198 protein-coding genes and 6 pseudogenes (2 of these 204 cut by a window edge) are annotated in these 229734 nt (G+C 71.7%); 104 read left to right on the plus strand and 100 right to left on the minus strand.

Annotated elements, in window-relative coordinates:
* The 3 genes and pseudogenes from OOK38_RS30725 to OOK38_RS30735 all read left to right on the plus strand — a co-directional run.
* On the plus strand, positions 1-304 hold the end of the coding sequence (locus OOK38_RS30725; protein ID WP_266848995.1) for a phosphoketolase. The gene continues 2078 nt to the left of window position 1, outside the view; 304 of the gene's 2382 nt are visible here — the last part of the coding sequence; its start codon lies beyond the left edge, outside the window; the stop codon is at positions 302-304.
* A 33-nt stretch (positions 305-337) separates the two neighbouring features.
* Positions 338-1351, plus strand: a complete 1014-nt coding sequence (gap, locus tag OOK38_RS30730) for a type I glyceraldehyde-3-phosphate dehydrogenase (protein ID WP_266848997.1) — start codon at positions 338-340, stop codon at positions 1349-1351.
* A 102-nt stretch (positions 1352-1453) separates the two neighbouring features.
* Positions 1454-1741: pseudogene (locus tag OOK38_RS30735) on the plus strand (chloride channel protein); the annotation flags it as partial.
* A 57-nt stretch (positions 1742-1798) separates the two neighbouring features.
* On the opposite strand, the gene OOK38_RS30740 reads toward OOK38_RS30735, so the two are convergent.
* Positions 1799-2380 carry a hypothetical protein gene (locus tag OOK38_RS30740; protein WP_266848999.1) on the minus strand — a complete coding sequence of 194 codons (582 nt, stop codon included), beginning with the start codon at positions 2378-2380 and terminating at the stop codon, positions 1799-1801.
* A 259-nt stretch (positions 2381-2639) separates the two neighbouring features.
* Here OOK38_RS30740 and OOK38_RS30745 point away from each other — a divergent pair, with 259 nt between their 5' ends.
* From OOK38_RS30745 to OOK38_RS30760, 4 genes and pseudogenes are all read left to right on the plus strand, one after another.
* Entirely contained in the window at positions 2640-3629 is a 990-nt protein-coding gene (locus OOK38_RS30745; protein ID WP_266849000.1) for a hypothetical protein, read from the plus strand.
* Positions 3630-3889: 260 nt separating this feature from the next.
* Positions 3890-4564 carry a pyridoxamine 5'-phosphate oxidase family protein gene (locus OOK38_RS30750; protein ID WP_266849001.1) on the plus strand — a complete coding sequence of 225 codons (675 nt, stop codon included), beginning with the start codon at positions 3890-3892 and terminating at the stop codon, positions 4562-4564.
* 114 nt (positions 4565-4678) lie between these two features.
* On the plus strand, positions 4679-5119 hold the full coding sequence (locus OOK38_RS30755; RefSeq protein ID WP_266849003.1) for a pyridoxamine 5'-phosphate oxidase family protein: 441 nt from the start codon (positions 4679-4681) through the stop codon (positions 5117-5119).
* Between the two features lie 209 nt (positions 5120-5328).
* Positions 5329-6158, plus strand: a pseudogene (locus OOK38_RS30760) (universal stress protein).
* A 34-nt stretch (positions 6159-6192) separates the two neighbouring features.
* Here the strand turns inward: OOK38_RS30760 and OOK38_RS30765 are convergent.
* The 7 genes from OOK38_RS30765 to ppdK all read right to left on the minus strand — a co-directional run bounded on the left by OOK38_RS30765 (position 6193) and on the right by ppdK (position 16618).
* Complete coding sequence (locus OOK38_RS30765) at positions 6193-6657, minus strand: pyridoxamine 5'-phosphate oxidase family protein (protein ID WP_266849004.1); 465 nt, start codon at positions 6655-6657, stop codon at positions 6193-6195.
* Positions 6658-6882: 225 nt separating this feature from the next.
* A complete protein-coding gene (locus OOK38_RS30770; RefSeq protein WP_266849006.1) occupies positions 6883-8454 on the minus strand; it encodes an oleate hydratase in 1572 nt (523 codons plus the stop codon).
* 203 nt (positions 8455-8657) lie between these two features.
* The gene (locus tag OOK38_RS30775) at positions 8658-9080 is read right to left on the minus strand and encodes a hypothetical protein (RefSeq protein ID WP_266849007.1); all 423 of its coding nucleotides are present in this window, start codon (positions 9078-9080) and stop codon (positions 8658-8660) included.
* Positions 9081-9120: 40 nt separating this feature from the next.
* Positions 9121-10335 (minus strand): globin domain-containing protein, encoded by a 1215-nt coding sequence (locus OOK38_RS30780; RefSeq protein ID WP_266849008.1) that lies wholly within the window; start codon positions 10333-10335, stop codon positions 9121-9123.
* Positions 10336-10399: 64 nt separating this feature from the next.
* Positions 10400-13087 carry a bifunctional acetaldehyde-CoA/alcohol dehydrogenase gene (gene adhE, locus OOK38_RS30785; RefSeq protein ID WP_266849010.1) on the minus strand — a complete coding sequence of 896 codons (2688 nt, stop codon included), beginning with the start codon at positions 13085-13087 and terminating at the stop codon, positions 10400-10402.
* A gap of 111 nt (positions 13088-13198) precedes the next feature.
* Positions 13199-13906, minus strand: coding sequence for a CBS domain-containing protein (locus tag OOK38_RS30790; protein WP_266849011.1), 708 nt, complete (start codon positions 13904-13906; stop codon positions 13199-13201).
* Between the two features lie 27 nt (positions 13907-13933).
* Positions 13934-16618: a pyruvate, phosphate dikinase gene (ppdK, locus tag OOK38_RS30795; RefSeq protein ID WP_266849013.1), complete on the minus strand. Its 2685-nt coding sequence runs from the start codon at positions 16616-16618 to the stop codon at positions 13934-13936.
* A gap of 342 nt (positions 16619-16960) precedes the next feature.
* On the opposite strand from ppdK, the gene OOK38_RS30800 reads away from it, so the two are divergent.
* The 8 genes from OOK38_RS30800 to OOK38_RS30835 all read left to right on the plus strand — a co-directional run bounded on the left by OOK38_RS30800 (position 16961) and on the right by OOK38_RS30835 (position 26674).
* Complete coding sequence (locus tag OOK38_RS30800; protein WP_266849014.1) at positions 16961-18679, plus strand: GAF domain-containing sensor histidine kinase; 1719 nt, start codon at positions 16961-16963, stop codon at positions 18677-18679.
* Between the two features lie 386 nt (positions 18680-19065).
* Positions 19066-19263, plus strand: coding sequence for a hypothetical protein (locus OOK38_RS30805; protein ID WP_266849016.1), 198 nt, complete (start codon positions 19066-19068; stop codon positions 19261-19263).
* 289 nt (positions 19264-19552) lie between these two features.
* The gene (locus OOK38_RS30810) at positions 19553-20470 is read left to right on the plus strand and encodes a universal stress protein (protein WP_266849018.1); all 918 of its coding nucleotides are present in this window, start codon (positions 19553-19555) and stop codon (positions 20468-20470) included.
* A 122-nt stretch (positions 20471-20592) separates the two neighbouring features.
* A complete protein-coding gene (locus OOK38_RS30815) occupies positions 20593-20802 on the plus strand; it encodes an Hsp20/alpha crystallin family protein (RefSeq protein ID WP_323178855.1) in 210 nt (69 codons plus the stop codon).
* Positions 20803-21054: 252 nt separating this feature from the next.
* Complete coding sequence (locus tag OOK38_RS30820) at positions 21055-21930, plus strand: universal stress protein (RefSeq protein ID WP_266849020.1); 876 nt, start codon at positions 21055-21057, stop codon at positions 21928-21930.
* 307 nt (positions 21931-22237) lie between these two features.
* Complete coding sequence (locus OOK38_RS30825) at positions 22238-23140, plus strand: universal stress protein (protein ID WP_266849021.1); 903 nt, start codon at positions 22238-22240, stop codon at positions 23138-23140.
* A 71-nt stretch (positions 23141-23211) separates the two neighbouring features.
* A complete protein-coding gene (locus OOK38_RS30830) occupies positions 23212-24108 on the plus strand; it encodes a universal stress protein (RefSeq protein WP_266849023.1) in 897 nt (298 codons plus the stop codon).
* A 199-nt stretch (positions 24109-24307) separates the two neighbouring features.
* Complete coding sequence (locus tag OOK38_RS30835; protein WP_266849025.1) at positions 24308-26674, plus strand: heavy metal translocating P-type ATPase; 2367 nt, start codon at positions 24308-24310, stop codon at positions 26672-26674.
* Positions 26675-26680: 6 nt separating this feature from the next.
* Here OOK38_RS30835 and OOK38_RS30840 read toward each other — a convergent pair whose 3' ends face one another.
* The 4 genes from OOK38_RS30840 to OOK38_RS30855 form a co-directional block, all read right to left on the minus strand.
* Entirely contained in the window at positions 26681-27682 is a 1002-nt protein-coding gene (locus OOK38_RS30840) for a nitroreductase (protein WP_266849027.1), read from the minus strand.
* Between the two features lie 299 nt (positions 27683-27981).
* Positions 27982-28434: an OsmC family protein gene (locus OOK38_RS30845; RefSeq protein ID WP_266849029.1), complete on the minus strand. Its 453-nt coding sequence runs from the start codon at positions 28432-28434 to the stop codon at positions 27982-27984.
* Positions 28431-29129 carry a CBS domain-containing protein gene (locus tag OOK38_RS30850; RefSeq protein ID WP_266849031.1) on the minus strand — a complete coding sequence of 233 codons (699 nt, stop codon included), beginning with the start codon at positions 29127-29129 and terminating at the stop codon, positions 28431-28433. The genes OOK38_RS30845 and OOK38_RS30850 overlap by 4 nt, the downstream gene beginning before the upstream one ends.
* Before the next feature lie 27 nt (positions 29130-29156).
* The gene (locus OOK38_RS30855) at positions 29157-29615 is read right to left on the minus strand and encodes a Crp/Fnr family transcriptional regulator (protein WP_266849033.1); all 459 of its coding nucleotides are present in this window, start codon (positions 29613-29615) and stop codon (positions 29157-29159) included.
* Between the two features lie 869 nt (positions 29616-30484).
* Between OOK38_RS30855 and OOK38_RS30860 the strand changes: the two genes are divergently transcribed.
* The gene (locus OOK38_RS30860) at positions 30485-30664 is read left to right on the plus strand and encodes a DUF5988 family protein (RefSeq protein ID WP_266849034.1); all 180 of its coding nucleotides are present in this window, start codon (positions 30485-30487) and stop codon (positions 30662-30664) included.
* 236 nt (positions 30665-30900) lie between these two features.
* Here the strand turns inward: OOK38_RS30860 and OOK38_RS30865 are convergent, their stop codons facing one another.
* From OOK38_RS30865 to OOK38_RS30875, 3 genes are all read right to left on the minus strand, one after another.
* A complete protein-coding gene (locus OOK38_RS30865) occupies positions 30901-33312 on the minus strand; it encodes a glycoside hydrolase family 65 protein (RefSeq protein WP_266849035.1) in 2412 nt (803 codons plus the stop codon).
* Between the two features lie 56 nt (positions 33313-33368).
* Positions 33369-34244: a universal stress protein gene (locus OOK38_RS30870; RefSeq protein ID WP_266849393.1), complete on the minus strand. Its 876-nt coding sequence runs from the start codon at positions 34242-34244 to the stop codon at positions 33369-33371.
* A 235-nt stretch (positions 34245-34479) separates the two neighbouring features.
* The gene (locus tag OOK38_RS30875) at positions 34480-35403 is read right to left on the minus strand and encodes a pyridoxamine 5'-phosphate oxidase family protein (protein WP_266849394.1); all 924 of its coding nucleotides are present in this window, start codon (positions 35401-35403) and stop codon (positions 34480-34482) included.
* Between the two features lie 115 nt (positions 35404-35518).
* Here OOK38_RS30875 and OOK38_RS30880 point away from each other — a divergent pair, with 115 nt between their 5' ends.
* The gene (locus OOK38_RS30880; protein ID WP_266849036.1) at positions 35519-36196 is read left to right on the plus strand and encodes a CBS domain-containing protein; all 678 of its coding nucleotides are present in this window, start codon (positions 35519-35521) and stop codon (positions 36194-36196) included.
* 65 nt (positions 36197-36261) lie between these two features.
* On the opposite strand, the gene OOK38_RS30885 is transcribed toward OOK38_RS30880, so the two are convergent.
* Entirely contained in the window at positions 36262-36549 is a 288-nt protein-coding gene (locus tag OOK38_RS30885) for a dsRBD fold-containing protein (RefSeq protein ID WP_266849038.1), read from the minus strand.
* A gap of 707 nt (positions 36550-37256) precedes the next feature.
* Here OOK38_RS30885 and OOK38_RS30890 point away from each other — a divergent pair.
* Both OOK38_RS30890 and OOK38_RS30895 read left to right on the plus strand, forming a co-directional pair.
* Positions 37257-38732, plus strand: a complete 1476-nt coding sequence (locus OOK38_RS30890; RefSeq protein ID WP_266849039.1) for a bifunctional aminoglycoside phosphotransferase/ATP-binding protein — start codon at positions 37257-37259, stop codon at positions 38730-38732.
* A gap of 75 nt (positions 38733-38807) precedes the next feature.
* Positions 38808-39836: an alcohol dehydrogenase catalytic domain-containing protein gene (locus tag OOK38_RS30895; protein ID WP_266849041.1), complete on the plus strand. Its 1029-nt coding sequence runs from the start codon at positions 38808-38810 to the stop codon at positions 39834-39836.
* A 134-nt stretch (positions 39837-39970) separates the two neighbouring features.
* Here OOK38_RS30895 and OOK38_RS30900 read toward each other — a convergent pair whose 3' ends face one another.
* The 5 genes and pseudogenes from OOK38_RS30900 to acsA all read right to left on the minus strand — a co-directional run bounded on the left by OOK38_RS30900 (position 39971) and on the right by acsA (position 45754).
* Positions 39971-40207, minus strand: a complete 237-nt coding sequence (locus OOK38_RS30900; RefSeq protein WP_266849042.1) for an acyl carrier protein — start codon at positions 40205-40207, stop codon at positions 39971-39973.
* Between the two features lie 33 nt (positions 40208-40240).
* Positions 40241-41803 carry a 2-oxo acid dehydrogenase subunit E2 gene (locus OOK38_RS30905; protein ID WP_266849044.1) on the minus strand — a complete coding sequence of 521 codons (1563 nt, stop codon included), beginning with the start codon at positions 41801-41803 and terminating at the stop codon, positions 40241-40243.
* Position 41804: 1 nt separating this feature from the next.
* Positions 41805-42887, minus strand: a complete 1083-nt coding sequence (locus OOK38_RS30910; protein WP_266849046.1) for an alpha-ketoacid dehydrogenase subunit beta — start codon at positions 42885-42887, stop codon at positions 41805-41807.
* A pseudogene (pdhA, locus tag OOK38_RS30915) lies at positions 42884-43910 on the minus strand (pyruvate dehydrogenase (acetyl-transferring) E1 component subunit alpha). The gene OOK38_RS30910 and the pseudogene pdhA overlap by 4 nt, the downstream one beginning before the upstream one ends.
* A complete protein-coding gene (acsA, locus tag OOK38_RS30920; RefSeq protein WP_266849048.1) occupies positions 43907-45754 on the minus strand; it encodes an acetate--CoA ligase in 1848 nt (615 codons plus the stop codon). The pseudogene pdhA and the gene acsA overlap by 4 nt, the downstream one beginning before the upstream one ends.
* Before the next feature lie 289 nt (positions 45755-46043).
* On the opposite strand from acsA, the gene OOK38_RS30925 reads away from it, so the two are divergent.
* The 5 genes from OOK38_RS30925 to OOK38_RS30945 all read left to right on the plus strand — a co-directional run bounded on the left by OOK38_RS30925 (position 46044) and on the right by OOK38_RS30945 (position 50804).
* Positions 46044-47228 (plus strand): 4Fe-4S dicluster domain-containing protein, encoded by a 1185-nt coding sequence (locus OOK38_RS30925; RefSeq protein ID WP_266849050.1) that lies wholly within the window; start codon positions 46044-46046, stop codon positions 47226-47228.
* Positions 47229-47289: 61 nt separating this feature from the next.
* A complete protein-coding gene (locus OOK38_RS30930; protein WP_266849052.1) occupies positions 47290-48108 on the plus strand; it encodes an FAD/NAD(P)-binding protein in 819 nt (272 codons plus the stop codon).
* Between the two features lies 1 nt (position 48109).
* A complete protein-coding gene (locus OOK38_RS30935; protein ID WP_266849054.1) occupies positions 48110-48988 on the plus strand; it encodes an oxidoreductase in 879 nt (292 codons plus the stop codon).
* Entirely contained in the window at positions 48985-50328 is a 1344-nt protein-coding gene (locus OOK38_RS30940; RefSeq protein ID WP_266849056.1) for a Ni/Fe hydrogenase subunit alpha, read from the plus strand. The genes OOK38_RS30935 and OOK38_RS30940 overlap by 4 nt, the downstream gene beginning before the upstream one ends.
* Positions 50325-50804 (plus strand): hydrogenase maturation protease, encoded by a 480-nt coding sequence (locus OOK38_RS30945; RefSeq protein WP_266849057.1) that lies wholly within the window; start codon positions 50325-50327, stop codon positions 50802-50804. The genes OOK38_RS30940 and OOK38_RS30945 overlap by 4 nt, the downstream gene beginning before the upstream one ends.
* A gap of 121 nt (positions 50805-50925) precedes the next feature.
* Here the strand turns inward: OOK38_RS30945 and OOK38_RS30950 are convergent, their stop codons facing one another.
* Complete coding sequence (locus tag OOK38_RS30950; protein WP_266849059.1) at positions 50926-51135, minus strand: hypothetical protein; 210 nt, start codon at positions 51133-51135, stop codon at positions 50926-50928.
* 358 nt (positions 51136-51493) lie between these two features.
* Between OOK38_RS30950 and OOK38_RS30955 the strand changes: the two genes are divergently transcribed.
* On the plus strand, positions 51494-51937 hold the full coding sequence (locus OOK38_RS30955) for a universal stress protein (protein ID WP_266849060.1): 444 nt from the start codon (positions 51494-51496) through the stop codon (positions 51935-51937).
* Positions 51938-51967: 30 nt separating this feature from the next.
* On the opposite strand, the gene OOK38_RS30960 is transcribed toward OOK38_RS30955, so the two are convergent.
* From OOK38_RS30960 to OOK38_RS30985, 6 genes are all read right to left on the minus strand, one after another.
* Positions 51968-52624, minus strand: coding sequence for a TrkA family potassium uptake protein (locus tag OOK38_RS30960; protein ID WP_266849062.1), 657 nt, complete (start codon positions 52622-52624; stop codon positions 51968-51970).
* A complete protein-coding gene (locus OOK38_RS30965; protein WP_266849395.1) occupies positions 52621-53172 on the minus strand; it encodes an NAD-binding protein in 552 nt (183 codons plus the stop codon). The genes OOK38_RS30960 and OOK38_RS30965 overlap by 4 nt, the downstream gene beginning before the upstream one ends.
* Positions 53064-53600, minus strand: a complete 537-nt coding sequence (locus OOK38_RS30970) for a cation-transporting P-type ATPase (RefSeq protein ID WP_323178837.1) — start codon at positions 53598-53600, stop codon at positions 53064-53066. The genes OOK38_RS30965 and OOK38_RS30970 overlap by 109 nt, the downstream gene beginning before the upstream one ends.
* The gene (locus OOK38_RS30975) at positions 53597-54049 is read right to left on the minus strand and encodes a CBS domain-containing protein (protein ID WP_266849064.1); all 453 of its coding nucleotides are present in this window, start codon (positions 54047-54049) and stop codon (positions 53597-53599) included. The genes OOK38_RS30970 and OOK38_RS30975 overlap by 4 nt, the downstream gene beginning before the upstream one ends.
* 28 nt (positions 54050-54077) lie before the next feature.
* Positions 54078-55067: a nitroreductase gene (locus OOK38_RS30980; RefSeq protein ID WP_266849066.1), complete on the minus strand. Its 990-nt coding sequence runs from the start codon at positions 55065-55067 to the stop codon at positions 54078-54080.
* 177 nt (positions 55068-55244) lie between these two features.
* Positions 55245-55508 (minus strand): SHOCT domain-containing protein, encoded by a 264-nt coding sequence (locus tag OOK38_RS30985; RefSeq protein ID WP_266849068.1) that lies wholly within the window; start codon positions 55506-55508, stop codon positions 55245-55247.
* A gap of 599 nt (positions 55509-56107) precedes the next feature.
* On the opposite strand from OOK38_RS30985, the gene OOK38_RS30990 reads away from it, so the two are divergent.
* A complete protein-coding gene (locus tag OOK38_RS30990; RefSeq protein ID WP_266849069.1) occupies positions 56108-56986 on the plus strand; it encodes a universal stress protein in 879 nt (292 codons plus the stop codon).
* A 6-nt stretch (positions 56987-56992) separates the two neighbouring features.
* Here the strand turns inward: OOK38_RS30990 and OOK38_RS30995 are convergent, their stop codons facing one another.
* Entirely contained in the window at positions 56993-57316 is a 324-nt protein-coding gene (locus OOK38_RS30995) for a hypothetical protein (RefSeq protein WP_266849071.1), read from the minus strand.
* A gap of 270 nt (positions 57317-57586) precedes the next feature.
* On the opposite strand from OOK38_RS30995, the gene OOK38_RS31000 reads away from it, so the two are divergent.
* Positions 57587-57853, plus strand: a complete 267-nt coding sequence (locus tag OOK38_RS31000; RefSeq protein ID WP_266765508.1) for an STAS domain-containing protein — start codon at positions 57587-57589, stop codon at positions 57851-57853.
* A 765-nt stretch (positions 57854-58618) separates the two neighbouring features.
* The gene (locus OOK38_RS31005; RefSeq protein WP_266849396.1) at positions 58619-60601 is read left to right on the plus strand and encodes an FAD-dependent monooxygenase; all 1983 of its coding nucleotides are present in this window, start codon (positions 58619-58621) and stop codon (positions 60599-60601) included.
* A 1076-nt stretch (positions 60602-61677) separates the two neighbouring features.
* Here OOK38_RS31005 and OOK38_RS31010 read toward each other — a convergent pair.
* A complete protein-coding gene (locus OOK38_RS31010; RefSeq protein ID WP_266766307.1) occupies positions 61678-62343 on the minus strand; it encodes a ScbR family autoregulator-binding transcription factor in 666 nt (221 codons plus the stop codon).
* A gap of 876 nt (positions 62344-63219) precedes the next feature.
* Here OOK38_RS31010 and OOK38_RS31015 point away from each other — a divergent pair.
* Both OOK38_RS31015 and hemC read left to right on the plus strand, forming a co-directional pair.
* A complete protein-coding gene (locus tag OOK38_RS31015) occupies positions 63220-64098 on the plus strand; it encodes an NAD(P)H-binding protein (protein ID WP_266766306.1) in 879 nt (292 codons plus the stop codon).
* A gap of 280 nt (positions 64099-64378) precedes the next feature.
* On the plus strand, positions 64379-65311 hold the full coding sequence (hemC, locus tag OOK38_RS31020) for a hydroxymethylbilane synthase (protein WP_266766305.1): 933 nt from the start codon (positions 64379-64381) through the stop codon (positions 65309-65311).
* Positions 65312-65387: 76 nt separating this feature from the next.
* Here the strand turns inward: hemC and OOK38_RS31025 are convergent, their stop codons facing one another.
* The gene (locus tag OOK38_RS31025) at positions 65388-66890 is read right to left on the minus strand and encodes an MFS transporter (protein ID WP_266766304.1); all 1503 of its coding nucleotides are present in this window, start codon (positions 66888-66890) and stop codon (positions 65388-65390) included.
* 845 nt (positions 66891-67735) lie between these two features.
* Here OOK38_RS31025 and OOK38_RS31030 point away from each other — a divergent pair.
* On the plus strand, positions 67736-68176 hold the full coding sequence (locus tag OOK38_RS31030) for a hypothetical protein (RefSeq protein WP_266766303.1): 441 nt from the start codon (positions 67736-67738) through the stop codon (positions 68174-68176).
* 550 nt (positions 68177-68726) lie between these two features.
* Here OOK38_RS31030 and OOK38_RS31035 read toward each other — a convergent pair.
* The gene (locus tag OOK38_RS31035) at positions 68727-69719 is read right to left on the minus strand and encodes a ScbA/BarX family gamma-butyrolactone biosynthesis protein (protein ID WP_266849073.1); all 993 of its coding nucleotides are present in this window, start codon (positions 69717-69719) and stop codon (positions 68727-68729) included.
* Positions 69720-70034: 315 nt separating this feature from the next.
* On the opposite strand from OOK38_RS31035, the gene OOK38_RS31040 reads away from it, so the two are divergent.
* The 3 genes from OOK38_RS31040 (at position 70035) to OOK38_RS31050 (ending at position 72694) form a co-directional block, all read left to right on the plus strand.
* Positions 70035-70313, plus strand: a complete 279-nt coding sequence (locus OOK38_RS31040) for an acyl-CoA carboxylase epsilon subunit (protein WP_266849075.1) — start codon at positions 70035-70037, stop codon at positions 70311-70313.
* 95 nt (positions 70314-70408) lie between these two features.
* On the plus strand, positions 70409-71998 hold the full coding sequence (locus OOK38_RS31045; RefSeq protein ID WP_266766300.1) for an acyl-CoA carboxylase subunit beta: 1590 nt from the start codon (positions 70409-70411) through the stop codon (positions 71996-71998).
* 12 nt (positions 71999-72010) lie between these two features.
* Complete coding sequence (locus OOK38_RS31050) at positions 72011-72694, plus strand: ScbR family autoregulator-binding transcription factor (protein ID WP_266766299.1); 684 nt, start codon at positions 72011-72013, stop codon at positions 72692-72694.
* 1526 nt (positions 72695-74220) lie between these two features.
* Here OOK38_RS31050 and OOK38_RS31055 read toward each other — a convergent pair.
* Complete coding sequence (locus OOK38_RS31055) at positions 74221-74640, minus strand: hypothetical protein (protein WP_266766298.1); 420 nt, start codon at positions 74638-74640, stop codon at positions 74221-74223.
* Between the two features lie 953 nt (positions 74641-75593).
* Between OOK38_RS31055 and OOK38_RS31060 the strand changes: the two genes are divergently transcribed.
* Together OOK38_RS31060 and OOK38_RS31065 are read left to right on the plus strand one after the other, a co-directional pair.
* Complete coding sequence (locus tag OOK38_RS31060) at positions 75594-76424, plus strand: AfsR/SARP family transcriptional regulator (RefSeq protein WP_266766297.1); 831 nt, start codon at positions 75594-75596, stop codon at positions 76422-76424.
* 721 nt (positions 76425-77145) lie between these two features.
* On the plus strand, positions 77146-78321 hold the full coding sequence (locus tag OOK38_RS31065; RefSeq protein ID WP_266766296.1) for a hypothetical protein: 1176 nt from the start codon (positions 77146-77148) through the stop codon (positions 78319-78321).
* Positions 78322-78765: 444 nt separating this feature from the next.
* On the opposite strand, the gene OOK38_RS31070 is transcribed toward OOK38_RS31065, so the two are convergent.
* Complete coding sequence (locus OOK38_RS31070; RefSeq protein WP_266766295.1) at positions 78766-79338, minus strand: DUF4240 domain-containing protein; 573 nt, start codon at positions 79336-79338, stop codon at positions 78766-78768.
* 109 nt (positions 79339-79447) lie between these two features.
* On the opposite strand from OOK38_RS31070, the gene OOK38_RS31075 reads away from it, so the two are divergent.
* A complete protein-coding gene (locus OOK38_RS31075; RefSeq protein ID WP_266766294.1) occupies positions 79448-79936 on the plus strand; it encodes a hypothetical protein in 489 nt (162 codons plus the stop codon).
* A 181-nt stretch (positions 79937-80117) separates the two neighbouring features.
* Here the strand turns inward: OOK38_RS31075 and OOK38_RS31080 are convergent, their stop codons facing one another.
* From OOK38_RS31080 to OOK38_RS31095, 4 genes are all read right to left on the minus strand, one after another.
* Positions 80118-80354 carry a hypothetical protein gene (locus OOK38_RS31080; protein WP_266766293.1) on the minus strand — a complete coding sequence of 79 codons (237 nt, stop codon included), beginning with the start codon at positions 80352-80354 and terminating at the stop codon, positions 80118-80120.
* Positions 80355-80964: 610 nt separating this feature from the next.
* On the minus strand, positions 80965-82008 hold the full coding sequence (locus OOK38_RS31085) for an AfsR/SARP family transcriptional regulator (RefSeq protein WP_266766292.1): 1044 nt from the start codon (positions 82006-82008) through the stop codon (positions 80965-80967).
* Between the two features lie 163 nt (positions 82009-82171).
* A complete protein-coding gene (locus tag OOK38_RS31090) occupies positions 82172-83398 on the minus strand; it encodes an LLM class flavin-dependent oxidoreductase (protein ID WP_266849077.1) in 1227 nt (408 codons plus the stop codon).
* Between the two features lie 376 nt (positions 83399-83774).
* The gene (locus OOK38_RS31095; RefSeq protein WP_266766290.1) at positions 83775-84002 is read right to left on the minus strand and encodes a hypothetical protein; all 228 of its coding nucleotides are present in this window, start codon (positions 84000-84002) and stop codon (positions 83775-83777) included.
* A gap of 252 nt (positions 84003-84254) precedes the next feature.
* Here OOK38_RS31095 and OOK38_RS31100 point away from each other — a divergent pair, with 252 nt between their 5' ends.
* From OOK38_RS31100 to OOK38_RS31110, 3 genes are all read left to right on the plus strand, one after another.
* Positions 84255-85070 (plus strand): AfsR/SARP family transcriptional regulator, encoded by an 816-nt coding sequence (locus OOK38_RS31100; protein ID WP_266766289.1) that lies wholly within the window; start codon positions 84255-84257, stop codon positions 85068-85070.
* 51 nt (positions 85071-85121) lie between these two features.
* The gene (locus tag OOK38_RS31105) at positions 85122-85958 is read left to right on the plus strand and encodes a thioesterase II family protein (protein WP_266766288.1); all 837 of its coding nucleotides are present in this window, start codon (positions 85122-85124) and stop codon (positions 85956-85958) included.
* Between the two features lie 152 nt (positions 85959-86110).
* Complete coding sequence (locus OOK38_RS31110) at positions 86111-86377, plus strand: acyl carrier protein (protein ID WP_266766287.1); 267 nt, start codon at positions 86111-86113, stop codon at positions 86375-86377.
* Between the two features lie 329 nt (positions 86378-86706).
* Here the strand turns inward: OOK38_RS31110 and OOK38_RS31115 are convergent, their stop codons facing one another.
* On the minus strand, positions 86707-86946 hold the full coding sequence (locus tag OOK38_RS31115; protein WP_266766286.1) for a DUF6059 family protein: 240 nt from the start codon (positions 86944-86946) through the stop codon (positions 86707-86709).
* A 177-nt stretch (positions 86947-87123) separates the two neighbouring features.
* On the opposite strand from OOK38_RS31115, the gene OOK38_RS31120 reads away from it, so the two are divergent.
* The 8 genes from OOK38_RS31120 to OOK38_RS31155 all read left to right on the plus strand — a co-directional run bounded on the left by OOK38_RS31120 (position 87124) and on the right by OOK38_RS31155 (position 100096).
* A complete protein-coding gene (locus OOK38_RS31120; RefSeq protein WP_266766285.1) occupies positions 87124-88074 on the plus strand; it encodes an MBL fold metallo-hydrolase in 951 nt (316 codons plus the stop codon).
* A gap of 976 nt (positions 88075-89050) precedes the next feature.
* Entirely contained in the window at positions 89051-90652 is a 1602-nt protein-coding gene (locus OOK38_RS31125) for a class I adenylate-forming enzyme family protein (protein WP_266766284.1), read from the plus strand.
* A 120-nt stretch (positions 90653-90772) separates the two neighbouring features.
* Positions 90773-92932 carry an FAD-dependent oxidoreductase gene (locus OOK38_RS31130; RefSeq protein WP_266766283.1) on the plus strand — a complete coding sequence of 720 codons (2160 nt, stop codon included), beginning with the start codon at positions 90773-90775 and terminating at the stop codon, positions 92930-92932.
* Complete coding sequence (gene fabG, locus OOK38_RS31135; RefSeq protein WP_266766282.1) at positions 92929-93732, plus strand: 3-oxoacyl-ACP reductase FabG; 804 nt, start codon at positions 92929-92931, stop codon at positions 93730-93732. Before OOK38_RS31130 ends, fabG begins: the two co-directional genes overlap by 4 nt.
* A gap of 51 nt (positions 93733-93783) precedes the next feature.
* On the plus strand, positions 93784-94740 hold the full coding sequence (locus tag OOK38_RS31140) for an aromatase/cyclase (RefSeq protein ID WP_266849078.1): 957 nt from the start codon (positions 93784-93786) through the stop codon (positions 94738-94740).
* Positions 94741-95076: 336 nt separating this feature from the next.
* Positions 95077-96858 (plus strand): acyl-CoA dehydrogenase, encoded by a 1782-nt coding sequence (locus tag OOK38_RS31145; protein WP_266766280.1) that lies wholly within the window; start codon positions 95077-95079, stop codon positions 96856-96858.
* Between the two features lie 12 nt (positions 96859-96870).
* Positions 96871-97830: a 4'-phosphopantetheinyl transferase superfamily protein gene (locus OOK38_RS31150; RefSeq protein WP_266766279.1), complete on the plus strand. Its 960-nt coding sequence runs from the start codon at positions 96871-96873 to the stop codon at positions 97828-97830.
* Positions 97831-98008: 178 nt separating this feature from the next.
* Positions 98009-100096 (plus strand): condensation domain-containing protein, encoded by a 2088-nt coding sequence (locus OOK38_RS31155; RefSeq protein WP_266849080.1) that lies wholly within the window; start codon positions 98009-98011, stop codon positions 100094-100096.
* 183 nt (positions 100097-100279) lie between these two features.
* On the opposite strand, the gene OOK38_RS31160 is transcribed toward OOK38_RS31155, so the two are convergent.
* The 4 genes from OOK38_RS31160 to OOK38_RS31175 form a co-directional block, all read right to left on the minus strand.
* Complete coding sequence (locus tag OOK38_RS31160) at positions 100280-100750, minus strand: iron chaperone (RefSeq protein WP_266766277.1); 471 nt, start codon at positions 100748-100750, stop codon at positions 100280-100282.
* Between the two features lie 66 nt (positions 100751-100816).
* Positions 100817-101452: a glyoxalase gene (locus OOK38_RS31165; RefSeq protein WP_266766276.1), complete on the minus strand. Its 636-nt coding sequence runs from the start codon at positions 101450-101452 to the stop codon at positions 100817-100819.
* Between the two features lie 294 nt (positions 101453-101746).
* The gene (locus tag OOK38_RS31170; RefSeq protein WP_266766275.1) at positions 101747-102241 is read right to left on the minus strand and encodes a helix-turn-helix transcriptional regulator; all 495 of its coding nucleotides are present in this window, start codon (positions 102239-102241) and stop codon (positions 101747-101749) included.
* Between the two features lie 132 nt (positions 102242-102373).
* Positions 102374-102784, minus strand: coding sequence for a VOC family protein (locus OOK38_RS31175; protein ID WP_266766274.1), 411 nt, complete (start codon positions 102782-102784; stop codon positions 102374-102376).
* 484 nt (positions 102785-103268) lie between these two features.
* Between OOK38_RS31175 and OOK38_RS31180 the strand changes: the two genes are divergently transcribed.
* Entirely contained in the window at positions 103269-104129 is an 861-nt protein-coding gene (locus OOK38_RS31180; protein ID WP_266849082.1) for an AraC family transcriptional regulator, read from the plus strand.
* On the opposite strand, the gene OOK38_RS31185 is transcribed toward OOK38_RS31180, so the two are convergent.
* The 3 genes from OOK38_RS31185 to OOK38_RS31195 form a co-directional block, all read right to left on the minus strand.
* Positions 104118-105317, minus strand: a complete 1200-nt coding sequence (locus OOK38_RS31185; protein ID WP_266849084.1) for a nuclease — start codon at positions 105315-105317, stop codon at positions 104118-104120. The two genes, OOK38_RS31180 and OOK38_RS31185, sit on opposite strands and share 12 nt — an antisense overlap.
* Positions 105318-105528: 211 nt before the next feature.
* On the minus strand, positions 105529-106359 hold the full coding sequence (locus tag OOK38_RS31190; RefSeq protein ID WP_266766271.1) for an ABC transporter permease: 831 nt from the start codon (positions 106357-106359) through the stop codon (positions 105529-105531).
* Positions 106356-107282: an ABC transporter ATP-binding protein gene (locus OOK38_RS31195; RefSeq protein ID WP_266766315.1), complete on the minus strand. Its 927-nt coding sequence runs from the start codon at positions 107280-107282 to the stop codon at positions 106356-106358. Before OOK38_RS31195 ends, OOK38_RS31190 begins: the two co-directional genes overlap by 4 nt.
* A 230-nt stretch (positions 107283-107512) precedes the next feature.
* Here OOK38_RS31195 and OOK38_RS31200 point away from each other — a divergent pair, with 230 nt between their 5' ends.
* Complete coding sequence (locus OOK38_RS31200; protein ID WP_266766270.1) at positions 107513-108256, plus strand: gamma-glutamyl-gamma-aminobutyrate hydrolase family protein; 744 nt, start codon at positions 107513-107515, stop codon at positions 108254-108256.
* Positions 108257-108352: 96 nt separating this feature from the next.
* Positions 108353-108859: a carboxymuconolactone decarboxylase family protein gene (locus tag OOK38_RS31205; protein ID WP_266766269.1), complete on the plus strand. Its 507-nt coding sequence runs from the start codon at positions 108353-108355 to the stop codon at positions 108857-108859.
* Between the two features lie 392 nt (positions 108860-109251).
* Here the strand turns inward: OOK38_RS31205 and OOK38_RS31210 are convergent, their stop codons facing one another.
* The gene (locus tag OOK38_RS31210) at positions 109252-110640 is read right to left on the minus strand and encodes an NDP-hexose 2,3-dehydratase family protein (protein ID WP_266766268.1); all 1389 of its coding nucleotides are present in this window, start codon (positions 110638-110640) and stop codon (positions 109252-109254) included.
* Positions 110637-111617 (minus strand): dTDP-glucose 4,6-dehydratase, encoded by a 981-nt coding sequence (gene rfbB, locus OOK38_RS31215; protein ID WP_266849086.1) that lies wholly within the window; start codon positions 111615-111617, stop codon positions 110637-110639. The genes OOK38_RS31210 and rfbB overlap by 4 nt, the downstream gene beginning before the upstream one ends.
* Positions 111618-112005: 388 nt before the next feature.
* On the opposite strand from rfbB, the gene OOK38_RS31220 reads away from it, so the two are divergent.
* Entirely contained in the window at positions 112006-112635 is a 630-nt protein-coding gene (locus OOK38_RS31220) for a helix-turn-helix domain-containing protein (protein WP_266849088.1), read from the plus strand.
* Positions 112632-113456 (plus strand): RNA-guided endonuclease TnpB family protein, encoded by an 825-nt coding sequence (locus tag OOK38_RS31225; protein WP_266849090.1) that lies wholly within the window; start codon positions 112632-112634, stop codon positions 113454-113456. Before OOK38_RS31220 ends, OOK38_RS31225 begins: the two co-directional genes overlap by 4 nt.
* 66 nt (positions 113457-113522) lie before the next feature.
* Here the strand turns inward: OOK38_RS31225 and OOK38_RS31230 are convergent, their stop codons facing one another.
* Positions 113523-113876, minus strand: a complete 354-nt coding sequence (locus OOK38_RS31230; RefSeq protein WP_266766265.1) for a VOC family protein — start codon at positions 113874-113876, stop codon at positions 113523-113525.
* 166 nt (positions 113877-114042) lie between these two features.
* Here OOK38_RS31230 and OOK38_RS31235 point away from each other — a divergent pair, with 166 nt between their 5' ends.
* From OOK38_RS31235 to OOK38_RS31245, 3 genes are all read left to right on the plus strand, one after another.
* Positions 114043-115593, plus strand: a complete 1551-nt coding sequence (locus OOK38_RS31235) for an alpha/beta fold hydrolase (protein ID WP_266849092.1) — start codon at positions 114043-114045, stop codon at positions 115591-115593.
* A 158-nt stretch (positions 115594-115751) separates the two neighbouring features.
* Positions 115752-116291: a transcriptional regulator gene (locus OOK38_RS31240; RefSeq protein ID WP_266766263.1), complete on the plus strand. Its 540-nt coding sequence runs from the start codon at positions 115752-115754 to the stop codon at positions 116289-116291.
* A 17-nt stretch (positions 116292-116308) separates the two neighbouring features.
* The gene (locus tag OOK38_RS31245) at positions 116309-117583 is read left to right on the plus strand and encodes an MFS transporter (RefSeq protein WP_266766314.1); all 1275 of its coding nucleotides are present in this window, start codon (positions 116309-116311) and stop codon (positions 117581-117583) included.
* A gap of 176 nt (positions 117584-117759) precedes the next feature.
* On the opposite strand, the pseudogene OOK38_RS31250 reads toward OOK38_RS31245, so the two are convergent.
* From OOK38_RS31250 to OOK38_RS31260, 3 genes and pseudogenes are all read right to left on the minus strand, one after another.
* Positions 117760-118001, minus strand: a pseudogene (locus tag OOK38_RS31250) (Tn3 family transposase); the annotation flags it as partial.
* 6 nt (positions 118002-118007) lie between these two features.
* Positions 118008-119426 (minus strand): nucleotide disphospho-sugar-binding domain-containing protein, encoded by a 1419-nt coding sequence (locus OOK38_RS31255; RefSeq protein WP_266849094.1) that lies wholly within the window; start codon positions 119424-119426, stop codon positions 118008-118010.
* A 78-nt stretch (positions 119427-119504) separates the two neighbouring features.
* Positions 119505-120716, minus strand: a complete 1212-nt coding sequence (locus OOK38_RS31260) for an MFS transporter (RefSeq protein WP_266849096.1) — start codon at positions 120714-120716, stop codon at positions 119505-119507.
* A gap of 132 nt (positions 120717-120848) precedes the next feature.
* Here OOK38_RS31260 and OOK38_RS31265 point away from each other — a divergent pair, with 132 nt between their 5' ends.
* On the plus strand, positions 120849-122126 hold the full coding sequence (locus tag OOK38_RS31265; protein ID WP_266849098.1) for an ATP-grasp domain-containing protein: 1278 nt from the start codon (positions 120849-120851) through the stop codon (positions 122124-122126).
* A gap of 125 nt (positions 122127-122251) precedes the next feature.
* Here OOK38_RS31265 and OOK38_RS31270 read toward each other — a convergent pair whose 3' ends face one another.
* A complete protein-coding gene (locus tag OOK38_RS31270) occupies positions 122252-123046 on the minus strand; it encodes a phytanoyl-CoA dioxygenase family protein (RefSeq protein WP_266849100.1) in 795 nt (264 codons plus the stop codon).
* Positions 123047-123361: 315 nt separating this feature from the next.
* On the opposite strand from OOK38_RS31270, the gene OOK38_RS31275 reads away from it, so the two are divergent.
* The 6 genes from OOK38_RS31275 to OOK38_RS31300 are packed head-to-tail and all read left to right on the plus strand — an operon-like array spanning position 123362 to position 131635.
* On the plus strand, positions 123362-124729 hold the full coding sequence (locus tag OOK38_RS31275) for an SUMF1/EgtB/PvdO family nonheme iron enzyme (RefSeq protein ID WP_266849101.1): 1368 nt from the start codon (positions 123362-123364) through the stop codon (positions 124727-124729).
* A complete protein-coding gene (locus tag OOK38_RS31280) occupies positions 124729-126135 on the plus strand; it encodes an MBL fold metallo-hydrolase (protein ID WP_266849103.1) in 1407 nt (468 codons plus the stop codon). The genes OOK38_RS31275 and OOK38_RS31280 overlap by 1 nt, the downstream gene beginning before the upstream one ends.
* A complete protein-coding gene (locus tag OOK38_RS31285) occupies positions 126132-127145 on the plus strand; it encodes an esterase family protein (protein WP_266766256.1) in 1014 nt (337 codons plus the stop codon). Before OOK38_RS31280 ends, OOK38_RS31285 begins: the two co-directional genes overlap by 4 nt.
* A complete protein-coding gene (locus tag OOK38_RS31290; protein WP_266849104.1) occupies positions 127133-128974 on the plus strand; it encodes an asparagine synthetase B in 1842 nt (613 codons plus the stop codon). The genes OOK38_RS31285 and OOK38_RS31290 overlap by 13 nt, the downstream gene beginning before the upstream one ends.
* Positions 128916-130013: a hypothetical protein gene (locus OOK38_RS31295; protein WP_266849106.1), complete on the plus strand. Its 1098-nt coding sequence runs from the start codon at positions 128916-128918 to the stop codon at positions 130011-130013. The genes OOK38_RS31290 and OOK38_RS31295 overlap by 59 nt, the downstream gene beginning before the upstream one ends.
* The gene (locus OOK38_RS31300) at positions 130010-131635 is read left to right on the plus strand and encodes an aldehyde dehydrogenase (protein WP_266849108.1); all 1626 of its coding nucleotides are present in this window, start codon (positions 130010-130012) and stop codon (positions 131633-131635) included. The genes OOK38_RS31295 and OOK38_RS31300 overlap by 4 nt, the downstream gene beginning before the upstream one ends.
* Before the next feature lie 56 nt (positions 131636-131691).
* On the opposite strand, the gene OOK38_RS31305 is transcribed toward OOK38_RS31300, so the two are convergent.
* Positions 131692-131916, minus strand: coding sequence for a hypothetical protein (locus OOK38_RS31305; protein WP_266849110.1), 225 nt, complete (start codon positions 131914-131916; stop codon positions 131692-131694).
* Here OOK38_RS31305 and OOK38_RS31310 point away from each other — a divergent pair.
* The 3 genes from OOK38_RS31310 to OOK38_RS31320 all read left to right on the plus strand — a co-directional run bounded on the left by OOK38_RS31310 (position 131888) and on the right by OOK38_RS31320 (position 135494).
* Complete coding sequence (locus OOK38_RS31310; protein ID WP_266849112.1) at positions 131888-133069, plus strand: low specificity L-threonine aldolase; 1182 nt, start codon at positions 131888-131890, stop codon at positions 133067-133069. The genes OOK38_RS31305 and OOK38_RS31310 overlap by 29 nt on opposite strands.
* A gap of 16 nt (positions 133070-133085) precedes the next feature.
* Complete coding sequence (locus tag OOK38_RS31315) at positions 133086-133544, plus strand: pyridoxamine 5'-phosphate oxidase family protein (RefSeq protein WP_266766251.1); 459 nt, start codon at positions 133086-133088, stop codon at positions 133542-133544.
* A 198-nt stretch (positions 133545-133742) separates the two neighbouring features.
* The gene (locus OOK38_RS31320; protein WP_266849113.1) at positions 133743-135494 is read left to right on the plus strand and encodes an FAD-dependent monooxygenase; all 1752 of its coding nucleotides are present in this window, start codon (positions 133743-133745) and stop codon (positions 135492-135494) included.
* Positions 135495-135730: 236 nt separating this feature from the next.
* Here the strand turns inward: OOK38_RS31320 and hemG are convergent, their stop codons facing one another.
* The 3 genes from hemG to OOK38_RS31335 all read right to left on the minus strand — a co-directional run bounded on the left by hemG (position 135731) and on the right by OOK38_RS31335 (position 140389).
* Positions 135731-137209 carry a protoporphyrinogen oxidase gene (gene hemG / locus OOK38_RS31325; protein WP_266849114.1) on the minus strand — a complete coding sequence of 493 codons (1479 nt, stop codon included), beginning with the start codon at positions 137207-137209 and terminating at the stop codon, positions 135731-135733.
* A 113-nt stretch (positions 137210-137322) separates the two neighbouring features.
* Positions 137323-138825, minus strand: coding sequence for an FAD-dependent monooxygenase (locus OOK38_RS31330; RefSeq protein WP_266849116.1), 1503 nt, complete (start codon positions 138823-138825; stop codon positions 137323-137325).
* A gap of 13 nt (positions 138826-138838) precedes the next feature.
* A complete protein-coding gene (locus OOK38_RS31335; protein WP_266849118.1) occupies positions 138839-140389 on the minus strand; it encodes an FAD-dependent monooxygenase in 1551 nt (516 codons plus the stop codon).
* A gap of 320 nt (positions 140390-140709) precedes the next feature.
* Between OOK38_RS31335 and OOK38_RS31340 the strand changes: the two genes are divergently transcribed.
* The 3 genes from OOK38_RS31340 (at position 140710) to OOK38_RS31350 (ending at position 142838) form a co-directional block, all read left to right on the plus strand.
* Entirely contained in the window at positions 140710-141438 is a 729-nt protein-coding gene (locus tag OOK38_RS31340) for an SDR family oxidoreductase (protein ID WP_266766246.1), read from the plus strand.
* Positions 141432-141866: a hypothetical protein gene (locus tag OOK38_RS31345; RefSeq protein ID WP_266849119.1), complete on the plus strand. Its 435-nt coding sequence runs from the start codon at positions 141432-141434 to the stop codon at positions 141864-141866. The genes OOK38_RS31340 and OOK38_RS31345 overlap by 7 nt, the downstream gene beginning before the upstream one ends.
* Before the next feature lie 93 nt (positions 141867-141959).
* On the plus strand, positions 141960-142838 hold the full coding sequence (locus OOK38_RS31350) for an NmrA/HSCARG family protein (RefSeq protein ID WP_266766244.1): 879 nt from the start codon (positions 141960-141962) through the stop codon (positions 142836-142838).
* Positions 142839-142885: 47 nt separating this feature from the next.
* Here OOK38_RS31350 and OOK38_RS31355 read toward each other — a convergent pair whose 3' ends face one another.
* A complete protein-coding gene (locus OOK38_RS31355; protein WP_266849121.1) occupies positions 142886-143503 on the minus strand; it encodes a DsbA family protein in 618 nt (205 codons plus the stop codon).
* Between the two features lie 330 nt (positions 143504-143833).
* On the opposite strand from OOK38_RS31355, the gene OOK38_RS31360 reads away from it, so the two are divergent.
* The 6 genes from OOK38_RS31360 to OOK38_RS31385 are packed head-to-tail and all read left to right on the plus strand — an operon-like array spanning position 143834 to position 150948.
* Positions 143834-144862 (plus strand): methyltransferase, encoded by a 1029-nt coding sequence (locus OOK38_RS31360; protein ID WP_266849122.1) that lies wholly within the window; start codon positions 143834-143836, stop codon positions 144860-144862.
* Between the two features lie 56 nt (positions 144863-144918).
* Entirely contained in the window at positions 144919-146538 is a 1620-nt protein-coding gene (locus tag OOK38_RS31365; protein ID WP_266849124.1) for an FAD-dependent monooxygenase, read from the plus strand.
* A complete protein-coding gene (locus OOK38_RS31370; protein WP_266766240.1) occupies positions 146535-147494 on the plus strand; it encodes an aromatase/cyclase in 960 nt (319 codons plus the stop codon). The genes OOK38_RS31365 and OOK38_RS31370 overlap by 4 nt, the downstream gene beginning before the upstream one ends.
* Complete coding sequence (locus OOK38_RS31375; protein WP_266849126.1) at positions 147491-148687, plus strand: FAD-dependent monooxygenase; 1197 nt, start codon at positions 147491-147493, stop codon at positions 148685-148687. The genes OOK38_RS31370 and OOK38_RS31375 overlap by 4 nt, the downstream gene beginning before the upstream one ends.
* Positions 148663-150150 carry an FAD-dependent monooxygenase gene (locus OOK38_RS31380; protein WP_266849128.1) on the plus strand — a complete coding sequence of 496 codons (1488 nt, stop codon included), beginning with the start codon at positions 148663-148665 and terminating at the stop codon, positions 150148-150150. The genes OOK38_RS31375 and OOK38_RS31380 overlap by 25 nt, the downstream gene beginning before the upstream one ends.
* Positions 150151-150204: 54 nt before the next feature.
* Positions 150205-150948, plus strand: coding sequence for an antibiotic biosynthesis monooxygenase (locus OOK38_RS31385; protein ID WP_266766237.1), 744 nt, complete (start codon positions 150205-150207; stop codon positions 150946-150948).
* Positions 150949-151024: 76 nt separating this feature from the next.
* Here the strand turns inward: OOK38_RS31385 and OOK38_RS31390 are convergent, their stop codons facing one another.
* The 5 genes from OOK38_RS31390 to OOK38_RS31410 all read right to left on the minus strand — a co-directional run bounded on the left by OOK38_RS31390 (position 151025) and on the right by OOK38_RS31410 (position 157014).
* The gene (locus OOK38_RS31390) at positions 151025-152911 is read right to left on the minus strand and encodes a hypothetical protein (RefSeq protein ID WP_266849130.1); all 1887 of its coding nucleotides are present in this window, start codon (positions 152909-152911) and stop codon (positions 151025-151027) included.
* A complete protein-coding gene (locus tag OOK38_RS31395) occupies positions 152908-153243 on the minus strand; it encodes a 4Fe-4S dicluster-binding protein (protein WP_266766235.1) in 336 nt (111 codons plus the stop codon). The genes OOK38_RS31390 and OOK38_RS31395 overlap by 4 nt, the downstream gene beginning before the upstream one ends.
* 30 nt (positions 153244-153273) lie before the next feature.
* A complete protein-coding gene (locus OOK38_RS31400) occupies positions 153274-154068 on the minus strand; it encodes a DUF3050 domain-containing protein (protein ID WP_266766234.1) in 795 nt (264 codons plus the stop codon).
* A gap of 121 nt (positions 154069-154189) precedes the next feature.
* On the minus strand, positions 154190-155698 hold the full coding sequence (locus OOK38_RS31405) for a glutamine synthetase family protein (protein WP_266766233.1): 1509 nt from the start codon (positions 155696-155698) through the stop codon (positions 154190-154192).
* Between the two features lie 2 nt (positions 155699-155700).
* Positions 155701-157014, minus strand: coding sequence for an amidase (locus tag OOK38_RS31410; RefSeq protein WP_266766232.1), 1314 nt, complete (start codon positions 157012-157014; stop codon positions 155701-155703).
* A gap of 270 nt (positions 157015-157284) precedes the next feature.
* Between OOK38_RS31410 and OOK38_RS31415 the strand changes: the two genes are divergently transcribed.
* The 3 genes from OOK38_RS31415 to OOK38_RS31425 are packed head-to-tail and all read left to right on the plus strand — an operon-like array spanning position 157285 to position 159059.
* Positions 157285-157731, plus strand: a complete 447-nt coding sequence (locus tag OOK38_RS31415; protein WP_266766231.1) for a carboxymuconolactone decarboxylase family protein — start codon at positions 157285-157287, stop codon at positions 157729-157731.
* Between the two features lie 17 nt (positions 157732-157748).
* A complete protein-coding gene (locus OOK38_RS31420; RefSeq protein ID WP_266766230.1) occupies positions 157749-158414 on the plus strand; it encodes a sulfotransferase family protein in 666 nt (221 codons plus the stop codon).
* An 18-nt stretch (positions 158415-158432) separates the two neighbouring features.
* Positions 158433-159059, plus strand: a complete 627-nt coding sequence (locus OOK38_RS31425) for a dTDP-4-dehydrorhamnose 3,5-epimerase family protein (RefSeq protein WP_266766229.1) — start codon at positions 158433-158435, stop codon at positions 159057-159059.
* A 198-nt stretch (positions 159060-159257) separates the two neighbouring features.
* On the opposite strand, the gene OOK38_RS31430 is transcribed toward OOK38_RS31425, so the two are convergent.
* The gene (locus tag OOK38_RS31430) at positions 159258-160271 is read right to left on the minus strand and encodes a Gfo/Idh/MocA family protein (RefSeq protein WP_266766228.1); all 1014 of its coding nucleotides are present in this window, start codon (positions 160269-160271) and stop codon (positions 159258-159260) included.
* A 196-nt stretch (positions 160272-160467) separates the two neighbouring features.
* Between OOK38_RS31430 and rfbA the strand changes: the two genes are divergently transcribed.
* Complete coding sequence (gene rfbA / locus OOK38_RS31435; RefSeq protein WP_266766227.1) at positions 160468-161337, plus strand: glucose-1-phosphate thymidylyltransferase RfbA; 870 nt, start codon at positions 160468-160470, stop codon at positions 161335-161337.
* A gap of 60 nt (positions 161338-161397) precedes the next feature.
* A complete protein-coding gene (locus OOK38_RS31440; RefSeq protein ID WP_266766226.1) occupies positions 161398-162474 on the plus strand; it encodes a glycosyltransferase in 1077 nt (358 codons plus the stop codon).
* Positions 162475-162631: 157 nt separating this feature from the next.
* Here the strand turns inward: OOK38_RS31440 and OOK38_RS31445 are convergent, their stop codons facing one another.
* A complete protein-coding gene (locus OOK38_RS31445) occupies positions 162632-163807 on the minus strand; it encodes a glycosyltransferase (RefSeq protein WP_266766225.1) in 1176 nt (391 codons plus the stop codon).
* 274 nt (positions 163808-164081) lie between these two features.
* Here OOK38_RS31445 and OOK38_RS31450 point away from each other — a divergent pair, with 274 nt between their 5' ends.
* The 4 genes from OOK38_RS31450 (at position 164082) to OOK38_RS31465 (ending at position 168516) form a co-directional block, all read left to right on the plus strand.
* A complete protein-coding gene (locus OOK38_RS31450) occupies positions 164082-164345 on the plus strand; it encodes a hypothetical protein (protein ID WP_266766313.1) in 264 nt (87 codons plus the stop codon).
* A gap of 71 nt (positions 164346-164416) precedes the next feature.
* Positions 164417-165688, plus strand: a complete 1272-nt coding sequence (purB, locus tag OOK38_RS31455) for an adenylosuccinate lyase (protein ID WP_266766224.1) — start codon at positions 164417-164419, stop codon at positions 165686-165688.
* Positions 165672-166073 (plus strand): GNAT family N-acetyltransferase, encoded by a 402-nt coding sequence (locus tag OOK38_RS31460; protein WP_266766223.1) that lies wholly within the window; start codon positions 165672-165674, stop codon positions 166071-166073. Before purB ends, OOK38_RS31460 begins: the two co-directional genes overlap by 17 nt.
* 271 nt (positions 166074-166344) lie before the next feature.
* Entirely contained in the window at positions 166345-168516 is a 2172-nt protein-coding gene (locus OOK38_RS31465) for a TerD family protein (RefSeq protein WP_266766222.1), read from the plus strand.
* 199 nt (positions 168517-168715) lie between these two features.
* On the opposite strand, the gene OOK38_RS31470 is transcribed toward OOK38_RS31465, so the two are convergent.
* The 15 genes from OOK38_RS31470 to OOK38_RS31540 form a co-directional block, all read right to left on the minus strand.
* On the minus strand, positions 168716-170656 hold the full coding sequence (locus OOK38_RS31470) for a multicopper oxidase family protein (RefSeq protein ID WP_266766221.1): 1941 nt from the start codon (positions 170654-170656) through the stop codon (positions 168716-168718).
* A gap of 71 nt (positions 170657-170727) precedes the next feature.
* A complete protein-coding gene (locus OOK38_RS31475) occupies positions 170728-172506 on the minus strand; it encodes an ABC transporter ATP-binding protein (RefSeq protein WP_266766220.1) in 1779 nt (592 codons plus the stop codon).
* A gap of 42 nt (positions 172507-172548) precedes the next feature.
* The gene (locus OOK38_RS31480) at positions 172549-173763 is read right to left on the minus strand and encodes a ketosynthase chain-length factor (protein ID WP_266766219.1); all 1215 of its coding nucleotides are present in this window, start codon (positions 173761-173763) and stop codon (positions 172549-172551) included.
* Entirely contained in the window at positions 173760-175034 is a 1275-nt protein-coding gene (locus OOK38_RS31485; RefSeq protein ID WP_266766218.1) for a beta-ketoacyl synthase, read from the minus strand. The genes OOK38_RS31480 and OOK38_RS31485 overlap by 4 nt, the downstream gene beginning before the upstream one ends.
* Positions 175031-175357 (minus strand): TcmI family type II polyketide cyclase, encoded by a 327-nt coding sequence (locus tag OOK38_RS31490; RefSeq protein WP_266766217.1) that lies wholly within the window; start codon positions 175355-175357, stop codon positions 175031-175033. The genes OOK38_RS31485 and OOK38_RS31490 overlap by 4 nt, the downstream gene beginning before the upstream one ends.
* Before the next feature lie 853 nt (positions 175358-176210).
* Entirely contained in the window at positions 176211-178916 is a 2706-nt protein-coding gene (locus tag OOK38_RS31495) for an FAD/NAD(P)-binding protein (RefSeq protein WP_266766216.1), read from the minus strand.
* A gap of 27 nt (positions 178917-178943) precedes the next feature.
* A complete protein-coding gene (locus OOK38_RS31500; protein WP_266766215.1) occupies positions 178944-180278 on the minus strand; it encodes a sulfate adenylyltransferase subunit 1 in 1335 nt (444 codons plus the stop codon).
* Positions 180279-180280: 2 nt separating this feature from the next.
* The gene (cysD, locus tag OOK38_RS31505; RefSeq protein WP_266766214.1) at positions 180281-181216 is read right to left on the minus strand and encodes a sulfate adenylyltransferase subunit CysD; all 936 of its coding nucleotides are present in this window, start codon (positions 181214-181216) and stop codon (positions 180281-180283) included.
* Positions 181216-181776 carry an adenylyl-sulfate kinase gene (gene cysC, locus OOK38_RS31510; protein ID WP_323178856.1) on the minus strand — a complete coding sequence of 187 codons (561 nt, stop codon included), beginning with the start codon at positions 181774-181776 and terminating at the stop codon, positions 181216-181218. Before cysC ends, cysD begins: the two co-directional genes overlap by 1 nt.
* Positions 181777-181880: 104 nt before the next feature.
* Entirely contained in the window at positions 181881-182657 is a 777-nt protein-coding gene (locus OOK38_RS31515; protein WP_266766212.1) for an alpha/beta fold hydrolase, read from the minus strand.
* A gap of 198 nt (positions 182658-182855) precedes the next feature.
* A complete protein-coding gene (locus tag OOK38_RS31520; protein ID WP_266849132.1) occupies positions 182856-184010 on the minus strand; it encodes a peptidoglycan-binding protein in 1155 nt (384 codons plus the stop codon).
* A gap of 16 nt (positions 184011-184026) precedes the next feature.
* Positions 184027-185043, minus strand: coding sequence for a hypothetical protein (locus OOK38_RS31525; RefSeq protein ID WP_266849134.1), 1017 nt, complete (start codon positions 185041-185043; stop codon positions 184027-184029).
* 465 nt (positions 185044-185508) lie between these two features.
* A complete protein-coding gene (locus OOK38_RS31530) occupies positions 185509-187464 on the minus strand; it encodes a sensor histidine kinase (RefSeq protein WP_266849136.1) in 1956 nt (651 codons plus the stop codon).
* A 183-nt stretch (positions 187465-187647) separates the two neighbouring features.
* Positions 187648-188007 carry a PLAT/LH2 domain-containing protein gene (locus tag OOK38_RS31535; protein ID WP_266849138.1) on the minus strand — a complete coding sequence of 120 codons (360 nt, stop codon included), beginning with the start codon at positions 188005-188007 and terminating at the stop codon, positions 187648-187650.
* Positions 188008-188053: 46 nt separating this feature from the next.
* Positions 188054-188515 (minus strand): hypothetical protein, encoded by a 462-nt coding sequence (locus OOK38_RS31540; RefSeq protein WP_266766207.1) that lies wholly within the window; start codon positions 188513-188515, stop codon positions 188054-188056.
* A 233-nt stretch (positions 188516-188748) separates the two neighbouring features.
* On the opposite strand from OOK38_RS31540, the gene OOK38_RS31545 reads away from it, so the two are divergent.
* The gene (locus tag OOK38_RS31545; RefSeq protein WP_266849139.1) at positions 188749-189960 is read left to right on the plus strand and encodes a ferritin-like protein; all 1212 of its coding nucleotides are present in this window, start codon (positions 188749-188751) and stop codon (positions 189958-189960) included.
* Positions 189961-190220: 260 nt separating this feature from the next.
* Here the strand turns inward: OOK38_RS31545 and OOK38_RS31550 are convergent, their stop codons facing one another.
* Both OOK38_RS31550 and OOK38_RS31555 read right to left on the minus strand, forming a co-directional pair.
* Positions 190221-192230 (minus strand): hypothetical protein, encoded by a 2010-nt coding sequence (locus tag OOK38_RS31550; RefSeq protein ID WP_266849140.1) that lies wholly within the window; start codon positions 192228-192230, stop codon positions 190221-190223.
* Positions 192227-192403 (minus strand): hypothetical protein, encoded by a 177-nt coding sequence (locus tag OOK38_RS31555; RefSeq protein ID WP_266849141.1) that lies wholly within the window; start codon positions 192401-192403, stop codon positions 192227-192229. The genes OOK38_RS31550 and OOK38_RS31555 overlap by 4 nt, the downstream gene beginning before the upstream one ends.
* 165 nt (positions 192404-192568) lie before the next feature.
* Here OOK38_RS31555 and OOK38_RS31560 point away from each other — a divergent pair, with 165 nt between their 5' ends.
* Positions 192569-193303: a translation initiation factor IF-2 gene (locus OOK38_RS31560; RefSeq protein WP_266849142.1), complete on the plus strand. Its 735-nt coding sequence runs from the start codon at positions 192569-192571 to the stop codon at positions 193301-193303.
* A gap of 367 nt (positions 193304-193670) precedes the next feature.
* Here the strand turns inward: OOK38_RS31560 and OOK38_RS31565 are convergent, their stop codons facing one another.
* Positions 193671-194168, minus strand: a complete 498-nt coding sequence (locus tag OOK38_RS31565) for an SRPBCC domain-containing protein (RefSeq protein ID WP_266766202.1) — start codon at positions 194166-194168, stop codon at positions 193671-193673.
* 176 nt (positions 194169-194344) lie between these two features.
* On the opposite strand from OOK38_RS31565, the gene OOK38_RS31570 reads away from it, so the two are divergent.
* Positions 194345-195583 (plus strand): IS701 family transposase, encoded by a 1239-nt coding sequence (locus OOK38_RS31570; RefSeq protein ID WP_266849398.1) that lies wholly within the window; start codon positions 194345-194347, stop codon positions 195581-195583.
* Between the two features lie 345 nt (positions 195584-195928).
* On the opposite strand, the gene OOK38_RS31575 is transcribed toward OOK38_RS31570, so the two are convergent.
* The 3 genes from OOK38_RS31575 to OOK38_RS31585 all read right to left on the minus strand — a co-directional run bounded on the left by OOK38_RS31575 (position 195929) and on the right by OOK38_RS31585 (position 198216).
* On the minus strand, positions 195929-196135 hold the full coding sequence (locus OOK38_RS31575; protein WP_266766201.1) for a DUF397 domain-containing protein: 207 nt from the start codon (positions 196133-196135) through the stop codon (positions 195929-195931).
* Between the two features lie 328 nt (positions 196136-196463).
* Entirely contained in the window at positions 196464-197246 is a 783-nt protein-coding gene (locus OOK38_RS31580; RefSeq protein WP_266849143.1) for a hypothetical protein, read from the minus strand.
* A 106-nt stretch (positions 197247-197352) separates the two neighbouring features.
* Positions 197353-198216 (minus strand): helix-turn-helix transcriptional regulator, encoded by an 864-nt coding sequence (locus OOK38_RS31585; protein ID WP_266766199.1) that lies wholly within the window; start codon positions 198214-198216, stop codon positions 197353-197355.
* Between the two features lie 618 nt (positions 198217-198834).
* On the opposite strand from OOK38_RS31585, the gene OOK38_RS31590 reads away from it, so the two are divergent.
* The 3 genes from OOK38_RS31590 to OOK38_RS31600 all read left to right on the plus strand — a co-directional run bounded on the left by OOK38_RS31590 (position 198835) and on the right by OOK38_RS31600 (position 201539).
* Complete coding sequence (locus OOK38_RS31590; protein WP_266849144.1) at positions 198835-199773, plus strand: NAD(P)-dependent oxidoreductase; 939 nt, start codon at positions 198835-198837, stop codon at positions 199771-199773.
* Positions 199770-200693 (plus strand): RNA polymerase sigma-70 factor, encoded by a 924-nt coding sequence (locus tag OOK38_RS31595; RefSeq protein ID WP_266849145.1) that lies wholly within the window; start codon positions 199770-199772, stop codon positions 200691-200693. The genes OOK38_RS31590 and OOK38_RS31595 overlap by 4 nt, the downstream gene beginning before the upstream one ends.
* 264 nt (positions 200694-200957) lie before the next feature.
* Positions 200958-201539 (plus strand): NADPH-dependent FMN reductase, encoded by a 582-nt coding sequence (locus OOK38_RS31600; protein ID WP_266849146.1) that lies wholly within the window; start codon positions 200958-200960, stop codon positions 201537-201539.
* Positions 201540-201695: 156 nt separating this feature from the next.
* On the opposite strand, the gene OOK38_RS31605 is transcribed toward OOK38_RS31600, so the two are convergent.
* From OOK38_RS31605 to OOK38_RS31640, 8 genes are all read right to left on the minus strand, one after another.
* Positions 201696-202052, minus strand: coding sequence for an STAS domain-containing protein (locus tag OOK38_RS31605; protein WP_266766195.1), 357 nt, complete (start codon positions 202050-202052; stop codon positions 201696-201698).
* Positions 202049-203320, minus strand: a complete 1272-nt coding sequence (locus OOK38_RS31610; RefSeq protein WP_266849147.1) for a PP2C family protein-serine/threonine phosphatase — start codon at positions 203318-203320, stop codon at positions 202049-202051. The genes OOK38_RS31605 and OOK38_RS31610 overlap by 4 nt, the downstream gene beginning before the upstream one ends.
* Positions 203320-204129: an alpha/beta fold hydrolase gene (locus OOK38_RS31615; RefSeq protein ID WP_266766193.1), complete on the minus strand. Its 810-nt coding sequence runs from the start codon at positions 204127-204129 to the stop codon at positions 203320-203322. Before OOK38_RS31615 ends, OOK38_RS31610 begins: the two co-directional genes overlap by 1 nt.
* 217 nt (positions 204130-204346) lie before the next feature.
* Positions 204347-205942, minus strand: coding sequence for a cation acetate symporter (locus OOK38_RS31620; RefSeq protein WP_266849148.1), 1596 nt, complete (start codon positions 205940-205942; stop codon positions 204347-204349).
* Positions 205939-206157, minus strand: a complete 219-nt coding sequence (locus OOK38_RS31625; RefSeq protein WP_266766191.1) for a hypothetical protein — start codon at positions 206155-206157, stop codon at positions 205939-205941. Before OOK38_RS31625 ends, OOK38_RS31620 begins: the two co-directional genes overlap by 4 nt.
* A gap of 930 nt (positions 206158-207087) precedes the next feature.
* Positions 207088-207951 carry an RNA polymerase sigma factor SigF gene (locus tag OOK38_RS31630; protein ID WP_266849149.1) on the minus strand — a complete coding sequence of 288 codons (864 nt, stop codon included), beginning with the start codon at positions 207949-207951 and terminating at the stop codon, positions 207088-207090.
* 188 nt (positions 207952-208139) lie between these two features.
* Entirely contained in the window at positions 208140-208490 is a 351-nt protein-coding gene (locus tag OOK38_RS31635) for a PRC-barrel domain-containing protein (protein WP_266849150.1), read from the minus strand.
* Between the two features lie 348 nt (positions 208491-208838).
* Entirely contained in the window at positions 208839-209009 is a 171-nt protein-coding gene (locus OOK38_RS31640) for a hypothetical protein (protein WP_033279275.1), read from the minus strand.
* 168 nt (positions 209010-209177) lie between these two features.
* Here OOK38_RS31640 and OOK38_RS31645 point away from each other — a divergent pair, with 168 nt between their 5' ends.
* A complete protein-coding gene (locus tag OOK38_RS31645) occupies positions 209178-209354 on the plus strand; it encodes a CsbD family protein (protein WP_266766188.1) in 177 nt (58 codons plus the stop codon).
* Positions 209355-210401: 1047 nt separating this feature from the next.
* Here OOK38_RS31645 and OOK38_RS31650 read toward each other — a convergent pair.
* Both OOK38_RS31650 and OOK38_RS31655 read right to left on the minus strand, forming a co-directional pair.
* The gene (locus OOK38_RS31650; RefSeq protein WP_266849151.1) at positions 210402-210782 is read right to left on the minus strand and encodes a DUF2267 domain-containing protein; all 381 of its coding nucleotides are present in this window, start codon (positions 210780-210782) and stop codon (positions 210402-210404) included.
* Positions 210783-211023: 241 nt separating this feature from the next.
* Positions 211024-211455, minus strand: coding sequence for an Hsp20/alpha crystallin family protein (locus OOK38_RS31655; RefSeq protein ID WP_266766186.1), 432 nt, complete (start codon positions 211453-211455; stop codon positions 211024-211026).
* Between the two features lie 142 nt (positions 211456-211597).
* On the opposite strand from OOK38_RS31655, the gene OOK38_RS31660 reads away from it, so the two are divergent.
* The 3 genes from OOK38_RS31660 (at position 211598) to OOK38_RS31670 (ending at position 213893) form a co-directional block, all read left to right on the plus strand.
* Positions 211598-212245, plus strand: coding sequence for a type III effector protein (locus OOK38_RS31660; protein ID WP_266849152.1), 648 nt, complete (start codon positions 211598-211600; stop codon positions 212243-212245).
* Positions 212246-212327: 82 nt separating this feature from the next.
* Positions 212328-212585, plus strand: a complete 258-nt coding sequence (locus OOK38_RS31665) for a hypothetical protein (RefSeq protein WP_266849153.1) — start codon at positions 212328-212330, stop codon at positions 212583-212585.
* A gap of 651 nt (positions 212586-213236) precedes the next feature.
* Positions 213237-213893: a hypothetical protein gene (locus tag OOK38_RS31670; protein WP_266766183.1), complete on the plus strand. Its 657-nt coding sequence runs from the start codon at positions 213237-213239 to the stop codon at positions 213891-213893.
* A gap of 513 nt (positions 213894-214406) precedes the next feature.
* Here the strand turns inward: OOK38_RS31670 and OOK38_RS31675 are convergent.
* The gene (locus OOK38_RS31675) at positions 214407-215714 is read right to left on the minus strand and encodes a calcium-binding protein (RefSeq protein WP_266849154.1); all 1308 of its coding nucleotides are present in this window, start codon (positions 215712-215714) and stop codon (positions 214407-214409) included.
* Positions 215715-216732: 1018 nt separating this feature from the next.
* On the opposite strand from OOK38_RS31675, the pseudogene OOK38_RS31680 reads away from it, so the two are divergent.
* Positions 216733-218177 (plus strand): annotated as a pseudogene (locus OOK38_RS31680) (NF041680 family putative transposase).
* A 63-nt stretch (positions 218178-218240) separates the two neighbouring features.
* On the opposite strand, the gene OOK38_RS31685 reads toward OOK38_RS31680, so the two are convergent.
* Positions 218241-218393 carry a YlcI/YnfO family protein gene (locus tag OOK38_RS31685; protein WP_189186684.1) on the minus strand — a complete coding sequence of 51 codons (153 nt, stop codon included), beginning with the start codon at positions 218391-218393 and terminating at the stop codon, positions 218241-218243.
* Positions 218394-218421: 28 nt separating this feature from the next.
* On the opposite strand from OOK38_RS31685, the gene OOK38_RS31690 reads away from it, so the two are divergent.
* Complete coding sequence (locus OOK38_RS31690; RefSeq protein WP_266849157.1) at positions 218422-219045, plus strand: helix-turn-helix domain-containing protein; 624 nt, start codon at positions 218422-218424, stop codon at positions 219043-219045.
* On the plus strand, positions 218970-219692 hold the full coding sequence (locus OOK38_RS31695; protein ID WP_266849159.1) for a transposase: 723 nt from the start codon (positions 218970-218972) through the stop codon (positions 219690-219692). The genes OOK38_RS31690 and OOK38_RS31695 overlap by 76 nt, the downstream gene beginning before the upstream one ends.
* 282 nt (positions 219693-219974) lie before the next feature.
* Here OOK38_RS31695 and OOK38_RS31700 read toward each other — a convergent pair whose 3' ends face one another.
* Positions 219975-220814, minus strand: coding sequence for an RNA polymerase sigma factor SigF (locus tag OOK38_RS31700; protein WP_266849161.1), 840 nt, complete (start codon positions 220812-220814; stop codon positions 219975-219977).
* Positions 220815-221759: 945 nt separating this feature from the next.
* Between OOK38_RS31700 and OOK38_RS31705 the strand changes: the two genes are divergently transcribed.
* From OOK38_RS31705 to OOK38_RS31735, 7 genes and pseudogenes are all read left to right on the plus strand, one after another.
* Positions 221760-222095: a MerR family transcriptional regulator gene (locus OOK38_RS31705; protein WP_266849163.1), complete on the plus strand. Its 336-nt coding sequence runs from the start codon at positions 221760-221762 to the stop codon at positions 222093-222095.
* Positions 222096-222402: 307 nt separating this feature from the next.
* Positions 222403-222984 (plus strand): DUF2231 domain-containing protein, encoded by a 582-nt coding sequence (locus OOK38_RS31710; RefSeq protein ID WP_266766180.1) that lies wholly within the window; start codon positions 222403-222405, stop codon positions 222982-222984.
* 189 nt (positions 222985-223173) lie between these two features.
* Positions 223174-223977 (plus strand): SMI1/KNR4 family protein, encoded by an 804-nt coding sequence (locus OOK38_RS31715; RefSeq protein ID WP_266766179.1) that lies wholly within the window; start codon positions 223174-223176, stop codon positions 223975-223977.
* A gap of 283 nt (positions 223978-224260) precedes the next feature.
* Positions 224261-224785, plus strand: a complete 525-nt coding sequence (locus OOK38_RS31720) for a hypothetical protein (RefSeq protein WP_266766178.1) — start codon at positions 224261-224263, stop codon at positions 224783-224785.
* 194 nt (positions 224786-224979) lie between these two features.
* Positions 224980-225200, plus strand: a pseudogene (locus OOK38_RS31725) (IS5/IS1182 family transposase); the annotation flags it as partial.
* Positions 225201-225623: 423 nt separating this feature from the next.
* A complete protein-coding gene (gene dacB, locus OOK38_RS31730) occupies positions 225624-227153 on the plus strand; it encodes a D-alanyl-D-alanine carboxypeptidase/D-alanyl-D-alanine-endopeptidase (protein WP_266766177.1) in 1530 nt (509 codons plus the stop codon).
* Between the two features lie 630 nt (positions 227154-227783).
* A complete protein-coding gene (locus OOK38_RS31735) occupies positions 227784-228665 on the plus strand; it encodes a helix-turn-helix transcriptional regulator (protein WP_266766176.1) in 882 nt (293 codons plus the stop codon).
* A gap of 159 nt (positions 228666-228824) precedes the next feature.
* Here the strand turns inward: OOK38_RS31735 and OOK38_RS31740 are convergent, their stop codons facing one another.
* A protein-coding gene (locus OOK38_RS31740) for a CU044_5270 family protein (RefSeq protein ID WP_266849165.1) crosses the window boundary here: on the minus strand, positions 228825-229734 show its 3' portion. It continues 188 nt past the right edge of the window; only the last 910 of its 1098 coding nucleotides appear in the window; the start codon falls outside the window, past its right edge — the gene reads right to left on this strand; its stop codon occupies positions 228825-228827.

A 229734-nucleotide genomic window follows, 5' to 3' on the forward strand; every position in this document is an offset into this window, starting at 1 on the left:
CGCCTACCACGGCTATCCCTGGCTGATCCACCGGCTGGCCTACCGCCGCACCGGCCACAAGAACCTGCACGTGCGCGGCTACAAAGAGTCCGGCACCACGACCACGCCGTTCGACATGGTCGTCCGCAACGACCTCGACCGCTACCGGCTGGTCATGGACGTCATCGACCGCGTTCCAGGACTCGCGGTGCGCGCCGCCGCCGTACGGCAGCAGATGGCCGACGCGCGCACCCGACACCAGGCCTGGATCCGCGAGCACGGCACCGATCTGCCCGAGGTCGCCGACTGGACCTGGAGCACCTGACCCGCCCCTCACTCCCGGAAGGAACTCACTGCCATGACCGTACGCGTCGGCATCAACGGCTTCGGCCGCATCGGCCGCACCTACCTGCGAGCCGCCCTCGACCGTGCCGAGGAAGGCACCCAGGACGTCGAGGTGGTCGCCGTCAACGACATCACCTCACCCGCCACCCTGGCCCACCTGCTTGAGTACGACTCGACGTTCGGACGCATCGGCCGCGACGTCCAGCACGACGACAGCTCCATCACGGTCGACGGACGGCGCATCGCCGTCACCGCCGAGCGTGACCCGGCCGCCCTGCGCTGGTCCGACTACGGCGCCGGCATCGTGATCGAGTCCACCGGGCGTTTCCGTGACCGGGACTCCGCGGCACTGCACCTGAAGGGCGGCGCCCACACCGTGCTGCTGTCGGCCCCCGGCAAGGGCGTGGACGCCACCATCGTGATGGGCGTCAACGACCGTGCCTACGACCGGAACAGCGACCGGATCGTCTCCGCCGCCTCCTGCACCACCAACTGCGTCGCCCCGATGGTGAAGGTCCTCGACGACGCCTTCGGCGTCGAGCGTGGTGTGATGACCACCATCCACGGCTACACCAACGACCAGTCGCTGCTGGACGGTCCGCACAAGGATCTGCGCCGGGCCCGCTCCGCAGCCCTCAGCATCATCCCCACCAGCACGGGTGCCGCCCGAGCCGTGGGCCTGGTGGTGCCGGAGCTGGCGGGGGCACTGGACGGGATCGCGGTCCGTGTGCCCGTGGAGGACGGCTCGCTCACCGACCTCGCGGTGGTCCTCGCCCGGGAGGCGAGCGTGGACGAGATCAACGCCGTGTTCGAGGCGGCCGCGGACGGGCCGCTGAACGGCATCCTGCGGGTCACGAAGGCGCCGATCGTCTCCCGCGACGTCATCGGCGACCCCTCGTCCTGCATCTTCGATCCCGCCCTGACCCAGGCCAACGGCACCCTGGCCAAGGTCTTCGGCTGGTACGACAACGAGTGGGGCTACACCAACCGCCTCTTGGACCTGACGGCCCTCGTGGCAGACGACTGACGGACGCGTCCCGATGGCTCGCGTGCGGCGGAAGCGGGCCTGCCGGCGGTCGCAGAAGTGCCGACCGGCCCCGGGGCGTCGGTCACGACGGTGCCCGGCGTCGCCCTCGCCACCCTCAGCCTCGGTGCCGTCCTCGGCCCGGAGGCCTCGCTCATCGCCCTCGGCGGGGGACTGGCGGCCGAGCCGATCCGGATGCTGAAACGCGATACTCCTCCCACTGCCCTCGCCGTTGTCGCAGCGGCGGGCAGTTTCGCAGCGATCAGCGAACTGCTGGGCTCACCCCTGCTCGGAGCGTTCCTGCTCATGGAAGCGTCCGGCCTGGCCGGGCCGATGCTCGGCGTCGTGCTGGTTCCCGGCCTGCTCGCCGCAGGCATCGGCTCCCTGATCTTCACCACGAAGGGCTCCAGGCCGCCTCTTGGCCTGGAGCCCGGATGATCCGTCGTGCGTTCAGCTGGTCCTGTGGCCCCATCGTGGCCCCACTTGATCCCATTCCCTGCTCCACTCGTCGATGCGGTGGCGGTCGAGCTGCCACCGGACAACCGCTCCGGCGCCGAACACCAGGCCGGCAAGACCGGCCGCCGCCCCGACGCCCAGGAGACCCGACTCGATCGCCGCCTCGGTGGCGCTCAGCGGCGCTGAGGTGAGACGGCCGTGGCCGTCCTGCCAGACCGTGACCGTGGATCCGGCCTCGAGGCCGGTGTCCACCTGGGTTCGGCCGGTGCGGGTCGAGCCGTCGGAGGCCGTCCAGCGCACGGTTGTCGTCCGGCGATCGGAGGTGCCGCCGATCGCGGGGAAGCTGAGGGGGACATCGTTCAGGAGCACGGCTGGGACGCGCTGCCGCTCGGCTCGCTGCGCCGCGAACACCTCGTCCGCGGCATGGGCGGTCACCAGCCCGGCGACGGACCCTCCCACGGCGAAAACCATCCACACGGCCAGCACGATCCAGGCCTCGACGATGTCGTCGCGTCGCCGCAAGGGGTTGCTGCGCCACCGCCACAACCGCTGCTTCACGTTCGTGCCACCGGGCATCGGTCCGCACCTCCTCCTCGTCGTCGTGACACTTCCGACGGTGACAGCCGACGCCGTGCCACGGCATGGGCCGAGCAGGTGCCGCCGCAGGGCCGACCGGGGCCGATTCCACGGTTGGAAAGGGTCGTTCAGCCCAACGGACGGCGAGGCCCGACGGAGCCCTGCCCAGGTCTTTCGCCCCCTGCCGGGAGTGAGGCGCGGGCGCCCATGCTCGTAGGACGGAACCAGCCGTCCCACGCCCGCACGCGAGGAGGGCATCATGACGAACGCGACCTTCGGCGCCGCGCTTGTGGAGACCTGTGTCTCCGCCGCGGTCGCCGCACCCTCGATCCACAACACCCAGCCGTGGCGCTTCGGGCTGGACTCCGAGACAGTGACCTTCGAGGTGCGTGCCGATCCCGCACGAGGCATGAGGCACACGGACCCCACGGGCCGGGCCCTGCTCCTTTCCGTAGGAGCCTGCGTGTTCAATCTCCGGGTTGCGCTCGCCCACTTCGGTTGGTCACCTGTCACACGTCTGCTGCCCGGTCCCGACGACCCCGGCCTGCTCGCCACGGTGCGGCCCTCCGGGCTCACCACCAGGCAGGGGCCGGAGCAGCAGGGGAGCGCGGATCTCTATGAGGCGATCTGGCGCAGGCACAGCAGCCGCTTCCCTTTCGCGAGCCGACCGCTTCCCGCGGCAGTGCGCGACGAACTCGCTGCGGTGGCCCTCGAGGAAGGCGCATCTCTGACATTCCCCGAACAGGTGGACGCGGCCCGCATGCTGCGTCTGACCGCCGAGGCCGAGCGACGTAACCGCCTCGACGCGGGCCGCGCGGCCGAGGTCCGACGCTGGGTGCACCGGGACCTGGAACCGGCGCCCGACGCAGGTCTGCCGCGAACGGCGCTGGGATCGCAGGACGCCCGGGAGAGGATCCCGCTGCGCGACTTCAGCGCACAGCGGCATCCCGAACGGCTCACCGCGCGGCCTTTCGAGGCGAACCCGGTTGTCGCCCTGCTGACCACCGAACACGACCGCCGAGTCGACTGGCTGCGCGCGGGACAGGGCCTCGAGCACGTGTGGCTCGTCGCGACGGCATACGGCCTGCGCGCGTCTCTGCTGCATCAGGCAGTCGAATGGGCGGACCTGCGTGACGCGCTGGCCACCGCTTCCGACGACACCGCGCATCCACAGCTGCTCATACGCCTCGGATACGGCCCCGAGGGCCCGGCCACCCCGCGCCGCACACCAGGTCTGGATCTACGGTAGGCCGCTCGGGCTCGGGACCCAGCACCGTGTCGAGCCGGCCGGCGCCTCTCGTCACGGCCGGACCGACGGGAAGGACCGTTCGGCGAATGATGGGGCCGGACGGCCCAAGCGGATCGGTTAATGATTGGACAAGGTGGATGTATGGGGCAATTTCGCTATTCGAGAGCGGATGGGGAGGAGCGCCATGAAGGTGGTGCTCGACGAGCCATCGGACGAGCAGGTCGCCGTCTCGGCGGCCTGACGAGAGGACGTGACAGGCCGTGACCGAACAGACACAGGCGAACGCGCCGAAGGATCTGCCGTCGGGCGACCTGGGCCGCCGACTCGCCGCACGCCGCGCCCAACTCGGTCTGACGACAGAAGAGACGGCCGCGCGAGCGGGTATGGCCCCCAGCTACGTGACCCACCTGGAACAACACCCTGACGCCGCGCCCGACCGAGGCGCGCTCCTCACGCTGGCGGCAGCGCTACGGACCACGGTCTCGGCGCTCACCGGCGGAGATGCTGATGTGCCACCCGGTCGTGAACAGGCCGGGCGCGCTCCCGAATTCACCGAGTTGAGCAAGGCCGAGTGCGCCGAGCTGCTGTCGACGCACGGTGTCGGAAGGCTCGCGGTGGCCACGGAGCTCGGGCCGGTGATCGTCCCTGTGAACTACAGCGTCGTCGATGACGCGATCGTCTTCAGAACGGCTCGCGGTGCTACACCGTCGCTGGCGTCCGGGTGCGTGGTCGCCTTCGAGGTCGACCGTGTCGACGACACCTTCAGCCAGGGATGGAGCGTGCTGGCGCGCGGGTACGCGCGCACGGTGACAGACACCGATGAAGAACATCGGCTCGCGGAGCAGACCTACAGTGCGCCGTGGAGCGGTGGGCGGCGCGACATGTGGGTGCGCATCGAACCGTATGCCGTCACGGGACGTCGCATCGTGGCCTGAACAGGCTCTCACTCGGGAGGTCAGGGACCCACGGTCTCTGGCTGAGGGGGGTTCTCGCCCGGTTGAGGACGACCAGCGCAGTACCGCTTTGTCAGGTGAGAGACGAGAAGGCCTATGTACGCCAACGACGGATTCCGCGAACTCGACCGGCAGGAATGCCTGGCCCTGCTCGTCACCGTGCCCGTGGGACGCATCGTGTACACGCGGCAGGCGTTGCCCGCCGTCCTGCCGGTCAACTTCCGCCTGGACCGTGACGGCGCGGTGGTGGTGCGCACCTCGGCCTCGTCGGAACTGGCGAGTGCGATCGACGGAGCCGTGGTGGCCTTCGAGGCCGACGAGGTCGACGCTGTCGCACACTCCGGCTGGAGCGTCGTGGCCATGGGGTTGGCCACCCTCGTGACCGATGCCGTCGAGCACGCACGACTTCTCAGGACCGGGCCGCGTTCCTGGGCGCCGGCGCCGCAGGAGGTCTTCGTGCGCATCGCCCAAGAGCTGGTCACCGGGCGCGAACTCGTGGGCGGGGGCACCTTGTACGGCGTGCATCCCCCTTCCTGAACCCCCGTCGCCACGTCCGTCAAGACCTCATCACCTGTCCCTTTCCCGTCCGAACGGCCCCTGGAACAAGGGCCGTTCGGTGTCACTTCGGGCCTCCCGGCTTCTGCCCGAGGTGATGACCCACGAGGAGCATCGTTGGAGGAAGGCCGGCGCGTTGGACGAGCGCCCCTTCCGTCGAACGGTCACTCGAGGAAGGGACGGGTACGGCCATGACCTCGCATCACATAGTCGTCGGAGTGGACGGCTCTCTGACTTCCGCAAGGGCGCTGGACTGGGCCGCGGCTGAGGCCGTACGGCACGGCACCGGCCTGCGCGTGCTGTACGCGGTTCCCGACCGGGACGAGGCCGCACCGATCCTGGGCAACGCCGTGTCACGCACACACGCGCGGCATCCGGACCTGCTCGTGGAGACCGTCGTGACAGAGGAAGGTGCGGCACGTGCCTTGGCCTGCGAGAGCGCGGACGCGGTCCTGACCGTCGTGGGAACACGCGGCTTGGGCGCGTTGACCGGCCCGGCGTTCGGTTCGGTGAGCCTGAGGCTGGCCGCCCTCACTCAAGGACCGCTCCTGGTGGTCCGCGGGACCACCCGTGCGACGACGGGCAGGACGTGCTGCTCGGACTGGCGGACGACACGGACACGCAGGCGGCGGCGTACGCCTTCCAGGAGGCCGAGCGGCGCGGTGCGAGGCTCCGTGTCCTGCATTCCTGGAGCCACCGGCACATCACTCCCGAACTGACCTCCCTCATACCGACGCGCAGTCCGGGCCAGGAACACATGGCCAGGGAGGCCCGGGCGGAGGAGGCCGTACCCCGCTACGCCCTCGCCCAACTGCAGGCACGGTACCCCGGAGTCACCGTGGAGACCCACACGGTCCGCGCCGCTCCCGGGGACGAACTGCTGGCAGCGACCCGGAAGGCTGCGGTGGTCGTCATCGGTGCCCACCGCCGTACCAGTGTGCTCGGCCCGCGCCTCGGCCCGGTCGCCCACACACTCTTGCGCCGGGCGCATTGCCCGGTGGTCGTCGTGCCCCAGAGATGACCCGCCGCCGGCCGGTCCCGCAGGCGAGACCCGTTCAGGCCGACGGGGCCGGACCGTCGGCTGTGAGGCGAACCCCGGTGACCAGAACGGGGCTGATGCGGACGGCGTGATCCATCGTCCGTGACACCCACGGACGCAACAACGTCCGATAGCGGGCCAGTTCCCATGGATCGGTGACCAGTCGCGCATAACCCGTGACGACCACACTCCAACCGAGGTGGGTGTCGGGGTCGATGTCGTCGGCCTCGTACGCGACGACGGCCCCCTCACTCTCGTTCTGTCGGGTGTACCGGGTCAGAGCGGCGTCACCATGCGTGCGGATGACGATGTCGCCGTCGACCAGGACGTGGTTGACCGGGCGGATGGCCGGCAGCGCCTGCCGGGTGAAGACGATCCGCCCCAGGGACACGCTGCCCAGGAGCCGTAGCGCCTCGCCGCCGTCCAGCGCGACGCTGCTCCGCGTCTCTGAGGCGTTCGACGGGTCATTGTCGCTGGCCATCGCAGAATTCCGTATCGTCGGGTCGCTCATGCTCGTGTGTCTCCGCAGCCACGCGCGCGCCGGAGATCTCTCGATCGTGTGGATGGCCCGGTGCCCACGTGAAGGCGTGAGCGACACCGCGGGGGACCGGTGTCGCTCACGCCTTCACTGTCTCTCGGGCCACACCGTTCGCACAGGTGCCGATGGTCCCCGTCGTGGGCCGAACAGCCCTCGCACCTCGGTGGCCTATCGACGGTGCATGGTCTCCAGAGCGGCCGCCAGAACCTGGGGGTCGTGATGGCCCTTGTAGACCTGCGGCGGATGCCTGTCCAGCTTCAGGAGCTGCACCACGGCCGTCCAGGCGGTGCGTACGGAGTACTCGACGGTGAAGACGACGTCGTCGGGCACCTCGGCGAACTGTCCGATGAAGGCGAGGTTGACCGCCCCCTTCGGGACCACCCGGGGCCGGTCGTCGCGGCGACGGGCCAGGAACTGACTGGTGATGTACGGCATCACACAGGGCACGACGGTGGAGGTCTCCCGGATCCGGGCCGCCGTCCGCTCGTCGAACGGAAGGTGGTGCAGGACCTCTTCGAGGATCTCGCGGCCCGTGCACATCGTCATCGGCTTGGGCGTGTGGTCGCCCGCGCGGCCGGGAAACAGGCCGTAGCCCCACCAGACCCCGACGTCCTCCGGCTGGTCGCGGTAGACGGGCTGGCGGTTGGCGACGATGGTGAGCAGCCAGTTGGATTCGGTGAAGGTCATCAGGCCGCCTCTGCCGGCCGGACGTCCGCTGAACTCCTCGAGGGCCTTCAGGAAGGCGGGGTCTTTGGTGGTGACCGTGAACGACTCCCAGCGGGACTCCTTCACGTGTTTGTCGAAGGCGTCGGGGTTGCCGAAGTCGTCGCGGCCACGGGCCAGCCGGTGCCACAGCAGCCAGGCGTCCGAGCGATGCGGAGCCGGCGGAGGCGCGGAGGTGTGCGAGCCGAGGCTGGAGGCATCGGTCATGGACCCGTTGGTGACGAGGACCAGGTCCTCGGGCGCGACGGCGACCTTCTCGTCGTAGCCACCCCGGCTCAGGTGGATGGTCTCGACCGTGCCACTCCTGAGGCCCGGGGTGAAGCCGAGGTCGGTGACGTGGCAGCCGGTGTGCACGTTGACGCCGCGCTCGCGGAGCCAGGCGGTCAGGGGGCGGACGATGGAGTCGTACTGGTTGTAGCGGGTCCGGTGGATGGCCGACATGGACGCGAACTCGGAGAACAGGTGGACGAAGCGCCTCAGATAGCGGCGGAACTCGATCGCGCTGTGCCAGGGCTGGAAGGCGAACGTGGTGCACCACATGAACCAGAAGTGGGTGGTGAAGAAGTGCTCACCGAAGCAGTCGGTGATCCGCTTGCCGTCCAGGTGCCCTTCGGGAGTGGCCAGGCAGCGGACCAGCTCCAGCCGGTCACGTTCGGAGAATCCCATCGAGGTCGTGTCGACGATCTTGCCGTCCCCGTCGACGAGCCGGGCGATGTCGTCCCAGGCGAAGTCCTCATGTCCGGCCAGGATCTCGTCGGTCACCGAGACGGTGGGGTCGTCGAGGGTGGGGATGCCGGACAGCAGGTCGTAGGTGCAGCGGAACTCGGCCTCGAACATGCGACCGCCCCGCATGGTGTAGCCGGCGTCCGGCGTGCCCCCCGCGTCGAGGCTGCCGCCGAGGGTCCGTTGTTCCTCGAAGAGGTGGATGTCGGAACCCTTGTAGCCGCCGTCTCGGATCAGGAACGTCGCCGCGGCCAGTGCCGCGATCCCGCTGCCCACCAGATATGCCTTCGCCATCACACAACTCCTCGTCCTCGCACATCGATCGGGAACCGCGCCTCCCACGGTTTCCTGCCGCCAGGCCCTGCGTCAGTGGGCCGTTGGTCACCTCACGGGCCCGGACGGCCCTCAGAGTCGGGACCGGCGGAATCATCCGCAGGCCGCGGACAGGCCCGGTCCGGTCGGTGGACGTGACGGACCGGACCGTCGCGACCGCCGGATCACGCCGTGCGGGAGTCCTCCGCCGCGCTGCCGGGTCCGGCGGCGGTACGCGACGGCTTGGTCGTGACGCGCCACGGCGGGGCCGTCGTCCGGTGTCCGTTGTTCCAGGCCTGGGCGGACTTCTCGGTCTGGCGGCGCAGCCGGTCCTGGAGCCGGTCGACGACCTCCGTGCCCGTCGCCTCCTCGACCGCCGCCACCACCTGACGACCGCCGACGCGCAGGTCGGCCGTGGCCGACCACGGGTGGCCGGCGTGGTGGGCGGCCGCTCGCACGACGTGCACCTCGCCGGTGACGACGGGCAGGCCCGGCCTCCCCACGACCGCGTCGATCTTCGTACGGGCGTAGGCCAGTGTCTCCTCGTCCACGGCGCCGTCGGAGCGCAGCCGAACAAGGGGAGGGTCCTGGGTGTTGTCGCTGGTCATCGAGGGTCCTTCCTTCGGGGCGTCAGAAATGTCGTGCGGTTCAGGCCGTGCTGCCGGGCAGCCACAGGTCGGGGCCGAAGACCTCGTAGCGGATGCGTCGCGCGGGAACCCCGGCGCCGAGCAGCTGTCCGCGCACCCCTCGCATGAAGGGCACCGGACCGCACAGGAACACCTTGGCGTTGTCGGGGAGTTGTGTGCCGCTCAGGTCCATCTGGCCGGTACGGGCATCGGGTTCCTCCGGTCCGGGGTGCTCGTACCAGAAGACGGCCCGGGCGCCCGGCAGTTGCCCGACGAGGTCGTGTGTCTCGGCCCGCAGGGGGTGGTCGGCGGGGGAGCGGTCGGCGTGCAGGACCAGTACCGGGCGGATCGAGCGGAGGGCGGCGAGGTGGGCCAGGATGCCGGTCATGGGGGTGCAGCCGATACCGGCCGAGACCAGCACGACGGGGGTGGTGGCATCCACCGGGTCGTCGAGGAAGACGTCTCCGAACGGTGCGGACAGCAGCAGCTCGTCCCCCTCGCGGACGCGGTCGTGGAGCAGGTTGGAGACCTCGCCGTCCGGTTCGTCGGCGTCACCCGTCACCCGCTTCACAGTGATCCGCCGCAGCTTTCCGCCCGGGTCGGAGGACAGGCTGTACTGGCGCAGTTGGTGCACGCCGTCGGCCATGCGCACACGGACGCTCACGTACTGGCCGGCGCGGGCCCGCGGCGTGCGCTCGCCGTCGGCCGGACGGAGCAGGAAGGACACGACATCAGGGGTCTCGGTACGGCGTTCGACGACCGTCCAGGGCCGCCAGGTCTCGCCGGGCCGTACGCCCGCGTCCTGGTAGAGGAGGGCCTCCCGGCCGATCAGGGCCCCGGCCATCAGCCAGTAGACCTCGTCCCAGGCGGCAGCCACCTGCGGGGTGATCGCTTCGCCGAGGACCTCCGCCATCGCACCGAACAGGTACTTGTGCACGATCGTGTACTGGTCGTCGGTGACGCCGACAGCGGCGTGCTTGTGGGCGATCCGGGAGAGCAGCGCGTCCGGACGCGCGTCGGGGTTCTCCAGCAGCGCGCCGGCGAATCCGGCGATCGAGCCGGCCAGGGCACGGCGCTGGGCGCCGCTGGCCTGGTTGCCCCGGTTGAACATCCCGTCGAGGAGTTCGGGCCGGTCGTGGAACATCGTGGCGTAGAAGCGGGCGGTGATGTCGTCGAGCGCTCCGGCCACGGCGGGCAGGGTCGCCCGTACGAGGGCGGCGGATTCCGCGGACAGCATGGATCCTCCTGGGAAGTACGAGGTGAAGGGGAGAGAGGAGGCGGGCCGGCTCGGCCGGAGCGTCTCAGTGCGCAGGAACGGTGCCGCCGGTCTCCGTGCCATGGCCGTAGTAGGCCGCGCGCATCAGCTCGCCCATGTCGTCGAGCATCGGCATCCGGGGGTTGGCGGGCGCGCACTGGTCCTCGTAGGCGTTGAGAGCCTGCTGGGGCAGGGCTTCGAGGAAGGCGCGCTCGTCGACCCCGAGGGCCTGGAAGGTGGGTTCGATGCCCACCGCGTCGCGGAGCCGCTCCACCGCCGAGGCGAGCGACTCGACTCCCTCGGCCGGGGTGGCGGCGGGCAGCCCGAGGGTGCGCGCGATGTCCTGGAAGCGTTCGGGGGCGCGGTAGCTCTCGTACTTGGGCCAGCCGGTGAGCTTCGTGGGGATCGTGCCGTTGTAGCGGATGACATGCGGCAGCAGAACGGCGTTGGTGCGGCCGTGCGCGACGTGGAACGTGGCGCCGAGCGTGTGGGACATCGCGTGGACGATGCCGAGGAAGGCGTTGCCGAACGCCATGCCGGCGATGGTCCCGGCGTTGTGCATCTTCTCCTGGGCCTCCGGCCGGGCCGCGCGGTCGTTCACCGCCGCCTCGATGCTGTCGAAGATCATCCGGATCGCGTGCAGGGCGAGGCCGTCGGTGAAGTCGTTGGCGTAGACGGAGACATAGGCCTCGATGGCGTGGGTGAGGGCGTCGAAACCGCTGTCGGCGGCCAGTGCCCGGGGCAGCGCGGTGGTGAGGAGCGGGTCGATGATGGCGACACTCGGGGTGAGCGCGTAGTCGGCGAGCGGGTACTTCTTGCCGGTGGCGGGGTCGGAGATGACGGCGAACGGAGTCACTTCGGCGCCGGTGCCTGAGGTGGTGGGGATGCACACCAGGCGGGCGAGTTTGCCGAGGACGGGGAAGCGGAAGGCGCGCTTGCGGATGTCGGAGAACTTGTGCCGCATGTCGGCGAAGTCGACGTCCTTGCCCTCGGCCTGCTGTTCGTACAGCAGCCACATCACCTTGGCCGCGTCCATGGGAGAGCCACCGCCGAGGGCGATGATGGTGTCCGGGCGGAAGTCGCCCATCAGGCGGGCGCCGCGCCGGACCGAGTCGATGCTCGGCTCGGGTTCGACGTTGTCGATGACCTGGATGGTGACCGGCTCGCGGCGACGCCGCAGCACGCGCTCGACCCGGTCCACGAGACCGAGGCGGGTCATCGTCGCGTCGGTGACGACGGTGACGCGGTGGACGTCCGGCATGGAGGCGAGGTAGCGGATGGCCCCCGGCTCGAAGTAGATCTTCGGCGGGACCTTGAACCACTGCAGGTTGTTGCGGCGCACCGAGACGCGCTTGATGTTCAGCAGCTGGGCGGCGGAGACGTTGTTGGACACCGACGTGCTGCCCCAGGAACCGCAGCCCAGCGTCAGCGACGGCAGCAGGCTGTTGTAGATGCCGCCGATGGCGCCTTGCGAGGACGGCGCGTTGACGATGATCCGCACGGTCTTCATGCGCCTGCCGTACGACTCCGCCAGCGCGAGGTCCTGGGTGTGGATGACGGCGCTGTGACCCTGGCCGTGGAAGGCGACCATGTCGGCGGCCAGGTCGAAGCCCTGCTGCTCGGAGCCGGCGCGCAGGACCGCGAGGACCGGGCAGAGCTTCTCGCGGGTCAGGGGCTCGTCGGGCCCGACTCGCGCCGCCTCGACCAGGATGAGGGAAGTGTCGGCGGGGACGGTGAAGCCCGCCTGCTCGGCGATCCACGCCGGGCTCTGCCCGACGGCCGCGGAGTTGACCTTGGGCTCGCAGCCCGCGCCCGCGGCACCGACGGGGAACAGGAAGGTCTCCAGCTTGGCCTTCTCCTCGGCGGTGGCCAAGTGGGCGTGCAGGACGCGGAATTCGGCGAGGACCGCGTCGTAGATCTCCTCGTCCAGAATGACGGCTTGTTCGGAGGCACAGATCATGCCGTTGTCGAACGACTTGGACAGCACAAGGTCGTTGACGGCCCGGCGCAGATCCGCGCTCCGGTGGACGTAGGCGGGGACATTGCCGGCGCCCACGCCGAGAGCGGGCTTGCCCGCCGAATACGCGGCCTTGACCATGGCGTTGCCGCCGGTGGCGAGGATCAGCGAGACACCCGGGTGACGCATCAGGGTGCCGGTCGCCTCCACGGACGGGATCTCGATCCACTGCACGCAGTGTTCTGGAGCGCCCGCGGCGACGGCGGCGTCACGCACGACGCGGGCCGCCTCGGTGCTGCAGCCCTGGGCGGAGGGATGGAAGGCGAACACGATCGGGTTGCGCGTCTTCAGCGCCATCAGGGCCTTGAACACGGTGGTCGAGGTCGGATTGGTGACAGGGGTGATCGCACACACCACGCCGACCGGCTCGGCCACTTCGGTCATGTCGTCGATGTCGTCGCGAGCGATGACACCGACGGTCTTCATCGGGCCCATGCTGTGCGTGACGTACTCGCAGGCGAACATGTTCTTGGCCGCCTTGTCCTCGAAGACACCCCGCCCGGTCTCCTCCACCGCGAGCCGAGCGAGCTTCGTGTGCTGGTCCAGCGCGGCGACCGAGGCCTTCTTCACGATGTGGTCGACGTGTTCCTGATCGAGCGCCTCGTAGTCGGCCAGTGCCTTGAGCCCGTTCGTCACCAGGCGGTCCACCGCTATGGCGATCTCGGACGGCGCGGCGGCGGGGTCGGTGGTCGCGCTGCGGTCGTCGTGGCGGGTCATGGGGGCGAGCCTCCGTCGTTGAAGGGCGGCACCGCACGATCGGCGGCGCGGGGAGGGAGCGGCACCGCGGGGGATGGTGGCCGGTACCGCTCACACCGGCAGCGTCTCTCGTCAGCTACGTTCCGCCCCAGGCCCCGTTGGTCCCTTCGCGGGGCCGACCGGCCCCGAAGCGATGGGGACGGTCAGTCTGTTGACGACGCCCACCACACCGTCCACCCGATACGTCCCCCGGATCACGAGCGGAAGGTCTCCGCTGTGTTCCAGGACCCCCACCAGCGTGGTCATGCCGTCGCGGACCGAGACCGCCACCCCGTGGTCGGGCCGGCCGAGGGTGTGGGCCAGCACCTCGTCGCGGACCTCCCGGCGGATCTCGTCGTCCGTGCGCAGGAAGACACGCAGAAGGTCGCGCCGGGTGGCGATGCCGATCAGCCGGTCCTCCTCGTCCACGACCGGAAGGCGTTCGACCCCGTGACGCTCCATCACGCGTGCCGCGTCCGCGATCCGCTGCTCCGGATGCACGGTGATCGCGGGCGTCAACATCAGTTCCTCCGCCGTCACGGCGTCGGCGGAGGCGCGCCGGGCGGACCGGCCCAGTTGGGGAATCCGGAGCCGTCGTACCCGGGCGCCCGCAGACCGGCCCGCCTGGCGGCGGATCAGATCGGTCTGGGAGATCACGCCGACGACCTTGTCGTCGGCGTCCACGACGGGCAGCCCGCTGATCCGATGCCGGTCCAGCAGCCGTACGACATCCTTGAACGACATCTCCCGGTGTGCCTCGACGACATCGCGGGTCATCACTTCACCGACGATGCGGGCCATGCCGACCACCTTCTCCGCGCTCTCCCGTCACCTGCTGTCACTCGGTCGCGACCCGGGGAGTGCTGCCCGTCCGGCCTCCAGCCGCGCGACCGGGACGCGGAACGGCGAGCAGGAGACGTAGTCCAGGCCGCTCGCGTGGAAGAAGTGAACGGAGTCGGGGTCCCCGCCGTGCTCGCCGCAGACGCCGATCTTCAGGTCGGGGCGCGCGGCGCGGCCCTCGTCGACCGCGATCCGCACCAGCCGGCCCACACCGTCGCGGTCGAGGGTCTCGAAGGGTGAGGTGGCGAAGATGCCCTTGTCGAGATAGGCGGAGAAGAAGGCCGCCTCGACGTCGTCGCGGGAGAAGCCCCAGGTGGTCTGGGTGAGGTCGTTGGTGCCGAAGGAGAAGAACTCCGCCTCTTCGGCGATCCGGCCGGCGGTGAGTGCGGCCCGGGGCAGCTCGATCATGGTGCCGACCGGGCAGTGCACGGGGATGCCCGACTCCTCGGAGACTTCGGCCAGGACGCGTTCCACCTCGGCCCGCTCGATGCGCAGTTCCTCGACGGCGCCGACCAAGGGGACCATGATCTCCGCCTCGGGGGAGCCCCCGGCCCTGGTGCGCTCCACGACCGCCTCGGCGATCGCCCGCACCTGCATGGCGACCAGCCCCGGGACGACCAGGCCCAGACGGACGCCGCGCAGCCCGAGCATCGGGTTCTCCTCGTGCATACGGCTGACCGCGTCGAGGAGTTCGGTGTCGTGCGAGGTGGGCACGGTGCCCTGTGCCTCGGCGGTGGCGATGCGCACGGCGAGGTCGGTGCGGTCGGGCAGGAACTCGTGCAGGGGCGGGTCGATGAGCCGGATGGTCACCGGCAGGCCGTCCATCGCCTTCAGGATGCCGATGAAGTCCTGCCGCTGGAGCGGCAGCAGCGCGACGAGCGCCTTCTCGCGCTCGGCCTCGTCGCGGGCCAGGATCATCGCCTCGACCAGCTTGCGGCGCTCGCCGAGGAACATGTGCTCGGTACGGCACAGCCCGACGCCTTGTGCGCCGAATCGCCGGGCGCGGGCGGCGTCCTCCGGGGTGTCGGCGTTCGCCCGCACCTCCAGCCGCCGGACGCCGTCGGCCCGTTCCATGGCGCGGGCCACGGCCTCGACCAGCCCGTCGGACCGCTCGCCCGTCTCGAAGTAGCGCATCACCACGGAGTCGACGAGTGGAGCCGCACCCAGGTACACGGCGCCCTCGGAGCCGTCGACGGATACGACCGTGCCCTCCTCGACGACGGTGCCGCCCACGGTGAAGCGACGTGCCGCGGAGTCGACGGTGAGTTCCTCGGCGCCGCACACGCACACCGTGCCCATGCCACGGGCTACCACGGCCGCGTGGCTGGTCTTGCCGCCGCGGCTGGTCAGCACCGCCTGAGCGGCGATCATGCCCGGCAGGTCGTCGGGGGTGGTCTCCTGACGTACGAGGACGACGTGCTCGCCCGCGGCGGCCCGGCGGACCGCTTCGGCCGAGTCGAACACCGCCGCGCCCACGGCCGCACCCGGCGAGGCAGGCAGCCCATGGGCGAGCGCCTCGCCGATGTCCGAGGTGTCGAACCGAGGGAACATCAGCCGGGCCAGACCGTCCCCGCCGACCCGGGCCAGCCCCTCGTCAGGGGTGATCAGGTTCTCGTCCACCAGCTCTGCCGCGATGGCGAACGCGGCCTCGGCGGTGCGCTTGCCCACGCGGGTCTGCAGCATCCACAGCCGACCCCGCTCGATGGTGAACTCGATGTCGCACAGATCCCGGTAGTGCGTCTCCAAAGTTCCCATGTGACCGCGCAGTTGGCCGTAGGAGACCGGGTCCAGCTCCTCGAGAGCGGTCAGGGGAACGGTGTTGCGGATGCCGGCGACGACGTCCTCGCCCTGCGCGTTCACCAGGTAGTCGCCGTACAGGCCGGGCCGGCCCGTGGACGGGTCACGGGTGAAGGCGACGCCGCTGCCCGACTCGGACCCCAGGTTGCCGAAGACCATGATCTGCACATTGACCGCGGTGCCCAGGTCTTCCGGGATGTGCTCGCGGTGGCGGTACACCCGGGCGCGCTCGCCCCTCCACGACTCGAAGACGGCGAGCACCGCGCGGCGCAGCTGCTCGGCCGGGGACTGCGGGAAGTCCTGGCCGGTCTCCTTTCGGATCAGGTTCTTGTACGTCCCGACGAGGCCTGACAGGTCAGCCGTGTTCAGCCCCAGGTCGTTCGTCACCCCTCGTGATCGCTTGAGGGTGGCCATGGCGTTCTCGAACACAGAGCTGTCGACGCCCATGACCGTGCTACCGAACATCTGCACCAGGCGGCGGTACGAGTCCCAGGCGAAGCGTTCGTTCCCGGAGACCTTCGCCAGGCCGAGCACGGAGTCGTCGTTGAGGCCGATGTCGAGAATCGTCTCCATCATGCCGGGCATGGAGAACCGCGCCCCCGAGCGGACGGACAGCAGCAGCGGGTCGTCGGGCCGACCCAGCCGTCGTCCCGCCGCCCTTTCCAGCGCGGTGAGGTGTTCGGAGATCTCACCGGCCAGGGTGTCCGGCTCGGTGCCGTCGGCCAGGAAGGCCCGGCAGGCCTCGGTGGTCACGGTGAAGCCCGGCGGGACCGGCAGGCCCAGCCGGGTCATCTCGGCCAGGTTCGCGCCCTTGCCGCCGAGCAGGTCGGCCAGGTCACGGCCGCCTTCCGTGAAGTCGTACACGTAACGGACCATGACGCCGGTCTCCTTCGATGGGCTCCGGGCTGGGTATGTCTCCAGCGTCCGGCCCGGGGGGACCCGAGGGGCAGGTGCTGTCGGTCCCCTCCCGTGGGCCGACCGGCCCAGTGGAGGTCCGTTCCTCCCCGGTGGGCGCGCCCGAGAGCGGTCCGGCGTGGGGTGTGAGGCGCATGGGGCTGCGGTCCAGGTCAGGACCGCTGTCCCATGGTTCGTAGGCGCCGATGCGGAGTACCGCGCACTCGGCTCGATCCGCTACCGCCCGCTACGGCGGACGATTACCGTGAACATGACCGGTACCGTTCGTGTGTTCGTGTGTTGAGGGACCTGGAGGAGCGCAGGGTGGAAAGCCCCGAGGAGGCTCGCGTGCGGCTGCCTCAGTTGCGGCTGGACGAGCTGCTGGAAGAACTGCAGGCGCGGCTGGACGCGGCCCGTGGCACCCGTGACCGGGTGCACAGCCTGCTGGAGGCGGTGCTGTCGGTCGGCCGGGAGCTGGATCTGGAGCAGGCTCTTCACAGCATCGTGGAGGCCGCCGCGGTACTGGTCGACGCGGAGTACGCGGCGCTCGGCGTGATCGGCCCGGACGGCAGGCGCCTGTCCGCGTTTCACACCGTGGGTGTCAGCGAGGAGCAGATCGCCGCCATCGGACCGTATCCGGAGGGCCACGGCATCCTGGGCGAACTGATCCGCCATCCCGAGCCACTGCGCCTGGCCAAGATCTCGGAGCACCCGTCCTCGTACGGCTTCCCGGCGCACCACCCGCCGATGAACACCTTCCTCGGTGTCCCGATCCGGGTGCGCGACCAGGCCTTCGGCAACCTGTACCTGACCGAGAAGCGGGGCGGTGCCCCGTTCGACGAGGAAGACGTCTCGGTCACGCAGACGCTCGCCGTCGCGGCCGGCGTCGCGATCGACAACGCCCGGCTGTACGAGGAGTCCCGGCTGCGCGAACGCTGGCTCCAGGCGAACGCCGAGATCACCCACAGTCTGATGTCCGGCGGCGAGGGCGCCGAGGTCCTCGCTCTGATCGCCGAGCGGGCCGGTGAGATCACCGGATCCGCCCTTGCGGCCGTCGCTCTGCCCATGCAGGACACCAGGTCGCTCGCCGTGGAGATCGCCGTCGGGATGGACGCCGAGGCGCACCGGGGTCTCGTGCTCTCCATGGACAAGAGCCTGATGGGGCTGGCGTTCTCCGGCGCCGCCTCCGTCACCAGCGCGGACGTCACCCATGACGAGCGCATCTCCCCGGAACCCCCGCGGTTCGGCGGACTCGGCCCCGCCGTGGCCGTGCCCATCGGCGCGGGCGACGCGGATCCACGAGGTGTGGTCCTGCTGGCACGAAGGGTTGGCCAGCCGGTGTTCTCCGCGACGGAGACCGAGACCTTGCAGGCCTTCGCCGGACAGGCCGCCATCGCGATGGAGCTGGCGGAACGCCGACAGGACGCCGAGCAGGTCGCGGTGCTCAAGGACCGCGACCGTATCGCGCGTGACCTGCACGATCTGGCCATCCAGCGGCTGTTCGCCACCGGCATGACGCTGCAGAGCGCCGGCCGCTTCATCGAGCACGAGGAGGCCGCCGAGCGCGTGGTGCGCGCGGTCGACGACCTCGACGAGACCATCAAGATCATCAGATCGACGATCTTCGGCCTGCGTAGCCGCGAGGGCGCAGGAGAGGCCGGCCTGCGGACCCGTGCCGTACGGGGGGTCGGAGAGGCCGCGCAGGTCCTCGGCTTCGCCCCCAGCCTCCGTATGGAGGGTCTGCTGGACACCGACGTGCCGAAGGAGATCGCCGACCACGTCATGGCCGTGCTCTCCGAGGCCCTGACCAACATCGCCCGGCATGCCCATGCGGACCGTGCCGACGTAGTCCTGGCCACGGACGGGCGGGAGGTACGGCTGTCGGTCACGGACAATGGTGCGGGCATCCCCGCCGACGGGCGCCGCAGTGGGCTACGCAACATGGCTGAGCGCGCCGAGCAGTTGGGCGGTGAGCTGGAGCTGGGAGAACCCGAGGGCGGCGGCACGGCGCTGGTCTGGCGCGTGCCGGCGCAGAGGTTGTAGGGGCTGGGGCACACAGCGCCCGCGCTCGACTCCTTCTGCGGTCCCACGTGGGAGTGACGAGGTTGCTGAGCCGCGACAGTCCGCAGTGGCCTTGCCCACGCCGGCGCCGGGAAAGGGCCGGCTCGCGCGTTACGGCGATGCCTGCGCTCGTCGGGGGGAGGGGGCTTCCCGGAGGAACGAGGGTTCCGGGTCGCATCCCGCCCGCGCCGGGTGGCCGGTTCATGCGACCGCCCCGACCCCGTTCTCGGCGGGCTCAAGGACCGCGCGGCCCCACGCGCAAGGTCCGATCCGGACCTCTGTACGGCCCCCTCGGCTCATGCACCCCAACCGCGGGCGGAGTTGGCTGGAGGCAAGAAGAACGACGCCGACCAGGGAGGGTGAGGACAGTGGGTACCAGTCTCACACCGGAGTTCTGGGAACGGTTCGCGGTGCTGCTCGTGCTGGCCGTGGGTCTGACGGCTGTCCTCGCCGCGGCCTTCGACGGTCTCACCGTCCGATTGTTGCTCCGTCGGTCGCACAAGACGCTGCCGGAGGCGCCGCACCGGCCGGATCGGAAGGACCACCGCACGTCGGTGCACTGCTGAGGTGCCTTGCGGCCAGTGCTCTGCTGGGCCGGGGACTTGGTCCCCGGCCCATGCTGCTGAGCGCGGCGACAGTGCCGATGTCCCCGCTCCGCCCGCTTGGAGGCTCGTTTCCTCCGTCGGCTGGTCAGCGGGACCCATCCTCCGCGCGACCCGCTGCAGGGCGTCCCCGGACTGACATGACGTCAATTCCCGTGCCCTGGGCCGATCGGACCCTGACCGGGACCTCTGGCCCCCTGTGGGACGCGCGTGGACCCGAGACTGACGGCGCATCCCCGAAGGAGGTTCGTACATGCCCACCATCACCGTCGGCCTCGACGGCTCGCCCGAAAGCCTCGCCGCCGCAGACTGGGCCGCCCGCGAAGCAGTGCAACGACAGGCACCCCTGCGTCTCCTGCATGCCGGGCCCTCATCGGGTTCTCCGCACCCTCCCTTCCCGGGGGTTCCGGCGCCGGACGCGATCGAGGCGCAGCGCGCCTGGGCCGCGCACTTGCTGCGCGAAGCGGAATCCCGGCTCAGGGACCGCCACCCCGGCCTGCGGATCACCACCGAGCAGGCCGATGAGCAGGCCGCCCCGGCCCTGCTGGCAGGAGCGGAGGACACCGAACTGCTGGTTCTCGGGTCCCGGGGCCTGGGCGCCGTGGCCGGGTTCCTGGTCGGTTCGGTCGCCCTCGCCGTGGTGGCGCGCTCCGAGCGGCCCGTCGTCCTCGTACGGGCCGGTGAGCACGCCGCGGACGAGCATCTGCCAGACGCCACGGGTGGCGCCGCAGCGAGCAGCAGTCCGTACCGTGACGTGGTGCTGGGGCTGGACCTGGAGGAACCGGGCGACGCCGTCGTCGAGTTCGCGTTCGAGACCGCCGCGCGTCGTGCGGCCGGCCTGCGGGTCGTTCACGGCTGGAACCCGGCCGCCGTCTTTGGCCACGCTGCCGCCCCGGATTCGGAACTCGACGCCGAACTGGCGGAGGAGACACGCCTCGGGCTGCACGACCTCCTGCGCCCGTGGAGGGGCAAGTTCCCCGGGGTGGAGGTGCGGGCGCAGGCCGTCATCGGCAGCGCGGGCCGGCACCTCGTACACGCCTCGCGGGACGCGTCGCTGGTCGTCGTCGGGCGGAAGAGACGGCACGCGTTGGTCGGCGGCCGCGTCGGCCCTGTGGCGCACGCGGTGCTGCAGCACGCCTCCGCGCCGGTAGCAGTGGTGCCGCACGACTGACGTGTGGAAACGGTCCGTCCGCGGCGTCGGCACCGCGGCGCGGGCGAAGGAGGACCACTGGCCAGAGTCGACCGGCTGCCTCAGGGGCCCGGTCGGCCCACGCGCCGGGTGACTCCAACGTTCTGACCCTGCGGGCCGAACGCGGTGAGGAGACGAAGGAGAAGCACCGTACGGAGTTCCGCTACGGCACCTTCGCCCGTTCCGTTCGTCTGCCGGCTGGAGCCAGGGGCGAGGAGGCGACAGCGGAGTACAAGGACGGTGTTCTGACCATCACGGTCCCGGCCCCGGAGGAGAAGACGGGGACCAGGACCATCCAGGTGCGGCGCGGCTGAGGGCGGGCACGTCGGGCCGCATCGGGTGTGCGCGGCTGGTGATCCACCGGCCGCGCACACCGCTGCGACGCTTCCTTCGACGTCTCGTCGGCAGTGCGCAGGAAGACCTCGAGCAGCCTCCGGCGACGTTCGGAGCTATGGGTAGAAATGGGCCGAACGTCCCCGCCAAGGGCCGGTCCGCCCCTCGTGCGGCGCGCTGACGGGTGCGACGGTGAAGTGGACCCCTGTGCTGCATGGAAGGCGGTGGGGACGATGACACTTCCCCTGGTCACGGGCATCGACGGTTCCGATGAGAGCTTGACGGCGGTTGACTGGGCGGTGGACGAGGCCGCCCGGCACGGTCTCCCACTGAGGCTGGTGCACGCCTCACGCTGGGAGCGGTACGAGCGGGCCGTTCCGTCCCACAGTCTGAGCCGCCCGTCGGAGCGCGTGTTCCTGGAGAATCTCGTGGCCACCGCGGCCGAACGTGCCGGGCGCCGCGATCCGGAGGTGAAGGTCACCACCGAAATCGTCCCCGACGACGCGGTGGACGCTCTCCTGCGCGAGGGCGACAACGCGTTCGCGCTCGTGACGGGAGCGCGCGGCCGCGGTGAGTTGAAGAGCCTGCTCCTCGGCTCCGTGGGCCTGGCCGTGGCGGCCCGTGCAAGCTGCCCGGTGATCGTTGTCCGGGGCGACAAGGCGGGCTTGGCCGGCTCCCACGAGAGGATCCTGCTGGGTGCGGGCGAGCCGGTGACCGGTGAGGAGACGGTGCGCTTCGCCTTCAGCGAGGCCGAGGCACGCGGATGTGCCCTGGACGTCGTACGAGCCTGGCGCCGCCCCGCGCACGAGAGCGCCGACGATCCCGCGCTCGCGGACGAACCGGCACGAGGGCACGAGGAGCGGGCCTCCGACCTGCTCGACACGCTGCTGCGGGGCGCCGAGGCAGACCATCCGGATGTCCGGGTGCTGCGCGTCATGGTCGAGGGACCGGCCCACAGCGTCCTTGTGCGCCGCTCGGCAGCCGCCGACCTGGTGATCGTCGGGGCCCGGCGCAGGCACGGCCACCTCGGGCTTCAGCTCGGCCGGGTGAGCCACACCCTCCTCCACCACGCGGACTGCCCGGTGGCGGTCGTACCGCACACGGTGTGAGCGTCGCTCGCGCCTGTGCGTGGCGTCCCGGGCAGCCCGACATCCTGATGCTCCGCCATCCCCGCAGCCTCTGCTGACGGTGCCGCCGTCCGGCCGCTCACCGATCAGCGTCGGGCTGCCGGATCGAGCGGTCTGCGCTCAACCCGGTGAGACGTGTCAGCTCCTTCTCCTCCTTCTCCGGACCGGCGTAGGGCTTCACACAGAGGGGCCGGACGGCCCCCGGAGGGGACCGGGCAGCCTCTGCCCCCGCGCGGGCCGCAGCGTGACGCTGGTACCGGACGACAGACCGAGCCCTGGAGGTGCCGACATGCTTTCGCCCGTTGTCGTAGGAGTCGACGGATCCACCGAGAGTCTGGCCGCCGCCGCATGGGCGGCCCGCGAGGCCGAGCGGCGTGACCGACCGCTGCACCTGGTACACGCCTGGGACTGGCACCCCCGCCGCCAGGAAGGCGAGATCGCCGGCGCAGCCCAGCGGAATCTGGCGCGGAGTTCGCTGCGCCGGGCGGAGGAACGCGTCCGCGCCGAGTGTCCCGGCGTCCGCCTCACCGACGAGCAGACGGAAGGCCCCGCCACCGCAGCCCTGTTGAAGGCGGCGGACCAGGCCGACCTGATGGTCCTGGGATCTCGCGGACTGAGCGGCTTCACCGGATTCCTCGTGGGTTCCGTGGCACTGGGTGTGGTCGCGAAGGCGACGCGTCCCGTCGTTCTCGTCCGGGCGGGCGAGGAGGCGGCCGACGAGCATGTGCCGACCCGCGAAGGAAGCGCCGCGACGAATACCGGCTACCGGGACGTCGTGCTGGCCGTGGACCTCGACGAGGGCTGCGACGAGGTCATCGAGTTCGCCTTCGAGGCCGCCCGGCTCCGGCACGCGCGCCTGCGGGCCGTGCACGCCTGGCACACCGCCGGCCCGATCGGCCTGGGACCCGGCGACATCGGCATGGTCCAGGAGTCCTGGCAGGGCGAGGAATGGCTGGGCTTCCTCAAGGCCGTGCTCCAGGTGTGGCGCGACAAGTACCCCGACGTGGAGGTCCTGGAGACGGTGGTGGACGACAAGCCTTCGACCGCGCTCGTGAGGGCCGCGACCGGAGCGAGTCTCCTCGTCGTCGGCCACCGCCTCGCCGAACGCCCGCTCGGCCCCCGAACCGGGCCCGTCACCCATGCCGCGATCCACCACGTCGGCTGCCCCGTCGCCGTCGTACCCCATCTCTAGAGGAGCCCCGAGAGCGCGTGCCTGCTCTCGAAGGACACGCGACAGCGGAACGGACGAAGGAGGTGACGGCCATGACAAGGCCAGTCGTAGCCGGCCTGGACGGTTCGAAGGAGAGCCTCGCGGCCGCAGACTGGGCGGCCAGGGAAGCCCTTCGCCGCGGACTGCCGCTTCGTCTGGTGCACGCCTGCGAGGGCCTGCCCGACGACGGCACCGCCGCGGCCCTGCCCGAGATCCGGGCACCGCAGTACCACGCGCGGCGAGTGCTGCGCGGGGCCGTCGACGTACTGCACGAGCGCTATCCGGCGCTGTACATCGCCGCCGAGCAGGTGCGCAGGCAGCCAGGTCCAGCGCTCCTCGCCGAGGCGGAGATCGCTGAGCTGCTGGTCATCGGAAGCCAGGGGGCGAGCGGTGTCGGGGGGTTCCTCTCGGGGTCGGTCGCCATGGCCACCGTGGCTCACGTCGACCGGCCCGTCGTCCTCGTACGGGAGGGCGAGACGGCGACGGACGAACACCTCCCTGACGCTCTCGGAAAGCCGTCGACCGATACACCCCACCGTGACGTGGCGGTCGCCGTCGACGTCGGCGCGCCCTGCGACGCCGTCCTCGACCACGCGTTCCGCGCGGCCGAACTCCGTGCGGCGCCGCTGCGCGCCGCGTACGCCTGGCACGTGCCGCTCACCAGAGGCGTCCCGGGCGTCGAGGAGCGTACGCGGATCCGGGAGGCGGCGGAGCGCGCGCTCGCGGAGCTGCTCGAACCCTGGCGCGCGAAGTACCCCGGCGTGATCGTCCAGGCCAACCTCCACGAGGGCCGCGCCGCCCACGTCCTCGTACGCGCGGCAGGCGGGGCCGGACTACTGGTGGTGGGCCGTCGTCGGCGGCATACCGCGGTCGGCGCCCACACCGGCCCGGTGGCCCACGCGTTGCTCCACCACGTGCCCCAGCCGGTCGTGCTGGTCCCGCACGACTGACAGCCGCGCCGCTCGGCCGCCGTCCGCCCCGCCCGGCCCCGGGAACGTGTTCCGGCCGGGTCCGGCGACGGGTGAGGCGACGGCCGAACGGCCTGGCGGCCGGGCCGTCCGTACCCTGCCACGCGGGCCGGACGGCGCGGTGTGGATGAAAGGGACCGAAGCGAAAGCCGTGACGTTCGGACGGACCGAGGTGTGTGCCATGGATCGCGTCACCGCCCTTGCGGCACGATCGCGGCGGCTGTCTCAGAAGACCGTGTCCGTACCCGCTGGTGCCGTCCTCCTGGCCGTCACGGCTGTGGCCCTTTTGGCAGGTGGCATCGCCTGGATCGTCGGCGCGGGTACCTTGGCGGACCTGTTCTGGGGACTGGGAACGGTCGCTGCCGTCGTGCCGGCGGCCGGATGGGTGCTGGCGTCGCTGCGGCACGGAGACGTGGGTGTGGACCTGATCGCCGTGCTCGCCCTGGGAGGCACCCTGGCCGTGGGTGAATACCTGGCCGGGGCCCTGATCGCGTTGATGCTCGCCACCGGCCGCACCCTCGAGGCCACCGCGCAGCGGCGTGCCTCGCGCGACCTGCGCGCTCTCCTGGAGCGAGCCCCGCGCTCCGCCCGCCTGCGTACCGCCACCGGCGTACGGGTGATGCCGTCGGCCGAGGTCCGTGCCGGCGACCTGCTCGTCGTGGGTCCCGGGGAAGTGGTTCCGGTCGACGGCCGGGTGGAGAGTGCCATCGCCGTCCTCGACGAATCCGCGCTCACCGGCGAGCCCCTCCAGACCGAGCGGTCGCGCGGGGAATCCGTACGCAGCGGTGTGGTGAACGCGGGCGCCGCCTTTGAACTCCGCGCCACCGCCGTCGAGCGGGACAGCACCTACGCCGGCATCGTGCGGCTGGCCCAGGAGGCGGGCGCCGAGTCCGCGCCCGTCGTACGCCTCGCCGACCGCTACGCGGCATGGTTCCTTCCCCTCACCCTCGCGGTGGCGGGTCTGGCCTGGCTGGTCAGCGGCTCCGCGGTCCGGGCGGTCGCCGTCCTGGTGGTCGCCACCCCGTGTCCGCTGCTGCTGGCCGCACCGGTGGCGATCGTCTCCGGCCTCTCCCGTGCCTCACGCCTCGGCGTGGTCGTCCGCGGCGGCGGCGCCCTGGAGAACCTGGGCCGGGCCCGCACGCTCCTGCTGGACAAGACCGGCACACTGACCGCCGGACGTCCCCGCGTGCTGGACGTGATCGCCCCGCCCGGCGGTAAGCCCGCGGAAGTGCTCCGCCTGGCGGCATCCGTCGACCAGTACTCGCCGCACGTCCTCGCCCGGGCCATCGTCGACACGGCCCACAAACGCGAGCTGAGCCTGTCTGTTCCCTCGGAGGTGAGCGAGGAACCCGGCAGGGGCGCTGTCGGCACGGTGGACGGCCACCGGGTGTCGGTCGGCCGCGTCGCCGCCTCGGACACGCGCGCGCCCTGGGCCAGGGCCGTCGACAACCGCGCGCTCCTCGACGGCGCGGCCGTCGCCTGGCTGACCGTCGACGGCCGTCCGGCCGGTGCCGTCCTCCTTCGGGACCCCGTACGACCCGACGCGCCCCGCACTCTGCGCCATCTGCGAGCGGCGGGCATCGAACGGCTGCTGATGCTCACCGGCGACCGCGCCGAACCCGCCCATGAGGTCGCCGCCGTCCTCGGTCTCGACGACGTCCTCGCCGAGCTCGGCCCCGCCGACAAGGTCGCCGCCGTACGCGCCGAGCGTGCGCACGCGGTCACCGTGATGGTGGGCGACGGCGTCAACGACGCCCCCGCGCTCGCGGCGGCCGACATCGGCGTGGCCATGGGAGCGCGCGGTTCCACGGCATGCTCCGAGGCGGCAGACATCGTGCTGACCACCGACCGTGTGGACCGTCTGGCGGACGCCGTCTCCATCGCCGTACGAGCCCGGCGAATCGCCGTGCAGAGCGCTCTGGGAGGCATGCTGATGTCGCTGGCCGCGATGATCGCGGCCGCGTTCGGCCTGCTCCCGCCGGCTGTCGGCGCCCTGCTCCAGGAAGGGATCGACGTCGCGGTCATCCTCAACGCCCTGCGCGCGCTGCGCGTCGACCAGGCCGCGCGGCCGACGCTCACCCCCGCCGCCGAGGCACTCGTCCAGCGTTTCGCGGCCGAACACGACGACCTCCAGGACGTCCTCGAAGCCGTGCGCGGCGCGGCCGACCGGGTCTCCGACAGCCCCGGCCCCCAAGCCCTCGCGGCTGTCGAGGAGGTGCACAGGCTGCTCACCGAGCGGCTGCTGCCGCACGAGAACGCCGAAGAGCAGGAGCTCTATCCGGCTCTTGCCCCCGCGCTCGGCGGGCCCGAGGCCACCGCCACCATGAGCCGTGCCCACACGGAGATCGCACGGCTCGCCCGGCGGATAGCGACGCATCTCGACCTGTCGCATGCCGACGGCGGCCTGGCTCCCGGGCAACTCGACGACCTGCGATCCTGCCTCTACGGCCTGAACACCGTCCTGCGTCTGCACTTCACCCAGGAAGAGGAGAACTACTTCTCGCTGGCGGCCTCTCCGCCCGACGGAGGCCGCCACCAGGGCTCATGAGAGGGCTCACTCGATGTCGAGTACCTCGTGCACGGGGCGGCGCGGTGTGCCGGGGCCTGCCGGGCCGTATCCGAGCCGGAGAACCATCTGGATGAATCCCATCGCCGACTCCGGGTCGCGCACGGCCCAGCGGAGTTCGGGCCATTCGAGGGCCTGGGAGGTGAGTGAGGTGGCGAGCCCGTCCAGGGTGGCCTGGAGCAGAACGCGTTCCATGGCCTGGCCCGCCAGCAACCAGTCCCTCGGCCCGTCGCCCGCGGTGCCCAGTACGGCGAGCTGGGGCGTGTTCTCGAACGCGGCGGCCTCGCGGCCGGGAACGGGGCGCCTGCCGGCGAAGTCACGCACGGGCGCCCTGCCGGAGCGTTCGCGAGGGCCGAAGGCGTTCTCCGGTATCCCGTCGCTCGCCGCTTCGGCCGCTCCCGTTCCTCTACGGGTCCATTGCCTCAGCTCCTCCGAGGCGGCGGAGTCCATGGCGTCGCGGCCCTCGGCGTCGTGCACCAGGTCCAGCAGCGTCTCCACGTGCCACGCGCCGGGGAAGACCAGATGTCCGCCCTCCAGGAGGGCGGCGGCGCACAGAGCGTCCTTGAGGGCCTGCGGTATCGCCTCGTCGGTGAAAGGCTGACGGCTGGTGTGGCGCCGGTGGACCGCCGGATACAGCGGCGCTAGGTCTTCCGCGGATTCATTGACCGCAAGGGCAGGGCTGGTGAGCCGTACCGCCGCGAGCAGCCGAGTGTCGGCGGGGTCGGGCAGCAGCTCGGTGACCGGTGCCCAGCCCGCATGGGTGGCGGCGACGCGCAGGTTCAAGAGGGCAGCGGCGCAACCCAGGTGAAGACCGCGGGTGGTGGGGTCGGCGTGCGGCATGGCGCGCTCGAGATCCGCGTACAACCGGAAGGTGCTGTCAGCGCGCCGAAACCGGAATCTCCATGGCTGCGCGTTGTGCATGGAGGGGGCCCTTGCGGCGTCTTCGACCAGGGCTTTCACGGTCGTCGTGTCGAGTTCACGTACGGACATCGGACCTGCCTCCCTTCAGGCCGACCGGCCATTCACGGAAGGGCGATTCCCGTCTCTCCACTATTCCACGGCGGTCCCGGGCGTGCGGTGCCGGCCGGGTGACCGCGAAACTGGAGCCTGCGGACAGGACGCCCCCGATCCGGCACTGTTCGGTCGATCGGTTCAGTTCTTGCCGAGCTGTGGCCCGCCGCCCGTGTGCAGGACGTTCGCCCGTCATGGACCGAAGAGCCCACACCCGCCGGGGCCCGGGGTCCATCACTCGCGGGGCGAGCGGTGTACGGACTGGGTCAAGCCCGGCTTCAGGCCTCCAGCTCGATGCCGATCACCGGGGGCTCGTGGAGTGAGTTGTGGACGGTGCAGTGGGAGGCGACCGCGAGCATCGCCGCGTGGCGCTGGGCGGACAGCGCGGGTGGCGGGACGATGACCAGGCGTATGGACTCGACGCGCGCCGGACGGTCCGTGGCCATGGTGAAACCCGTGCGGACCCGCAGTCCGGCCCGCGGCAGACCGTGGCGCTGGAGGTAGCGGCCCGCGTAGAAGGCCACACAGGTGGCCAGTGACGCGGCGAACAACTCGACGGGGGTCGGCGCGGTGTCCGTTCCGCCCGCGTCCACGGGCTGGTCGACCAGGAGCCGGTGACCTCGGATGTCCACCGCGTACGCGTCACCGTGCACGTGGGTGACGTCCAACTCGTGAACGACTGTTCCCTGCGGCTCTCGCTCGGTCGTCGTATCCGGTGCTGCGCTTGTCATGGCCGGCCTCCCCGGACGATGTTCCTGCTGTTCGGTTCCAGTGGAACGCGGACGGCACGGCGGGCCGATGAGCCGATCGGGTGCGAACAGGGACCGTTCGGCCCCGGTGCGGTTCGGCGGAGCGGGCGGACCGCACCACGACGCTCAACCGCCGTCCGCACCGACGACGCAACGCGAGCCCGGCCGGCCACCGCAGGAGGCGACAACGACGAGCATCTGCGGGCCACCCTGCTAGGACCGACGCGGACGGAGCTGTCCGCACCGGCGAAGCCAGGCTCACTGTCACTCTCACTCCTCGCCGACCTCGGTGAGGAGACAGCCGACGCCCACCACGCCCTCGACGCCACGCACCAGGCGGACGGCAATCGGTATGAGCGAGGTGTGGCGTCGGCATGCACGGTGACGGCCGGCGTGCTCATCAGCTCCTCGGCGCTCACCGCTCCGGCCTTGGCCAGATCGGACAGCCGGCGCTGCTGGGTGACGCGGTCAGGATCGCTGTCCCGGAACTCCTCCTTGGGCAGCAGGTCGGCCTCGGACACCAGCCCGATCACCCGACCGTCGCCCTCCAGTACGGGAAGTGCGCTGACCTGCCACCGCTCCATGCGTTCGATGATGTCCTTGAACAGGGCCTTGCGGCCCACCGCGACGACGGCACCCGTCATCACGTCACCCACCCGGTGAGGGCTGCTCCGCATGGTCTTCTCCTCACAGGGCCCGGGAGGTCATGTCAGGCCGCCGCTGCCGTAGGGGGCGTACAGGTCAAGCAGCCGGACTCGGGAGGCGTGCAGCCGTTGGGCGACCACCCGTCCGACCCAGACCGCGACCGCCCGGCCGAACTCGGGGTCCTCGGCGCACAGCGTCCGAACGGCCTCGGCGTCGAACACCCAGGCCCGTACCGGACTCATCGCCTCTGCGCCCAACTGCCAGATGTACGGCGTGAAGTGCCAGGACCAGCCGACGAGTTCGCCGTGCCCGAGCGTCTCGATCACGGCGGGCCGCCGACCGGGTATGTGCAGGTCGAGCGCGACGGTGCCGGTGCGCACGATCCAGAAGCGGTCGGCGCGCCTGCCTTCCTCGAACAGGCGGGTCCCAGCCTCGAAGGAGACCTCGCGGGCCAGGTGAATCAAGCGTTCGCGATGCACGGGCTCAAGAGCCGTGTTCATGGTGGTGGCGGAAGTCATTGCACCGGCTCCCTTCATGAGTGGTGCTTCCAGACTGAGCGCGTCCGGGTTCCGGCGCCACAGGCCGCTCGGGCCTGGCCAGGGACATTCGGGCACACCTGCGCAAAGGCAGGGTCACGTCGCAAGAGAAGGGGGCCGGGCAGACCGCGTCAGTGGGCTGTTCGGCTCATTCCGAGGCGTTCACCACCCCTCACACCGGCAGAACACGCAGGGGAAGGAAGGACACCGTGAGTGTGCCCAGGTGCATCGCCGTCTGGGATCTGTCCCGGCACGACGGGAACGTCGGCCGGGCCCGTGCTGTCCCGCCGGCGCCGGCGGGCGCTGGAGCAGACCTTCCCGCCCGGCACGCGTGCGGCGGAGAGCACCCCGGATCCGGGGCGGCTGATTCAGCTGCGAGATGGCACGAGACCGACCGTCGTCCAGCAAGCGCCCGTACCCGGCTTGGGTAGCCCGGCCGTATCCGCCGACCCTAACTGGACCGCAGACGGGAACGCGCGCACGCCCTGATCTCGCGCCCGATCGGTGAGGCAGTGGAAGCGGGCTGGGAGTTGAATCCTCCGGTACTGGACCGCCGAGGCTCGCGGCATCGGCGACGGCATGGCTGGACGGGAGCCACCCGCTTCTCGCGGATCCGAATTGCGCGGTGCGCGGCTGCCGGCCGCTTCTCCGCGTCTCGAAAGGGGGTCCTTCCCGTCACTACCAGCACATCACGCGCCTTCCCGTTCCACCAGGGCCGATCGACCCTGAACGAGGTGCAAGCCGGTCCCACGGCGGGAAGTCGGCCAACATCGCCCGCCACGCGAACGGCCGGAGCGCACCTTGGCGCCGTCGCGGGGGTGCGCTCCGGCATGGGCAGAGAAGATCCGGTCATGACCGACGCGACACAAGCAGTCCTTGAGGGCGGCCCTGATGATCTTCCTGAGCGGATCGTTTCGGTTCCGGCGCCCGACCTCGACATCAAAGTGTCGTTCCGCGGAGGGTACGAGCACTTCCGGGCCACGACGCGTCAGCAGGAGACCGAGCAGGGCCAGTTGCCCGTCTATGAGTGATGGGAGCGCACGGAGCTCCCTGGGTAGGCCGCTGCACGGAGCATGCGTCCGGACGGGAGTCGTCAGGCGACGAAGTTTCCCCGGGCCTGTGTCGTTGCCCGCAGTTCGGACAGCACCAGGAGGCAGCGTCCCGGTACCAGCTGGTTGGCGCCAGGGTCAGGCGTGGTCAGGCGCAACGCGAGGGAGCGGTCGGAAGCCGATCTGCCAGGACCGTCGCGCCGGCATCGCCTGCGACGTCACCGGGGCTCACTGTCGGGCACGACGAGCGAACAGGTTTCCCCGGGCGCGATGGTCACCGCCCGATCGGCCAGCATCACGCGAATCGCTGACTCCTCCGAGTCGGGAACGCTGATCTCCAGCCGGCCGCTCCGGCGCCGCACTCCGATGCCCCAGTGGCCGCGATAGTGCAGCGTAAAGCCGTATTCGGAGAGCGCCGGGAGAGGCACCGGGTCCAGCCACAGGGCGTCCTCGCGTGTTTCCAGCCCCGTGAGGCCGCGCTGGACCAGGTCGAGGGTGCCGGCCATGGCTCCCAGGTGAATGCCCTCGCCGGTGGTACCGCCCTGGATGTCGGCGATGTCGGCCTCCAGAGCCTCGTGGACGTACTGCCATGCGTCGGCCCGTCTGGCCTTGGCGAGGACCAGTCCGTGCACGAGTTCGCTGAGGGTGGAGCCGTGGCTGGTGCGCCGCAGGTAGTAGTCGACGGTTCTCCGCCAGATGTCGTCGTCCAGGTCGTATCCGAGACGCCGGAACAGCGCCGACAGTTCGGCGGGTGAGAACAGGTAACCGAGCATGAGGACATCGGCCTGCTTGGACGCCTTGTAGCGGTTGACCGTGTCGCCCTCGGCTTCCAGGATCCGGTCCAATCGGCGGATGGCGCCGTACCGGGTGCGGTAGGCGTCCCAGTGCAGTTCGGCGAGGTCGTCGTAGCCCTCGAACTGGCTGATGACGCCCTGATGGAACGGCACGTGCAATCGCCGGGAGACCTCCTCCCACTTCGGCGGTTCGTCGGCTTCCAGCCGCACCAGGGAGAACAGTTCGTCGCGGCGCCACGCGGGAAGCCGCGCCAGGAGTTCCAGGGTGCGGGTGATGACCCAGGCGGCGGTGACGTTGGTGTACGCGTTGTCGTCCAGTCCAGGCCGTTCCGCGCCCGGGTAGCTGTCGTGGTACTCGTCGGGGCCGACGACCCCGTGAATCCGGTAGCGGCCCGTTGCGGGGTCGAGGACGGCAAGGTCCGCCCAGAAGCGCGCGATCTGAACCAGCGTCTCCGCACCCTTGGTGTGCAGGTATTCCGTGTCTCCGGTGGCTTCGCAGTACTGCCAAACGTTGTAGGCGATCGCCGAGCCCACGTGGTACTGGAGCCGGGAGTGGTCCGGCAGCCAGCGGCCCGAGGCGGGGTTGAGATGCCACTCCTGGCTCTCCTCGCGGCCGTCGCTGCCGCTCTGCCAGGGGTACATGGCCCCGGCTCGGCCGGCCGTGGCGGCCGCTCTGCAGGCCCGCGGGAGACGCCGGTGGCGGTAGTCGAGCAGGGCCCGGGAGATCTCCGGGAAGTGCAGGTTGAGATACGGCAGGACGAAGAGCTCGTCCCAGAAGACATGGCCCCGGTACGCCTCGCCGTGCAGTCCGCGGGCGGGGACACCCACGTCCAGATCCGCGGTGTGTGGTGACAGCGTCTGGAGTACGTGGAAGAGGTGGAAGCGCAGGATGCGGCCCGCCTCGCCCGGCACCTGGAGGTCCGTTCGCCGCCAGAGCCGTTCCCATGCGGCCACGTGGGAGTCGAGCAGATCGGCGAAGCCTGGGGCTGTGGACACTCGGTCGACCGCTTCGCCCAGCGGATCGCTGATCGCCGGGTCCCGTGAGGTGTGCAGTGCCACGGTCTTTTCCACGGTGACGGGTCGGCCGGGGGCGATCGGCACGATCAGGCGGTGAACGGCCCGGTGGCGGGCCGGACGCAGCACCGATGAGAGCGGGGACCGGTCGGCGAGGATCGCTGTCCGGGAGGCCAGGGCGACGGTGATGTCCGATGTGCTGGTCCGGCAGCTCAGCCAGACGATGTGGGGGTCTTCCGCACCGGTCCGCACCTGGGTCACATGGTGACGGTTGAGGGCGCGGTATCGGTGCACGTTGGCGTTGAGCACCTCGCCGTCCAGGGAGCTCTCGATCTCGATCTCCCCCGACCAGTCCCCGGCTGTGAAGACCGTCCGCAGGGCGGCCAGATGCGGATCCCCCATGTGTACCAAGCGGGTCTGCTCGACGCTCAGCGAGCGAGTACCGCCGTCCCGGTGGCGGAAGGACCGGGTGAGCGTGCCGCGCCGCAGATCCAAGGTGTGCCGGTGGTCCAGGAAGGCGTGCTCGCTCGGAGAGAACCAAGGACCCCACGCTCCCGCGGCGCGGCGCAGACGGAACCGGAGAAGCAGCCAGTTCGGGATGTTGACGCGGTCCTCGTTCACCACCTGCCGCCCCGACACCGTCGACTCAAGACGGTTGTAGCAGCCGGCCACATACGTTCCCGGACAGTGCACCAGGCCGGCCCGGCACTCGGGCAGCGCGCCCCGAGTCGCGAAGTAGCCGTTGCCGAGCGTGCAGAGCGATTCACGCAACCGCTCGGCGGCGGGATCGTAGCCTGTCCACTCCCATGTCCACTCCGACATTCGCCACCTGTCCCTCTCCTCCGGAGGTCGTGGGGCCCAGCGGTGTGCGGCCGTCCTCAGACCGGTTGGGGGACGACGGCGACCGGGCACTCCGAGTGGTGCAGCAGAGTGTGGGCGACCCTGCCCAACTGCAGGCCGAAGTGGCCGTGCCGACGCTGAGCGCCGACGACGACCAGGTCGGCCTGGGCCGCGGCCTCCAGCAGGACGCGGTGCGTGGGGCCTTCGACGGTACGGCGACGGACATCGACCCGGGGGTGCTCCCGTACGGCCTCGCGCAACGCGTCATCGAGGCCGGCCGTGGCCCGCTCCTCGCGCAGTCGGGCGGCGTCATCGGCGAGCAGCATGTGGTCCACGGGCTCTTGCGACGGGTTGCGCCAGGCCCGTACCGCCGTCAGACCGCATCCGCGCGCCTGAGCTTCGCGGAGGGCGAACCGCACGGCTGCCGCTCCGCCCGCCGCCGCACCGACGCCGACCACGACGCGCCCGAGGCCCCCGAGGCGGTTGGATTCCGCGCCCCGGATCACCATGACGGGGCAGACGGCGCGTGCCGCCACCGCGAGGCTGACCGAGCCCAGCAGCATCCCGGCGATCTCGCCACGCCCACGGGAACCCGTGACCAGGGCGAACGCCTCGGGTGCCGCACGCAGCAGGGCGGACACGGCGTCCTCCGCGAGTGCCCTGCCCGACACGTTCACCTCGGGATCGCGACGCCGTGCCCGCTCCACACAGGACGCGACGATGTGTTCGGCCATGACCTCCTCAGCGGAGCGGCCGGTGCTGAAGGACGGCTGGACTCCCTCGTAGGTCTCCCACCGCGAGGCATGGACAAGATGCAAAGGAATTCGGTGTCGTACCGCTTCGTCCACCGCCCAGTCGACCGCCAGCAGACTGGAATCCGAACCGTCGATGCCCACGACCAGCGGAAGTTCCATCGTCGTCACCGCCTTGGCTCCGTCCAGCTGCCGAGAGTTCTGTGAATACCGTCGCACTGCCTGCGTGGGGCCGCGACACGCGACCGGGACCGGTTCGGGCGGATCCGCGCACAGCGTGAGTGATGCGATGACCGCTGCGCCGAGCGTCCCGTCAGCGGCGTGGAGGTCGTGGTGGGCTTCGGGTCCCGGATCAGCGTCGAGGCTTCCGGAGGGCGTGGAAGCGGACCGTCACCGTCTACTGCTCGGCCGCGGTGATACGGCGGCCCGTGAGGCTCGTGGGCTGGATCGACACCCACATCTCGCGCGCACCGCCCGCCCAGGGTGCGGTGTGCGCGTCTCGGGTGAGCCTGGCGACGGCCTCGGGGTCCGTCACGAGCTCGGCGGGTCCGACGGCGAGCACGCTCCAGCCCTGGCTCAGAGCCTCGTCCACGTGGTCGACCTCGAAGGCGACCTCAGTCGTTCCTGCGGCGGCCGCGGTCACGGAGCCGGGGGCGGTCCGGAAGACGATGGCGTCATCGACGACGTCGTAATTGACCGGAACGACCGCCGGGCTGCCGTCGGACGGCGACACCGCGACGCGCCCCACGCCGTGCGTCGAGAGCAGGGTGCGGCATTCGCCCACGCCGAGGTCCCGCAGCTGGGGGTGCAGCAGCGCGTAGCCCTGCCCGGGCGGGAGATCGGTACCTCCACCACGCAGAGCGGTGACCGTGGTGCCCAGTGCGTCGGCCAGTCTGATGAGCGTCGCCAGGGTCGGGTCGGCGGGCCGTTCCTCCACGTAGGCGAGGTAACCCGGTGACATGTGGGCGCGGCCGGCCGTCTCCTCCCGGCTGAGCCCCTGTCTCCGCCGTTCGACGGCCACCCGCCGGCCGATGTCGCCCGGGCCGGGTGCACCGGCCGGTGGGGCGGCGGTGGACAGCACGTCCGCCTCTCCCGTGCTCGGCTGCGAGTCACGCTTGGCCGTCGGCTCTTCCTGCTCGAGATGGCGGACGTGGGCATCGGGTCCGGGAAAGACGAGCGTCACCTCGCCGGTGTCCGACCAGCGCACGTCGTACGGGGGCGCTCCGTCCTCGTGGTGGAGTCCGACGATCTCGCCGTCGCGTCTGGCGGCGCCGGTCGCCTGGCTCTCGATGACGAGTTGGTCGCCGAGGTGAGCTCGCATCATCGCCGCCCTCTCATCAGAATGGTGGTGTATCCAACCTGCCACGCGGGACACAGCGCCGCACGGGGCGGCGGTCCCGTATCCGCGAGGTGGGCGGCGTGTACCGGGAGGCGACATGCACCACCGAACGGTCGAGGAGCTCATGAGCCGGGACGTCGTCCGGGCGCGGCCTGAGACGCCGTTCAAGGAGCTCGTCAGGCTGCTGGAGGAGAACGACGTCACCGCCGTACCCGTGGTGGACAAGCTGGGCCGCCCGGCGGGTGTGGTCTCCGAGGCCGACCTGTTGCGCAAGAGCGCCGACCAGAGCGATCCGTCGGGCAGGACCCCCGTTCCGCACCTGGAGGCCTGGGAGCGGGCCAAGGCCGAGGGATCGCGGGCCGAGGAACTCATGACCGCTCCCGCGGTGTGCGCGCGTCCGGAGTGGACCGTGGTCGAGGCCGCCCGTCTCATGGAGACCCAGAACGTCAAGCGGCTGCCGGTGGTGGACGAGGCGGACCGGCTTGTCGGCGTCGTCAGCCGTGGGGATCTGCTGCGGATCTTCCTGCGCCGCGACGAGGCCATCCGAGAGGAGATCACCGGGGATCTTCTGCGGCACACCTTGGGGCTCGATCCACGGGACGTGACCGCAGAAGTGCGTGACGGGCGGGTCACCCTCACCGGCACCGTGGAGCACAGGAGTCTGATTCCCGTCATCGAGCAGTTGTGCCGAGGCGTCGACGGCGTGGTGTCGGTCTCGGGGAAACTCGGCTGCCGGACGGTGGAGGACGCCCGGGACGCGGAAACCGGCACCTGAACAGGGGGACGGGCCTGAAATCGTTGGGCCGTCGCCAGATGCCGTCTGGGTCTATACGGGCCGGTCTATACGGGCCATCCAAGCGGTTCAGGGGTGCTGGGCCGGTGCCCCGCGACGCCTTGGACGTCCCGCTCGGCGGCGTTGAGCAGTTGGTGGGCGAGGTCGTGCATGGCCCTGCCTGCCGCCAGTTCGTCGCCGATCTCCGGCACGTCCGTGTCCGTCGGACTGCAGTGCGCGGTTCCGCGGCCGGTGAGCGTCGTGGTGCCGGTGTCCAGCACGACGTGCGCCTTCGTTGTTCCGTCGTCGTCCTCGAAGAGGTGGAGACGTACGTTCCACTGTCCCGTGTGCGCCATCGCCTTCTCCTGGCCTGCGTGGCCGCGTCCTGCTGGACTCGGTGATTCGAGCGGCGCTCGAAGTGACGCCAGTGGACGGGCGAGATGTCCCGGCAAGAGGTGGTCGGCCTCCGGCAGGCGTCGGTCGGCCCCCTGGTCTTCCACGATCGAACGGCAGCGGACCCCGGTCACAGGGCCGAAGGTCCCTGCGGGACCGGCGACCGGCCCGGAGTCGGCGCCGATCCGTCGCCTCGCCCCGCAGCGGTCACATCCGGGGGTGACCCGACCACCGGGGGAATCGTCACGTCCTGTCTCCTCTCGTGCCGGATTCCACGCCTCCTGCCACCTCCTCCACTGCTCCACATGCGCCACGGAGGGGTTGGGGGTGATCCTGAGGGAACACAGCATCCCGGCACGCAGGCGACGCACGGACGGGCCGAACGCCCGGTCGCGGACTCATTCACCATCATTGCCAGCTCCTTACGAGACGGAGGCCGCCGCCATGCAACCAGCCGTCACCATGGGCCTCGACGGTTCGCCCGGGGGCCTGGCTGCCGGCCGCCGGGCCGGTGGCGCGGGCCGGTATTTCCCTGGGCGCTGCCGCTTCGCCGTCGTGCCCCATGGCTGAGCGCGATCTCGGTCGCACGCCGGCGCGGTCGGGGCCTCACATCACCGGCGCGCCCCCAGCGGGTGCCCGGAACGAAGCCGATCCGCTGCCCCGCTCGGGTGTGTGTGAGACCCACACCGCGGTCCTGTTCTTCTTCGGCGACCGTGCATACAAGCTCAAGAAGCCGGTCGATCTCGGGTTCCTGGACTACACCACGGTGACGGCGCGTCGGGTCGCGTGTGAGCGGGAAGTCGCCCTCAATCGCCGGTTCGCCCCCGACGTCTACCTGGGGCTGGGAGAGTTCCGCGATCCAGGCACGTCGGCGACCGAACCGATCGTGGTGATGCGCCGCATGTCGGAGGACCGCCGCCTCTCCCACCTCGTAGGGACAGGAGCGTGCGTCGACGACATCCTCCGAGCCGTAGCCCGGCAAGTCGCCGCGTGGCACGCGAAGGCGCCCCGTGGTCGTGACGTGGACGAGCAGGGCACCCGGGACGCCCTGTCATCGCGGTGGGAGGCCAGCTTCGCGCAGGTCCGCGAGTTGTGCGCCGACGGCTCCGTACCCGATGAGCTGGCCGAGGTCGAGAGGCTGGTGCGCAGGTACCTTGCCGGCCGGGAGCGGTTGTTCGATGCCCGCATCGGACAACGGCGTGTGATCGACGGCCACGGTGACCTGCTCGCCGAGGATGTCTTCTGCCTCGACGACGGTCCTCGGGTCCTGGACTGCCTGGAGTTCGATGACCATCTTCGCTACGTCGACGGCCTGGACGACGCGGCCTTCCTCGCCATGGACCTCGAACAGCTCGGCGCCCCGGAGGCCGCGGCGTACTTCCTCGCCCAGTACGGCGAGTACTCCGCCGATCCCGCGCCCGCCTCCCTCTGGCACCACTATGTCGCCTACCGCGCGTTCGTCCGCGCCAAGGTCTCCCTCATCCAGGCCCGCCAGGGCGCCGCGGGCGCGGAGGTGGCGTCGCGTCGGCTGACCTCAACGGCGCTGCGCCATCTGCGGACCTCCGCCGTCTGCCTCGTCGCCGTCGGCGGACTGCCGGGCAGCGGGAAGTCCACCCTTTCCGGAGCACTGGCCGACCGGTTGGGAGTCACCCTGCTCAGCAGCGACCGGATCCGTAAGGAGATCGCCGGCATCCCCGCCGAGCAGTCCGCTGTGGCCGGCTACCGCGAGGGCCTGTACACGCCCGAGTGGACCCTGAAGACGTACGCAGCCCTGCTCGACCGCGCAGCCGCCCTGCTGTCCTCCGGCGAGTCGGTCGTCCTGGACGCCACCTGGACCGATGCCGCACAGCGCGAAGCGGCCCTGCGCGTGGCCGAACGCACCAGCGCAGATCTGGTGTCCCTTCACTGCCAGGTGCCGGGTGACGTCTCAGCCGCCCGCCTGAGCACACGCGCGGCCGGAGTGTCCGACGCCGACTTCGACATCGCCACTGCCATGGCGGCCCGCGAACCGCCATGGCGTGAGGCCGTGCCGGTCGACACCAGCGGTGCGCTGGAGTCCGCGGTCGCCCGGGCGATGGCTGCCGTGCGCCCGTGGGGCAGCGGTCAGGCGCCGGTCTTCCGCCGCCCCTACATGGAGCCGGACTGAGGTGGGCGCCGACCGTGGTTGCCCTGGAGAACCGCGGGGGTGACCGTGGAGGTGGGGGAGCGAGGGAGTCAGTCAGTGCGAGCGCTCGTCTACCACGGCCCGGCACAGATCTCCTGGGACACCGTCCCGGACCCTGCGATCGAGGACGCCACCGATGCCATCGTGCGCGTCGATGCCACCACCGTCTGCGGAAGCGATCTGCACATCAGGCGGGGCGACTTCCACGAGGTGAGGCCGGGGACGGTCCTCGGACACGAGGCTGTCGGCGAGATTGTGGAGGTCGGTGGCGAAGTGCACCACCTGCGCCCCGGAGACCAGGTGATCGTGTCGTCCGTCTCGGCCTGTGGAGAGTGCGGGGAGTGCCGTGACGCCATGTACGGACAATGCCGCGGGGGCGGCGGATGGATCCTGGGGAATCTGATCAACGGGACCCAGGCCGAGTTGGTGAGGGTTCCCTTTGCCGACCGTTCCACCACCGGACGACCCTCCAGCCTCCCGCTCGACGAGGCGGTGCTGCTCGCCGAGCTCCTTCCGACCGCCTACGAGGTCGGGGTGCGCAACGGCCATGTGTGCCCGGGAGACACGGTTGCCGTCGTGGGCGCGGGGCCCGTGGGCCTCGCCGCGGTGGTCGTCGCGCGGCTCTACTCGCCCCGCCGGATCATCGTCGTGGACCTGGCCGACGCCCGGCTGGAGGTCGCCGTTCGTGTGGGGGCGGATGCTGCCGAATCACCGGGGAAGATGATCGCCGGCCTGTCGGAGGGGCCCGGCGCCGACGTGGCCATCGAAGCCTCCGGAGATCCGGAGGGCTTCGTCCTGTGCACGCGAGCCGTCCGCGCGGGAGGGCACATCGCCAACATCGGCACGCACGGCAAACCGGCGACGCTGCATCTCGAGTCCCTGTGGCGCAAGAACGTCACGATCAGCACGGGCCAGGTGGACACCTCCTCGACGCCATGGCTGCTGGAGCTGATGAGGTCCGGACGCCTGCCCGTCTCCCCGTTGGTCACCCACACCTTCGGTCTCGACCGGATGGAAGACGCCTACGAGGTGTTCGCACACGGCACTACCACGGGAGCCCTCAAGGTTGTGCTGCATCGCGAGTGAACCCCCTGCCGAGGCGTGTCATGGGCCGCCTCGTCGCTGGGGAATGGACGGCTCCTCGTCGAGTTGGGTCCGTGCCGCCGTCATCCGACGCCTCACCGGTCGTCGGTTCGCCGTTGTGCGGGGGCTCGAAGGCGTCATGACCGGTGGGCGGTTCTGCCGACCAGGAACCGTGCCGCGTCGGACAGCGTGGTCAGTTCCGGGTAGTCCTCCTCATCGATGCGGACCTCTGTGCGCCCGGACAGCAGCTCCACGAGGCTGAGGAAGTCGAGCGAATCGAATTCGAGCACGTCACGGAACTTGTCATCCGGTTCGACCCGGGTGAAGTCGGCGTCGGGGATGATCTGTGTGATCGACTCCTTGACCGCGGTCAAGGCCCTCTGCTTCGGTCAGGGGCTTCACAGGGCTCACAGCTCCTCCGGTTTCTGCAGCAATCGGTCGACCGCAGTGAGATAGCGCGCCCCCACGGCACCGTCCGTGGCCCGGTGGTCGGCGGCCAGGGTCGCGGTCACCACCGAGCGCACGCCGAGCATGCCGCCCGTGGCCCAGGGCCGTTCGACGACCGCGCCGAAGCCGACCAGCGCCACCTGGGGCGGATGGATGACACCGAACACGGTCTCGACCCCCTGTTCGCCCAGGTTGGTGACGGTCAGCGTGGCGCCGACCATCTCGCTGCCGCGCAGCCGTCCCCGGCGGGCGCGCTGGACCAGATCCTTGAGGCAGGCCATCAGGGCGTCAGGAGACAACGTGTCGGCCCGCTGGATCACCGGCGCGAGCAGTCCACCCCGCCGGAGCGACACCGCCACACCCAGGTTGACCCCGGCCCCCGGCACGAACCCGTCGTTCTGCCAGTAGCCGTTGAGGCCCGGCACCTCGCGGGCCGCCACGGCGGCGGCCTTCAGCAACAGGGCGGCCGGCATGAGACGGTCGGCAGGCGTCCGGCCGCGGTTGGTCCGGCGCCGCCAGTCCTCGGCCGCCGTGAGGTCGATGGTGGTGGACAGGTAGTAGTGCGGGATCTCCCGCTTGGAGCGGCTCATCAGGTCGGCGATGGCACGGCGCATGGCGTCCGTACGCTGTTCCGGGCGACTGTCGGTCGGTACGGCCGCGGGTGCGCGCTGCTCACTGTCCCGCCGGCGCCGATCCGGCCGTTCGGATTCTCCAGCCGGTGCACGCACGGCCGAGCGCACGTCCGCAGCTCGTACGGCTCCGCCCTCCCCGGTGCCTCGTACTTCCGTCAGGTCGATGCCGAGGTCACGGGCGAGCCGCCGCGCATACGGGGTGGCTCGCAGCCGGGGCGCCCAGGGAGGCGCCGCGTGCTCCACGTCGGCACGGGTGATCCGTCCGCCGCGCCCCGTGCCGTGCAGTGCCGTCAGGTCCACGCCTCGGAGCACCGCGAGGTGCCGTACGAGTGGTCCTGCCCCGAAGTCCGGTTCGGTCCCGGCGGGCAGCTCCCGTGACGGGCGCGCCGGGGTGCCCGTCACGCGTGCGGGATGCTCGGGCGACTTGTTGCGGGAATCCGTGTGTACGGGCGCCGGGACGGGATCGCTCGTCCGGACCGCCTTCCGCCGAGGTTTCGGGGGCTCATGCCGTGCGGTCGGTTCTCGGCCGGCCTTCGCGGGTTCGGGCGGCCTGTCGGGGAGAGGTCCCTCGACTGGTTCGGGCGCCGATGCCGGTGCTGTCTCGGCGCCCGCCGTCTTCGGCGCCCGCGGAGCGTCCGTCGGCACTCCGGTCGCGGCCTCGCCCTCGATCACGGCGAGTGGTGTTCCCACCGGGACGCGGGTTCCGGGCCGGACGAGCAGTTGTCCCATGGTGCCCGACTCGAAGCACTCGACCTCGACGGCCGCCTTGTCCGTCTCCACGACCGCCACGACGTCGCCCTTGCAGACGTGGTCCCCGGGGCTCACGAGCCACTCCTGCAGCAGTCCCTCGTCCATGTCGGCCCCGAGCGAGGGCATGGTGAACGCGGTCATCTCAGTCCGACCTTCCGGTGACCGGCTGCCGTGCAGGCTCGTCGGCTCCGGTCGGCACGGGGTCACCGACCGCGCGGCGGGCGGCCGTGACGATCCCGTCGACCTGCGGCAGCGCGGCCTCCTCCAGTCTGCGCGCGTAAGGGATCGGAACTTCGGCGCTGCACACCCGCTCGACGGGGGCGTCGAGGTCGTAGAAGTGCTGTTCGGTGAGGCGTGCGGAGATCTCCGCGGCGAGGCTGCCGGTCCGCCAGCCCTCGTCGATGACGACGGCGCGGTGCGTATGTGCGACCGAGTCGCCGATGGTGGTGTCGTCCAGCGGGCGCAGGGTGCACAGGTCGATGACCTCCGCGCTGACACCGCCGCTCTCGAGGTCGTCGGCGGCGGCCAGCGCCTTGGGCAGCGAACCACCGTAGGTGATCAGGGAGACGTCCGTCCCGGCTCGGCGGACCGCCGCGTGGTCGATGTCAACCGGCCCCGCGTCGGCGGGAAGGTCACCGGACACGTTGTACAGGCTCCCGTGCTCGAATATCAGGACGGGGTCGGGGTCGGCGAGCGCGGGGGCCAGCATGTACCGGGCGTCGGTGAGGGTCGCCGGGGCCAGGACCCGCAGGCCGGGAATGTGCGCGTACCAGCCTTCCAGACTGTGCGAGTGCTGGGCCGCGAGCTGCCGCCCAGCACCTGTGGTCATGCGGATCACGATCGGTACGGGCAGTTGGCCGCCCGACATGTGCAGCAGGGTCGCCGCATTGTTGAGGATCTGGTCCAGGGCCAGCAGGCTGAAGTTGACCGTCATGATCTCGACGATGGGACGCATGCCCGCCAGTGCGGCGCCGATGCCGGCGCCGACGAACGCGGACTCCGACAACGGGGCGTCGCGGATCCGTTCGGGTCCGAACTCCTCCAGCAGGCCGAGGCTGACGCCGGAGCAGCCGCCGTACCGGCCGACGTCCTCACCCATCAGGAACACTCGCTCGTCGGCGCGCAGGGCCTCGCCGAGGGCCGCACGCATCGCCTCCCGATAGGTCGTCTTCCGGTCGGACGGCGCCGTGGCGCGCTTGGGGGTACGGGTGTGGGTCGCGGTCATGACCGGCTCGCCTCCACCGGGCTGGTGACGTACTTCAGCAGATCCTCGACGGGCTCTTCGGGGGCCTGCTCGGCGGCCTCGACGGCGCCGTCGATCTCGGCGGCCAGACGGTCTTCCAGGAGGGTGCGGGCTTTGTCGGACAGTTCCTTCGCCTCCCGCATCCGCCGGGCGAGCCCCTCGACCGGGTCGCGCTCCTTCCAGTGCTCGATCTCGGCCTTGTCCCGGTATCGGTCGGAGTCGTACATGGAGTGGGCGCGGAAGCGGAACGTGCGCATCTCCAGGAAGTGCGGTCCGCTTCCGGCGCGCACCCCTTCGGCCGCCCGCCGGGCCGCGTCCTCGACGGCGAAGACGTCCATGCCGTCGACGGCCCAGGAGACCATGCCGTATCCGGCGGCACGCAGCGCGAGGTCGGTCTGGGCCTGGTGGCGGGCCAGGGCGGTGCCCATCGCGTACAGGTTGTTCTCACAGACCAGCAGCAGGGGGCAGCCCCCAGAGCGCGGCGAGGTTGGCGGTCTCGTGGAACTCGCCCTCGGCGAAGGCGCCGTCGCCGAAGAAGCAGCAGGTGACCCGCTTGCGTCCGGTCATGTGGTCGGCCAGGGCGAGGCCGGCCGCCAGGGGGAGCCCGCCACCGACGATCGCGTTGCCGCCGTAGAAGCGCCGGCCGGCGTCGAACAGGTGCATCGAACCGCCACGGCCGCCGCTGCAGCCGGTGGACTTGCCGAACATCTCCGCCATGATCGCCTCGGCCGGAACGCCACGGGCGAGTGCGTGTCCGTGCTCGCGGTACGTCGACACCACCGCGTCGTCGTCCGTGAGTGCCTCGTTGACGCCGACGGCGACGGCTTCCTCACCGATGTACAGATGCATGAAACCCCGGATACGCGCGGCGCTGTACAGCTCCACGCAGCGTTCCTCGAACCGGCGGACGCGCAGCATGGACTCCAGGAGGGCCAGATGGTGTGCGACCTCACGCTTGGGCCGGGAGGCGGGCCGCCGGGTGCGCGGGGTGCGGGTGGCGCTCATGCGGACTGCTCCGTCCTCGCCGGGGAGGAAACCTCCGGGGAGGAAACCTCCGGGGAGGAGTCCTCCAGGGTCGATATGTCGCCGTCGGGGAGGCCGAGTTCACGTGCCCGCAGCAGGCGACGCATCACCTTGCCGCTGCGGGTGTGCGGCAGGTGCTGTTCGAAGGCGATCTCGCGGGGGGCCACGGCCGGGCCCAGCCGACGCCTGGCGAAGGCCAGCAGCTCCTGACGGACCGTGGTGCTCGGGTCGAAGCCGGGCCTCAGCGTGACGAACGCCTTGACGATGTTTCCGGCGATGGGGTCAGGCCGGCCGATCACCCCGGACTCGGCGACCGCTGGATGCTCCATCAGGATGCTCTCGACCTCGAAGGGCCCGATGAGGTGCCCCGCCGACTTGATGACGTCATCGGCGCGCCCGACGAACCAGTACCAGCCGTCCGTGTCGCGCCGTACCAGGTCGCTCGTGAGGTACCAGCCGTCCGCGAAGGCCGCCGCGGCGCGGGGCTCGTCGTGCAGATAGCCGCGGAACATGGACGGCCAGCCGGGCCGGAGCGCCAGCTCGCCCTCCAGACCGGGCTCCTGCAGCACGGTGACATGCCCGTCGGTGACCTCGGCCCGCCCGTCCTCGCCGCGCCGGAGGACCGCCGTCTCCACACCGGGCAACGGGCGCCCCATCGAGCCGGGGCGGATGTCGCAGGCCGCGAAGTTGGCGATCATGATGGCGCCGGTCTCCGTCTGCCACCAGTTGTCGTGCACCGGCAGTCCGAGCACATCCCGTCCCCAGACCACCGCCTCCGGGTTGAGCGGCTCACCGACCGACGCGATGAACCGCAGTGCGCCCAGGTCGAACGAGCGGGGGAGGTCGTACGGCCCTGTCCTCGGCGTCGTCCGCATCAGCATCCGCAGGGCCGTCGGTGCCGTGTACCAGACGCTCACCCGCTGTTCCGCGAGGATTCGGTACCAGCGGCGGGCGTCGTAGTCGCCCTCGTCCACCACGACCGTCACGCCGTGCATGAGGGGTGCGATGATCCCGTAGGACATGCCGGTGACCCAGCCCGGGTCCGCGGTGCACCAGAACACGTCGTCCTTATGGAGGTCGAGAGCGTACAGCGCGGAGACGTAGTGGGCGACGGCGGCCTCATGCACGTGCACCGCGCCCTTGGGGATGCCCGTCGTGCCGCTCGTGAAGTGCAGCAGGGCCATGTCGTGGGGCGAGGTCGGCGGGATGGTGAAGGTGTCGGCGGCGTCGGCCATGAGCGCGGTGAGGGACACCGCGCCGGGCAGTTCGTCCGCGCCCTCGCCGACGATCAGCACATGGCGCAGCGCGGCCAGTGCGCCCCGTCGCCCGGCGACCTTCCTGCGATACAGCTCCGCCGTGGTGACCAGTACCTGCGCGTCGCTCAGCGTCACTCGCTGGGCCACCGGGTCCGGTCCGAACGCGGAGAACAGCGGGCACAGGACGCTGGTGTTCTTCAGCGTGCCGAGGACCACGGTGTACAGCTCGGGGCACCGCCCCAGCAGGGTCGCCACGCGGTCGCCGTGACCGATGCCGAGGGTACGGAGCACGTTGGCGAACCGTGCCGTGGAACGGGCCAGGTCCGCGTAGGTCACGCAGGTCACGGAGTCGTCCCGAGCCACACAGCGCAGCGCGATCGTTGTCGCACGCTCCGATGCGGCGTGCCGGTCGACGGCCTCGTGCGCGATGTTCAGTCCCCGACCGTCGGGCAGCCCCTCCAGCCTGGCGCGCGCCTTCGCCCACGAGAAGTCCGCACGCTCCTTGTCGTAGTCGCCCAGATTGGGGGCGATCCGAGGGAGGGTGTCCTTTCGAATCGGCTCCCACCGCATGCCGGCCCTCCTTCCGTCGGGCCCCCTTCGACCATCCGTCCACGCCGCGCCGCTCGCACTGGGTCGAACGGCCCCTGAGGGCGGCCGGACGGCCCAGCTGCCCGACCACCGCTTGGCAACGGTCCGGGATCACAGCTGTCGGCAGTGGGGAAGCACCAGGGACCATTGGACCCCTGGTGCTTCCCCATATGGCTCTGTCGGCGCACCGTCCTGCCCGAAATGCTGCGGTAATAGGCCTCAAAGGACGGCAAGCCGCGCCCGCCGTCCGCGGTGCCGAAGGAGATCGGTCATGAGTGCGGACGCCGAGATGAACTCCTCCCCGCCTGCCGAGTCGGACAGCCAGGTGATGGGCAAGGACGGCATGGCCGCGCTCGTCGAGGTTCTGCTCCGGCGCGGGTTCACCGTGGTCGGGCCCACGGTGCGGGACGGTGCGATCGTGCTGGCGGAGCTGCGTTCGGCCGACGAGCTGCCGTACGGATGGGGTGTGGAGCTCGATGCCGGACGGTACCGGCTGCGAGAGCGGGCGGACGGCGCCGCCTTCGCGAACGCGGCGGGCCCACAGTCGTGGAAGCCGTTCCTGCATCCGCCACGGGTGCGGGAGTGGAGCGCCGACCGGTTGAAGGGTGAGTTGGTTCTCACGACCGACCACACCGCGCCTCCTCGGTATGCCTTTCTGGGCGTGCGCCCCTGTGATCTGCGGGCCATCGCCATCCAGGACCGGGTCATGACAGGCGGGGTGTACCGCGACCCCGTCTACGAGGGGCGGCGCTCCGGAGCACTGCTGATCGTCGTCGAGTGCACGGAGCCCGGCGCCACGTGCTTCTGTGTCTCGATGGGCACCGGACCCGCTTCCGGTCCCGGCTACGACCTGGTGATGACCGAGGTGGCCGATGAGGACGGGCACCGCTTCTGGGTTCGCAGTGGCAGCGGTGAAGGCGCGGAGATCCTCGCCGAGCTGCCCGCACGTCCAGCCGACCCGGAGACCCGGGAGGTTGCCCGCGCGGGCGTCACGGCCGCCGCGGACCGTATGGGACGGACCATGCCCGAGGCCGATCTGCGGGAACTGATGGCCGGAACGCTCGACGCGCCTCGCTGGGACGATGTCGCAGGGCGGTGCCTGACCTGTGGCAACTGCACGATGGTGTGCCCCACTTGCTTCTGTACGACCTCCGAGGACGTCACCGACCTCACCGGCGACCACGCGGAGCGGTGGCGGGTGTGGGACTCCTGCTTCGACCTCGACTTCTCCCACTTGCACGGCGGGCCGGTCCGCGCCTCCTCGCGCAGCCGCTACCGGCAGTGGATGACCCACAAACTCGGCACCTGGTACGACCAGTTCGGATCGTCCGGCTGCGTCGGCTGCGGTCGCTGCATCGTGTGGTGCCCCGTCGGCATCGACATCACCGAGGAGGCCGCCGCCCTGCACGACTGGACCCGGTCCGGCCCATCGGCGTCGAACGAGGCGGCGCCGTGACCGGGGTACCCGCCTCCCGGGCTTCCGGCCCGGCCGCGCGGCTGCCGGGAAGCGGGCGGCCATGACCACCGTGGTGCCCCCGGTGCCGTACCGCGTCGCCGAGACGCGCGCCGAGACCGCCGACACCCGGTCGATCGAACTGGTGCCGGCCGGACGGGAGCTCCCGCCCTTCGCACCGGGGCAGTTCGCGATGATCTACGCCTTCGGGGTCGGGGAGGTGCCCATCTCGGCCAGCGGTCTGCGCGGCCGTCATGGAGGTCTCGTGCACACCGTGCGTGCGGTGGGGGCGGCCTCGACCGCGTTGTACCGACTGCGCCCGGGCGACACCGTCGGACTCAGCGGGCCGTACGGATCAGGCTGGGACCTGGAAGCGGCTGCCGGGCACGACGTGCTGGTGATCGCGGGCGGCATCGGGTTGGCCCCGCTGCGGCCGGTCGTCCACGAGGTCCTGGGCCGGCCGGACGCGTACGGCCGGATCGCCATCCTGCTCGGCGCACGTACCCCCGCCGACCTGGCCTATCGGGACGAGATCGAGAGCTGGCGCGGGCCGGCCCACGTGGAAGTGACCGTCGACCGCCACGACCCGGGCTGGCACGGTTCCGTGGGCGTGGTGACCACGCTCCTCGACCGCCTCGAACTGCGTCCCGAACGCACCTGCGCGCTCGTGTGCGGGCCTGAGGTGATGATGCGGCACACCGCCCGCGACCTGGTCGTCCGAGGCCTGGTGCCGCACCGCGTGCAGTTGTCCCTGGAGCGCAACATGCGCTGCGCCACCGGCCATTGCGGTCACTGCCAGCTCGGCCCGCTCCTGCTGTGCCGGGACGGACCGGTCGTCGGCTACGACCGCGTGGCACATCTGCTCCAGGTGAGGGAGTTGTGACATGACCAGCGATCCGGGAACGGCCATCGACACGCGGCCGACGCTCGCCGTGTGGAAGTTCGCCTCCTGCGACGGCTGCCAGCTCACCCTGCTCGACTGTGAGGACGAACTCCTCACCCTCACCGACCGCGTGCGGATCGACCACTTCCTGGAGATGACCCCGGTCGAAGGCACCGAAGGGGAGCGCGCGCGACCCGACGGCCGGGGGCCGTACGATCTCTCCCTGGTCGAAGGGTCGGTCACCACCGCCGAGGACGCTGAGCGGATCCAGCACATCCGCCGCGTCTCCCGGTACCTGGTGACCATCGGAGCCTGCGCAACAGCGGGCGGCATCCAGGCACTGCGCAACTTCGCCGACGTCGGCGAGTTCCTCGCCGCGGTCTACGCCCGCCCCGAATACATCTCCACGCTGGAGAACTCGACAGCGATCTCGGCCCATGTCCCGGTCGACTTCGAACTGCGCGGCTGCCCCATCGACCGTCGCCAACTCCTCGAGGTCATCACCGCCCACCTTGCCGGACGCAAACCCGGCATCTCCGGCCACAGTGTCTGCTTCGAGTGCAAGAGGCGCGGCACCACCTGCATCACCGTGGCTCACGGAACCCCCTGCCTGGGCCCGGTCACGCACGCCGGGTGCGGCGCCATCTGCCCCGCCTACGGACGTGGGTGCTATGGCTGCTTCGGACCCACAAGCCGGCCCAATCTGCGATCCATGATCGCGGAGCTGCGCCGCGACGGGATGACCGAGTCCGACATCCAGCGTGTTTTCCGCACCTTCAACGCCGCGTCGCCGGAATACGCCCCCGTACCCGAGCTCGCAGCCGAGGAGCAGGACAGTTCTCGGACCAGGACGGAACCCCGTCCGGAGAGGCCCGCATGAACGATCGCGGAACCCGTGTCCTGAGGCTGGACGCGCTGGCCAGGGTGGAGGGCGAAGCGGCACTCCACCTGCGCGTCCAGGACGGTTCGGTCACCGAGACACGTCTGCGTATCTACGAACCACCGCGGTTCTTCGAGGCGTTCCTGATCGGCCGGGGCCATACAGAACCCCCCGACATCACCTCACGCATCTGTGGCATCTGCCCGGTCGCGTACCAGATGAGTGCCTGTCAGGCGATCGAGAAGGCCTGCGGCGTCACGGTGGACGGCTCCCTCTCGGAGCTGCGCCGCCTGCTGTACTGCGGAGAATGGATCGAGAGCCACGCCCTGCACATCTATCTGCTGCACGCGCCGGACTTTCTCGGCTGCGCGGACGTAGTGGGACTCGCCCGCGACCAACGTGCCGCCGTGGAGCGCGGGTTGAGAATCAAGCAGGCCGGTAACGCGATCCTGGAGCAGCTCGGCGGCCGGTCCATCCACCCGGTCAACGTCCGGGTGGGCGGCTTCTACCGGACGCCGGCACCGGCCGAACTCCGACCACTGGCGGAACGGCTGTGGCGGGCCCGTGAGGATGCCCTGGAAACCGTCCGCTGGGTGGCGGCGTTCGACTTCCCCGATGCCGTGTGTGACCACGATCTGCTCGCACTGCGCGACCCTGGCCGCTATGCCATCGATTCGGGGACGCCCGCTGTCATGGCCGCGCAGAAGAGCCCGGCGCTGCGCGAGTTCCCGGTGCTGGATTTCGAAGAGCACGTCCGGGAAGGACAGGTACCGTACTCCACCGCCCTGACCGCCACTCTGGACGGCCGCCGCGTCCTGACCGGTCCACTGCCCCGCTATGCGATCAGCGGCCGGTGGCTGCATCCCGTGGCGGCCGAGGCGGCACGGGGTGCCGGGTTGGGTGATCCGGCCGACGGTGCGGTCTGTGAAAACCCCTTCCGGAGCATCGTCGTACGTGCCGTGGAAGTGGTGCAGGCCGTCGAGGAAGCCTTGCGGATCATCGACGGATACGAGCCGCCTCCCCGGCCGGCCGTGCAGGTCCCGCCGCGCGAGGCGGTCGGCGCGGGGGCCACCGAGGCACCACGGGGTCTGCTGTACCACCGCTATGCCCTTGCCGAGGACGGCACGCTCACTGCGGCCCGCATCATTCCGCCCACCGCCCAGAACCAGACGGCCATCGAGGAGGACGTGCGCAGGGCGGTCCAGGCACGACTGGACAGGAAGGGACCCGCTGCCGACGACGAGGAGCTGACCCACCTGTGCGAGCGAGCCATCCGCAATCACGATCCTTGCATCTCCTGCGCCGCCCACTTCCTCGACCTGACCCTGGACCGCACATGAGCGGGCGGGTCGTGGTGATCGGTGTGGGCAATCCTCTGCGCGGGGACGACGGGATCGGTCCGGCGGTGGTGGAGGCACTGCGAGGCCGTGTGCCCGACGGCACCGTCCTGGCAGTCAGCGACGGTGAACCCGCGCGCCTGCTCGGTATATGGCGTGGCGCCGACACCGTGGTCATCGTGGAAGCCCTGCGCACCCGGCCCGCCCGGCCGGGCGCGCTGCACACCCTGACACCGGCGGAGGCGGCCGGCCACTCACGGGGCATGGCGAGCACACACGGCTTCGGTCTCGGGGACTGCCTTGCCCTGGCGGAGGCCCTCGACCTGCTGCCGCCGAGGCTCGTGGTGCACGCCGTGGAGGTGGCCGACGTCAAGCTCGGCACGCGTCTGAGCCAAGCGGTGCGGTCGGCCCTCCCCGAACTGACCGACCGTGCCGCCGCCTCCGTACGACAGGCCTATGCGCGGAGGCACGAGCAGTAGGGAGCAGAAGGGCATGGGGCGTGGGGCGTGGGGCGTGGGGCGTGGGGCGTGGGCCGAGCGCCTCTCGCGGCCATCAGGAGCGAGGCACGCAACGGACGAGCCGGCCCTGCCCGTCTCGTTCTCAGCCGAAGAGGTTCGGCACTCGGATGGTTTCGACGCGCCGCCACTTGCCGTCGGGCAGCAGCATCCGCTCGTCGATCGTGCCGCGAGAACGCAGGCGGTCGGGATCCACGGTCCACGCGGCGGGGAGCGGCACAGTCCTGGTCGCCGACGACGGGGTGCCGCGGGGGGCGCGTTCGCCTCGCGGGTCGACTCGGGTCGGTTCACTCATCGCCGCTCCGTCCTCAGGCCACCATGGTGCCATCGCCGAGCCACCGGAGGGCCAGGACCTCGCGGTGATCGCTGGTGTGGGGGCGGCTCTGGCGACCGCGCTCGGCAGCGGTGCCACCGCCTCTGGCGGGTGGCGGGCCGTCGACAGGAGCATCGAGCGCCGTCGACCGGCCGGGTGGAACCGCGAGGGGGAGAGCGTGGAGCCCGACCGGACGAGGCGGTGCGAGCGCTGGGGCGCGCCGACGTCCGTCATCCCGCCGGATGCGTATCGCTGGCGGTCCGGCGAGGGGGCGCGCAACGTGGAGACCAGGGGCGGACCGGCCATGTGGGCAACCACATACCAGCGAGAGGCGAGACGTATGGACACGGATGTCTCCGAGCGCCGAGTGGTGGTCGGTATCGACGGATCGCCGTCCTCGTACGAGGCCCTGCGCTGGGCCGTGCGCTACGCGGGCCTGGTCGGTGGCGCCGTCGACGCGGTTGCGGTGTGGGAGCTGCAGGGCCTGTGGGGCTGGTCGGGGCCTGCCGTGGACATGGATGTCGACGAGGACGAGGCCGGGCAGCGGATGCGGACCGAAATGGCCGAGGTGCTCGGCCCGGACGTGACCGACTCGGTCCGGACCCATGTGGTGCACGGCAACACCGCCGACGTGCTGCTGCGGGCTGCCGAAGGCGCCGAGGTTCTGGTCGTCGGCAGCCGCGGCAGGGGCGGGTTCGCGAGCGCCCTGCTCGGGTCCGTCAGCCAGCACGTGTCGCAGCATGCGACCTGCCCGGTCGTGATCGTTCGTACCGAGAAGAAGTGACCCGAGGCCGGGGTCACTGTCGGATCCCGGCTACTGGAAGGCCGCGTGGATCTCCTGCTCGGTCGCCTCGTGCGACACGAGCAGGAGTTCGTCGCCCGGCTGCAGCCGTACCCCGGGACCGGGAACCGTGGGTCGGCCGTCGCGGACGACGGTGGCGACGACCGTGCCGGACGGCAGGGGGATCTCGCTCAGGGTGTGTCCCGCGGCTCGGGAGTGTTCGGTGATCGCGGTCTCGATGACTTCGACGCCCGCCTTGCTCAGCCGCAGGAGTGCCACCGTGTCGGTGGCACCGGTGGCCTCCTCGATGAGGGAGATCAGTGGGGTGGCCGCCGGTACGGCCACGTCCACACCCCACTGCTGGTCGAAAAGCCAGGCGTTCTCGGAGTCGTTGACGCGTGCGGCCACCCGCCCCACTCCGAACTGCCGTTTGGCGAGCAGGCTGATGACGAGGTTGTCCTCGTCCCTGCCTGTGGAGGAGATGACGAGATCGCAGGTGAGCGCTCCGGCGTGCTCCAGGAGGGAGGAGTCGCAGGCGTCCCCGGCCACCAGGCGCACGCGCGGCAGGGCCGAAAGCTCGGCCAGGCGGTCGTCGTCCTGTTCGACGAGGATCACCTCGTTGTGCGCGGCGGAGAGCACTTGGGCGATCTGTGTGCCGAGGCGGCCCGCGCCGCCGATGAGGACCTTCACGTTCCCAGATCCTTGTCGAGGAAACCGCGCAACCGGCCGAGCGAGGTCGCGGCGACGGCGAAGGTGACCAGGTCACCTGACTCGGCACAGGCACTGTGAGCGGGCAGGATCGAGCGGCCGGCGCGCGTGATCTCCACGACACGGATCTCGCCGTCGATGTCGAATTCGGACAGTCGTCGCCCGGTGAGGTAGCTCGGCAGCTGGGACCGGATCAGGAGGGTCTCGCCGTTGCCGAAGGTGACTTCGGCGGTGAGGTGCCGGTGCAGGAGTATCTGGTGGATGCGGCTGACGGCCCAGCGGACACTGGAGATGGCCGGGACGCCGAGCTCACGGCACAGGTCGGCACGTCGGGGATCGTGGATGCGGGCGAGGACGACCGGGACCCGGTAGATCTCCTTGGCGGTCCGCGCGCTGACGATGTTGCTGTTGTCCCCGAAGGTCACCGCGACCAGAGCGTCCGCGTGGGCGACCGTTCCCCGTCGCGCAGCACGCGGCAGGTGTGCGGCACCATCGCTTGCAGAGACTCCGCCGTGCGCTCGGCGGAGTATTCCTGCGCGAAGCCGATGCCGGCGTTCAGGAGCACAACTCCGAGGATCGCCAGGGCCAATTGAAGGGTGGCGGGATCCCGGGGCTGTCCCAGCAGGTAGGCGAGGAAGGTGATCGCAGAGGCGACGAGCAGAACGACCGCGAAGAGGTCGGTGAATTGCGTGACCAACTGACGCCACACATGGCCATGGCTCACGCCGGGCAGCTCGTTCGGGCCGTGGAGGGTCTGCCGCTCGGCCGCCTCGGCCGGAGAGAGACCGCGCAAAGTACTGCCCATGACGGCGACGACGTCGGGGACCGACAGGGAGGAGAGGGAGGACGCGACGTCCTGCCGATCCAGAAGCGGCGCTGCCGCGAGGGCGGTGACGCTTGTGGGCTGGCCGTCCTCGAGTGGAGCGGCCGTCTCCTCCCCGGCCGATTCAGGGATCATCCTGGGGATCCGGCCTGTGAACGTTGCTCCGGCGGTTCCTGCAGGATGCTCCAGGCGACCGGGCCGAGCAGGTCGGTGAGCCTCCGGAAGACGTCGAGAAACAGGTCGTCGATCGTCAGCACGCCCACCACCCGGTCCGCCTCCAGGACCGGGAGCCGGCGGACTCCTGTGCGACGGAACGTCCGGTAGGCCACATCGAGGTCGTCGGTGGCTTCGACCGTGATGACGCGTACCGACATGACCGCGTCCACCCGGGCCCTCGTGTCCAGGTTCCCGCCCATACCGCGTACCGCCAGGTCGCGGTCCGTGACTATGCCGTGCAGTACTCCGTCCTCGACCACGAGAACCGATCCGACGGCGCACTCGGCCATCTGTCCGGCCACCTCGGCCAGGGGGACATGAGGTGCCACGCACACGGGAGGCGCCGTCATCACCTCCGAGATCTTCATGCGACTACTCCTCGCTGATGTGGAGACGTCAGAGGACATCGAGCAGATCGGCCACCGGCCGCCGTGGGCTCGCATCGCCCTCGGGGCCGTAGCCGAGCCGGATCACCATCTGGACGTGCGCCATGGCCGAGACAGGGTCACGGACGGCCCACCGGATTTCCGGCCACTCCAGTGGCTGGGAAGTGACGGAGGCGACCAGCCCGTCCGCGGTGGCCCGGAGCAGGACCCGCTCCAGCGCCTGACCGGCACGCAGCCAGTCCACCGGCTCGTCACGGGCCGTCCCGAGCAAAGCGATGTTCGGGTTCTTCTCGAAGAGCGCCCAGCCGCGCCCGGGCACCGGACGGCCGACGGCGAAGTCACGTACAGGGGCCGAGGTTCCGCGCTGCCGCGGACCGAAGGCCTCGCCGGGGATGCCATCTGTCGCCCCGGTGGCAGCTGACGGCTCTGTACGTGTCCACCGAACCGTTTCACCGCGCACTCCCGGGTCCAGTGCCTCCCGGCCCTCGGCGTCCCGCACCAGCTCAAGGATCGACAGCACATGCCAGGGGTCGGGGAACACCAACTCCGCACCTTCGACGCGGGCGGCCTCGGACAGACTTTCCTTCGTGGCGACAGGGATTCCCTCGTCGTGGAAGGGGAGGCGGCTGGAGTGACGGCGGTGGATCGAGGGGGCCAGGCGGGCGAGCGTGCCGTCGGGTGGTCCGGTGCCGCACAGATGCACTTCGGCGAGGAACTCCGCGAAGGCGGGATCGGGTAGCAGCCGGAGGACCGGCGCCAGCCCAGCCGCCGCGGCGGCTGCGCGCAGATTGAGCAGCGCGGCGCCGCAGCTTATGCACAGGCCTCGATTCTCCGGATCGGTGTGCGGCAGTGTGCGCTCCAGGTCGGCGTACAACCGCAAGACACCCATGTCCCGCAGGTAGCGGAACGCCCAGGGCTGCGCGTTGTGCAGCGAGGGCGCAGCGGTGGCGTCTGCCACGAGCGCCTCGACAGTGTTCACGTCAAGAGGTTCTGCGTTCACGCTGACTTCCCTTCGCGCGAATCCTCGTTCCACAGCCCCGGCCCGCCAGGGGTCATTGGTCCCCGAGGCGGGCCGGCCGACCCTCCTCCGCACCGGGACCGGTCACGGGCCGGTTGCTACACAGCTCTCCGCTGAAAGAGGCCGGTCATGAACAAGCCCAAATGCGGTAAGCGGGTTTCAGGGTTTGGTGAGAGGCCCGGCGTGCAGTGCGTTCAGACGGCGCCCGTAGTCGTCCTCGTCGATTTCCCCGCGGGCCAGGCGCTCACGGAGGATGTCCTCGGCGGAGGGCGTGGCCGGGGCGTGGGTGTGCGCTTGGGGCTGGTTGAGGGCGCGGAAGAGCAGCACGGCAACTGTGATGATCAGCGCCCAGAAAAGGATCATGCCGGCAGACATCGCGAACCAGCCCCAGCCGCTCACGTCGTGGTCGTACCAGAACATCATCGCTACTCACCTACTTCGACCTTGTTCCGTTGCCGGATGCGGAGGGGTACCCAGCGACTTCATGCCTTCACCTGCATCGTTCCGCTGCTGGGCGCGGCGGTCTGGGGCCGAATGGTCCAGATCAGTAGGCCATTGCGCCCCTGGGGGCAGCCGGGTACAGGCTGAAGGGCGATACGGCAGGGGGAGGGGAGGAGCCCATGGTGCCCTCGAAATCGTCGTCGTCCCGGGTCTCGGCCGCCCTGATCACCGCGTTGGGCTGGTATCGCTTCAGCCCGCGCCGCGCTGGTGCCGCCCGGTCGGAGGGCGGGGTGCAGCGGTGGAGGTGGCGGTTCGGGGTGGCTCCACTCCCGACCTGATCAAGGTCCGCCAGGGCATTCCGGTGGAGCTGGTCTTCCACCGGCAGGAGGCCAGGGAGTGCACACCCGATGGTCTACCCCGACCTGAAGGGAGGCGCGGGCTCGTCCGCCCACGCCTCATGCGGTGACCGTGATCGCACAGGGCCGGTGGGCCCCACCGGGCGGGACGAACGGCAGCTTCCAGAGCTCCGAACGCGGTGTCAGGGTGGAATGACCTCGAACCTTGGAGGGATCATGGTTGCCGTGCACGGACCGATCGTTGTGGGGGCGGACGGTTCCGAGGGTGCCGCACTGGCGGTGCGTTGGGCGGCCGTCGAAGCCGCATCCAGGGGTGTGCCCCTGCACATCGTGTGCGCCACCGGCCTTGACACCTGGGGCGCGGAATTGGCCCGCGGTTCCGCGGTCCAGAGGGTGCTCGACGCAGGTCTGGACACCGTGCAACGTGCGGCCGCGCAAGCGGACGACCAGGCCCCTGGGATCCGCGTCACCTCCTTGGTCAGCCGCGACGCCGCTGCCCCGGCGTTGCTCGGCGAAGCGGGTGACAACGGCCTCACGGTGGTGGGTACCCGTGGAGCCGGAGGGTTTTCGGCGCTCCTGCTCGGCTCGGTGGGACTCCGCGTCGCCGCTTGCGCGACCGCTCCCGTCGTCGTGGTGCGTGGCACGCCCGGTCCCGTCACCACAGACGTCGTGCTGGTCGCCGTACGCGACGAGCGTGACCTCGACGTCATGCGGTTCGCGGCGGAGACCGCGTACCGCCACAAGGCCTCGCTGCGCGTGCTGAGCACCTACACCTACTACCAGTACGCCGGGAGCATGGTGCCGATGCTCGGCGACCTCACGGAGGCCGACGAGGAGCAGGCGAGTTCCGTCGCCCGCCTGATAGCACCTGTGCGGGACGAATTTCCCGACCTGACGGTGACCAGTGAACTGGTGCGAGCCCAATCCCCGGCCGGTGCCCTTGTCGACGCGTCCGCTCATGTGGACCTGGTTGTGGTCGGTGCCCGTCGGCCGACACACAGGCTCGGCACACCGTTGGGGCGCGTCGTCCATGCTGTGCTGCACCACGCGCACTGCCCCGTGGCGGTGGTCCCCTACGGCGAGCCTCGCCGCTCCGGTGACTGACCCCGCTCACCAGCACCAAGGAGCTCGTATCGGGCTGTCCCAGAGTTCGATCCGTAGGACGGGTCCGGTGATCCGCAGGTGCAAGTGGGCGGGTCCGGGGGCGTACTTGTGGGCGTTGGTGACCAGTTCGCTGACGATGGGCTGGACGGTCTCCACGGTGGCGGTCATGTCCGGGATGCCGTGGTCGTCTCGTACCTTCGTCAGGAAGGCGGCTGCGAGGTGGCGGGCCTGGGCGATGCGGGAGCCGTCGCTGTCCAGGGCGAGCGAGGCCTCCAACGGCGAGGCGGTATCTGGCTGTCCACTGCCGACATCTCCGGATGTTTCGTCCATTTGTGCCGGCTTTCGTCTGCTTCTCGGCTACCCCTCCAGGCGCCGTGTACACCAGCCCGGAACGTTGCTTGCGGCACAGTCACGGGGACGCCGTATCCGTAGGAAGCTGCTCGGCTTCCCTTCTCGTCCAAGGTGTTGGCCCTACCGCAGAGGACTTTTGAAGGGCACGTGGCGGACATTCACGACCCGGTCGAGCGGCCGCCCGACTGTCGTTCGCAGAGACAGCTGCCGCGGACATCCGTGTCCTGGCCCTGAGCGGCGAGATCGACGCTGGCAACGTCGGGCTTCCTGCGCCAGGCCCTTGAGATAGGCGCCGACGGGTCGACGGGCCGGCTGGTCCTCGACTTCAGTGGCGTCATTTTCATGGACTCGAGCGGCATCAGCGTCCTCGCTGCCGCAAGGCGCGATGCCGCGTCGGCCGGCGGCTGGATCCGGATGGCGTCGCTGAGGGCACCTGCGCGGCGCGTCGTCGAGATCGTCGGCCTCGACACGGTCATCCCGTGCTACCCCACGCTCTCCAGGGCCCTCCTGTCGTGAGCTAGGGCGTCGAGCACCGACAGTCGCATGTCCGCGGGGGCGTAGCCGACGGCAGGTAGGACGACACGGAGTGGCTGCTCTTCGTGTGTTCCATGCGGATTCCCGGCCTGCGCCTGACGCCTGCGGTGTACGCCCGACGGTCACCCCGCGTGGTGCGAGCGGACCCTGCCGGATCGCCCGTTTGTCGAGGCAGTACTGCAGCAGCAGCCCGCTGGCGGCCGTGCCGACGGGAACGCCTACGGCACGGAGGCGGTGTCGTGATGCCAGTGGGGGGGGTGCCGGTGTCGGGCCGGTGCGGGGGTGGGTGCTGGGGGCTGGGTGGGGCCGGTGTGTCGGGTGGTGTGGGTGGGGTTGGGTGGTTGGTCTTTTGTGGGGTGTTGGTGTGTGCGGGTTGTTGTGGTGGGGTGGGGGCCGGGTTTATAAAGAACCGTCCACCCGGTTTTGTTTAGGGGGATGGGTGCGGGGCGGTGACGGCTGCCGCCGGGTGGCGGGTGCCGGTGGCTGGTGGTCATGGGCCGTTGGTGGTTTGGCCGGGTGCTGGTGGCTGGTGTTGTGGCGGCTGGTGCCGGTGGTGGGCTGTTGGCGGTGTGCTGCTGCCGGGTGCTGGTGGCTGGGTGATCGGTGGCTGTGGTGGCTGTTGTGTGCTGGTGGCTGGTGTGGTGGTCGGGTGCTGGTGGCTGGGTGCTGGTGTGGCTGGGTCGGTGTTGGTGTCGGTGGTTGGGGGTTGGTGTGGTGGGTCGGGCGTGTGCGGATGTGGATGTGGATGTGTTGGTGGTGGGTGGGGGGCCGGTGGGGTTGTGTCTGGCGGCGGAGTTGGCGGGGTTGGGGGTGGGGGTGTTGGTGGTGGAGGTGCGGGAGTCGGTGGAGGTGCGGCCGAAGGCGACGGTGTTGCATGCGCGGTCGGTGCAGTGTCTGGTGCGGCGTGGTTATGGGGGTGATGTGGTGCCGGTGGAGTGGGGGACGCCGGCGGCCGGTATGCCTGCGGACGGTGCGTCTGTGGGGTGGATGTCTGGGGCCGGTGCGTCTGCGGGGCGGTTGCCTGTGGCCGGAGTGCCGGTGGGTGGGGTGGCGGGGGCCGGGCGGCTGGCGGGTGTTGGCGCGGTAGCGGCGTCGGGTGTGGGGGTGACGTCGGCTGGGGTGCCGGCGGGTGTTGGCGCGGCGGCGTCGGGTGTGGGGGTGGCGTCGGCTGGGGTGTCGTCGGGTGGGGTTTCGGCTTCGGTCGGGGCTTCGGCTCCGGCTTCGGTTGGGGTTGGGGCTTTGGCCGGGGCTTCGGTTGGGGTTGGGGCTTCGGTTGAGACCGGGGTTGGGTGCGGGGTGTCGTCGGTGTTTCATTTTGGGGGGTTGGGGGGGTTGGTGATTTCGGCTCCGGTGGGGGAGCCGGTGCCGGTGGTGCGGTGTGTGCAGGCGGAGTTGGAGGTGGGGTTTGAGCGGCGGGCGCGGTTGGCTGGTGCTCGGGTGGTGCGGGGGGTGTCGGTGACGGATGTGGTGGTGGAGGGGGATGGTGTGCGGGTGGTGGGGTGTGGGCCGTTGGGGTGGGTGAGTTGGCGGGCTTCGTTTGTGGTGGGGGCGGATGGTGGGCGGGGTGTGGTGCGGGAGTTGGGGGGGTTCGGGTGCCGGTCGTGGCCGGCGTCGGTGCGGGCGTTGATGGGGTGGGTGCGGCCGGTTCGGGTGGGGGATCTGGTGGAGGGGTGGCATCGGACGCGGCGGGGGTGGGTGGTGGTGAAGGGTGCGGGGGATGGCGGGGTGCATGTGCGGACGTTGAATTGTTCGGGTGGGGAGGCGGAGGGGGTGCGGGGGCGGCCGGTGTCGTTGGGGGAGTTGGGGCGGGAGGTGTCGTGGATCGTGGGGCGGGATGTGGTGCTGGGGGAGGGGCGGTGGTTGTCGCGGTTCAGTGATTTCTCCCGGGTGGCGGGGTCGTTCAGGCGGGGGCGGGTGCTGCTGGCGGGGGATGCGGCGCATGTGCATTTCCCGGTGGGGGGGCAGGGGTTGAGTACGGGGCTTTTGGATGCGGTGAATCTGGGGTGGAAGCTGGCGTTGTGTGTGCGGGGCGGGGCGGGGGAGGGGTTGCTGGATTCCTATGACGTGGAGCGGCGGGCGGCGGCGCTGCGGGTGGTGGACAACACGCGGGCGCAGTTGGCGTTGATGCGGCCGGGGGCGGAGCTGGATCCGTTGCGTGAGCTGGTTGGTGGGCTGATGCGTGATGGCGGGGCGGGGGGTCTGGGGGAGATGGTCAGTGCGCAGGACACGGTGCTGCCGGTGGCCGAGGGGTCTTCGTCGCCGTGTGAGGGAAGGTTTCTGCGTAATGGTGTGCTGCGGACCGGGCGCGGGGTGACGGATGTGATCGGTCTGCTGCGGGGCGGGGCGGGGCCGGTGCTGCTGCTGGCCGGGAAGGCCGGGAAGGAGGGCGCTGGTTTCGCGGAGCAGGTGGGCGGGTGGTCGGGGGTGGTGCGGGTGGTGCGGGTGGCGTCGGTACCGGGGGTGGACTGTGAGGCGTTGCTGGTGCGGCCGGACGGGTACATCGCCTGGGCGTCCGACGGGGGTCGGGGGCTGGATGCGGCGCTGACGGCGCTGCTCGGTCCCGGCCGCGCGGCCACCGTCCCGCCACCGGCGGCAGGCCCGGCGGCAGGGCAGGCGGCGGGCCCGGTGGCAGGGCAGGCGGCAGGCCCGGTGGCAGGGCAGGCGGCGGGCCCGGTGGCGGGGCCGGTGGGGTCGCGGTGGTCTTCGGGGACTGTTCCCGCGGTCCGCTGAAGGCTTTCCCGCCGCCTCCGCTGGTGGTGGCGGCCCTGCCGGAGCAGACGCCGGAGCAGACGCCGGAGCAGACGCCGGAGTTGCCGGCATCTGCGTCGGCAGCGGGGGTGGCATCCGCGGTGGCGCCGGGGGGTATCTGCGGTGGTGCCGGGGGGCGGTGTCTGTGGTGGTGCCGGCCTGGTCCGCCGGCCTGGTCCGTGGCGGTCTGCGGGGTCTGGCGCGGGTGTTGTTCCTGCGGTTCGCCGAAGGGCCTCTCACGGCCCCGGCGGTGGTGGCGGCCGGTCTCTGCGGCGGCGGGTGCGGGGGCGGTCGGGGGGTGTTGTTCCTTCGGTTCGCCGAAGGCTGCCCCGGTGCCGGTGCCGGTGCCGGTGCCGGGGCCGGTGCCGGGGCTGGTGGTGGTGCCCCGGGGTGGTGCGGTCGGTACTGGTGGGGGTGCCGGTCGGTCTGCGTGACCGGGGGTGTGTTTGCTGCCGCTGCCGAAGGGCCGGGGGCTGTGGGGCGGTTTGCTGTGGCCTGGGCGGTGGTGGCGGCGGTTGGTTCATGGTGCGCCTGCGGGGGCTGGCGGGGGTGTTGTTCCTGTGGTTCGCCGAAGGCTTCCCCCGCCTTCGGGTGTGTCACCGCTTCCGGGGTGTCGCCCTCGTCTAGGGGTGTCACCGCCTCCGGGGGCCCTCACCTCCGGGGTGCCACCGCTTTGGGGGGCCCTCGCCTCGGGGTGTCACCGCACCGTATCTGGAGCCCCGCCGCCGGGGTGTCGCTGCTTCCGGGGCCCTCGCCGTCGGGGGTGGTGCCTCCGCCTCCGGGGGCCCTCGCCTCTGGGGGGTGTCACCGCCTCTGGGCCCCGCCTCCGGGGTGTCACCGCCTCGGGGTGGGTCGTGGCCTCGGTGCGTGTCGTCGGCTTCCGGGGGGTGATGTTTTGGGTGCTGCCGGTGCTTGGGGCGCCGTTTGCGTCACCGGCTTCGGCGTGGCCGGTGGTGGTGTTCCTGCCGGTGGTGGTGTCTGCGGTGGCGGTGGAGTTTGTTGCCGGTGGGGGTGTCTGCGGGGCGGGGGTGCGGGGCCGGGGTGTGTGGTCGGGGTGGTCAGTTGGTGGTGGGTTGGGGGGTGTCGTGGTGGTGTTGCTGGAGTTCGTCGAAGACTTTTTCGCCTCTGCCGTCGGCGAGGTCGACGGAGGCGAGGACGGAGGAGTGGACGACGGAGGGCAGGAGGTGGCGCAGGAGGTCGGAGATGCGGCGTTGGAGGTCTTGGTAGTCGCAGACGGCTTGGGACATGGCCTGGACGCCGGCGAAGGCGCCGACCATGACGTCGGCGGTGGTGTGGGGCTGGACGTGGGGGAGGAGTTCGCCTTGTTGCTGGGCGGCGGTGAGGGTGTCGCGGATGGACTGGCTCCAGCGGGCGAAGGGGCCGCTGCGGTCCAGTCCCTGGGCCTGCTGGTCCAGGGCGAGGCGGACTCCGGCGCGGACCATGGGGTCGGTCTGGAGGCGGTAGGCGTGGAGCATGCCCATGTCGACGAGTTCCTGGACTTTGCAGGCGCGGGGGATGGAGGTCTGGCCGTCCTGCTGGGACAGGACGCCCTGGGCGAGGTGTTCCTTGGAGGGGAAGTGGAAATACAGTGCGCCCTTGGTGACTTCGGCCGCGGTGAGGATCTCGCTGATGGTGGCGGCCTGGTAGCCGCGTTCCTCGAAGACGCCGGCAGCCGCCGAGAGGATCGACTGCCGGGTGCGGATCGCCCGGTCCTGCATGGCCATGTCGGCCTCCTTCCGTGCTGTTCCTGCTGGGCATATGCCCGGTCCGCCGACCCGGCAAAAGAAACCGTCCAGTTTGTATATTACAGGTTGTGGGGTGCGGGGCCTCCTGTCCTGGTGGATTGCGGGGGACGCCGGCGTGCCGGATGTCCGGGAGAGCTGTCCCGGTCCGTGGTGAAACCAGGACGGGCCGGGGCGAAACCGGGGCGGGACGGGGTCGGACCAGGCCGGTTCGGTGCGCTTTCGGGCCGGAGCGGCGGTGGGCCGGGGCGGGGCGGCGTATCCGGCGGCGGGGATGCCGCTCGCGGGGGCGGTGCCCGGATCGCCCGTCCGGGGGTGGGCCGCCCGGTCCGGGTGAGGGCGGGTCCCCGGGGGCCGTCCGGTGTGGGGCCGGCTGGTGTGGGGTGAGAAGCCGGGCGGCCGGTATGCCGGCTGCGCGGATCGCGCTCGCTCACCTGCCGGGACCCGAGCGCCGCCGAACCCGAACCCGAACCCCGAGTCCGGTCCGGGGTGGCTGCGGGCCGGGTCGCGGTGGGATTCGGGCCGGTTCGCAGCTGAGCCGGCCGCGTTGAGGTGAAGCCCGGGCCCGGGCCCGCAACCACCCCGAGCCCGAGCCCGGGCCCGGGCCCGGGGTGGCTGCCGGCTGGTTCGCAGTTGGGCCGGCCGCGTTGGGTTGAGGCCGGGTCCGAGCCCGAGCCCGAGCCCGGGGTGGTTGCGGGCTGGTTCGTGGTGAGGTTCGGGCTGGTTCGCTGTGGTGCGGGCGGTGTTGGGGTGGGGCCGGGGTGAGGTGCGGTGGGGCCGGGTTGGGTTTGGGCCGGGCTGGGTGTGGGTTGGGTGTGGTCGGGGTTGTTTCGGGGTGTGGTTGGGAGGGGTGGGGTTGTGATTTTGGTGACGGGGGCGACGGGGACGGTGGGGCGGGCGGTGGTGGGCGGGTTGGGCCGGTTGCCGGGGGGTGTGGGGGTGCGGGTTCTGGTGCGTGATGCGGGGCGTGCGGTGGGGTTGCCTGCGGGTGTTGAGGTGGCGGTGGGGGATCTGGGGGACGAGGTGTCGCTGGGGCGGGCGTTGGCGGGGGTGCGGGCGGCGTTCTTGCTGACGTGCCGGGTGGGTGAGGGTGATGATGTGCGGTTCGTGCGGGCGGCGCGGGCGGCGGGGGTGCGGCGGGTGGTGAAGCTGTCGGCTGCGGCGGTGAGGGATCCGCAGGCGCGGGACGGGGTGACGTGCTGGCAGCGTGAGGCCGAGGCGGTGGTGTGCGGGTCGGGTCTGGAGTGGACGCTGCTGCGTCCGCGGGCGTTCATGTCGAACACGTTGGGGTGGGCGCCGTCGGTGAGGGGGGAGCGGGTGGTGCGGGCGTTGTGCGGGACGTCGCGTAATGCGTGTGTGGATCCGCGGGATGTGGCGGCGGTGGCGGTGTGTGCGCTGACCGGGCCGGGGCATGCGGGCCGTGCCTACACGCTGACGGGGCCGCAGGCGCTCACGGCGGGAGAGCAGGCGCGGGAGCTGGGGCGGCAGTTGGGGGTGGAGCTGGGTTTCGAGGAGCTGGGCCGGGAGGCGGCCCGGGCTGTGCTGGCCCGGCGGTATCCGCCGGTGGTGGTGGAGGCGCTGCTGGACAGTGCGTGCCGGCAGCGGGCGGGTGCCAAGCAGGTGGTGGAGCCCGCGGTGGCGGCGCTGCTGGGCCGGCCGGCCCGCTCCTACCGTGACTGGGTCGGCGACCACCTGGACGCGTTCCGGGTGCCCGGGCCGGCGCGGGGCACGGGGTGACGCCCGGCGGGCGGGCGCGGCCGGTGAAGGGCCGGGTCGGTGAAGGGCGGGCGGGTGCGGGCGGTGAAGTGCCGGGCCGGTGAAGGGCGGGCGGGTGCGGGCGGGGTGGTTGTGGCGTGGGTGTCCTGCTGCCGCAGGACGCCTGGCCTGCAGGCCCCCGCGATGCGTCCGCGGCTTCCTCGCACACCTGCCCGATACTCTCAACTTCCTTGCCGTGCGGCTGAGATGGGCTGCTGGGTTGATGCCGGGGGCGGGGCTCTGACGCTCTATCGTGTACGACATGTCCGTCCCTGAGCTGATCCGTATCGTCTCCCGTGACTCGCCCATGGCCCTGGCCCAGGTGGAGCGCGTCCGTACCGAGCTTGCGGTGCTCCATCCCGGTATCCGGACCGTGGTGGTCCCGGTCAGGACGACCGGTGACACGTGGATGGGGGATCTCTCCCAGGTGGAGGGCAAGGGGGCGTTCACCAAGGAGGTCGACGCCGCGCTCGTCGCCGGGGAGGCGGACGTCGCGGTGCACTGTGTCAAGGACGTGCCGGCGGACCGGCCGCTGCCGGCCGGCACGACCTTCGCGGCGTTCCTTGGGCGGGACGACATCCGGGACGCCCTCGTCCATCCCGGCGGCCTGCTCCTGGACGAGCTTCCCGCGGGAACCCGGGTCGGGACCTCCTCGGTGCGCAGGGTCGCGCAACTCGCCGCCTCCCACCCGCATCTGGAATGCGTGCCGTTCCGCGGCAACGCCAACCGGCGCCTGGACAAGCTCGCCGCGGGCGAGGTAGACGCACTGCTGCTGGCCGTCTCCGGTCTGGAGCGCATCGGCCGGCCCGACGTGATCACCGAGGTCCTGCCGGCCGAGGTGATGATCCCGCCGATCGGGGCCGGCATTCTCGCTCTTCAGTGCCGTGAAGCCGATACCCCCACGATCGACGTCATCAGCGCTCTGAACGATTCCGGCACCTATCGGGAGGCCACCGCGGAGCGGATGTTCCTGCATGTCCTCCAGGGCCACTGCAACAGCCCGATCGCCGGATACGCGAAGGCGTCCCGGGGTGATCTGTCGCTGCGCGCCTGCGTGTTCAGCCCGGACGGGAAGACCGTCCTGAACGCTCACGAATGGGCCGGGCGGCTCAGTCCCGCAGACCTCGGTGCCTCCGTCGCGCTGGCTCTGCTGCGTCAGGGCGCCCGCGAGCTGATCGACGGCATCGCCCACTGACAGCCCCCGTTACCCCCCTCCTTTTTTGTGGCTCCGCGGCGGAGCCTCGGCCTTCGGGCCCGGTAGCCGTGCCCCCTCAGCCGCGGCGCACCATTTCGTCGGCGTCGCCGTCTTCGGAACCGTGCCGGACGCTCTTGGCGGTCGGTTCCGGCTCGGGGTGCAGCTGGCGTTCGCGCAGGTCCGCCACGGCCAGCAGCAGTGCGATCATGCTGAACCCGACGGCGGTGAGCAGTCCCAGCTGAATGGCCGTGACGGACTGTCCGTGGCTGGCCTGGTGTGCGAAGTACACCGCGCCGACCACGGCGATTCCGGCTGCCGAGCCGATGCGCTGTCCTGTCTGCAGAACTCCGCCGGCCGCACCGGCACGGTGCACGGGGACGCGGGTGAGGGTGAGGGTGGTGTTGGGGGAGACCGTGAGGCCGGAGCCGATCCCGGCGATGACCATCGGCAGGGCCGTGGCCCATCCCACGCTCTGCAGGGGTACCAGCTGGACCGCCACGATCACCCCGAGCAGTCCCACCGCCACCGCGCCGAGGCCGGTGACGACGAGCATGCGTCCGTGGCGCATCACCAGGCGGCCCCCGATCGTGGCGCCGACCGCCGAGGCGGCGGCGAAGGGCAGTACCGACAGGCCGGCCGCCAGCGCGCTGTATCCGACGGTGTTCTGCAGGAACAGGGAGTAGACGAAGAAGACGGTGGTGAAGCCCGCGAAGTAGGTGAGGCTGATCAGGGAGCCGAAGGTGAAGGACCGCAGGGAGAACAGGCCCAGATCGACCAGGGGGGCCTGCCCGCGCCGCCCCTGGTGCCGTTCCCACGCCCAGAATGCGGCCAGCAGCAGCGCCCCCACCGGCAGCAGCGCCCACTTCAGCCGTCCGGTCCACTGCTGCTCCTGTACCAGCGGCAGCATGAGTGCGAGCACCGCGGCGCCGAGGAGCAGCACGCCGAACAGGTCGAACTCCTCCTTCTTCTTGCCGGTTGACGCCGGGAAGCGGGGCAGCAGCCGCAGTCCCGCGGCGAGGGCGGCCACCCCGATGGGCAGGTTGACGAAGAACACCCAGCGCCAGCCGTCGTCGGTGCCGACGGCGTTGATCAGCAGGCCGCCCGCCAGCGGGCCCAGCGCCGTCGAGACCCCGATGACGCTGCCGAGCATGCCGAAGGCCTTGGCCCGCTCGGCGCCCTGGAACATCTGCTGGATCAGTCCCGAGGTCTGCGGGGCGACCATGCCCGCCGCCGCGCCCTGCAGGAGCCGGAACAGCACCAGCCAGGAGGCGCTGGGGGCCAGGCCGCAGGCCGCCGAGGCCAGCGTGAACGCGGCCAGCCCCAGCAGGAAGGCCTGCCGCCGCCCGCGCATGTCGCCCAGGCGGCCCGCCGGGACGAGGACCAGCCCGAAGGCCAGGGCGTATCCGGAGACCACCCAGGACTGGGCGGCCTCCGAGGCGGCCAGCCCGTGTTCCATCGAGGGCAGCGCCACGTTCACGATCGAGGTGTCGAGCAGGGAGATGAAGCCCGCTGTCAGACAGACCGCGAGCGCCTTCCACCGCCGGTCGTCGGAAGCGGGCCGGGCCTGGACTGTGGTCATGGGGTCACGCTAAGCAGCAACGGCACGCAACGCAGGGAAGGAGCCCTTTTGCGCGCGTCGGCGCACCGGCGCCCCCGGCACCGCCGGCGCGCTCGTCGTCCACGAAGAGGTCCGGCCGTACACGGCCCGCTCGAGGTTCCCCGTTTCACGTGTCCTTCGGCGGCGCCGGATCCCGCTACAGGGCCCGGCCGGCGACGCCGATGTCCCACCGCAGGGCCCGGCCGGCGGCGCCCGGGTCCCGGCGGAGAAGGCGGGCCAAGCCCGCACCGGCTTCGGGGCGTCCGGTCCGGACCGGTAGATCCCCTCAGACGGCAGACGGCAGACGGCAGACGGCAGACGGCAGACGGCAGACGGTGGGCGGGCCGTGGCCTGCCGGGTCGGCGAAGGTGTGCGCGGGATCGCGGGCCCGGGTGGTGGCCCGCGGTGATGACCGCGCCTCCTGATGACGGGGAGCGCCTCGAAACCGCCCTGCACGGGACGCCGGGAGGGATGAGCGCCAAGAATCCGGGCGGCATGGTGACCGCCGGGATGCGCCGGGTCGCGAAAGGCTTTTGGCGCGCGGGTCCGCGGCGACGACGGCGCGTACTGCCAGAAGGCATCCGGACGGCGTCACAGCGCGTGAACCGTTCAGGGACGTCATGCCTGACCCCCCGAACCCTGACCCCCTGCCCCCCGAACCCTGACCCCCTGACCCCCTGACCCCCTGACCCCCTGACCCCCTGACCCCCTGACCCCCTGCCCCCCTGACCCCCTGACCCCCTGCCCCCCGAACCTCTGGCCCCTGACCTGTCCTGAACTGCCCGCGCCCGGCCGCCTGTTCCGGGGAGGGACGTAGAGTCATGCCCATGCGCTTGGACCTGCCGTCGATACGCGCAGAGCATCCCCGCAACGCTGCGCTGCTGGACTTCCTGCGGGCACAGGGTTGCCCGCCGAGCGGACCGGACGACTACGCGCTGGGTGAATGGCAGCTGCACACCCACCCCGATCTCCTGGACAGGCTGGCCGAGTTGGCCCGTCGTGCGCCCCTTCATGCCGCCTACGGCGTCCCGGTCCTGGCCCGCGAGGGCGTCGCGGCCGCCGCTGCTCTGGGGACCTCGGTCCTGCTGGTACGCCTTCCCGCGGCGCCCACGGACCTCGAGGCCGGCACTCCCGCCCCGTTCCTGGCCGGCCACGGATGGCAGGCCGTCGATGCCTGGCAGAGCGGACTGCCCTGCGCCGAGGGAGCCCGCAGGCTCTCCGGCGCCGTCCGCCGGGCCCTTGCCGGTGCCCGGGACCTCGCCTCGTAGCGGCAGACCGTCGACGGCAGGGGCCCGGGGCGGCGGCGTCGGGCTGTTTCCCGCCGCCCGCGGGCCTGCTGCGCTTTGGGCGGGCCAGGCCCCCCGTGGCTGCAGAACTTCACCGGACGGCCGGCGAAACCGGTTCGCAGGGTCCCGCCACCGGCGGGTGAGACGGCCCGCACGTTCCGGCCCGCACGTTCCGGCCCCGCGGCCCGGTCGTCGATGCCGGGCCGCCGCGGATACCGGCGGCCGTGCCCTCTCGCCGTGCCCGCCGTCCGCGGTGCCGGCCGGCCGCGGGTGACGGGGAGACCGGGGCCCGGGGGCCGGGGGCCCCGGCCGGGTCCGTGGCCGGCTGCGGGTGTTCGGGGCGGGCGGTCCGGAGGCGCAGGATGCGGCGCGTGCTGCCCGGCGTGCTGCCCGGTCGCCGGCGCCGGGACGCCGTGCTTGTCGTGTCCGTCGTGGCGGTCCGGCGCCCGGGATGCCCGGCCCGGCCGCGGGTGCCGGGGAGTTCGGGAGCCGGGCCCGCCGGCCGGCGGGCGGTTGGGGCCGGGGCCGGCGGTCAGGCGGGGTGGGGGCCGGTTCCGGTGGTGGCGGTGAAGACGGGGGTGTCGTTCTGGTGGGCGAGGATGCGGACGCGGCGCTGTCCGGCGTGGTCGGGCAGGGGGTGGGCCTCGATGGTGCAGGGGGTGTCGAGTTCCGCGTAGCGTTCGAAGGTGCTGGCGAGGTGGGCCACGAAGGTGTCCTGGCCCAGGGTGGCGACGGTGGCCTGGCGGGCGGCTTCGAGCAGGACCATGCCGGGGACGTGGTCGACCTGGTGGTCGAAGAGCACGGGGTGGCTGGTGTCGGTGCGCAGCAGCCAGCGCCCGCTTCGGCCGGCGGGGGACAGGACGACGTCGGCGGGTGAGGTGCGGCCCACGTGCTGCGGGGCCAGCGGCGCGGTCAGCGGTGCGGGCACCCCGGCCAGGGCGGCCTGCTTGCCGCGCAGCCGGGCGTAGACGGCGGGTGTGGTGCACGTGCAGGAACCGGAGGCGCTCGCCACCGTCTGTCCGCCGCGCCGGAATACGGCCTCGAAGCGGATGGCCGTGGCGGCGCCGCGCCGCCAGGTGACGTCGTGACAGGTCATCTCGATGCCGACGGAGGCCGGTGCGCTGCCGGTGGCCAGGTGCTCGGGGCGCACGTCGAGGGTGAGGCTGTGCATCAGGAAGGGGTGCTCGAGCGGCACACCGAACTCGGTGTGGGCGAGCAGGATGGCCGCCTGGCGGAAGGACTCGGCGGCGATGAGGGGGTCGTGGCGGCCCTGGACGGCGGTGAAGAAGCTGTGCCCGCGCGGCCACTGGGCGCTCACCTCGAAGCGGTCCGCCGCGGTGCGCGCCCAGTCGGTGAGCAGCACCTCGGCGACGCTGGCACGGTGGACGAGTTCCTTGGGCACCGTGGTGGTCAGGGTGGCGAACCGCGGGGCCCGTCCGGCAGGCCCCGCGGCGCCGTCCGGCGGGGCGGGCACGGGTGCGGTGGCGATCGGGGCCGGCCCGGTGCGGAACGTGGTCATGGACATGTTTCCCCCTGAGCTGCGTTGGCCTGGCATCGGATGTGCTCGCTTGAGAATCAGGAAGATACAGACCACCCGGTTTAGTTTCTAGGGTTCTCCGCGAGGTCCTGCCCGCGGGAAATGGAGCAGTTTGCTCCGAATCGGCGCCCGCCCGGCACCCCGGACCGCCGGGCGCCGCCCGTGAGCTGGGGCGTCGGGTTCCGGCCGCCGCGCCCCGGGCGGGGGCGAGCGGATCTCGAGCGGCACCACAGCGTCTCTCCAGTGCCCTGGCCGACGGTGACATGACGGCCCGCCAGGCCCGCCGGGGGAGAGGGGTGATCGATGAGCAGCGGGGACACGGTGCTGCGTGTCGAGCGCGGACAGGCCGACGAGGCGGAACTCGCCGCCCTGACCGCGGTGCTGCTCGCGGTCCTCGGCGCGCGCGGACGGGCCGCCGGACAGCCGGACGGACCGGACGGACCGGCCGGCGGACAGGAGGACGGGCGGTGGGGCGGGGAGCCGGCCGGCGGGTGGGCCGGGGCGGGTTCGTCCCGGTGGCCGGGGCCGGGAGGTTTCGTGCCGGCGGGCAGCTGGGCCGGCGGCGCCTCGAGCGGTTCTTGAGTAGAACAACTTTAAACCGCTTCAGCGGTTTGTTAATGTCCACGTACGGACCCGGGGCGGGACCTCCTCGGCCTTGTCCCAGGAGGGGACCTGACATGACGACGACTGCCCCCCAGCGGCCCGGGCCGCACGGCACCGCCACGCGCGGGCGCGTGGCGGAACTCCACGCGATCCGCGCGCAGGCCCTGCAGGGCCCCGGCGAGGAGGCGACCGCGGCGCAGCACGCCAAGGGCAAGCTGACCGCCCGCGAACGCATCGCCCTGCTGCTGGATCCGGACTCGTTCACCGAGGTCGGGCAGCTGCGCCGGCACCGGGCGACCGGGTTCGGCCTGGAGACCAACAAGCCCTACACCGACGGCGTCGTCACCGGCTGGGGCCTGGTCGAGGGCCGCACCGTCTTCGTGTACGCGCACGACTTCCGTATCTTCGGCGGCGCGCTGGGCGAGGCCCACGCGCAGAAGATCCACAAGATCATGGACATGGCCGTCGCGGCCGGCGCGCCGCTGGTGTCGCTGAACGACGGCGCGGGCGCCCGGATCCAGGAAGGCGTCTGCGCGCTGGCCGGCTACGGCGGCATCTTCCAGCGCAACACCCGCGCCTCGGGCGTCATCCCGCAGATCTCGGTGATGCTCGGCCCGTGCGCGGGCGGCGCGGCCTACAGCCCCGCGCTGACCGACTTCGTGTTCATGGTCCGCGACACCTCGCAGATGTTCATCACCGGCCCGGACGTGGTCAAGGCGGTCACCGGCGAGGAGATCACCCACAACGCCCTGGGCGGCGCCGACGTCCACGCGCAGACCTCCGGGGTGTGCCACTTCGCCTACGACGACGAGCAGACCTGCCTCGCGGAGGTCCGCTACCTCCTCTCCATGCTCCCGCAGAACAACCGCCAGAGCCCGCCGCGCACCGCGTGCACCGACCCGGCCGGCCGGCGCAGCGAGGTGCTGCTGGACCTGGTCCCGGCCGACGGCAGCCGCCCCTACGACATGACCGAGGTGATCGCCGAACTCGTCGACGACGGCGACTTCCTGGAGGTCCACGAGCACTGGGCCCGCAACATCATCTGCGCGCTGGCCCGCCTGGACGGCCAGGCCGTCGCCATCGTCGCCAACCAGCCCCGGCACCTCGCCGGGGTGCTGGACATCGCGGCCTCCGAGAAGGCCGCCCGGTTCGTCCAGACCTGCGACGCCTTCAACATCCCCCTGCTCACCCTCCTGGACGTGCCGGGCTTCCTCCCGGGCGTGGGCCAGGAACACGGCGGCATCATCCGCCACGGCGCGAAACTGCTCTACGCGTACTGCAACGCCACCGTGCCGCGGATCTCGCTCGTCCTGCGCAAGGCCTACGGAGGCGCCTACATCGTCATGGACTCCCAGTCCACCGGCGCCGACCTCACCTACGCCTGGCCCGCCAACGAGATCGCCGTGATGGGCGCCGAGGGCGCCGCGAATGTCATCTTCCGCCGCCGGATCGCCGGGGCCGCCGATCCCGAGGCCATGCGCGCCCGCATGGTCAAGGAGTACAAGGCCGAGCTGATGCACCCCTACTACGCGGCCGAACGCGGCCTGGTCGACGACGTCATCGACCCCGCCCAGACCCGCGAGGTGCTGATCGAATCGCTCGCGATGCTGCGCACCAAGCACGCCGACCTGCCCTCCCGCAAGCACGGCAACCCGCCGCAGTAACGGAGCACCACGATGGCCAAACAGGAACGCGCGCTGCGCACGCGCGAGGCGCTGATCAACTCCGCCGCCGCGGTCTTCGACCGCGAGGGCTACCGCACCGCTTCGCTCACCGCGATCAGCGGCCGGGCCGGCGTGAGCAACGGAGCGCTGCACTTCCACTTCGCCAGCAAGGCCGCCCTCGCCGAAGCCGTCGAGGAGGCCGCCGCGCACCGGCTGACCCGCATCACCGTGCACGGCGAACAGCGGCCCGGCCAGGCCCTGCAGTGCCTGGTCGACGCCACCCACCACCTGGCCGGCACCCTCCACGACGACGCCGTCCTGCGCGCCGGGTTCGCCCTGGGCACCGAACACCTCTACACCGGCGAACGGGACCTGCGCCTGCAGTGGAAGCACTGGGTCGAGTCGACCCTCAAACGCGCCGACGGCGAGGGCGAACTCGCCGACACGGTGGTGCCGCGCGACGCGGCGGTCGCCGTCGTCGCGGCGACCGTGGGCTTCGAGGTACTGGGAGCACAGGACGCCGAATGGCTCTCCTACCGCACCCTCACCCGGTTCTGGCGGCTCCTGCTGCCACGCCTGGCCGCACCCGCCGCCCTGGGACACCTCCAGGCGGCAGGCACCCCGGCAGACCCCCCACACCAGGACCCGCCCCCCGGCAACACCCCCGGCCCCCCACACCCCCGCCCCGAACCCTGACCACCCCAACCACCGCACCGTCCCAACCACCGAACGAGCCGCGCCGAACGAGCCGCGCCGAACGGGCGGGGCCGTACGGGCGCGGCCCCGGATACCGCGTCCGGGGGCGGGGGTTGGTGCGGCGCAGTGCGGCGCGGGGCGGGCGTTGAAGGCGCGCACCGCACCCCGCCGGCACCCGGGGACGGACGCGCCCGCCCCGCCCCGCGCCGCAGCACCGGACCGCCAACTGCGTTGCGCGGCGACACGGTCCGGGGCACCCCTGCGGCGACCGCGGCGCCGCACGCGCAGTCACCCCGGCCCCGGCACGCCGTACGCCCCTGCCGTCCCGGCCCGGCAGCGCCTGCCCGCTGCCGTCCCGGGCCCCAGCGGCAGGCAGTACGTCCTGCGCCCCGCCGTGCGGTGTGCACGCCCACGTGTCGCCGTCCCGGCCCCGCAGTACGCCCTGCGCGCTGCGCCCCCGCCGTGCGGTGTACGTGCCGGTGCTCCGGGCCCCGGCACGCCGTAGCCCTGCCGTCCCGGGCGCCCGCGGCGCCGTACGCCCGCCCTGCGCCCCGCCGGCACGCTGTACGTGCCGGCGCTGAGAGCCTGCTGTGCCGCCCTTGCCCGACCGCCACGGGGCGCACAACCCGGCCCGGGGAGGGGCGAGTTCACCGGGTTCCTCCGAGGATGCCTCGGCCTTCGGGCCGGGGTGGGGGTACCTCCCGCTTGCGCGGGAGAATCGGACTCCTGCGGAGCAGGGCAGGGAACGGGATGTCGCCCCAAGGACGGAACACCGTACGCCTGAGTGGGTAGGCTGCACGCCGTGCGGTGCGAGAACCAAGCGCGCACACCGTGCTGATCGAGAGCCAAGACAGCACATGCGCCTCCGAGCTTCAGTATCAAACCGGGCTGGTTTCAACCCGGCTGGTGTTGATCGCGGAAGACCTGTCGGGTCGCTGACCCGCAGGCAGCGTGAGCCAGGAATCCCTGCTTCAGGTGGGGGAGGATTCAAGGCGGTGCAGCTCTCCGGGCGGGCAGGGCAACGGCCAACGGCCCGAAGAACAGGCCGGATCCGCCCGGGCCGCCTCACGTAGGCAGGCGGCGAAGGCGGCTGCCGGGAGGCTGGCTGGCAGAGGGTTTCCCGGCGGGCGGGACTGAGGCTCATGACTCCGGCGGACAACGCGGACACCGTCCGCCTGCGGGCGTTCGCCGAAGGAGACCTCCCCTTCCGGCCGCCTGTGTACGGATCCAGGATCCCGATGCGTTCGGAGAGTTCGAGTGGCCCGGATCCGTGATCCGCGGGCACGGCGCAAGCGGTGGGAGAGCGGCGGGTTCATGTGTGCCGACTCCGCGGGGGTCGCCATCGTGCGCGCCGACGGCACGGTCGTCGGTATCGCCACCTGGAAGCCCCGCGGCTTCCGGCCGGGTGTCACCTGTCACGCCCGTATCAGGGGCGAGGCGAGGGTGACGGGTGCCCGGCAGGACTCGGCGCTCTTGTCGCAGGCGGGCGGCTCGCAGCACGGGGCTGTGACGGGCCCTCGGCAGGGTCATTGCTGCGGGTGCAGACCGCCCAGCTCCGCCGCCCTCTGCAGCGCCGGCACGAACTCCGGGTTCGCCTTCAGGACGAGGACCGCCACGGGCCTGGCGTCGTGCCGCACCAGGTCGAACCGGTGGAAGGTGAGCAGCGGCGACAGGTTGGACATGTGCTTCAACTCGGCGATCCGGTCCCACGGCACGGCGTGCTTCACCTGGCCGAACAGGCCGGTGACGACGAGGCCACCGGTGTGGATGCGGCACACGCGCACTCCGTGCCGCGCGGACACCCGGCCCCACACGGCCCGCAGCCCGACCAGACCCAGGATCACGGCGGCCGAGATCAGGCCCTTGGAGAGCGCGCCGTCGGGCCTTTTGATGATCAGGAATCCCAGAAAAATGAGACAGAAGAGCACGACGAACCGCCGGAACATCTGCAGAATCCCCCCGGTGACGCCCGCTATCGGGTAACTCCCGCGTCTCTCACCGAGCTCCGCTCCACTCCCGCCACGCCGCACGACCCCGCCCCCCTTTTTTTTGCCACCGGCCCTGACCCGACCGGACGGGACAACTATCGGCGCGCCCCCTTCGCCCTGACAAGACAGCACCCGGCGGCTGGACACCGAGCCGGGCCACCAGGGCGGCACACTGAACAGACCATCCGGTCTGATTCGAGAGGGATTCCGGCGCCACCCGCGGCCGTCCTCCCCGCCCGCTCCGGCGCGACACGACCGGCGGCGCAGCCCGGGGATCCCCGGGGGCGGAACCCGCGGGACCGGGGCACCGGCCGGGCGGTGCCCCGCACCCCGCACCGGAAGCGAAGATTGCACACGGGAAGAACGCCTGAGGGGGTGCGCGTTTCCCTGTCCGGCGTGACGGCCCGTGAGTGCGGCCGGTCCGGCTGCCGGCGCGGCGCCCCGCACCCCCTCGCGGCCGTGCGCCGGTGCCCCCGGAGCCCCTCGGCCGCCTGCCCGTGTCGGCCCGCTGTGCTGGCAAGTTGAGTGTGCGGTCGGCCTGTGCTGCGGGGCCGGCGGCGGGCCGGGCGGGGGCGGGGTGCGGGTGCTGCCGGGGGCGGGCGGCCTGCCCGTGCCGCTCCGGTGCCACGCTCCGGCGTGCGGCGCCGGAGCGTGAAGAAGTGTGTCGCGAACGCAATCTGCGGTGGGTGGTGGCCGGGTGCGGGGGAGGGGTGCGGGCGGGGTGCGGCGGGCGCATCCGGCGTGAGGGCGGGGGGTCTTGGGGAAAAGATGACTGCCCGCCCGGATTGACAAACCGTCTATGCTGTTTTTTTATCGGGGGTGGGACAGATGCCGCAGCACGCCCGCTCCGGTGCCGGCGCGCTGACCCCGTTGCACGCGCTGACCTGCCTGCATCCAACAGGGGAGAAACGATGGACATCGAAGTACTGGGCCCGCTGTCGGTGCGGGAGCACGGCATCCCCATCGCGCCGACCGCGCCCAAGCCCCGGCAGGTGCTGGCTCTGCTCGCGCTCAACGCGGACCACGTCGTCCCGGTGTCCACGCTGATAGAGGAGCTGTGGGACGAGAACCCGCCCCGCAGCGCCCGCACCACGCTGCAGACCTACATCCTGCAGCTGCGCGAACTCATCGGCGCGGCACTGCTGCGCGGCGGCGGCGAAGGGACCAGGGCCAAGGACATCCTGGTCACCCTGCCGGGCGGCTACCGGCTGGAGACCCGCGGCGGCACCCTGGACTTCCAGGAGCTGGAACGGCGCGCGGGGGCCGGCTACCGGGCCATGGACGCGGAGGACTACGCCGGTGCCGCCAAACGGCTGCGCGAGGCACTGTCGCTGTGGACCGGCACCGCGCTCGCCGACGTCCAGGCCGGCAGCCAGATCACCCTGGAGGTGAGCCGGCTGGAGGAGACCCGGCTGTGCGCCCTGGACCAGCGCATCGAGGCCGACCTGCGGCTCGGCAACCACCGCGGACTGCTGTCCGAACTGACCGTGCTGGTCAGCCGGTACCCGATGCACGAGAGCCTGCACGGCCAGTTCATGCTCGCCCTGTACCGCTCGGGCCGCCGCGGTGAGGCCCTCAACGCCTACCAGCGCCTGCGCACCACGCTGGTGCGGGAACTGGGCCTGGAGCCGTCCACGGCGCTCGGCAGGCTCCAGCGGTCCATCCTCATGGCCCACCCCGAGCCCACCCTCACGGCCGGACCGGAGAACCCGGCCGCACGCCTCGTCGGCCGGATGGCCTGACCGTCCCGGCACCCCGTCCCGGCACCCCGTCCCGGCACCCCGTCCCGGCACCCCGTCCCGGCACCCCGTCCCGGCACCCCGTCCCGGCACCCCGTCCCGGCACCCCGGGCCCGCCCGCACGGCCGGCTGCGGCCGGTGCCGCGTCCCAGCGGCCCCTCCCTCCCGATGACCCCCCGTCCGGGAGGGAGGGGTCACCCATGCCCGCGGCCCGGAATTTCGTCCGCACCCGCACGCGGTGGTTCCACGCCATCCCCGACGTCCCGTCAGAACGCGGAAGGGCCAAAGGCGGGAGGAACACGGCGTCCCAGCCGGCCCGGGGCACGAGGCAGGTCGCTCGGCGCTCCGCGAGGAGGCTGCCGGGCAGGCCTCCCGCACGCTCGGGATCCGAGCCCGTCCCGCCTTCGCCGTGGGCCGCAGGAGCACAGGTGCCGGCACCCGCCGGCGCAGCCCAGCGCGCGCTCCTCACCGGACCGGAGGCCACAGGCCGGACGAGCACCGCGTGCTGCACGAACCTCCGGTACGCGCCGCTCGTCTGCGGCCATCGCCCCGGCACCGCCGGCCCAGGCACCCGTACCGCACCCCGGCCGGCACCATGATCTGCACCCTCCCCCCACCGTCCTGCCTGCACAACCGCTGTCACGCAGGGCCCGGCCTCACATAGAATCCTGCCCGCTTCCCCCACCCGCCGGCCGTAACGTCCCGTCACCCCAGGGGGAACGACATGCCCACTCGGCGCCGCATCGCCGCCCTCTGCACGGCCCTTCTGACGCTCGCCGGATGCGGCAACCCGCAAGGCGGGCACCAGAATGCCTCCCGTGGGGCCGGCACGAGTGACCACCGCACCGCAGCCGCCTGGCGCTACGACTACACCGGGAAGAACACCAACGCCGCCTTCGCCGACATCGCCGCCGCCTCCGCCGACGATGCCTGGGCCATCGGCAAGAGTCCCGTCACCGGGTGGGTGGACATCCATGAGACTCTCCTTTTCCACTACGACGGAAAGACATGGCGCCCCTACGGCCTTCCGCCCCCGCTGCGCCACCTCGATGACCTCTCGTCCGTCCGGCTCGACGCCGCCGGGCCGCGCGACGTGTGGCTCTTCGCGGGCGTCACGACGAACCCCGGCAGTGGCCGAACGCCACTCGCCGCCCACTGGGACGGAACGGCGTGGCAGGCCGTGGACCTTCCCCGGGGCTTCCCCGAAGTCGTGAGAGACGTCGCCGTCTTCGGCCCCGGGGACGTCTGGGCCGTAGACGGTTCGGACACCGCCTGGCACTGGGACGGGCGGCACTGGCAGCTCTTCCGGCTGCCCGGGACGGCGCAGGCCCTGGGAGGGGCTTCGGGGCGGGACCTGTGGGCCGTGGGGTTCAGCCTGACGCGAGAGCAGGTTGCGCGCCCTGCGGCCATGCACTGGGACGGCCGCACCTGGACGAAGGCGGCCACGCCCTCCATACCGCCGGGATCCAAGGACGATCCGCATGACGGCGAACTCACCCGCGTCGTCGCCCTGTCGGCCCACGACGTGCGCGCCTTCGGCACCGTATCCAGCGAAGGCGGAGACAGCGACGCGTACTCCGCCGGGCTCGCACTGCGCTGGGACGGCACCCGGTGGAGCGAGGACGACGGGGCGCCGTGGGTGACCGGCGACGCCGGCAACGCCATCATGCTCACTCCCAAGCGCTATATGACACTGTCCGGCGAGGAAGAGCGGATCACCCAGCCGCCCTGCCTCGCCGGCCGGCCGGGCAGGCTCGGTGAGGGCGGCTGCCGGCAGAAGCTCCAGCTCCAGGACTACGCCGCAGTCCCGGGAACCCGGCAGGTCTGGGGCGTGGGCTCCGTCAGAGGCGGCGCGTTCCCTTCCCGCCCCGTCATCGTCCGCTTCACCACAGCCCCTTGACCTGGGACGTCGGGACATCGGGATATCGGGACATCCGCGGGATCGCCGCCACACAGAGCTTCTCGGGCCCCACCCCGCGACGTGGCCCGGCAGCGCCCGAACGCCGATCCGGCCAGGACCTGCCTCCCTCCGGCCGGACACCGCCCGCAGGACACCGGCCGGCCCCGACGATTTCGGAGCTGAGCGACACGGCCCCGCCCCCGCCGCCGCGTTGACCGGCGTCCGGGACCCTGAGCCCGCGAACACCAGCCGGCCGGCCGCCATCGCACCCGTGCCGAAGGCGAGCGCCGGCAGCCCCCAGCCCCAGAGGCGAGGACGCAGGACCGCCGGCCGGGCCCCGGGAAGCATCCCGCCCCCGGACGAGTGCCGCCAGGGCCGCCGCGGCGATGAACAACGCCGGCAGAGCCATGGGTGTCGCGAGATGGATGACCACGATGGCCTCCGTCAGTGCGCGGTGTCGCGGAGGCAGAGGGCGGCGAGCCGCGGGAGCCGGCGGTGCATCTCCTGGGTGTCGTCGAAGTCGAAGTCCTCACCCATGTCGTTGCTGTCTAGTGCGGGACGCTCGCGCGAGGCCGTGTATGCGGCCCACGCCTCGTAGAAGTCCTCCTCGTCGCCGGTGACGCGCCCGAATGCGCCGCTGGCCGCGTAGTTGGCCTCTTCGTCGAAGAGCGCTTCGTCGCGGTGCGCCTGTGCGGCGGCGATCACTGACGGGTGCTCAGCGAGTCCGTCCGGAGCGGCTGCCGCCTTGTCGTACCAGTCGCGGCCCAGGGCGATGAGGCCGGCGCGGAAGTCCATGAAGCTGTCGTCCGAGCAGCCTCCGCCGATGAGGTAGGCGGCGGCCCACACGTCCCATCGGTACACAGCACCACTCGCCTCGTCGAAGCGCTCCTGGTAGCCCAGGATGTCTTGCTTGGTGCGGGTGGCCAGCTCATCCACCAGCGCTTCGGCGAACGGCTTGTCCGCCGTGGTGGCTGAGCGAGCGGCTTCGACGGTGGTCCAGAACTCAGAGGTGTCCATGGCCGGGCACTGTGCCACCCCGGTAGGACAACAGCTCCTCGGAGCGGATCGCCCCGGCCGCGACGGCGGGGAAACGAGGACTGTCAGGGGCTCCGCCTATGGTTTCGCCATGGCAGTACCCGAGACCGTTCTGATCGCCCACGAGCCCGACTGCCGCACCGAGACCATCGGGCGGTATGCGGGAGGCCAGTTCCTCGCTTCAGTCACCTACGCCTTCCCGCAGGGGTTCCGCCTCGGCGACGAGGGGGAACACCACAAGCGCCTCTATGCCGTGCTCCACCGGTTCGACTCCCAGGGGCGGCACCTCCACTCGGACATCTGGTGCGCCGGAACATGGGCCGAGCAACAGCGGCGTCCGCACGGCAACGACTCTGTGCGGGCCCGGGCAAGGACACGGCTGGCACAGCTGCTCGATCGCCTACCCCGGCTCACGTACGGGGACATCGCGATCCGCCCCTTCCAGCTGACCATGGACGGCGTGATCTTCGGTCTGATCCCCGAACGCCACGCAGAGAGCGAAGGGGAAGACGACTGGGCCGAGCTCTACCCGGACCGCCTCGGGTTTTCCGCTCCCTGGGACGGTCACTACGACACGTGAGCGCCAGGCACTGCTGACCTCGAGGCCACGAAGCCCAAGTTGATCAAAGTCCCCGCCGGGGAGGGTCTGGTGCGGTGCTCGATGTCGCGGCAGACACGAGGTTGGCGTTGGCCGCATGGCTCAGGGCTCCACGGGACCGGGCTGGGCTCGGGACGGCGGCCCATTTCTCGCCGTATGCCGACTACTCCGTGGGGTCCTGCTCGATGCGCCGTGCCGCACGCTTGACCGCCTGCTCGACGTCGTACCGGCTCGCCCCGCTTTCCGTCGCGTGCGCGGCGATCGCGGCCTGCACCGCGGCAGACGCCTCGCGCCACGCCTTCCACTGCGCGTCGTACTCCTCGCCGGCGAGTCCGGCGACGCGGGCGCGCTCCTGCTCGGCAGTCCGTTCGAGGTTGATCAGTTCATCCGGGATGTCCACGGCCGGAGTGTAGGCCGGGCATGGGGCAGCACCCGGCCGGGCGCGCGGGCCGAGGACCGGAGTGGCGGGGTGGCGGGGCCCTCAGGGACCTCGGCTTCTGCAAGGTCTGAACCGGCCCCCCGCCCGGAGCCACCGAAACCGGCACGCAGGATCTCCCGCGTGGTCCGGGCCTGGAAGGACACGAACCCGCGGCCCCGCTCGTCGCGGACAGGATCCGGGGCCGTGCCCGCACTGGGTGAAGGAGCTTGCGTGCGGGTTCGTGGGACGTGGACGGTGCTCAGCCGGGGCGGTGTCACAGGACGGCCACCGGGCTCGACCGTGCCGGTCGTGACGTGAACCGGCAGGACAGCCGGGCCTCTTGACGCGACGTCCCCTCCTTCCCGCCCTGCCCCGCCACTTGCCCTGCCCGCCACTTGCCCTGCCCGGACTTGCCCTGCCTGGACTGCCGTGACCGGACTTGCCGTGGTCGGTGAACGCCGCCGCCGCGTTCGCCGACCCGGTGGAGTACGCCTCCTTCTGCCGGCCTGCCGGCCTGCCGGCCCGCTGGCACCGGTCCGCAGCCGCGCGGCGTAGCCCGCGGCCGCACCCGCAGGACCCGGCCGGCTGCCGGTTACTGGCCCGCCGCCCGCTGGGCGACCAGCTGGTCGAAGCGGCGCATCAGGGCGTGCTGTTCCGCGGAGAGCGATTCGATGCGGTGCTGCAGCCGGGCCAGTTCCCCGCTCAGGCTCAGGACCGTCGCGTCGGGTCCGGCGGTCCCGGCCGGCAGCGGGGGCAGGGCCGGCAGCGGCATCGGGTGCACCGACGCCATGTGCCCGTGTCCGGCCGGCCGGGGCGGTGCCAGGTCCGGGTCGTGCCGCAGGATCGCGTCCAGCCGCTCGCGCAGGGCGGCCCCCGGCTCCACGCCCAGCTCACGCACCAGGCGCCGGCGTGCCCTGTCGTACACGCCCAGCGCCTCCGCCTGGCGTCCGCACCGGTACAGGGCCACCATCAGCAGGTCGTGGAACCGCTCCCGCATCGGGTGATCGGCCGTCAGTTCCTCCAGCTCGCCGATGATCTCGTCGTGCCGGGCCGCCCGCAGACACGCGTCGTAGAGCGTCTCCAGAACGGTGAGCCGCTGCTCCTCCAGCCGCGCCGCCTCGGCCGCGCAGATGCCGCCCCGGGCGCTGCCCTCCAGCGCGGGCCCCCGCCACAACGCCAGCGCTGCGCGCAGCAGTTCGGCCGCATGCCGCGGATCGGTGGCGGCGGCGGCCCGGCCCCGGGCGGCCAGTTCCCTGAACCGCTGCGCGTCGCTCGCACCCGGGCCCGGGCGCAGGAGGTAGCCGGGCGGGCGCGTCACGAGCCACTCCCGGTGCCGCCCCACCGCCCCCACTCCCACCCCCGCCCCCGGCCTGGGTCCGGGTCCGGGCTCCGGCTCGGGTCCGGGTTCGGGTACGAGCCGGCGCAGCCGGGCCACATGGGCCTGCAGCGCGTTCGCCGCGTTGGCGGGCGGACGGTGCCCCCACAGTTCGTCGATCAGATGACGGACGGGCACGACGTGCCCGGATCTGGCGACGAGCGCGCCCAGCAGGGCGCGTTGCTTGGTGCCCGCCGGAAGGATCCTCAGACCGGTTCGCTCGTCCTGGATCTCCACGGGACCGAGAATGCGGAACTGCATCTCTTCCTCGTATCTTCCTCGCGGCTGCCAAACCGGCCCGGTGACGGCACGCCGCGCACGGTGCCCGCTCCTCAACCGGTACGGGCCGACCGCCACTCGACCGGACGGGCCTTCGCCGGCCGGACGCGGCCGGGCACATCCCCGGCCCGCGCCCTTGGGCCTCTCACGCCGCGGCCGTCGCCGCCACCGCCGGACCGCCACCACGGCCACCACGGCCACCTCCGGCACCCGCAGCACCGGCAGCAGCACGGGCACCGGCGCCGGCGCCGGTCGGGGCGGGAGCGGGGGAGTGGGTGAAGGCGGGGGCGACCTCGGCGGCGAACAGCTCCATCGCGCGCACGGCGCGCCCGTAGGGCAGATGCCCCGGGTTGAACTGCAGACTCAGACAGCTGCCGGAGCCGTACCAGGCGTGGATCGTCTCGATCTGCGCGCGCACGTCGTCGGGCGTGCCGGCCAGGACCTGGTGGCCGGCCAGCGCCCGGTCGAAGTCGTAACCGCCGCCGTAGTCGTAACCGTCACCGAAGTCGTATCCGCCGTCGTAGTCGTAGTCGTAGTCGTGTGCCGTGGCGCCGGCGGCTCCGGGCAGCGGGCGCCGCACGTCCGCACGGAAGGCCCCCGTGCCCGCGCCGGCGCCGGCGGTCAGCCGTGCGCGGTGGTCCTCGCCGGCACGGGCGGCCGCCAGGGTCACTTCCCGGTCCGTGCCGAGGTAACAGGTGTAGGCGATCTGGACGCGGCCCTCGCCCCGGTGGCCCGCGGCCCGCCGCGCCGCGCGGTAGGCCCCGGTCAGCCTCTGCGCCTGCCGGCGGCCGCCCGGGACGGGGGAGAGCTGCAGATGATGGCCCCGGGCGCCCGCCCGGGCACACGCCCCGGCGCTTGCCGCTCCTTCGACGAACACCGGCGGATGCGGGCGCTGGTAGGGCAGGGGGAAGCCGGTCACCGGGCCGAAGCGGTGCACGTCGCCCTCGAAGCGGACCTCCTCGCCGCTCCACAGCGCGATGCACGCCTCGGCGGTCTCCTCCACGGGGGCTGCGCTGTCCTTGCCCGGCACGCCGAACAGCCCGGACCGCGGAGTGCCGTGAGCGAAACCGGCGTCGAGACGGCCGTGCGAGAGGTTGTCGAGCAGGGCCAGGCGCGCGGCGATCTGCACCGGGTGCGCGAACGGGGAGACGGCCGCGCCGGCCACCAGCCGGATGCGGCGGGTCTGCGCGGCCGCCGCCGTCAGGAACACCACCGGGTCGGGGCTGTAGCCGCCGCACGCGGAGCCGTAGTGCTCGCCGGTCCGGACGTGGGCGAAACCCAGTTCCTCGGCGAGCTCGACCAGCTGAAGACTCTCGTCGTAATAGGTGCTCGCGCTCTTCCGTGCCGGGTCGACGGCCGGGAAAAAGTTCACACCGAATTCCATGAGGGGCTCCGTCCCGTGATCCGTTTCCGGCCTGCCGGAAAAACCTGAAAAGACTCCTCGGTCACCGGACCATAGACGCAGCGGGGCGGCCGCGGGAAAAACACGAGCGTCTCTCGAGGAACCGTGTGCGCAGCCTCGAGGAAACCCTCCTGGGCAACCATGCGCACAGCCCCGGAGAAACCTCTCCCGAAGGGCCGGACGCTCCGCAGCTCCGCACACGGACAGGGCAGGTCGAGAGCGGGGCGGGGCGGGGCGGGGCGCGGTGGTGCCGGGCGGGCCGCACCCACCGCCGCCCGCCGGCCCGCCGCTCCGGTGTGGTCAGCCGCCGGCGGCGGACGGCCGTGAGAGGGCCGTCAGCTGGCCGTCAGTTGGCCGTCAGTTCGGGAAAGCCCACCTCGGTCCCGCGCCGGTGCCACGCGGCGAGCAGCCGCAGCGCACCGGCCGCGTCCGGCCCGCGGCCGGCCGCCTCCCCCGCACCGCCCGGGGACCCGGACGGCTCCGTCCCTGTGGCGCGGGCGGCCAGCTGCCGCAGCAGCTGCCGGGTCAGGGGATCCGCGCCCGTCGGCACAGCACGCTGCGCACGGCTATCCATGGAAGAGAAGCTAATGGCGCCCCGAATTTTCCGGAAGACCCTGCCGGACACCGTGCGGAAAGGGTCAGTGCGATGTCAGCGCCTTGTCAGGAACGGATGTGTGGAGAACTGCTCGAAGGCGTCTGGAGGATGACGCCGCGAAAGACTGAGAGAGGCTACGGTTCGTCTCGTCCCCGGCTGGTGAGGAAAAGACAGGAATTATCTGAGCGGCGCAAAATCGACGCCCAATTGGATACCGGTACGGAGGAGACCATGAAGATTCAGGTTCTGGGTCCGTTGAGTGCCGCCGTCAACGGGATGTCGATCGTTCCGACGGCGGGCAAGCCCCGGCAGATCCTCGCACTGCTCGCGCTCTACCCGGGACGGGTCGTGCCCGTACCCACGCTCATGGAGGAGATCTGGGGAACCGAACTGCCGCAGAGCGCGCTCACCACCCTGCAGACCTACATCCTCCAGCTGCGCCGCAGGCTGGGCACCGCCATGGGACCCGGCGCACCCGGCGCCGCCAAGGACGTGCTGGCCACCCGGCACGGCGGCTACCTGCTGCAGATACCCTCCGAAGCCGTCGACGTACGCGAGTACGAGCGGCTGGTGACCCAGGGACAGCAGGCCTGCGACGAGGACGAACAGGCGGCCGCCGCCTACCGGGCGGCCCTGGACCTGTGGCAGGGCCCCGCACTGGTCGACGTACGCGTCGGCCCCATCCTGTCCATCGAGGTCATGCGGCTGGAGGAGAGCCGCCTGGTCACCCGTGAACGCCGCATCGACGCCGACCTGCGCCTGGGCCGGCACGTCGAGGTCATCGCCGAACTCACCGACCTGATCGCCCGTCACCCGCAGCACGAGGGACTGCACTCCCAGGCCATGGTCGCGCTCTACCGCTCCGGCCGGCAGGCCGCCGCACTCGGCGTCTACCACCGGCTGCGCAGCCGGCTCATCGAGGAACTCGGCGTCGAACCCGCACCGCAGCTGCAGCGCCTGCACCACGCGATGCTCGCCGTCGACCCCAAGCTCGACATCCTGCGCGGGCCGCGCCGCTCCTCCACGTTCGACCTGTACGCCGCCTGACCCGACGTCCGGTTCAAGCCGTTCTCCAGAGGGGTCGGCGAGGCTCGGCCCATGGACGTAAGGCTGTACTGCTTCGCGCACGCCGGCGCCGGGGTGTCGAGCTTCGGCCGCTGGCAGCAACTCTGCGGCCCCGGCATCGACGTCGTCCCGCTGCTGCTGCCGGGGCGCGGCAGACGGCGCCGCGAACCCCGGGCGACTGACCGCGACGGGCTGCTGGACGATCTGCTCGGCCCGCTCGCCGACGCCGCCGACCAGGGCCCGTACGCGCTCTACGGGCACAGCCTCGGCGGCATGGTCGCCTACACCCTCACCCGTGCCCTGCTCGACGCCGGCCTGCCCGCACCCGCCCTGCTGGCCGTCGGGGCCTGCCCCGCCCCGCACCTCGCCGCCGCCCGCACCACCACGCCCGGCCAGACCAGCGACGGTGACCTGCTGAGCCTGCTCGGCACGCTGGACGGCGCCCCGGACACACCGCTCACCGGGCCGGGCAGCGTCTGGCACCGCACCGTCCTGCCCGTGCTGCGCGACGACCTCGAACTGGCCCGCGCGCTGCGCACCGCCGCCGTCGACGACGGGGCGGGCCCCCTGCCGGTGCCCGTGCTCGCCGTCGGCGGGCGCGCGGACCCCGTGGCCGGCCCCGCCGCCCTGGACGGCTGGCAGCGGTGGACCACCGGCCGCCTCGTGCGCCGCACACTGCCGGGCGACCACTTCTTCGTCCGCGGCCCCGAACTGCCCCGCCTCATCGGGCGCGCCTGCCGCGTGGCACACCGCATCACACCCACACCCGCACCAACACGTACACCCGCACCGACACCCGCACCGACACCCGCACTCTCACTGGAACTCCGGCCGGCCGTAGAACCCCTGCCGGCCGCGGGACACCGGTGAGGGCGCCGGCGACACGGCCCGACCCCGCCTGACCCCGCCTGACCCCGCCCGGCCCCGGCCGTCCGGCCGTCCTGGCCCGCCCAACTGCCCCCCGCCCAACTGCCCCCCGTCCACCGCCCGCTGACCCGCCCGCACAACCGAACGGAGAGATCATGAACCGCCTTGAGCTCAGCGACCTGAAGACCCTGCTGCGCGAGTGCGCCGGCGAGGAGGAGGGCGTCGACCTGGACGGCGACGTCATCGACGTCCCGTTCATGGAACTCGGCTACGACTCGCTGGCCATCCTGCAGACCGCCGGTTACATCGAGCGGGACCACGGCATCACCCTGGACGAGGACGCACTCGAGGAGGCCGACACACCACGCGCCTTCCTCGCCCTCGTCAACGGCGCCCTGTCCGCCGCCCGGGCCGTCGCCTGAACCACGACCGGGCAGGCCGGACCGACCCGGGCAGGCCGGGCAGGGCCGGGTGCAGGATGACCGGGCCGGGCCGGGTGACCTGCCCGGCCGGGCCGGGTACGCGGGGCCACAACGCCTGGGCACAACGCCCGGGCACAGCGCCCCCGTTCGAGCCCGCGCCCGAGCCCGCGTCCATGTCCGCGCCCGGGCCCGCGGGCCCGGGCCCGAGCCCGCGCAGTGCCTGAGCAGTGCCTGAGCAGTGCCTGAGCCCGTGTTGGTGCGCGGCGCCGGACCGGGCCCGGCTGCCTCCGGCGGTCTCCCGGCGCCCGCCGCTGTCGCTGCCGTTGTCCTCAGCCCTCGGCGCGGGAACGCCAGCGGATGTCCAGTTCCCGGACCAGGGCCAGTTCCAGTGACGTCAGCGGAACATCCGGGCGCAGCCGCTCGGGGTGGCCCTGGGGCGGTCGCGCCAGCGGCACCTTCGGGGTGCGGGCCCGGTGCATCTCACCCAGCACGTGGTGCAGTCCCGCAGCGGCAACTGCGGGCCAGACCCGCCGCAGCAGACGGGACGGCCATCGGCGGCGCTCGCTCATCCTGGCTCCCCTTTTCCCCGGTGGACCGGTCGTGCCCGCAACGCTCTTAGGAAACGGTCGACAACCGGTCGACAACCGGTCGAGAGCCGCTCGCGCGGCGGGTTCGGCCGCTGTCCACCGCGCCGCGAGGCGGACTTGGCAGGCTCGCCGGACCGAGAACTGCGTGAGGAGACCGGCGTGCGCCCCAGCCCCCCAGTCCGCACCCCGGTGACCGTGCCCGCTCCGGCCGGCCGCGTCACCGAGATCGCGATAGGCGTGCACGCCTATCTCCAGCCGCCCGGCGGCTGGTGCCTGAACAACGCGGGCATCCTCGTCTCCGGCGGCCAGAGCGCCCTCGTCGACACCGCCGCGACCGAGACCCGGGCCCGCAGCCTGCGGGCCGCCGCACTGGAACTGAACCCGGCGCCGCCGCGCACCGTGGTCACCACGCACTTCCACGGCGACCACGCCTTCGGCAACTTCGTCTTCCCCGAGGCCCTTGTGATCGGCCACGAGCGCACCCGCACGGAGATGACGGCGGCCGGACTGCACCTCAAGAGCCTGTGGCCCCACGTGCGGTGGGGCGACATCGAACTCGCGCCGCCCACCGTGACCTACCGCGACCGCCTCACCCTCCACGTCGGTGAGATCCGCGCCGAACTGGATCACGTCGGGCCCGCCCACACCTCCAACGACACGGTGGTCTGGCTGCCCGCGCAGAAGGTCCTGTTCACCGGCGATCTCGCCATGAACGGAGTGACCCCCTTCTTCCTGATGGGCTCCCTCGCCGGATCCCTGGCCGCGATCGAGCGGCTGCGCGCGTACGGCGCCACCACCGTCGTACCCGGTCACGGAGCGGTGTGCGGACCCGAGGTGTTCGACGCCGTCGAGGGCTACCTGCTCCTGGTGCGCCGGCTCGCGCAGGAGGGCGTACGGGCCGGCCGGACCCCGCTTCAGACGGCACGCGGCGCACACCTGGGACGCTACGCGCACCTCCTGGACCCGGAGCGGCTGTCCGCCAACCTCAGCCGCGCCTACGCCGAACTCCAGGGCCTGCCCGCCGACGCCCCGCTGCCCCTGCCCCAGAAGCACGCCGCACTCGATGAGATGACCGAGTTCAACGGCGGACCGCTCTGCTGCCTGGCCTGACCGGACACACCCCCGGCCCGGACCCGGCCCGCCCCGAGCCGCTCTGAAGGCCGGCTCGAGCGACCCCGCGGGCCGCCCCGAGCAGCCCTGCGCAGACACCACACACCAACACCACCACGCCCGCGCCGCCCATGTCCGCGTGCCGCACATGTCCGTGCCGCACGCGTCCGTGCCGCACGCGTCCGTGCCGCACATGTCCGTGCCGCACATGTCCGTGCCGCACATGTCCGCGCCGCACGCGTCAGTGCGTCCAGGCATGTCTTCGCGCATGTCTGCGCACCGGCAGGTCCGCGCCCGCCCGCGCACTCCCGGTGCGCCATGCAGACGCTGCCGGGCAGCCGAGGCGACCGCCGTCCCGCAGCGCGCACCCCGGAGCGCCGTCCGGACACTCCACCACCTCGAACCCACCCGCGCCGCCCGCTCGCCTCGCCCTCTCTCGGCTCGTGCCTTGCCCTCTGCGCCCTGCGCTGTCCGGCGGCCCGGCGGCCGCGCAGGCCGGTCCGACGAAGCCGGTGTCCCCGTGAAGCCGGCGTCCTTCGTGAAGGCGGCGTCCTCGGCGAAGGCGTCGGCCGCCTGCCCCGCCCATCACCGCGCCGGCGCGGCCCGGCACGGCCCGGCGCGGCCCGGCGCGGTGACGGGGCCGTATCCGGTGCGCGGGAGCTGCCGCACCCGGGTGTGCGTGCCGCCGTATCCGCGCGGACCGGGGCGGTGAACTCGGAGGCGTACGGGGCCGGTTCACCGCGCGTGCACGGGCTGAGTCCACGGCACCGCACCCCGGGTCGCGCGCCGTGCCGCGCCGTGCCGCGCGGTGCCGGGGCGGCGGTCGGCTGTGCCGGTTCTCCTCGTGTTCTGCGGCCGCGGTCGAGCGGGTTTCGAACATCTCTCGAGTTCCGGCCCTGAGCGTGGGGCGTACCACCACGCCAAGCCGGCCCGTCGACGCGCCGGAGCCGACCCGTCGCAGAGGGGGCCGCACACCGTGCCGCACTTCACGTGCCCGCAACTGCCGTGGGACGGACTCCTGCGCCGCGCCGCCGCGCGCGCCCCGCACGCGCCCGCCCTCACGACCGGGCGGGGGACGGTCACCTTCGGGCAGCTCGACGCCCACGCCGACCGGATCGCCCGGTTCCTCGCCGCCCGTGCGGCGGGCCGCGGGCCGGTCGTGGTCGGTGTGGCGGCCAGCCTCGACGCGCTCTTCCCCGCCGCCGTCTACGGCACCAGCCGCAGCGGCAACACCGTCGCCCTGATCAATCCGCTGGCCGACGAGAGCACCCTGCACCACCTGTGCACCGCCGCCGGCGTCGAGATCGCCCTGGTCCCGGCCGCCGTCGCCGAGCCGCTGGCGCGGATCCGCGGCCGGCTGCCCCTGCTGCACACCGTCCTGGTCACCGACGCCGACGCCGGCGGGGCCGTCCCCGAAGGCGCCCTCGCGCTGCACACCGTCCTGGACACCGTGTCCGGCGGACCGTACGCGAGCGCCGCCCCGGACCTGTCCGCCGTGGCCTGCCTGCAGTTCACCACCGGGACCACCAGACGTCCCAGGGGAGTACGGCTCACCCACCGCAACCTTGTCGCCAACGCCGCCCAGACCGCCCTGGCCCAGGGCCTGGGGCCCGGCTCGGTCACCCTCAACCACCTGCCGCTGTTCCATCTGATGCATCTCAACTCCGCGGTGTACGCGGGGGCTTCGCAGGTTCTGTGCCACGACCCGGACCCGGTGGCCTCGCTCGCGCTGGCCGCCCGGGCGGGTGCCACCCACTACTACGGGCTGCCCGCCCGGCTGCACCGGCTCGCCGCCGATGCGCGGCTGGACACGGCCCGGGAGGGAATCCCGGCCGGCCCGCGGCTGACCGCGCTCATGTCCGGCGGCACCGCGCTGGCCCCCGAGGCCGCCCGCCGGCTGCGCCGGGCGCTCGGCGTCCCCGTGATCCAGGGCTACGGCCTGGCCGAACTCTCCCCGCTGTCCCATATGCAGCGCCCCCACGACCCCGTGCTGCCCGGCGCGGTCGGCCCGCCCCTGCCCGGCACCCGATGCCGTGTCGTGGACCTCCGCTCCCGTGCCGCGGTCCCGGCCGGGACCGCGGGGGAGGTGCAGGTGCGCGGACCCCAGGTGATGGCCGGCTACCTGGACGACGGCGAACCGTCCCCGATCGACGCGCAGGGCTGGCTGTCCACCGGTGACGTCGGCCTGCTCGACGACGACGGCCGCCTCTTCCTGGTGGACCGGATCGACGACGTCTTCACCTGCGACAGCCAACTCGTCTCACCCACCGGCGTCGAACGCGTCATCGCCGAGGACCCCAGGGTCGCCGACTGCGCCGTCGTGGCCTGGCCGGACGCGGAACACGGCGCCGTCGTATGGGCGGGCATCGTCCTGTGCGGGCCGCCCGGAGCCGCCCGGCACACCGCGCGCACGCTGGAGGCGATCGTCCGGGACGCCAATGGGCGGCTGGCCCCCAGCGAGCGGATCCACCGGGCCCAGGCCCTGGACACCGTGCCCCGCACCCGTACCGGAAAACCCGAACGGCAGGCGCTGCGGGAGTCCGTACGCGCCCGCGCCGCCGCCGAAGCCGGCGCCTGAACCCCGGCCCGGCAGCATCCCGCCCGGCATCCCGCCCGGCATCCCGCCCGGCATCCCGCCCGGCATCCCGGCCGGCATCCCGGCCGGCGCCCGGGCCGCCCGTCCGACAGGAGACCCCTCATGACGACCTCTGTGCACAAGCCGCCCCCCGGTTTCGACGTGCTGGTCGTCGGGGCCGGGCCGGTCGGTCTGACCGCCGCCCATGAACTGGCCCGCAGGGGCCTGCGGGTGCGTGTCGTCGACGCCGCGCCCGGACCCGCCCGCACCAGCCGCGCCGTCGCCGTCCACCCGCGCACCCTGGAGACCTTCGACCAGATGGGAACGGCCGAGGGCATGCTCCGCCACGGCCGCCGCAACCGGGCCTTCACCATGTACGCCACCGGCCGGCGCCTGGTCCGTCTCGAGGCCGACTACGCCTCGATGCCCACCCGCTACCCCTACACCCTCATCATCGAGCAGACCCGCACCGAGGGCGTGCTGCGCGACGCCGTCGCCCGGCTCGGCGTGCGGGTCGAATGGGGCGTGCGTCTGGCGGGGTTCGAGCAGGACGCGACGGGCGTACGGGCACGGCTGGTCCACACCGACAGCACCCCCACCCCCACCCCCACCCCCACCCCCACCCGCACCCGCACCCGCGACAGCGCCGGCGCCGCGGAACGCGAGGGGCGGGCAGAGCGGGAAGAGCCGCAGGAACGCGAGGGGCCCCAGGGGCGGGAAGAGGGCGAGGCGTGCGCGGGGCGGGGGGAGTGGGAGGAGGTCTGCGCGGTGCCCTGGCTGGTGGGCTGCGACGGCGGCCACAGCACCGTCCGCAAGACCCTCGGCCTGCCGCTGGTCGGCGAGAGCCGCGACACCTGGATGCTCGCCGACGCCCCCGTCCGCATGGACCTGGCGCCCGACACCATCTACTGGGTCCACACCGGCGGCCAGGCCCTGATGATGGTCCCCTACGCCCGCGAGGGCCACTGGCGCCTGCTCGACACGGCCCCCCGAAGCCATGACGGGAGGGGGAGCGCCGAACGGTTCAGCGCCAGGCTCTCCCGCGGCCTGGGCACCGGTGTCCAGGTCGGCGAGCCGGAGTGGACGTCCGTGTTCACCTTCCAGCAGCGGATGGTCCCGCGGATGCACGAGGGCCGCGTGTTCGTAGCGGGCGACGCCGCCCATGTGCACAGCCCGGCGTCCGGGCAGGGCATGAACACCGGCATCCAGGAGGCGTACAACCTCGCCTGGAAACTCGCCGCCGTCCACCACGGGCACGCGCGGCGCCCGCTGCTCGAGTCCTACGGCCAGGAACGGGTCCCGGTCGGGCGGGCGCTGCTGGACTCGACGCGCACCGCCACCTGGCTGGTCCAGTTCAAGAACGCCCTGGCCGCGGTCGGGCTGCCGCTGGTCTTCGCGGTCGTGCGCAACGCGCCGTGGCTGCGCCGCGCCATCCAGCGCAAGGTGCTGGGCGGCATGTCGGGGCTGCGCCTGCACTACGCCGGATCGCCCCTCACCACGCCCGCCGCCACCTCCCGTGCCCGCCCGCGCCGCCGGCCGGTGCCCGCACCGGGCGAACGCGCCTCCGGCGCGGCCACCGCCGGCGACGCGCTGGTCCGCGAACTGCGCGACGTGCGCTGGTCCCTGCTCCTGGCCCACGACCACGGCAGCGGGAGTGACAGCGACCGCGACCACAGCAGCGGGGGCGGCAGCGACCGCGGCAATGCCAGCAACCACGGCAGCGACCCCGGTGGCAGTGGCAGTGGCAGTGGCACCGGCCGCGGCAGCGGGAGGGGGAGTGTTGCGCTGCGCACGGCCCGCGAGGCGGAGCGCCGCTACGGGGCCTGGCTGTCCGTGCGCCGCGTCGGCGGCCGTACGGGACGGACAGCGCTGCCCGACGCGGACGGCACCCTGCGTGCCGCGGACGGTGCCCTCCCCGACGCGGACGACACCCTGCGTACCGCGGACGGTGGCCTCCCCGATGTGGACGCCGCCTTGCCCAATGTGGACGGCACCCTGCCCGACGTGGACGGTGTCCTGCCCGATGCGGACGGTGCCCTGCGGGCCGCCCTGGGGCTGGAGGCCGAAGGGTCCTGGGTGCTGGTGCGGCCCGACGGCTACCTCGCCGCACGCGGCGAGACGCTGACCCCCGCGGCGCTGGAGCGGGCGCTCGCCCCGGTCCACCCCGTCGCCGCCCGGGATGCAGCGACTCTCGAGCGGCCCTCCGGCAGCCGTCGAGCCGTTCAGGACACGGTCGAGACGAACAGCCCAGCAGGCGCCATGGAAATGGAGAGAACACGATGACGTCATCCCCGCCCGCCCCCTCGCCCGCCCAGCCGGCCGCCCTGGTCACCGGCGCGACGAGCGGCATCGGGCTGGCCGTCGCCCGCGACCTGGGCCGCCGCGGCCACCGTGTCTTCATCTGCGCGCGCAACCCCGAGCAGGTCAAACAGGTCGTCGAGGACCTCCGCGAGGAGGGCCTGGACGTCGACGGCACCGCCGCCGACGTCCGCTCCGCCCCGTCCGTCGCCGCGCTCGTGCGGGCCGCGGTCGACGCCTTCGGCCCGATCGGCGTCCTGGTCAACAACGCCGGGCGCAGCGGCGGCGGACCGACCGCCGACCTCTCCGACGAACTCTGGTACGACGTCATCGACACCAACCTCAACAGCGTCTTCCTGCTCACCCGCGAGGTCCTCAAGAACGGCGGCCTGGCCGGCACCCGAGGCGGCCGCATCATCAACATCGCCTCCACCGCCGGCAAGCAGGGCGTCGTGCTCGGCGCCCCCTACTCCGCCTCCAAGCACGGCGTCGTCGGCTTCACCAAGGCACTCGGCAAGGAACTCGCCCCCACCGGCGTGACCGTCAACGCGGTCTGCCCCGGCTACGTCGAGACACCCATGGCCCAGCGGGTCCGCCAGGGCTACGCCGGCGCCTGGAACACCACCGAGGAACAGGTCCTGGAGCAGTTCGAGGCGAAGATCCCGCTCGGCCGCTACTCCACCCCCGAGGAGGTCGCCGGCCTCGTCGGCTACCTGACCACCGAGCACGCCGCGTCCATCACCGCCCAGGCCCTCAACGTCTGCGGCGGCCTGGGCAACTTCTGAGATCCGCCCGCACCGAACCGTCCGTGTGATCCCCAGAGCGAGGAGTGGGACATGTCCGCCGAGCGAGTGCACCGCACCACGCACCAGGTGATCGTCGCCGCGCCGGCGGGCGTGGCGTACGGGCTGATCTCCGACGCCCCCCGGTGGCCGCTGTTCCTGCCGCCCACCGTGCACGTGGAGCAGCTCGACTTCGACGGCGACCACGAGCGGCTGCGCATGTGGGCCACCGCCAACGGCCACGTCACGTCATGGACCTCACGCCGCACCCTGGACCCGCAGCGGCGGCGGATCACGTTCCGCCAGGAACTGCCCGCCGCCCCCCTGCAATCCATGACCGGCACCTGGACGGTCGAGGCGCTCGGCGCCGACCGTTCCCGGCTGACCCTGCAGCACGACTTCACGGTCACCGGCGGCCACCGTGAGGACGTGGCCTGGGTGCGGCGGGCCACCGACACCAACACCCGTACACAGCTGGAGAGCCTGCGCGCTCTCGCCGAGCGCTGGGGCCGCCTGGACGACCTGGTCCTGTCCTTCGAGGACACCGTCCGCGTGCCCGGACCGGCCGAACTGGTCTACGACTTCCTCTACCGGATCGGCGACTGGCCCGAGACGCTCCCGCACGTCACCCGCCTGGACTTCACCGAGGACGACCCCGGCATCCAGTCCCTGTCCATGGACACCCGCACACCGGACGGCCGCACCCACACCACCCGGTCCGTGCGGGTCTGCTTCCCGCACGCCGGACGCATCGTCTACAAGCAGACCGCCACCGCACCGCTGATCGCCGCGCACACCGGCGAATGGTCCGTCGTCCCCGACGAGAAGGGCGTCACGCTCATTGCGCAGCACCATGTCGTGCTGCGCGAGGAGGACATCACCACGGTGCTGGGCGAGCACGCGGACGTGGCCGGGGCCCGCCGCCATCTGCGCCAGGCCCTGGGCCGCACCAGCACAGCGGTCCTCGACCTGGCCGGCCGGCACGCCCGAAACGCGGTCACCCTCCTTTGAATCCTCCCCCAGCTGAAGCAGGGATTCCTGGCTCACGCTGCCTGCGGGTCAGCGACCCGACAGGTCTTCCGCGATCAACACCAGCCGGGTTGAAACCAGCCCGGTTTGATACTGAAGCTCGGAGGCGCATGTGCTGTCTTGGCTCTCGATCAGCACGGTGTGCGCGCTTGGTTCTCGCACCGCACGGCGTGCAGCCTACCCACTCAGGCGTACGGTGTTCCGTCCTTGGGACGACATCCCGTTCCCTGCCCTGCTCCGCAGGAGTCCGATTCTCCCCCGCAAGCGGGAGGTACCCCCACCCCGGCCCGAAGGCCGAGGCATCCTCGGAGGAACCCGGTGAGGGCCGCACCCAGCCCCCCGGCCACCCCCGGCGGCGCCGACGGCGGTGCAGGGTCCGACGGCGCCGAGCGGGCCGCGCGGATCGAGGAACTCCTCGGCGACCCGGCCGACCCGCGCAACCCGCACGGCCACCGCGCGCTCCTCGACGCCGACGAACAGCGCCGCACCCCGCAGGCCACCGAGGCACTGCTCACCGACGCCGGCCTCGCCGCCGAGTTCGTCCCCCGCCGCCTCGGCGGCCGCCTCGCCCGCCCCGACACCCTGGCCCGTGTGCTGCGCCCGCTCTTCCGCCGCGACGTCGCCCTCGGCTTCGGCTACGGCATCACCGCCCTGTTCGGCGCGTCCGCCGTCTGGGCCGCGGGCAACCGGCAGCAGCGCGAGCGCACCGCCCGCCACCTGCTCCACGGCGACGACGACGACGGCGGCGGCGGCCGGGTCACGATCCTGCACCACGAACTGACCCACGCCAACGCCATCCTGCGCGACGAGTTCACCGCACGCCCCGCACCCGGCGGCGGCTTCGTCCTCGACGGCCGCAAGGACGTCATCATCAACGCCGACCGGGCCCGCGCCTTCGTCATGTACGCGCGCACGGCCACCGCGCCCGGCCCGCACAGCCACTCCGTGCTGCTCCTCGATCCCGACCAGCTCCCGCCGGCCCGGCTGCGCCGCCTGCCGCGCGTGGCCACCCCCGGCATGCGCGGCAACCGCTTCGCGGGACTGGAGTTCACCCACTGCCCCGTCCCCGCCACCGCCCTCGTCGCCGGCACCGGCGACGGACTCCCGCTCGCCCTGCGCACCTTCATGGTCAACCGCTGCCTGATCCCCGCCGCCCTCGTCGCCGGCGTCGACAGCGCCCTGCGGCTCGCGGTGAGGGCCGCGGTCACCGGCCGCACCACCGGACAGCCGGCACGCCGTCACCAACCGGTCCTCGCCGGCGTCTTCGCCGACCTGCTGGCCTGCGACGCCATGGCGGTGACCGCCCTGCGCACCCTGAGCCTGCTGCCCGACAGCGCCCACCTGGCGGCCGCCGCCGTCAAACTGGCCACCCAGGACGTGCTGCGCGAGAACCTGGAAGAACTGGCCACCGTCCTGGGCGCCCACGGCTACGACCGCGGACCCCTGTACGGCGGCTTCCAGAAACTCGGACGCGACCTGCCCGTCGCCGGACTCGGCCACGCCGGCAGCGCCGCCTGCCAGGCCGTCCTGGTGCCACGGCTGCGCGCCCTCGCCCGCACCTCGTGGTTCCGTACGCCCGAACCCGCCCCCGCCCTGTACCTGCCCACCGCCGCCGTCCCCGACCTGGACTACCGCAGGCTGTCCCTGACGGGCGGCGACGACGTCCTGACCGCCACCCTCATCGGCGCCGCCCGCCGGCTCGGCCCGCAGCGCACCGCCGGCCCGCAGCGGGCGGCACTCGCCGACCTCGCGGACACCTTCGTCCAGGAGATGCGCACCCTGCGCGAGCAGTGCGGCCACCTCCCCGAAGCCGTCCACGACACCCTCGCCGACCCGCGGGCCTGCACCCTCCTGGACCGCTACGTCCTGGTGCTCGCCGCCGCCGCCTGCCTGGGCGTGTGGGAGGGCCACCACCACACCGGCACCTTCCTCGCCCAGCCGGCCTGGGCGGTGCTGGCCCTGTCCCGGATCGGACGCCGGCTCGGCCTCCCGGTCCCCGAACCGCCCCACGGCGTCGTGCAGTCGGTCCTGGAGGAAGTACTCCTGCGGTTCGCCCGAAGCCGCAGCTTCGACGTGTACGACACACCCCTCGCAGGCTAGGAGACAGCCGCCATGCACCGGACGGCTACCGGCGAGCCCCTGCCCGCCGACACGACCGGCGAACTCCTTCCCGCCGGCACGGACCGGCCCGCGAGGGACGAGTTCCTCCGCCCGGCCACGGACCGGCCCCGGCCCGCAAGAGGCGAGCCGATCCACGTCCTGCCCGCCGGACCCTGGCGGCCCGTCCGCGACCACCTGCGCGCCCACGGCCACGCGGTCGTCCACACCACCTGGGGCGAATGGCTGCCCGCCGCGCTCACCCGGCCCCACCTGCGCCGGCTGCTCGGACGGCGGGACTGGGCCCGCTGCCGGCGCATCACCGACCCGGCGGTCCGCTACCGGTTCGTCGCCTCACGCCTGCTGATGAAATACACGGCGGCGGCCGCACTGGCCACCGCACCCGAGGGCCTGGACGTCTCCTACCGGCTCGGCGGACGCCCCTACCTGCGCGGCTTCGACCAGCTCGACCTCAGCCTGACCCACACCGGCGACCTGATGGCCCTCGGACTCAGCAGAGACGGCCGGATCGGCGTCGACGCCGAGCCCGCCGACCGCACCATGCGCCCCGACCTGCTGCAGGGCCAGATATGCACCCCCACCGAGGCAGCCGAACTGGCCCGGCTCCCCGAGGACGAACAAAGCGAACAGACCCTGCGCCTGTGGACCCTCAAGGAGGCCTACACCAAGGCACTCGGCCAGGGCATGCGGCTGCGCTTCACCGAGTTCGGCTTCGGCCTGCACACCGGCCGCCTGCTCGCCCCGGACGGCACACCCGCCGCCCGCACCGAATGGACCTTCTCCACCCACCGCATCCTGGACCGCTACCTGCTCAGCACCGCCCGCCACGACGCCGGCCTGGACACCGCCCCCGACACCTCGGCACACACCATGCTCGACCCGGGCTTCGCGGCGGTCATGACGCACTTCGTCCCGCCGCCGCACGACCGCCCCGCCCCCCGCCGGCCCGGGTGATCGAACGCCGCCGCTCGAGACCCGCTCGCACCCCGCCTGACCCCCGCTCGGCGCGTCAGCCGCACGTCAGCGCCATGGCAGCGGTGTGACCGACACTCGGGAGCGGACGGTGCGGACCACCGAGCCGGGGCATGCCCGCAAGCACCCATGCCCCGGATGGCGATTCAGGAGACACCCGATGACCAAGTTCCAGCCCCCAGGCGCGCCGCCCGCCGCGACCGCCGGACCCGGGGCGGACGAGGCGGGCACCGTACCCCTGACCGAACAGCAGCTGGCCCTGCTGCGCCGGGCCCACCCCCACGACACCTCCCCGAACCAGGTGTTCGCCATCGACCTGCGCGGCCCCCTCGACGACCGGGAACTGCGCAGCGCCCTGGCCCGCCTCGTCGCCCGCCACCCGCTGCTCTCCGCACGCCTGGCACCCGGCCCGGACGGCCCGCCCCGCCTCCACCTCGACCCGGCCCGCACCCCCCGCCTGGAACGCCGCACCGCCACCGGCCACCCGCCCACCGAGGACGAGGCCGGCCAGGAACTCGACCTGGAACACACCGGCGTCCTGCGCACCGTGCTGATCGCCCACGGGCCCGCGCACCACACCCTGCTGCTCGTCATGCACCGCCTCGTCGCCGACGGCGAGTGCGCCGGCCTGCTCCTGGCCGACCTCCTCGACGCCTACGAACACGGCGAGAACCCCGCCGCCGCCCCCCGCGCGTTCATCGCCCACACCACCACCCCCCGGGCGGCCCCGGACCACCCCGCCGCGGCGAACAGCCCCGGGCACCCCCACGAAACCAGCGGCCCCGCCGCCCCGCAGACCCTGCCGGTCGCCCCCCGCCAGCACGCCCTGCTGCTGGACGCCCTGGCCCACCACGGCACCGGCCGCTACGTGGAACAGCTGTTCTGGCACTGGCACGGCCCGCTCGACACCGACCGGTTCACCGCCGCCTGGCAGTCCGTCTTCGACCGCGAGACCGTCCTGCGCGCCGCGTTCGACTGGGACCGCCACCCACGCATCGTGCTCCACGACCAGGTCACCGCCGACGTGGTCCACCACCGCGCCGGCACCCTCGACTGGGACGACCTGCTGCACCAGGACCGGCTGCGCGGCTTCGACCTGCGCGCGCCGGGCCTGCTGCGCGCCACCCTCCTCGACGACCCCCGCCCCACCGGCGACACCCCCACCGGCGACACGCCCACCAGCGACACGCCCACCGATGACGAACCCCGCGCCACCGGCGACACCGAACGCGCCACGTCGACCCGCGTCCTGATCACCTTCCACCACGCGCTCCTCGACCACTGGAGCGTGTCCGTCCTGCTCCAGGAGTTCTACCGCGCCTACCTCGCCGACGGCCTCCTGCCGGGCAGCGAACGACGCCCCGACATCCGCGACTACGCACACTGGCTCGCCCGGCAGGACACCGCCCCGGCCCGCGCGTTCTGGTCGGCCGCCACCGGCCCGGCCACCCCCGCGACCCGCCCCGCCCTGCCCGGCCCCGCGACCGGCCAGACCGGCTGGGGCCGCGCACAGACCCGCCTCAGCCGCACCGAAGCGGGCCGCCTGCGCCGCTGGGCCGCCACCCGCGCCGCCACCGAATCCAGCATGCTCCAGGCCGTGTGGGCCCTGCTCCTCTACCGGACGGGCGGCGCCCACGGACCCGCCCCGGTCGGCTTCGGCGTCAGCGTGTCCGGCCGCGGCATCGCCCTGGACGCCGTGGAACGCCTGCCCGGCCTCCTGGCGAACGCACTGCCCGTCATCGTCCGCATCGACCCGGACCACTCCATGCCCCGCCTGCTGGCCCAACTGCGCGACCAGGCAATCGACATGGCCGCCTACGAATGGGTGTCGACCGCACAGATCCACGAATGGAGCGGACGCGGGGCCGACGAGAAACTCCTCGAGAGCCTGATCGTCTTCGAGAACCGCCCGCGCACCTCACCGGCCCTGGACGCCGCCCTGGCCGCACACGACATCCGCGTCGGCCCCCCGCAGACCCTCGGACTGCACAGCGCCTTCCCCATCACCCTGCTCGCTTCCCCCGACACCGACGGCGGCCTGCTCCTGACCGCCGTGCACGACCGCACCCGGATCTCCGACACCGACGCCGGCCGGCTGATCGGCCTGTGCGCCCGGCTCCTGCGCGAACTGCCGTCCACTCACGACGAGTCGACGACCATCGCCGACATCGTCGCCGCACTGCCGGACACGGACCTGCCCCGCATGACGGACGACACCGCCCCCGTGCCGCACACGCCGCCGACCTGACCTGGCACCGGCCAGAGGCCTGTCCGGCGGGCCGACTACGGCCCGTACAGCGGAAGCCGAGCCCTGCGCCGGAAGCAGAGCCCTGCACCACCGCACAGGCGAGCCGCCCGCCCGGGTGGTCGTCCGGGGGGCGGCTCGGCCGGGGCAGGACCCGGTGAGCGGCGTGCTCGGGGGAGCGCCGCCTCAGCCCACCGCCTTCTTGACGAGCGCGCTGATGCGCTTCTCGTCGGCGGCGGACAGCTTCGTCACCGCGTACGCGGTCGGCCAGACGGCGCCGTCGTCGAGAGCGGCCTGGTCACTGAAGCCGAGCGTGGCGTACTTCGACTTGAACTTCTGCGCGCTCTGGAAGTGGCACACCACCTTGCCGTTCCTGGCGTACGCGGGCATCCCGTACCAGAGCTTGGGCGTGAGGTCCGGAGCGGCGGCCCTGATGACGGCGTGGATCCGCTCGGCGAGGACCCGGTCCGCCTCCGGCATCTCGGCGATCTTCGCCAGGACTTCGCTCTCCGTGTCCGCCTTGGCGCCGCCCGGGCCACGGCGCGCGCTCTTCAGCTCCTTGGCGCGTTCCTTCATCGCGTCGCGTTCCTCGGCCGTGAACCCGTCGTGCTTCCCGGCGGCGGTGGAACTCCTGGCGGACTTCTTCGTGCTCGTCATGGGGGGCCTCTCCTGCACGGTGGCGCGACGATCCCCTGCCCCGGACCCCCGGACGGGGGCACCGGGTCAGGACGAGGACGTGGAGCTCAGCGAGGTGGCCTCCCAGGCGAATCCGTCCGGGTCGGTGAAGGACCCGGCGGAGCTGCCCAGGACGATCCGGTGCGAGCCGGTGCCGTCGTCGGCGACACCGAGGTCCTTGGCCAGGCCGCGGCGCTTGTACAGCGCCAGCTTGACCGGGCTCGACTCGTCCGCGGTGAACTCGGCGTACTTGCCGCCGAAGCTCTTGCCGACGGTCAGGCCCTGCTCGACGTAGAACCGCTTGCTCGCCTTGACGTCCTCGACGCCGAGCAGGAGCACGATCTCGTCGATCTTCTTGCCGGCCGGGCCGGTGTCCTTCTTCGCGGAGGTCGCGACCTTCCAGATCGTCCCGTCCGGGGCCTGCACGACGCCGCCGTAGCCCCACAGCGACTTCGCGACGGGCTTCAGCTCCGTGGCGCCGGCCTCGATGGCGGCATTGATGAGGCTGCTGACGTCGGCCGGCTGGGACACCGTGAGCGCCAGCGTGAACCCGCGGAAGCCGGTCGTGGGCGTCTCGCCGGCCCGCAGGCGCACCTGGGAGCCGAGTCCGAAGGCGGTGGTGTAGAAGTGCTGGGCGGCGGCGGGGTCGGCCACCTCGAGGGTGATGGATGCGATGGAAGTCATGCCGATCACGCTAGTTGCGGTGCGGGTGCGGTGGCTTCTCCATTCCTGCTCGATCCGTCCGCCGGGCAACTCACCGGGTTCCTCCGAGGAAGCCCCGGTCTTCAGGCCGGGGAGAATCGGACTCCTGCGGGGCAGGGCAGGAAACGGGATTTCGCCTCCAGGGCGAAACACTGTCCACCTGAGTGGGTAGGCTGCGCGCCGTGCGGTGCGAGAACCATGCGCGCACAGCGTGCTGATCGAGAGCCAAGACAGCACATGCGCCTCCAAGCTTTGCTGTATCAAACCGGGCTGGTTTCAACCCGGCTGGTGTTGATCGCGGAAGACCTGTCGGGTCGCTGACCCGCAGGCAGCGTGAGCCAGGAATCCCCCTGCTTCAGCTGGGGGAGGATTCAAGTACCACGCGATGCCGCCCGTCCCGGCCGCCGCGCGGCGGGCGTAGAGATGGGGCCCCATGCCGGCCAGCTCGGTGAAGCGGGCGGTGAAGACGGCCGGGGACGGGCAGCCGACCGTGCGCCAGACCTCGGTGACGTCGAGGTCGCCGCGGCGCAGCAGTGCCATCGCCTGCTCGATGCGCCGCGTCGTCAGATAGGCGTACGGCGACTGGCCGTAGGCGAGGCGGAACTGCCGGCTGAGGTGCCCGGCCGTCATGTCCGCGGCACGGGCGAGCGCCTCGAGGTCCAGCGGCTGCGCGTACTGCCGGTCGATCCGGTCGCGGACGCGGCGCAGGTGCGCGAGATCGCGCAGGTGCTGCGCGGCGATCCGCGCGCGCCGCCATGCGGGATGGCACATGGGAGAACTCCTTCCTCCCGTGTCCGGGAGACCTCGGTGGATGCCGGGAGCGCGGGGCGGAGTGGGGTAGGGCGGGGTGGGGCGGGACGGGGTGGACAGGCGGCCTGGTCCGGCCGGGCCCGGCCGGAGGGTTCAGCGGGTCTCCTGGATGCGGACCAGGTTGCCCGCCGGGTCGCGGAAGGCGCAGTCGCGGACGCCGGTGGGCTGCAGGAGCGGTTCCTGGACGACCTCGGCGTCGCTCGCCTGCACTTTCGCGAAGACGGCGTCGAGGTCCTCGGTGGCCAGCAGGATCCAGCCGTAGGTGCCCTTGGCCATCATCTCGGCGATGGTGCGGCGTTCGGCCTCGGTGATCCCGTGACCGGACCCGGCCGGGGCGAGCAGCAGGGACGTGCCGGGCCGGCCGGCGGGGCCGACCGTGATCCGGCGCGTCCGGCCCTGTCCGACGTCGCTGCGGACCTCGAAGCCGAGGACGCCGCCGTAGAAGGCCAGCGCGGCGTCCGGGTCGTCATGCGCGATGACGCTCGTATGAATGGTGAGATCCATGCCCGTCACGCTAACGGCGCCCCGGTCAGCGGGGCTTCTCGATTCCTGACCCGTCTGCCCGCCCGCCCTCCGCCGCCCGCCCGCCTGCCCGTCCCGCCGTCTCCCGCCGTTTCCGCCAGCCCGCCTGCCCGCCTGCCCGTCCGTCCCGCCGTTTCCGCCCGCCCGCCTGCCCGTTCGTCCGGCCGCCCGTTCGTCCGGCTGGCACGCCGTCCGCTCGTCTCCGCCGTCCGGCCGTTAGCCGCGCATCGCCGCGCATCGCGCACTCGGGGCATGCGCACCGCGGGCCGCAGCGCACCGCGCACTCGGGGTACGCGCACCGCGGGCCCGCCGGAACTCCCGCGGTGCGGCGGTGTTCCTGTCGTTGTTCCTGCCCGTGCCGAGCGGTTGCCGTTCGCGGCTGTGGTGGATCGCGAGTGCTTCTCGAGCCGGTCGCGACGCCGACGCGTCACGCTGCTGGGTGGATCAAGAGGGAGTGAGGTGCGGGATGGACCACGCGGTGGAAAGGGCAGTCGCCTACATGCGGGAGCGTTGCGGCGAGCCGCTGACCCTCGCCGAGATCGCCGAAAGCGCTCTGCTCAGCCGTTTCTATTTCACGCGGGTATTCAAAGCGGAGACCGGGCTCACTCCGGGGAGATTTCTGGCCGCGGTCCGTATGCACGAGGCCAAACGGCTGATCGAGAGCACCTCGATGAGCATCACCGAGATATCCCTGGCGATCGGTTACAACAGCCTGGGTTCGTTCACGAAGTCCTTCACGGCCAGTGTCGGAGTGTCTCCGGGCCGGTTCCGCCGGCTGTCGCGGGACGGGCAGCAGGGCCTGCCGGACCCGGAGCCGGCCGTGTGGCCCGGGGGCGGCACGGTCGCCGGGACGGTCAGCCTGCCGGAGGGCCACGGCAACGCCCGTGTGTTCCTGGGCGCGTTCCGCACGGCCGTCGTCCAGCACGCGCCGCTCGCCTGGGCCGTCGTCGACGTGCCCAGCGGCCGCCCGTCCTGCTACTCCCTGAAGAACGTTCCCGGCGGGAGCTGGCACCTGCTCGCGGTGGCGCAGGCCGCCGGTGTCGGGCCCGGTCCGCGGGCCGGGCGGACCGTGCTCGTCGGGGGGCACGGCCGGCCGGCCGTGACGGTCGCCGCCGACGGTGTCACCAGCGCGGCGGTGCGGCTGCGCCCGGTGAGGCCGGCCGATCCGCCGGTCCTGCTCGCGCTGCCCGCGCTGGACCCCCCGGCCACCGTGACGGCCCGCCCCGGGTGCGCCTCCGTCACGCCGGCTCCCGGCGCCGGCGCGCGGCGCCGGGCCGCGGGCCATCTGCGGCTGGCGTCCGCGGCGCCGGCCCGGTCACGGCCGTGAGCGCGGGGGAGTGCGGCACAGTTCCTGGCGGGTCTTGAGGCGTTCGGCGAGCTGGCCCCATTCCCTGCCGATGTGCTCGGCGATCGGGGCGATGACGCCGAGCCAGTGCGGCGGGACCGCGTCGACGAGCGTGCGCCAGTCCTCGCCGGGCTCGGTGGCGTGCAGCTGCATCCAGCGCAGGAACTCCCGGCCGCCGGCGGTGTAGCGGATGGCGGGGTCGGCGGCCATCTTGGCCGCCACCGCCGCCCAGGTGGGCGGGGGGTCGGTGTGGTTGCGGCGGTGCCCCGGCGCGGCGTCGGCGTTCGGCGCCACCCGCAGCGGCACCCGCCCGGCACCGTCGAAGAGTGCCTCCGCCGCCTCCGCCGTCCGCTCGTCCTGCCCCGCCGGCGGCACCGACTGCATGGACTGCATGGACTGCATGGACTGCATGGACGGGAGGGACTGCATCGGCTGTACGAACGGCACGGGCCGCATGTGCTGCGGGCGGGCGGCGTTCTGGCGTCCGTCGCGTTCGGGGCCCTCGCCGCGCCGCAGCCGCGCGCTCACGTCGTGGACCGTGCCGAGGGACACGTCGGTCTCCCGGGCGACCTGGCGCAGCGGGGCGTCGGGGTGGGCGGCGATGTACTGGGCGGCGCGCCGGCGGCCCTCGCCGGCGTCCACCGGGCGCCGGCGTCCGTCCTGGCCGATGCGCTTGCCGTCGAGCGGTGTGTGGCCGGCCGTCCGTTCGCGCAGCGAGGCGATCGTCTTGGCGCTCAGGCCGGTGATCTGGGCGATGGCGCGGTCGGACCAGTCGGGGTGGGAGGTCAGCACCCGCTGGGCTCCGCAGACACGGTCGGTCTTCGACAGCGGCAGTCCGTGCGCGCCGTTGGCCTTCATGGCGATGACGAGGGCCTCGGAGTTGGAGCAGTCCACGAAGCGCGCCCGGATGGTGTCGTCGCCGCGGAGCCGGGCGGCCTCCAGCCGGTGCAGTCCGTCGATGACGCGACAGCCGTCCACCTGGACGAGGATGGGCGGCAGTTCGGCCGATCCCGCCGCGTCGACGAGGAGCTGGATGTGCGCGGCGTCGGTTCCGCTCTGGCGCAGGGACACCCCGGGCGACAGCGCGGTGACGGGGACATCGCGTGCCGGCAGTTTCTCGAAATTCTTCAGGTCGAATTCGCCGCGGGTCGAAGAATCGATGCCCTCCATCCGGACGGGGCTGAATGCACTCGTTATCAAGACGGCTTGCGCGTTGCTCTGAGCCATTCCTGTTACTCCCTCTCTGCTGCCGCTGCCGACGAGCGTCGCAGGAGGGTCTTTAGCTGCAGTCGAGAGCAGGTCGACGTTCTCTGGAAACACGACGCCGCGGGCGTCCGCCTGTCCGGCGGACGCCCGCGGCGGGCGCGGAGGGCGCCGGGGGTCAGGCGTCCCTGCGCTGCAGCAGTACGGCCGCGACGGCCAGCAGGGCGGCCGTCCACAGCGCGAGCACCCCAAGGCCCTGCCAGGGCCCCAGCACGTCGCCCGTGCGGGGGTGCTGCTGGGTGATCAGGTATCCGGCCTCGGTGGGGAGATAGCCGTGGATGTGCTCGCCCACGCTGCCGGGCAGCAGCTTGGCCATCGGGGCGATCACCAGGACGAAGGCGATGACGCCGGTGATGCTCGCCGCCGTGTGCCGGATGATCGCGCCGATCGCGAGCGCGAACAGGCCCAGCAGGGACAGATAGAGGCCGCAGCCGACGACGGCCCGCAGGACCCCCGGGTCGCCGATCGCGACCGGCGCCTTGCTGTGCAGGATCGGCGCGCCGATGAAGAAGGAGCCGAACGCGGTCAGTTCGCCCACGGCCAGCACCAGCAGCCCGAAGACCGCGCTCTTGGCCGCCAGCACCGGCACCCGCTTGGGCACCGCGAGCAGGCTGGCACGGATCATGCCGGTGGAGTACTCGGAGGCGATGACCATCGTGCCCAGCACACAGATCGCGAGCTGGCTGAGCAGGATGCCGCTGCCCAGGATGGTGCCGGTCGGGTCGAGGCGCATCGCGGCCTGCTGGGAGGCATCGCTCTTGTCCCAGTTCGCGACGCCCATCTCCATGAACAGCACGGTGAAGACGAGGGTGAGCACGATCAGGATGGCCAGCGACCAGACGGTGGAGCGGACCGAGCGGATCTTGGTCCACTCGGAGAGCATCAGCCGCCCGAAGCTCGGCCGGTGCGCTGCGGCGGCTGTGCGCGCGGGGGCGCTCAGGGTGGTCACTTCACGCCTCCGGCGGTGGGTGCGACGGCGTCGTACTCGACGGCGTCCCGGGTCAGTTCCATGAAGGCGTCCTCGAGCGATCCGCGCCGGGTCGACAACTCGTGCAGGACCAGGCCTTTGGCGGCGGCGATCTCGGCGATGCGCGGGGCCTCGATCCCGGTGACGTCCAGGTCGCCGTCGCCGGTGCGGGCCACGGTGGCGCCCTCGGCCCGCAGCAGCGTCACCAGCCGTGCCCCGTCAGGGGTCTTGACCAGGACGGACTGCTCGGTGCTGCGCTCGATGAACTCGCTCGTGGAGCAGTCGGCGACCAGCCGGCCGCGGCCGATGACGATGAGATGGTCGGCGGTGACGGCCATCTCGTTCATCAGATGGCTCGAGACGAAGACGGTACGGCCCTCCGCCGCGAGCGACTTCATCAGATTCCGGATCCACACGATGCCCTCGGGGTCGAGACCGTTGACCGGCTCGTCCAGCACCAGCACCGCGGGATCGCCCAGCAGCGCCGCCGCGATGCCCAGCCGCTGCCCCATGCCCAGCGAGAAGCCGCCCGCCCGCTTGCGGGCCACCGCGGCCAGCCCGACCCGCTCGATGACCTCCTCGACCCGGCGCCTGCCGAACCCCTGCGTCTGGGCCAGGCACAGCAGATGGTCGTAGGCGCTGCGGCCGGTGTGGACCGCACGCGCCTCCAGCAGCGCGCCGACCACCTGCATGGGCTGCGCGAGATCGCGGTAGCGCACACCGTCGACGGTGGCCTCGCCGGCGTCGGGCCGGTCCAGTCCCAGCAGCAGCCGCATGGTGGTGGACTTGCCTGCGCCGTTGGGGCCCAGGAAGCCGGTGACCCGGCCGGGCTCGACCGTGAACGACAGGTCGTTCACGGCGGTCTTGTCGCCGTAGCGTTTGGTGAGGTTCTTGGCCTCGATCATGGTCACCTCGGTTGAATGGCCTGCGAGAGTTTCGCCGGGGAAAAGAACACTCCCCACCCGCCTGTGGTATCAGGAGTTCTATTCCGTTCAGTAGTCGCAGACCGCCCCGGTCCTGAACGATGGCCTCCGCTTCACCCCGTGGTTATTTTGGCAGCGATGACTGTCCGCTGAAGCGCCTGTTTCATCTGCTTACTTTCCTCGGTTGAACCCGCAAACCCATGAGGGTGGCCATGAATTCAGTCACGAACGAACCGGCCGGCACCGGCCGGCGCCCGGTGATCGGGATCTGCGCGCGGACCGCGCCGGTCACGCTCCAGGGCAGCGACCTGGCCGTCAGCCTCGCCCTCCAGTCGCACGTGGCCTTCCTGTCCGAGGCGGGCTGCACACCGCTGCTGCTCCCGCTGCTGCCCGGCGCGGCGGACCTGGCGGACCGGCTCGACGGACTGCTGATCCCGGGCGGCCCCGATCTCGATCCGGCGCTCTACGGCCAGGACCCGCACCCGGCGACCCGGGCGATGAGCCCGGACGCCGACCGCGTCGAACTGGCGCTGGCCAGGCGGGCACTCGACGCCCGCCTGCCGGTCCTGGCGATCTGCCGGGGCATGCAGCTGCTCAACGTGCTGCACGGGGGCACTCTCGAGCAGCACCTGCCGGACACCACGGGCGACGACGGCCACCGTCCGCGGACCGCGTCCTTCACCCTCGGCCGTCATCCGCTCAAGCTCCGGCCGGACAGCCGGATCGCGGCCGTCCTGGACGAGGACGAGCCGCGGACCGCCTGCCACCACCATCAGGCCGTCGGCCGGCTCGGTGCCGGCCTCACCGCCACCGGATGGGCCGGTGACGGGATCGTCGAGGCCGTCGAAGTCACGGACCATCCCTTCGCGGTCGGTGTGCAATGGGAATGCGGGCAGACGTCCGACAGGCGACTTCATGAGGCACTTGCCCAAGCCGCCGGACGCCCGAAGAATTAGCGGGCCGCCGAAATCTTGTCATCGCGGAAAAGGCGCGGCCCCGAGGGCAGAGTCTTTTCCGGTCTTTTCCGATCCCTGTGCGAAGGAGAATTAAAGATGCCGCCGCGGATGCCCAACCCGTCGCTGGTCGTTCCCGATGTCCTGCCGCCCATGCGCGCCCTGGTCAAGGCCGTCAACAGTGTCGGCGTGCCGTTGCAGACCCTGGTGCTCATCCACCTGCGGGTGAGCCAGATCAACGGCCGCCCGGTCCAGATACCCGTGAAGAAGCGCGAGTTCGAGGAGGCGGGGGAGGAGGACCACCGTCTGCCCCTGGTGGAGACCTGGCGGGAGCAGACCTGCTTCACCGACGCCGAACGCTCCGTGCTGGCACTGGCCGAGGCCGCGACGCGCATCGAGGGCCACAAGGACCCGGTGTCGGACGAGGTCTGGGCCGAGGCCGCCCGGCACTTCACCGAGCGGGAACTGGGCGCGGTGGTCCTGCACATCGGTCTGGTCAACCTCTGGAACCGCGTCAACGTCGCCACCAAGCAGGAGCCGGTGGACTGGCGCATCAACCCCAAGACGTGGACCCCGATGACCACCCGGCTGCCCGCCGCCCCCTGACCCCGTCCGTCCCCGCGTTCCAGCCTCCCTGTCACGCCCGAGGCCCTGTCCGGCGGCACCACCGCCGGACAGGGCCTCGGGCATTCACCGCCCGCACCGGCCCGCACCGGCCCCCGGGCATCCACCGGACCGCCCCGCCCCGTCCCGCCCCGTCCCGCCCCGTCCCGCCCCGCCCCGCCCCGGCCCGTGCGGACCCGCTCCGGCCCGCGCGGACACCCGCGGGCCCGCACCCGCACCCGCCGGCGCCCGTCGGCACCCGTCGGGTATTCGTCGGCCCGCGCGGACATGCCGGACTCCCGTGGGCCCGTGCGGACATGCCGGACTCCCGTGGGCCCGCGCGCACGGGGCGGGCCCACGGGAGTCACCCCGGCTCGTACGGAGTCCGGGACCGCTCAGGCGGCCCGTGGGGTGCGGCCGGCCGTGCCGGTGCTGAGGACGGCGAGCAGTGTTCTGGCCTGCACGTTGACGTAACGGCTGTGCCCGGCGAGCCAGTTCAGCTGGCCGGGGGTGACCCAGTGGAAGCCCGGCGGCGGCTGCGCGGGCGTGGTGGCCTCGTCGGTGTCGACGATCAGGTAGCGGCTCTCGGCGTTCAGGAACCGGCCGCCCTCCTCGGAGTGGACGGCCGAGTACCGGATGCGATCCTCGGGCGCGTCCAGCATCAGGTCGAGGAACGGCGGGCGCGGCCCGGGGAGCGACGGGGGGTAGTTCGCCGGAGCGCACTGCACGGTCGGCGCGAGCTCGGCGGTGTCGAGGAAGCCGCCCTCCACGCGGGCGTGCACCAGGACGTGCGGGACGCCGTCGAACACGCGGTGGGCGAAGGCGACGATCCCGCTCTCCACCGGTTCGATGATCGGCTGGGTCCAGCCGGCGACCTCACGGCCCGCGCCCTGGACCGACACCGCCACCACCTTGAAGAACCGGCCGTCGGCCCGGCCGATGGCGTGCTCGTCGGCCTGCCATCCGGCGACCTCGCGCAGCGGCATACGGCGCACGCGCACGTCCTGGCGGGCCCGCTCCGCGGTGAACCAGGCCAGCAGGCCGGAGTCGGAGGACAGCGCCCGGGGTTCGGCGGGCGCGGTCGGAGCGCTCGCCAGCACGGTGCGCGCGTCCATGTTCACGATGTTGTCCCGGCGCAGCAGCTGTGTGATCTGCCCCAGGGTGAGCCAGCGGAACGCGTCGTCGGCGGGGACGTCGCCGTCCGTCTCGACGATCATGTTGCGGTTGCGTTTGCGGTAGAACCAGGCGCCGTGCTCGGACTGCAGGACGTCGGTGAGCACCCGCTCCCGGCCGGGTTCGACGAAGTGCTCCAGGTACTTCACCGCCGTCCCGCCGTGGGCCTTGGTGTAGTTGCTGCGGGTGGCCTGCACGGTGGGGGAGAGCTGCACCAGGTTGGGGTTGCCGGGTTCCATCTTCGCCTGCATGAGGAAGTGCAGGACCCCGTCGAACTCCTTGGCCAGGATGCCCAGGATGCCGATCTCCGGCTGCACGATGATCGGCTGCTGCCACTGGGTGCCGGGCCGTTCGACGTGCAGGCCCTCGATGGTGAAGAAGCGTCCCGACCGGTGCCGCAGGTCGCCGGTGTCCGGCGCGAACGACCAGTGGTCGAGTTCGGCGAAGGGGATGCGCCGGACCGTGGTCCCGCCCGAGCGCCGGACCCGCTCCAGCCAGCCCGGCACGTCGGATGCCGCCATGTGGACGCCGTCGGCCGTCGCGGCCGACCGGGCCAGCCTCTCGCGGATCCCGGCCCCGGAGCGGGGGACCAGCCGCGCCGGTGCGCTCATCGCCGGCCGCCCTGGTCCGCGGCCTGCTTCCACCACTGCGGGTTGTCCCGGTACCAGGCGACGGTCTCCGTCAGGCCGGTGCCGAAGGAGGTGAGCGGCAGATGGCCGAGCTCCCGCTCGATCCTGCCCTGGTCCAGGGCGTAGCGCCGGTCGTGGCCCTTGCGGTCGGTGACGTGCCGGATCATGTCCGGCCGTGCTCCGCACAGTTCGGCGAGCCGGTGGGCCAGCTCCAGGTTCGCCAGGGCGGTGCCGGCGCCGATGTTGTAGACCTCGCCGGCCCTGCCCCGGGTCAGGACCCGGTGCACGGCCCGGCAGTGGTCGTCCACGTGCAGCCACTCGCGGACCTGGCCGCCGTCGCCGTAGACGGGGACGGGCTGTCCCTCGAGCAGCCGGGTGATGGCCAGCGGGATGAACTTCTCGGGGTGCTGGTAGGGGCCGTAGTTGTTGGAACAGCGGGTGACCGAGACGTCCAGGCGGTGGGTGCGGAAATAGGCCAGGGCGATGAGGTCGGAGGCCGCCTTGGACGCCGCGTAGGGGGAGTTGGGCAGCAGCGGCGACTGCTCGGTCCAGGTCCCCTCCTCGATGGAGCCGTACACCTCGTCCGTCGAGATGTGCACCACCCGCCCGACACCGGCCGCCAGGCACGCCTCCAGCAGCGCCTGGGTGCCCTCCACGTTGGTCCGCACGAACGCGGCGCCGCTGGCGATCGAACGGTCCACATGGCTCTCGGCCGCGAAGTGCACCACCGCGTCCTGGCCGGCCAGCACACCGGCCAGCAGGTCCCGGTCGAGGATGTTCCCCCGCACGAAGGTGAGCCGTGGATGGGAGGCGGGCAGGTTGTCGCGGTTTCCCGCGTACGTCAGCAGGTCCACCACCGTGACGTGCGCGTCCTCGAATCCCGGATAGCCCCCCTCGAGCAGGGTCCGTACATAGTGCGAGCCGATGAACCCGGCTCCGCCGGTGACGAGGATTCTCATACGACCACATCGCAGTCGGAATTCCACGCTCGAAGCATGTGCCTTTTCCCTTTTCCACGAGGGGACGGATACCGCTCGGTCCGCGCTGGAGAACTGCCTGATTCCCGGTCGTCCTCGGGCCGCCGGATTCCTGCCTGGCGCGGCCCCCGGTCCCGGGGAGGGGACCGCCTGTGACCCAGTCCCGTCCGGCGAGGCTAGGGCGCCCGCCTAAAAGCCCCCTCGAAAGGGACTCGAGGGGGCCAACACCTGATGCGGAATCATCAGGGAGTCTCAGCCCATGCCAGTGGGTATCTTGGTCGTGTGAAGCCTCCTGAGTGGGGAGCGGGCGGCGGGCGGCGAAGAACCGGGCTGCCCGTACGGTGGCCGTGGTGACCGGTGAGGCCGCCGAGTGAAGAAGTTTCAGGTGCAGCCTGGCTTCGTGGCGCAGGCGTTCCGGTTCGCGCTGGACCCGAACGTCGTTCAGGAGCAGGCGCTCCGGTCGCACTGCGGTGCGGCGCGGGTCGCATACAACTGGGCTGTCGGCTGGGTCGAGGCGGCTTGGTGGCAGCGCCGCGCCGAGGAGTCGTACGGCATCGTTGAGACAGACCTGACGCCGTGGCGGTCCTGGTCGCTACCTACGCTGCGCAATGCGTTCAACGAGGCCAAACACACTGACCAGAGGTTCGCCGCTTGGTGGCAGGAGAACTCCAAGGAGGCGTACAACACCGGTCTCGCGAACGCCGCCGCCGCGTTCGACAACTACGCGAGGTCGAAGCAGGGCAAGCGCAAGGGGCGCGCTCTGGGGATGCCGCGGTTCAAGTCGAAGCGAAAGGCGCGTCTGTCCTGCCGGTTCACCACCGGCGCTATCCGCGTTGAGACCGACGGCCTGCACGTCACGCTGCCACGCCTGGGCACGATCCGTGTCCATGAGCCTTTGGCCAACTCCTCGGCCGCCTGCAGGCGGGGACCGCCCGCATTCTGTCGGCCACCGTCCGCCACGAGCGGGGCCGCTGGTTCGTCTCCTTCCAGGCCGAGGTGAAGCGCGACCTGGTGCGCGTCGCCCGCCCGGGCGTCGCGGTCGGCATCGACCTCGGCATCAAGACCCTGGCGGTCTTGGCCGACAGCACCGGCGAGATCCGCGAGGTGTCCAACCCGCGACACCTTGATGCCGCATTGAAAAAGCTGCGCCTTGCCTCCCGTACCGTGTCCCGCCGCCGGGGCCCGGACCGCTGTACCGGACAGCAGCCGTCCCGCCGGTGGGAGAAGGCCAACAAAGCACGCAGCAGGGTGCACTACCGCGTCGCGAACCTCCGGGAAGACGCCCTGCACAAGCTGACCAGTGCCGTGGCGGCCGAGTACGGCACCGTGGTGGTCGAAGACCTCAACATTGCCGGGATGCTCCGTAACCGGCGCCTGGCCCGGCATATAGCCGACGCCGCATTCGGCGAGATCCGCCAACAGCTCACCTACAAGACCCGCCGCAACGGCTGCCGCATCGTGGCCGCCGATCGCTGGTTCCCCTCGTCCAAGACCTGTTCCGGGTGCGGCGTGGTGAAAGCCAAGCTGCCGCTGCACGTCCGGACCTACCACTGCGACGCCTGCGGCCTGGTCCTCGACCGGGACGCCAACGCCGCACGTAACCTCGCCGCGCTCGCGGCAGCCGCAGTAACGGGTACCGGAGTGGCCGGAGACCCGGACGCCGTCAAGGCGTTGAAGCCTCGTGGAGCTGACCGGAAGACCCGCACCACCCCGCCCGGCCGCAAAGCCGGGCGGGGGCGGGCAGGTGGCGCAACCCTGCCGCAACAGCAGCAGACAGAAACGAGAGACCGTCCTCACATCGAAGCCCTCACGCTTTGGTGATGTGACGGACCTTCCGGGCAGAAATGCCCGGAAGGCTGAGAGTCTCTGAGGCTCACAGCAACGGTGTCAGCTGTCCTGCAGCAGCCCCAGAACGTTGCCGTCGAGGTCGGTGACCGTGGCCACCAGCCGGCCGCCGCCGACGTCGGTGGCGGGGCTCTTGACCGTGGCCCCCGCGGCGGTCACCTCGGCCAGCTTCGCCTCGATGTCGGGGACGTGCCAGTAGGCGACCGGCGAGGTGATGTCCTGCGCCCCGGCCGGCACCAGCCCGATGTGCTGGCCCGCGAGGTCGAAGCCGACATAGAACTCCGAGTCGGTCTGCGGCTCGATGCCGAGCAGGGCGGCGTACACCTTCTTCGCCGCGGCCACGTCCGCCACGGGATGCAGGACGGTCTTGATTCCCTGAATGGCCGAGTCAGCCATTTCCACTCCTGGGGGGTTGGGATTTCGTGACCCCATGCTAGGAAGATCCGCGGCCGTGATGCATCTCCGCACCCGATCACTCCAGCGGGTTTCCAGCCACTCTTGACCCGAAGTGGACAGCCCCTTGCCAGGCTGCGAGCGCGCTGAATTCAGGAGGGGAAATCACGTGAAAAAGCTCGCATGGGTCACAGCGGTGGCCGTGGCCGGTCTGCTGGGGCCGGCCGTTGTCCCGGCGGCGGCCAAGGACGCGGCCCGACCGGCCGCTCCGGCCGCCGGGACCATCGCCTGGTCGCCGTGTCCCGACACCGACCCGGTCCTCGGCAGCCTGCTCAAGGGCCTGGAGTGCGGCACGGTCCAGGTACCGCTCGACTACGCCGACCCCGGCGGCCGGCAGATCGGCCTGGCGCTGACCCGGGCCGTCCACACGGCCCCCGACAGCCAGTACCAGGGCGCCGTGGTCCTCAACCGCGGCCAGTGGCCCGGCGGCATCGGCCGCGACCTGCCCACCCGCTACGCCCAGGGCACCACCGGGCTGGCCAAGGACGTCGGCGCCGCCTACGACTGGATCGGCTTCGACCCGCGCGGCGTCGGCGCCAGCGAACCGTCCGTGGTCTGCGACAGCGACTACGTCTACCCCGGGCACGCGCAGCCCGCCTCGGTGCCCGCCACGCCCGCCGCCGAGCAGGAATGGGCCGACCGGGCCCGCGCCTACGCCAAGAGCTGCGGCGACACCTACGGCGACGTGCTCAACCACCTCACCACCAAGGACGCCGCCCGCGACCTGGACCGGATGCGGATAGCGCTCGGCCAGGAGAAGATCACCTACTTCGGCACCGACTGGGGCACCTACCTCGGCTCGGTCTACGCCTCGATGTACCCGCACCGGGTCAAGCGGATGATCCTGGACAGCGTGGCCCGGCCCAACGGCAAGTGGTACAAGAACAACCTCGCCAAGAACGAGACGTCCGAGACGAACGCCGGGATCTTCTTCACCTGGGTCGCCAAGTACGACGCGGTCTACCACCTGGGCACCACCGCGGCCGAGGTCGAGGCGAGCTACTACCGGGGCCAGGACGCGCTCGGGGCCGCCCCCCTCGACGGCAAGATCGGCCCGTCCGAGTGGGCCGACGTCTTCGAGCCGGTCGTCTACCGCAGCTGGACCTGGCTCTCCCGGGCGAAGGTGCTCTCCGACTGGGCGGTGCGCCATGACCCCGCCTCGCTGCGGGCCACCTACTCCGACCCGGGCTTCCCGCACCAGAACCGGCACGCGATGACCAACGCGGTCCAGTGCACCGACGCCTCCCAGCCGCGCAACTGGAGCCGCTGGCACGCCGACTACTCCCGCCAGTACGCCGCCGGGAACCACTTCCTGACCTGGACCAACGCCTGGTACAACGCGCCGTGCGCGTTCTGGCCGGTGCCCGCGCAGAGTCCGCAGAAGGTCGGCGACCCCTCGGTGAACGTCCTGCTGGTGCAGCCGGAGTTCGACACCGCGCACGGCACCACCGGCGCCGTACGCACGCACAAGCTGTTCCCCAACTCCCGCCTCGTGCTGGAGCAGGGCGGCCACAACGTCGGCGCGGCCCTGTCGGCGAACAGCAACGCCTGCCTGAACACCTACGTCGGCGACTACCTGCGCGACGGCACCCGTCCCGCCTCCCGCAAGGGGATCGACGCGACCTGCCAGGCCTCCCCGGACCCGGTCCCGGCGTCCTGAACCACCAAGCGGCCCCGCACCGTTGAGGGTGCGGGGCCGCTCCCATGGCCGCCGCCGTTCACGGGTGGCGCCGAGCCCGGTGCGCACGAGCGGCTCGGCGGCGAGCGTGTCCGCGAATCCCCTTGCGCAATGGTCAAGAATCGTTGACCATTGCTCGTATGCCTACCGACGATCTTCCCGAGACGTTTCACGTCACCACGGACGAGCAGCTGCGCGCCGTCTCCAGCCTCACGCGCCACCGGATCATGGCCGTGCTCCGCTTCGAGCCGGCGACGATCACGCAGATCGCCGAGCGGGTGGGCCTTGCGAAGGGGAGTTCCAGCTATCACGTGCGGCTGCTGGAGCGGGCCGGCCTGGTGAAGGTGGTCCGGACGCGGAAGGTGCGCGGGGTCACCGAGCGGTACTACGCGATGGCCGCGCGGGCGATCGCGCTGCCGGATCCGGGCGAAGGAGGGCCGGACGTGCTGATGCGCCATGCGGTGGCGGACCTGGAGGCGTCACCGGCGGACGGCGAGCGGCACGTGCGGATGGCGCATCTGCGGCTCACCGAGGAGCAGTTCGCGGAGCTGGGGGAGCGGCTGCAGGCACTGGCGGACGAGTACCGGGAGCTGTCCGATCCGTCGCTGCCGGACGCGTCACTCGTCTTCGCACTGTTCCACCCGGCATCGCGCGAGCAGGCCCAGGGGGGCGCCAAGTGACCTCGGACATGCGGAAGTTGCCGACCGGGTTCGGACGGCTGTGGACCGCGCAGACGATTTCCTCGCTCGGTGACGGGGTGTCGCATGCCGCGCTGCCGCTGCTCGCGCTGACGTTGACGCGGGATCCGATGGCGCTCGCCGTCGTCACGGCCGCCGGGACGCTGCCGTGGCTGCTCTTCGGGGTGCTCGGCGGAGCGCTGGTGGATCGCTGGGACCGCCGGCGCACGATGTGGGCCGCGGACGCGGCACGTGCGGCGCTGCTCGCGATACCCGCGGCGGCGGCCGCGCTCGACGTGCTGAGCATTCCGCTGCTCGCGGCCGTCGCCTTCCTGCTCGGCCTCGGCGGACTCTTCTTCGACACGGCCGCCACGGCCTACCTGCCGGATCTGCTCCGCCGCGACCCCGCACTCCTGGAGCGCGCCAACTCCCGCCTGCGCGGCGCCCAGACCGCCATGTCCGGCTTCGCGGGGCCGCCTGCGGGCAGTGCGCTGCTCGCGCTCGGGCGGGCGGTTCCGCTGCTCACCGACGCGGTGTCGTTCCTGTTCTCCGCACTGCTCGTCCGTACGCTGCCCGCCATGCCCCGGCCCGTGCCGGAGGTCCGCGAGTCGCTGCTTCGGCAAGCGCGGGCCGGAGCCTCGTACGTCTTCCGGGACCGGGTGCTGCTCGGGCTGGCGCTCCGCCCGGCGGTCGGGAACGTCGCCTTCCTCGCTGTGGAGACCGTCCTCGCCCTCTTCGCGCACGACCGCCTGGGCATCGACACCTACGGCTTCGGCCTGCTCCTCACAGCGGAGGCCACCGGCGGCCTGCTCGGTGCGGGCATCGCCTCCTACCTTGGCCGGCGACTGGGCACCGGCACCGCACTGACCTGCACAGCCGCCGTCGAAGGGCTTGCCATCCTGGGCCTGGCCGCTGCCCCGAACCCGTACGTCGCCGGGCTGGCGCTCGCCGTCTGCGGGGCCGGCATGGGCGCCACGATGGTGCTCGCGCCCTCCCTCAGGCAGGCGATCGTCCCCGCCCACCTGATGGGCCGGGTCGCCTCCACCTCCCGCATGCTGGCCATGTGCGCCGCCCCCATCGGGGCCTTCCTCGGCGGCTGGCTGGCCACCACCTACGACATCCGCACCCCGCTCTGCGCCGCCGCCGGCCTCCTCCTGGCGATGACGGCCGTCACGGCATCCATGACCAGCAACCGCCGGGTCGAAGAGGCGCTGCGTGCCGCCGCCCCGGCCGGCGGTCCGGATCACCCGGCATCCAAGGATCCCGCCCAGGAGAGTGCACCCGACCTGGTGTGACGCCTGCCGCGAAGGCGTCACAACAGGTCGGGTGCCAGGCCCCCCGCGGGGCGCGACGAGTGGCCGGGTCGGTCGGGTGTGCCGGCCGTCGATCCTCGTCGTCCTCGGAGGCGTCCGGGTCCCGGAAGGGGCACAGGCCCTGCCCGGGACCGCCGGCTTTGATGTTGCTGGTCCTCCTGGTCCTCCTGGCCCTCCCAGTACGCCTGGCGGATCCGGCCGCGGCCGCCGTGGCAGATCGCGCGGGCCAGGCGGTGGCGGGATTCCCGCACGGTGAGCTGCCGGTTCATCAGGCGCCGGTAGGCGTCATCGACCGGACCGGGTCGACCCGGTCGACCGGGGCGACCAGGGCGAGCAGGTGCATGGTCCTGTCGATGCGCCCGTACTCGGCGAACCCGGCCCCCGGCGGGGCCGGGTGCCCTTCCGCTCAGCGCACGGCGGGCACCGGCCCCGCCCCGAGAACGCCCGCGGGCACCGCCCCGGCCCCCGGCACGTCCGCGGGCGGCGCGGCGGACCGCAGCACGTCCGCGGGCGCCGTGCCGGCCCGGTGGGCGGCGACCAGGTCCTCCAGGGTCCGTGTCATCTCGTTGGGGGAGGGCATGGCCAGCACCTCCTCGCTCAGCCGCCGGGCGTTCGCCCGCAGCCCCTGGTCGTGGAGCAGGCGCTCCAGCGCGGCCCGCACCCTCGGCCCGTCCGCCTCGGCGGGCTTCATGGCCAGCCCCGCCCCCGAGCGTTCCAGGCAGCGGAGTTTGAGCGGGACGTCGAACGCCCGGCTGACCAGCAGTTGCGGCACGCCGTAGCGCAGGGCGCAGCCGAACGACCAGGTGCCGCCGTGATGCACCATGGCCGCGCAGGTCGGCAGGACGTCGGCCAGCGGCACGGACTCCACCAGACGGGTGTTGGCCGGCACCCGCTCGAGCCGGTCCTGGGACTCCCGCGGCAGGGTCAGGATCAGTTCCATCTCCAGGCCGGCCGCCGAGTCGAGGATCTCCTGGATCCGTTCCACGGGCAGCAGCTGCCGCACCGGACCGTCGTTGACCGCGTCCCCGAAGGTCATCAGGACCCGCGGCGCCCGCGGCGGTTCTGTGATCCACCGCGGCACCACGGCCGGCCCGTTGTAGGGGACGCACTGCATGGGCAGCGTCGTCGCCCGCTCGTCGGGCCGGAACGCCCCCGGCAGCGGGTCGATGGTGAACTGCCCGTTCACCAGCTCCTCGGAGAACGCGCAGCCGTACTTCCCGGCCCAGCCGGCCAGCCAGTCGCCGAGCCGGTCGGCGCGGTCGTGCGGCGGGCGCAGCGCCCGCGCGTGCAGGAAGTCCTCCCGCATGCGGGAGTAGACGTCGACGGAGTACAGCACCCGGGCGTGCGCGGCCCCGACCGCGGCGGCGGCCACCGCGCCCGCGAACGCCTTCGCCCCCCACAGCACCAGATCGGGCCGCCATGCCTGGGCGAAGGCGACCAGCTCCTCCATCATCGAGTCGTTGGACCGCCGCGCCTGCGGCAGCACCAGGTCGTCCATCACCCGGGTGACCTGCTCCCAGTCCAGCCGCGCACGGTCGGGCCCCATTTCGAACAGCGGGCCGAGCCCGTCCTGCGGGGACTTCCGTGCGCCGGACGGGGCGGCCGCGGCCGCCGCCTGGCGCCGCTCGTCGCGCCGTCTGCGCAGCTCCGGGCTCTCACCGGGCCCCACGCCCAGGCCCGTCAGCCCGGCCCCGGCGACGGCGTCCAGGAGATCGGGCCAGCCGGCCACCCGCACCTCGTGCCCGGCGGTCTGCAGCGACCACGCCAGCGGAACCAGGTTGAACAGGTGCGTCTTGAAGGGGAACGGCACGATGAGAACCCGCACGGCGGATCTCCTTCGGTCAGGGGCGAGGGGGGTGGTGTGCACGGCCGACGGCACGCGTCGACGCCCCTGCCATCCTGATCACGTATCCCGTACGGGGCTTCTCCACGTTTGCCCAGTGCCGGTGGCGGCGGTCACCAGGAAGGTGACAGCGGCGACCGCCACCGCCGTCGGCAGGGGTCCCGCCAGGTCGCAGAGCGCGCCCGTGGCCAGGATGGACACCACCACCCCCAGCGGCAGCAGGGTGGCCCGCAGCGTCAGCACCGCCGGCAGCTGCGCGGCCGAGGCCACCGCCAGCAGCCGGTTGTTGTAGTGGACGTAGGCGACCTCGAACAGGACCAGGAACAGCGCGTACAGCACCAGCGTCGGCGCCGTGCGCCCGGCCAGCAGCGCGGCCAGCAGGAAGGGCATCGGCAGCAGCGCCCACGCGGCCGAGGGCAGATGCCCCAGGTGGCGCTGGGCGGGCAGGGCGGCCAGCGACCCGGCGAAGACGGCGACCGAGGAGACGGCGACGAAGACGCCCACCAGCCGGGTCCCGCCGCCCAGCACCTGCAGCGGGATCACGGTGACGGCCACGGTGTGGAACCCCTGCCAGAACGCCACCAGCAGGAACCGGGCGAACAGCCTGCGCAGCACCGGGTCCTCGACCCGCAGCCCCCCGGCAGCCGCCCCGCCCACAGCGTTCCCGGCATCCCCGGTGTCCCCGGCATCCGCGGTCTTCTCGGTGTTCTCGGTGTTCCGGGCGTGATCTGCCTTCGCGCGGGCGTTGCCGGCAGGCGCCGGCAGGGCCCAGGCGAGCAGCGCGGACAGCACCAGCAGCGCCGCGTTCACCGCGACCAGGCCCCGCAGCGGCAGCACCGCGGCGGCCGGCCCCGCCAGCGCCGCCCCGGCACTGACCCCGGTCAACTTGCCGATCTCGGCGAAGGTGTTGGCGCGCTCCAGCCGCTCGGGGGCGACGGCGGCGCGCAGCACGACCGAGGTCGCCGAGCGGGTGAGCGCCTCGCAGAACCCGCGGACCAGGACGAGGACGGTGGCCACCGCCAGCAGCGCGCGGCCCGGCACCGCCAGGGCGGCCAGCGTCAGGACCAGGCTCGCGGCCTCGGCCGCCCGCACCAGGTGCTCCGGGGCGCGCCGGCGCAGCAGCGAGTTGAGCGGATGCGCCAGCAGCAGCGCGGGCAGCCACGGCGCACTCAGCACGGCCCCGGCCAGCAGTCCCGAACCGGTGACCGATCCCACGTGCGTGGACAGGCTCACCAGAAGCAGGAAACTCCCGCACGCGTTGACGAACAGCAATACGGGAGTGAAATTCGGTGAACGGTGTACCGCGGGAAGAAAAGTCGATGTCATCACGTACCCCTCCAGGGACCGGAGGATGCCAGAGATGAACACATTTCAGCGAGAGGGGCCTCTGCCTATCGTGAACATATGACAGCAACCACCGGGAACAGCCCGTGCATCGTGATGGTCGATGCCTATGCCGCCGTCCGTTCACTCGTTCTTGAATTCAAGGAACAGGGGTGTTCGGTCGTCCGTGTGCAAAGCACACGCGACGTGCCGTTCGTATACCGGTCGGCGCCTTTCGTCCGCGACGACTTCGTCGCCGACATCGTCCACGACGGCGACGTGGAGGCCACCCTCGCCGCCGTCGCGGCGTTCGCGCCCCTCGCGGTGGTCTCGGGCGGCGAGTCCGGGGTGGAGTTCGCGGACCTGCTCGCCGAGCGGCTCGGCCTGCCCGGCAACGGAACCGCCCTGAGCACCGCACGGCGCGACAAGCACGTCATGATCGAGACCGTGCGCGCCGCCGGCCTGCGCGCGGCCCGGCAGCTGCGGGTCACCGACGCCGACGAACTGGCCGCCTGGCACCGCGAACTGGGCGGACGTGTCGTCGTCAAACCGCTGCGCAGCGCCGGCAGCCAGGGCGTCTCCTTCTGCGACACACCCGAGGAGTCCACCGCCGCGTTCCGTTCCCTGGCCGGCACCGACGACGTCTTCTCCCGGGCCAACGACGGGGCCGTGGCGCAGGAGTACCTCCCGGGCACCGAGTACATGGTCAACACCGTCAGCCGCGACGGCCGCCACCACGTCTGCGACATCTGGCGCACCAGCCGCGTCAGCGCCAACGGCGTCCTCGACCTCTGCGACGCCCTCACCCTGACCGACTCCGGCGACCGGGCCGTCGCACCGCTGAGCCACTACGCCTTCCAGGTCCTGGACGCCCTGGGCATCCGCCACGGCCCCGCGCACGTGGAGATCAGGATGACCCCCGCCGGACCGTGCCTGGTCGAGGCCGGCGCCCGGATCGCGGGCGGCGGCATCCCGGCCAGCGCCGGCCTGGGCATCGGCGCCTCGCAGCTGGAGTGGACCGCCGAGGCCTACCTGCGCCCCGAACGGTTCCACGCCCGCGCCCAGCGCCCGTACACCCTGCGCCGGCACTGCGCGATCGCCGGCATGGTCTCACCGGTCCGGGGCGTCCTCAGCCAGTACCGGGGCATCGAGGAGATCCAGCGGCTGGAGAGCTTCCACGCCCTGGCGACCCCGGTGAAACCGGGCCAGGACATCGTCCCGACCGTCGACGACCTGACCTACCCGGTCATCGTGACGCTGCTGCACGACCTCGAGGAGGTCGTGCAGCGCGACCTGAACACGATCCGCCACCTCGACGGCACCGGCTTCTACGTCCTCGACGGCACGGCCGGCCCCTGACCCCCGCCGGCCGCTACGGCCCCGACGGCACGGCCGGCCCCTGACCCCCGCCGGCCGCTACGGCCTCGACCGTACGGCCGGCTGCTGACCGTGCCGTTCGACCGCCGCCCGGCAGCAGTTGAACATCACCGCCCCGCGCCGGCCGGTACCGGCCGCGACCACGCCGGCCGCGGCACCCGGTAGACGAAGCTGACCGCGGTGCGCGGCTGCGCCGCCGTCGTGTTGGGCGCCGAACGGTGCAGCACCAGGCCGTCGAACAGGACCGCCGACCCCGGCTCCAGGGGCATGGCGGCCACGGCCGTGCGCGGCAGGTGCTCGTCCGCCACATGCGGCTCCTGCGCCCGCTGAAGCGGCGCCTGGCCCGGCAGGCGCTCGCTGTCCCCGGTGTGCGGGAGCAGCCCGAGCAGGTGCGATCCGGGCAGGAACTCCAGGCAGCCGTTGCGGGCGGTGGCCGGCTCGAGCGCCACCCACACCGTCACGATGCCGTGCCTGCCGGCGTCGAAGCCGGGCGGCGCGAACGCCATGTCCTGGTGCCAGGGCTTGGCCGAGCCCACCACTGGCGGCTTGGCCCACAGGAAGGAGTTGACCAGCGTGCCCGGGGCGCCGGCGGCCCGGGCGACCGCCCCGCCGGCCAGGTCCAGCGACCGCTGCACAGCCTCGAACTCGGGCACGTGCACATGGATCCGGTCGGCCGAGCGCAGCACCCCCCGCAGCGCCCCGGCCCCCTGCTGCCAGGCCGCCCAGCCACCGATGCCCGGCGCCTCCAGGACGAAGTCCCCGCCCGAGACGGCACGGTCGCGGGTGAGGTCCTCCAGCGCGCCCACCGCCCGCCGCAGCCGCACCAGCGCGTCACCGGCCGCGAGCCCCGGAAGCCGCACGAATCCGTTCTCCCGTATTCCCCCGGAATCAGTCTCCACCATTTCTCGTCCTCCCTCTCTTGACATCGGATCACCCGCGAACCTACCCGCATGTATCACAGGCCGTTCATGTTCAAGACGAGCCGGACAATGGGCCGTTGCCGTGCCTTCGGCGCCCTGCGTATCCTCTCGGGCCATGAGGCCGTTCGGCCACATCAAAAGCTATTTGCGGAAGGAGTGGAATATGAGCGACCGCACCTTTATGGAGACCCGTGACGCGGACGAGGAAACCAGCAAGTGGTAACCCTCTGACAGCGAAGTACGCGCCGCCCGTACGGAATTCCGTACGGGCGGCACGTCGTCCCGAGAGAGGCAGAAATGGTAGGCAATCGCGTTTCCCACGTCATCGACCTTCCCGCCGACCTGCTGGTGATCGACGACTCCACCGACGACCGCTACTGGGCCTCGGTGGAACGCGTCGTCGACCTGGCCGGGCAGAAGGCGCGCGGAGCCGACGGGGTGCCGCTGCTGGCGAGCCTGGCGGCAGCCCACCCCGAGTGGCCGGTGCGCGCCGGCGCGGTGCGGCTGCTGGCCGCCCACCACGCGGACGATCCCGCCGCCGCCACCGCGGTGGCCGCCGCGACCCACGACACGGTCGACTGGGTCGCCTTCACCGCCCTGAAGGTGATCACGCAGTACCGGATCGCCGCCGCCGTCCCCGACCTCATCCGCATCTCCGGCTGGCCCAGCAACTTCACCCGGCCCGACTGGGCGCGCAAGCCCGTCGGCTGCGGCGCGGCCCTGACCAAACGCGCCCTCATCGCCGTCTTCGGCACCCGCGACCCCGCCGAACTGCGCCGCCTGGAGGACGAGTACTTCACCGACATGCGGGCCAGGATCAGCACCGCGCGCAACCGCCCCCGCCGCCACACCGACGTGATCGCGGTGCCGGGCGGCCCGGCGATCATCGGAGCCGACGAGAAACCCGACGCCTTCCGCATGGCCCAGGACGACAGCACCCTGCGCGCCGTGGACGTGCCCGCGTTCCTCATCGACCGCACCACCGTCACCAACGCCCGCTACCGCGTCTTCCTCGACGAGGTCGGCGACTCCGGCGAGTTCGACCACCCCGACCAGCCCCTTCAGCGCTCGCACCGACCCGCGCACGGGCACGACCCGCGCTTCAACGCGCCCGGCCTGCCCGTCGTCGGCCTCGACTGGTACGACGCCTACGCCTTCGCCAAGTGGGCCGGCGGCGCCCTGCCCAGCGAGGTCCAGTGGGAGAAGGCCGCCCGCGGCGTGGACGGCCGCCGCTACCCCTGGGGCCAGGACTGGGACCCCGCGAAGGTGAACTACGTCGAGCGGTCCTTCGGCGAGCAGGTGAGCGACCTCGACTCCCTCGAAGCCCTGCTGCTCACCGTCGAACAGGGCACCAACCCCGACCACCCGGTGCTTGCCGCCGACGCCCTCCCGCAGGGCGCCAGCCCCTACGGGGCCCTGCAGATGTCCGGCAACGTGTGGGAACTGACCCGCACCAACTTCTACACCGGCCAGGACATGGACCCCTTCTTCCAGGGACGCCACCCGCTGGACTTCATGAACCGCAAGGACGCCTTCCACGTCCTGCGCGGCGGCACCTGGACCTCACCGCCGACCTGCCTGACCACCTTCTACCGCGGCAAGGACCTGATCACCGACCGGCACAACGAGGTCGGCTTCCGCTGCGTGTACGAGACGAGCACCTGATGCGCCTGACCTCGCTCGGCCACGCCGCGGTCCTTCTCGAGACGGGCAGCGAGCGGATCCTCTTCGACCCCTGGCTCACCCAGCGCCTGGACCGCTTCTGGGAACACCACCCGCCGCTGCCCGGCGATCTGGTCCGCCAGGTCCTCGACGACGGCGTCGACTACGTGGTCCTCAGCCACCACCACTTCGACCACCACCACTTCCCCTCCCTGCGGCAGCTGGCCGACGGCGCCGACGTGGACTTCGACGACAGCCCCCGCCAGAGCTCCGCCGTCACCTGCGTCTACCCCGCCGGCCCCGTACCGCCGCGGCTGACCGCCTCCGGGCTCGGACACCAGGCGATCGCCTGGACCCTGCGCCGCCTGGGTTTTGAGCACCTGCACCCGGTGACCCCGGGCGACACCCTCACCCTGGGCGCGGCGACCCTGCGGACCTTCCCCTCGGCCGTGCCGTTCCCCGAGATGAGCGTGCTGGTGCAGACCGACGACGCGGCCGTCATGCTGTGCGGCGACGCGCTCCTGCACGAGCAGACCGTGGCCGCCTTCCGCCGCGACGACGCGCCGCGGCTGGACGCCGTCCTCGTCCCCGCGCACAGCGTCTCGCCGCCCGGCGTGCTGACCGAACGCCGCCCCCTGGCCGACCCGGACGCGGTCCGCGCCCGCGCCCGCGCGAACTTCGACCGCTACGTCGAGGCGATCCCCGCCGCCGTGACCGTGCCCTCCTCCTTCGGCTGGCGCGTCAGCGGCGACGGCGCACGCGACTACTCCTGGTGCAACCGGACCATGTTCCCCTTCACCCCCGTCCAGGCCCTGCGCCGGCTCGACGAACTGGGCCGCGACGGCCTGCTGTGGGGCCCGGGCCAGGTGCTGGAGGTGGCCGACGGCAAGGCCGCCCTGACCGACGGACCCGTCGCGCCCGCCGCCTACGACTTCGACCAGCTCTACGCCGGGGTGACCCTCGACCCGGCCGCCCCGGTGCCCCCGTTCGACGCCGCCGCCGACCGCCACGGCCGCCAGAGCCGCACCTGCGAAAGCCTGCTGCGCGAACTCCTGGACCACCTGGTCGCCACCGACTACTGGTACCGGGCCCTGGACGACGGCGCCGGACGCCACGTCATCTCGCTGTACGAGGACGACGGCACCGAGACCGCCTTCCTCCTCGACCCGGTCGCCGACCGGGTGACCCGGCTCGGCGAAGGCCCGGCCCGCGCCCACCTGGCCGGCGGCGAGGGCTGGACCGAGACCGCGGCCAGCACCCTCGAGGCCCTCCTCGACGCCGACCTGCTGTTCGGCAGCTCCTTCGGCCTGTGGGCCAGCGACGGCGTCCTGCTCTCCGCCGTCTTCCACCACCCGTCCTTCTACACACGCCACGTGGACCGCGCACTGCGGGAGGCGAACACCCCGTGAACACACCCGTCGTACTCGACCACGAGAGCAGCTGCCTGCGCGGCAACCCGCTCGGCGACCCGCACCACCGCCGCATCGAGGTCCACCTGCCGCCCGGATACGACGGCGTGCGCCGCTACCCGGTCATCTACTGGCTGCCCGGATTCGGCGCCCGCCCGAGCCTCGCCCACCCGGCCCTGGCCTTCGGCACATCCGTCGCCGACCGCCTGCACCAGGCGATGACCGACGGCCGGGTACCGCCCGCCCTGCTCGTCGTCCCCGACTGCACCACCGCCTACGGCGGCTCGCAGTACCTCGACTCCGCCGCCTGCGGCCGCTACGCCGGCTACCTCGCCGAAGTCGTCGCCGAAGTGGACCGCCGCTTCGCGACCCGCCCCCAGCCCGCCTGGCGCGCCATCGGCGGCAAATCCAGCGGCGGCTACGGCGCCCTCGTCGCGGGCATGACCTCCCCGCTGTTCGGGGCCGTCATCGCCTGCTCGCCCGACGCCGGCTTCGAACACAGCTATCTGCCGCTGCTGCCCGCCACCCTCGACACCATCCGCGCGGCCGGCGGCGTCGACGCCCTGCTGGCCCGCCGCGACAGCGGCCCGCACGACGGACCCTTCATGGTCGCGATGAGCATCATCGCCATGGGCATGTGCTACGCCGACCGGCCCGGCACCACCCCGGCGGACGCCCTGCCCTGCGACCCCGTCACCGGCCTGTTCCGCGACCGGGTGTGGAGGCGCTGGCTCACCCACGACCCGGTCCGCATGCTGGCCGCCCACACCGCCCCGCTCACCCGGCTGGGCCTGCTCCACCTCGGCGTCGGCGAACGCGACGAGTACGGCATGCACTGGGGCGCCCGCGCCCTGCACGCGGCCCTCGACACCCACCACGTCCCCCACGTCTACCAGGAACACGCGGGCGGCCACCACGGCATCGAGCACGTCTTCACCGACGCGCTCGCCCACCTGTGGCAGACCTGGCGGCACCGGCAGGAACCGGAGAACGACACGTGTGCGGCATAGCGGGCTTCATCAGCCTGGACGGACGGCGCGATGCCGCATGGCTGGACGCCCTGGGCCGGACCATGACCGACGCCATGGCACACCGCGGCGAGGCCGCCTGCGCCCCCTACGTCTCCGCGTGCGGCACCGTCATGCTGTGCGCGACCCGGCTGGCGGTCCGCGACCGCACCGACGCCGGCGACCAGCCGATGACCGACCCCACCGGCCGCATCACGCTCGTCCACAACGGCGAGGTCTACGGCTCCCGTTCACCCGCACCACCCCTGTGGCCGCGCCGCACCACCTGCGACACCGAGTTCGTCCTCCAGCAGATCTGCCGCCACGACGACCCCGGGACCGCACTGCGCCCGCTGGACGGCATGTTCGCCCTCGCCTGGCACGACACCACCACCGGCCGCGTGGTCCTGGCCCGCGACCACTTCGGCGTCAAACCGCTCTTCTACACCGTCACCGAAGGCGCCCTGCTGTTCGCCTCGGAACAGGGCGTCCTGCTGCGCACCGGCCTGGTGACCCCCGAGGTCGACCCCGAGGAATTCGTCCTGCGCTCCTGGATCCGGATGGACGCCGCCGACGACCACACCTGGCTGCGCGGCATCCGCTCCCTGCAGCCCGCCGAATACCTCCTCCTGGACCGCCCGCACACCAGCACCCACCGCTACTGGAAACCCGCCGCGGTCGACGACCCGATCCAGCCCGAGGAGATCAGGGCCGCCTTCGACCGGGCGATCCAGCAACGGTCCGTGTCCGACGTCCCGCGCGCCGCGGTCCTCAGCGGCGGCGTCGACAGCACCGCGATCGCCGCCGCCCTGACCCGCACCGGAGTACCCCTGGACGCGTACGTGCTGCGCTACCAGGACGGCATCGGCGGCTCCGGCGACGACGTCACCTACGCCACCGAGGTCGCCGGCCGTCTCGGCGTCCCGCTGACCGTCTGCGACCTGGACAGCGACCGCGCCGCCGCCCTGGTACCCGTCCTGCCCACCCGGCTGATGCGGCCCCTGCTGCACGGCGCCGAACTGGCGATGCACCACCTCTACCGCACCATCGCCGACGACAAGAACGTCGTCGTCTACTCCGGACACGGCGCCGACGAACTCTGGGGATACCAGGCCGGCCGCTACTTCCCCGTCGTCGACCCCTACGCCCCCACCTACATCCACGGACGCCACTACCTCACCCACCGCCTGCACGCCGACGAGCGGCCCGTCTGGGCCGGCCTCATCAGCTGGATGGCCCACGAACTCGACGTCGACATGACGACGGTGACCGACCGGGTGTGGGAACGCACCCTGGACGCATACCGGGCCCTGAAGACCGCCTCCCCCCTCAAACGCGGCCGCCACCACCTGATGCGCCGCTTCCTGGTCTACGTCAACGACATGGTGGACGCCACCTCGGCCACCTTCACCCTGGAGGACCGGCCCGTCTTCCAGGACGTCGCCCTGACCGAACTGGCCTTCCGCTGCCCCGAACACCTCAAGGACACCAACCAGCCCGGCACCCACAAAGGCCTCCTCAAAGCAGCCCTCGCCGACCTGCTGCCCGACTCGGTGCGCGCCCGCCGCAAACAGGGCTTCCCCAGCCCCGCCGACCCCGGATACACCCGGCGCCTGACCGAACTCGCCGACGCACTGGGCACCCCCTTCGGCCTGCCCGCACCCCCCACCGCCCTGCGCGCCGAACTCGGCGTCGGCGAATGGATGTTCCTGGCATCGGCCTCCGCCTGGACCGACCACCTCAACGAGCTCGCAACCCACCCGAGGAGTCACGGTGAGCCCCTCCGTCCCCCGATGGCGCCCGCAGGCCCTGCACCACGCGGCCGACCTTGACCCCGTCCCCCCGGTGATGGACGAGACCCGCGCCCAGCCCTGGTGCACCTTCGTGCTCTGGCAGCCCGCCGAACTGCCCCGCGGCTGCGACACCCGCACCGGCACCCTGCGCCGCGAGGCACCCCCCGGCCGCGTCGACACGGCCGGCCGCACCCCCTGGAGCGACGCCAACCCCTCCGGCTACCGCACCGAGATCTCCGGCGGCGGACGCAGGCTGCGCCTCAAGCAGTTCCTCTACGACTGGGCCTTCCCCGCCGCCGACCACCCCTGCCTGTGGGGCAGCCGGACCCGCCCCCACGAGATCGGCGGGGACCGCGTCGTCTGGCTCGGCACCGACTACCTCGGCCACCGCGCCGGCAGCGCCCGCATGGCCCGTACCACCGTCGAACTCTCCGTACTGGAAGGCGAGTTCACCGACGACGAGATCATCGCCCTGTACGCCGGCCTGCGCCCCGCCGTGCCCGAGGCACTGCCCCGGATACTGGCCACCCCGTTCTCCGAACTCAGCTACTGGGCCCGCCACCCGGCCGACATGGTCGCCGTGCCCACCGGCGTCTTCGCCTTCCAGCGCCGCGGCCGCGCCCACGAGGGCCACTGGACCCCCTCGGCCGACCTCACCGCCTTCCTCGGCAAACAGGGAATCCCGCTCACCGCAGGCCCCTTCCACGCCGACAGCGCCGCCGTCTTCGGCGATGGCACCGCCGTCCGCGAACTCGACGTCGTCTACGCCACCCCGTCCGGCGGCGAACTGCGCCTGACCGCCCAGCGCACCGGCGGCGGACGCCTTCGGTTCCCGCCGCGCCGCGACAAGCACCCCGCCACCGACGAGATCCGCGACCTCGGCGGCCGCCCGGTCCATCTCGGCTTCCTCAGCGCCGAGTTCGGAGCCTGCGACGCCTGGTGGCAGCACCCCGACGGCTACGACCTCAGGCTCCTGTCCAGCGCCGGCACCGGCCTGGGACGCGAGACGTTCTTCACCCTGCTCACCGCCATCGACGCCGGACTGCGCCTGGCCGGCAACGCGGAGGTGCTGGGATGAGCGGGCAGCAGCACCCGGCCCTCGCCCTCGTCACCGAAGGTTCCGCCAACACCCGGGCCGGTGACCGGAGTTCACCGCGAGGGCCGGCCCTCGATCCCGTGACCGGCGGTGCGGACCGTGATCGTGCCGCCAACACCCGTCCGGGCGAGGGGAGTTCACCGAAGCGGCCGGTCTCCGGACCCGTGACCGGCGGTGCCGTCAACGGTGGCCCGGACCGGGACGGTTCGCGGGGGCGGGGCATCGTCGACCCCGCCACCGGCCGCGTCCTCACCCGCGTGCCCGACACCGACGCCCCCGGCGTCGCCGACGCCGTGGCCCGTGCGGACACCGCGTTCCGCACGGTCTGGGCCGACACCTCCCCGGCCCGCCGCGCAGGACTGCTGCGCGAACTCGCCGGCCTGCTGCGCGAGGACCGCGACCACCTCGCGGCGCTGGAACGCGGCAACGCGGGCAAGCCCACGGCCCGCGCCGGCGCCGAGGTGGACTTCGCCGCCGACGTCGTCGACTGGTTCGCCGCCGCCGCCCGGTACCCGGTGGGGGAGACCCACCCGGCCGCCCCCGGCCTGCGCACCTACACCGACCGGGTCCCGGTGGGGGTGTGCGCGGCGATCTGCCCGAACAACTACCCGCTCCTGCTGGCCGTCTGGAAGATCGCCGCGGCGCTCGCGTACGGCAACACGGTCGTCGTCAAACCGGCACCCGAGACACCGCTGTCCGTCCGCCGCCTGGTCGAGAGCGCCGCCCGCGTGCTTCCCCCCGGCGTGCTGAGCGCCGTCTACGGCGGAGCGGAGACGGGCCGCCTGCTGTGCGAGCACGCGGACGTCGCCATGGTCTCCTTCACCGGCTCGACGGCGGCGGGCCGCGAGGTCGCCCGGCGCTGCGGGGAGGGCCTCAAGCCCGTCTCGCTGGAACTGGGCGGCAAGAGCCCCGTCGTGGTCTTCCGCGACGCCGACCTGGACGCGGCCGCGCGGGCGGTCGTCGCCGGCTTCACCGGCAACACCGGCCAGATGTGCGTGGCCGGGACCCGCCTGATCGTCGACCGGGCCGTGCACGAGGAGTTCGTCGCCCGCGTCGCCGAACTCGCCGGCGCCCTGCGCGTCGGCCCGCCCGAGGACCCCCGCACCGATCTCGGCCCGCTGATCAGCCGGGCGGCCGCCGACCGCGCCGCCGAGGCGGTGAAGGAGGCGGCGGAACGGGGTGCGCGGGTGATCCTGCCGCCCGGCCGCCGCGAGGTCCGCCACGGTCCCGACGGCGGGTTCTACGTCCACCCGGTCATCGTGGACGGTGCCCCCTTCGACACCCGCGCCTGGCGCGAGGAGCTCTTCGCCCCGGTGCTGTCCGTCGCCGCGTTCGACACCGACGCCCAGGCCCTGGACCTCGCCCACGACACCGCCTACGGCCTGTCGGCCTCGGTCTGGACCGGCGACGCCGACCGGGCCGAGCACTTCGGCCGGTCCCTGCGCGCCGGCATGGTGTGGGTCAACACCTGGGGCGACACCGAGGAGACGGTCAGCGTCTCGGGCATGGGCCAGTCCGGCTACGGCCGCGAACTGGGCATCCACGCGGTGGAGGGCTACACCCGGCCCCGCGCCGTCTGGGTGGCCCACCGGCCGGGACGGTAGACCACGATGCCCCGACCCCCCGCCGCCCAACAGCCCCCGCCCGAGCTGCTCTTGAGTCAGCCCCCCGCCTCTCCGCCGCCCCTCGCCGCGCAGTCCCCGACCCCGCGGCCCGCCGCCTCACGGTCCTCGACCGTGCGGCCCGCCGTCTCACGGTCCTCGACCGTGCGGCCCGCCGTCTCACGGTCCTCGACCGTGCGGCCCGCCGTCTCACGGTCCTCGACCGTGCGGCCCGCCGTCTCACGGTCCTCGACCGTGCAGCCCTCGACGTTCCGGCCCTCCATCCGGCGGCCTTGGACCCGGCACCGTCTCTCCCGGCACCCCGCCACCCCACGGCTTTCCACGTCGCAACCCGCCTGCCCGCGGCTCGACTTCCGCAGCGACACCCGCACCGTGCCGGACGCGCGGATGCGCGCGGCGATGGCCCGGGCCGAGGTCGGCGACGACGTGTACGGCGACGACCCCACCGTCGCCCTCCTCGAACAGGAGGCGGCCCGGCTGCTGGGCACCGAGGCCGCCCTGCTCACCCCCACCGGCACGATGGCGAACCTGCTCGCCCCGCTCGCCGCGTTCGGCCCCGGCTCCCCGCCGCCGCGTCTGATCGCCGGCTCCGGCACCCACATGACGTTCCTCGAATCGGCCGGACTGCGCCGCTTCGGCCGCATCGAACTGACGCCGGTGGCCCAGCACTTCGGCGGCCTGCCCGACCTCGACGCCCTGGCCGCGCTGCTGTCCGCCCCGGCGGACCGGCCGACCGTGGTCTGTGTGGAGAACACGAGCATGATGCACGCCGGCAACGCCCTGGACGCCGCGGCGACCCGCGCGGTGGCCGCGACGGCCCACCGCCACGGCGCGCACTTCCACCTCGACGGCGCCCGCCTCGCGAACGCGGCCGTGGCCCTGGACGTCCCGCCCGCCCAGCTCGCCGGACCCGCGGACAGCATCGCCTTCTCGGTCTCCAAAGGACTCGGCGCGCCGGCCGGCGCCCTGCTGTGCGGGACGTCCGCGTACATCGCGTACGCCCGCGAGCTGAGGGGATGGCTGGGCGGCTCCCTGCACCAGGCGGGAGTCGTCGCCGCGCCCGCGCTGATCGCGCTTCGCCGTCTGCCCGACCTGGCCGCCGACCACCGAAGGGCCGCCGCGCTCGCCGACGGCCTCGCCGCGCTGCCCGGCGTCACGGTGATGCGCCCGCCCCAACCGACCAACATGGTCATGGCACGCCTCGCCGGGCTGAGCGCGCGGGAGTGCGCCGCGCGCCTGGCCGGCCACAACGTGCGCGTCCTGCCGCTGCCCAACCATCATGTGCGCTTCGTGACGCACCGCGCACACGACATGATCGGTGTGCGCGAGGCCGTCGGCGCCGTGGCGGCCGTGGCCGCCACGACCGGGGCCGGCCGGCGACCGACGGAGAACTCCCGTACGGGGAGCTCTCCCTGACACTCTGGAGGAAAACATGACGGACGTGCCACCGCGTGGACTGCAGGAGCGGCTGCGCGACACCCGCGCGAGGCTGGAGAACGACGTCGACCTGTGGGTCGCGACAGCGGGAGCCTCCGGCGGCGTCCACCTCGTCCCGCTCTCCTACCTCTGGGACGGGACCGCGTTCCTCGTCTCGACGCCGCGGACCTCGGTCACCGGCCGCAACCTGCTGGCCGACGCCCAGGTGCGCCTGGGCGTCGGCCCGACCCGCGACGTCGTGATCGTCGACGGCGTCGCGGAACCGGTGGACAGCGCCGGTCTCGGCGACAAGACGTGCGAGGCGTTCGCGGCCAAGACCGGCTTCGACCCGCGCCAGGAGACCGACGCGCCCTACCAGTACTTCCGGATCCGGCCGCGCCGCGTCCAGGCCTGGCGGGAGGCGAACGAGCTGGCGGGACGCACCCTCATGCGCGACGGCGCCTGGCTCGACTGACCTCTTCGGCACCTGCCCCCTCGCCGCCGCCCGCCCCTCGCCGCCGCTGTCGCCGGGCCGCCGTCGGCCGGCCGGCTGTGCGGCCGGTCGGCCGTGCGTGGCCGGCGGCGGCGAGGTCCAGTCGTTCTTGACCGGCGCTGAAGAGCGCTTTGACAGGCTGCGACAGGCAAGGCATCTGTCAATCCTGGAGGGGCGAATATGGGAGCCATCGAGGTTCCGGTCCTGATCGTCGGCGGCGGCGGATGCGGCCTGTCCGCCTCCGTCTTCCTGTCCGACCAGGGCGTCGATCATCTGCTGGTGGAACGGCACCCGGACACATCGAGGATTCCGAAGGCGCACTATCTCAACCAGCGCACGATGGAGATCTTCCGCCGGCACGGCATCGCCGACGACGTGTTCGCCGAGGCGGCGCCGCTGGAACTGTTCGGCAAGGTGCGCTGGCAGACCACGCTCGCGGGCGACGGGCCCATGGACCGCCGCCTGATCCATGAGATGGATGCCTTCGGCGGCGGCGCACTGCGCGAGAGCTACGCGAAGGTCGGGCCCGTCCTGCCCGCCAAACTGCCGCAGATGTGGCTGGAGCCGATCCTGCGCCGCCACGCGGAACAGCGCGGCCCCGGCCGCGTCCTGTTCCACCACGAGGTGACCACCTTCTCCGACGAGGGCGACCACGTCCTGGCCGAGATCCGCGACACCGAGACCGGTGAGACCACCACCGTCAAGGCGCAGTACCTCATCGGCGCCGACGGCGGCCGCATGGTCGGACCCGCGGTCGGCATCCGCATGGAGGGACCGCCCTCACTGGTGAACACCACCACCGCGTACTTCTCCGCCGACCTGTCCCCGTGGTGGGAGGAAGGCACGCTCATCACGCACTTCCTCAGCCCCGAGGACCCCGACCTGTCCAGCAACCTCATCGAGATGGGACCGAGCTGGGGCAAGGCCTGCGAGCAGTGGGGCCTGCACTTCGCCCCCGGCCCGCCCGGCCGCTGGGACACCGAGACGGTCATACCCCGCATCCGTGAACTCCTGGGCCTGCCGGACCTGGAGGTGACCGTGCACAAGGTGACGGACTGGATCGTGCACGCGCACCTCGCCGACCGCTACCGGGTCGGCCGGGTACTGATCGCCGGTGACGCCGCGCACCGCCAGCCGCCCGCCGTCGGACTCGGCCTCAACACCGGCATCCAGGACGTCCACAACCTCGCGTGGAAGCTGGCCGCGGTGCTCAGCGGCCGCGCCCCCGACAGCCTGATCGACACCTACGAGGCCGAACGCCGGCCCGTGGGCCGGGAGAACGTCGACTGGGCGACCTCCGCCGCCGTCCACCACCAGGCCCTCATGGACGCCATCGGGGTGGGCCACAACATCCCCGCCGGGCGCCGCGGACAGCGGCTGGAGTCCTACTTCGACCCGTCCCCGCTCGGAGACACCGTGCGCATCCGCGCCCTGGAGATGTTCCACACCCACCGCGGCGGATGCCAGGCGCTCGACATGGAGGTCGGCTTCGCCTACGAACAGGGCGCGATCGTCCCCGACGGCAGCGAGCCGCCGGCACGCGTCCCCATGCGCGACGAGCACCGGCCCACGTCCCGCCCCGGACACCGGCTGCCGCACGCCTGGATCACCCGGGACGGCGAACGCCTGTCCACCCTCGACCTCACCACCCCGACCTCCTTCACCCTGATCACCGGCCCGCAGGGCACACCGTGGTGCGAGGCGGCCGCGAAGGCGGCGCAGAAGTTCTCCCTCCCCATCAGCACCGCCCGCATCGGTGCCGGCGCCGAGTTCGCCGACGTGGACGGCGGATGGGAGACCGTCCGGGAGATCACCGACGGCGGCGCGCTCCTGGTACGCCCCGACCAGCACATCGCCTGGCGCGCCACCGGCGCCGGCGAGGACCCGGAGCAGATCCTCACCGAGGTCTTCGCCGCCCTCCTGGACCGCTGAACCCGCCAGCGCAGAACCCGCCAGCGCAGAACCCGCCAGCGCAGAACGCGCCAGGAAAGCACGCCAGGAAAACGCGCCAGGAAAGCACGCCAGGCAGAACCGTCAGGCAGAACACGCCGGGCAGAACGCGCCGGGGAACACGAAGAGGGGCCGTGCCCGATCACCGGGCACGGCCCCTCTTCTGCGTCCCTCGACACACCCCGCTCCGGGCGGACTTGAGCTCCGGGCGGGCCTGCTCAGACTCCGGCCGCGACGGACCGGGCGGCGGCGTCCGACTTCAGCCAGGCCAGGACCTGGTCGGCGGCCTTGCGCGCGGTGGCCATGCACACCCCGGCGCCCACCCCCTCGTACAGCGCGCCGCACACCGCGAGTCCGGGCTGGGCCGCCACCGCCTCACGGATCCGCCGCACCCGCTCCAGGTGACCGACGGTGTACTGCGGCAGGGCGTCGGGCCAGCGGCTCACCCGGCTCGCCACCGGGACACCACTCACCCCGGTGGCCTCGGCGAGCTCGGCCGTCGCCAGCGCGACGAGATCGGCGTCGTCGCGCAGCAGCAGGTGCTCCTCGCCGAAACGCCCGAGCGAGCAGCGCACGATCTCCACCTCGCCCGCCAGGTGCGGCCACTTCACGGTGGTGAACGTGACCTCCTTGACGGCCTTCTTCTCCACCGCCGGCACCCGGTAGGCGGCGTATCCGCGGCCCGAGAGCCCGCCGGGGAACGCCGCGCGCGGGTAGGCGAGCGTCACCATCGCCACGCTCGCGTACGGGACGTCGGCCAGTGCCGAGACGGCCGGGGCGATCCCGGAGATCCCGGAGAGCAGGGTGCTCGCGGGGCCGGCCGGGACGGCGACGACGACGGCGTCCGCGTCGATGTGCTCCGGGCCGGTGACCGGGCCCACGGTCAGCCGCCAGCCGCCTGCGGTGCGGGTGAGCGCGCGGACGCTCGCCCCGGTGCGCACGGACGCGTCCGGCGCGGCGGCCAGCACCTCCCGCACGAGCGCGGGGGGCAGCGAACCGAACCCGCCGTCCAGGGTCGCCACGCTCACCGGCGGCGGCTTTTCCCCCGGCGCGAGCGGGGGCGTCAGCGAGCCGGCCGCGTCCGCGAGCGAGACGTGCGCGCGGGCGGCCTTGGCCAGCGGGGTCAGCGTGGCCTCGAAGGACAGGTCCTCGGCGCGGCCGGAGAACACCCCGGCGAGGAACGGGTCGACGAGGCGGTCGACGACCTCCTGGCCGAGCCGTCCCGCGACATGGGCCGCGACCGAGACGTCGCCGTCCCGCTCGGACGGCGCGAGCACCAGGTCCTGGCGGGCCCGGTCGAGTCCCGCCGCGGACAGCACCCCGGAGCGGGCGAGGCCGTCCATGTCGCAGGGCACGCCCATGAACTGACGGTCCGGCTGCTGCCGGACCGCGCCCCTGGTCCAGATCGCCGACGCGGTGACGCCCGCCGACATGATCCGCTCACCGAGCCCGGTCTCCTTGACCAGCCCGGTGGTCTTGCGGCGGTTGGCGTACAGCGATTCGGCGCCCTCGTCGACCGCGACCCCCGCCACCTCGGAGACCGACAGCTTCCCGCCGATCCGTGACGATCCCTCCAGGACCGTCACCCGGACCGGCTCGTTGCGCAGATAGAACGCCGCCGCCAGTCCCGCGATACCACCCCCGATGATGACCACATGGGGCTTTCCACTCGCCTGATCCCGTTCGGTGCCAGCCATTCCACCAGATCCTTCATGGTTAGTGTCGTAGAGGCCGTCCCGGCGCCGGCGCCCGGCGTCGGAGCAGGTTTTGGCAGTCTGGCCGGGGGCCTTGGACCCCCGGTCGAGAGCTCCTAGGGCTGGGGCCGATCTTCGGTGGTGAACCAGCGCTCCAGGGCCTGGGTGAGGTCGTCGGTGGTGCCGGGGGAGGTCCAGGCGACGTAGCCGTCGGGGCGGATGAGGACCGCGTCCAGGACATGGTCGGGGTCGGGGCCGGGGGTGATGGTCCAGGTCCCGGTGACGACGTCGACCCGGTCGGGGAGCCGCCCGGGGAGCTGGTACGCCGGCTGTCCCGCCGCCGTGCCGGTGCTGGTGTCGGTGGTGATGAGGAGGCCGTGTGCGGTGTGCAGGAGGTCGGCGACGCGGGTGCGGGTGCCGTCGGCCAGGGTGAGTTCGCGCTCGGGCGGCATGCGCCGGCCGAGCAGCGGGTGCTCGCCCTTGGCGAGGTCGTAGCGGATGCCGAGGTTGCTCAGCATCCCGGCCAGGTAGCCGGCGGCGTCCCGGTGGGCAACCAGCTCGCCCATGACCTCACGGACCGGGTCCATGTCCTCGCCGGTGAGCCGCAGCTCGATCGCCGCCCGCGCGTTGCGCGCCAACTGCTCGCCGACGGGGTGGCGTTCGCCGTGGTAGGTGTCGAGCAGGCCCTCGGGGGCCCGGCCCCGGACCGCCGCCGCCAGCTTCCAGCCGAGGTTCACCGCGTCCTGCACGCCCACGCTCAGTCCCTGCGCCATGGCCGGAGGCTGCACATGCGCGGCGTCGCCCGCCAGGAACACCCGGCCGCGCCGGTACTGAGCGGCGGCCCGTGAGGCGTCGGTGAAGCAGCTGATCCAGCGGCACCGCCCGTGGTGGATGTCCTCGCCGGTCAGCCGCTGCCAGGCGTCGGCGAGATCGTCGTAGGTCAGGGAGTCACGGTCGCGCGGCGGTGTGCCGGCCTCGTGGACGACGACCCGGGTCACCCCGTTCTCCAGGTCCATCGCCATGACCATGCTGCCGCCCGGCAGGTTCTCCCCGATACGCCGCTTGCGGGTGTCGATCCCGGTGACGTCGGCCGTCAGGAAGCCGCGCCGGCCCTCGGATCCGGGAAAGCCGATCCCGGCCAGCTTGCGCACGGAGCTGCGCCCGCCGTCACAGCCGACCAGATAGGCGGCACTCTCCTCGCCGCCTCCGCCGGGGCCCTCGAAGGAGACCACGACGCCCTCGGGGCTCTCGCGGAAGCCGGTCACCTCGACTCCGCGCAGGACGGGCACGCCGAGTTCGGCCACCCAGTCCTCCAGCATCCGCTCGGTGCGGAACTGGGAGATGCCCCGGTGCCCGTAGTGGTCCTCCGCCAGCAGGCCCAGATCGATCGGCACCCCGCCGAAGTGGCTGTCGGCGGGCTCGGTTGCGCCGAGCCGGCCGAGCAGGCCCCGCTGGTCGAAGCACTCGGCGGTGCGCTTGGTGAAGCTCGCGCCGCGCGACTCCCGCGCCGGGGCGGCGAGCCGTTCGTGGACGACGACGTCCACGCCGCCGAGCTTGAGTTCGCCCGCCAGCATCAGCCCGACCGGGCCCGCGCCGACGACGATCACATCCCTGGTCATCTGTGTGTGCTCCTCAGCGGTCGATGCCGCAGGCGGTGACCCGCCCGCGGGCCGGGGGCCTGGGACCGGTGGTGAACCAGCGCTCCAGTGCCTGGGTGAGGTCGTCGGTGGTGCCGGGGGAGGTCCAGGCGACGTAGCCGTCGGGGCGGATGAGGACCGCGTCCAGGGCATGGTCGGGGTCGGGGCCGGGGGTGGTGGTCCAGGTCCCGGTGACGACGTCGACCCGGTCGGGGAGCCGCCCGGGGAGCTGGTACGCCGGCTGTCCCGTCGCCGTGCCGGTGCTGGCGCTGGTGTCGGTGGTGATGAGGAGGCCGTGTGCGGTGTGCAGGAGGTCGGCGACGCGGGTGCGGGTGCCGTCGGCCAGGGTGAGTTCGCGCTCGGGCGGCATGCGCCGGCCGAGCAGCGGGTGCTCGCCCTTGGCGAGGTCGTAGCGGATGCCGAGACCGCTGACGATCCCGGCGGCCTGCTCGGCGGCTCCCTTGTGGGCCAGCAGTTCGCCCATGACCTCGCGGACCGGGTCGAGGGCGTCCTCACCGAGGTAGATCTTCGACGCCGCCCGGGCGTTGCGGATCAACTCGCCCCCGACGGGGTGGCGTTCGGCGTGGTAGGTGTCGAGCAGGCCCTCGGGGGCCCGGCCCCTGACCGCCGCCGCCAGCTTCCAGCCGAGGTTGGCCGCGTCCTGCAGTCCGGCGCTGAGCCCCCACGCGGCCAGCGGCGGGATCTCGTGCGCGGCGTCGCCCGCCAGCAGCACCCGGCCGCGCCGGTACTCCTGGGCCAGCGCGGCGGAGTTGCCGCACGCCCACAGCCACTGGGGCTCGGCGTCATCGATCGACTCACCGGTCAGCCGCCGCCACGCGCCCGCGACCTCGGCGAACGTCAGCGCTCCCGGGTCCGGGCGGGCGGGCAGTGCCGGGTCGTGGATGACGATGCGGCAGCGGCCCTCGCCCAGCGGGGTGCACACCACCATGCTGCCGCCCGCGAGACGCTCGCCGATGGGCCGCGGGCGCGGGGCGGCACCGGTGATCTCCGCGGTGTACATGCCCCGGGTGGCCTCCCAGCCGGTGGCCGGGATCCCGGCGAGCGCACGGACGGTGCTGCCCGCGCCGTCGCAGCCGACCACGTACGCGGCGCTCTCCTCGCCCGGTCCGCCGGGGCCCTCGGAACACACCACCACGCCCTCAGGACTCTCGCGCAGCCCGGTGACCTCGCGGCCGCGGTGCACCGGGACGCCGAGCTCCTCCAGCCGGCCGCTCAGCGCCTCCTCGGTCCTGGCCTGCGAGAGGCCCAGCACTCCGCTGTGGTCCTCGTCGAGCATGCCCAGGTCGAAGCGGACCCCGCCGAAGTGCCCCATCGGGCCCCACCGGAACGCGCCGAGGCGGGGGAGCAGCCCGCGCTGGTCCAGCGACTCGGCGGCCCGCCGGTTGAAGCCGAGGGCACGGGACTCCCCGCTCGGGGCGGGCAGCTTGTCGTAGACGCTCACGTCCGCTCCGCCCAGGCGGAGTTCTGCGGCCAGCATCAGTCCGACAGGACCCGCACCGACCACTATCACGTCAGTTGTATTCATTATTTGAGGCCTCTGCACCGTGGCAATAGTTGGCCATCGTGAAGCTACCCAGCGCAATGTCCGACCGCAATGAACTGGAATTCACCGGCACCGGTTCAGTGTTCGACTGCGGAATCGGCGTGCTTGAACACGGCAGTGAACACTTTGGACACGGAGTCCGTGCGACAGCAATATCGGAGATGCCTTCGCGTTCCGCTTCTCACTACGGTGCATGCCGCGCGTAATTCAGATTCTCGAAAACATGCCGCCCGGCCTCCCGGACACCGCGCGGCACACCGTCGCCGGCGCGGACAGGCGGAACCCCGAGAAAGGAGCAGGACGTGACGGTCGAGAAGATCGCGCTCATCACGGGTGCCAACAAGGGCATCGGATACGCCACCGCGCGACAGCTCGGTGAGCAGGGCATCGTCGTCCTCGTCGGTGCGCGGGACGAGGTGCTCGGCAAGCAGGCCGCCGACGCGCTGGCCGCCGACGGCATCACCGCGACACCACTGCGCATCGACGTGCGGGACCCGGACAGCGTGGCCGAGGCCGCCCGCACGATCGAACGCCGGTACGGACGCCTGGACATCCTGGTCAACAACGCCGGCGTCGCGGGCGGCTTCACCGGCACACCCGGCGAGGCGACCGCCGCCGACCTGCGGGAGGTCTACGAGACCAACGTCTTCGGCGTGGTCACCGTGACCCACGCGATGCTGCCGCTGCTGCGCCGCTCCCCGGCCGGACGCGTCGTCAACCTCTCCAGCCACGTGGGGTCGCTGACCCTGCACGCGGATCCGGGCTCCCCGCTGGCAGGCGTCAACATGATCGCCTACCAGTCCTCGAAGACCGCGCTGAACGCGCTCACCCTCGCGTACGCGAAAGAGCTTCGGGACACCCCCGTCAAGGTCAACGCGGCCCTGCCCGGAGTGGTGGCCACCGACATCAACCACCACCGCGGTCGGCGGACCCCCGCCGAAGGGGCCGCGATCGTGGTCCGGCTCGCCCTGCTGGACGAGACCGGCCCGTCGGGCGCCTGCCTGTCGGACGACGGACCCCTGCCGTGGTGACCCGGAACGCGAGGACAACAAACCCGACCCCGGCCGCGCCCCCGCACCCGACCACGGGTGCGACCCCGGCCGCGACCCCGGCCACGGTCCCGCACACGACCCCGTACACGGGCGCGGTACCGACCTCGACCTCGGCCCCGGCCGCGACCCCGGTCACGGTCGCGATCGCGGCCCCGCACCGGGTGATGGCCCCGCATCCGCACCGGGTGATGGCCCCGCACCTGCACCGGGTGACGGCCCCGCACCCGGCACCGGCCGGTGGGACCGGCCGGGGCCGCGGTGGCGCGGGCGCCGGCGAGGACGGGGCCGCCGGGCCGGGCATCGCCCGGGACACCATCGGTTCCTTCCGGGGCACCGCCGGCGTCGTGCGGGACGGCGTCGGCACCGGCCGTACGCCGCCGCGAGCGAGGGCGGTCCCGGCGGCCTGATCCCCAGGGGATCAACGGCCGTTCGCGGCCATCACAACGGATCACCGAAGCCGGGCCGGCGCCCGGCGCGGCAATACGACACGGAGGCAGGCAGTGGCGGTTGAAGGAACGATCCTGGTGCTGGGCGGTACCGGCCGGCAGGGCGGGGCGGTGGCCCGCGAACTGCTGCGGCGCGGGCACACCGTGCACGCCCTGGTCCGCGACCCGGGCAAGGAACAGGCGCGGGAGCTCGAGGAGGCGGGCGCGGTCCTCGTACGCGGCGACCTGGACGACGAGGTGTCGCTGCTCGCGGCGATGCGAGGCGTCCACGGGGTGTTCAGCGTCCAGACCTTCCGCGGCCCCGGCGGCGTCGAGGCCGAGGAGCGCCAGGGCAGGGCGGTGGCCGACGCCGCCGTCCGGGCCGGGGTGCGGCACTTCGTCTACAGCTCGGTCGGCGGCGCCGACCGCGACACCCGCGTCCCGCACTTCGAGAGCAAGCTGAGGATCGAGCGGCACCTGTCCACGCTCGGCCTGCCGGTGACCGTGCTGCGGCCGGTCATGTTCCACGACATCCTCCTGGACATCGCCCCCCGCCCGGAGGGCGACGGACTCGTCCTGGGCCTGTGGCTGGACCCCGGGACCCCGGTGCAGCTCATCGCGACCAGCGACATCGGCGTGTTCGCCGCGGACGCCTTCGAGAACCCGGACGGCTGGCTCGGCCGGACCGTCGAGATCGCCGGAGACGTCCTGACCGGACCGCAGATGGCCGCCGCGTTCGAGGCCGCCTCCGGTGTCCCGACCCGCTTCCGGCAGCTGCCCATCGAGCCGCTGCGCGCGGCCCGCCCCGACCTGGCCAACATGTTCGACTGGTTCGAGCGCGACGGCTACCACGCCGACCTGCCCGAACTGCGCCGCGGCAGGCCCGGCCTGGTCTCCCTGGAGACCTGGCTGAGCGACAACTGGACCGCCCCGCTGGCCGCTTCACCCCGCTGACCGTCGGGGCCGGGGCGGGGCAGGGGCGGGGCCGGGACCGGGGGCTCTCAGGTGAAGATCGGATCCTGGGTGCGGGTGCGCTTGAGCTCGAAGAACCCCTCGGTCCCGGCCACGGCGAGCACCCCGTCCCAGAGCCTCACCGCGGCCTCGCCGCGCGGGGCCGGTGTCACCACCGGGCCGAAGAACGCCACGTCGTTCACCGCGACGACCGGGGTGCCCACGTCGGTGCCGACGCGGCCGATGCCGTCGCGGTGCGAGGCGCGCACCGCGCCGTCGAACTCCTCGGACCCGGCCGCGTCGGCCAGGCCCGGATCGAGGCCCGCGGCGGCCAGCGCCGCCGCGTAGGTGGACCGCTCCTTGGGCGCCTTCTCCAGGTGGAACCGGGTGCCGAGTTCGGTGTACAGCCGGCCCAGCACCTCGGGGTCGTACGCCTGCCCGGCGGCGGCGCACACCCGCACCGGCTCCATCCGCAGGGCCAGGTCCCGGTGCCAGCGCTCGGGCAGGTCGGTACGCCCCTCGTTGAGCACCGTCAGGCTCATCAGGTGCCAGCGCAGCTCCAGCGGCCGGTGCCGGGCGACCTCGAGGATCCAGCGGGAGGTCAGCCACGCCCAGGGGCAGGTCGGATCGAACCAGAAGTCCACGGGGGTCGGGCTGTCGTGCCGCAACGGAGCCTCCTCGAAGTGCCTGTGGGACCGCGGCCGTCGGTCTGCGGCCGGTGCGGGCGTGCGCCGCCCGCGCGGACACCGGGGCCCGCCGCGCCGCCGGCCCCGGGTCCGTCATCTCACCCGGATCCCTCTCGGTTTCCATGGCGGGCCGGAACAACCTGACAAGGGCGGGCCGGAATACCGGTGGAGCGGCGGTGGAATTGCGCTGTTCAACCGCTCAAATTCCCTGGTTGAACGTTCGAGGGAATTCCGATAATTCCGGAGTTGCGGGCCGCGGAAGCGCCGACCTATCGTCTGGAACCCCGAAAAGGGCGCTATGAAAGGAAAGCCATGTCCGCATTGCCCGAGGTCCGTGACCAGTCCGATTCGTACGAGCTGCTCCATCTCATTCAGGGTGCTGTGATCACCCAGGCGATATCCGTCGCGGCCAGGCTCGGCATTGCGGACGTCCTCGCCGACGGACCGCTGTCCGCCGAGGAGATCGCCCAGCGGGTCGGATCCGACCCGAAGGCGACCCACCGGATCCTGCGGGCGCTGTCCGGGCACGGGGTCTTCGCGGTGCGCGGCGACGGCCGGTACGAGCACAGCGCGCTGTCCGACAAGCTCCGTGAGGACGCGCCGGACTCGATGCGCGGCTTCGCCCTGCTGATGAGCCACCCGCTGCTGCACGAGGAGTGGGGCCACCTGCTGGCCACCGTGGAGAGCGGCGAGCCCAACCTGCCGAAGCTGCGCGGGATGGGCGCGCTGGACTTCTTCCACGCCACCCCCGAGTACGCGGCCGTGTTCTTCAAGGCGTTCGGCGAGCTCTCGGAGTCGGAGACCGACCCGATCCTGGCCGCCTACGACTTCTCCGCCTTCTCCACGGTCGTGGACGTCATCGCCGGCCGCGGCAACCTGCTGGCGGGCATCCTGAAGCAGGCACCGGACGTCAAGGGCGTGCTGTACGACTCCGAGGTCGCCACCGTCGACTCGCCCGCGCTCTTCGAAGCCGCCGGGGTCGCGGACCGGCTGACCATCGAGCACGGCGGCTACCTCGGCAAGCTGCCCGCCGGCGCGGACGCCTACCTGTTCAAGCACATCATTCACGACTTCTCCGAGGCCGACGCCGTCACCGCGCTGCGCAACGCGCGCGAGGCGATCGCCCCCGGCGGCAAGCTGCTGGTCATCGAGTACGTGCTCCCCGAGAACAACGAGAAGCACCTCGGCCACACCATCGACCTCTGGCTGATGCTGATGCTCGGCGCCCAGGACCGCACGCTCGCCCAGTACACCGAGCTGTTCGCCAAGGCCGGCTTCCAGGTCACCCGGGCCGTCCCGACCAGCGCGCCGATCTCGATCATCGAGGCGATCCCGGTCTGATCCCGGTGACACAAGCCGGTCCCCATCGCAGAAGCCGAGGCTCAAGGACAGGAACCATGGATACCGAGGTCATAGTCATCGGGGCGGGTCCTGCGGGACTGACGCTCGCGGCCGAACTCCGCCTCGGCGGTGCCGACGTCACCGTCTTCGAGCAGCGCACCGAGCGGAGCTGGGAGTCGCGCGGCATCGGCTTCACGGCGCGGGCCACCGAGGCGTTCCACCAGCGCGGCATCCTCGACCGCCTGGAGAACATCGAGATCACCCGGCAGGGGCACTTCGGCGGCATCCCGATCGACTACGGGGTGCTGGAAGGCTCGCACTTCGGTGTGCGCGGCGCCCCCCAGTACAAGATCGAGGAAATGCTCGAGACCTGGGCGCTGGACCTGGGCGTGACCCTGCGCCGCGGCTACGAGCTCACCGCGGTGAGCGACACCGGCGACAGTGTCACCGCGACCGTGCGGGGCCCGCACGGACCCGAGCGGTGCACCGCCCGCTACCTGGTGGGCTGCGACGGCGGGCGCAGCACCGTGCGGCGCCTGACGGGTTTTGAGTTCGCCGGCTCGGACGCCACCCGCGAGATGTACCTGGCGGACGTCAAGGGCTGCGACATCAAGCCGCGGATGATCGGTGAACTGCTGCCGAACGGCATGGTCATGGCGGCGCCGCTGGAGCAGGGCTACACCCGCATCATCGTCTGCGAGAACGGCACGCAGCCCGACCGCGGCCGCGAGGTGACCTTCCCTCAGGTCGCGGACGCCTGGCAGCGGCTGACCGGCGACTCCATCCACCACGGCGAGGCCCGCTGGGTCAGCGGCTTCACGGACGCCACCCGCCAGGCCACCGAGTACCGGCGCGGCCGGGTGCTGCTGGCCGGCGACGCCGCCCACATCCACCTGCCCGCCGGCGGGCAGGGCCTGAGCATCGGCGTGCAGGACGCCTTCAACCTCGGCTGGAAGCTGGCGGCGACGGTCAGGGGCCACGCCCCCGAGCACCTGCTCGACACCTACCACGGCGAACGCCACCCGGTGGCGGCGCGGGTCCTGCGCACCACGCTCGCGCAGGGAACGCTCAACCTCACCGGCCGGTCGGTCGCACCGCTGCGCACCGTCATGGCGGAGATCATCGCGATCCCGGCGGTGGCCCGGCACCTGTCCGGCCTGGTCAGCGGCCTCGACATCCGCTACGACCTCGACGCCACCGGCACCCACACCGACGGCGGACCCGCCACCGGCACCGCCGGCGGCCCCGACACCGGCCCCGACGGTGGCCCCGCCACCGGTACGGGTACGGGGACGGGCCGGCCCGCGCACCCGCTGCTCGGCGCCCGGATGGCCGACCGCGCACTGGACCTCGCCGACGGCGGCCATGACCAGGTCGCCCGCCTGCTGCACCCGGCCCGCGGCGTCCTGATCACCGCCGACGCCTCCGGCGACACCGGCCGCCTCGCCGCCGGCTGGTCGGACCGCGTCGACCTGGTCCGGGTCAAGGACTTCCCCGCCGGACCGGAGGAGGACGGCGCCGCGACCGAGTCGGTGCTCGTGCGCCCCGACGGCTACATCGCCTGGACCGCACCGGACGGAGGCGGCCTCGAGGCCGCGCTGCGGCGCTGGTTCGGCGAGCCGGCCCGAGACTCCGCCACCCGAGACTCCGCCACCCGAGAGGAGAGCACGACGTGACCGAGAACGCGGTACGTGAAACGGAACACGCGATCGACGTCCATGCCCCCGCCGCGTCGGTGTACGCGCTGATCACGGACGTCGGCCGGTGGCCCGAGACCTTCCCCCCGACCGTGCACGCCGAGGTCGTCGAACAGGACGGCGACACGGAGCTGATCCGGCTGTGGGCGACGGCGAACAACGCCGCCAAGACCTGGACCTCCCGGCGCGTGCACGACCCGGACCGGCTGAGCGTGACGTTCCGTCAAGAACGGTCGCAGCACCCGGTCGGCGGGATGGGCGGCGCCTGGGTGGTCGAACCCCGCTCCGCCACCTCGTGCCGGGTGCGCCTGCTGCACGACTTCCACGCGGCGACCGACGAGGCGGCCGACCTCGACTGGATCAGCGCGGCGGTCGACCGCAACAGCACCTCCGAATTGCAGGCGCTGAAGGACAGCGCCGAGGCGGCCGGGCCCGCTGAACTGTTCACCTTCGAGGACACCGTGACCGTCGAGGCGAGCGGCAAGGACGTCTACGCCTTCCTCAACGAGGCACACCTGTGGCAGGAACGGCTGCCGCACGTCGCCCGGGTGTCGCTGCAGGAGGACGAGCCCGGCCTGCAGATCCTGGAGATGGACACCCGCACCAAGGACGGCAGCACCCACACCACACGGTCGGTGCGCGTGTGCAAGGCCGCGACGGCCATCGTCTACAAGCAGATCGTGCTGCCCGCCCTGATGACCCTGCACACCGGGCGCTGGCTCATCGAGGACCGCGACGGCGGCGGCGTGTCGGTGACCTCGCGGCACACGGTACGGATCAACACCGACAACATCACCAAGGTCCTCGGCGCGGACGCGACCGCCGACAGCGCGCGGGACTTCGTCCGCACCGCCCTGAGCGGCAACAGCCTGGCCACCCTGCGCCTGGCGAAGGCCTACGCCGAGGGCCTGGCCGGCGAACCCGCCCGGCCGTGACCTCCTCCCGGGCCACCGCGCCGGTCGTCATCGTCGGCGCGGGCCCCGTCGGCCTGCTGCTCGCCTGCGAACTGCGCCGGGCCCACGTCCCGGTGACCGTCGTGGAACGCCTGGCCCGCCCCATGACCGAATCCCGGGCCAGCCAGCTCACCACGCTGAGCGCCGAACTGCTGCACGAGCGCGGCTTTTCGGCGCTGCTCGCCGGGGCCGCGCACGAACCGCGCACCCACTTCGGCGGCCTGGGCTTCGCCCTGTCCCCGGTGGACAGCCCGTACGCGGGCCACTGGAAGGTGCCCCAGTACCGCACCGAGGCCGCCCTGGGCGAACGCGCGCTGGCCCTGGGCGCGTCGGTGCTGCGCGCCCACGAACTGACCGCGCTCACCGACCGTCCGGACCACATCCGGTGCACGGTCAGCGGCCCCGCCGGGCGCCGGCTGCTGCGGGCCGCCTACCTGGTGGGCTGCGACGGCGCGCACAGCACGGTGCGCCGGCTGGCCCGCTTCCCCGTGACCGCCACCCCCGCGACCAGACGGCTGCTGCGCGCCGACGTGACGGGGCTGCGCATCCGCGACCGCCGCTTCGAACGGCTCGGCACCGGCTTCGCGGTGGCGGCCACCCGCGACGGCGTCACCCGGGTCATGGTGCACGCCTTCGGCGACGCACCGGACGAGCAGCACGGACCCCCCGCCTTCGCGGAGGTCGCCGCCACCTGGAAGCGGGTGACCGGAGAGGACATCCACGAGGGCACCCCCGTGTGGCTGGACGCCTTCGACGACGCCAAGGGACAGGCCGACTCCTACCGGCGCGGCCGGATCCTGCTGGCCGGCGACGCCGCCCACTGGCATCCGCCGGTCGGCGGCCAGGCGCTGAACACCGGACTGCAGGACGCCGTCGACCTCGGCCGCAAACTCGCCGAGACCGTGCACGGCCGGGCCGCCCCCGGCCTCCTGGACAGCTACCACGACCAGCGGCACCCCGTGGCGGCCCGGGTGCTCGACCACGTCGCGGCCCAGGAACAGCTGATGTTCGCCGGCCCCGAGGCCGGGCCGCTGCGCACGCTCTGGTCCGAACTGATCGCCCTCGAGGAGGTCCGCGCCCATCTGACGGCGGTGGCGAGCAACCTCGACCACCCGTTTTCGCAGGTACGCAAGGGGAGGCAGGAAAGGCAATGCAGGACTTCGACACAGACGTGATCATCGTGGGGGCGGGGCCCACCGGGCTCATGCTCGCGGGCGAACTGCGCCTGGCGGGCGTCGAGGCCGTCGTACTGGAGCGGCTGACCGAGCCGATGCGCCAGTCACGCGCCCTGGGCTTCTCCGCCCGGACCATGGAGGAATTCGGCCAGCGCGGGCTGCTGGAACACTTCGGCGACCTGGGCGTCATCCCCGTCGGGCACTTCGGCGGCATGCCGCTGGACTACACCATCGTGCCGGGCGGCAACTTCGGCGTGCGGGGCGTGCCGCAGGCGTTCACCGAGGCGATCCTGCACGCGTGGGCCACCGGCCTGGGCGCCGAGGTCCGCCGCGGCTGGGAACTGACCGCACTGACCGCCGGCGACGACGGCGTAGAGGTCCGCGCGAACACCCCCGAGGGCGAACGCAGCCTGCGCGCCGCCTACGTGGTGGGCTGCGACGGCGCCCGCAGCGCCGTGCGCACCCTGTCGGGCATCGACTTCCCCGGCTACGAGGCCACCATCGAGATGCTGATGGCCGACGTCACCGACGTGAAGGTACGGCTGCGCCCGACCGGCGAACTCGGCGACGCGGGCATGGTCGTCGTGCTGCCCGTCGGCCCCAACACCACCCGCGTCGTCGTCTTCGAGCGCGGCGCGGGCGTACGGCCGACCGCGCAGCCCCCCACCTTCCAGGAGGTGGCCGACGCCTTCAAACGCGTCACCGGCGACGACATCCACAGCGGCAACCCGCAGTGGCTGAGCTACTTCACCGACTCCAGCCGCCAGGCCGCCGAGTACCGCAGGGGCCGCGTCTTCCTGGCCGGGGACGCCGCGCACATCCACATGCCGATCGGCGCGCAGGGCATCAGCGCGGGCGTGGGCGACGCCGTCAACCTCGGCTGGAAACTCGCCGCCGAGATCCGCGGCACCGCCCCCGAAGGCCTGCTCGACACCTACCACACCGAGCGCCACCCCGTCGCGGCCCGCATCCTGGCCAACACGCTCTCCCAGCGCAGCCTCTACCTCGGCGGCCCCGAGATGGACCCGATGCGGTCGGTCTTCGCCGAACTGCTGGCCTACGAGGACGTCCAGAAGCTCCTGGTCGGCATGGTCACCGGCCTCGACATCGTCTACGACACCCCGGGCGCCGGCCACCCGCTGCTCGGCCGGCGCCTGCCGGACCTGAAGCTCACCGCCGGGGCGTCCGGCGAGGTGAGCGCCTACGGACTCCTCAACGGCGGGCGCGGCTTCGTCCTGGACCTGCGCGGCGACGCCGCACTGAGCGCCGCCGCCGAACCGTGGACGGACCGCATCGACGTCGTCGTCGCACAGGTCCGCCCGGACGGCGAACTCGCCGACGCCCAGGCCCTGCTGGTCCGCCCGGACGGCTACATCGCCTGGATCGGCGCGGCCGGATCCGGGACGGACGGTCTCACGGACGCCCTGCACCGCTTCTTCGGCGCGCCCCGCGACCCCCGCTAGGACACGACGCCCCGCCGGCGCGGGCACACAACCAAAAACCAGGAGGAACGAACCATGCCGTTCATCAACCCCGAAGACGGGCACCTGACCGTCCTCAACCTGTTCAAGACCGACACCCGCGCCCGGGTCGACACCCTCGTCAAGGAGATGAAGGCGATCGTCGACACCGCGGCGTTCCCCGGCTGGATCTCCAGCACGGTGCACCGCGGCGAACAGAACCCGGGAACCGCGAACTTCATCCAGTGGCGCGGCATGCAGGACCTGGAGACCCGCTACAACGACAGCGAGTTCAAGCACCACACCGTCCCGGTCTTCCGCGAGATCACCACCTTCGTCCGCCTGATGCAGACCGAGGTCGACTCCAGCCGGCGCCACCCCGCGCTGGGCGGCGTCACCGAGGTCTCGCCCGGGCGCGACGACTACACGGTCATCGAGATCCTCGGCGTCGACCCCGCCGAGCAGGGCGCCCTGACCGCCACACTGGGACAGGCCCACTCCTGGCTCGTGGACGTGCCCGGCTACCGCTCGCAGAGCGTGCTGCGCGGCATCCGCTCGCGCAACCTGGAGGGCGGCGAGGGCACCCTGGCCACCGTCGGCGCGGACAACGACTTTGTTGTTGTTTACTCCCAGTGGGACGGCAAGGACTCCTACGACGCCTTCCGCACGCAGACCGACGCCCAGTGGTCCTCCGCCCGCCGCGGCTTCCAGGACCGGCGCAACTCCCTGATCACCAGCGCCGACTGGAACAGCTACCGCGCCGTCCACACCCGCTCCGCCGAACAGCCCGTGACGGTCTGACCTCCAAGGACATCGCCACCACGACCAGGCCCCCTGACACACGGTCAGGGGGCCTCGTCGTGCCGTCACCGGCCGGCTATCCGGCGATCTCGTTCCAGTGCCACGCGGAGTCGAACGCGGTGACCTCGATGTCCGTGCCGCCGGCCACCAGGCCGGCCGCCAGGGTCGTGGCCCCCGCGACGAAGGCGGAGGTGCGGTGCGCCGCCAGCAGGTCCTGCTCGTCGAACGGCAGCCCCTCACACCGCAGCAGCCGCAGGTCCATGAACCCGTTGAACCGCTGCCCCAGAACCTGGACCGGCTGCGGACTGCGGACGGTGAAGCGCACCCTGGCCGCGACATGGCCGTTGTGGTGCTGATCGGAGTAGTACGCGATGTCCGGGATCGCCGGCGGCACGAAGTGGTCACGTGCCGCGATCTCCGGGACCTTGGGCAGGTTGCCGACCAGGAAGTGCCAGGAGTTGTACTGCATCCGCGAGGAGATCGCCCACGCGGTGTCGGCCAGCCGGCCCGCCGAACCGCCGAACAGCCGCGCCGCGTCCGGCGAGGGCACCACACAGCAGAAGAAGTGCGGGATCTCCCAGCCGGCGATCTCCGGATACGCCCCCGCGCGCAGCGCCCTGATCAGCGCCGGCAGCGACCGCATCCCGCGGCTCATCGCGAAGTCGGCGTCGAACACCGCCGCCGCCGCGCACACCGTCTCGTGCACCAGGGACTCCAGCCCCGTGCCGAACGCCCCGTGCGCCCCGGCCAGCCAGCCCGGCGAGGACTCCAGGCCCGCGGCCAGTCCGGCGAGGGTGTCACCGGTGACGGGAAGCCGTTCGCGCAGCCGCGCGCACAGCTCGGCCTCCAGCCGCTCGGCGTCGCTCTTGACCGGACCGGCGACCCGCTCGATCTTGTGCATCAGCGGGCCGTAGATCTCGCGGTAGAGCTGCACGGACCCCATGAGGTCCCGGCGCCGTGCGGCCAGCGCCCCGGCGAGCTCGCCGAGTTCGGCCACCGTGTGCGAGGCCGGCTCCGGCACCGGGTCCAGCGCGGGGGAGGCCGCGTTGTAGGCCGTGCGGGTGCGCTCCAGCAGGAGGGCGACGTGGTCCAGCGTGAGCTGGGTGCCGTTCGCCTCCTCGATGCGGGCGTACCCCGCCGAGCGCACCAGCAGGGTGAGGCAGACCACCAGCAGCACGTCGCTGTCCGACCACAGCTCCAGCGGCAGCCCGGCCAGACTGCTCAGCGCGCAGTCGGGGTGCCCCGGGGGCAGCGTCTTGCCCGTCAGGGTGTTGGGGCCGCGGAAGTTGGTGTACTGGCGCTTTCCGGCGTAGAGGACGAACGGCGCGGTGCGCAGCGCCGCCTCGACCAAATCCTCCAGCAGGGCGGTGCGGCCGTCGGTGCCCGCCTGCGCCAGCCACCGGCGGCAGTCGGCCGCCGACTCCTGCCACCGGCCGGCGGCCCGGGCCAGTTCGGTCCGGTAGCCGGCGAGGTCCTTCTCCGACCACGGCACCCGCAGCACGCCGTCGACCAGGTCGGTCTGCGCGTTCAGCGGGCCCTGGGAGGGAACCCGGACGACGACCCGGCCGCTCGTGTCCAGCCCGATCTCGCCGAGGAAGGCGGTGCCGGCGCCGTCGCCGGCCCGGCCGCCGCCCTGGCCCTCGTCGCGCCAGGACCGGCCGGCCAGGACCTTCAGCGCGGTCTCGGCCTCGACATCCAGCGCCCGCAGCTGGATGTCCGCCGGGACGTGCCCGGCGAGCGTCAGCAGCGTGTCCACGGCCCCGGCCAGGTCCGGCGCGGCACGCGCCTGCTCCCAGACCGCCCGGAGCAGGGCCGGGAACCCGGCGTCCCGCACGCCGGTGCCATCGGGCCCGCCGGTGGCACCGGCGGGCCGGCCGAGCCTGCTGGGCCTGCGGCTCTGCCGCGCCTTGGCCAGGGCCGCCCTGCGGGTGAGGGTGCCGTCCCGCTCGGCGGGCGCCGTCATGCCGGACCCCTGGCCGTCAGGCCGACGTGGTCCCACATGCGGGCCTCGGTGGCCGTCCACTCCTCGTCCACATAGATGCAGTCGACGGGGCAGACCATCACGCACACCGGGCAGCCCGAGCACAGCTCGGGAACGATCACGACGTTGAGTCCGTCGTCGAAGATCGCCCCGAACTCCGGCGGGCAGCCGCGCAGGCACGTGTCACAGGTGATGCATTCCGACGTCTCGATACGGCGCGGCGGTTTCTTCCAGTTCTCGTCGCGGGACTGCCGCGCGATCCGCTCGGTGCGCTTGGAGGCGGCGGTGGAAGGAGTGTCTTTTACCCTTGGCATGCTGTGCTCACCCTCACCAGTGATGGCCCGTCAGCGGGAGCGCTCGGATATCGCGTCCGAAATGCCGTTCCACAGAACCGTCCTGGCCGCGAGCGCGCGGTCGACGGTCTCCTGGCACTCGGCCCACTTGACGGCGTCGTCGCCGCACAGGTCGGCGAGCATCTGCATCGCCATCGGCGTGTGCTCCTCGGCGTCCACCTGGATGTGCCGCCGCAGGTAGTCGACGAACGTGGACAGCGAGCCGTGGCCGGCGTTGAGCGCGGCGACCTGGTCGAACATGTCGGGGATCAGGTCCTCGCGGCCGAAGGCGAACGCCGCGGCCTGGCAGTGCACGGGGGAGTGCTCGATGAACTCCCAGGTCGTGCCCACGAATTCGGTCACCGACCGCGGCACGCCCGCCTCCTTCAGCGCGGCCGGGACCGCACGCCCCTGGCGCAGCAGGGCGATGAAGGTGTCGATGCGCGTGGTGTCCGCGCCCGACTGGCGCATGCCGTCGAGGTACAGCTCGAAGTGGCTGATGAAGCCCTCGCCGAGCTCGTCGCTCTCCTCGACCAGGACGATGTCGTTGATGAGCCGGCGGCTGCCGGTGGCGGCGGACGGCAGCCACGGCACCTCGACGCAGGTCAGCCGGCGCTGCAGGGACTTGAGCAGGGACATGAAGTCCCACACCGCGAACACGTGGTGCTCCATGAACGTGACGACCGCGTCCACGCTGTTCAGCTGGTGGTAGACCGGGTGGCCGAGAACCTTCTGGCGGGACGGCTCGACGGCTTCCTTGAGCGTCTCGACGCCCGAGTTGGTCCCATCCCATTCGTACCGTGACATGCGGCAACTCCCTTGTCTTCAGGTCTGGTTCGGAGAGGTCTGGATCAGAGGTCTGGATCAGAAAAGGTCTGGATCAGAAAGGGCTGGATCAGGGCGGGGCTGGTTCGGTGCGGGACCGACGTCAGAAGGCACCGAAGTACTCGCGGTGCTCCCACGCGGTCACGTCGCCCGGCGCGGTCCGGGCGGGCCCGGCCGCGCACCAGGCGTCGAACCGGGTGGCCTCGCTCTCCTTCAGCTTCGCCAGGCAGGAGGCCAGCGGTGCGCCGAGCAGCCGCTCGGCGCTCTCGCTCGCGCGGAAGGCCTCCAGCGCCTCGCGCAGGGTCCGGGGCAGCGGGGCCGGTGCCGGTGCCGCCTGGGCGGCTTCGGGGCCGGCGAGCAGCCCTTCGAGGCCGGCGTGCAGCTGGGAGGCGATGGCCAGGTAGGGGTTGGCGCACGGCTCGCCGATACGGTTCTCGACGTGGGTGGAGCTGCCGCCGCTGAGGACCCGGATCAGGGCGCTGCGGTCCTCGAACCTCCAGTCGACGGCGGTCGGGGCGAGCGTGAACTCCGGGGCCAGGCGCCGGTAGCCGTTGACGGTCGGGACGGACAGCAGGCTGAACTCCCGCGCCCGCGCCAGCAGGCCCGCGATGTAGGACCGGCCCTCGGCGGAGATGGCGTCCTGCAGCCCGTCGCCCTCGGCGAACAGGTTGAGGCCCGTCTTCGTGCTGGTGACCGACTGGTGCAGGTGCCAGCCGCTGGGGTCGAAGCTCGCCAGGCGCGGCAGGGTCATGAACGAGGCGTGGTAGCCGCGCCGCCTGCACTCCTGCTTGAGCTGGGTGCGGAACAGCAGCATCGCGTCGGCGGCGTCCGCCGCCAGCATCGGGTTGAACGTCGTCTCGAGCTGTCCGGGACCCGACTCGTGCTCGAACGAGCGCAGCGGCAGGCCGAGTTGCAGGAGCATCGCGGCCAGCGGGTCGGCGACGTCGGCGACCGAGTCGTAGGCGCTGTCGAGGTTGAACTGGTAGCCGGGGTTGACCGCCTCCACCTCCGGGGCCGGTCCCTGCAGGCCGAAGCCGTTGCCCGCGTTGCCCACCGGGCCGCCGGTCAGGCGGGTGAGGTACCACTCGACCTCGAGACCGATGACCGGGGACAGGTCCTGGCGGGCGTACTCGGCGCAGACCCGGCGCAGCACGCCGCGGGCGGACAGCGGGTGCGGCGTGCCGTCGCGCAGGTACTCGTCGCCCAGCACCCAGGCGGTCCGCGGCCCGGCCTTGGGCAGCACCTGGAACGTGCGCGGATCGGGGACCAGGACGAAGTCGCCCGCGCCGAGCAGTTCACCGACCCCCACCCCGGCGTCGGCGAGGAAGTCGACGGCCACCGCGTGGCCGGTGTCGAAGAGGAACGGCCCGGCGCTGAAGTCCATGCCGTTGCGCAGCACCGTACGGAACACGTCCGCGGGCACCGTCTTGGACCGGGCCAGCCCGTGCGGGTCGCAGAACACGACCCGCACGAGATCGACCTCCGCCAGCTGCAGTTCGACCTGCTCGGCCGCGGCGGCCTGCCGGTCGTCCCAGAGCCCGAACTCGGCGACGAACGAGGGACGGCCGACACCGCTCTCACCGCCGTGCAGGGACCACGACCTGGAAACCATGGTCAACTTCCTTTCGCTGTAAGGCCGGGGGGAGTCAGGCTGAGGCCGAGCGCCGTCTCGAGGAGCTCGCCCGCCCGGAGCACGAGAGCGTCCTCGCCGACGCGGCCGACCAGCTGGAGGCCGGCCGGGAGCCCGGCCGGGGTGAGGCCGACGGGCAGCGACAGGGCGGGCTGCCCGGTGAGGTTGAACGGATAGGTGGCCGGCGACCAGGCGAGCCAGCGCAGGTCCCGGGCCGCGCCGGCCCCGGGCGGGGCGATCGCGCCCGCGGCGAACGGCTCGAGGGGGACGGTCGCCATGGCCAGCAGGTCATAGCCCTCCATCACCGCGGCGAGCCTGGTCCGCAGGGCGAGCCGGGTCTGCTCCGCGCGGGCCACCGCGGCCCCGCTGACCGAGCGCCCGTAGCGCACGACGGCGAGCCGGCCCTCGTCGCACCACGGCTCGTCCGCGGGCGCGGTGCCGTTCGCCTCGGCGGCGGCGAGGATGTCCACCAGGGCTTCGTAGGGGTCCGGGAACGGGGCCTCGATGCGCTCCACCCGGTGCCCCAGCGCGGCCAGCACCGGCAGGACCTTCTCGGTGGCGTCGCGGACCGCGCCGGACGTCCCCGCGAACTCGATCCAGCCGATGCGCAGCGCGCCGCGCCGCGCATCGGGCACCGGCGCGGCCGGCGCCGACTGGGGGTCGCGGCGGTCGGGACCGGCCAGCACCGCCATCAGCTCACCGACGTCCGCCACACTGCGCGCCAACGGCCCGACATGCGACAGCCGTTCGGCACAGGGCGGAACGTAGGGGATGTGCCCGAAGGAGGGCTTGAACCCGACCACGCCGCAGAACGCCGCCGGGATGCGCACCGACCCCGCCCCGTCGGTGCCCAGCGAGGCGGTGCACAGGCCCGCCGCGACCGCGGCCGCCGACCCGCCGCTGGAACCGCCCGCCGTCCTGCCCGGATCCCAGGGATTACGGGTGGCGGGCCCCACCCGGCTGACGGTGCTCGCACTCCACCCGTACTCCGACGTCGCCGTCTTGCCCACCACGATCGCGCCCGCCGCCCGCAGCCGGGCCACACAGGGCGCGTCCGCGGCGGCGCGCGGGTTCGCCAGCAGCGATCCCCGCCGGGTGGGCAGGTCCCGCGTCTGGATGAGGTCCTTCACCGACACCGTGACGCCCAGCAGCGGCCGGTCGCGGAAGGCGGCCGCACCGCGACGGGCGATCAGCCGGTCGGCCGCCCTGGCCTCGCGCACCGCGCGGGCCCCGGCGACCTCGACATAGGCACCCAGCCGCGGATCCGTCTCACGGATGGCGTCGAGCACGTCCAGCACATGCCCGGCGACCGTGGAATGACCCTCGAGAATAAATTGCCGTGTTTCGCGAATGTTGCGGCAGACCGGCTGCCGGCTCGTGGTTGTGGTGGACTCTGACACGAGACCACTACAAGTCATCGACTGAATTCCGTGCAACTTACGGATTGAGGGTGTTTCATCTGCGCCCATTCCGCAGTTGAACAACAATTTCTTGCGAATGTTTCGGGGCGCCGAGCAGCATGTTTTCCCAGGTAATTCATGCCCGCATATTGCACAGGAGAAGATCCGATGACTCCACGGATGGACAATCCTTCCCTGGTCGTTCCCGGCGCACTGCAGCCCCTGCTCGACCTGACCGAGGTCATCGGCAAGGTCGGCGTGCCGCAGACGACGCTCGACCTGATCCGGCTGCGCGTCAGCGAGATCAACGGCCGCGCCTACACGCTCCCGGCGGGCCCCGACCAGCCCGCCGGCGTCGACACGCGCCTTGCCCGGGTGGCCGCCTGGCGGACCGAGTCCTGCTTCGACGCCGCCGAGCGCTCCGCGCTGGAGATGGCCGAGGCCATCACCTCGATGACCGACCCGCAGGACATGGCCCCGGACGAGATCTGGGAGGAGTCCGCCCGCCACTACAACGACGAGCAGCTCGGCGCGCTCGTCATGCACATCGGCCTGGTCAACTTCTGGAACCGGGTCAATGTCGCCACCCAGCAGGAACCCGCGGTCTGGCGCTGAGGAAAGGGACCCGCACCGTGCTGAAACTCATCAACACCGGCCTGGGCCGGACCGGCACCACCTCACTGAAAGCGGCCCTGGACCGGCTCGGCCTCGGCCCCTCCTTCCACATGTTCGACATCGTCGGCGACGAAGAACGCCTCAAACAGTGGGAGAAGATCGTCTGCGACGGGCAACGCCCCGACTGGGCGGCCCTGTTCGACGGCTACGACTCCGCGGTCGACGGCCCCTGCGCGGTCTACTACCAGCAGATCAGCCAGGCGTTCCCCGACGCCAAGGTGATCCTCACGGTCCGCGACGCCGACAGCTGGTACCGCAGCACCTACGACACGCTGTACCAGTTCGCCCTGCGCAGCGCGCAGAACCCGCCGCCGCCCGGATCCCAGCAGGCCCGGCTGTTCCGCGTCACCAGCACCATGGTCTGGGACGGCCTGTTCGGCGGCCGGTTCGCCGACAAGGACCACGCCATCGAGGTCTACCACCGGCACAACGAGGACGTCGTGCGCACCCTGGGCGCGGACAACGTCCTCGTCTACGACGTGCACCAGGGCTGGGAACCGCTGTGCGCCTTCCTCGGGGTCCAGGCGCCCCCGGAGGACTTCCCGCGCGCCAACGACAGCGCGTCCATGCGCCGGCGGATCGCCCAGGCGTCCTCCGGAACCGGCCCGGTCCCCACCGGCTGAGACAGCGAGGAGCAAGCGGTGCTGATCTCGGAAATGACGGTCCCCGGCGCCTACCGCGTCCAGCCCGAGCCCCTGAGCGACCGGCGGGGCCACTTCTTCGAATCGGTGAAGGCCAGCGCCCTGCTGGCCGACAGCGGCTGGGACTTCACGGTCCGCCAGGTCAACTACTCGGTCTCCCGGCGCAACACCCTGCGCGGCATCCACGGCACCAAAGTCCCGCCCGGCCAGGCCAAGTTCGTCACCTGCGTACGCGGCAGCGCGCTCGACATCGCCGTCGACATCCGCGTGGGCTCGCCGACGTTCGGCCACTACGACGTCACCCACCAGAGCCCGGAGACGGGAACGGCCGTCTACCTGCCCGACGGCGTCGGCCACGCCTTCCTCGCCCTCAGCGACGACACCTGCATGAGCTACCTCTGCTCGCAGGAGTACGAGCCGGGAACCATGATCGACGTCGACGCGCTCGACCCGGCCCTCGCCCTGCCGTGGGACCTGAAGGAACCGCCGATCCGCTCGGACAAGGACGCCGCGGCCCCCACCCTGGCCGAAGCGGCCGCGGCCGGTCTCCTGCCGACCTTCGAACAGTGCCTGCCCCACCGGGCCTTCGCGCTGCTGAACAACCCGGCCGGCCACCGCGAGGGATGACACCGAGCCCTCCCCGGGCCGGAACCCGGAAGAATTGCCGCACCGAAGAAGAACCAGGAAGAACGAAGAAGAACCAGAAGGACGAAGAAGAACCAGAAGAACGAAGAACGGCAGCCGGCGTCCGCGGACGCTCGCTGCCGTTCTTCTTCGCTCTTCTTCGTTCCCCGTCTCTTCGCCGGGGGCCTCACCCGCCGCCGTTCATCCGGGCTCCCGGCCCAGGGCGTGCTCGCGGATGCGGGCCATCAGGGCGGCCTGCCGCAGCAGTTCGTGATGGTGCGCCGCCCGCAGGCTTGGATCGCGCACCGCGTCGTGGAAGGCGGTGAACACCCCGAGGAACTGGTCGGACGCCGGGGCGGTGATCCGGGTCTCGCGGTCCCTCTGCTGCAGCCGCAGCACCGGACGGGCGCTCGGCGAGGGGGTGAACGCCCACTCCAGGACCAGACGCCCCTCGCTTCCCCACAGGTCGTACGTCGAGCGGTAGCTGTGGGACAGGCCGAAGGAACAGTTCGCGGTGACACCGGCGCCGTCCCGCAGCAGCGCCACCCCGGACACATCCACGCCCCGCTCCGGATCGAACGTCAGGCCCGCCCCCAGCACCTGCGCCTGCGGCCCCAGATACTCCTGGGCCGCGCGCACCGGATAGCAGCCGACCTCCCACAGCGCCCCGCCGCCCAGATCAGCCTGGTACTTGATCCCGGCCGGGTCGGTCGGCGGAATGCCGAACACCCCGTTGTAGGACCGCAGTTCCCCGATGGCGCCGTCTGCCACCAGGGACAGTGCCTGCTCGTGCTGGGGATGGCGCAGGAACGCGAAGTTCTCCATGACGAGCAGCCCGCGCTCCTCGGCGAGCGCGATCAGGGACCGGGCACTGTCCTCGCGGGGCACCGCCGGCTTCTCGAGCAGGACATGCTTTCCCGCCTCCAGCGCCCGGCGCGCCCACCGGGCGTGCTCGCTGTTGGGCAGCGGGATGTAGACCGCGTCGATGTCGGGCAGTTCCAGGAGCCGCTCGTACCCCGCGACGGCCTTGCAGCCGGCCCGGGCCGCGACACCCTCGGCCTTCTCCCGGCTGCGGCTCGCGACCGCCACCAGACGGAACGGCGACTCCTCGATCGCCGGGAGGGCCCGCCGCACCGCGATGTCGGCGCACCCGATGACGCCGATACCGGCCCTCTGCTCGGATTCAAGAACGGGTGTCAGATCTTCGATGTTCACAGGCCCACCTAAAAGACGACAGAAATTCGCATGCCTGAACCGGGATAACGCCAGCCTGAGTAAACGGCACCGGGTTTGTCAACATTCACGCCATTCACGGTCCCGTGACATCCGGGGAGGCTTTTGAACGTGTGTTACCCCAATATAAAGTGCGGACATCGCCTAATGGGCACGAAGTCACTGAGGAGGCGCCACGGTGAAGGGCATCATCCTGGCCGGCGGCAATGGCACGAGACTCCATCCGATCACGCTCGGTGTCTCGAAGCAAATGCTCCCGGTTTACGACAAGCCGATGATTTACTACCCGCTTTCGGCCCTGATGCTGGCGGGAATCACGGAGATCGAGATCATCACCACCCCCGACGACCTGGAGATGTTCCGCCGCCTGCTGGGCGACGGCTCCTGGCTCGGGATCTCCCTGACCTACGCGGAACAGGACAAGCCCCGCGGGCTCGCCGACGCGTTCCTGGTCTCCGCGGACCACATCGGCGACGACTCCGTCGCCCTGGTCCTGGGCGACAACATCTTCCACGGCTACGAATTCGGGCCCATGCTCCAGCGGGCCGCCCAGAACATCGAGGGCTGCGTCCTGTTCGGCTACCCGGTGCGCGACCCCGAGCGCTACGGCGTCGGCACACTCGACGACCAGGGAAAACTCATCGCCCTCGAGGAGAAGCCCACCCAGCCGCAGACCAACATGGCGATCACCGGGCTGTACCTCTACGACAACCAGGTCGTGGACATCGCCCGCGGGCTGCGGCCCTCCGAACGCGGAGAGCTGGAGATCACCGACCTCAACCGGGTCTACATGGAACGGGGCGAGGCCACCCTGATCCCGCTCGGCCGCGGCTTCGTCTGGCTGGACACCGGAACCCACGACGCGCTGATGGAGGCGGGGGACTACGTCCAGGTCCTCGAACACCGCCAGGGCGTACGCATCGCCTGTCTCGAAGAGATCGCCTGGCGCATGGGATACATCGACCAGGAGGCCTGCTACCGGCTCGGAAGCCGCCTCTCGAACTCTTCCTACGGGCAGTACGTCATGGAAATGGCCCAGGCGGGCTGAGGACGAACGGCACCCCGGAACACCGAAATCCGCCCCCTCACCGGAAGAAGTCCCATCGCCATGAAATTCCTGTTCACCGTCGGCGGCAGCCAGGCGGCCGTCTTCGGCGTCGCCCCCCTCGCCACGGCCGCACGCAGCGCGGGCCACGAGATCCTCCTCGCCGCCGACGAACCCCTGATGGCGGCCGCGCAGTCCGTCGGCCTGCCCGCCGTCTGCATCACACCCGAGCGCATGCGCTACGGACAGGACGCCCTGACCGCCGCCGGCCGCCTCGACGCCCTGCTGGAACTGACCGGGCAGTGGAGCCCCGACCTGGTCGTCGGCGGCCTCTCCCACGTCCCCAGGGTGCTCGCCGCCCGCCTCAAGGTCCCCTACGTCCGCCACATATGGCACATCGCCCCGATGGCCCGCCGCGACCGCACGGCCGTGGCCGAACTGAAGCCGGAACTGGAACGCCTGGGCCTGGCCGAACTGCCGCCCCCCGACCTCTTCATCGACCTGTGCCCGCCGTCCCTGCGCCCGCCCGGCGCCCCCGCCGCACAGTCGATGCGCTGGGTCCCCCGGGTGAGCCAGCGCCGCCTCGAACCGTGGATGTACACCCGCCCTGCCGGCCGCCGCCGCGCCCTGATCACCGCGGGAACCCGCAACCTCATGCTCGACACCCCCGGCAGCTCGCTGCGCACCCTGGTCGAGGAACTGACCGGCGCGGGAGCCGAGGTCCTCATCGCCGCACTCCCGGAGGCCGCCGAACAGTTCGGCTCCCAGCTGGGCGACGTCCGTATCGGCTGGATCCCCCTGGACGTGGTCGCCCCCACCTGCGACCTGGCCGTCCACCACGGCGGCGCGACCACCGCCATGACCCTCATCAACGCGGGCGTGCCCCAGCTGATCATCCCCGACAACGGCTACGGCAAGGCCGTCGCCCAGTCCATCAGCGACTTCGGCGCCGCCGTCATGGTCGACCGGCACCGGCCCGAGCCCGGCCGCGGCCCCGACGAGATCACGGCCGCCGGCTGCCGCGCGATCCTCTCCGACCCCCGCTACGCCGAGCGGACCCGGCTCCTCGCCGAGGAGAGCGCGTCGCTGCCCACTCCCGCCGAGGTCCTGCGCGACATCGAGGCACTCACCGCCCGCTGAACCAGAATGCGGCCGGCCGGTTCCCCGGCCGGCCGCATTCGCTTGCCACGCGCAGCTCCCGAGCACGCGCATCGCCCACGCACATCGCCCTGGGACCGCGGAGAAACTCTCCGCGGTCCCAGGGCGATGGCGCTCGAGCCGCCGGACGGACCCGCCGTCAGATCAGAGCCTCCAGCCGGGGCACGATCTCGGCGGGCGTGGGAAGCGTCGAGATCTCCTTGGCGAGGAACTGGGTGCGCTCGGTGTAGCTCGGGTTCTCCAGCAGCTCCCGGCACGCCGCCGCGATGACCTCGCCGGGCGCCTTGTCGGGCTCCTGCGCCTGCGGCCACAGCGTCTTGCCGGCACCGAAGCCGCTGATGGCCTTGGCGATGGCCTCGCGGTGGTAGTTCGGCGGGAACTCCGGAGGGTTCTCCGGGATGATCAGCTGCGGCACGCCGTTGGCCATCAGCGTCGTGGCGGTGGTCGCGCCGCCGTGATGGACCGCCAGATCACAGGTGGCGGCGGCGACATCGATCGGGATCCAGCCGACCCGCGCGTCACCCAGCTGCTCGCCGAACCGCTCGGCCGCGCCGGGGGAGGCGGCGATCAGCACCTCGGCGCCCAGCTTGCCCAGCTCGCTCACCAGCAGCGGCATGGACCAGCCCGGCTCACGGAACATCAGGCTGCGGAACCCCGAGGTGATCAGCACCCGGCGGCGGCCCTCGGGACGGGTGTACATCCAGCGCTCCAGCCGGCGCTGCGGGTTGGACGGGATCCAGCGCAGCGACTGCGCGGCGGGGTCGTGGGCCGGCCGCAGCGACGGAGGCGTCGAGTCCAGCAGCAGATCGGGCTTGAGCAGCCCGTCCACGCCCAGGCGCTCCAGCTCGGGCCGCAGCTCCTCCTCGGCGCCGGGGTCGATGCCGGTGAGCGGGATGCCCAGGTACTCGACCTGGCGCACATAGGGGACCTTGAGGTGCGCGGCGAGCAGCATCGCCGCGTAGCTCTGCGAGCTGCCGACGACCACGTCCGGGGTCCAGTCCTTGGCCAGCTCCAGCAGGGACTTCACCCCCGCCAGACCCATCTGCGCGAAGCCGCGGCCCTGGCCGAACATCTCCTGGTCACCCAGCTCCCGCGGGAACCGCAGGCCCTTGCCCGGGTTGGTGATCCGCATGAAGTGCCGGATCGGATCGACGGTGAAGCAGAAGGTGGGAAGTCCGATGGCCTCCGCGGTTTCCACCCACGGCTCGTGGGCGGCCAATATGACCTGATGGCCCGCGTTCCGCGCGGCCGTCGCCAGCGGGGCAGCGGCATAGTAGGTGGCCTGGCTGCCCGTGGTTATGAACAGGATTTTCATGGCACTCCGGATGCTTTTCGTGGACGCGGCCTGACGCATTGACGAACATCACCGATGGTCCGCAACGCGCCCTTTCTCTGTCAAACATCCTCAAATGGCAAGCCCGTTCAATTGCGGATTCCGCGCAGTTGAACAAGACATATGCCGGACCCGTTCCGAGGCCTCGCCGTGGCAACATCGAACATTGCGCGGCCCTTGGTGTCCGATCATCATGAGGTCGGAACGTGCGGCGAGGAAGTCCCGGAAAAACGGATACCGAAAGTCGGTGGCACCCATGAATACCCTGATCTACAACGCCCGAATGGCGCTCCGTGACGTCATGGAAGTGAATATCTTCACGCAGGGAAACGACAAGGTCTATCTGACCGTTTTCCCCGAGCTGGTCTGGGAGGGCTCCAAGGAGACGCAGTCGGACAAGGTCATCCGGTCCGTCATCGACCGCCTCCACGACATGGACCTGGACGTCGCCGGCGGTGAGGACGCCGTCCGCACCCTCCTGGACTCCGGATCCGTGGAGATCATCCGCAAGGCCGCCTGAAACCGGTGCACCGGGCCCGCACACCCCGTGCGCCCGGTGACCCGATCCCCTGACGAGGAGGTACCACGGCCGTGATTTCCCGCTACGCCCTGCCGGAGATGGCCGAACTCTGGTCCGACCAGGCCCGCTACACCACCTGGGCGCGGGTGGAGGTGCTGGCCTCCGAGGCGCAGGCGCTGCTCGGCCGGGTCCCCGACGCCGCCCTCGCCGACATCCGACGGGCCGAGGTGCCCGCGGCGGCACGCGTCGCGGAACTCGAACGCGAACGCGACCACGAGATCCTCTCCTTCCTCGCCGCCTTCTGCGAGGACCTGCCGGACGACTCCGCGCGCTGGGTGCACCTGGGCATGACGAGCTACGACCTCGTGGACACCGCCCTGGGCCACACCCTCGCCCGGGCCTGCGACCTTCTGACCGGCGCCGCCGGCCGACTGCGCGGGGCCCTGGTGGACAAGGCGACCGAGCACTGGGACACGGCGTGCATCGGCCGCACCCACGGCATGCACGCCGAGCCCACCACCTTCGGCCACAAACTCGCCGGCTTCGCCTTCGCGATCGACCGCTCGGTGCGCCGGCTGACCGACGCACGCGAACAGGTCGCGGTGGGAACCATCTCCGGCTCCGTCGGCACGTACGCCCTGATCGACCCCTTCGTCGAGGAACACGTGTGCGCGGCCCTGGGCCTGGGCGTGGAAGAGGCACCCAGCCAGGTCGTCGCCCGCGACCGGCACGCCCAGCTCGTCCAGGCCGTCGCGACCCTCGGCGCCTGCGTCGAGCAGATCGCCGTCGAGATGCGGCTGCTGTCGCGCACCGAGGTCCGCGAGGTGGAAGAACCCCGCACCGCCGCCTACCAGGGCTCCAGCGCCATGCCCCACAAACGCAACCCGACCACCAGCGAGCGATTGACCGGGCTGGCCAGGCTGCTGCGCGGATACGCCGGGACGATGCTGGAGAACGTGGCGCTGTGGCACGAGCGGGACCTGTCGCACTCCTCCGTCGAACGGGTCGTCCTGCCGGACGCGCTGACCGTCGCGCACTACCAGGTGAGCGCGGCCACCGACCTCGTAGAGGGACTGCAGGTCTTCCCCCACCGGATGCGCACCGCGATCGACGCGACCGGCGGACTGGCCTACAGCTCCGCCGTCCTCGCGGACCTGCTGGAGGCCGGCAGCGAGCGCGAGCGCACCTACCGCACGATCCAGGACGCCGCCAACGGCGAGGACTTCCTCACCGGCCTCAGGACCCAGGGCATCGAGACCGGCCCGCTGGAACCCGGGCGCTTCCTGACCCACCACGACGTCATCCACAAGCGATTGGACAAGCTGCGTGAGCTGGAGCATTGAGCGGGAGAACGGATCCGACCTCGACCTCGCGGACGTCCTGCGCGTCTACGAGGAGTCCGGCCTCGGCGAACGCCGGCCCGTCCAGGACACCCAGCGCATGGCCGCCATGGTGCGCGGCGCCAACCTGGTCATCACCTGCCGCGTCGACGGCGAACTGGTCGGCATCGCGCGCAGCGTCTCGGACTTCTCCTACGTGACCTACCTGTCCGACATCGCCGTCGTCCGCGCCTACCAGCGCACCGGCATCGGCCGGCAGCTCATCGACGCGACCCGCAAGGAGGCCCCCCAGGCCAAGATCGTCCTGCTGTCGGCCCCCGCAGCGGCCGACTACTACCCGCACATCGGCTTCACCGCTCACCCCTCCGCCTGGGTCCTCAATCCTTGACCCCCGAATGCCCCGGGTGCCCGCGCTGCCCCACCGGCGCGGGCATCCGCGTGTGCGACGGCCGGTCCGAGGAGGCGCGCGCTGCTCGGCGCGGGCGCGGGGGCATCGGCAGGTCCGGGCCCGCGCTCAGGAGCACCGGAGCCCGGAGAACTGTCCCGCAACTGCCGGTCGCGGGGGAGACGACCTCGCTGCGGCAGGTGTGATCACGGTGTCGGGAGCGCGCACAAAAACCCCTGTGCGCCGGCTCGCACACCTCTGCGATCATCCCCGGATGGCGCACAGTCTCGAATCGCTGGTCATCCGGCACACCCACCGCCTTCCCTCCCCCAAGGGCTCCGCCGGTCAAGGAGCCGGCGCCGCACGGCAGTTCGACGCGGCGCTGACATCCGTGGGCTTCAAGCTCTCGGCCGAGCTGCTGGAGCGGCTGTCGGGGCTGTCCGAGGACGCGGTCGTGCACACCGCAGAGCGGACGCTGCGCACCGTGAGCGAGATGGTGGGCGACCACGTCCGGCACAACGCGTACTTCATCGACTTCCCGGCGAACGTGCCGGACACCGAAGAGTTCTGGATGAGTTGCGTGGCGAAGGCGCTCGGCGACGAGACGTCGCGCGAGAACGTGCTGACGCAGCTGGCGCACGGGGTGCTGGACCTGCTCAGCCTCCCCACCTACGGCCGCTACCAGCACACCTACGAGGAGATGCTCGCGGCGCAGGACGAGCTGATCGCCTCGGCGGGCGACCGGGTCACCGTCCTGCATCTCGGCCGGGACCTGGACGACGAACTCACCGGCCTCTACCTGGCCCTGGCCGGCAGCACGACCCCCCTGGGCGAGGACGACCTGCGCGACCTCAAGACCCTCGCCGAGCGGTGCGCGCTCGGCCCCCAGCCGGAGGCGATCCCGGTCCGGGAGAACAGGGCGGTCGTCAACGAGGCCCGGCTCGGCGTCGGGGCGGACCTCCTCCTCGACACCGTCACCGATGTGCTGCGGCTGGCCTGCGCGCTGTCGGGCGGCGACGTGACGCTGCAGGAGCCGACCCGGTTCAGGGCGCTGTCGCGGCCGCTGCGCCGGGCACTGCTCGCGGGTCTGGACGCCGTGGTCGCGGCGAACCCCGCGAAGCTCGCCGATGTGCACGCGCACCGCGAGCCCTTCAAGCGGCTCGGCGAGCGCCTCCACCCGCACGAGTACCCGCGCTGGCCGCACGCCGCCGACGTGTTCGCGGTCGCTCGGGGCGAGAAGGAGGCACGGTCCTTCGACAGCCGGGTCGAGAAGCTGCTCGACGAGTTCGACGTCCTCGGTGCGGTGAAGCTGCTGACGTCCGCTCCCGGAAAACTGTTCCGCGCCCTGGACCTCCTGCTGCGCATCGCCGCCGACCAGAACGAGCGGGACGCGGTGGTGGCCGCCGCGGTGCAGGTCGCTCCCGGCGTCTCCGGCCGGGTCGTGCTCTCGGTGCGCGAACACCTCCACAACCGGGAGCGGGAGAGCGACGAACCCCGCATCTTCGTCAACCGCCGGGGCCGCGCATGGGTGACCCCCGACTTCCGGCCGCCGGTACCGGCCGCGGACCGCGATCGTCTGATCGCCGCCCTCGACGCCGAGATGCGTCGCCGGCTCCCGGCGCCGGGCCGGCTGCTGCTCGACCCCGACGTCCTCGACGTGGCGCTTCCGCTCAGCGGCCGGGCGACCGCGGCCGGGCTCGGCGTACTGCCGCGAGGGTCGGTCTCGGCGGTCGACGGCGAACAGCTGCGCTTCTTCGTGTACTGGAAGGAAACCGAGGACCGGACCGACTACGACCTGTCCGCACTCCTTCTTCACGCCGACTACAGCACCGATGCCTGGCTCTCCTACACGTCCCTCAAGGCTGTCGGGGGCGAGCACTCGGGCGACATCACCGAGGCGCCCGACGGCGCCTCGGAGTTCATCAACCTGTCCCTGGACCGGGTGCGCAGCACCTTCATCGTTCCGCAGGTCAACATCTACGCCGGCGAAAACTTCGAGGAGGTCGAGGAGTCGTTCTTCGGCTTCATGCTGCGCGACGGTGAGCACAAGGGCCGGCCGTTCGAGCCGCGCACGGTGCGGATGAAGTCGGAGCTGCGCGGGGTGGGCCGGGTGGCGCTGCCGCTGGTGTTCCGGCGCGGGGACGACGGCCGGTGGCGCGCGAAGTGGCTGCACCTGTATCTGAAGGGCATCTCGTCGGCCAACCGGGTCGAGGAGAACCAGGTATCGGTGTCGAAGGTGGTGCGCGCCATCGTGGAGCGCGAGCAGTTGACGGTGGGATACCTGATCGACCTGATGTCCCGCGACACCACGGCCTTGGACCTGTGGGACGGCGAGCCGGTCCCGGACGAGCCCGTGATGTACATCGGCCTCGAACGTCCCGAGGGACTGCACCCGGACTCCCGGATCATCACCCTCGAAAATCTGCGCGACTTGATTCCGGGCTGAATGCTAGCGTTGCCCACGGCGAGGCCATGAAGGGGCTTCCTTCTCATTCCTTTCCGAAAACGAGTTCTTTCGCTTTCCTCGCCGCCGACTTCGACTGGGAGGCGCCCGCGTGGCGCCTCCCAGTTTTTGTGTGCGCCGGGTCGCGTCGTCAGCGGTCCGAACGGCCGACAGCCCTTGGTGCGCGGCCCGCAGCACGCGGTCAGTGATGGTGGCCGCCCGCGTTCAGGTGGGCGGCGGGGCTGACCACCAGGGGGCGGACCATGTGCTGTTCGTGCTCCAGCATGTGGCAGTGGTGCACGCCCCGGCCGACAACGGGGAAGCGGACCGCCACGGTGACCAGTTCGCCCGGGGTGCCGTTCGGGCCCGGGGTGATCTGGCCGGCCGTCCCCACCCGGACCGTGTCCTTCTCGCCGCGTTCGTGCGCCTCCAGTTCGGCCGCCGCCTTGAACGCGATCGGCCTGGCCGAGCCGCGGGTGACCCGGTCGAACCCGGTGATGTCGTAGTTCTCCCGGGACAGCACCTGGAAGTGCGCCAGGTGGATGTGCATGGGGTGGGGGGAGGCGGCGAGGTTGAGGTACTTCCAGATCTCCACCCCCTCGTGCGCCGCGGTGAACGTCGCGCCGTCGTCGTAGGCCATCGCCGTCCTGCGCAGCGTGACGAGCGTGCCGTCGGCGTCCTTGACCTGGACGATCCCGGCGGCGGGCAGCGTGATGTCCTGCGCGTCGATCTCCTCCATCTCCCACAGTTCGGGCATGTTCTGCGTGCCGGGGCCCACCAGCACCACCCAGCGCGGGGGCCGGTCGTGCGGCAGGTCGTGGTGGCCGACCCGGGTGAAGGTGGGGGAGAGGACCCCGGGCAGCGTGAACTTGGCCGAGGGCCTGCGGTCGGCGACACGGAACTGCATCACATCGGGTTCCAGCAGGTCGTTGCGCTTGCTGGACTCGCCCGGCGTGATGCCCTGCAGCGTGTTGACCAGCTTGAGGGTCTGCCCGCGGAACGCCTGGAAGTCGACCAGGACGTCGGCGCGTTCGCCGGGGGAGAGGTTGAGCGCCCCCTCGACCGCGAGCGGCTCGCCGAGCAGCCCCTGGTCGGTCCCGATCACCTTCAGCGCCCCCGCCACGGGCCGGCCGTCCGCCAGCAGCATCAGCCGGTAGATCCGGGAGTTCGCGGTGTTGACGATCCGGAACCGGTACCAGCGCGGGTCGACCTCCAGATGAGGCCAGATCACCCCGTTGACCAGGGTGTAGGGGCCCGCGTGCGTGCGCATGAGGCGCTGCGCGCCGACCATCTCCACCTTGTGCAGCAGCCGGCCGGTCGGCGCGCCCGAGGCGTCCGTGTCGAAGTTGCGGTCGCTGAGGATCAGCGGCACCTCGTGCCGGCCGCCCGGCAGGTCCAGGGCCCGTTCCTCCGCGTTGCGGGAGATGAACAGGCCCGCCAGGCCCGCGAACACGCTGAAGCGGCTCACGTGGTGGGTGTGGTCGTGGTACCAGAGCGTGGTGGCGGCCTGGTCGTTCGGGTACGCCGACAGCTGGACGTCGCCGGGAGCCAGCAGGTTCTCCATCCAGCCGTCGTTGCCGCCGCCGGTCAGCATGCCGTGCAGGTGCACCGCGGCCCAGGGCTCCAGGCCGGCCACCCCGGACACCTCCTGGCAGCCCTGCGTGCCGGGGTAGTTGGACAGCGGGTCGGGGGAGGGGCCGGTGGCCAGGCCGAAGTCGACGGCGGTGACCGGCAGCGTGCCGGTCAGACGGTTCTCCCACGCCACCCGCAGCCGCCGTCCGCGGACCGTCTCGATCGTCGGACCGGGGTAGGCGCCCTCGTACGTCCACATCCGCACCGGCGGGAGCTGCGAGTGCACGGTGATGTCGGCGGTGCGCATGCGCACGGTCAGCTCGTCGTGGTCGCCGCGCTCACGCGGGCGCAGCACCGGCGGAATCCGCAGCGGGTCGGTGAACTTGGTCAGCCCCAGTCCGGCCGCCGACGGCTCCGGGCCGCCGGGGGCCGCGCCGACGGGCGAGGCGAACACGGGCGCGGATCCCACCAGGGCACCCAGGCCCGCAACGGCCCCGCCCCGCAGCAGCGTACGGCGGTTGACTCCGGGCCCCTCGGGCCGCTCCGGTATACCGGCAGATGCAGTCTCCATCCCCGCGACGTTAGGGACGGCCGCTCCATAGAGGCTCGAACTCCGCTCCAGCACAGGCCTGCCGGCCCCGCCTACAGGGTGGCCATCTCCGTGTCCCGGTGGACCAGCGCGGCGTAGCGGCCGCCGAGGGCGAGCAGTTCGTCGTGGGTGCCGCGCTCGGTGATGCGGCCCTGCTCCAGCACGATGATCTCGTCGGCGTCGCGGATGGTCGACAGGCGGTGGGCGACGGTGATGGTGGTGCGGCCCTCGCTCGCCGCGTCGATGGCCTTCTGGACGGCCTGCTCGGTATGGGTGTCCAGGGCGCTGGTGGCCTCGTCGAGGACCAGCACGGGCGGGTCGCGCAGGATGGCCCGGGCGATGGCCAGGCGCTGCTTCTCCCCGCCGGAGAACCGGTAGCCGCGCTCACCGACCACCGTGTCGTAGCCGTCGGGCAGCGACATCAGATAGTCGTGGATGTGCGCGATCTTCGCGGCCGCGACGAGTTCCTCGTCGCTCGCGTCGGGCTTGGCGAAGCGGAGGTTGTCGGCGACCGTGGCGTGGAAGAGGTAGGTCTCCTGGGAGACGACACCGACCGCGGCGGCCAGCGTGTCGAAGGACAGGTCGCGCACGTCGATGCCGTCGATGGTGACGGTGCCCGCCGTCGCGTCGTACAGCCGCGGCACGAGATAGCTCAGGGTGGTCTTGCCCGAGCCGGTCTCCCCGACGATCGCCAGGCTGCTCCCGGCGGGCACGCTCACATCGACCCCCTCCAGCGTCGGCCGCCCGGCCCCCGCGTAGGAGAAGCCGACCCCCCGCAGGCGCACATCGCCCCACAGCGCGGCCGGCACGACGGGGTGCTCCGGCTCGGCGACGTCGACGGGCAGGTCGAGGTACTCGAAGATACGGGCGAACAGCTCCAGCGAGCTCTGGATGTCCAGCCCGATGGTCAGCAGCCGCTGCGCCGGCCGGAACAGGGTCTGCTGCAAGGTGGTGAAGGCGACCAGGGAGCCCAGCGAGATGGCCATGCGCCCGCCGTGCGCGGTCAGTCCCGCGACCCAGTAGATGACCGCGGGCATGGAGGCCATCACGATCCAGATCGTCGACTGGTACCACAGGCCCGCCGTGCTCGCGCGGACCTCGATGGCGGTGAGCTTGCGGGACTGCGCGGCGAAGGTGTCGGTCAGCGAGCGGGAACGGCCCATGGTGTGGCCGAGCATGATCCCGCTGACCGACAGCGACTCCTGCACCATCGAGGACAGGTCGGCGAACTGGCGCTGCCGGTCACGGGTGATGGCGCGGCGCTCGTCCCCGACGTGCCGGCTCACCCACACGAACGCCGGGAGCATCACCAGGGAGGCGATCGTCAGCCGCCAGTCGAGCAGGGTCATGGCGGTGGTCGTGGCGATGACGATCGTCAGGTCGGAGACCAGCGCGGTGGCGGTGGTCGTCACGGTGACCTGCATCCCGCCGATGTCGTGGGCGATACGGGACTGCACCTCGCCGGTGCGGGTGCGGGTGAAGAACGCCAGCGACATGCGCTGGAGGTGCGCGTACACCGCGGTGCGCAGATCGTGCATGACGAGCTGGCCGACCCTGGCGGAGACATGGGTCTGCCAGACGTTGAACGAACTGGTGGCGATCGACACGACGATCATGCCGAGGGCCAGCAGCGACAGCAGACCGGTCCGGCCCTGCGGCAGCGCCACGTCCATGATCGCCCGGATCAGGAACGGGTTGACGAGGGAGACCAGGGACGAGCCCGCGACCAGGAACGCGACGAACAGCAGGTTCTTGCGGTAGGGGCTGAACAGCCCGAGGATGCGCCGCTTCTGCACGGGCGGTTGAGCCGTGCCCGACCCGGTGGTGGTCACCCTGGTCTCCTTGTCTTCGGTGAAGTCTCAGCCGGTGATGTCTCAGTCGGTGGAGCGCAGGACGAGGGCGGAGTTGAAGCCGCCGTGGCCCCGCGCCAGGACGAGCGCCGTGGACACCGGGGTGTGCCGCGGCGCGGTGACCAGGTCGAGGGCGTAGCCGGGGGCGGGCGTGACGTTCGCCGTCGGCGGGATCACCCCGTCCCGCATGGCCAGCAGGGCGGTGGCCACGTCCAGCGGGGCCGCGCCCGAACCGAGCCGTCCCGTCATGGTCTTGGGCGCGGTGACGGGGACCGCCCGGGGCCCGAAGACCGCGGTGATGGCGTCCGCCTCGGTCCGGTCGAGCTCGGGGACGCCGGCCGCGTCGGCGAAGACGACGTCGATCTGGCCGGGCGCCAGGCCCGCGTCGTCCAGCGCGATCTCGACGGCCTTGCGCAGCGCGGGCTCGCGCCCGCTGCCCGGACGCGGGTCGAACGTGGATCCGTAGCCGCTGATCTCGCCGTAGATCCGGGCGGCGCCGCGCCGGCGGGCGGCGTCGGCGTCCTCGAGGATCAGCAGGGCTCCGCCCTCGCCGGGCACGTATCCGTTCGCGTCGGCGTCGAAGGGGAGGTAGGCCCGCTCGGGGCGTTCCTCGCGGCTCAGCTTCCCGGTGGTGAGCTGGGCCGCCCACCCCCAGGGGCAGATGGCGGCGTCGACCCCGCCGGAAAGGATCAGATCGCTGCCCTTGCGGACCAGACGGCGCGCGTGCGCGAGGGCGTCCAGGCCGCCCGCCTGGTCGGAGACCACCACGCCGCTGGGGCCGCGCAGACCGTTGCGGATGGAGATCTGGCCGGTGTTGACGGCGTAGAACCAGGCGAAGGACTGGTAGGCGCTGACGTACTGGCTGCCCTTGCTCCACAGGTTCTGCAGCTGGTCCTGGCCGAACTCGAAGCCGCCGCAGGTGCTGGCGGTCATCACGCCCATGCCCAGGGTGTCGGCCTCCCGCGTGCTCACCTTCGCGTCGGCCAGGGCGTGGTCGGCGCCGACCAGGGCCAGCTGGGTCATCCGGTCGGTCTGCGGGACGAGCCGGCTGGGCAGATGGTCCTCGACCGTGAACCCGTCGATCTGCCCGGCCAGTCTGGACGGGTAGCTCTGCGGATCGAACCGCGTGATGCGGCCGATACCGCTCCTGGACGCGCGGGTGGCGTCCCAGTAGTCCTCCACGCCGCAGCCGTTGGGGGACATGATGCCGATACCGGTCACCACCACCTGGGAACTCATGCCGCTGTCTTCCTGTCCGGTCGGGCGAGGACCATCGCGCTCTGGAAGCCGCCGAAACCGCTGCCGACGGTCAGCACCGTGTCGGTGCGCCAGTCGCGTGCGGTCAACGGCACGTAGTCGAGGTCGCATTCGGGGTCGGGATCGTGCAGGTTCGCCGTCGGGGGAACCACGTTGTTCTCCATCGCCAGGACGCAGGCGGCGATCTCGATCGAGCCGATCGCACCCAGCGAGTGGCCCACCATCGACTTGATCGAGCTCATGGGGATGTGGCGGGCGTGCTCGCCGAGGCTGCGCTTGACGGCGCTCGTCTCGTGCCGGTCGTTCTGCTTGGTCCCCGAGCCGTGCGCATTGACGTAGTCGACCGCGCCCGGATCGATCCGCGCCTCGTCCAGCGCCGAGCGGATGGCCTCGGCCATCTCCTTGCCGTCGGGACGCAGGCCCGTCATGTGGAAGGCGTTGCAGCGCGAGGCGTATCCGGCGACCTCCGCGTACACGTGGGCACCGCGCCGCAGCGCGGCCTCCCGCTCCTCCAGGACGAACATCGCCGCGCCCTCGCCCAGCACGAACCCGTTGCGGGTGCGGTCGAAGGGCCGCGAGGCGTGCTCGGGGTCGTCGTTGCGCGGCGTGGTCGCCTTGATCGCGTCGAAACACGCCATCGTGATCGGCGAGATCGGAGCGTCCGCGGCACCGGTGATCATCACCTCGGCCGAGCCGTCGCGGATCAGTTCGGCCGCGTAGCCGACCGCGTCGATGCCCGAGGTGCAGCCCGTGGACACCACCGTCGAGGGCCCCTCCGCGCCGACCGCCCAGGCGACCTCGGCGGCGAACGAACTCGGCACGAAGTAGTTGTACAGATGCGGGACGGCGTACGCGTGGTCGACGAGATCGAGCCGGCCGCCGTCACTGACGACCCGGTACTCCTCGTCGAGCCCCATGGTCGCGCCCACGGCGCTGCCGACGGCCACCCCGATGCGATGGGGCGCGAAGCCCTGCAGGTCCAGCCCGCTGTCCCCGAGCGCCTCACGGGCCGTCACCAGGGCGAACTGCGCGGCCCGGTCGGTGCGCCGGATCTCCTGCGGACCGAGCCCGTGCTCGAAGGGATCGAAGTCGATCTCGGCCGCGACCCGGGACCGGAACGGTGACGGGTCGAAGAACGTGATCCCCCGGGTCGCGGTGCGGCCCTCGCTCAGCAGACTCCAGAAGTTCTTGGCCCCGATCCCCCCGGGAGCCGCCACCCCGATCCCGGTGACGACCACCCGCCGGCCGCTCACGCCGACTCCCAGGTGTAGAACCTGCGCGCCATGGCGTCCGCGGGGGAGCGCCAGGTGGCCGGGTCGTAGGCGTCGATGAACGGCTTGAGGTCCTGGCTGATCCGCACGAACCGCGGATCGGCCTTCGCCTGCTCGATCAGCTCACCGCCGTTGTCGTCGTCGAAGTCCTGAAGATGGAAGTACAGACCGTTAAACATGAAGAGCTGACGTCGCCGGGTCCCCATGCGATGCGGCATGTCGGTCTCGTCGAAAGCGCCGAAAAGCCGAGCCACATCGGCACTCGAACGAGAATCCATTTTGGCCACTATCAGATTGCTGTGCACTCGACCGCCTCCTCGAGGGTGTGCTGCGCCTACAAGTACTTGACCAGTGCCGTCCATTCGGCGAGCTCCTCCTCCGACAAAGGCGGCAGGCAAGGCTGTTCAGTGAAAGGGAGCCCGGGATCCGCCCAACCGGGCGGCGGATACATGGCATTCCACGCGAACCCCATCCACATCAGGCCCTCGCCGAGGCTCTTCCCTATGGATCTCATGGCGGACCTGCGCCTCGCCCGCATGTCAATCTCCACTTCGCCGGGAAACCATCTGCTGCCACCTTGGGTGGCCCTCCTCAAGAGGAAACCGGCAACGCGTCGAATGCCGCTGGAAGGAATGTGAAGTTCCGCTCGCGCCGTTCTCGAGCGGAACCCGAGAAAACGGACGGCCGCATTTCGCACCGGCCCAGGCAAAAGCAAGGGGACGGCTCCCCGCAGGAGCCGCCCCCTCTTCCACCGCTGCCCGGCCCAGGACAGCCGGCCCGAACCACCCACCGGTCGTACGAGCCGACGCGCACCCCAACTGCCGTGCGCCCGGTCGCCGTACGGGCCCACCGCACCCTCAACTGCCGTGCGCCAGGCTGTCGTACGGGCCCACCGCACCCTCAACTGCCATGCACCCGGCTGCCGTACGAGCCCGACGCACACCCCAACTGCCGTGCGTCCGACTGCCGTACGGTGCTGCCGCCCACCCCAACCGCCGTGCGCCCGGCCGTCGTACGACACCGCCGCACATCCAACTGCCCTACGCCCGGCCGTCGTACGGGTCCACCGCACCCGGCGGCGACAGGGCGGTGTTCACCGTCCGGCGCCCCCGGGCAGGTCGGCGCGACGCACCCTCACCCCACCCGAGAAGCGTCAACTCACCTGACGGACAACACCGTTGCCCGGTCGCGCGGCGCGGGCGGACCGCCCAGCGCGTCCAGCCGCCGCCGGTCGAGCGGCGAGGGACGGCGGTCCAGCCGGGCCGCGAGCAGCCCCGCCGCCCGCTCGTACGCACCCCCCGAGACCAGGGCGTACAGCAGGGTCTCCTCCACCACCTCGTGCTGCGCCCTGCTGGCACCCACCCGGGCGACCAGAGGCAGCAACGGCCCCAGCCGCAGCACCGCCTGGGGCCAGTTACGGCGAACCACGGCCGCCAGCGCGTCGCACAACGGCGCGATCACCAGCGCGAACACCTCCCGGCCGTCCGCCAGCGCGTGCGCCCGCAGCCGCCCCAGCCCCTCGAGATCACCGGCCGCCGCCCAGGCCAGCGCGGCGTGCAGGGCGGCGAACCCCGTCGCGGGCGCCTCCAGCCAGTCCCGGGGTGCCGCCTCCAGCAGCTCCGCGAGCGGCAGCCGGCCGCTCCAGCTGCCCGTCATCCGCGCCCGCCACAGCAACGAGGCCGAGTCGACCAGCAGCCGCCCTCCGCCGACCTGCGAGGCGACCAGTTCCCGGTCGTAGCGGCGCAGCAGCGCCGAACGGTCCTCCAGGGTCAGTTCGTGCAGCGCGGCATGCCAGGACAGATGGGAACGGTGGCCGGCCCCGGCCCCGTGCCGGCCCATCCACTCCTCCAGCCAGGCCAGACCCGCACGGTGCTCACCGGTCTCGTAGAAGACGTGCGCCCGGGCATGGACGGCGTGGCCGGCCGCGGGATGCGCGGCCAGCGCCCGCACGGCCAGTGCGTCGGCCTCCTGCCAGCGCTCCTGCTCCTGGCGGACGAAGGCCAGCTGCCCCAGATACCACCAGTCCTGCCCGTAGACGCCGGACAGCCCCTCGATCAGCGCCCAGGCCTCCTCGGCGCCGGTGACACCGTTGAAGGAGACGGTCGGCACCGCCGCGCTCACCGCCAGCGCGTCGCGCGGATGGGCGGCGATATGACCCAGCAGCGCCGCCTTGCCCTGCTCCTCGGTGCCGCGCAGCCGGGCGTCCACCGCCGCCACCAGGCTCCGCTCCCGATCGTCCGCCCGGCGGGACGCGGCCCGGTGGGCGGACGCGAGCGCCGCGGGCACGTCCACCGCGCCCCCGCACTCGTGGCCGAGCAGCGCCAGCGCCGCATGACCGACGGCGAACCCCGGATCGGCGTCGACCGCCTCGCCCAGCAGTGCCGCCGCGCCGGTGCGGCCCGCCAGAATCCGCTCCAGCGCCTGCCCGTACAGCCCTGCCGCCTCGGCACCCGTGCTCAGCCGCAGGCCGTAGCGGTCCCGCGGCCCGGAGACCCGGCGCCCGGCGAGCGCCGACAGCACCCGGTCGGCGACCTGTGCGGCCTGCCCGCGGATCTCCGGGATCGCCGTGCTCTCCAGCAGGTTCCCGCGCCGCGCGGCCCCGATCGTCCACAGCCGCAGCGCCGGGGCGCCGTCCGCCGGCAGCAGCCGCCCGTCGCCCGAGGTGTCGAATCCCAGGCCGGCGGGGCCGGTCCGGGCGTAGCCGCGCTCCAGTACGCAGCGCACCAGCGGATCGCCCGTGCGCCGCAGGTCGGTCTGCGCCCCGGTGCAGTTGACGACCGCGCCGACCCGCAGCGTCCGGCCGTCGCTCAGCCGCACCACCACCACGCCGTGGTGCGGCACCGCGTAGACCACCTCCGCGGCGCCGGTGAGCAGCCGGCCCGAGGCCCGCAGCGCGCGGATCGTGGCCGCCGTCCCGGGCGCGATGCGGTGGCGGTGCACCTCCCAGGCCCGCAGGTCCTCGGTGAGGAAGCGCGCCCGGTCGGCCGCCGACAGCTGCTGCCACAGTGCCGCCGTGACCGCGCGCAGCCCGTCCATGCCGGGCCGCCAGTCGCCGCAGGCCCGCCGGGTCGCGGCCAGGTGCCGGCGCACGTCGCGGCGCAGCGTGTCCAGCCCGTGCGAGCCGTCCAGGCGCGGCGGCTCGGCGGGCGGCGCGGGGTCGGCCAGATGTTCCTGGGGGACCAGTCCGTGCCGGGACACCGCGTGCACCACCCGGTCCGGGCGGGCCAGTGTGAGGGCCACGTCGGCCATGGTCAGACCCGTGCCGACCAGCAGTACGTCGCCCGCCGAGGCCAGGGCGTCCAGCGCGCCCGGTGCCCAGGGATCGGCGACGAAGTGTCCCGAGGCCCGCAGTTCGGTGCCGGCCCAGTCCTGGCCCGGGCGGAAATTGCCCAGCGCGAGCACCGCCGCGTCCACCCGCAGCTCGTCCCCGCCCGCGAGCCGCAGCGCCATCCCGGCGCCCTGCTCGCGGACGGCGACGACCCGCTCGCGCACCCGGTGCAGGCGCCCGCCCCGGCATTCGCGGACGGTGTCCTCGAGCACCTCGGCCAGATACCGCCCGTACTCCTGGCGGGGCACGAAATCACCGGCGGCGGCGTGCGGGTCCCGGCCGGTGAGCCGGCGCAGGAAGTGCCCGGGATCGTCGGGGAAGGCGCTCATCTTTCCGGCCGGCACATTCAGCAGATGACGCGGATCACCGGTTCCGTAGGCGACACCGGGGCCGGCCGCCTCGGCCGGGTCGACCAGCCATATCTCGACCGCCCGACGGGCCTTCTCGGCCTGGCGCAGCAGCTGAACCACCGTCAGCGTCCCTGCCGCACCGGCTCCCACGACGGCGATGCGGCGCGAGGCGGAACTCCAGCTCATTGATCTCACTCCCTGATGGGTTCGGCTTCAGCGGGCATCGGACCCCGTCCCCTCTCGTCGCGGCCCCTCGCCGGCACCCGCGGTCGCGAAGGCCTCGCCCGCCATGCCGGCGGTGAGGGTCGTGCCGTCGGCCGGGTCGATCAGCAGGAACGAGCCGGTGCGGCGGTTGGCGGTGTACGCGTCCAGGGCCAGCGGCTCGGCGGTGCGCAGCACCACTCGGCCGATGTCGTTGACCTTCAAGGACGTGACGCCGTGGCGCTGTCGCAGTGTGTCGGTGTCGATCCGGTACGAGAGGTCCTCGACCACCGCGCGGACCGTGCGGGTGGTGTGCTTGAGCAGCACCCTGGCGCCGGTGCGCAGTTCACGCTCGCTGAGATGGCAGACGTACGCCCCCACATCCCGGGTGAGCCGCGGGGCCGCGTCCCGGGCCGCGATCAGGTCACCGCGCGCGACGTCGAGGTCCTCGGCCAGGCGTACGGTCACCGACTGGGGCGCCCAGGCGATCTCCCGCCGTTCGCCGAGCACGTCGATGGCCGCGACGGTGCTGGTCCGCCCGGACGGCAGTACCGTCACCCGGTCCCCGACCCGCAGCACGCCGGACGCCAGCTGGCCCGCGTAGCCGCGGTAGTCGCGATGCTCGCCGTGGTAGGGGCGGATGACGTACTGGACGGGGAAGCGTGCCGGGTCCCGGTCCGGGGCGCTGCCGACCGGGACGCTCTCCAGGTGCTCCAGCAGGGTCGGCCCGCCGTACCAGGCCATCCGGGCGGAGGGCCGGACCACGTTGTCCCCGGCCAGCGCGGAGACCGGGATCACCACCACGCGCCCGATGCCCAGGCCGGCCGCGTAGGAGGTGAACTCCGCGGCGATGGCGGCGAAGACGGACTCCTCGTACCCGACGAGGTCCATCTTGTTGACGGCCAGCACCACATGCGGGACCCGCAGCAGCGCGGCGACGGCCGCATGGCGGCGGGTCTGCTCCACCACGCCGTTGCGGGCGTCGACCAGGACGACGGCGAGTTCGGCGGTGGAGGCGCCGGTGACCATGTTGCGGGTGTACTGCACATGCCCGGGGGTGTCGGCGAGGACGAACCGCCGCCGGGCGGTGGCGAAGTAGCGGTAGGCGACGTCGATGGTGATGCCCTGCTCGCGCTCGGCGCGCAGGCCGTCGGTCAGCAGCGCCAGATCGGGCGCGCCCTGCCCGCGGTGCGCCGAGGCGCGCTCGACGGCCGCCAGCTGGTCGGCGAGCACCGACTTGGAGTCGTGCAGCAGCCGGCCCACCAGCGTGGACTTGCCGTCGTCGACGGATCCGGCGGTGGCGAAGCGCAGCAGCGAGGTGGCGGCGGTGCGGGAAGCGGTGGTCATGGCTAGAAGTACCCCTCGCGCTTGCGGTCCTCCATGGCGGCCTCGGACATCCGGTCGTCGGCGCGGGTCGCCCCCCGCTCGGTCACCGCACTGGCGGCGATCTCGGCGATGATGTCCGCGTTCGTGGCGGCGTCGGAGTCGACGGCGCCGGTGCAGGACATGTCGCCGACCGTGCGGTAGCGCACCAGCCGCCACTGGGAGCGTTCGTCTTCCCGCGGGCCGCCCCAGTCGCCGGCGGCCAGCCACATGCCGTCCCGGTCGAACACCTGGCGCTTGTGGGCGTAGTAGATCTCCGGCAGGTCGATGTCCTCGCGCTCGATGTACTGCCACACATCCAGCTCGGTCCAGTTGGACAGCGGGAAGACCCGCACATGCTCGCCGGGCGCGTGCCGGCCGTTGTACAGCGACCACAGCTCGGGGCGCTGGCGGCGCGGATCCCAGGCACCGAACTCGTCGCGCACCGAGAAGACGCGCTCCTTGGCGCGGGCCTTCTCCTCGTCCCGGCGGCCCCCGCCGAACACCGCGTCGAAGCGGTGCGACTCGATGGCGTCCAGCAGCGGCACCGTCTGCAGCGGGTTGCGGGTGCCGTCCGGGCGCTCCCGCAGCCGGCCGTCGTCGATGAAATCCTGGACACGGGCGACGTGCAGGCGCAGACCGTGCGCCGCGACCACGCGGTCGCGGTGCTCGATCACCTCGGGAAAATTGTGCCCGGTGTCGACATGCAGCAGCACGAAGGGAACCGCCGCCGGCCAGAAGGCCTTCAGCGCCAGGTGCAGCATGACGATGGAGTCCTTGCCGCCGGAGAACAGGATCACCGGCCGCTCGAACTCACCGGCCACCTCCCTGATGACATGCACCGCCTCCGCCTCCAGCACGTCCAGATGCGACAGTGCGAAGGCGTCCTTCGGCACCTCGACCACAGGCTGGTTCGCGGGCATCACGCAAGACCCCTCTCGGCCAGGAAGGCATGCAGCTCGGCGGCGGACTCGGCCACCGACCGGTGCCGTGTCTGAATACGCAACTCCGGGTCCGCCGGCGCCTCGTACGGGTCGTCCACGCCGGTCAGCCCCGAGATCTCCCCCGCGGCCTGGCGCGCGTACAGGCCCTTCACGTCCCGTTCGCGGCACACCCCGACGGGCGTGGCCACATGGACCTCCAGGAACCGGGTGTCACACGCGGCGTGCATCTCCCGTACGGCGCCACGAGAGCCCGCGTAGGGCGCGATGACCGGCGCCAGCACCAGCACCCCGTGCCAGGCCAGCTTCTGAGCGACGAACCCGATCCGCGTCACGTTCGTGTGCCGGTCCTCCCGGCCGAACCCCAGCCCCCGGGACAGGTGGGCGCGGATCTCGTCACCGTCGAGCACCTCGACCCTGCGCCCCCGCGCGCGCAGGCGTTCGGCCAGCGCATGGGCCAGGGTGGTCTTGCCGGCGCTGGGCAGCCCGGTCAGCCACACCGTGGCACCGCGCTCACATGGCCCGTCCGCGGACAGGGCCACCGCGGTGACCTCGGCGGCCGGGGCGTCAGCTGTGGTCACACGACTCTCCCGAAAGTGAGATGGGAACACGAACGACGAACGGTCGACGACGGATGCCGGGCCCGTCAGGAGGTAGCGAACTCGGCCAGCGTGCGGCCCAGCACGTCCATGTCGATCCGGTGCCAGGAACCGGGCAGTTCGAGTCCCCGGCCCTCGGGCAGGGCCTCCGCGGTCGCCTGCGCCGCGGCCCGCAGCCACTCGCTGGTGTGGTCGCTGTTGAGGACCAGGGCCGGCGTCCGGTACCCGGCCAGCCGCTCGGCCGGGACGCTGTGGTCGCCGCAGATCGCGGTGTCGTAGACGAGGGTGTGGGCGTTCGCCTCGTTCACCGCCCAGATCGGGCCCCGGCGCCACTCCGCGACGTTGTCGGGCGTCAGCCCCAGGAAGCTGCCGAGGAAGTACTCCACGGCCTCCTCGCGCCGGTCCTCCTCCAGGAGCACCCGCAGGGTCTTGGTGATGTTCCACGGCGGCCTGGGGAAGGGCCCGACGCGAAAGAACGGCTCGTGCAGCGCCAGCCTCGTGATCGGCACGCCGCCCAGGGCCGCTTCGAGCGCGAGGTTGGCACCCGTGGACCCGGCGAACACCACGGCCGAGCCGCCGGCTTCCTCGATCACCGCCTCCAGGTCCTCGACCTCCCGCTGGACGGCGTACGCGGGGGAGTCACCGCTCTCGCCGCGCCCGCGGCGGTCATAGACATAGGTGGTGCAGTGCGGCGCCAGCTCGGGAACGAGCGCGTCGAAGATCGTGTGATCACGGAACGCGCCGTTGAGCAGCACGATCGGCGGGCCCTCACCCGTCTTCTCGTAAGCGATCGTCGTGCCGTCCCGGGAAACGACCTTGCGCATCACGCACTCCTCACGCCGAACGGAGGTGCTCTCACCTCACCGCATGTCGAGATTTTCGAGTGCTGTGGTGGACCACCGGTCGAGGACCGGTCGCGGGATCCACGAACCCCAGGACAGCCGGACCGCCAGAACGGTGGTGCGCACGGCGCCGGTCCGGGCGCGGGTGTCGGGCGAGGAGAACCGGGAGGAGGGCGGCGGCTATCCCGTCGGAGCCGCCCCCGCGAGGCCGCCGGCGTCGAACGGAGTCCGCGCCACGAGCGTTTCCGGACGGCTGCCGAACAGTCCCAGTTCCGGGGTCTGCTGCGGGCTCATCTGCGCACCGATCGCCCGGTGCAGTTCCTCGTAGGAGCCCGCGAAGGCGTTGCCGGCCCACACCCGCTCCAGCGTGGAGGTGAAGACCCCGGCGCCGCCCACCTCCTGTGCGAGCTGGTTGTCCTGGCATCCGCCGATCGCCACTCCGTTGGCCACGATCGCGGAGCGCGAGCGTACGGCGGCCTGGATGGCGCGGTACATGCCCGCACCGGCCTGCATGACATCCGTGTTGACGTCGAACGGCATCGCCCGGGTCATGGGCGGGGACGAGCCGTCACCGTCCCGTCCGGACCCGTCCTCGTAGAACGCGCACTTCGCCGCCGCGTGCTCGCTCTCCTGGGACCCGGGTACGAGCCGGTACAGGCTGCCGCTGTGACAACTGTCCGACAGAAGCACGATGTTCACGTCCTGCCGGAAAGCCGCGAACGCGGCGCTCAGCTCGTCGTCGATGAGCATCCGGTCGTACAGAACCCAGGTCTCGTTCTTCCGATCTGTCTCGGTGCGGTCGTCCTTGCCCGTCTGGGCGATCTGCCCGCCGTGTCCCGAGTACGTGAGCAGGAACATGTCCCCCGGGCCGAGTTGACGCGCGGTGTCCGCGATGGCGTCGAGGACGTTCGCGGACGTCGCCTCCCGTGTGAGCAGCGACCGGGTCGTGAATCCTTCCGCGCGGGCGATCCCGGTCATGGTGCGGGCATCGTGTTCGCAGCCCCTGAGCCGGCCGGACCAGCCGCCGTAGGCGTCCGGGTCCACGCTGTTCAGCCCGATGTGCAGGGAGAGGGCGCTGACCTTGGCAGCCGGCGGTTGAGGAGTGCCGTCGAGAGGCGGCGCCTGCGGGCCGGTCACCCCCAGGGCGGCCAGCGTGGAAGGGCTGGCGACGCCGTCGGCCGCCAGTCCGTGAGCGCGCTGGAACGCCGCCACCGCGCTCCGCGTCGGGGCCCCGAACCTGCCGTTCACGGCACCGCGGTAGTGGCCGCGGGCCTGGAGCGCCCGTTGCAGGGAGGCGACGTCGTCGCCGGTGTCTCCCCATCGGAGGGTACGCATCGTCGGGCACCTTCCTTCAGCACGCGGACCAGTGGAACGTCGTACGCCGGCCACGGAGCTGGTCGAGTCCGCCGGTGGCCAGCCGGTACATGCCGGTGTGGATGCCGAACGCCTTGGCCTTCTTGAAGACCAGGTAGCCGTTGGGCTCGAGCAGCAGACGCGCGTCGACGCGGACGACGTCGTACTTGTGGCCGTCCTGTACTCCGATCTCGGCCACGAACCCGCCGTTGTCGTCCTGGATCTGGACGCCCTTCCACCAGGTCATGTGGTCTGGGATCAGGATGGCGACTTCCACGGTGTTCGGGTCGTCGATCGGCTCGCTGCTCAACGAGATGATGTCGTTGTCCCAGAAGCGGGTGATCTTCGTGAAGTCCTGCCAGGTGACGGCCGTGTCCCGCGAGGCCGGTGCGCCCTGGCCGGTGATCAGGGCGACCAGCCGCGGAAGGCCGGCGGCGACGGCGGGAAGGAACGCCTGCAGGAGTGGGCCGAGGAAACGGCTCGACACCTCGGTGTCGACGACGCGGGGCAGCGCGGCCGCGCTGTCGCGACCGGTGCCGAACAGCCCTCCCAACAGCCCGCCCACACTCTGGAGGGCCGACGGCAGAGCGTTGACGAGCACAGGGACCAGCGCGCCGAGCAGGTCGGGCAGAAAGCGTTCCAGTGCCTCGTCGTCGAGACCTTCCGCGCCACCGGCGTCGTGGATCATCTCGATCAGTACGGGAAGCACTTCGGACAGCAGTGGCCCCACGAGGGAGACCAGTTCGGCCAGGCTGCGGTCCATGGCCTTGCCGGACCGGGCCAGCTCGGTGGCGCGGGACTCGTTCTCGCTGCGGAAGGCTGCGAAGATCTGCGGGACCGCCGTCGTGATGGCCGGCAGCAGGATCTCGAAGCAACCGGGGAAGAAGCACTCGAGCGGCAGGGCGGCTGTCGACGGCGGGCTCGCGGCGGGACCGTGGACGGGGGCCTGCTGCGGCTCGGCGCTGCGGGGTCGGGTGAGCTGAGGTGTCCGGACACGTGAGTCGGTGATGGGCATGATGTGCCTCCTTCTCTCCACGGAAGGTCCGTGGTGTTCGGGGCCCGGCCAGGTCGCATGTGCCGGATCCGGCGACGTGCCTTCGTATCCTGGGCCGCCCGGCCGCGGACCCGCCTGAGACGCCGGTCCCGGTGACCGCGGGCGCGTTGCCCGGCCGTCCTGGGCTGTTCCGCTTCTCTCGCCACTGAACTGCCGGCGCAGTCCCAGTGGTTGATTCAGCGGCATCACGTCGCGGGCGGATGCCCTCGGGAGACAGGGCCGACGACAGGCGAATGCCTGCCCCGCAGCGAGGCCCCCTGGGAGCGGGCCGACGACCCGGTCGGCAACCCTTCCTCGGTCTCGCCCGTGCACGCACGGCGTAGACGGAAGGGGCGTCCTGCGGGGAGCCGAACATGGCGAAGGCCGACAGCAGCGGACCGGCCGAACTCGCCGTGACAGTCGTACCAGCAGGGCGATCAGCCGGCTCTACAGCGGCAGGGTCGCGGCCACGGTCGTGCCTCTGTACGCCTGTGACGTGATGCGGAACGTGCCACCGAGCGCCTCTGACCTGCGGCGCATGGAGTCCAGACCGACACCGGCGGTGGAGCCGTCGGCTCCACGCCCGTCGTCGACGACAGTGACCTGGAGCGAGGCCTTCGCGGCCCGCACCGTGACCCAGATGTGCTGTGCCCTCGCATGGCGGACGGCGTTGGTGACGGCCTCCGCCACGATCCGGTACACCGCGATCTCCACGTCCGCGGGCAAGGACGGCAGGTCGTCCATCGTGACGCTCACGGGAACGGCGTACGCCACGGAGCGGGCGTGCCTGCGCACTGCCTCGGCGAGATCCGGTCCGTCCAGCGCTCCGGGGCGCATCGCCTCGATGACGCGCCGTATCTCGGCGACCGTCCCGAAGACCTCGGCTCGGATACGGGCCAGGAACGCCTGCTGCGCCGTGGTGTCCCGGCGGTCGAGCGCGTCGCCGAGCGCGTCGAGGCCGAGACCGATGCCGGACAGGGCGGGCCCCAGGCCGTCGTGCAGGTCACGCCGGATCCGGTCCCGTTCGGTACGGGTGGCTTCGAGGATGCGGTCGCGCTCCTGCTCTACGGCGGCGGTCAGTTCCACGGCGCGCACGATCACAGCCAGCTGGGAGGCGAGCGCGTCCAGGAGCCTGAGGTCATCGGCACCGTAGGTCTCGTCCGGGCCGCGCACGGCGACGGTAAGGGTGGCGACGTCCGCTCCCGCGGCGCGCAGGGACGTGCTCACGCCCCGTATGAACGCCGGCCCGGTCGACACCATGGGATGCCCGTCCAGGTCGGTCACGACGGCGCCCGGCGCGCGCAGTGCACGGGCCACAGCCCGCAGCGCGCCCGGCAGCATGTCCGGGCCTCCCTGCGACGCGGCCTGTGCCCCCAGGTCGGCGACAGCACGCAAGGGGTCCCGCCGCACTCCGTACACCAGCCGGTCCGCCGCCCTTTGCAACCGCTCGCGCAGCGGGGTGAGAGCGACCGCCACCAGAGCGGCGGCCACCACCCCGGGAAGGGGACGGCGGTGCAGGGCGGAACCGGCCACTGCGGTCACCAGCGCGTAGCCGCCGAGGACCACGGCCGTGAGTGCGCCGTAGACGAGGCCCCGGCGCAGTACCACCTCGATGCCGAGCATGTTGTGGCGCAGAACGCCGACGGCCACCGCCACCGGCACGCAGCAGGCGACCGCTCCCGCGACGGGTGCCTTGAAGGCGGCGAGAACCACCAGGAAAGCGGCTGTCACGCAGGCCATCCAGGCCAGTTGCTGACGCAGCGGTGCCACGGCCCGGGTCAGTCGACGCACCGTGCCCGCCGCGATGACGAGCGCGCAGAGCGCCAGCGCCACGAGCGGTCCGGCGATCAGCGGCGCCAGCACGTCAGCGGGCAGTACAGCCGAAGGTTCACGGCCTGGGACGATGTCGTCGTACGCCTCGGAGTCGAAGGGAACGACAGCGGTCAGCACTGCCATCGAGACGACCGCCGCAGCGACCGGCCAACGCCAGCGCGGTCCCGGCAGTCGTCCGTCCGGGTAGAGCGCCAGGACGACCGTGGGCAGAGCGAACGTGCTCGGGGCGATGAGCCCGCAGGCCAGGAACACGGCCGCTTCGGCCATCGGCCAGGCCGGCTCGGCCACGGCGACTCCATAGCCGCCGTACGCGGCGAGACCCAGCTGCCCGGCCGAGGCCGCGCCGATGCCGAGGATCAGCCAGCCGACGGTGTTTCGCGGCCTCACTCTCACCAGCACCGCCCCGGTGAGCGTCCAGGACAGGCTGACAGCGCTGATCAACGTCACATAGCCCAGGTCGCCGTTCTCGGGCAGTTGGTCCGCTCCTGGAAGCGACACTACCCACGCGGCGCAGGTCACCGCCGTGATGCCGCAGAACACCGTCGCCCACGCGACCAAGCGAGCAGCCATCGCACCAGTCTGCTGACACGGGCGAAGGTGTGGAGCCGGAATGCAGGCCTCCCGCGGCTTGTCCGGGTCGCAACCGGCGCATGACCAGCGCGCGAGCGGTGGTTGCCGGCACGCGCCGCCGGGCCCCTGCGCAACGGCTGGGGCCCGGCGGTGTCTGGTGTCCGATGTCTGGTGCCGTGGGGATCAGGCCAGGTCGAGATAGCGGTCTATGCGCCCGTCGTCCTCGTCGGTCGCGAGCCACTTGGCGCAGGGAAAGGTCCACTCCCTTTCCGCTTCCTCGTCGCGCACCGTGACCCGGTCCAGGAACCACCCTGGCCAGGAACCGGAGTTGTCGTGCCGGATCCGCACCCTGTACAGGTCCGCGAGGTCCTTGAGCGTGTGCGTGAACGTGGCCACGCCGGCACGCTCGAAGTCGTCCCGCCCGCTGTCGAGCTGGATCTCGTCACTGCTGCCGCCGCTGCCGAAGACGGTGATGCAGACGTTGGCGTCGGTTCCCGCCCCGTCCACATCGCCGGTGTGGACATGGATCCTGTAGTCCGGCATGGTGCGACCTCCCTGTTGCTGGGCTCGTTGGCGCGGACGTGGTGGTTCACACGCTGGTCGGGACGAAGACACCGGGAGCGAACCAGCTCATGCTGATGTAGATGCCGCTCCCGTGATCCAGGCTGCGAAGCAGCTGGTGGGCCCCGGCGACGAACTTGGCCACCAGGATGATCCACGGTTGGGCGGGGCTCGGGATGGAGCCGCCGATCATGCCGACGAGCGAGTTCACGGTGTCGGCGGAGTCGAGGACCGACGTCAGGGTGGGGTGGTCGATCTCGAGGTGGAAGCCCCACCAGAACGCCCGGACGACGACCCCGCCGCGAGCGGTCGCCGGCATTCCGTCCCGTGCCAGTGCGGAGGATTCGTACAGCGCACCGGACTGCACGGCGCGGATCAGCTCCTCGTCGGCCGGGTGGGTGAGGGGGACGCGCCGGCCGAGTTCGGCCGAGACGTCGGTCCAGTTGTCGTAGGGGGTCAGCGCTGCCGGGGTCTCCTGGGTGGTGGCCATGTTCGCTCCCTCGGTCGTGTCGACATCGGTCGCTGCTGCGACGACGTGCAGCCACTTTGGCGGGCCCGGCCGCCGCGGCTCATGGGGCGTGCGTCCTCAACGCCGTGGGCGGCTTTCCCGGCCCGGCGGGCAGGGCGGGAGCTCTTGCCGGGCACCCGTACTGGGCCGTCCGCGTGCATGGACGCGCCACGCGGTGCAGGCGCTCCGGCAGCTCTGCGGGGGCTGCTAGCTTCATGATCGATCCGCCGGTGGCCGCCCGGCTCGTGGGTGAGCCCGAACGTCAGGGCGTGCGTGGGGAGGGTGCGGTGACGGACAGGAGAAGTTCCCCCGAGGGGCCGGCAGTTGCCCCTCTGAGGCGTCGCACTCTCCTGGCCTCGGCCGCGCTGGCGATCGGCACCCCCGTCGCGACGGCCGCCGCCGCCCCTGCCCCGCAGCGGCCGGAACCCGGACGGCTTCCCCCGCCGCAGAGCGGGACCGCGGTACGTCTGGTCGCCGTTCCGCACCAGCACCGCGACGTCGACTGGCTCAGGGCGGCCCTTCAGGCCGCTGTGGAGATCGAGATCGCCACCATCCCGCCGTATCTGTGCGGCTGGTGGTCCGTCAAGGACCGCAAGAGCGACGTCGCCCAGGTGATCCAGCGCATCGTCTTCGACGAGATGTACCACCTCGGAGTGGTCTGCAATCTGCTCGTGGCCCTGGACGGGCGGCCGCGCATCAAAGAGGGGGCACCCGTCTATCCCGGCCCGCTGCCGGGCGGGGTGCACCCCGGGGCCCGCGTGTACCTGTCGGGCCTGACCCCGGCGCTCGTGCACGACGTGATGATGGCCATCGAGGCCCCCGCGGCACCGCTCACCGGCAGCGTCGACGACCCGCTCAGCATCGGCGTCTTCTACGAGGAAGTACTCAAGACGTTCCGGGCCGTCGGACCCGAACTGTCGACCCGCCGGCAGCTGAACGAACGTATCGGCGGGGACCTTCTCCAGCCGGTCGCCACCCTCGACGACATCGAGCACGCGATCGAGATCGTCCGCGAGCAGGGCGAAGGCACCTCCAGCTCTCCCGCCGACGCCCCGGGCGACGACCATGTGGCGCACTACTACGCCTTCGCCGAGATCTACTACGGCCGCCGGCTGCGCGAGACCGAGGAGGGCTGGCAGTTCACCGGAGTTCCCGTGCCCTTCCCCGACGCGCGGCCCATGGCCAGGGTCCCGGCGGGCGGCTGGGACCAGCCTCCCCCCGAGGCCCAGCGGCTCCTGAGCGCCTTCGACAGCACCTACACCGCCGTGCTGGAAGCGCTCGACGCGGCGTGGGCCGACGGCGGCCCCCGCAGCCTGAACACGGCCGTGCGCACCATGCGCCGGCTGGAGAGCCCGGCCGTGGAGCTGATGGAGATCCCGATCCCCGGAACCCAGGAGACGTACGGCCCTCAGTTCCGCCCGAACTGAACACCGGCCCCTGCCCGCGGGCTTCCTGCTGCTTCCCCGGCACCGCCGCGGAACGGACCGGCGATGCTCATCGACGATCAGTCATACGAGTTCCGCGGGATGCCGGGATGCCGGAATGCCGGAATGCCGGAATGCCGGAATGCCGGAATGCCGGGGTGCCGGGGTGCCGGGGTGCCGGGGTGCCGGGATACCGGGGTGCCCTGTGCCGGCCGCGTTCCCGCGTCCGGCCCGTCCCACAACTCCTCTCGGAACATGCCGCGTCAGGTGGCACCGCCGGGCGCGGAGATGGCGAGCAGTGCGGCGCGCGCGGCGCCGCACAGCGCGTCGTCCTCGGGGACGGAGCGCCAGGTTCCGTGCCGGACGGGCCGCTCGTCGGCATCGAGGAACGCCCTCAGGGCGGGCTCCGCGGGAGCGGCGTCCGCGCCCATGTCGGCCAGCAGCTTCACCGTTTCGACGACCGCCGGATAGGCGCCGCCCCGTTCGGCGAACGGGGCGATCGCCCGGACGAGGACCGGGACGACCTCGTCGGCCCGTCCGGTGATCCGCCACAGCGCCTCGCCGACGCGCAGCGGCAGCCAGCCCCCTTTGCACAGGGGGAGGAGCTCGCGCAGCCGTCCGGCGTACGGGGCGCCTGCCTGCCCCAGTTCCCCCAGCAGCAGGGCGGCGCTCTCGCGGCCGTACAGCTCGCCGAGCTGCGGAAGCAGCAGATCGAGCGCGGGCCTGCGGTCGCCGGTCAACCGCCCGTAGGCGAGCGCCAGGCAGCGCGGCGCGAACGGCTGGCCCGCGGGCGGGTTGCCGAGCAGGGCGCGCAGCCGTTCACGGGGCACCGCCTCGGCCGCGGCCGGCCCGATCGCGGCGAGGGCGTCCAGCGCCCATACCGCGGCGTCGGTGTCCAGGAGGCCGAGCAGGTCCGGGATCGCGGGGGCGGCCGCGGCACCCCACGACTCCAGCAGCTGGCAGAGCCCGCGGCGTTCGTCGAGGGTGGAGGCGGCGGCGAGCCGGGCCCGTACCGGGGGCAGCAGCACGCCGGCGTGGGCGCCGAGCCCTCCGGCGACCTCGCCCAGGCTCAGCTCGTACGTCCACCAGCCGTCGGCGTGGGAGGCGTGGTACGCGAACCCGGTCCGCGCTCCGCCCAGACGCCGCGCCAAGGGCGCTACGCACCGCACGTCACCGAGCCGCGACAGGGCCCAGAGCGCGTGGGACCGGGCGGGCAGGTCCGCCTCGCCCTCGCCCTCGCCTTCGTCGTTCGTCACCATGGCCGCCAGCGCGTCCGCCCAGGGGAGTGAGGCGTGCCCGCACATGCCCAGGACCCGGGCGGCGAAGAGCCTGTTGCCGGGATCGGGGTCGGACAGCGCACGGGCCACCGACGGCAGCAGCTCCGCAACGGCGGAGCGCCGGGCGCTGAGCGCCTGGGCGGCCGCCTGCAGCGCGCCCGCGCGCACGGACGGGTCCCGGTGCCCGAGCAGTCGGCGGGTCGCGTCGGCCCGGCCCTCCCGGTCTGCTCCCAGCAGGCCGAGGGCCCAGACGACCGTCGCCTCGGCCGCGCCGCCGCCCGGCCGCCACGTCGTCGGTTCACTGCCGGACAGCACCTCGGACACTGTCCGCGCGTACGCGGTGTCGTCCTGCCCCGGCAGCGCGCGGCGCAGGGCCTGTACGGCGACGAGGCGTACGGAGGGGTCGGCTGCGTCCATGAGGTGTCGCAGCCAGTCCAGGGACGTGCTCCGCTGTTCACCGGCGTGGGCGGTCAAGGAGCCGACTGAGTCGATGAGTTGGAGTCGCGTCTGCGGGTCGGGTTCCACGTCCCACCGTGCCCGCAGGGCGGCGATCACCTCGTCGGCCCGGCGGTGGGCCTCGGCGAGGGCGTCGGCGACGGCGGTGCGGTTCACCGCCACCGGGTCGTCGAGCAGCGGCAGCAGATCCGGCACCGCCAGGTCCCACGCGGCGGACCAGCCGGAGGTCACGAAGCGGGGTTCCGCGGTGTTCCCCGCACCGGCCAGAGCCCCGACGAGGTACAGGAGTTCGCCGCGGACGTCCGCGGCGACGGCCGGGTCCGCGATGGCCGCGATGACGTAGGGGAGAGCGGCCGGAGCCGAGGAGTAGACCCCGCCGCCCTGATGGTGGACGTGCGTCAGCAGGTCGTCGGCAGCGCCGGCGGCCTGCTCCGGCCGGTAGAGATCCCGCAGCATGCCGGGCACGTCCTCGGCCGCCCCGTAGGCATGCCTGAGCGCCGACCAGTCCACGGCGTCGAGCCGCGCGAGAGCGTCACTCACCGGTGGCTCACCCCGACCTGTCCCGCGGACACGAAGAGGGCGGGGAAGCTGCCGTCGTGGACGCGGCCCTGGTGACAAACGTCGTTCCACGGGCCGCTCCGGACCTGCCCGTTCTCCTCACCGCCCAGGCACGCGAACGCGGCGGCCAGGCCGCCGGAAGGTCTCACGATCATGCCACCGGATCCTTCCAGGCCCGGACCCCGGACCAAAACCACCGTCTGCCGCACCCGCGCCGTCCCCGGCACCCTCCAACCCGCACCGGCTGAGCACGATCACCTACGCCGGTCTGAGTACGCGAGCGGGTTGCCCGCCGCGCACGCCGTCGGAAGGGTGGACACATGCGCCGACTGCTGCTGCTCGCCCCGCTGTTGCTGTTCACCGCCGGCTGCGGGGTGGTGCAGTCCTCCAACGACGAGGCGACGGACGCCGCACGGGAGGTGGCCAGGAACGCGGGCGAGCGGCTCTACGGCCAGCGTCCGCGCACGGCAGAGGAGGTCGGGCGTTCCGCCGCCAACATCGACGGGGTGGAGGTACTGCGGCTGACGGGTACCTCGACACACGACGGGGACGGCATCGATGTGGTCGTCCGCACGTCCGGCTCGGCGTACAGCAGAGGGCTCGACCCTCAGGAGGTCGTCGTGCGGCGCTGTTTCGCGGTGCGGGTGTCGCCCAAGTCGCAGTGGCGTGAGGATCCCCGTGACGTGGACTGTCCGGACGGCCCTCCACTGACCTTCGCCCCGCCACCCGAACCGCCCCGGCTGCCGTACGAGGAGCTCCGCGCGAAACTTCCCCGGGTGCCGCAGGGCGGCCGGGCGGACGAGGCCGAGGTACGCCGTAGCCTTGCCGCCCTGGATCTGGACCCGGCGATCCGTACCGAGGTGAAGGCGGACGGCGGCCGGGTCGGCGTTCTCCTGTTGGTGAAGGGCAACGGCTTCGACGCGCAGGACTGCCTTCTTGCCCGCGTGGCCCCCGGCGCCACCGAGGTGTGGGTGCCGCCCCGGATCCAGCGGATGCCCGGAGAGGGCGGCTGCACCGTCGGCAACGCCCTGGACCCGAAACCGTCACCGCACTGACGGGGTGCCTGGCTCCCTCGGGCCACGGGCCCGCGGGCCCCATCAGGATCGGCAGCCGGGGTGAAGCGGCGCGACCGCCGCGAAGCGCGCCTGGCCGGACCCGGCCCGGATCCCGAACCACAACCATGCGGCTTGCCGGGTCGGCGGTCGCCCCGACCACGCGCTGCCTGTCCGCCCCGTGGCCTTCGGCGGGCAGCCTGCGTATCAGGGTCGGCCAGTAGCCTCGCGGCCATGGACGCACTCGTGCCGTTCCTCATCATGTCCGGAGCCAGTCAGGCCGGTGCTCTAGTACTCCAGCTCTCGCTGGTCGGGGGCGGTGTGAAGACAGGTACGGCTGGCGGCAGGGCCCCTCCCACCGGCAAAGATCTCAGGTCGACGCAACCGACGACATCAGCTCCTCCAGCTTGTTGAGGCTCTGAGTCCAGCCTTCCTCGTGAAGAGCTTGGCGCCGCTCAGTGGCGAAGTCGCCCTGGGTGAAGACCAGCTCGGCCGAGGTATCGCCGATATCGCGAAGGGACAGCGTCACCACCGTCTCCCGATCCTCGGGATCGGGATCCTCCCACCGGAAGGTGTAGGACAGGCGTTCCGGAGGGTCGACCACAAGGAATTCCCCCACCAGGTGGAACCGATCGCCTTCCGGAGGCTGCATCGCGATCCGGTAACCACCTCCTGGCCGAAGGTCGCTTTCCACACTCGGGGTGGTGAACCCGTCGGGGCCCCACCACTTGGCCAATTCCTGCGGTTCGGTCAACGCTCGGAATACGACCGGACGCGGTGCGCGGAGGACACGTTGCATGTGCAGCCTCAACCCGCCATCGTGCGTCATCACGAACCTCCTCCGGCCGAAGGCGTCGGGATTGACCACCGCACTTATCCTATGTATCCCCGCCGTAGGCTGCGATCTCACAGGTCAGGGACGGTGTGGGGGGCAGGTGCGGCCACCGGTGATCATCGCGTGTTGTGTGGACAAACGAAGATCAAGCGGTGGCCGCAGGCCATGGCGTAGACCCCGCTCGCTGGCGGGACCTGTTCGATGCCCTGATGGGCCGGATCGCGGGCCGCTTCGCGCGGGTCGAACCGCGACGTCGCGCACGGTCCCTCGTCCTGGGACTGTTGTCGGACCTGCCACGGAAGAATTGCTGGACGATCGCCGAGCATGCCGGACACGCCACACCGGACGGCCTGCAGCACCTGTTGGCCCGGGCTAAGTGGGACGCCGAGGCTATCCGCGACGACCTGCGCGGATACGTCGTCGAGCACCTCGGCGGCCAAGACGCCGTATTGGTCGTCGACGAGACCGGCGATCTGAAGAAGGGCACCCACCCGGTCGGCGTGCAGCGTCAGTACACCGGCACCGCGGGCCGCATCGAAAACTCCCAGGTTGCCGTCTACCTCGTCTACTCAACTCCGGCCGGACACGCCGCGATCGACCGGGAGCTGTACGTCCCGCGCTCGTGGACCGATGACCCGGACCGCTGCCAGGCAGCCGGGATCCCCGCCGAGATCGGCTTCGCCACCAAACCGGCTCTGGCCACTACGCTGATCACGCGCACCCTGGACGCCGGCATCCACGCCGCCTGGGTCACTGGTGACGAGGTCTACGGCGCCAACCCGCACCTGCGCGCCGCACTCGAAGCCCGGCAGCCCGGCTACGTGCTCGCTGTCGCCTGTGACCACCAGATCCCCACCCACGCCGGGAAGTTCCGGGCCGACGCCCTGGCCAAGAAGCTGCCCAAACGGGCCTGGCAGCAACGCTCCGCAGGCACCGGAGCCAAGGGACTGCGCTTCTACGACTGGGCCGTGGCCGACATCACCGATGTCCGCCCCGGCCACCACCAACTGCTGATCCGGCGCAACCGCCGCACCGGCGAACTCGCCTTCTACCGCTGCTACTCGCCCGCTGCCGTTCCACTGGCCACCCTTGTGCGCGTCGCCGGACGCCGATGGACGATCGAGGAAACCTTCCAGTCCGGAAAGGGCCTGGCCGCACTCGACGAACACCAGGTCAGACGGTGGACGTCCTGGCGCCGGTGGGTCACCCTCGCGATGCTCGCGCACGCCTTCCTCGCCGTGACCGCCGCACAGGAACAGGCCCGCCATCCGTCCCCGGACGGGCTGATCCCGTTGACCTGCAACGAGATCCAGCATTTGTTCACCACGCTGATGGTCCAGCCCGCCCACGACCCAGCTCACCGGCTTCGATGGTCCGACTGGCGACGACGACACCAAGCCCGCGCCCGCAACGGCCACTACCTGCGACAAACAGCCCAGACCCCATGAAGATCAAGATCTACGGCTGGAGTACTAGCCCGCCGAGCCGAGCCGGGCTGTCGAGGATGGTGGTCCCAGCGGAGCGCTCCTGCGGGAACTGCGGACTTCACCCGTCGGCGTCAGGTGAACAGAGCGGGATCACCTCATCCGGTTCAGTAGTGTGAAATGCCGTCAGCTGAAGCGGGGGCGATGTCTGGGGTGTATCCCAGAGTATGCGGCCAGGCGGGGGCTGTGTGTGGCGGTGGTTGGGGGAGCGGCCGGCTTTGCGCAGGCTGCTCGGTCATGTTGGTAAGGGAGTGTGTGCGGGTCTGGTCCGACTGCAAGGCGGGAGTAACAGGCCTTCGCAGCAGGCTTTTAGGGCGAGAGGTGGCCTTCCCTGACGGCCTGGACGAATCTATTCCAAGCCGGGGCGGACACATGCGCCAGCATGGCAGAGGCATTGGCCGAATCGCGAATGGAGATGTCGTCCCCGAGGAACCTCACCTCAAGGCAATTCCCCTGAGCCCCTCCGCTGTATGTGCTTTTTCGCCAGGGGTCTCCGCCCTTGCCAGACGCTTTCACTCAGCACCTCCCGTGCCAGACGCGGACAGTTGTCGATCCTGGAAGATCGTCTTCCTTGGTTGCGAGGCGTTCTTTCCCTGGACCCGCAGAAGTTGGCAAATCGCTTAAGTATCCGCAGCCTGCTGCCGGTGGGCCAGACACGGAGCGTCAACGGCAGGGCTGATGAATCATGATGTGCAGTGATATAAGAACCCTTTTGGGTGCTCCTGTCTGTCTTTTGACTGAAACTGATCGCCTCGGTGCCCGGAAAGCGTGGCGCAGAAGGGGAAGGTGCAGGCTCGTGGTCAGGGGGCGGGGGCGCGCCCTGGGTGGTGGGATGCGTGCTGGGTCAGTCCATTCCCCATTCGTGGCGCAGCGCCGCTTGCGTCTTCTTCAGGGTGCGGGTGAGGTGGTCCGCGGCGCGCGCCTGCTCCCCGGCCTGGGCGAACAGGGCATGCCACAGGGTCAAGGAGCGGGGCTGAGGCGGGGTGTTGAGCTCGGTGAGTGTCGGCAGGAGATGGGTGCTGACGGCGTCCAGATCGACGGCGAGAGCGGTCAGTGCCGCAGGCAGCCGTCCGGGCGCATAGGTGGCGTACTGCTCTGCGGCCTTCTTCAACTGAAGGAGATCGGCCGCCTCGGGGTCGTCGATGTGGAGTCTGCGTCGGCGTATCTCGTACTCGATCCGGCCTACGGAGACCAGGAGATCGTCGATCCGCTGGTAGTGAGCCGTCCAGGCCGTCCGGTTGGCGATCTTCCTGTCCCGCAGCTCCCGTTGCGCGTGCTGGGCCGCCTGCAGGGCTTCGGCCGCCGCGCGGTCCTGCCGCCGGTTGCGCTGGCCCTGGACGAGCGAGGTGCGGGCCGTGAGGAGCGTGACACCCGCGCTGACGCCCGCGGCCGCCAGGCTCGACACCAGGGCGAGATACCAGGGCAGTGAGCCGACCGCCTGGGGCTCGGAACCGTCGGCGGCGACGGCGGGACCGCTCTGGCCGATCAGCAGCACGACCACCAGAACGGCGACCGCACCAGTCCTGACGACACCCTGCCCCCGGGGCGGACCGCCGCGGGAGGGGGCCGACCGGGTGCGGGTGGATCGCAGCGTGGGACCGCGCGTCCCCTGAGCGCTAGACTGCACGACGAACCCTCCTGTCTGAGTTGTATGCAACGGTTGGAGCGGTTTGCGATGGGGAGCCCTCGGCGGTGCTTGCCGGCTAGGCCGAGACGGCTCCCTTTCGTCTGTCTCACGTCATGGCGAAGCTGGCAGTCACCCTCTCGATGAACTCCGGCGAGATTTCCTCGGCATAGTCCCCCTCGACGATCCAGAAGTCCTGCAGATAGTCCGAGGGCTTCCTCTGGTCCGCCATCGGTGCCTTCTCGCTGAGAATCAGACTGCCGTCGGGATTTTCCAGGTAGGCAACGATGTCGTCGTTCGTGTCGGAGAACTCGAAAATGACGTACGGCGATCGGAAGCGCGGATAGATGCCCCGGGAAAACGGCACCACCATGATGGTCACGTGCGGGAGTTCGTTCAGTACCAGCAGGCGCTCGAGTTGTGCCTGCATCACGGCCTCGTCGCCGACGACGCGGCGTGTGGCGGTCTCGTCCAGGATGAAGAAGAACTGCCTGTCCCGGCTCTCCAGAGCGCGCTTCTGACGCTCCATCCGCAGATTGACCCACATGTCCTGCTGGCCGTCGGAGTCGTCGATGAGCACCTGGGCGTACTCCCGGGTCTGCAGCAGTCCGGGGATCAGGTTGGACTCGAAGTTGCGAATGATGGAGGCCGAGGTCTCGTACCCTAGGTACGACGAGAAGCTCGACGTCATCGTCCTGCTGTAGCGCGCCCACCAGGGCTGCTTGCGGGACGTCAGGACCATCTCGGTCAGCTCGTCGATCTGCTGCTGGTCGGTCACGCCGTAGAACTGCAGCAGGGCCCTCAGGTCGGTGACGGAGATCCCCACGTCACCGGCCTCCATCCGGATGACCTTCGAGATGGACCAGACCAGGGCGTCGACCACGTCCTTCTGGGTTTTCCCGGCGGCCTCACGGATCGCGCGGAGCCTGCGACTCAGTCTCCGCTTCGCGAATTGCGGATCTTGGTCGGCCACGATGCTTCCTCTCCATCTGACTACAGGTGAGCAGCGACCTCTCCATCAGTACGGCATCTGTGTGCGACCTGCAATCTGCGGTGGGCTATACGATAGTCCGTCAGTTGCTTTCAGCCGTCTGCCAGTTCGTCATCTGCTACCTGTCACTCAACCATAGGGCACGAACCGTTCCGGCCGAAACACCGCCCATCAATCAGATACAGACGGTGAAAAGAAGCATCACCGGGGCGTGGGTTACCACCAGGTGCGCCGCCGGGCCCAGTGCTCACGCGAGACCGGCCCCCACACCGCCCACGGGAGCAACCGGGTCAACTGCGCAGCCCCAGACAGGACTCGCAGCCCCCGCACCAGACACACCAACCTTCTGCCGCAACAGCAGTCCCACCACCCCTGGCGCGAGCCCGACCCTGCACGGGCACCGTGCGTCCCTTCGCGTCCTTGCCGGGTGCGAGGCCGGCGCACCGGGTGCCGCCCCCGGCCTGTGGCCTGCGTGCTGCAGCAGCAGCTGCACCTGCGCCTCTCACCGCGGATTGTGTTCACCGCCTGCGCTGCGATGTCACATCCGACGGGGCTGTCTCGTCCCAGATCTCGGAGACGGACTTCAACAGCAGGAAGGTGATGGTCATGCGGGTGTTCGTGGCGGGCGGGACCGGGGTCCTGGGGCGGCGGCTGGTGCCGCAGCTCGTGGCGCGTGGCCACCAGGTGACGGCCACGACGACGAGCGCGGCCAAGCTCGGCCTGGTGGAGCGGCTGGGTGCCGGGGCGGTGGTGATGGACGGACTGGACGCGGTGTCCGTCGGTGAAGCGGTGGCGGCCGCCCGGCCGGACGTGATCGTCCACCAGATGACCGGGATCTCCATGGCGCACGCCGGCAAGCCCGACCTGAAGCACTTCGACCGGTGGTCCGTCCCGACCGTCCGGCTGCGCACCGAGGGGACGGACCACCTGCTGGCCGCGGCCCAGGCGACCGGCGTCCCCCACTTCGTCGCACAGGGCTACGCCAACTGGAACGGCATCCGTGAGGGCGGATGGGTGAAGACCGAGGACGATCCGCTGGACCTGCACGAGGGAACGGCCGCGCACACGGCGATGGCGGCGCTGCGCCACGTCGAGGACGCGGTCGGCGCGGCCGGCGGCGCGGTGCTGCGCTACGGCGCGTTCTACGGTCCCGGTGCCAGCGACGACCAGCTCGTGCTGGTGCGCAAGCGGCAGTTCCCGCTGGTCGGGGACGGCACCGGCTACGCCTCCTGGATCCATCTCGACGACGCGGCGAGCGCCACCGTCCTGGCCGTGGAGCAGAAGGCGAGAGGGGTGTTCAACATCGTCGACGACGAACCGGCCCCGGAGAACGAGTGGCTGCCCCATCTGGCGGCGTGCGCGGGGGCGAAGCGGCCGATGCGGGTCCCGGTGTGGCTGGCCCGGCTGCTGGCCGGGCAGGTGGTGGTGACGATGATGACCGAGGGCCGCGGCTTCTCCAACGCCAAGGCCAGACGGGAGCTCGGCTGGCAGCCGCGCTATCCGTCGTGGCGGCAGGGCTTCCAGGAGGGGCTGGCGTGACCCGCACCGAGGAGTTCGAAGAGCTGCGGCCGCTGCTGTTCTCCATCGCCTACCGGATTCTGGGCAGCGTGAGCGAGGCCGAGGACGCCGTCCAGGAGACCTGGCTGCGCTACGAGCTGTCCGCGACCCAGCCCGCGTCGGTGAGGGCGTTCCTGTCGGCCGTGGTCACCCGGGTCTCGATCGACGTCCTGCGCTCGGCCCGCCGGCGACGCGAGGAGTACGTCGGGCCGTGGTTCCCCGAGCCACTGCTCACCGACCCCTACGAGGACCCGGAACAGTCGGCGGAACTGGCCGACTCGCTGTCGATGGCGTCCCTGCTGCTGCTGGAACGGCTCTCCCCGCTGGAACGGGCGGTGTTCGTGCTGCGGGAGGTGTTCGCCTTCGGCTTCGCGGACATCGCCTCGGCGGTGGGCAGATCACCGGCGGCGTGCCGCCAGCTAGCCGTGCGGGCGCGCCACCACATGGACGCGGGCCGGCCCCGGTTCGAGGCCGACCGCAAGGAACGCGAGGAACTCGCCGAACGGTTCTTCGACGCCGTCCGCGAAGGCAACGTCGAGGGCCTGCGGAAACTGCTCGCCGCCGACGTGACGCTGCTCGGCGACGGCGGCGGCAAGGCCCCGCAGTGGGCCAGGGGATTCACCGGCGCCGACGCCGTGTCCCAGGTGCTCGCCACCCTCTTCCCGCCGTTCGTCCGGATCGGCGGCATCGTGGAACCGCACCAGGTGAACGGCCAGCCGGGCGCGATCTTCCGCGACTGGGACGGCAAGGTCCTCAACACCTGGACCCTCGACATCCTCGACGGGCGGATCCAGACGATCCGCACGGTGAGCAACCCCGACAAGCTCGCACACGTGGGCCCCGTGGCGGACGCCTGGGCGGTCCTGCGCGAAACACAGCAGCTTCTTGCGGACACGGACTGACCCGAAACGCTCACCACACTCCAGACCTGCGGCGCCGGGCGCCGACGGTCCCCCGGGGCCCGCCGCAGCGACAGGCCCCCACCGCATCGCGGACAGCCAGGCATCTCGACACGGCGGCCCCGGACCGCTCGGGGGAAGCACCCCCGGACGGCAACGGCTTGCCGCGCCCCACCAGAGACCGGGCAGCGACAGACCCAGCGCACCACAACCAGAACCAGAAATAGAACCAGGCCCAGGACCAGGACCAGCACAGGAGAATCGGACATGACCAGGATCGGCATCATCATCGGCAGTACCCGCCCCGGCCGCCACGGCGACCGGGTGGCCTCATGGGTGCGGGACCTGGCGGCCGAACACGCCGGTGGCGCCGCGGAGTTCGAGCTCGTGGACTTGAAGGACTACGCGCTGCCGCTGCTCGACGAGCCCGTGCCCGCGGCCATGGCGCCCGGCCGGCAGCCGCACACCCGCCGATGGGCCGAGCGGATCGGCCCGCTGGACGCCTTCATCGTCGTCACCCCCGAATACAACACCGCCCCGCCCGCCGCCCTGACCAATGCCATCGACTACCTCTACGAGGAATGGGGTGGCAAGCCCGTCGGCTACGTCGGCTACGGCATTTTCGGCGCGGTCATGGCGGTGCAGAAACTGCGCGCGCAGGCGGGCCCGCTGCGCATGGCGGACATCGGACCCCAGGTGGCACTGTCGCTGCGCGAGGACTTCGTGGCCTTCACGGACTTCCGGCCGCAGGACCTGCACGTGGCGCAGGTCCAGGAACTGGTCGACGAACTGCTGGCATGGGCGAAGGCGCTCGGCCCGCTGCGCACAGTTTCCCGGGCCGCTGCCTGAAGGGGAAAGCCCCCGGCACCTCGAAGCCGAAGCCGCTGTGCGAACGGTGGCAGTCCGTGTTCCGGCCCGTGCCGGGGTACGCGAGAGATCGCCGACACCTACGATCTCGCCACCGTCCCCGCTTTCGCAGCGGCCGGTGAGCGCGGCGAGCGCGGTTCAGGTGGTGGGCCGCCAGGCGGCTTCGGCGGTCTGGACGTCGGGGTGACAGGGGAAGACCTGGTCCAGGCCGACCATGCGGAAGATCCGGCTGACGTGGTCGGGGACCGCGGCCAGGGCGACGCCCGCGTCGGTCGCCAGGGCGTGGTTGCGGGCCGCGATCAGGACGGTGATGCCGGTGGAGTCGCAGAAGGTGAGGCCGCCGAGGTCCAGGACGAGCTGCCGGCCCGGTTGCAGGCCGAGGCCGGCCAGGGTGGTGCGGACCTGGTCGGCGGTGTGGAAGTCCAGTTCTCCGGCGAGTTCGATGACCACTCCTGTGGGGGTGGTGCGGCTGTGGAGGGTCAGGTGCTGTGTCACTGCCGCTCTTCCCTGGGGGGCCGGGGCACGTGGATGGCCAGGACGGCGGTGTCGTCGTCCACGCCGGTGCCGAAGGTGTCGAGCAGGTCGCGGATCGCGTCGATGGTGTCCGAGGCGGTGGTGGGCGCCAGACCGCGGGCGAAGTCGAGGAGGGCGTCGTCGCCGTATCGGTCGGCGCCGGCGTTGATGTGGGCTTCGGTGAGCCCGTCGGTGTGCAGCAGCAGGGTGTCGCCGGGGGCCAGATGGACGGTGGTGGTGGCGATGTGGGCGTCGAGCAGGACGCCGATGAGCTGTCCGCCGGGGGTGTGCAGATAGTCGGCGGTGCCGTCGGCGCGCATCAGCAGCGCGGGGGGATGACCGCCGCTGGCCAGGGTGATGTGGAATCCGCCCCGCTCGTCGTCGGGGGTGAGCAGGCCGAAGACGACGGTGCAGAAACGGGGGTCGGTTCCGTTGTACTCGTGGTTGAGGACCGTGTTGAGGTTGTCCAGGACGGCCGCCGGGTCGGGGTCGTAAACGGCGGCGGCGCGCAGCGTGTAGCGGACCAGGGAGGTGACGGCCGCGGCGGCGGCGCCCTTGCCGCACACGTCGCCCAGGAACAGTCCCCAGGTACCGGCGGCCAGGGGGAACAGGTCGTAGAAGTCGCCGCCGACCTGGTCGACGGAGGCGATGTGGTAGTGCGCGGAGACCTCCAGTCCGGGCACGTTCGCCAGCGCCGGCGGGAGCAGCGTCTTCTGCAGGGTGGTGGCCAGCCGCTGAAGGCGCTCGCGCTCCAGCTCGGCCTCCTTGCGGGCGCGCAGCAGCTCGGTCTCGTAGGCGCGGCGGTCGCGGGCGTCGAAGAGGGTGGTGCGGATCAGCAGCGGCTGCCCGTCGCCGCCCGCTTTCACGGTCGAGGTGACCAGGACCGGGATACGGGAGCCGTCTGCGGCCTTGAGTTCCAGGGCGATGCCGCTGATCTCCCCCTGCATCCGTAGCAGTGGCGCGAAGTGGGTCTCGTGGTAGAGCCGGCCTCCGACGGTGAGCAGGTCGGAGAAGTGCTTGCGGCCCAGAAGGTCGTCGCGCCGGTAGCCGAGCCAGTTCAGCAGGGTCGTGTTGACCTTCGCGATCCGGCCGTCCAGCAGGGTGGACAGGTAGCCGCAGGGCGCGTGCTCGTACAGATCCTCGGCACTGTCCTCCAGCAGTGCCGAGAACTGCGCCTGCTCATCCGCCGTCCCGCCCGTCCCGTCGGGTCTGTCCGCGCTGCCTTCGCCATGGCCGTCGGTCTTGCACATCAAGCGGCGGCCCCCGCGAACGCGGCGATCGTCGCGGCGGTCTCCTCGGGGGCGGCGAGCTGCGGGCAGTGCCCGGTGGCGTTCAGCGTGACCAGGCGGCTTCCCGGGATCTGCGCGTGGACGAACGCACCCACTTCCGGCGGGGCGATCGCGTCGCTGGAGCACTGGGCCACCAGCGTGGGCACCCCCACCGCCGCGAGGTCGGCGCGGTTGTCCGACAGGAACGTCACCCGGGCGAAGACCCGGGCGATGGCCGGATCGGTGCGGCAGAAGCTGTTGGTCAGCTCCTCGCCCAGTTCCGGCCGCTCCGGGTTGCCCATGATGACCGGTGCCATCGCACCCGACCAGCCCAGATAGTTCGCTTCCAGCGACTCGAGCAGCTCCTCGATGTCCTCGGCGCTGAACCCGCCCCGGTACCCGGTGTCCGGGTCGTCGACGAAGCACGGCGAGGGCGCCAGGAGCACCAGGCCGGCGAACGCCTTGGGGTCCCGGGCGGCGGCCAGCACCCCCATCATCGCGCTCACCGAATGGCCCACGAACGTCACGGGACCGAGCGCCAGCTCCCGGCACAGCTCCAGCACGTCATCCACGTAGCCGTCCAGGGTCGAGTACCGCTCCCGGCTCCACGCGGACAGATCCGACCTCCCCGCCCCGACATGGTCGAAGAGGACGACGGTGAAGTCGCGCTCCAGGGCCGGCACCACCAGCCGCCACATGTTCTGGTCGCACCCGAAACCGTGCGCCAGCATCACCACCGGAGCACCGGCCCGCCCGGTCACCGTCACGTGATTCCTGCGCCGCACATCCATGCGACTCATCCTCGCAGACCCGCCCGGCCGTCCCTGCGATCCGTTCCACGGCGAGCGCGAGGGCGCGCACCGGGAGCCTGCCGGCGGCGACGCGCTCGCCGGGCCACGAAGCCTCCGGAAGCCCCCCGAGGCCATCCTGCGGGGCGCTGCCGGTCCCTGGAACCGGCTGGTGCAGAAAACCCGGAGGCGCTGCCGCCCGGCGGGGTGCGGAGCACCGTCACGCCCAGCGGCCTGGTGGAGCATCGCGCCTTCCCACGAGGCTGCCCAGCCAGCCGAACAGGAAGCCGGCGGGAATCGACACGAGGACGACCGTCTGCAGGGGGAACCAGTCGATGCGCCACTCAGGGAAGAGTGCCAAGGGGTTGCCGGAGAAGACGGGGCTGCAGATCTGCAGTCCGACGGCGCAGAGCAGGCCGCCGTACAGCGTGCAAAGGAGCCCGGCCCGGCTGTAGCCGCTCCAGAAGACGGAGTACACCAGCGCCGGAAGCAGGCAGGAGGCTGCCACCGCCAGGGACATCGCCGTCAGGAACAGGACGTTCCATCCCTGGACCCAGACTGCCAGCACGATGCACAGCACACCGACCCCGGCGGACGCCAGGCGAGCGGCGGCCACCTCCCGGCCCTCGGTCGTGCGCCCGCGGAGCAGCGCCTTCGTGTACAGGTCGTGGGCGATCGCTCCCGCAGCGGCCAGGGTGATGCTCGCCACCGCGGCCAGCGTGGTGAGGAACACCGCGGAGGAGACCAGGGCGACGAGAAGTGCCCCGCTCGCGTCGGCGGACGCGCCGCCTGCCAGTTCGCCGGTGAGCAGCAGCAGGGCGCTGTTGCCTCCGGGATCGGCGGCGATGATCGTGGGCGCGCCGATCAACGCGGCGGCCGCGAAGCCCATCAGAGCTGTCATGAGGCAGAAAGAGACGACGATGCCGATCGTATGGCGCACCGTACGGCGCGCGGTGGCCGCGTCGGGTGCGGTGCTCAGTTGCAAGGCAACGTGGGGGAGGCACGCCACACCCAGCACGATGGTGACCATCAGGCCGATGAAGTCGAGCGTGCCCGCCCCGTCGCTGCTGCCGGCGTAGCGGAGGCCGGGACGCGTATAGCCGGCGGGTCGGCCGCTGCCCTGTCCGGCTGCGTCGATCAGGGCATCGGTGTTCCAGTGAAAACGATGGAGCAGCACAGCTGCCACCGTCAGGGCCGCGCCGAGCAGCACCACCGTCTTGATCGCCTGGATGACGACCGTGCCGCGCATGCCGCCGAACGCCGTGGCGCAGACGACCAAGGCGCCGATCATGACGATGGCTGTCTTCTCGGCGCCGGGCCCGGTCATTCCCAGCAGCGCCGTGGTGGTTGCGCCCGCGCCGGAGAGCTGCACGACCATGACGGGGACGCACACGCTCAGGGTCACGACGGCGGTAGCGATGCGCGCCCCCGGCCCTGGAGCACGCAGGGCGAACGTGTCGCCCAGGGTGTAACCGGCGCGCTCGCGCAGGGGGCGCGCCAGCAGGAGGAGGACGCCCAGGGACAGCGCGGTGCACAGGGTCATGAACAGACCGTCGTAGCCGAAGACCGCGACACTTCCCGTGTTGCCGAGCACCGCGGCCGTGGGCAGGTAGACGCCGGACAGGACGAGGGCCCCGCGCAGAGGCTTCAGTCTGCGGCCCGCCGTGTAGAACTCGTTGACCCGGTCCCTCTCGGGGCCGCTGAGAACGCAGATGAACAGGATGGGGACGATGAAGGCCAGAAAGCCCAGCAGGACGAAGGCGTGCGTGTCACTGTCCAGGGCGCCGGGCGCGGCGAGCAGGGTCTGCTGACTCATCTGCTCTCCTCCCAGATCTCCTGAGGAGCCGGTCGCGCGTCCGCGCGGCGGTCGTACCGCGCCGCCGTCCACACCAGCAGGGAGCCCTGGACGAGCAGGGCCAGCATGCCGACGGTGGCCTCTCCCCGGACACGGGTGGCCATCAACTCGGCTGCGGAGCAGGCGAGCAGCACGTGCACGGCGAAAGCCGATCCGTTGACCAGGGCGAAGGACACACCTGGGCGGTGAGGCCGTGGACGATGATGAAGGCGGGGGTCGTGCGGGTGGGTCATGGCGGTCTCCGTACGGTGTCGGGCGGTCCGAGAGGGCCTGGCCGATGTGTCCATGGGGTTGTTGGCATCCGGCCCCGCGTCGCGCTGCTTCGGGACCTGCGCGCCGCCTACGGCCCAAAGCTCGTCCAGGGCCCGGCCGCACGGTCGACCGCAGGTCCGGCGCCTTTCGGAGCGACGCCGGAGCCGACGCCCGCGACGCTTACGTCATCGCCGAAACCGCCCGTCACCGGCGGGACTTCGACCCGGTCGACGGTCCCGCCGGGCTGCTCGCTGATCTGCGTTGCCGACTGCACACCGCACCGAACCGGCCGCCGACCGGGTACGGATGGCCGATCGGTTTCGCGAGGTGCTCACCGGTGTCTTCCCTGCCCCGATGCAGGCCGTCCCGGTGTCGGCGGTCGCCGGGGCACGCGGCCCGTCGGCCCCCACCACCTCGTCCAGCGTGGGTGGCGGTGGCGATCCAGCCGGGGTGGAAACGTTCTCGCCGTCTCCGCGGACGAGGACGCTGTTCTGGCGGTCGAGCCTGCGCATGGCGGCTCCTTCGGAGTGGGTGGAATCGCAGCGGTGGCACGGCTGCGGCGCGGCCCGTTCAGGTCAGAAGCCGGTGCCGTTCCGGCGTGACGGGGACAATAACGGAACCAGCAGTAACGTATCTAGGGGGAGGCAGGCAGCTTCTGCGACTCAAGTGCGAATCCGGCCCGGCTGCTTGGGCCGTAGGTCTGTCTGCCGTGCTCTGCGGGGGACCAGGCCCGCACAGAGATCCGCGCCAGCGGTTGAGAGCGCGCAACCCGCCGGCGCCCGCTGATGGAAAAGGCGGCGCGTCCCACCCCCATGAGGGTGGGACGCGCCGCCGGTCCGTGCGAAGAGCCGGGCTCAGTGGGTGGTGAGCATGCCTGTCCGCAGTTTGGTGAGGGTGCGGTTGAGCAGGCGGGAGATGTGCATCTGGGAGACGCCGAGGTGTTCGCCGATCTGGGCCTGGGTGAGTTCGTCGACGAACCGCATGTGGATGATGCGCCGTTCGCGGTCGTCGAGTTCGGCGAGCAGGGGGGCCAGGGCGTTGAAGTCCTCGACGAGTTCGAGGGCGTTGTCGTCGGTGCCGATGAAGTCGGCCAGTACGGCCTCGCCGTCGTCGCTGGAGCCGATGGTGGCGTCGAGGGAGGCGGACGTGTAGCCGTTGGAGGCGAGGCGTGCTTCGTTGACCTCTTCCTCGCTGAGGCACATCAGCTGGGAGAGTTCCTTGACGGTGGGGGTGCGGCCGAGCCGGCTGCGGAGCTCCTCGGTTGCTTTGGCGAGGTGGATGCGGGCTTCCTGCAGGCGCCTGGGTACATGGACGGCCCACGAGGTGTCGCGGAAGAAGCGCTTGATCTCGCCGACGATGTAGGGGACGGCGAAGGAGGTGAACTCGACTTCGCGGGTGAGCTCGAAGCGGTCGATGGCCTTGATGAGTCCGATGGTGCCGACCTGGACGATGTCCTCCATCTCGTCCTGGCTGCGGCTGCGGAAACGCGCGGCGGCGTAGCGGACGAGGGTGAGGTTCATTTCGATGAGGGTGTTGCGCGCGTACTGGTGCTCGGGTGTGCCCTCTTCGAGAACGGCGAGCTGGTCGAAGAACAGCCGGGACAGCTGCCGGGCGTCCTTGGGAGCGACCTGCGAGGGGTCCGCGATCTCCGGCAGCACCACCGCCTGTGCCTGCGTCTGTGCCGCTGTTCGTCCCTGTGCCGCCTCGGTCACCGTCATGCCGGTCCCCTCCCACATGGTCCAGCCCCCGTGCAGCCGGCTGCTGAAGGCCGGCAACACAGCGCCTACCCGCTGCTGGTGAATGCACACCAGGCATGCCGGCGCCAGTTACTGCCTGTGCTGCACGAGAAGCGGGCGGGCGGGCGGAGAAAGTCCGCCCACCCGCCCGCCCGGGCGGCGCCGTGAGGTCAGGCGCGGTGGCTGTAGTAGTACTCGCCGACCTGCTCGTGGTAGCCGGCGTCACCGATGTGCTTGTCCTTGTCGAACTCGGGGGAGTCCTTGATCTGGTCCTTGGTGAGAGCGACGTAGACCTTCCGCTCCTCCTGGTCGACCCGCTGCACGGTTCCGGCCGGCAGCAGAACATGCCTGCCGAAGATCCACACACCGATGTCGACGACGAGATACGCGGAGTTGACCTCGTCCGAGTGCTTGTCGACCTTCCCGATACTGCCGTCGGTCGCCTCGACCTTGTACCCGGTCAGATCGGTACCCGCGATATGGCCGGTGGTCGCCTGGTAGCCCCAGATGCTGTCACTCATAAAACGGCTCCCTCTCAGAATGCTTTACTGTCCGCGTTCTCTGCTGTCTGCCACAGAAATGCGGAGTCGGAATAGGCGCGCAGCGTCCTGCGGCGATTCCTCGGACCGCCGAGTGCCCTGCCTTCTGCGCCTCACACGTTCCCGCCGGCAAGAAATACGAGTGGCCGGAGGCGCCGTGCTGGAGGCCATGGTTCCCGGCGTCACGGACATCCCCCGGCCACCACCTCCTCCTACCCCGAATCGGTAGAATCACCACTTTCGCCCCATCAGCATCAGGCGGACAGCACAGTGGGCCCCGACGCCACGCGGCGTCGGGGCCCACTGTGCCGATACGTTGTCGCGGCCTGCCTACCAGCGGTACCAGCGGCCCCGCTTGCCGCCGCTCGCCGCAGGGCGGATCACGAATCCGAGAACCCACACCACCAGCACGATGACGGCGATCCACCACAGGGCCTTGAGTGCGAAACCGGCACCGAAGAGGATCAGGGCGAGCAGAAGAACGAGAAGAATAGGAACCATAGTTATCAACCTCCGATCCTCCGTGTGCCCGGCGGAACGATCTCCACTCCTGCGAATCTCATCCTTTCCTGCCGCGCCCGAAGCTGTGAGGGTTCCTGGTTTAGGAGTGGAATATGAGGTGACACAGGGGAGGGAAATTCTCTCGAGCAGGACAGGGTGTGAGTGGTTGTGGCTGCGGACAAGAAGGCTCAGGCCAAGACCGAGCAGGCCAAGGGCAAGGCCAAGAAGGCCGCCGGGGGCGCGGTGGGCAACGAGTCCCTGAAGGCCAAGGGGCAGGCCCAGGAGTCCAAGGGTGATCTGCGCGAGGCCAAGGAGAAGACCAAGGACGCCATCAAACCGAAGTAGACGCACCCCGCCCGGTCCCGGCAGCCGCCTCCCCGTTGGCTGCCGGGACCGTTGCTGTCCGGCACCGGCAACGCCCCTCCACCCGCACTCGGCGTCGTGGAGGCGGGCCTGCCGGTGCCGTGATCATTCGTCGTCGTCGGCGACGAACGGGCGGACGTCTGCGGTCTGACCGGCCGTCACCGGTGCAGGTCGATCGGCTTGATGGCACCCCAGGACGCCACCCAAGATCTGCGCCCGAACCGAGTGGGCTTTCAAGCAGCCTGGCCGGTACCTGGATGCCTCCGCGTTCTGCTCGCCCGGGATCAACGATGCCCGTGATGACCTGGAGTGGGCGATGCGGCACCTTTCTCCGGGAGCCGAACGGGACTTGGGCCGACTGATCGCGCGCATCGATGAGGAATTCGAGCGCCGTACCTTGCCTGAACCCAACTGCATTGAGTTGGCGAAGTTCGGCTGGTGGTGGACCAGAAGGCGGGAACGCTGACGGCCCGGGGCTCGTGTACCTCCCCTCCAGTCGAACGACACCGTCCCACCCTCGAGACCGCTCCCCAGGACCTGTGCCAGAACCGAGTCCTGATTCACCGGGTTCCTCCGAGGAAGCCCCGGTCTTCAGGCCGGGGAGGAGTCGGACTCCTGCGGGGCAGGGCAGGAAACGGGATTTCGCCTCCAGGGCGAAACACTGTCCACCTGAGTGGGTAGGCTGCGCGCCGTGCGGTGCGAGAACCAAGCGTGCACAGCGTGCTGATCGAGAGCCAAGACAGCACATGCATCTCCAGGCTTTGCTGTATGAAACCGGGCTGGTTTCGACCCGGCTGGTGTTGATCGCGGAAGACCTGTCGGGTCGCTGACCCGCAGGCGGCGTGAGCCAGGAATCCCCCTGCTTCAGCTGGGGGAGGATTCAATCGCCCTGGGATTCGCGCGATGCGCGTGTTCGTTGACTGACCCACCGGCACCGGAAATCCGGCGGCGCTCCCCATCGGTGGAGGGGGAGCGCCGCCGGTGTGGGTGGACAGTCGTGCTCAGTCGGTGGTGTCCGGCCGGGCCGGCTCAGGCGGCCCGGAGGAGCTGGGCCCGTCCGAACAGCAGGGCGTAGCCGTCGGGGAGTTGGCTGATGATCCGGGCGGTCAGGTCGTCACCGGCGATGCGGGCGACGACGCCGAGGACCGATCCGGTGTCCCAGCGGGTCGTCGCCAGGGCGCCGCCCGACCGTTGGGCGAGGTCCTTGACGAAGCCCCAGCCGGACAGCGGTCTGCCGGTGGGGATCTGCGAGGCGAGGAAGCCGGCCGCTTCCCGGGGGAGACGGGCGGCGAGTTCCACGCGCTCGTCACCCGTCAGCTGGCGGCCGAGGGCCTCAAGGACGCGGCGTACGACGTCTTGTGCCTGTCGGCGGGTGGGGTAGACGCCTTCGTAGCGCACTGTTTCCAGCATCTGGTCGAAGGCGGCCGTGGTTGTCGGGGCGGGGGCTGCGGGGGGAGAGAAAAGAGTCATGGGAGCGCGGCGACTTTCCTTGCGTGGACCGATTTCCTGCTGGGGCCGGGTTCTCGCGTGAACGGCGTACCTCGCGAGGACCGGCTTGCTGCGGCGTGTGGAGGGAGCCGGTGCTGCCGGGCACGGGACGGATCGCGGGCGGGCCGCCCCGGGCCCGGCAGGCGGACGTGCGGGCGGCAGGTCAGCCGTCGAGTTCCTTGTGGCCGTCGCCGCTGCGGACGCTGATCTTGCGGGGCTTGGCTCGCTCGGCGATCGGGATGCGCAGCGTCAGGACGCCGGCTTCGTAGTCCGCGCAGATGCGCTCGGTGTCGAGCGTGTCGGCCAGGACGACCTGGCGGGAGAAGACACCCAGAGGCCGTTCGGACAGTTCCGTCTGCGCGCTCTCGGACCGCGGCAGGGGGCGTCGCTCCGCCCTGACGGTGAGCATGTTCCGCTCGACGTCGATGTCGAGCGCGTCGGGGTCGATGCCCGGCAGATCGAAGGCGATGACGTACTGGTCGCCGTCCCGGTAGGCGTCCATCGGCATCGCGGAGGGGCGGGACCACGTTCCCGGACCCATCAGCTGCTGGGCCAGCCGGTCGAGTTCACGGAAGGGGTCGGTGCGCATCAACACGGTAAACACCTCCAGATGAGTTCAGGCAGCTGCTGCCAATGCGCTTCACCTGACATCCGTTGTAGCATGTCATCCGAACGACGACAATCCAGATGTCATCCAACCGATGACAATCTGTGGAACGGCACCCTGGAGGAGGGCGATGAGCGACGACGGCACCTCGGCACCGGCCTCCCTCCTTGCGGCGGCCACCGCGCTCGAGGCCATCGCCCAGGCCATGCGGACGGCACAGGCCGCCGACACCACCTCCACCGACGACCCCGAGCGGGCCATCGCGGCACTGCTGCTCCTGCGTGAAGTGCGCGAACAACTGGCCCACTGGGAGCCCGGACTGATCGAGACGGCCCGGGAGGCCGGCGCCAGCTGGGCCGACCTGGCCCACCCCCTCGGCGTCTCCAGCCGCCAAGCCGCCGAGCGGCGCTACCTGCGCGTGCGCCCCGGCGAATCCGGCACCACCAAGGAACAGCGCGTGCAGGCCACCCGCGACCAGCGGGCCGCAGACCGCTCCGTAGCCTCGTGGGCCCACGGCCACGCCGCCGCGCTGCGCCAGCTCGCCGGGACGATCACGGCCCTGCCGGATCTTCCCGCCGCCGCGACGGACGTGCTCGCGGCGCTCCACGCCGCGCTCGGAGACAGTGACCCGGCCCGACTCCTGAATCCCCTCGCCGAGGCAGGCCCTCACCTGCGCACCGCTCACCCCGACCTCGCGGACCGCGTCACCGACATCGGCCACCGCGCCCGGCAGATGCGCGAGAGCGAGCATCGCCAGCGCTCCTCCGGCGGCCCGTGACAGCGCGCAAAGCGACCCGCGTCCCGCACGGCGGGCGTGTGCCGATTTGAGCCAGAATTCGAACACGTGAGCTAATGGGGTGATGGAGTCCGCGACATTCCCCCACGACCTGGTCCAGCTTCAGGCGGCCTGGTGCCGCACCTACGACGCCCTCGCCGCGCCCCGCCCCACGGCGAACACGGCACTCCGTCGCCGCCTGCTGGTGTTGTCGGCCCGCCTGTGGTGGCACCCGTTCTGGTCGGGCCCCGGCAGGATGCCGGCGGCCCGTATGGAGCTGCGCAGACAAGCCCGTGCAGCCCTGGGGCGCGGCGCTGAACCGGCGTCCGGTGCACGTTCCTGACGAGGCCTGTTGTCGTCCGGCCGGAAAGGGGCACTCAGGAGGGAGGCCGGTCAGGTGGCCTTCCCCCCTCGGGGACTGGCCGGCTCAGGTTCCCCTGGTTCGGCCACGAGTGCCGGGGGAGCCGACCCCTTCTGCGGCCTGCTGACCGAGGCCCTGGCTGTGCGGGTGCCGGGACGGCGGCTCGCACGGCATCGCGGAGCGCGCCGGGGGGCACTCGTACAAGCGGACGATCCGAGGTCCCAGGAGGCGGGAGGAGGCCCGAGGCGGCCATGCTGATGCACGCGACCTCCTGCGGGGGGACCGAGCCGACCCTGCGCCTCACCGGCCCGGAGCACGGGCGGCGCGCCCCGCTGCACAGCCGCGAGCGCGGGAACCGTCCGTCGTCGCCCCGGCGTCGGGCCGACGCCGGCTGACGGCACGCCCCATCGCATCGCGCCGCTGCTCACAGGCCACGCTCCTGCGGACGTCAGGCGCCCGCACTCCATCCGGGTCACCGGGCGCGCGGACACCGCGACCGGGCGGCAGGGTGGTGGTGCCGATGCCGCAGAGCACCGGCCGGCACCGGCCGACACGGACCGCGGCACCGTCCGCGGTCCCCGTCCCGGACGAGGGGCCCCCGAGCGCACCCGCGCAGCCCACGCAGGAGGTTTCGTGCACGACAAGCCGCTCCTCAAGAGCATCGGTGAACTGCTGCGCCGACCGCACGGCTCCTCACACCGCACCCGGCAGGCCGGGCCTGAGGGATTCGCGCTGGACGTCTCGAAGGTCGCCGGGTTCACCTCCGGCACGATCGGCCCCGAGGACGAGGCGGCGCTGGCCGACGAAGTGGCCCAGCTCCTTCCCCACCACTGGGATCTGCCCACCAAGTCGGTGGAGGCGCTGACCCCGCTCGTCGACCACCTCGGCGGCCAGCAGGAGCTGATGGCCTGGCTGGACCGCCACCCCGGGCGGCCACGGCTGACCGCGCGGATCTACGTCCTGCTGGGCCATCTCGACCAGTACAGCGAAGACCCCGCGGTACTTGCCGCCGTACGGCACGCCAGGGCCCAGGACCCCTACCCCGTCCGCCTGCGCGGCTACCTGACGCCGGAGACCAACGACGAGACCCTGGGCGGTCTCGCCTACCGGATCGAGGAACTCCTCGGCGACAACCGCGAACAGGACGCCATCGCGCTCGCCCTGGCGACCGCCGACTGGCTGCGCAGCGCGGCGCAGAACGCCGAGAGCCCGAACGCCGATGTCCGCGAGATGGGCGAACTCATGGACCACATGCACCAGGACATCAGCGAGGCCGCGCCGCACTCCTGACCCGGCAGTGCGACAGCGGCTGGGTTAGCCGCGCCGTCCGTGTCCGGCATGACCGTCGCCTTCGAGAGATGACCGGGAATCCCACCGGGCATCGGAGGGCTGCCGCAGGCCTGCCGAGGGTGAGGCGCCTCGCAACCGGCCTTCGCGGGCGTGGAGCCGGCGGGAGGGTGTGGTCTACCGGTCGGTCTGTGGCTGCCGTGCCGCCGTACTCGAGGCCTGAGCCGTCGGCGAGCCCACCCTTGGCCGTTTCCCGCTCGCGCGGAAACCGTCACTTCCGTGGTCACCCGCCACGGTTTTCGAACTCTCGCCGGACTCCGGCCCCGTCGTCCTCCACCGGGGTTCCGGGCAGGGCGCCCGGTCCTTCAGAAGCTGTGTCTGAACCCCCTTCCGTAGGTGGCAGGGCTGCCCCTGGGCGTTCGGGCGCCGTGTCGTGGATCGTTGAAACGGGCCCCCTCACGTCGGTCGCCGTTGCGGCGTGGGACGTGCCGGGGCCCCGCTTCTGTTGATCGTTGATCAGGTGTTGCAGCCGGTTCCGGTGGTGGGGTTGGTGCAGTTGTTGTGGCCGGTTCCGCCGTTGTTGGTGTTGGTCCCGGGACCGCCGTTGAGAGTGTCGTTGCCGGGTCCGCCGTCGTTGGCGTCGTTGCCGGCGCCGCCGGACAGGGTGTCGTTGTCGTTGCCGCCGACGAGGGTGTCGTTGCCGTTGCCGCCCTCGACGCGGTCGTTGCCGTTGCCGCCGGTGAGGGTGTCGTTGCCGTCGGCGCCGCAGATCAGGTCGTTGCCGCCGAGTCCGTCGACCACGTCGTTCCCGGCGAGAGCAAAGATCACGTCGTCGCCGGGGGTGCCGGTCAGGACGTCCTTGCGGTTGGTGCCGGTGATGGTGGCCGTGGCGGTCGCGCAGGTGGGGGGGACCGGCTCGTAGGTGATGGTCACCTGCGCCGCCCCGGTGGCAGGTCCGGAGGTACCGGCGGCGGGCACGAGGTTCGACCCGCCGCCGCCACCACCAGGACCTGCCGTGGCATCGCTGTTGATTTGGCCGCAGCCGCCGCCTCCGCCTCCTCCGAACCAGCCGCCGCCTCCGCCGCCTCCCCCGAAGCCGGTGCCGCCGGTGCCGCCGGTGCCGGACGTACCGGCGGTGCCGGCGGTGGTTGGGTTCTGCGAGCATGCGGCTCCGCCGGTGCCGCCGGTGGTCTGGGTACCTCCGCCACCGCCGCCGCCCCCCTGCGGTCTGTCGCCGCCGTCGCCTCCGGTGTTGCCGGCGTTCCCGCCAGTGGCCTCGGGGACCTGGAAGTCGCCGATGGCGGAACCGTAGCCGCCGCCTCCTCCGCCGCCGGCGACGATGAGGCGGGGGTCGGTGCCGGGGCTGCCGGTCAGGGTGCAGCCGGGGGCGGCCGAGCTGCAGGTGCGGACGTCGCTGGAACCGCCGCCGACGCCGCCCGGGAAGTTTCCGGTGCTGGGGCCGCCGCCGGTGTTGACGTTCACGAACAGGGTGGTGCCCGGGGTGGCGGTCAGGGTGCCGGTGACGGTGGCGCCGCTCCCGCCTGTGCCACCGTTAGGCGCGTTCTGGCCTGTGGCGCCGGTGGCGGTGACGGTCAGTTGGGTGACGCCGGTAGGGACGGTGAAGGGCTGGTTGGCGCCTGCGCTGAAGGTGGCGGTCACGGGCGCCGCCGCGGCGGGCGTGGCGGTGGGCACCACCAGCAGCGCTGCCGGCAGAACCGCCGTGGCGAGCAGGAGAGCGGCGCGCCGGACCGGGCGCCGCGGCCGCCCACCCTCGCCTGCGTCTCCACGTCGTTGGAATGCCGCATGCTGCGAGATCAGTGTCACGATCGGTGCTCCTCGGCAAGGGCCGCGGCACCCAGGACGCGCCACGGACGTCGGCTGATACTCCGGCCCCTGCGCGGGACCGCCCGACGATCAAGCCACACGCCTTGGGTCCGGCTCCCCGGACACACCGTCACACCGCACCGCGATCAACCGCCCAGCCGCAGCCCGTACCCGAACCGGCGCACACCCGGCCCCGCATCGCGGGTCGGGCAGTCTGCCGAGCTGCCCGGCTTTACCGGCCAGAGACCACTGAGCTTGTCCTACCTTTCCAGCACGGGCCCCTGCCGGTCATGCGCATCGCCGCCGACCGCGTCGCAGTCGCCTGAAGATCAGCACGCCGCCATTGCCGTTTGGAACAGCGACCAACGACGCTGAACCGAACGGCGAGCAGAATCCACGCCCATGTCGTAGGCCTGCCACCTGTGGAAAGAGGTTCAGACACAGCTTCTCAGCTTGTTCTTTATCTACCGCCCGCGTCATAAGGCGGGGATGGACGGTCCCAGACGGCGTCTGACCGGCTGACAACCTTTCGCAGTTCGCGGGCACTTCGGGGTGATATGGCCTGCATCACGGTGTCGAGGAGGGCTCGGGCTTCGAGGGGGTTGCCGCAGCAGTACCAGTGCACGTTGCCCCACTCGTAGTCGTGCCACAGATCCCGCTCGGGCTGGTGGACGTAGTTCTTCCACAGGCCCACAGCTGTGCTGACATCGCCTGGCTGCAGATAGTTGCGGGTGTGCTCGAGACGGGCGATCTCGGACAGTGCACGCGAAGACAGGCCGCCGATAACTGGCCTTGCACCGGTTGTCAGGTGGCTGCCGGGGGCGCCAGCACGGATCTGTCCTGGCCGTCTACGCGGCATGGACCTTTCGGTTCGTCGTCATGCGGTACATGGTGCCACGGGCTCGAATGGCGTCTCGAACGGATTCGCTCGCATGGGAATTCGCCGGACGCGGGGGCGGCCTTCGTCTGATCATGTGCTCCGACCAAGGTGCACGTGACCACGACGAAGGCCGTGAGGGTGAGTCTGCTGCCTGATGCCGTCCGCAGGGAAGCGTTCGCGGAAGCGTCACGCTTCCGGGGCGAGTTCTACGACTGTCTGACCGCCCGGCGCGACGAACTGTTCGAGTTGGTGGACGCGGTGCTGTGTGCCGACGGTGCGGTGAAGTCCGCGGTGGACTTGACCCTTCTGCCCGAGCATCGGCGCGGGCACGGAGCGATGTACGGAGGTTTGAACCGCGGCCGGATCGACGTCGACCGGCTTCGGACGCTGCTGGCAGGGCTGCCCTTGCCGCGTTTCGACGGCGGGCGCCTGGTCTTGGCGGTCGATGTGTCGCCGTGGCTCCGCTCGGACGCGCCGTGCTCAGCCGACCGGCTGTTCTGTCACGTCTATGGCCGCGCGAAGACGGCATCGCAGTTCATTCCGGGCTGGCCCTATTCCTTCGTGGCCGTGCTGGAGCCGGGTGCCACGTCCTGGACCGCGATCCTGGACGCGGTCCGGCTCGGCCCGGCGGACGACGCGACCGCGGTCACGGCCTCCCAGCTGCGGGGTGTCATCGAACGGCTCATCGCCGCAGGCCAGTGGCAGGCCGGTGGCCCGGACATCGTGATCGTCATGGACGCTGGCTACGACGTCACTCGCCTGGCCTGGGTCCTGCGCGACCTGCCCGTCGAGCTGGTCGGCCGGGTCCGTTCCGACCGCGTCATGCGCCTGCCGAAGCCGCCTCGCGTCCACGACCCGAAGGGCGGGCGGCCGCCCAAGCACGGCCCGGAATTCCGCTTCACCAAGCCGGAAACCTGGCCCGAGCCCGCGATCACCACGGTCACTGACACCACCAACTACGGCAAGGCCGAAACCCAGGCATGGGACCGGGTCCACCCACGGCTCACCCACCGCTCCTCATGGCTCGACCACGACGGTGAACTTCCCCTGGTCGAGGGGACGTTGATCCGGTTGAAAGTCGAGCATCTGTCGAAGGACCGCGATGCGCCGCCGGTGTGGTTATGGTCCTTCAAGACGAGCGCCACCCCGGAAGACGTGGACCGCTTCTGGCAGGCATTTCTCCGCCGCTTCGATCTGGAGCACACCTTCAGGTTCGCGAAGCAGACCCTCGGCTGGACCACTCCGAAACTGCGTACTCCCGAGGCGGCGGACCGCTGGACCTGGATCCTGATCGTCGCTCACACCCAGCTCCGGCTCGCCCGGCCCCTCGCCAAAGACCTCCGCCGGCCCTGGGAGAAACCCACCACCTCCGACGGCTCACCCCGGCCCGGGTCCGCCGGGGGTTCAGGAACATCCGAGCCCACCTCGCCTGCCCGACCCGTGTTCCCAAACCCAGAGGCACTGGCCCCGGACGACCACCCGGCGCCAAGAACAAACACCGGGCACCCCGCTACGACGTCGGCAAGACCGTCAAACGCCCCGAGACCCTCAAAGCCATCGGCAAGCCGGGAAGATCTTGGTAGATAAAGAACAAGCTCAGGGCCGGGGTGAATGCCAGCTCCCGCGTAGCGGGGCAGAGGCAGCCGTTACGCCCCCTGGGCAGAACGGCGTTCACCATCCGCGACAGCGCGGCGAACAAGCGATACAAGCCATGAGTTCAGGGAGCGGTCGTCAGCCTCGGCGGCGGCCTTGGCCTGCTCATGCAGATCGTCGGGGAGTCTCAGGTTCACATGCTTCATGGGACCATAATGGAGCTAGAATGGTCCCATGTCACGTTTCCGCATGTACCCGACGCCGCAGCAGGAGCAGCAGATGCTCCTGCACTGCGCGCACGCCCGGTACGTGTGGAACCTGGCCGTCGAGCAGCACTCGCACTGGCACCCGGGCCGCAAGGCCGCGCCGGGCTTCGCCGGGCAGTGCCGGCAACTCACCGAAGCCCGGCGCGAGAGCGAGTGGCTCGGCAGCGGGAACGCGGACGTTCAGCAGCAAGCGCTGAAGGACTTCGCCAAGGCGAAGAGCGCCAGGTTCACGTCCGGGTTCGGTGAGCCGACCTGGCGCAAGAAGTACCGGCACGAGGGATTCCGCGTCATCGGCACTGACCGGGTGCCGGAGTTGACCGAGGACGGCAGCGCCAAGCTCAACACGAAGACCGGCAAGCAGGTCATGGGCCGGTCCGTGGTGGTGCACAAACTCAACCGCCGGTGGGCTCAGGTCAAGGTGCCCGGCTGCGGCTGGGTCCGCTTCCGGCTCACCCGGCCCGAACTGCCCAAGGCGAAGACTTTTTCCGCGTCACCTACCGCAACGGCCAGTGGCACGTGGCGTTCGCGGTCATCCCCGTACCGGTCGAGGCGCCCGGTACGGGCGAGGTCATCGGTATCGACCGGGGCGTGAACATCACGGCCGCCCTCTCCGACGGGCGGAAGCTGAACTGCCCGCAGCTCACCGTGAAGGAACGCGCGCAGGTCCGTAAACACCAGCGACGTGCCGCACGCGCCCCGAAGGCAAGCGGACACAAAACTGCCGCGTACGCCAAGGTGGCCAAGCTCAAAGCACGTGAAGCCGACCGGCGCAAGGACTGGTGCGAGAAGACCTCGACGATGCTCGCCCGCTCCTACAGCCTGGTGCGGTTCGAGAAGCTGAACATCAAGAACATGACCCGCTCGGCCAAGGGAACCACCGAGCAGCCCGGCAAGCAGGTCAAGCAGAAGGCCGGACTGAACCCGGCGATCCTCGCGCAGGGCTGGGGCCTGCTCAAGCAGCGCACCGAACACAAGGCCCCCGGCCGGGTCGAAGACGTCCCCGCCCCCTACACCTCCCTGCGTTGCTCCGCCTGCGGATGGATCGACAAGAACTCGCGCAAGAGCCAAGCCGAGTTCGTCTGCTCCTTCTGCGGCTTCACCTGCAACGCAGACACCAACGCAGCAATCAACGTCGCGGCAGGACAGGGCGGGATTCCCCGCCCCCGGCGATCAGCCGGTGCCGGAGGGATGACAGCGGCCACCAGCCGCTCGAGTATCCGTGAACCTCAACCCACCTGAGTTGGAATCCCCCTCTTTTAAGAGGGGGAGGATGTCAACGGACGAGTTCCCTTGAAGCGAAGCGTCCTGGGATGCGCCTTCACCGACGCGGTACTGCCTCATGGGCTCGGCCCGCGGCGCTGCGAAGGGATGCGGTCGCCTGCTCTCCAACCGGGGCACGGGCTCAGGTCCCGGCTGCATCGCCGGGTGCCGTGGGGGCAGCCGCTCGTCGGTTCCCGTCGCCCTGCGCTCGGCGCGTCGGACCGGCCGCTGCGCAGCTCGTGCAGGCGGGGGAGCGGGTGGTCAGCTGGTGGTGAGCATGCCTTCGCGGAGTTTGGCGAGGGTGCGGTTGAGGAGGCGGGAGACGTGCATCTGGGAGACGCCGAGGTGTTCGCCGATCTGGGCCTGGGTGAGTTCGTCGACGAACCGCATGTGGATGATGCGCCGTTCGCGGTCGTCGAGCTGGGCGAGCATGGGGGCCAGCGTGCTGAAGTCCTCGACGAGTTCGAGGGCGTGGTCCTCGGAGCCGATGAAGTGCGCCAGCGCGGCTTCGCCGTCCTCACTGGAGCTGATGGCGGCATCGAGGGAGGCAGAGGTGTAGCCGTTGGAAGCCTTTCGCGCTTCGATGATCTCTTCCTCGCTCAGGCACATCAACTCGGCGAGTTCCTTGACGGTGGGTGTGCGGCCGAGCCGGCTGCGCAGCTCCTCGGTGGCCTGGGCGAGCTGGACACGGGCTTCCTGCAGACGGCGGGGGACATGGACGGCCCAGCTCGTGTCGCGGAAGAAGCGCTTGATCTCACCGACGATGTAGGGGACGGCGAAGGAGGTGAACTCGACTTCGCGGGTCAGCTCGAACCGGTCGATGGCCTTGATCAGCCCGATCGTGCCGACCTGGACGATGTCCTCCATCTCGTCCTGACTGCGGCTGCGGAAACGGGCCGCCGCGTAGCGGACGAGGGTGAGGTTCATTTCGATGAGGGTGTTGCGCGCGTACTGGTACTCGGGCGTGCCCTCTTCGAGGACGGCGAGCCGGTCGAAGAACAGCCGGGACAGCTGCCGGGCGTCCTTGGGGGCGACCTGTGAGGGGTCCGCGATCTCCGGCAGCTCAACGGTCCGTGCCTCTGCCGTCTTCGTCACTGTCATGCCAGGCCCCCTCTTGCGTGATCCAGTTCTTGAGCCGTCGGCTCCTCGCACGTCGGCAACAGCCGGTGTACCCGGCGTCGGACCATGCATGCCAGGCGATTTTGGAGCCCGCTCGGCGCGAGCCCCGGCCTGGATGGCGGGCTCTCTTCTTGCAGGTGGGCCGCATGCATTTCTTGCGGGTGGGCCGCATGCGTTCGGTGCGGCGCCGTGTGAGGGCGACCGAGACGGTCGCAAGCCCCGGTGCCCGCACCGCTCCGCCGGCCATGACGCCCGGCACGCCGGCGAGGCGAAGCGGTGGTGATGGCTGCGCTCCCGCCTCCGTCGCTGTTCGAGTCCGATTACCTCGTTGTCGAACACGCGAAAATCTATGTTGGTGAGAGTAGACATTGGCTGATCGCCTGGTTATGGTTTCTCTCGTAGCCAGAGAGACGGCAGGGCCCGGCAGACACGAACTGCCGGGCAGCGGTACAGGCAGTTGCAGTGCGCAGGACGGTGCGGTGGTGGAGCTTTCGAAGCCAGGCGTGTTGCAGGACGGCGACGGGACTGACGACCGGACCGGGTGGCCCGCAGTGATCAGGGGCCGCCGCGAGCAGGACCGCAGTTGAGGCAAAGGCAGTACCCGTAAGTGCAGTTCGCAGTCCCCAGCAGTACGCAGTAAGCAGTCCGCTTGGTAAGGGATTGATCCCAGAGGGAAGAACGGAGGAGCCGAGCGCCATCAGGATCGCCCGGGCGGAATGGCTGAGCCCGGGTACCGCAGGACATCGATAGTGAGGTGGTCTCCGGTCGAGCAACCGCGATCCCCGCACCCCCGACAGTGTCTCGGTCGGGTCTGCGGAAACATGAGGCCGGCGCAGTACCAGGGCCGGCAGATGGTGTAGCAGTTCCTTCGGGGCCCTGGCGCCAATGGCGCCAGGGCCCCTCCACGCGTTCCACGAGAGAGGTGCAATGACGGCAGGCGACTCGTACGGCCGACTCGACGACGACGACTACCCCGCCTACACCATGGGCCGGGCCGCCGAGATGCTCGGCACCACCCAGGGCTTCCTCCGCGCCATCGGCGAAGCCCGCCTCATCACCCCGCTGCGCTCCGCGGGCGGACACCGCCGCTACTCCCGCTACCAGCTGCGCATCGCCGCCCGCGCCCGCGAACTCGTCGACCAGGGCACCCCCGTCGAGGCCGCCTGCCGCATCGTCATCCTCGAAGACCAGCTCGAAGAAGCCCGACGCATCAATGAAGAACACCGCGCCGGTACTGGACCGCAGCGCACGGCGGACACCTGACCCGCCGGCGATGGGACGCCGGCGGCAGGATTCCCCCGCCGGCCTCAAGCGGCCGCCGGCCGAGTGAGGACGCTGCCCGGCCAGGCGACAGCAGCCAGGCGACAGCAGTCCGGCGACAGCAGTCCGGCGACAGCAGTCCGGCGACAGCAGTCCGGAGACAGCAGTCCGGAGACAGCAGTCCGGAGACAGCAGTCCGGAGACAGGCTCCGGCGATGTCATCACCGGAGCCCCCCGTCGGCCGACAGGCCGTTCGGGTGCAGTGGGGAGCGTAGCGGGACGGTGGCGTGATGCCGGGTACGCGTTCTTCATGAACTCACACGTCCCCGGCACCTCCGGGAAGCCCGGAAGCCCGTCACACCTGGAGTCGCCGTCCGCCGCGTGGCTGACGGCTCTGGCCCGTATCGAACGGTCGACGGCGGCGGATCCGGCGATCCGGCGCCTGCAGCGGGGGATCGGCTCGCTTCCCCTGGGCGACGTACGCGATCTGCTGCGGGGCAGGCCGCTGGGGCACCCCGTGCACCCCATTCTGGTACAGGTGCCGATCGGCTGCTGGCTGTCGGCCGCCGTACTGGACATCGTGCCGGCCGACCGGCGTGCGCCCACGATCCTCACGGCCGTCGGACTGGCCGGAATCGCCCCGGCGGCGCTCGCCGGCTGGGCGGACTGGGCGGACCTGCCGCCCGAGCAGGCCCGGGTCGGACTGGCCCACGCGGTCACGAACGTGGCTGCGGTGGCCTTCTACACCGCATCCCTGGCCGCACGGCTGCGCGGTCGCTCGGCGAGGGGCAGGCTGTGGTCACTGGGCGGTCTGACGGCGGTCGCGGTGAGTGGTGCGCTGGGCGGGCACGTGGCCTACCGGCGGGCCGTCGGCGGATACCCCGCGGCGTAGGCGCACCACAGCGCCGCCGAACCACGGTGCCGCACCGCCGCACCACCCGGCAATGGAAGGCGCACCGCGGCCTGCGAGGGACCCCGGACGCCATCACCGCCGGTCCGCTCCGTCCGCGACGGCCCGAATCGACATCGGACACGTCTGTGAGCACGTCCGTTGTCAGTGCGGTGCGTTTCACTGTCCGCCATGGAGCTCACGCAAGCGACCGTCAGCGACCTGCTGTCCCAACTCGGCCCGGCAGACGGCTACATGTACCTGCCCATTGACCTGGATCCGCAGGACCTGACCGACCTGCTCGCCGGCAGGTACGGCGCCCCGCGCACCCTCGTCCTCGACGGCTTCACCGATCCGACGGTCGACGAGTCCAGGGGCGCGGCTCTCCTCGTGCCCTTCGAGGGCCGGGCCGTGAAGATACGGGCGTGGGCGTACGGGGATCAGTGGGTCGGCACGGGTACGGCGCGTGACGCCGAAGGCGTCGAGCGGCCGGTGCTGATGGTCGCTCACAGGGAAGTGCCCGAACCCTTGGCGGCCGCTCCGGACGAGGGCGAGGACGTCGACTGGATGGAGCGGCTCAGACGGATCACCGGCTGGACGCAGCCCGCCCGGCGGCCGGACGTGGACTGGGCGGAGGTGGAGTCGCGCCTGGGCACCACGCTGCCGAGCGACTACAAGCGCATGGTCGAGACGTTCGGCCAGGGCGCCTTCGACGGTTTCCTGGATCTGAACCAGGAGCCGTGGACAGATCTCAGGGAGGACGGCCTGCTCATCTGGGCGGGCACGGAGCACGAGGACCTGTACTGCTGGAGGGCCGACGGCGAAGACCCCGACCGCTGGCCCGTCGTGGTCCGCTCCTTCGACGGCGAGGACGTCCCCTTCGGCTGCCAGGCCGCGGAGTTCGTCTGCCGCATCCTCATCGACCCGCACCACCCGTTCACGCTGGCCCGCTATTTCGACACCCACTGGTTCATGAACTACCGGGAAAGCGACTGAACCTGCCGAGGCAGGCCCCTGGGTACGCCGAGCGGTGTCCCCGCCAAGAGCGTTCACCTTCAAAGCATTGCAACGATCGGGAGAGGATCTGTTGCATTAGCTCAAGCTTATTGCAACGATTAATCGGCTTTCACCTGCACTAATGCATCAAGTGCGCAATAAATCAGTTGTCAAATCAGTGAAGGCAACGTAGCGTTTCCATCATCGGAAACAACGGACTGAAGGCCCCTCGGAGGCCGAGAGGTACGGGTTTCACAAGCGAGCGGCCAAGGGGGGTCGGATCATGGCGGCAGTAAAGAACCGGCAGCGGACGGCGCCCGGCGCCCTCACCGCCTTCGCCCGCTTCGTGCTCTGCGGCGGCGCAGTTGGGCTCGCCTCCAGCCTCGCCGTGGCGGCCCTCGCCACACGGATTCCCTGGGGCCTGGCCAACGCACTGATCAGCACGGTCTCCACGCTCCTGGCCACCGAACTGCACGCCCGCTTCTCCTTCGGCGCGGGCGTACGGGCGACCTGGCGCCAGCACGCACAGTCGGCCGGCTCCGCGGCCGCCGCGTTCGCGCTGACGTGCACGGCGATGCTTGCCCTGCAGCAACTGGTGGCGGCACCCGGCGCGATGCTCGAGCAGATCGTCTATCTGTCAGCCTCCGCACTCGCCGGTCTCGCACGGTTCGCGGTCCTGCGCCTCGTCGTCTTCGCACGCAACCGCTCGCAGAGCGCAGCCGGCGACCACGCCACCCGACCCGTACCCGCGACCGTGACCCAGACCGCGGCACCGGCCGGCCCGGCGATCCTCTGCCGCGCCGCCTGACCACATCGCCGGACACCGCGCCGCCCGGCCCATCGGGCGGCGCGGCCGGATCCCGCGGCGCGCAGGCAGGGCCGGTGACAGACCATCAATCCGCTGCAGCGGCTGGCCGTCCCACCCCGGGTATCGACCTGCGTTGCCAACTGCGTTAATGCGCCGCCGTGTTCGCATGCCAGGCCGGCGGCGAGCCTTCGACGGGAGCCGGCCCGTGGGTGACGGCACCCCTCAGACGCTCGCCGGGCCGTGACCTCACGTCCCCCAGCAAACCGTCGACCGAGCACTGTCCGCGGCACGGGCACCGGTTGAGCGCCGCGTCGCACCACTGAAGTCCTGGCGGATCTCCCGCAAAGCCCGATGCGGCCCGGATCGAATGACGTCAATCGCCGCGGCCATCCTCACCCTGGAGCGGCAACGCTGAAAGGGATCACCGGGTGAAGGACCTCGGCGAGGTGGGGTGACCAGCACGGGCGGCAACCACACAGTGCCATGCCCATCCGCAGCCTTCTGCAACACCGTTCGGGTCTGTTTCACAAGTGGCTCACGTTGTGCGGACTCCGACGGTGTGATCATCGGCGGGGACCGGGATCTTCGGCTTCGGCGATCGACCGACCGGATGAAGTTGTCCCACGCGCTGTCGGCACGGCGCCGAGCAGCGGAACGTGCGCGGTTCGTGTTCTTACGATGCCGCCAGGAGCGCCCCGGCGAGTAGGGCCCGTGCGAGTCGGCCCCGTGTGATGCGGGCTTCTTCGACTCGGCTCCTTCGACTCCAGAAACGGCGGAATGCATGAGACCGATGATCTGTGGCCGGCTCCGGACCTGGTCCGCTGCTGGTGCGACACTCGTGGTTCTGGCGGGGGCGGCAGCCGCCGGCCCCCCGGCGGCGGCGCACGACGACGACCTCGGGCCCGCCATCGAGGCGATCATGCACAAGCCCGAATACAAGCACGCGCAGTGGGCCGTGCTGGAGACGGACCCGGAGAGCGGCCGGGTGATCCACTCCCGGTTCGCGAACCAGTTCTTCGTCCCCGGTTCGACGGTCAAGCTGGTCACCATCTCGACCGCCTGGCACACCCTCGGCCCCAACCACCGTTTCACCACTCCCGTGATGGCGACCGGCACCCGTACCGGGTCGACGCTGCACGGGAACCTGGCGCTGGTCGCCCAGGGCGACCTGACCATGGGCGGGCGCACCAAGCCCGACGGCTCGGTGGACTACACCGACATCGACCACACCGAGGCCGAACTCCCCGGCGCGACCCTCACCCCTGAGAACCCGCTCGCCGGCATCAACCAGATCGCCCGGCAGATCCGCGACTCCGGCATCACCAGGGTCGACGGCAACGTCATCATCGATCCCCGCATCTTCAAACTCCCGGCGCTGAACCCGCAGCCCACCCCGCTCATCCTCAACGACAACCTGATCGACCTCCTGACGACCCCGACCACGCCCGGGCAGCCGGCGAAGCTGTCGTGGCGTCCGCAGGTCTCGCCGTACCACGTCACCTCCACCGTCAAGACGGTCTCCAGCGGTGGGACCACTTCCGTCAACGTGACCGCCTCGCCCGACGGCACCCAGATCCACCTCTCCGGCACCATCGCCGCCGGTTCGCAGCCACTGCTGCGGGTCTCCAACATCCAGGACCCGAACGCCTTCGGCCGCACCGCGCTGATCGAGGCCCTCGCCCGCGTCGGCGTCACCGTCACCGCGCCGCCCACCGGCGCCAACCCCCAGAGCCAGCTGCCGGCTTCCTACCGCAACGACGACCGCGTCGCCGCGTACGTCTCCCCGCCCTACAGCCAGTACGCCAAGCTGATCCTCAAGGTCAGCCACAACCTCGGCGCCAACCTGGCCCTGTGCAACATGGCCGTCGCACGCGGCAGCAAGAACTGCTTCGACGCGTTCCCGATCGAGCACGACTTCCTCACCGACGTCGCGCACGTCGACCCGACCCAGTTCCAGCTCTCCGACGGGCGCGGCGGCACGCCGCCCGAGCGGGTCACCCCGAACGGCCTCGTCGAGCTCCTCACCTACTGGCTGCACACCCCCGACGCCAAGGCCTTCCGGAAGCTGCTCCCGATCCTCGGCGTCGACGGCTCGAACGGGATCTCCTGCACCACGAACTGCCCGGCCAAGGGCAAGGTCTTCGCCAAGCCCGGCACCATCATCGGTGACGACCAGCTGAATCAGCGGCTCGCGGCCACAGCCCAGAACGAGGCCGGCTACCTGCAGACCGACGACGGCCGCCTGCTGACCTTCTTCGTCGGCGTCAACGGCGCCGCCACCGAGAACCTCGACAGTTTCATCAGCATCTTCAACGACGTCAACCAGATCACCGCCCTCCTCCAGGAGCAGGCCTCGGCACACGAATAGCGAGCCGCCGAAAACCGCCGCACGACCGCCCGGAGTACCGGGGTCCGGCTCGAAAGCGAGGCGACCCCTTGAGTGCTGTGCACACTCCGGCGGTCGGTGCGGCGCCCGGACGGCGGGGCGCTGGTCCCCGCCGGGCAGTACAGCCAGCAGGCGAGTCAACCGTCGGCGGCGTGGCCTTGCACGCATGCCGCCGACGGGTCCTACGCGCCGGAGCCGCGCCCGCATCGTGTGATGCGTGTACACGGCTGCGACGACCACTGCCGACGCCGCTTCGTCTCCGCGCGGCTCCTGGCGCGGCGCCGTTCTCGCACGGCCGAGGACGGCTCCACCTTGCCGCACGGATGCGCACCGGCGGGCACCCGGCAACGCCGTCCGCGCCAAGTACGCGTTGTGCACCGGCGGTTCCACCGGCTACACCGACTGTCCCGCCCTCGGCGCTCCCGTCTGACCCGCGCGCGGAGCGAGTTCGCCTCATCCGCCTGTCGTGCTGCTTGAACTTGAGGCAATTGCCAGCGTAAGAGTCCGTATCGGCCGCCTGTGATCACGACGGCATGGCACGTGATCAACAGTCCTTGTCCCGTGGCAACCTGCGTTCCAGCACAGTGACTTGGAACCGGAGGTACACCGCGCGTGGCGGCGAAGACCAATCCCACCGTCAGAAGGCGCCGTCTCGGAGCCGAGCTTCGCCGGCTCCGGATGGCCAGTGGGCTGAAGAGCACAGAAGTGGCCGAGCGGCTCATGGTCTCCCAGCCCAAGATCAGCCATCTGGAGAACGGCAACCGCACCATCAGCCCCCGCGACGTACGCGACCTGTGCGCGATCTACGCGGTGACGGACCAGCAGGTCATCGACTCGCTGATGGAGATGGCCAGGGAATCCGGCCAGCGGGGCTGGTGGCACCGCTACGGCGACCTCTCCGACAGCGTCTACATCGGCCTGGAGACGGACGCCGCCGCCATCCGTACCTACGAGCCCACAGTGATCCCAGGCCTGCTGCAGACCCCCGCCTACGCGCAGGCCGTCATCGGGGAAACGATCCCTCTGCTCACTGCCGAACAGACCGCCACGCGGCTCAAGGTGCACCTGCGCCGTCAGCACCGGATCTACGACCCGGCCTGCCCGCTGCGCCTGCGGGCCGTCGTGGACGAAGCGGCACTGCGCCGCGTCGTCCGCAGTCCCGAGACCATGCGGGAGCAACTGGAGCACCTGAACGCATTCGGCGGCGAGCCGCACATCACCGTGCAGGTCCTGCCCTACACGGTGGGCGCCCATCCGAGCCTGTCAGGGCAGTTCTCCATCCTGGCCTTCGCCGACAGCCCCGACGCGGTGGTGTACGTGGAACGGTTCACCAGCGGCCTCTACCTGGAGAAGCCGTCCGACGTGCAGCACTACAGCGCGATGCACGACCACCTCCAGGCGCGGGCGCTCGATCCTGCCGACAGCCGCGACTTCATCGCCGACGCCGTCAAGACGTACATCGACGCGGCAGCCGGCGCTCTGCAGGCGGCTTGAACGCCCTGGTGGTGAGGTCGTCACCACGGCAGCGGCAGAGCCGGGCGGTCCATCGGGTGGCGATCGGTGTCGCGAGCGCGGACACGGCCCCGCGGCCGCCGTCCTGGGACGGCGGCCACGGGGCCGGTGGGCAGCGGCGGGCGTCAGCCCGGCGGGACCTCAGCCCTTCTGCTCGGGGGTCTGCTTCATGCCGTCGACGATCGCGCGCTTGGTGATGGCGCTGATGCCGCGGACGGTGCCGGGCTTGATGACAACGCCGTCCTGGGTGACCGACTTGACCTGCACGGTCCGCTCGCCGAGGAAGACGTGGGTCTTCTTGTCGAAGATCCACTCCTCGCGTTCGCCGCTGGTCTCGTCCAGCCGCGCCACCGCGACGCCCGAGCGGCCGAGCGCGTCCTTGGCGTCGTTCACCACGACCACGCCCGGGATCTTCGCGGCGGCCTTGAACAGGGCCGAGTAGAGCTTCGCGGGCGGGTAGCTCTCGCCGAGCAGGTCACCGATCGTGGTGAACGCCTCCTGGTCGGGGGTGTTGCCCCGCCCCGAGGTCTCCTTGTAGATCACCTTCAGCAGCTCGTCGGGGTCGGTGGTCAGCCCGGCCAGGAAGTCGTACGACGGGTGGTTCAGGCCGGCCTCGGGGGTGTTGCCCTGCTCGTCGGGCAGGCTCAGCGTCTCGCCCTCGGCGCTGTCGTTGACGGCCGCGTCGATCAGCCAGCCCTTGGTGCCGTCGGCGGACCGCCAGATCTGGCGCCGGTGCAGCGCGTAGCTGGCGAGGCTGCTGTCGTCGCCGTCCGTCTTCACGAAGGTGCCGGAATCCTGGGACTCGACGTAGACGTACTGACCAGGCTTGACCGTGGGGTGGCTCTCCTCGGCCGCCGCCAGGGAGACCTGGTCGATCAGCTGCGGCAGGCCCTTGGTGGTCGTGGCGCCGACGGGGATGACCGCTGCGGGTCCGGTGGCGAGACCATCGCTGTGCACGCCGCTGTCGATCAGCAGCGCCCCGGCGACGACCGCGGCGGTCAGCGCCATCGCGGGCAGCACGAAAGCCGGGCGCAGCAGGCGGAACCCTCGG

Origin of the sequence: Streptomyces sp. NBC_00568 (assembly GCF_026341855.1) — a bacterium.
Classification (GTDB): domain Bacteria; phylum Actinomycetota; class Actinomycetes; order Streptomycetales; family Streptomycetaceae; genus Streptomyces.

What these genes read in the sequence shown, in the direction of transcription:
- cysD (WP_266766214.1), bottom strand. Translation starts at nt 181,216, where the DNA reads ATGCCCGCGAACCAGCCTGTGGTCGAGGTGCCGAAGGACGCCTTCGCA.
- OOK38_RS31665 (WP_266849153.1), top strand. Translation starts at nt 212,328, where the DNA reads ATGGAGTCCGCGACATTCCCCCACGACCTGGTCCAGCTTCAGGCGGCC.
- OOK38_RS31140 (WP_266849078.1), top strand. Translation starts at nt 93,784, where the DNA reads ATGTCCGCCGAGCGAGTGCACCGCACCACGCACCAGGTGATCGTCGCC.
- OOK38_RS31570 (WP_266849398.1), top strand. Translation starts at nt 194,345, where the DNA reads ATGGGCCGGATCGCGGGCCGCTTCGCGCGGGTCGAACCGCGACGTCGC.
- OOK38_RS31710 (WP_266766180.1), top strand. Translation starts at nt 222,403, where the DNA reads ATGAACTCACACGTCCCCGGCACCTCCGGGAAGCCCGGAAGCCCGTCA.
- OOK38_RS31025 (WP_266766304.1), bottom strand. Translation starts at nt 66,890, where the DNA reads ATGACCACAGTCCAGGCCCGGCCCGCTTCCGACGACCGGCGGTGGAAG.
- OOK38_RS31540 (WP_266766207.1), bottom strand. Translation starts at nt 188,515, where the DNA reads ATGGCCACCACCCAGGAGACCCCGGCAGCGCTGACCCCCTACGACAAC.
- OOK38_RS30905 (WP_266849044.1), bottom strand. Translation starts at nt 41,803, where the DNA reads ATGACCGCGTTCACCATGCCCTCGCTCGGGGCCGACATGGACGAGGGA.
- OOK38_RS31545 (WP_266849139.1), top strand. Translation starts at nt 188,749, where the DNA reads ATGATCGATCCGCCGGTGGCCGCCCGGCTCGTGGGTGAGCCCGAACGT.
- OOK38_RS31055 (WP_266766298.1), bottom strand. Translation starts at nt 74,640, where the DNA reads ATGTTCCGGCGGTTCGTCGTGCTCTTCTGTCTCATTTTTCTGGGATTC.
- OOK38_RS30995 (WP_266849071.1), bottom strand. Translation starts at nt 57,316, where the DNA reads ATGGACGAAACATCCGGAGATGTCGGCAGTGGACAGCCAGATACCGCC.
- OOK38_RS31105 (WP_266766288.1), top strand. Translation starts at nt 85,122, where the DNA reads ATGGACGTAAGGCTGTACTGCTTCGCGCACGCCGGCGCCGGGGTGTCG.
- ppdK (WP_266849013.1), bottom strand. Translation starts at nt 16,618, where the DNA reads ATGGTCCGTTACGTGTACGACTTCACGGAAGGCGGCCGTGACCTGGCC.
- OOK38_RS31615 (WP_266766193.1), bottom strand. Translation starts at nt 204,129, where the DNA reads ATGGATGTGCGGCGCAGGAATCACGTGACGGTGACCGGGCGGGCCGGT.
- OOK38_RS30860 (WP_266849034.1), top strand. Translation starts at nt 30,485, where the DNA reads ATGACCGACGCGACACAAGCAGTCCTTGAGGGCGGCCCTGATGATCTT.
- OOK38_RS30745 (WP_266849000.1), top strand. Translation starts at nt 2,640, where the DNA reads ATGACGAACGCGACCTTCGGCGCCGCGCTTGTGGAGACCTGTGTCTCC.
- OOK38_RS30875 (WP_266849394.1), bottom strand. Translation starts at nt 35,403, where the DNA reads ATGCGAGCTCACCTCGGCGACCAACTCGTCATCGAGAGCCAGGCGACC.
- OOK38_RS31165 (WP_266766276.1), bottom strand. Translation starts at nt 101,452, where the DNA reads ATGACTTCCATCGCATCCATCACCCTCGAGGTGGCCGACCCCGCCGCC.
- OOK38_RS30935 (WP_266849054.1), top strand. Translation starts at nt 48,110, where the DNA reads ATGACCAGCGATCCGGGAACGGCCATCGACACGCGGCCGACGCTCGCC.
- OOK38_RS31330 (WP_266849116.1), bottom strand. Translation starts at nt 138,825, where the DNA reads ATGACCAGGGATGTGATCGTCGTCGGCGCGGGCCCGGTCGGGCTGATG.
- OOK38_RS31690 (WP_266849157.1), top strand. Translation starts at nt 218,422, where the DNA reads ATGTCACGTTTCCGCATGTACCCGACGCCGCAGCAGGAGCAGCAGATG.
- OOK38_RS30970 (WP_323178837.1), bottom strand. Translation starts at nt 53,600, where the DNA reads ATGATCCCTGAATCGGCCGGGGAGGAGACGGCCGCTCCACTCGAGGAC.
- OOK38_RS31495 (WP_266766216.1), bottom strand. Translation starts at nt 178,916, where the DNA reads ATGAGCTGGAGTTCCGCCTCGCGCCGCATCGCCGTCGTGGGAGCCGGT.
- OOK38_RS31380 (WP_266849128.1), top strand. Translation starts at nt 148,663, where the DNA reads ATGCAGGACTTCGACACAGACGTGATCATCGTGGGGGCGGGGCCCACC.
- OOK38_RS31160 (WP_266766277.1), bottom strand. Translation starts at nt 100,750, where the DNA reads ATGACGAGCACGAAGAAGTCCGCCAGGAGTTCCACCGCCGCCGGGAAG.
- OOK38_RS31200 (WP_266766270.1), top strand. Translation starts at nt 107,513, where the DNA reads ATGAATTCAGTCACGAACGAACCGGCCGGCACCGGCCGGCGCCCGGTG.
- OOK38_RS30790 (WP_266849011.1), bottom strand. Translation starts at nt 13,906, where the DNA reads ATGGCCCGCATCGTCGGTGAAGTGATGACCCGCGATGTCGTCGAGGCA.
- OOK38_RS31100 (WP_266766289.1), top strand. Translation starts at nt 84,255, where the DNA reads ATGAAGATTCAGGTTCTGGGTCCGTTGAGTGCCGCCGTCAACGGGATG.
- OOK38_RS31030 (WP_266766303.1), top strand. Translation starts at nt 67,736, where the DNA reads ATGCGCTTGGACCTGCCGTCGATACGCGCAGAGCATCCCCGCAACGCT.
- OOK38_RS30885 (WP_266849038.1), bottom strand. Translation starts at nt 36,549, where the DNA reads ATGGCGCACACGGGACAGTGGAACGTACGTCTCCACCTCTTCGAGGAC.
- OOK38_RS31600 (WP_266849146.1), top strand. Translation starts at nt 200,958, where the DNA reads ATGACCAGGATCGGCATCATCATCGGCAGTACCCGCCCCGGCCGCCAC.
- hemG (WP_266849114.1), bottom strand. Translation starts at nt 137,209, where the DNA reads ATGGCTGGCACCGAACGGGATCAGGCGAGTGGAAAGCCCCATGTGGTC.
- OOK38_RS31175 (WP_266766274.1), bottom strand. Translation starts at nt 102,784, where the DNA reads ATGGATCTCACCATTCATACGAGCGTCATCGCGCATGACGACCCGGAC.
- OOK38_RS31530 (WP_266849136.1), bottom strand. Translation starts at nt 187,464, where the DNA reads ATGGCTGCTCGCTTGGTCGCGTGGGCGACGGTGTTCTGCGGCATCACG.
- OOK38_RS31365 (WP_266849124.1), top strand. Translation starts at nt 144,919, where the DNA reads ATGGATACCGAGGTCATAGTCATCGGGGCGGGTCCTGCGGGACTGACG.
- OOK38_RS31610 (WP_266849147.1), bottom strand. Translation starts at nt 203,320, where the DNA reads ATGTGCAAGACCGACGGCCATGGCGAAGGCAGCGCGGACAGACCCGAC.
- OOK38_RS31095 (WP_266766290.1), bottom strand. Translation starts at nt 84,002, where the DNA reads ATGGATAGCCGTGCGCAGCGTGCTGTGCCGACGGGCGCGGATCCCCTG.
- OOK38_RS31390 (WP_266849130.1), bottom strand. Translation starts at nt 152,911, where the DNA reads ATGACGGCGCCCGCCGAGCGGGACGGCACCCTCACCCGCAGGGCGGCC.
- OOK38_RS30825 (WP_266849021.1), top strand. Translation starts at nt 22,238, where the DNA reads ATGCTTTCGCCCGTTGTCGTAGGAGTCGACGGATCCACCGAGAGTCTG.
- OOK38_RS30835 (WP_266849025.1), top strand. Translation starts at nt 24,308, where the DNA reads ATGGATCGCGTCACCGCCCTTGCGGCACGATCGCGGCGGCTGTCTCAG.
- OOK38_RS31010 (WP_266766307.1), bottom strand. Translation starts at nt 62,343, where the DNA reads ATGGCCATGCAGGACCGGGCGATCCGCACCCGGCAGTCGATCCTCTCG.
- OOK38_RS31480 (WP_266766219.1), bottom strand. Translation starts at nt 173,763, where the DNA reads ATGAGTTCCCAGGTGGTGGTGACCGGTATCGGCATCATGTCCCCCAAC.
- OOK38_RS31630 (WP_266849149.1), bottom strand. Translation starts at nt 207,951, where the DNA reads ATGACGGTGACCGAGGCGGCACAGGGACGAACAGCGGCACAGACGCAG.
- OOK38_RS31230 (WP_266766265.1), bottom strand. Translation starts at nt 113,876, where the DNA reads ATGGCTGACTCGGCCATTCAGGGAATCAAGACCGTCCTGCATCCCGTG.
- OOK38_RS30810 (WP_266849018.1), top strand. Translation starts at nt 19,553, where the DNA reads ATGCCCACCATCACCGTCGGCCTCGACGGCTCGCCCGAAAGCCTCGCC.
- OOK38_RS31515 (WP_266766212.1), bottom strand. Translation starts at nt 182,657, where the DNA reads ATGCGCAAGGTCGTTTCCCGGGACGGCACGACGATCGCTTACGAGAAG.
- OOK38_RS31405 (WP_266766233.1), bottom strand. Translation starts at nt 155,698, where the DNA reads ATGGTTTCCAGGTCGTGGTCCCTGCACGGCGGTGAGAGCGGTGTCGGC.
- OOK38_RS31715 (WP_266766179.1), top strand. Translation starts at nt 223,174, where the DNA reads ATGGAGCTCACGCAAGCGACCGTCAGCGACCTGCTGTCCCAACTCGGC.
- gap (WP_266848997.1), top strand. Translation starts at nt 338, where the DNA reads ATGACCGTACGCGTCGGCATCAACGGCTTCGGCCGCATCGGCCGCACC.
- acsA (WP_266849048.1), bottom strand. Translation starts at nt 45,754, where the DNA reads ATGCGGTGGGAGCCGATTCGAAAGGACACCCTCCCTCGGATCGCCCCC.
- OOK38_RS31210 (WP_266766268.1), bottom strand. Translation starts at nt 110,640, where the DNA reads ATGAGCGCACCGGCGCGGCTGGTCCCCCGCTCCGGGGCCGGGATCCGC.
- OOK38_RS31270 (WP_266849100.1), bottom strand. Translation starts at nt 123,046, where the DNA reads ATGGTGGAGACTGATTCCGGGGGAATACGGGAGAACGGATTCGTGCGG.
- OOK38_RS31640 (WP_033279275.1), bottom strand. Translation starts at nt 209,009, where the DNA reads ATGGTTCCTATTCTTCTCGTTCTTCTGCTCGCCCTGATCCTCTTCGGT.
- OOK38_RS31560 (WP_266849142.1), top strand. Translation starts at nt 192,569, where the DNA reads ATGCGCCGACTGCTGCTGCTCGCCCCGCTGTTGCTGTTCACCGCCGGC.
- OOK38_RS31045 (WP_266766300.1), top strand. Translation starts at nt 70,409, where the DNA reads ATGACGACGACTGCCCCCCAGCGGCCCGGGCCGCACGGCACCGCCACG.
- OOK38_RS31360 (WP_266849122.1), top strand. Translation starts at nt 143,834, where the DNA reads ATGTCCGCATTGCCCGAGGTCCGTGACCAGTCCGATTCGTACGAGCTG.
- OOK38_RS31300 (WP_266849108.1), top strand. Translation starts at nt 130,010, where the DNA reads ATGAGCGGGCAGCAGCACCCGGCCCTCGCCCTCGTCACCGAAGGTTCC.
- hemC (WP_266766305.1), top strand. Translation starts at nt 64,379, where the DNA reads ATGTCCGTCCCTGAGCTGATCCGTATCGTCTCCCGTGACTCGCCCATG.
- OOK38_RS31395 (WP_266766235.1), bottom strand. Translation starts at nt 153,243, where the DNA reads ATGCCAAGGGTAAAAGACACTCCTTCCACCGCCGCCTCCAAGCGCACC.
- OOK38_RS31315 (WP_266766251.1), top strand. Translation starts at nt 133,086, where the DNA reads ATGACGGACGTGCCACCGCGTGGACTGCAGGAGCGGCTGCGCGACACC.
- OOK38_RS31385 (WP_266766237.1), top strand. Translation starts at nt 150,205, where the DNA reads ATGCCGTTCATCAACCCCGAAGACGGGCACCTGACCGTCCTCAACCTG.
- OOK38_RS30855 (WP_266849033.1), bottom strand. Translation starts at nt 29,615, where the DNA reads ATGACTTCCGCCACCACCATGAACACGGCTCTTGAGCCCGTGCATCGC.
- OOK38_RS31070 (WP_266766295.1), bottom strand. Translation starts at nt 79,338, where the DNA reads ATGGACACCTCTGAGTTCTGGACCACCGTCGAAGCCGCTCGCTCAGCC.
- OOK38_RS31205 (WP_266766269.1), top strand. Translation starts at nt 108,353, where the DNA reads ATGCCGCCGCGGATGCCCAACCCGTCGCTGGTCGTTCCCGATGTCCTG.
- OOK38_RS31520 (WP_266849132.1), bottom strand. Translation starts at nt 184,010, where the DNA reads ATGCGTACCCTCCGATGGGGAGACACCGGCGACGACGTCGCCTCCCTG.
- OOK38_RS30925 (WP_266849050.1), top strand. Translation starts at nt 46,044, where the DNA reads ATGAGTGCGGACGCCGAGATGAACTCCTCCCCGCCTGCCGAGTCGGAC.
- OOK38_RS30840 (WP_266849027.1), bottom strand. Translation starts at nt 27,682, where the DNA reads ATGTCCGTACGTGAACTCGACACGACGACCGTGAAAGCCCTGGTCGAA.
- OOK38_RS30955 (WP_266849060.1), top strand. Translation starts at nt 51,494, where the DNA reads ATGGACACGGATGTCTCCGAGCGCCGAGTGGTGGTCGGTATCGACGGA.
- OOK38_RS31525 (WP_266849134.1), bottom strand. Translation starts at nt 185,043, where the DNA reads ATGCCCATCACCGACTCACGTGTCCGGACACCTCAGCTCACCCGACCC.
- OOK38_RS31075 (WP_266766294.1), top strand. Translation starts at nt 79,448, where the DNA reads ATGGCAGTACCCGAGACCGTTCTGATCGCCCACGAGCCCGACTGCCGC.
- OOK38_RS31335 (WP_266849118.1), bottom strand. Translation starts at nt 140,389, where the DNA reads ATGAATACAACTGACGTGATAGTGGTCGGTGCGGGTCCTGTCGGACTG.
- OOK38_RS31500 (WP_266766215.1), bottom strand. Translation starts at nt 180,278, where the DNA reads ATGACCACCGCTTCCCGCACCGCCGCCACCTCGCTGCTGCGCTTCGCC.
- OOK38_RS31085 (WP_266766292.1), bottom strand. Translation starts at nt 82,008, where the DNA reads ATGCAGTTCCGCATTCTCGGTCCCGTGGAGATCCAGGACGAGCGAACC.
- OOK38_RS31720 (WP_266766178.1), top strand. Translation starts at nt 224,261, where the DNA reads ATGGCGGCAGTAAAGAACCGGCAGCGGACGGCGCCCGGCGCCCTCACC.
- OOK38_RS31320 (WP_266849113.1), top strand. Translation starts at nt 133,743, where the DNA reads ATGGGAGCCATCGAGGTTCCGGTCCTGATCGTCGGCGGCGGCGGATGC.
- OOK38_RS31620 (WP_266849148.1), bottom strand. Translation starts at nt 205,942, where the DNA reads ATGAGTCAGCAGACCCTGCTCGCCGCGCCCGGCGCCCTGGACAGTGAC.
- OOK38_RS31180 (WP_266849082.1), top strand. Translation starts at nt 103,269, where the DNA reads ATGGACCACGCGGTGGAAAGGGCAGTCGCCTACATGCGGGAGCGTTGC.
- OOK38_RS31240 (WP_266766263.1), top strand. Translation starts at nt 115,752, where the DNA reads ATGCCTACCGACGATCTTCCCGAGACGTTTCACGTCACCACGGACGAG.
- OOK38_RS30985 (WP_266849068.1), bottom strand. Translation starts at nt 55,508, where the DNA reads ATGATGTTCTGGTACGACCACGACGTGAGCGGCTGGGGCTGGTTCGCG.
- OOK38_RS31060 (WP_266766297.1), top strand. Translation starts at nt 75,594, where the DNA reads ATGGACATCGAAGTACTGGGCCCGCTGTCGGTGCGGGAGCACGGCATC.
- OOK38_RS31265 (WP_266849098.1), top strand. Translation starts at nt 120,849, where the DNA reads ATGACAGCAACCACCGGGAACAGCCCGTGCATCGTGATGGTCGATGCC.
- OOK38_RS31470 (WP_266766221.1), bottom strand. Translation starts at nt 170,656, where the DNA reads ATGGAGACTGCATCTGCCGGTATACCGGAGCGGCCCGAGGGGCCCGGA.
- OOK38_RS31065 (WP_266766296.1), top strand. Translation starts at nt 77,146, where the DNA reads ATGCCCACTCGGCGCCGCATCGCCGCCCTCTGCACGGCCCTTCTGACG.
- OOK38_RS30910 (WP_266849046.1), bottom strand. Translation starts at nt 42,887, where the DNA reads ATGACCGCGACCCACACCCGTACCCCCAAGCGCGCCACGGCGCCGTCC.
- OOK38_RS31450 (WP_266766313.1), top strand. Translation starts at nt 164,082, where the DNA reads ATGAATACCCTGATCTACAACGCCCGAATGGCGCTCCGTGACGTCATG.
- OOK38_RS30755 (WP_266849003.1), top strand. Translation starts at nt 4,679, where the DNA reads ATGTACGCCAACGACGGATTCCGCGAACTCGACCGGCAGGAATGCCTG.
- OOK38_RS31705 (WP_266849163.1), top strand. Translation starts at nt 221,760, where the DNA reads ATGACGGCAGGCGACTCGTACGGCCGACTCGACGACGACGACTACCCC.
- OOK38_RS31130 (WP_266766283.1), top strand. Translation starts at nt 90,773, where the DNA reads ATGACGACCTCTGTGCACAAGCCGCCCCCCGGTTTCGACGTGCTGGTC.
- OOK38_RS31535 (WP_266849138.1), bottom strand. Translation starts at nt 188,007, where the DNA reads ATGCCGGACTACAGGATCCATGTCCACACCGGCGATGTGGACGGGGCG.
- rfbB (WP_266849086.1), bottom strand. Translation starts at nt 111,617, where the DNA reads ATGAGAATCCTCGTCACCGGCGGAGCCGGGTTCATCGGCTCGCACTAT.
- fabG (WP_266766282.1), top strand. Translation starts at nt 92,929, where the DNA reads ATGACGTCATCCCCGCCCGCCCCCTCGCCCGCCCAGCCGGCCGCCCTG.
- OOK38_RS31195 (WP_266766315.1), bottom strand. Translation starts at nt 107,282, where the DNA reads ATGATCGAGGCCAAGAACCTCACCAAACGCTACGGCGACAAGACCGCC.
- OOK38_RS31685 (WP_189186684.1), bottom strand. Translation starts at nt 218,393, where the DNA reads ATGAAGCATGTGAACCTGAGACTCCCCGACGATCTGCATGAGCAGGCC.
- OOK38_RS31650 (WP_266849151.1), bottom strand. Translation starts at nt 210,782, where the DNA reads ATGCTGGAAACAGTGCGCTACGAAGGCGTCTACCCCACCCGCCGACAG.
- OOK38_RS31110 (WP_266766287.1), top strand. Translation starts at nt 86,111, where the DNA reads ATGAACCGCCTTGAGCTCAGCGACCTGAAGACCCTGCTGCGCGAGTGC.
- OOK38_RS31155 (WP_266849080.1), top strand. Translation starts at nt 98,009, where the DNA reads ATGACCAAGTTCCAGCCCCCAGGCGCGCCGCCCGCCGCGACCGCCGGA.
- OOK38_RS31040 (WP_266849075.1), top strand. Translation starts at nt 70,035, where the DNA reads ATGAGCAGCGGGGACACGGTGCTGCGTGTCGAGCGCGGACAGGCCGAC.
- OOK38_RS30870 (WP_266849393.1), bottom strand. Translation starts at nt 34,244, where the DNA reads ATGGAACTTCCGCTGGTCGTGGGCATCGACGGTTCGGATTCCAGTCTG.
- OOK38_RS31590 (WP_266849144.1), top strand. Translation starts at nt 198,835, where the DNA reads ATGGTCATGCGGGTGTTCGTGGCGGGCGGGACCGGGGTCCTGGGGCGG.
- OOK38_RS30820 (WP_266849020.1), top strand. Translation starts at nt 21,055, where the DNA reads ATGACACTTCCCCTGGTCACGGGCATCGACGGTTCCGATGAGAGCTTG.
- OOK38_RS30830 (WP_266849023.1), top strand. Translation starts at nt 23,212, where the DNA reads ATGACAAGGCCAGTCGTAGCCGGCCTGGACGGTTCGAAGGAGAGCCTC.
- OOK38_RS31050 (WP_266766299.1), top strand. Translation starts at nt 72,011, where the DNA reads ATGGCCAAACAGGAACGCGCGCTGCGCACGCGCGAGGCGCTGATCAAC.
- OOK38_RS31445 (WP_266766225.1), bottom strand. Translation starts at nt 163,807, where the DNA reads ATGAAAATCCTGTTCATAACCACGGGCAGCCAGGCCACCTACTATGCC.
- OOK38_RS30770 (WP_266849006.1), bottom strand. Translation starts at nt 8,454, where the DNA reads ATGGCGAAGGCATATCTGGTGGGCAGCGGGATCGCGGCACTGGCCGCG.
- OOK38_RS30850 (WP_266849031.1), bottom strand. Translation starts at nt 29,129, where the DNA reads ATGCGGAGCAGCCCTCACCGGGTGGGTGACGTGATGACGGGTGCCGTC.
- OOK38_RS30865 (WP_266849035.1), bottom strand. Translation starts at nt 33,312, where the DNA reads ATGTCGGAGTGGACATGGGAGTGGACAGGCTACGATCCCGCCGCCGAG.
- OOK38_RS31635 (WP_266849150.1), bottom strand. Translation starts at nt 208,490, where the DNA reads ATGAGTGACAGCATCTGGGGCTACCAGGCGACCACCGGCCATATCGCG.
- OOK38_RS31555 (WP_266849141.1), bottom strand. Translation starts at nt 192,403, where the DNA reads ATGATCGTGAGACCTTCCGGCGGCCTGGCCGCCGCGTTCGCGTGCCTG.
- OOK38_RS30765 (WP_266849004.1), bottom strand. Translation starts at nt 6,657, where the DNA reads ATGGCCAGCGACAATGACCCGTCGAACGCCTCAGAGACGCGGAGCAGC.
- OOK38_RS30975 (WP_266849064.1), bottom strand. Translation starts at nt 54,049, where the DNA reads ATGAAGATCTCGGAGGTGATGACGGCGCCTCCCGTGTGCGTGGCACCT.
- OOK38_RS31415 (WP_266766231.1), top strand. Translation starts at nt 157,285, where the DNA reads ATGACTCCACGGATGGACAATCCTTCCCTGGTCGTTCCCGGCGCACTG.
- OOK38_RS30780 (WP_266849008.1), bottom strand. Translation starts at nt 10,335, where the DNA reads ATGCTGTCCGCGGAATCCGCCGCCCTCGTACGGGCGACCCTGCCCGCC.
- OOK38_RS30950 (WP_266849059.1), bottom strand. Translation starts at nt 51,135, where the DNA reads ATGAGTGAACCGACCCGAGTCGACCCGCGAGGCGAACGCGCCCCCCGC.
- OOK38_RS30740 (WP_266848999.1), bottom strand. Translation starts at nt 2,380, where the DNA reads ATGCCCGGTGGCACGAACGTGAAGCAGCGGTTGTGGCGGTGGCGCAGC.
- OOK38_RS31150 (WP_266766279.1), top strand. Translation starts at nt 96,871, where the DNA reads ATGCACCGGACGGCTACCGGCGAGCCCCTGCCCGCCGACACGACCGGC.
- OOK38_RS30945 (WP_266849057.1), top strand. Translation starts at nt 50,325, where the DNA reads ATGAGCGGGCGGGTCGTGGTGATCGGTGTGGGCAATCCTCTGCGCGGG.
- adhE (WP_266849010.1), bottom strand. Translation starts at nt 13,087, where the DNA reads ATGACCCGCCACGACGACCGCAGCGCGACCACCGACCCCGCCGCCGCG.
- OOK38_RS31700 (WP_266849161.1), bottom strand. Translation starts at nt 220,814, where the DNA reads ATGACAGTGACGAAGACGGCAGAGGCACGGACCGTTGAGCTGCCGGAG.
- OOK38_RS31440 (WP_266766226.1), top strand. Translation starts at nt 161,398, where the DNA reads ATGAAATTCCTGTTCACCGTCGGCGGCAGCCAGGCGGCCGTCTTCGGC.
- OOK38_RS31305 (WP_266849110.1), bottom strand. Translation starts at nt 131,916, where the DNA reads ATGGAGGGCCGGAACGTCGAGGGCTGCACGGTCGAGGACCGTGAGACG.
- OOK38_RS30940 (WP_266849056.1), top strand. Translation starts at nt 48,985, where the DNA reads ATGAACGATCGCGGAACCCGTGTCCTGAGGCTGGACGCGCTGGCCAGG.
- OOK38_RS31170 (WP_266766275.1), bottom strand. Translation starts at nt 102,241, where the DNA reads ATGTGCCATCCCGCATGGCGGCGCGCGCGGATCGCCGCGCAGCACCTG.
- OOK38_RS31660 (WP_266849152.1), top strand. Translation starts at nt 211,598, where the DNA reads ATGAGCGACGACGGCACCTCGGCACCGGCCTCCCTCCTTGCGGCGGCC.
- OOK38_RS30880 (WP_266849036.1), top strand. Translation starts at nt 35,519, where the DNA reads ATGCACCACCGAACGGTCGAGGAGCTCATGAGCCGGGACGTCGTCCGG.
- OOK38_RS30775 (WP_266849007.1), bottom strand. Translation starts at nt 9,080, where the DNA reads ATGACCAGCGACAACACCCAGGACCCTCCCCTTGTTCGGCTGCGCTCC.
- OOK38_RS31400 (WP_266766234.1), bottom strand. Translation starts at nt 154,068, where the DNA reads ATGTCACGGTACGAATGGGATGGGACCAACTCGGGCGTCGAGACGCTC.
- OOK38_RS31035 (WP_266849073.1), bottom strand. Translation starts at nt 69,719, where the DNA reads ATGTCCATGACCACGTTCCGCACCGGGCCGGCCCCGATCGCCACCGCA.
- OOK38_RS30845 (WP_266849029.1), bottom strand. Translation starts at nt 28,434, where the DNA reads ATGACAAGCGCAGCACCGGATACGACGACCGAGCGAGAGCCGCAGGGA.
- OOK38_RS31185 (WP_266849084.1), bottom strand. Translation starts at nt 105,317, where the DNA reads ATGGAGGGCATCGATTCTTCGACCCGCGGCGAATTCGACCTGAAGAAT.
- OOK38_RS31465 (WP_266766222.1), top strand. Translation starts at nt 166,345, where the DNA reads ATGGCGCACAGTCTCGAATCGCTGGTCATCCGGCACACCCACCGCCTT.
- OOK38_RS31275 (WP_266849101.1), top strand. Translation starts at nt 123,362, where the DNA reads ATGGTAGGCAATCGCGTTTCCCACGTCATCGACCTTCCCGCCGACCTG.
- OOK38_RS31115 (WP_266766286.1), bottom strand. Translation starts at nt 86,946, where the DNA reads ATGAGCGAGCGCCGCCGATGGCCGTCCCGTCTGCTGCGGCGGGTCTGG.
- OOK38_RS31280 (WP_266849103.1), top strand. Translation starts at nt 124,729, where the DNA reads ATGCGCCTGACCTCGCTCGGCCACGCCGCGGTCCTTCTCGAGACGGGC.
- OOK38_RS30930 (WP_266849052.1), top strand. Translation starts at nt 47,290, where the DNA reads ATGACCACCGTGGTGCCCCCGGTGCCGTACCGCGTCGCCGAGACGCGC.